This is a genomic window from Pseudomonas sp. KB-10 (assembly GCF_018221585.1).
In the GTDB taxonomy this organism is placed as follows: Bacteria; Pseudomonadota; Gammaproteobacteria; order Pseudomonadales; family Pseudomonadaceae; genus Aquipseudomonas; species Aquipseudomonas yangonensis.
Map to the genome: position 1 here is coordinate 54,028 of NZ_QYYB01000003.1, position 225,336 is coordinate 279,363.

217 protein-coding genes and 1 pseudogene (1 of these 218 only partly in view) are annotated in these 225,336 nt (G+C 62.9%); 133 read left to right on the top strand and 85 right to left on the bottom strand.

Annotation, left to right across the window (positions count from 1 at the left end):
* Positions 1-387: 387 nt before the first annotated feature.
* From DXK50_RS24910 to DXK50_RS08745, 3 genes and pseudogenes are all read left to right on the top strand, one after another.
* Positions 388-741 (top strand): annotated as a pseudogene (locus tag DXK50_RS24910) (OmpA family protein); the annotation flags it as partial.
* Between the two features lie 212 nt (positions 742-953).
* Positions 954-1,259, top strand: coding sequence for a DUF1145 domain-containing protein (locus DXK50_RS08740; RefSeq protein WP_212630041.1), 306 nt, complete (start codon positions 954-956; stop codon positions 1,257-1,259).
* Complete coding sequence (locus DXK50_RS08745) at positions 1,252-2,013, top strand: collagen-like protein (RefSeq protein ID WP_212630042.1); 762 nt, start codon at positions 1,252-1,254, stop codon at positions 2,011-2,013. Before DXK50_RS08740 ends, DXK50_RS08745 begins: the two co-directional genes overlap by 8 nt.
* A 48-nt stretch (positions 2,014-2,061) precedes the next feature.
* Here the strand turns inward: DXK50_RS08745 and DXK50_RS08750 are convergent, their stop codons facing one another.
* On the bottom strand, positions 2,062-2,526 hold the full coding sequence (locus tag DXK50_RS08750; protein WP_161864411.1) for a CopD family protein: 465 nt from the start codon (positions 2,524-2,526) through the stop codon (positions 2,062-2,064).
* Positions 2,527-2,666: 140 nt separating this feature from the next.
* On the opposite strand from DXK50_RS08750, the gene dinG reads away from it, so the two are divergent.
* Positions 2,667-4,811: an ATP-dependent DNA helicase DinG gene (dinG, locus tag DXK50_RS08755; RefSeq protein ID WP_161864410.1), complete on the top strand. Its 2,145-nt coding sequence runs from the start codon at positions 2,667-2,669 to the stop codon at positions 4,809-4,811.
* A gap of 5 nt (positions 4,812-4,816) precedes the next feature.
* Here the strand turns inward: dinG and mnhG are convergent, their stop codons facing one another.
* Genes mnhG through mbhE form a run of 6 tightly spaced genes read right to left on the bottom strand, consistent with a single transcriptional unit; the run spans position 4,817 to position 10,577 of the window.
* Complete coding sequence (gene mnhG / locus DXK50_RS08760) at positions 4,817-5,158, bottom strand: monovalent cation/H(+) antiporter subunit G (protein WP_024307398.1); 342 nt, start codon at positions 5,156-5,158, stop codon at positions 4,817-4,819.
* A complete protein-coding gene (locus tag DXK50_RS08765) occupies positions 5,155-5,466 on the bottom strand; it encodes a monovalent cation/H+ antiporter complex subunit F (protein ID WP_161864408.1) in 312 nt (103 codons plus the stop codon). Before DXK50_RS08765 ends, mnhG begins: the two co-directional genes overlap by 4 nt.
* Positions 5,463-5,960, bottom strand: a complete 498-nt coding sequence (locus DXK50_RS08770) for a Na+/H+ antiporter subunit E (protein WP_212630043.1) — start codon at positions 5,958-5,960, stop codon at positions 5,463-5,465. Before DXK50_RS08770 ends, DXK50_RS08765 begins: the two co-directional genes overlap by 4 nt.
* Entirely contained in the window at positions 5,960-7,456 is a 1,497-nt protein-coding gene (locus DXK50_RS08775; RefSeq protein ID WP_212630044.1) for a proton-conducting transporter transmembrane domain-containing protein, read from the bottom strand. The genes DXK50_RS08770 and DXK50_RS08775 overlap by 1 nt, the downstream gene beginning before the upstream one ends.
* Entirely contained in the window at positions 7,453-7,857 is a 405-nt protein-coding gene (locus DXK50_RS08780) for a sodium:proton antiporter (protein WP_212630045.1), read from the bottom strand. The genes DXK50_RS08775 and DXK50_RS08780 overlap by 4 nt, the downstream gene beginning before the upstream one ends.
* A complete protein-coding gene (gene mbhE, locus DXK50_RS08785) occupies positions 7,857-10,577 on the bottom strand; it encodes a hydrogen gas-evolving membrane-bound hydrogenase subunit E (RefSeq protein ID WP_212630046.1) in 2,721 nt (906 codons plus the stop codon). Before mbhE ends, DXK50_RS08780 begins: the two co-directional genes overlap by 1 nt.
* Before the next feature lie 236 nt (positions 10,578-10,813).
* On the opposite strand from mbhE, the gene DXK50_RS08790 reads away from it, so the two are divergent.
* From DXK50_RS08790 to DXK50_RS08805, 4 genes are all read left to right on the top strand, one after another.
* Complete coding sequence (locus tag DXK50_RS08790) at positions 10,814-11,959, top strand: serine hydrolase domain-containing protein (protein WP_212630047.1); 1,146 nt, start codon at positions 10,814-10,816, stop codon at positions 11,957-11,959.
* A gap of 81 nt (positions 11,960-12,040) precedes the next feature.
* Positions 12,041-12,694 carry an OmpA family protein gene (locus DXK50_RS08795; protein WP_161864402.1) on the top strand — a complete coding sequence of 218 codons (654 nt, stop codon included), beginning with the start codon at positions 12,041-12,043 and terminating at the stop codon, positions 12,692-12,694.
* An 80-nt stretch (positions 12,695-12,774) separates the two neighbouring features.
* Positions 12,775-13,422: a pyridoxamine 5'-phosphate oxidase gene (gene pdxH, locus DXK50_RS08800; protein WP_212630048.1), complete on the top strand. Its 648-nt coding sequence runs from the start codon at positions 12,775-12,777 to the stop codon at positions 13,420-13,422.
* Between the two features lie 429 nt (positions 13,423-13,851).
* Positions 13,852-14,544 carry a DUF421 domain-containing protein gene (locus DXK50_RS08805; RefSeq protein ID WP_212630049.1) on the top strand — a complete coding sequence of 231 codons (693 nt, stop codon included), beginning with the start codon at positions 13,852-13,854 and terminating at the stop codon, positions 14,542-14,544.
* Positions 14,545-14,647: 103 nt separating this feature from the next.
* On the opposite strand, the gene DXK50_RS08810 is transcribed toward DXK50_RS08805, so the two are convergent.
* A complete protein-coding gene (locus DXK50_RS08810) occupies positions 14,648-16,054 on the bottom strand; it encodes an MFS transporter (protein WP_212630050.1) in 1,407 nt (468 codons plus the stop codon).
* Positions 16,055-16,121: 67 nt separating this feature from the next.
* On the opposite strand from DXK50_RS08810, the gene DXK50_RS08815 reads away from it, so the two are divergent.
* Both DXK50_RS08815 and DXK50_RS08820 read left to right on the top strand, forming a co-directional pair.
* On the top strand, positions 16,122-16,562 hold the full coding sequence (locus DXK50_RS08815) for a helix-turn-helix domain-containing protein (protein ID WP_212630051.1): 441 nt from the start codon (positions 16,122-16,124) through the stop codon (positions 16,560-16,562).
* Positions 16,563-17,001: 439 nt separating this feature from the next.
* Positions 17,002-17,502 (top strand): hypothetical protein, encoded by a 501-nt coding sequence (locus DXK50_RS08820; RefSeq protein WP_212630052.1) that lies wholly within the window; start codon positions 17,002-17,004, stop codon positions 17,500-17,502.
* A gap of 666 nt (positions 17,503-18,168) precedes the next feature.
* Here the strand turns inward: DXK50_RS08820 and DXK50_RS08825 are convergent.
* Positions 18,169-18,723, bottom strand: coding sequence for a YkgJ family cysteine cluster protein (locus tag DXK50_RS08825; RefSeq protein ID WP_071537734.1), 555 nt, complete (start codon positions 18,721-18,723; stop codon positions 18,169-18,171).
* 269 nt (positions 18,724-18,992) lie between these two features.
* Positions 18,993-20,753 (bottom strand): hypothetical protein, encoded by a 1,761-nt coding sequence (locus DXK50_RS08830; protein WP_249186756.1) that lies wholly within the window; start codon positions 20,751-20,753, stop codon positions 18,993-18,995.
* 389 nt (positions 20,754-21,142) lie between these two features.
* On the opposite strand from DXK50_RS08830, the gene DXK50_RS08835 reads away from it, so the two are divergent.
* Positions 21,143-21,772: a hypothetical protein gene (locus DXK50_RS08835; RefSeq protein WP_212630054.1), complete on the top strand. Its 630-nt coding sequence runs from the start codon at positions 21,143-21,145 to the stop codon at positions 21,770-21,772.
* A gap of 192 nt (positions 21,773-21,964) precedes the next feature.
* Here the strand turns inward: DXK50_RS08835 and DXK50_RS08840 are convergent, their stop codons facing one another.
* From DXK50_RS08840 to DXK50_RS08850, 3 genes are all read right to left on the bottom strand, one after another.
* Positions 21,965-22,735: an alpha/beta fold hydrolase gene (locus DXK50_RS08840; protein WP_212630055.1), complete on the bottom strand. Its 771-nt coding sequence runs from the start codon at positions 22,733-22,735 to the stop codon at positions 21,965-21,967.
* Between the two features lie 67 nt (positions 22,736-22,802).
* Positions 22,803-23,861 carry an alpha/beta fold hydrolase gene (locus tag DXK50_RS08845; protein ID WP_249186757.1) on the bottom strand — a complete coding sequence of 353 codons (1,059 nt, stop codon included), beginning with the start codon at positions 23,859-23,861 and terminating at the stop codon, positions 22,803-22,805.
* 151 nt (positions 23,862-24,012) lie between these two features.
* Entirely contained in the window at positions 24,013-25,248 is a 1,236-nt protein-coding gene (locus DXK50_RS08850) for a cytochrome c biogenesis protein DipZ (protein ID WP_212630057.1), read from the bottom strand.
* A 204-nt stretch (positions 25,249-25,452) separates the two neighbouring features.
* Between DXK50_RS08850 and DXK50_RS08855 the strand changes: the two genes are divergently transcribed.
* The 14 genes from DXK50_RS08855 to DXK50_RS08920 all read left to right on the top strand — a co-directional run bounded on the left by DXK50_RS08855 (position 25,453) and on the right by DXK50_RS08920 (position 39,444).
* The gene (locus tag DXK50_RS08855) at positions 25,453-26,187 is read left to right on the top strand and encodes a response regulator (protein WP_212630058.1); all 735 of its coding nucleotides are present in this window, start codon (positions 25,453-25,455) and stop codon (positions 26,185-26,187) included.
* Positions 26,184-27,500: a sensor histidine kinase gene (locus DXK50_RS08860; protein WP_212630059.1), complete on the top strand. Its 1,317-nt coding sequence runs from the start codon at positions 26,184-26,186 to the stop codon at positions 27,498-27,500. The genes DXK50_RS08855 and DXK50_RS08860 overlap by 4 nt, the downstream gene beginning before the upstream one ends.
* Before the next feature lie 221 nt (positions 27,501-27,721).
* Complete coding sequence (locus tag DXK50_RS08865) at positions 27,722-28,258, top strand: ProQ/FinO family protein (RefSeq protein WP_212630060.1); 537 nt, start codon at positions 27,722-27,724, stop codon at positions 28,256-28,258.
* Between the two features lie 100 nt (positions 28,259-28,358).
* Complete coding sequence (locus DXK50_RS08870) at positions 28,359-29,498, top strand: sugar diacid recognition domain-containing protein (protein ID WP_212630061.1); 1,140 nt, start codon at positions 28,359-28,361, stop codon at positions 29,496-29,498.
* Between the two features lie 164 nt (positions 29,499-29,662).
* Entirely contained in the window at positions 29,663-31,030 is a 1,368-nt protein-coding gene (locus tag DXK50_RS08875) for a GntP family permease (protein WP_212630062.1), read from the top strand.
* A gap of 55 nt (positions 31,031-31,085) precedes the next feature.
* Positions 31,086-32,219 (top strand): glycerate kinase, encoded by a 1,134-nt coding sequence (locus tag DXK50_RS08880; protein WP_212630063.1) that lies wholly within the window; start codon positions 31,086-31,088, stop codon positions 32,217-32,219.
* Between the two features lie 114 nt (positions 32,220-32,333).
* The gene (locus DXK50_RS08885) at positions 32,334-32,795 is read left to right on the top strand and encodes an outer membrane lipoprotein (RefSeq protein WP_024307411.1); all 462 of its coding nucleotides are present in this window, start codon (positions 32,334-32,336) and stop codon (positions 32,793-32,795) included.
* Between the two features lie 294 nt (positions 32,796-33,089).
* Positions 33,090-35,882, top strand: coding sequence for a monovalent cation/H+ antiporter subunit A (locus DXK50_RS08890; protein ID WP_212630064.1), 2,793 nt, complete (start codon positions 33,090-33,092; stop codon positions 35,880-35,882).
* A gap of 1 nt (position 35,883) precedes the next feature.
* Positions 35,884-36,213 carry a Na+/H+ antiporter subunit C gene (locus DXK50_RS08895; RefSeq protein ID WP_024307413.1) on the top strand — a complete coding sequence of 110 codons (330 nt, stop codon included), beginning with the start codon at positions 35,884-35,886 and terminating at the stop codon, positions 36,211-36,213.
* Positions 36,210-37,721, top strand: a complete 1,512-nt coding sequence (locus DXK50_RS08900; RefSeq protein WP_161864385.1) for a monovalent cation/H+ antiporter subunit D — start codon at positions 36,210-36,212, stop codon at positions 37,719-37,721. The genes DXK50_RS08895 and DXK50_RS08900 overlap by 4 nt, the downstream gene beginning before the upstream one ends.
* Entirely contained in the window at positions 37,718-38,215 is a 498-nt protein-coding gene (locus tag DXK50_RS08905) for a Na+/H+ antiporter subunit E (protein ID WP_161864384.1), read from the top strand. Before DXK50_RS08900 ends, DXK50_RS08905 begins: the two co-directional genes overlap by 4 nt.
* Complete coding sequence (locus tag DXK50_RS08910; RefSeq protein WP_161864383.1) at positions 38,200-38,469, top strand: K+/H+ antiporter subunit F; 270 nt, start codon at positions 38,200-38,202, stop codon at positions 38,467-38,469. The genes DXK50_RS08905 and DXK50_RS08910 overlap by 16 nt, the downstream gene beginning before the upstream one ends.
* Before the next feature lie 12 nt (positions 38,470-38,481).
* Positions 38,482-38,820, top strand: coding sequence for a Na+/H+ antiporter subunit G (locus DXK50_RS08915; protein WP_161864382.1), 339 nt, complete (start codon positions 38,482-38,484; stop codon positions 38,818-38,820).
* Between the two features lie 108 nt (positions 38,821-38,928).
* On the top strand, positions 38,929-39,444 hold the full coding sequence (locus DXK50_RS08920; RefSeq protein ID WP_212630065.1) for a GNAT family N-acetyltransferase: 516 nt from the start codon (positions 38,929-38,931) through the stop codon (positions 39,442-39,444).
* Positions 39,445-39,612: 168 nt separating this feature from the next.
* On the opposite strand, the gene DXK50_RS08925 is transcribed toward DXK50_RS08920, so the two are convergent.
* The 3 genes from DXK50_RS08925 to DXK50_RS08935 all read right to left on the bottom strand — a co-directional run bounded on the left by DXK50_RS08925 (position 39,613) and on the right by DXK50_RS08935 (position 43,397).
* Positions 39,613-41,226, bottom strand: a complete 1,614-nt coding sequence (locus DXK50_RS08925) for an NAD(P)/FAD-dependent oxidoreductase (RefSeq protein ID WP_212630066.1) — start codon at positions 41,224-41,226, stop codon at positions 39,613-39,615.
* Between the two features lie 149 nt (positions 41,227-41,375).
* A complete protein-coding gene (locus tag DXK50_RS08930) occupies positions 41,376-42,503 on the bottom strand; it encodes an MFS transporter (protein ID WP_212630067.1) in 1,128 nt (375 codons plus the stop codon).
* Positions 42,504-42,725: 222 nt separating this feature from the next.
* Complete coding sequence (locus DXK50_RS08935) at positions 42,726-43,397, bottom strand: COG3650 family protein (protein ID WP_212630068.1); 672 nt, start codon at positions 43,395-43,397, stop codon at positions 42,726-42,728.
* 125 nt (positions 43,398-43,522) lie between these two features.
* Here DXK50_RS08935 and DXK50_RS08940 point away from each other — a divergent pair, with 125 nt between their 5' ends.
* Positions 43,523-44,404 (top strand): RluA family pseudouridine synthase, encoded by an 882-nt coding sequence (locus DXK50_RS08940; protein WP_212630069.1) that lies wholly within the window; start codon positions 43,523-43,525, stop codon positions 44,402-44,404.
* 858 nt (positions 44,405-45,262) lie between these two features.
* Here the strand turns inward: DXK50_RS08940 and DXK50_RS08945 are convergent.
* From DXK50_RS08945 to DXK50_RS08965, 5 genes are all read right to left on the bottom strand, one after another.
* Positions 45,263-46,285, bottom strand: coding sequence for an AbrB family transcriptional regulator (locus DXK50_RS08945; RefSeq protein ID WP_212630070.1), 1,023 nt, complete (start codon positions 46,283-46,285; stop codon positions 45,263-45,265).
* Positions 46,269-47,789 carry a tripartite tricarboxylate transporter permease gene (locus DXK50_RS08950; RefSeq protein ID WP_212630071.1) on the bottom strand — a complete coding sequence of 507 codons (1,521 nt, stop codon included), beginning with the start codon at positions 47,787-47,789 and terminating at the stop codon, positions 46,269-46,271. Before DXK50_RS08950 ends, DXK50_RS08945 begins: the two co-directional genes overlap by 17 nt.
* A gap of 1 nt (position 47,790) precedes the next feature.
* Positions 47,791-48,234 carry a tripartite tricarboxylate transporter TctB family protein gene (locus DXK50_RS08955; protein WP_212630072.1) on the bottom strand — a complete coding sequence of 148 codons (444 nt, stop codon included), beginning with the start codon at positions 48,232-48,234 and terminating at the stop codon, positions 47,791-47,793.
* A gap of 62 nt (positions 48,235-48,296) precedes the next feature.
* Positions 48,297-49,274, bottom strand: a complete 978-nt coding sequence (locus DXK50_RS08960) for a Bug family tripartite tricarboxylate transporter substrate binding protein (protein ID WP_212630073.1) — start codon at positions 49,272-49,274, stop codon at positions 48,297-48,299.
* A gap of 29 nt (positions 49,275-49,303) precedes the next feature.
* A complete protein-coding gene (locus DXK50_RS08965) occupies positions 49,304-50,569 on the bottom strand; it encodes an OprD family porin (protein ID WP_161866602.1) in 1,266 nt (421 codons plus the stop codon).
* 260 nt (positions 50,570-50,829) lie between these two features.
* Here DXK50_RS08965 and DXK50_RS08970 point away from each other — a divergent pair, with 260 nt between their 5' ends.
* The gene (locus DXK50_RS08970) at positions 50,830-51,501 is read left to right on the top strand and encodes a response regulator (protein WP_212630427.1); all 672 of its coding nucleotides are present in this window, start codon (positions 50,830-50,832) and stop codon (positions 51,499-51,501) included.
* On the top strand, positions 51,498-52,895 hold the full coding sequence (locus tag DXK50_RS08975; RefSeq protein WP_161866601.1) for a sensor histidine kinase: 1,398 nt from the start codon (positions 51,498-51,500) through the stop codon (positions 52,893-52,895). Before DXK50_RS08970 ends, DXK50_RS08975 begins: the two co-directional genes overlap by 4 nt.
* Here the strand turns inward: DXK50_RS08975 and DXK50_RS08980 are convergent.
* The 3 genes from DXK50_RS08980 to ygfZ all read right to left on the bottom strand — a co-directional run bounded on the left by DXK50_RS08980 (position 52,878) and on the right by ygfZ (position 55,524).
* Positions 52,878-53,633, bottom strand: coding sequence for a substrate-binding periplasmic protein (locus tag DXK50_RS08980; RefSeq protein ID WP_161866600.1), 756 nt, complete (start codon positions 53,631-53,633; stop codon positions 52,878-52,880). The genes DXK50_RS08975 and DXK50_RS08980 overlap by 18 nt on opposite strands.
* Before the next feature lie 65 nt (positions 53,634-53,698).
* On the bottom strand, positions 53,699-54,535 hold the full coding sequence (locus tag DXK50_RS08985; protein ID WP_161866599.1) for an HDOD domain-containing protein: 837 nt from the start codon (positions 54,533-54,535) through the stop codon (positions 53,699-53,701).
* Between the two features lie 47 nt (positions 54,536-54,582).
* On the bottom strand, positions 54,583-55,524 hold the full coding sequence (gene ygfZ / locus DXK50_RS08990) for a CAF17-like 4Fe-4S cluster assembly/insertion protein YgfZ (protein WP_212630074.1): 942 nt from the start codon (positions 55,522-55,524) through the stop codon (positions 54,583-54,585).
* Positions 55,525-55,669: 145 nt separating this feature from the next.
* Here ygfZ and DXK50_RS08995 point away from each other — a divergent pair, with 145 nt between their 5' ends.
* Together DXK50_RS08995 and DXK50_RS09000 are read left to right on the top strand one after the other, a co-directional pair.
* A complete protein-coding gene (locus DXK50_RS08995; protein WP_161866597.1) occupies positions 55,670-55,924 on the top strand; it encodes an FAD assembly factor SdhE in 255 nt (84 codons plus the stop codon).
* Positions 55,908-56,375, top strand: coding sequence for a protein YgfX (locus DXK50_RS09000; protein ID WP_212630075.1), 468 nt, complete (start codon positions 55,908-55,910; stop codon positions 56,373-56,375). Before DXK50_RS08995 ends, DXK50_RS09000 begins: the two co-directional genes overlap by 17 nt.
* Here the strand turns inward: DXK50_RS09000 and nadB are convergent.
* Positions 56,329-57,960, bottom strand: a complete 1,632-nt coding sequence (nadB, locus tag DXK50_RS09005) for an L-aspartate oxidase (protein ID WP_212630076.1) — start codon at positions 57,958-57,960, stop codon at positions 56,329-56,331. The two genes, DXK50_RS09000 and nadB, sit on opposite strands and share 47 nt — an antisense overlap.
* A gap of 549 nt (positions 57,961-58,509) precedes the next feature.
* Between nadB and rpoE the strand changes: the two genes are divergently transcribed.
* The 12 genes from rpoE (at position 58,510) to pdxJ (ending at position 68,915) form a co-directional block, all read left to right on the top strand.
* The gene (rpoE, locus tag DXK50_RS09010) at positions 58,510-59,091 is read left to right on the top strand and encodes an RNA polymerase sigma factor RpoE (RefSeq protein WP_003245473.1); all 582 of its coding nucleotides are present in this window, start codon (positions 58,510-58,512) and stop codon (positions 59,089-59,091) included.
* Positions 59,092-59,121: 30 nt separating this feature from the next.
* On the top strand, positions 59,122-59,694 hold the full coding sequence (locus tag DXK50_RS09015; protein WP_212630077.1) for a sigma-E factor negative regulatory protein: 573 nt from the start codon (positions 59,122-59,124) through the stop codon (positions 59,692-59,694).
* Between the two features lie 16 nt (positions 59,695-59,710).
* Positions 59,711-60,661, top strand: a complete 951-nt coding sequence (locus DXK50_RS09020) for a MucB/RseB C-terminal domain-containing protein (protein ID WP_161866593.1) — start codon at positions 59,711-59,713, stop codon at positions 60,659-60,661.
* A complete protein-coding gene (locus DXK50_RS09025) occupies positions 60,658-61,113 on the top strand; it encodes a SoxR reducing system RseC family protein (RefSeq protein WP_212630078.1) in 456 nt (151 codons plus the stop codon). Before DXK50_RS09020 ends, DXK50_RS09025 begins: the two co-directional genes overlap by 4 nt.
* Positions 61,114-61,149: 36 nt before the next feature.
* The gene (locus DXK50_RS09030) at positions 61,150-62,574 is read left to right on the top strand and encodes a DegQ family serine endoprotease (protein ID WP_161866591.1); all 1,425 of its coding nucleotides are present in this window, start codon (positions 61,150-61,152) and stop codon (positions 62,572-62,574) included.
* A 150-nt stretch (positions 62,575-62,724) separates the two neighbouring features.
* On the top strand, positions 62,725-64,524 hold the full coding sequence (gene lepA, locus DXK50_RS09035; protein ID WP_212630079.1) for a translation elongation factor 4: 1,800 nt from the start codon (positions 62,725-62,727) through the stop codon (positions 64,522-64,524).
* 6 nt (positions 64,525-64,530) lie between these two features.
* Positions 64,531-65,385: a signal peptidase I gene (lepB, locus tag DXK50_RS09040; RefSeq protein ID WP_161866589.1), complete on the top strand. Its 855-nt coding sequence runs from the start codon at positions 64,531-64,533 to the stop codon at positions 65,383-65,385.
* 88 nt (positions 65,386-65,473) lie between these two features.
* Positions 65,474-65,851 (top strand): DUF4845 domain-containing protein, encoded by a 378-nt coding sequence (locus DXK50_RS09045; RefSeq protein WP_024307441.1) that lies wholly within the window; start codon positions 65,474-65,476, stop codon positions 65,849-65,851.
* The gene (gene rnc / locus DXK50_RS09050) at positions 65,848-66,537 is read left to right on the top strand and encodes a ribonuclease III (RefSeq protein ID WP_161866588.1); all 690 of its coding nucleotides are present in this window, start codon (positions 65,848-65,850) and stop codon (positions 66,535-66,537) included. Before DXK50_RS09045 ends, rnc begins: the two co-directional genes overlap by 4 nt.
* Positions 66,524-67,429: a GTPase Era gene (gene era / locus DXK50_RS09055; protein ID WP_178101852.1), complete on the top strand. Its 906-nt coding sequence runs from the start codon at positions 66,524-66,526 to the stop codon at positions 67,427-67,429. Before rnc ends, era begins: the two co-directional genes overlap by 14 nt.
* Positions 67,430-67,486: 57 nt before the next feature.
* Complete coding sequence (gene recO, locus DXK50_RS09060; protein WP_212630080.1) at positions 67,487-68,176, top strand: DNA repair protein RecO; 690 nt, start codon at positions 67,487-67,489, stop codon at positions 68,174-68,176.
* Complete coding sequence (gene pdxJ, locus DXK50_RS09065) at positions 68,169-68,915, top strand: pyridoxine 5'-phosphate synthase (protein ID WP_161866586.1); 747 nt, start codon at positions 68,169-68,171, stop codon at positions 68,913-68,915. The genes recO and pdxJ overlap by 8 nt, the downstream gene beginning before the upstream one ends.
* A gap of 75 nt (positions 68,916-68,990) precedes the next feature.
* Here the strand turns inward: pdxJ and DXK50_RS09070 are convergent, their stop codons facing one another.
* Entirely contained in the window at positions 68,991-69,869 is an 879-nt protein-coding gene (locus DXK50_RS09070; protein WP_161866585.1) for a LysR substrate-binding domain-containing protein, read from the bottom strand.
* Positions 69,870-69,986: 117 nt separating this feature from the next.
* On the opposite strand from DXK50_RS09070, the gene DXK50_RS09075 reads away from it, so the two are divergent.
* Complete coding sequence (locus tag DXK50_RS09075; protein ID WP_212630081.1) at positions 69,987-70,247, top strand: hypothetical protein; 261 nt, start codon at positions 69,987-69,989, stop codon at positions 70,245-70,247.
* A gap of 60 nt (positions 70,248-70,307) precedes the next feature.
* On the opposite strand, the gene cmoB is transcribed toward DXK50_RS09075, so the two are convergent.
* The 3 genes from cmoB to DXK50_RS09090 are packed head-to-tail and all read right to left on the bottom strand — an operon-like array spanning position 70,308 to position 72,715.
* The gene (gene cmoB / locus DXK50_RS09080) at positions 70,308-71,276 is read right to left on the bottom strand and encodes a tRNA 5-methoxyuridine(34)/uridine 5-oxyacetic acid(34) synthase CmoB (protein WP_212630082.1); all 969 of its coding nucleotides are present in this window, start codon (positions 71,274-71,276) and stop codon (positions 70,308-70,310) included.
* A complete protein-coding gene (gene cmoA / locus DXK50_RS09085) occupies positions 71,273-72,016 on the bottom strand; it encodes a carboxy-S-adenosyl-L-methionine synthase CmoA (protein ID WP_212630083.1) in 744 nt (247 codons plus the stop codon). Before cmoA ends, cmoB begins: the two co-directional genes overlap by 4 nt.
* A 57-nt stretch (positions 72,017-72,073) precedes the next feature.
* Positions 72,074-72,715, bottom strand: coding sequence for a lysoplasmalogenase (locus DXK50_RS09090; protein ID WP_161866581.1), 642 nt, complete (start codon positions 72,713-72,715; stop codon positions 72,074-72,076).
* A 152-nt stretch (positions 72,716-72,867) separates the two neighbouring features.
* Here DXK50_RS09090 and DXK50_RS09095 point away from each other — a divergent pair, with 152 nt between their 5' ends.
* On the top strand, positions 72,868-74,100 hold the full coding sequence (locus DXK50_RS09095) for an RNA polymerase sigma factor (protein WP_212630084.1): 1,233 nt from the start codon (positions 72,868-72,870) through the stop codon (positions 74,098-74,100).
* A gap of 117 nt (positions 74,101-74,217) precedes the next feature.
* Here DXK50_RS09095 and rapA read toward each other — a convergent pair whose 3' ends face one another.
* A complete protein-coding gene (gene rapA / locus DXK50_RS09100) occupies positions 74,218-77,061 on the bottom strand; it encodes an RNA polymerase-associated protein RapA (protein WP_212630085.1) in 2,844 nt (947 codons plus the stop codon).
* Between the two features lie 162 nt (positions 77,062-77,223).
* Here rapA and DXK50_RS09105 point away from each other — a divergent pair, with 162 nt between their 5' ends.
* The 7 genes from DXK50_RS09105 (at position 77,224) to DXK50_RS09130 (ending at position 81,889) form a co-directional block, all read left to right on the top strand.
* Entirely contained in the window at positions 77,224-77,517 is a 294-nt protein-coding gene (locus tag DXK50_RS09105) for an aspartate-semialdehyde dehydrogenase (RefSeq protein WP_161866578.1), read from the top strand.
* 33 nt (positions 77,518-77,550) lie between these two features.
* Complete coding sequence (locus DXK50_RS09110; RefSeq protein WP_212630086.1) at positions 77,551-78,150, top strand: alpha-ketoglutarate-dependent dioxygenase AlkB family protein; 600 nt, start codon at positions 77,551-77,553, stop codon at positions 78,148-78,150.
* Positions 78,147-78,308, top strand: a complete 162-nt coding sequence (locus DXK50_RS09115) for a hypothetical protein (RefSeq protein WP_212630087.1) — start codon at positions 78,147-78,149, stop codon at positions 78,306-78,308. The genes DXK50_RS09110 and DXK50_RS09115 overlap by 4 nt, the downstream gene beginning before the upstream one ends.
* 200 nt (positions 78,309-78,508) lie before the next feature.
* The gene (gene ccoM, locus DXK50_RS25155) at positions 78,509-78,625 is read left to right on the top strand and encodes a cytochrome c oxidase subunit CcoM (protein ID WP_283088575.1); all 117 of its coding nucleotides are present in this window, start codon (positions 78,509-78,511) and stop codon (positions 78,623-78,625) included.
* Positions 78,626-78,847: 222 nt separating this feature from the next.
* Positions 78,848-80,836 carry an FUSC family protein gene (locus tag DXK50_RS09120; RefSeq protein WP_212630088.1) on the top strand — a complete coding sequence of 663 codons (1,989 nt, stop codon included), beginning with the start codon at positions 78,848-78,850 and terminating at the stop codon, positions 80,834-80,836.
* On the top strand, positions 80,823-81,026 hold the full coding sequence (locus tag DXK50_RS09125) for a DUF1656 domain-containing protein (RefSeq protein ID WP_106732923.1): 204 nt from the start codon (positions 80,823-80,825) through the stop codon (positions 81,024-81,026). Before DXK50_RS09120 ends, DXK50_RS09125 begins: the two co-directional genes overlap by 14 nt.
* An 11-nt stretch (positions 81,027-81,037) precedes the next feature.
* A complete protein-coding gene (locus tag DXK50_RS09130) occupies positions 81,038-81,889 on the top strand; it encodes an efflux RND transporter periplasmic adaptor subunit (protein WP_212630089.1) in 852 nt (283 codons plus the stop codon).
* Positions 81,890-82,323: 434 nt separating this feature from the next.
* On the opposite strand, the gene codA is transcribed toward DXK50_RS09130, so the two are convergent.
* From codA to DXK50_RS09155, 5 genes are all read right to left on the bottom strand, one after another.
* Positions 82,324-83,559, bottom strand: a complete 1,236-nt coding sequence (codA, locus tag DXK50_RS09135) for a cytosine deaminase (protein WP_212630090.1) — start codon at positions 83,557-83,559, stop codon at positions 82,324-82,326.
* 11 nt (positions 83,560-83,570) lie between these two features.
* The gene (locus DXK50_RS09140; protein WP_212630091.1) at positions 83,571-84,794 is read right to left on the bottom strand and encodes a PucR family transcriptional regulator; all 1,224 of its coding nucleotides are present in this window, start codon (positions 84,792-84,794) and stop codon (positions 83,571-83,573) included.
* Complete coding sequence (gene codB, locus DXK50_RS09145) at positions 84,791-86,062, bottom strand: cytosine permease (protein ID WP_212630092.1); 1,272 nt, start codon at positions 86,060-86,062, stop codon at positions 84,791-84,793. The genes DXK50_RS09140 and codB overlap by 4 nt, the downstream gene beginning before the upstream one ends.
* A 210-nt stretch (positions 86,063-86,272) precedes the next feature.
* Complete coding sequence (locus DXK50_RS09150) at positions 86,273-86,743, bottom strand: MaoC family dehydratase (protein ID WP_212630093.1); 471 nt, start codon at positions 86,741-86,743, stop codon at positions 86,273-86,275.
* Complete coding sequence (locus tag DXK50_RS09155; protein WP_212630094.1) at positions 86,740-87,690, bottom strand: alpha/beta hydrolase; 951 nt, start codon at positions 87,688-87,690, stop codon at positions 86,740-86,742. The genes DXK50_RS09150 and DXK50_RS09155 overlap by 4 nt, the downstream gene beginning before the upstream one ends.
* A gap of 217 nt (positions 87,691-87,907) precedes the next feature.
* Here DXK50_RS09155 and fadD2 point away from each other — a divergent pair, with 217 nt between their 5' ends.
* The 6 genes from fadD2 to DXK50_RS09185 all read left to right on the top strand — a co-directional run bounded on the left by fadD2 (position 87,908) and on the right by DXK50_RS09185 (position 96,939).
* A complete protein-coding gene (gene fadD2 / locus DXK50_RS09160) occupies positions 87,908-89,596 on the top strand; it encodes a long-chain-fatty-acid--CoA ligase FadD2 (protein ID WP_212630095.1) in 1,689 nt (562 codons plus the stop codon).
* 384 nt (positions 89,597-89,980) lie between these two features.
* Complete coding sequence (gene fadD1, locus DXK50_RS09165; RefSeq protein WP_143506703.1) at positions 89,981-91,669, top strand: long-chain-fatty-acid--CoA ligase FadD1; 1,689 nt, start codon at positions 89,981-89,983, stop codon at positions 91,667-91,669.
* Between the two features lie 169 nt (positions 91,670-91,838).
* Complete coding sequence (locus DXK50_RS09170; RefSeq protein ID WP_161866567.1) at positions 91,839-92,744, top strand: LysR family transcriptional regulator; 906 nt, start codon at positions 91,839-91,841, stop codon at positions 92,742-92,744.
* Between the two features lie 153 nt (positions 92,745-92,897).
* The gene (locus DXK50_RS09175) at positions 92,898-94,433 is read left to right on the top strand and encodes an MFS transporter (RefSeq protein ID WP_212630428.1); all 1,536 of its coding nucleotides are present in this window, start codon (positions 92,898-92,900) and stop codon (positions 94,431-94,433) included.
* A gap of 15 nt (positions 94,434-94,448) precedes the next feature.
* A complete protein-coding gene (locus DXK50_RS09180) occupies positions 94,449-95,504 on the top strand; it encodes an HlyD family secretion protein (protein WP_212630096.1) in 1,056 nt (351 codons plus the stop codon).
* 1 nt (position 95,505) lies between these two features.
* The gene (locus DXK50_RS09185; RefSeq protein WP_212630097.1) at positions 95,506-96,939 is read left to right on the top strand and encodes an efflux transporter outer membrane subunit; all 1,434 of its coding nucleotides are present in this window, start codon (positions 95,506-95,508) and stop codon (positions 96,937-96,939) included.
* A gap of 158 nt (positions 96,940-97,097) precedes the next feature.
* On the opposite strand, the gene DXK50_RS09190 is transcribed toward DXK50_RS09185, so the two are convergent.
* Together DXK50_RS09190 and DXK50_RS09195 are read right to left on the bottom strand one after the other, a co-directional pair.
* Positions 97,098-98,270 (bottom strand): cyanate transporter, encoded by a 1,173-nt coding sequence (locus DXK50_RS09190; RefSeq protein WP_212630098.1) that lies wholly within the window; start codon positions 98,268-98,270, stop codon positions 97,098-97,100.
* Positions 98,267-99,169: a DMT family transporter gene (locus DXK50_RS09195; RefSeq protein ID WP_212630099.1), complete on the bottom strand. Its 903-nt coding sequence runs from the start codon at positions 99,167-99,169 to the stop codon at positions 98,267-98,269. The genes DXK50_RS09190 and DXK50_RS09195 overlap by 4 nt, the downstream gene beginning before the upstream one ends.
* Positions 99,170-99,254: 85 nt before the next feature.
* Here DXK50_RS09195 and DXK50_RS09200 point away from each other — a divergent pair, with 85 nt between their 5' ends.
* Together DXK50_RS09200 and DXK50_RS09205 are read left to right on the top strand one after the other, a co-directional pair.
* Positions 99,255-99,761, top strand: a complete 507-nt coding sequence (locus tag DXK50_RS09200; RefSeq protein ID WP_212630100.1) for a MarR family winged helix-turn-helix transcriptional regulator — start codon at positions 99,255-99,257, stop codon at positions 99,759-99,761.
* Positions 99,762-100,073, top strand: coding sequence for a hypothetical protein (locus tag DXK50_RS09205; protein ID WP_212630101.1), 312 nt, complete (start codon positions 99,762-99,764; stop codon positions 100,071-100,073). It begins immediately after the preceding gene.
* 284 nt (positions 100,074-100,357) lie between these two features.
* Here the strand turns inward: DXK50_RS09205 and DXK50_RS09210 are convergent, their stop codons facing one another.
* From DXK50_RS09210 to DXK50_RS09220, 3 genes are all read right to left on the bottom strand, one after another.
* On the bottom strand, positions 100,358-100,756 hold the full coding sequence (locus DXK50_RS09210; RefSeq protein ID WP_212630102.1) for a type II toxin-antitoxin system death-on-curing family toxin: 399 nt from the start codon (positions 100,754-100,756) through the stop codon (positions 100,358-100,360).
* The gene (locus DXK50_RS09215; protein ID WP_169971081.1) at positions 100,756-100,926 is read right to left on the bottom strand and encodes an acetyltransferase; all 171 of its coding nucleotides are present in this window, start codon (positions 100,924-100,926) and stop codon (positions 100,756-100,758) included. The genes DXK50_RS09210 and DXK50_RS09215 overlap by 1 nt, the downstream gene beginning before the upstream one ends.
* Positions 100,927-101,063: 137 nt before the next feature.
* On the bottom strand, positions 101,064-101,957 hold the full coding sequence (locus DXK50_RS09220) for a LysR family transcriptional regulator (RefSeq protein ID WP_212630103.1): 894 nt from the start codon (positions 101,955-101,957) through the stop codon (positions 101,064-101,066).
* A gap of 95 nt (positions 101,958-102,052) precedes the next feature.
* Between DXK50_RS09220 and DXK50_RS09225 the strand changes: the two genes are divergently transcribed.
* Positions 102,053-103,219 (top strand): MFS transporter, encoded by a 1,167-nt coding sequence (locus DXK50_RS09225; protein ID WP_212630104.1) that lies wholly within the window; start codon positions 102,053-102,055, stop codon positions 103,217-103,219.
* Between the two features lie 43 nt (positions 103,220-103,262).
* Here the strand turns inward: DXK50_RS09225 and DXK50_RS09230 are convergent, their stop codons facing one another.
* The 3 genes from DXK50_RS09230 to DXK50_RS09240 all read right to left on the bottom strand — a co-directional run bounded on the left by DXK50_RS09230 (position 103,263) and on the right by DXK50_RS09240 (position 105,213).
* Entirely contained in the window at positions 103,263-103,712 is a 450-nt protein-coding gene (locus tag DXK50_RS09230) for a carboxymuconolactone decarboxylase family protein (RefSeq protein WP_212630105.1), read from the bottom strand.
* Positions 103,713-104,174: 462 nt separating this feature from the next.
* Positions 104,175-104,879 carry a toxin-antitoxin system YwqK family antitoxin gene (locus DXK50_RS09235; protein ID WP_212630106.1) on the bottom strand — a complete coding sequence of 235 codons (705 nt, stop codon included), beginning with the start codon at positions 104,877-104,879 and terminating at the stop codon, positions 104,175-104,177.
* Entirely contained in the window at positions 104,854-105,213 is a 360-nt protein-coding gene (locus tag DXK50_RS09240) for a hypothetical protein (RefSeq protein WP_212630107.1), read from the bottom strand. Before DXK50_RS09240 ends, DXK50_RS09235 begins: the two co-directional genes overlap by 26 nt.
* A 351-nt stretch (positions 105,214-105,564) precedes the next feature.
* On the opposite strand from DXK50_RS09240, the gene hrpA reads away from it, so the two are divergent.
* The 8 genes from hrpA (at position 105,565) to cyoE (ending at position 116,379) form a co-directional block, all read left to right on the top strand.
* A complete protein-coding gene (hrpA, locus tag DXK50_RS09245) occupies positions 105,565-109,581 on the top strand; it encodes an ATP-dependent RNA helicase HrpA (RefSeq protein WP_212630108.1) in 4,017 nt (1,338 codons plus the stop codon).
* Between the two features lie 63 nt (positions 109,582-109,644).
* Positions 109,645-109,908, top strand: a complete 264-nt coding sequence (locus DXK50_RS09250) for a hypothetical protein (protein WP_161866554.1) — start codon at positions 109,645-109,647, stop codon at positions 109,906-109,908.
* Entirely contained in the window at positions 109,905-110,480 is a 576-nt protein-coding gene (locus DXK50_RS09255) for a DUF6436 domain-containing protein (RefSeq protein ID WP_212630109.1), read from the top strand. Before DXK50_RS09250 ends, DXK50_RS09255 begins: the two co-directional genes overlap by 4 nt.
* Positions 110,481-111,549: 1,069 nt before the next feature.
* Complete coding sequence (cyoA, locus tag DXK50_RS09260; protein ID WP_212630110.1) at positions 111,550-112,467, top strand: ubiquinol oxidase subunit II; 918 nt, start codon at positions 111,550-111,552, stop codon at positions 112,465-112,467.
* A gap of 2 nt (positions 112,468-112,469) precedes the next feature.
* Positions 112,470-114,458, top strand: a complete 1,989-nt coding sequence (gene cyoB, locus DXK50_RS09265) for a cytochrome o ubiquinol oxidase subunit I (protein ID WP_212630111.1) — start codon at positions 112,470-112,472, stop codon at positions 114,456-114,458.
* A gap of 2 nt (positions 114,459-114,460) precedes the next feature.
* Complete coding sequence (gene cyoC, locus DXK50_RS09270; RefSeq protein WP_161866550.1) at positions 114,461-115,087, top strand: cytochrome o ubiquinol oxidase subunit III; 627 nt, start codon at positions 114,461-114,463, stop codon at positions 115,085-115,087.
* Positions 115,088-115,423 carry a cytochrome o ubiquinol oxidase subunit IV gene (gene cyoD, locus DXK50_RS09275; protein WP_074675324.1) on the top strand — a complete coding sequence of 112 codons (336 nt, stop codon included), beginning with the start codon at positions 115,088-115,090 and terminating at the stop codon, positions 115,421-115,423. It begins immediately after the preceding gene.
* Positions 115,423-116,379: a heme o synthase gene (gene cyoE / locus DXK50_RS09280; RefSeq protein WP_212630112.1), complete on the top strand. Its 957-nt coding sequence runs from the start codon at positions 115,423-115,425 to the stop codon at positions 116,377-116,379. Before cyoD ends, cyoE begins: the two co-directional genes overlap by 1 nt.
* A gap of 235 nt (positions 116,380-116,614) precedes the next feature.
* Here cyoE and DXK50_RS09285 read toward each other — a convergent pair whose 3' ends face one another.
* Positions 116,615-117,169, bottom strand: coding sequence for a nucleotidyltransferase family protein (locus DXK50_RS09285; RefSeq protein WP_212630113.1), 555 nt, complete (start codon positions 117,167-117,169; stop codon positions 116,615-116,617).
* 216 nt (positions 117,170-117,385) lie between these two features.
* Between DXK50_RS09285 and DXK50_RS09290 the strand changes: the two genes are divergently transcribed.
* The gene (locus DXK50_RS09290) at positions 117,386-117,853 is read left to right on the top strand and encodes a hypothetical protein (RefSeq protein ID WP_212630114.1); all 468 of its coding nucleotides are present in this window, start codon (positions 117,386-117,388) and stop codon (positions 117,851-117,853) included.
* The gene (locus DXK50_RS09295) at positions 117,846-118,208 is read left to right on the top strand and encodes a hypothetical protein (protein WP_161866546.1); all 363 of its coding nucleotides are present in this window, start codon (positions 117,846-117,848) and stop codon (positions 118,206-118,208) included. Before DXK50_RS09290 ends, DXK50_RS09295 begins: the two co-directional genes overlap by 8 nt.
* A gap of 70 nt (positions 118,209-118,278) precedes the next feature.
* On the opposite strand, the gene arsH is transcribed toward DXK50_RS09295, so the two are convergent.
* The 4 genes from arsH to DXK50_RS09315 are packed head-to-tail and all read right to left on the bottom strand — an operon-like array spanning position 118,279 to position 121,111.
* On the bottom strand, positions 118,279-118,965 hold the full coding sequence (arsH, locus tag DXK50_RS09300; RefSeq protein ID WP_212630115.1) for an arsenical resistance protein ArsH: 687 nt from the start codon (positions 118,963-118,965) through the stop codon (positions 118,279-118,281).
* 10 nt (positions 118,966-118,975) lie between these two features.
* The gene (locus DXK50_RS09305; RefSeq protein WP_212630116.1) at positions 118,976-119,446 is read right to left on the bottom strand and encodes an arsenate reductase ArsC; all 471 of its coding nucleotides are present in this window, start codon (positions 119,444-119,446) and stop codon (positions 118,976-118,978) included.
* 15 nt (positions 119,447-119,461) lie between these two features.
* Entirely contained in the window at positions 119,462-120,745 is a 1,284-nt protein-coding gene (locus tag DXK50_RS09310; RefSeq protein WP_212630117.1) for an arsenic transporter, read from the bottom strand.
* 9 nt (positions 120,746-120,754) lie between these two features.
* Complete coding sequence (locus tag DXK50_RS09315) at positions 120,755-121,111, bottom strand: metalloregulator ArsR/SmtB family transcription factor (RefSeq protein WP_161866542.1); 357 nt, start codon at positions 121,109-121,111, stop codon at positions 120,755-120,757.
* 151 nt (positions 121,112-121,262) lie between these two features.
* Here DXK50_RS09315 and DXK50_RS09320 point away from each other — a divergent pair, with 151 nt between their 5' ends.
* Positions 121,263-122,711, top strand: coding sequence for an alpha/beta hydrolase (locus tag DXK50_RS09320; protein ID WP_212630118.1), 1,449 nt, complete (start codon positions 121,263-121,265; stop codon positions 122,709-122,711).
* Between the two features lie 169 nt (positions 122,712-122,880).
* On the opposite strand, the gene grxC is transcribed toward DXK50_RS09320, so the two are convergent.
* Both grxC and DXK50_RS09330 read right to left on the bottom strand, forming a co-directional pair.
* A complete protein-coding gene (gene grxC / locus DXK50_RS09325) occupies positions 122,881-123,135 on the bottom strand; it encodes a glutaredoxin 3 (protein ID WP_161866540.1) in 255 nt (84 codons plus the stop codon).
* 18 nt (positions 123,136-123,153) lie between these two features.
* The gene (locus DXK50_RS09330; RefSeq protein WP_212630119.1) at positions 123,154-123,672 is read right to left on the bottom strand and encodes a carboxymuconolactone decarboxylase family protein; all 519 of its coding nucleotides are present in this window, start codon (positions 123,670-123,672) and stop codon (positions 123,154-123,156) included.
* Positions 123,673-123,793: 121 nt separating this feature from the next.
* On the opposite strand from DXK50_RS09330, the gene DXK50_RS09335 reads away from it, so the two are divergent.
* The 5 genes from DXK50_RS09335 (at position 123,794) to DXK50_RS09355 (ending at position 128,049) form a co-directional block, all read left to right on the top strand.
* Positions 123,794-124,621, top strand: a complete 828-nt coding sequence (locus tag DXK50_RS09335) for an AraC family transcriptional regulator (RefSeq protein WP_161866538.1) — start codon at positions 123,794-123,796, stop codon at positions 124,619-124,621.
* 111 nt (positions 124,622-124,732) lie between these two features.
* Positions 124,733-125,257, top strand: coding sequence for a DUF3087 domain-containing protein (locus DXK50_RS09340; protein ID WP_212630120.1), 525 nt, complete (start codon positions 124,733-124,735; stop codon positions 125,255-125,257).
* Between the two features lie 166 nt (positions 125,258-125,423).
* Positions 125,424-125,771 carry a hypothetical protein gene (locus DXK50_RS09345; RefSeq protein WP_212630121.1) on the top strand — a complete coding sequence of 116 codons (348 nt, stop codon included), beginning with the start codon at positions 125,424-125,426 and terminating at the stop codon, positions 125,769-125,771.
* A gap of 61 nt (positions 125,772-125,832) precedes the next feature.
* Positions 125,833-126,576: an SDR family NAD(P)-dependent oxidoreductase gene (locus tag DXK50_RS09350; RefSeq protein ID WP_212630122.1), complete on the top strand. Its 744-nt coding sequence runs from the start codon at positions 125,833-125,835 to the stop codon at positions 126,574-126,576.
* A 159-nt stretch (positions 126,577-126,735) separates the two neighbouring features.
* Positions 126,736-128,049: a CitMHS family transporter gene (locus DXK50_RS09355; RefSeq protein WP_212630123.1), complete on the top strand. Its 1,314-nt coding sequence runs from the start codon at positions 126,736-126,738 to the stop codon at positions 128,047-128,049.
* A gap of 150 nt (positions 128,050-128,199) precedes the next feature.
* On the opposite strand, the gene DXK50_RS09360 is transcribed toward DXK50_RS09355, so the two are convergent.
* Positions 128,200-128,937 carry a GntR family transcriptional regulator gene (locus DXK50_RS09360; RefSeq protein WP_212630124.1) on the bottom strand — a complete coding sequence of 246 codons (738 nt, stop codon included), beginning with the start codon at positions 128,935-128,937 and terminating at the stop codon, positions 128,200-128,202.
* A 173-nt stretch (positions 128,938-129,110) separates the two neighbouring features.
* Here DXK50_RS09360 and DXK50_RS09365 point away from each other — a divergent pair, with 173 nt between their 5' ends.
* Positions 129,111-129,932 (top strand): amidohydrolase family protein, encoded by an 822-nt coding sequence (locus DXK50_RS09365; RefSeq protein WP_212630125.1) that lies wholly within the window; start codon positions 129,111-129,113, stop codon positions 129,930-129,932.
* A gap of 40 nt (positions 129,933-129,972) precedes the next feature.
* Entirely contained in the window at positions 129,973-131,274 is a 1,302-nt protein-coding gene (locus tag DXK50_RS09370; protein ID WP_249186760.1) for an SLC13 family permease, read from the top strand.
* An 812-nt stretch (positions 131,275-132,086) separates the two neighbouring features.
* Here DXK50_RS09370 and DXK50_RS09375 read toward each other — a convergent pair.
* From DXK50_RS09375 to DXK50_RS09385, 3 genes are all read right to left on the bottom strand, one after another.
* Positions 132,087-132,644, bottom strand: a complete 558-nt coding sequence (locus DXK50_RS09375; protein WP_212630126.1) for a COG3904 family protein — start codon at positions 132,642-132,644, stop codon at positions 132,087-132,089.
* A 65-nt stretch (positions 132,645-132,709) separates the two neighbouring features.
* Positions 132,710-133,909 carry an MFS transporter gene (locus DXK50_RS09380; RefSeq protein WP_212630127.1) on the bottom strand — a complete coding sequence of 400 codons (1,200 nt, stop codon included), beginning with the start codon at positions 133,907-133,909 and terminating at the stop codon, positions 132,710-132,712.
* Between the two features lie 263 nt (positions 133,910-134,172).
* The gene (locus tag DXK50_RS09385; protein WP_212630128.1) at positions 134,173-135,096 is read right to left on the bottom strand and encodes a LysR family transcriptional regulator; all 924 of its coding nucleotides are present in this window, start codon (positions 135,094-135,096) and stop codon (positions 134,173-134,175) included.
* A 291-nt stretch (positions 135,097-135,387) separates the two neighbouring features.
* Here DXK50_RS09385 and DXK50_RS09390 point away from each other — a divergent pair, with 291 nt between their 5' ends.
* Both DXK50_RS09390 and DXK50_RS09395 read left to right on the top strand, forming a co-directional pair.
* Positions 135,388-136,437, top strand: a complete 1,050-nt coding sequence (locus tag DXK50_RS09390; RefSeq protein WP_212630129.1) for an SDR family oxidoreductase — start codon at positions 135,388-135,390, stop codon at positions 136,435-136,437.
* 42 nt (positions 136,438-136,479) lie between these two features.
* The gene (locus DXK50_RS09395) at positions 136,480-137,790 is read left to right on the top strand and encodes an NTP/NDP exchange transporter (protein ID WP_212630130.1); all 1,311 of its coding nucleotides are present in this window, start codon (positions 136,480-136,482) and stop codon (positions 137,788-137,790) included.
* A 44-nt stretch (positions 137,791-137,834) separates the two neighbouring features.
* On the opposite strand, the gene DXK50_RS09400 is transcribed toward DXK50_RS09395, so the two are convergent.
* Complete coding sequence (locus DXK50_RS09400) at positions 137,835-138,536, bottom strand: glutathione S-transferase N-terminal domain-containing protein (RefSeq protein WP_212630131.1); 702 nt, start codon at positions 138,534-138,536, stop codon at positions 137,835-137,837.
* Positions 138,537-138,712: 176 nt separating this feature from the next.
* On the opposite strand from DXK50_RS09400, the gene DXK50_RS09405 reads away from it, so the two are divergent.
* Positions 138,713-139,150, top strand: a complete 438-nt coding sequence (locus DXK50_RS09405; protein WP_212630132.1) for an HIT family protein — start codon at positions 138,713-138,715, stop codon at positions 139,148-139,150.
* 53 nt (positions 139,151-139,203) lie between these two features.
* Here the strand turns inward: DXK50_RS09405 and DXK50_RS09410 are convergent, their stop codons facing one another.
* Positions 139,204-139,470: a DUF2790 domain-containing protein gene (locus tag DXK50_RS09410; RefSeq protein ID WP_212630133.1), complete on the bottom strand. Its 267-nt coding sequence runs from the start codon at positions 139,468-139,470 to the stop codon at positions 139,204-139,206.
* Positions 139,471-139,656: 186 nt separating this feature from the next.
* Between DXK50_RS09410 and DXK50_RS09415 the strand changes: the two genes are divergently transcribed.
* The 4 genes from DXK50_RS09415 (at position 139,657) to DXK50_RS09430 (ending at position 143,201) form a co-directional block, all read left to right on the top strand.
* A complete protein-coding gene (locus tag DXK50_RS09415) occupies positions 139,657-140,082 on the top strand; it encodes a PQQ-binding-like beta-propeller repeat protein (RefSeq protein ID WP_161866522.1) in 426 nt (141 codons plus the stop codon).
* 86 nt (positions 140,083-140,168) lie between these two features.
* Positions 140,169-141,452 (top strand): FAD-dependent oxidoreductase, encoded by a 1,284-nt coding sequence (locus DXK50_RS09420; protein ID WP_212630134.1) that lies wholly within the window; start codon positions 140,169-140,171, stop codon positions 141,450-141,452.
* Positions 141,453-141,574: 122 nt separating this feature from the next.
* Positions 141,575-142,141 (top strand): nicotinamide riboside transporter PnuC, encoded by a 567-nt coding sequence (pnuC, locus tag DXK50_RS09425; protein ID WP_212630135.1) that lies wholly within the window; start codon positions 141,575-141,577, stop codon positions 142,139-142,141.
* 1 nt (position 142,142) lies between these two features.
* Positions 142,143-143,201: an AAA family ATPase gene (locus DXK50_RS09430; protein ID WP_212630136.1), complete on the top strand. Its 1,059-nt coding sequence runs from the start codon at positions 142,143-142,145 to the stop codon at positions 143,199-143,201.
* Here DXK50_RS09430 and DXK50_RS09435 read toward each other — a convergent pair.
* Together DXK50_RS09435 and DXK50_RS09440 are read right to left on the bottom strand one after the other, a co-directional pair.
* Positions 143,192-143,923, bottom strand: a complete 732-nt coding sequence (locus DXK50_RS09435; RefSeq protein WP_249186761.1) for a substrate-binding periplasmic protein — start codon at positions 143,921-143,923, stop codon at positions 143,192-143,194. The genes DXK50_RS09430 and DXK50_RS09435 overlap by 10 nt on opposite strands.
* A 5-nt stretch (positions 143,924-143,928) precedes the next feature.
* Entirely contained in the window at positions 143,929-145,539 is a 1,611-nt protein-coding gene (locus DXK50_RS09440) for an FMN-binding glutamate synthase family protein (RefSeq protein WP_212630138.1), read from the bottom strand.
* A 237-nt stretch (positions 145,540-145,776) separates the two neighbouring features.
* Between DXK50_RS09440 and DXK50_RS09445 the strand changes: the two genes are divergently transcribed.
* The 3 genes from DXK50_RS09445 to DXK50_RS09455 all read left to right on the top strand — a co-directional run bounded on the left by DXK50_RS09445 (position 145,777) and on the right by DXK50_RS09455 (position 147,799).
* Positions 145,777-146,898, top strand: a complete 1,122-nt coding sequence (locus DXK50_RS09445) for a beta-ketoacyl-ACP synthase III (protein WP_212630430.1) — start codon at positions 145,777-145,779, stop codon at positions 146,896-146,898.
* 71 nt (positions 146,899-146,969) lie between these two features.
* On the top strand, positions 146,970-147,572 hold the full coding sequence (locus DXK50_RS09450; protein ID WP_212630139.1) for an RNA polymerase sigma factor: 603 nt from the start codon (positions 146,970-146,972) through the stop codon (positions 147,570-147,572).
* Positions 147,566-147,799, top strand: a complete 234-nt coding sequence (locus DXK50_RS09455) for an anti-sigma factor family protein (RefSeq protein WP_212630140.1) — start codon at positions 147,566-147,568, stop codon at positions 147,797-147,799. Before DXK50_RS09450 ends, DXK50_RS09455 begins: the two co-directional genes overlap by 7 nt.
* A 251-nt stretch (positions 147,800-148,050) precedes the next feature.
* On the opposite strand, the gene DXK50_RS09460 is transcribed toward DXK50_RS09455, so the two are convergent.
* The 4 genes from DXK50_RS09460 to DXK50_RS09475 all read right to left on the bottom strand — a co-directional run bounded on the left by DXK50_RS09460 (position 148,051) and on the right by DXK50_RS09475 (position 151,599).
* Entirely contained in the window at positions 148,051-148,329 is a 279-nt protein-coding gene (locus DXK50_RS09460) for a hypothetical protein (protein ID WP_212630141.1), read from the bottom strand.
* 93 nt (positions 148,330-148,422) lie between these two features.
* On the bottom strand, positions 148,423-149,730 hold the full coding sequence (locus DXK50_RS09465) for a hypothetical protein (protein WP_212630142.1): 1,308 nt from the start codon (positions 149,728-149,730) through the stop codon (positions 148,423-148,425).
* 121 nt (positions 149,731-149,851) lie between these two features.
* Positions 149,852-150,604: a hypothetical protein gene (locus DXK50_RS09470; protein ID WP_212630143.1), complete on the bottom strand. Its 753-nt coding sequence runs from the start codon at positions 150,602-150,604 to the stop codon at positions 149,852-149,854.
* Positions 150,605-150,690: 86 nt separating this feature from the next.
* A complete protein-coding gene (locus DXK50_RS09475) occupies positions 150,691-151,599 on the bottom strand; it encodes a DUF5677 domain-containing protein (protein ID WP_212630144.1) in 909 nt (302 codons plus the stop codon).
* A gap of 516 nt (positions 151,600-152,115) precedes the next feature.
* On the opposite strand from DXK50_RS09475, the gene DXK50_RS09480 reads away from it, so the two are divergent.
* Genes DXK50_RS09480 through DXK50_RS09495 form a run of 4 tightly spaced genes read left to right on the top strand, consistent with a single transcriptional unit; the run spans position 152,116 to position 154,581 of the window.
* Positions 152,116-152,409 (top strand): HvfA family oxazolone/thioamide-modified RiPP metallophore, encoded by a 294-nt coding sequence (locus DXK50_RS09480; protein ID WP_003245323.1) that lies wholly within the window; start codon positions 152,116-152,118, stop codon positions 152,407-152,409.
* A 20-nt stretch (positions 152,410-152,429) separates the two neighbouring features.
* Complete coding sequence (locus DXK50_RS09485; protein WP_212630145.1) at positions 152,430-153,269, top strand: HvfB family MNIO-type RiPP peptide maturase; 840 nt, start codon at positions 152,430-152,432, stop codon at positions 153,267-153,269.
* Positions 153,266-153,976 carry an HvfC family RiPP maturation protein gene (locus DXK50_RS09490; protein WP_212630146.1) on the top strand — a complete coding sequence of 237 codons (711 nt, stop codon included), beginning with the start codon at positions 153,266-153,268 and terminating at the stop codon, positions 153,974-153,976. The genes DXK50_RS09485 and DXK50_RS09490 overlap by 4 nt, the downstream gene beginning before the upstream one ends.
* Positions 153,977-153,981: 5 nt before the next feature.
* Positions 153,982-154,581: an HvfX family Cu-binding RiPP maturation protein gene (locus DXK50_RS09495; RefSeq protein ID WP_212630147.1), complete on the top strand. Its 600-nt coding sequence runs from the start codon at positions 153,982-153,984 to the stop codon at positions 154,579-154,581.
* 141 nt (positions 154,582-154,722) lie between these two features.
* Here the strand turns inward: DXK50_RS09495 and gliR are convergent, their stop codons facing one another.
* Entirely contained in the window at positions 154,723-155,757 is a 1,035-nt protein-coding gene (gliR, locus tag DXK50_RS09500) for an AraC family transcriptional regulator GliR (RefSeq protein ID WP_003245315.1), read from the bottom strand.
* A gap of 125 nt (positions 155,758-155,882) precedes the next feature.
* Here gliR and DXK50_RS09505 point away from each other — a divergent pair, with 125 nt between their 5' ends.
* The 3 genes from DXK50_RS09505 (at position 155,883) to DXK50_RS09515 (ending at position 160,983) form a co-directional block, all read left to right on the top strand.
* Complete coding sequence (locus DXK50_RS09505; RefSeq protein ID WP_212630148.1) at positions 155,883-157,478, top strand: FAD-binding oxidoreductase; 1,596 nt, start codon at positions 155,883-155,885, stop codon at positions 157,476-157,478.
* 2 nt (positions 157,479-157,480) lie between these two features.
* Entirely contained in the window at positions 157,481-159,064 is a 1,584-nt protein-coding gene (locus tag DXK50_RS09510; protein WP_212630149.1) for a glycerol-3-phosphate dehydrogenase/oxidase, read from the top strand.
* Between the two features lie 359 nt (positions 159,065-159,423).
* Positions 159,424-160,983, top strand: a complete 1,560-nt coding sequence (locus tag DXK50_RS09515) for an FGGY-family carbohydrate kinase (protein ID WP_212630150.1) — start codon at positions 159,424-159,426, stop codon at positions 160,981-160,983.
* A gap of 135 nt (positions 160,984-161,118) precedes the next feature.
* Here the strand turns inward: DXK50_RS09515 and DXK50_RS09520 are convergent, their stop codons facing one another.
* Positions 161,119-161,817, bottom strand: a complete 699-nt coding sequence (locus tag DXK50_RS09520) for a pirin family protein (protein WP_161866502.1) — start codon at positions 161,815-161,817, stop codon at positions 161,119-161,121.
* A 177-nt stretch (positions 161,818-161,994) separates the two neighbouring features.
* On the opposite strand from DXK50_RS09520, the gene yegS reads away from it, so the two are divergent.
* Positions 161,995-162,921, top strand: a complete 927-nt coding sequence (yegS, locus tag DXK50_RS09525) for a lipid kinase YegS (protein ID WP_212630151.1) — start codon at positions 161,995-161,997, stop codon at positions 162,919-162,921.
* On the opposite strand, the gene DXK50_RS09530 is transcribed toward yegS, so the two are convergent.
* The 9 genes from DXK50_RS09530 to DXK50_RS25160 all read right to left on the bottom strand — a co-directional run bounded on the left by DXK50_RS09530 (position 162,905) and on the right by DXK50_RS25160 (position 171,831).
* Complete coding sequence (locus DXK50_RS09530; RefSeq protein ID WP_161866619.1) at positions 162,905-163,549, bottom strand: response regulator; 645 nt, start codon at positions 163,547-163,549, stop codon at positions 162,905-162,907. The two genes, yegS and DXK50_RS09530, sit on opposite strands and share 17 nt — an antisense overlap.
* A 193-nt stretch (positions 163,550-163,742) precedes the next feature.
* Complete coding sequence (locus tag DXK50_RS09535; protein ID WP_212630152.1) at positions 163,743-164,846, bottom strand: protein-glutamate methylesterase/protein-glutamine glutaminase; 1,104 nt, start codon at positions 164,844-164,846, stop codon at positions 163,743-163,745.
* Positions 164,847-164,868: 22 nt separating this feature from the next.
* Positions 164,869-165,678: a CheR family methyltransferase gene (locus DXK50_RS09540; RefSeq protein ID WP_161866499.1), complete on the bottom strand. Its 810-nt coding sequence runs from the start codon at positions 165,676-165,678 to the stop codon at positions 164,869-164,871.
* Complete coding sequence (locus DXK50_RS09545) at positions 165,678-166,187, bottom strand: chemotaxis protein CheW (protein WP_212630153.1); 510 nt, start codon at positions 166,185-166,187, stop codon at positions 165,678-165,680. The genes DXK50_RS09540 and DXK50_RS09545 overlap by 1 nt, the downstream gene beginning before the upstream one ends.
* A 10-nt stretch (positions 166,188-166,197) precedes the next feature.
* Positions 166,198-167,841, bottom strand: coding sequence for a methyl-accepting chemotaxis protein (locus tag DXK50_RS09550; RefSeq protein ID WP_212630154.1), 1,644 nt, complete (start codon positions 167,839-167,841; stop codon positions 166,198-166,200).
* A 13-nt stretch (positions 167,842-167,854) separates the two neighbouring features.
* Positions 167,855-170,074, bottom strand: coding sequence for a chemotaxis protein CheA (locus DXK50_RS09555; RefSeq protein ID WP_212630155.1), 2,220 nt, complete (start codon positions 170,072-170,074; stop codon positions 167,855-167,857).
* Positions 170,075-170,087: 13 nt separating this feature from the next.
* Complete coding sequence (locus DXK50_RS09560; RefSeq protein ID WP_161866495.1) at positions 170,088-170,414, bottom strand: STAS domain-containing protein; 327 nt, start codon at positions 170,412-170,414, stop codon at positions 170,088-170,090.
* 1 nt (position 170,415) lies between these two features.
* Positions 170,416-170,781: a response regulator gene (locus DXK50_RS09565; protein WP_003245288.1), complete on the bottom strand. Its 366-nt coding sequence runs from the start codon at positions 170,779-170,781 to the stop codon at positions 170,416-170,418.
* Between the two features lie 21 nt (positions 170,782-170,802).
* The gene (locus tag DXK50_RS25160) at positions 170,803-171,831 is read right to left on the bottom strand and encodes a methyl-accepting chemotaxis protein (RefSeq protein WP_283088677.1); all 1,029 of its coding nucleotides are present in this window, start codon (positions 171,829-171,831) and stop codon (positions 170,803-170,805) included.
* 318 nt (positions 171,832-172,149) lie between these two features.
* Between DXK50_RS25160 and DXK50_RS09575 the strand changes: the two genes are divergently transcribed.
* Complete coding sequence (locus DXK50_RS09575; RefSeq protein ID WP_212630157.1) at positions 172,150-173,082, top strand: chemotaxis protein CheV; 933 nt, start codon at positions 172,150-172,152, stop codon at positions 173,080-173,082.
* Positions 173,083-173,157: 75 nt separating this feature from the next.
* Positions 173,158-173,964, top strand: a complete 807-nt coding sequence (locus DXK50_RS09580; RefSeq protein WP_212630158.1) for an MOSC domain-containing protein — start codon at positions 173,158-173,160, stop codon at positions 173,962-173,964.
* A 66-nt stretch (positions 173,965-174,030) separates the two neighbouring features.
* Here DXK50_RS09580 and DXK50_RS09585 read toward each other — a convergent pair whose 3' ends face one another.
* Entirely contained in the window at positions 174,031-175,959 is a 1,929-nt protein-coding gene (locus DXK50_RS09585; RefSeq protein ID WP_212630159.1) for a transglycosylase SLT domain-containing protein, read from the bottom strand.
* Between the two features lie 235 nt (positions 175,960-176,194).
* On the opposite strand from DXK50_RS09585, the gene DXK50_RS09590 reads away from it, so the two are divergent.
* Positions 176,195-178,120 carry an ATP-binding cassette domain-containing protein gene (locus tag DXK50_RS09590; protein WP_161866490.1) on the top strand — a complete coding sequence of 642 codons (1,926 nt, stop codon included), beginning with the start codon at positions 176,195-176,197 and terminating at the stop codon, positions 178,118-178,120.
* Between the two features lie 18 nt (positions 178,121-178,138).
* On the top strand, positions 178,139-178,825 hold the full coding sequence (locus DXK50_RS09595) for a DUF6901 family protein (protein WP_161866489.1): 687 nt from the start codon (positions 178,139-178,141) through the stop codon (positions 178,823-178,825).
* Between the two features lie 90 nt (positions 178,826-178,915).
* On the opposite strand, the gene DXK50_RS09600 is transcribed toward DXK50_RS09595, so the two are convergent.
* Positions 178,916-179,365 carry a universal stress protein gene (locus DXK50_RS09600; RefSeq protein WP_161866488.1) on the bottom strand — a complete coding sequence of 150 codons (450 nt, stop codon included), beginning with the start codon at positions 179,363-179,365 and terminating at the stop codon, positions 178,916-178,918.
* Positions 179,366-179,516: 151 nt separating this feature from the next.
* Positions 179,517-180,338 (bottom strand): hypothetical protein, encoded by an 822-nt coding sequence (locus tag DXK50_RS09605; protein WP_212630160.1) that lies wholly within the window; start codon positions 180,336-180,338, stop codon positions 179,517-179,519.
* A 466-nt stretch (positions 180,339-180,804) separates the two neighbouring features.
* Between DXK50_RS09605 and fadB the strand changes: the two genes are divergently transcribed.
* The 6 genes from fadB (at position 180,805) to DXK50_RS09635 (ending at position 188,311) form a co-directional block, all read left to right on the top strand.
* Positions 180,805-182,952 (top strand): fatty acid oxidation complex subunit alpha FadB, encoded by a 2,148-nt coding sequence (gene fadB / locus DXK50_RS09610; RefSeq protein ID WP_212630161.1) that lies wholly within the window; start codon positions 180,805-180,807, stop codon positions 182,950-182,952.
* Between the two features lie 173 nt (positions 182,953-183,125).
* Positions 183,126-184,301, top strand: coding sequence for an acetyl-CoA C-acyltransferase FadA (gene fadA / locus DXK50_RS09615; protein ID WP_212630162.1), 1,176 nt, complete (start codon positions 183,126-183,128; stop codon positions 184,299-184,301).
* A gap of 73 nt (positions 184,302-184,374) precedes the next feature.
* Positions 184,375-184,617 carry a DUF1653 domain-containing protein gene (locus DXK50_RS09620; protein ID WP_212630163.1) on the top strand — a complete coding sequence of 81 codons (243 nt, stop codon included), beginning with the start codon at positions 184,375-184,377 and terminating at the stop codon, positions 184,615-184,617.
* A gap of 105 nt (positions 184,618-184,722) precedes the next feature.
* Entirely contained in the window at positions 184,723-187,329 is a 2,607-nt protein-coding gene (gene topA / locus DXK50_RS09625; protein ID WP_212630164.1) for a type I DNA topoisomerase, read from the top strand.
* Between the two features lie 142 nt (positions 187,330-187,471).
* Positions 187,472-187,990, top strand: coding sequence for a DUF6586 family protein (locus DXK50_RS09630; RefSeq protein ID WP_212630165.1), 519 nt, complete (start codon positions 187,472-187,474; stop codon positions 187,988-187,990).
* 81 nt (positions 187,991-188,071) lie between these two features.
* Complete coding sequence (locus DXK50_RS09635; RefSeq protein ID WP_090426226.1) at positions 188,072-188,311, top strand: hypothetical protein; 240 nt, start codon at positions 188,072-188,074, stop codon at positions 188,309-188,311.
* A gap of 63 nt (positions 188,312-188,374) precedes the next feature.
* Here DXK50_RS09635 and sulA read toward each other — a convergent pair whose 3' ends face one another.
* Positions 188,375-188,845, bottom strand: a complete 471-nt coding sequence (gene sulA, locus DXK50_RS09640) for an SOS-induced cell division inhibitor SulA (RefSeq protein ID WP_212630166.1) — start codon at positions 188,843-188,845, stop codon at positions 188,375-188,377.
* 9 nt (positions 188,846-188,854) lie between these two features.
* Positions 188,855-189,469, bottom strand: coding sequence for a transcriptional repressor LexA (lexA, locus tag DXK50_RS09645; RefSeq protein WP_212630167.1), 615 nt, complete (start codon positions 189,467-189,469; stop codon positions 188,855-188,857).
* Between the two features lie 216 nt (positions 189,470-189,685).
* On the opposite strand from lexA, the gene DXK50_RS09650 reads away from it, so the two are divergent.
* Genes DXK50_RS09650 through nagZ form a run of 3 tightly spaced genes read left to right on the top strand, consistent with a single transcriptional unit; the run spans position 189,686 to position 191,980 of the window.
* Entirely contained in the window at positions 189,686-190,393 is a 708-nt protein-coding gene (locus tag DXK50_RS09650; RefSeq protein WP_161866479.1) for a TetR/AcrR family transcriptional regulator, read from the top strand.
* 49 nt (positions 190,394-190,442) lie between these two features.
* A complete protein-coding gene (locus DXK50_RS09655) occupies positions 190,443-190,970 on the top strand; it encodes a L,D-transpeptidase (protein WP_161866478.1) in 528 nt (175 codons plus the stop codon).
* A gap of 11 nt (positions 190,971-190,981) precedes the next feature.
* Positions 190,982-191,980 (top strand): beta-N-acetylhexosaminidase, encoded by a 999-nt coding sequence (nagZ, locus tag DXK50_RS09660; protein WP_212630168.1) that lies wholly within the window; start codon positions 190,982-190,984, stop codon positions 191,978-191,980.
* 38 nt (positions 191,981-192,018) lie between these two features.
* On the opposite strand, the gene DXK50_RS09665 is transcribed toward nagZ, so the two are convergent.
* Both DXK50_RS09665 and mfd read right to left on the bottom strand, forming a co-directional pair.
* Positions 192,019-192,543, bottom strand: a complete 525-nt coding sequence (locus DXK50_RS09665; protein ID WP_161866476.1) for a CsiV family protein — start codon at positions 192,541-192,543, stop codon at positions 192,019-192,021.
* Positions 192,544-192,554: 11 nt separating this feature from the next.
* Positions 192,555-195,992: a transcription-repair coupling factor gene (mfd, locus tag DXK50_RS09670; RefSeq protein ID WP_212630169.1), complete on the bottom strand. Its 3,438-nt coding sequence runs from the start codon at positions 195,990-195,992 to the stop codon at positions 192,555-192,557.
* A gap of 131 nt (positions 195,993-196,123) precedes the next feature.
* Here mfd and DXK50_RS09675 point away from each other — a divergent pair, with 131 nt between their 5' ends.
* The 10 genes from DXK50_RS09675 (at position 196,124) to sthA (ending at position 206,498) form a co-directional block, all read left to right on the top strand.
* The gene (locus DXK50_RS09675) at positions 196,124-197,590 is read left to right on the top strand and encodes a glyceraldehyde-3-phosphate dehydrogenase (RefSeq protein WP_161866474.1); all 1,467 of its coding nucleotides are present in this window, start codon (positions 196,124-196,126) and stop codon (positions 197,588-197,590) included.
* A 309-nt stretch (positions 197,591-197,899) separates the two neighbouring features.
* Complete coding sequence (locus tag DXK50_RS09680; protein ID WP_212630170.1) at positions 197,900-199,237, top strand: Na(+)-translocating NADH-quinone reductase subunit A; 1,338 nt, start codon at positions 197,900-197,902, stop codon at positions 199,235-199,237.
* Between the two features lie 3 nt (positions 199,238-199,240).
* A complete protein-coding gene (locus DXK50_RS09685; protein ID WP_161866472.1) occupies positions 199,241-200,452 on the top strand; it encodes an NADH:ubiquinone reductase (Na(+)-transporting) subunit B in 1,212 nt (403 codons plus the stop codon).
* Positions 200,445-201,233 carry a Na(+)-translocating NADH-quinone reductase subunit C gene (locus tag DXK50_RS09690; protein WP_161866471.1) on the top strand — a complete coding sequence of 263 codons (789 nt, stop codon included), beginning with the start codon at positions 200,445-200,447 and terminating at the stop codon, positions 201,231-201,233. Before DXK50_RS09685 ends, DXK50_RS09690 begins: the two co-directional genes overlap by 8 nt.
* Entirely contained in the window at positions 201,230-201,904 is a 675-nt protein-coding gene (locus DXK50_RS09695) for an NADH:ubiquinone reductase (Na(+)-transporting) subunit D (protein ID WP_178101849.1), read from the top strand. Before DXK50_RS09690 ends, DXK50_RS09695 begins: the two co-directional genes overlap by 4 nt.
* The gene (gene nqrE / locus DXK50_RS09700; RefSeq protein ID WP_161866469.1) at positions 201,904-202,512 is read left to right on the top strand and encodes an NADH:ubiquinone reductase (Na(+)-transporting) subunit E; all 609 of its coding nucleotides are present in this window, start codon (positions 201,904-201,906) and stop codon (positions 202,510-202,512) included. Before DXK50_RS09695 ends, nqrE begins: the two co-directional genes overlap by 1 nt.
* A gap of 15 nt (positions 202,513-202,527) precedes the next feature.
* Positions 202,528-203,751, top strand: a complete 1,224-nt coding sequence (nqrF, locus tag DXK50_RS09705; protein ID WP_161866468.1) for an NADH:ubiquinone reductase (Na(+)-transporting) subunit F — start codon at positions 202,528-202,530, stop codon at positions 203,749-203,751.
* 105 nt (positions 203,752-203,856) lie between these two features.
* Positions 203,857-204,780, top strand: coding sequence for an FAD:protein FMN transferase (locus DXK50_RS09710; RefSeq protein WP_212630171.1), 924 nt, complete (start codon positions 203,857-203,859; stop codon positions 204,778-204,780).
* Entirely contained in the window at positions 204,777-205,007 is a 231-nt protein-coding gene (gene nqrM, locus DXK50_RS09715) for a (Na+)-NQR maturation NqrM (protein ID WP_161866466.1), read from the top strand. The genes DXK50_RS09710 and nqrM overlap by 4 nt, the downstream gene beginning before the upstream one ends.
* Before the next feature lie 96 nt (positions 205,008-205,103).
* A complete protein-coding gene (sthA, locus tag DXK50_RS09720; protein ID WP_212630172.1) occupies positions 205,104-206,498 on the top strand; it encodes a Si-specific NAD(P)(+) transhydrogenase in 1,395 nt (464 codons plus the stop codon).
* Between the two features lie 480 nt (positions 206,499-206,978).
* Here the strand turns inward: sthA and DXK50_RS09725 are convergent, their stop codons facing one another.
* The 3 genes from DXK50_RS09725 to DXK50_RS09735 are packed head-to-tail and all read right to left on the bottom strand — an operon-like array spanning position 206,979 to position 208,589.
* A complete protein-coding gene (locus DXK50_RS09725; RefSeq protein WP_161866464.1) occupies positions 206,979-207,698 on the bottom strand; it encodes a glycerophosphodiester phosphodiesterase in 720 nt (239 codons plus the stop codon).
* A complete protein-coding gene (locus tag DXK50_RS09730; RefSeq protein WP_161866463.1) occupies positions 207,695-208,003 on the bottom strand; it encodes a phosphodiesterase in 309 nt (102 codons plus the stop codon). Before DXK50_RS09730 ends, DXK50_RS09725 begins: the two co-directional genes overlap by 4 nt.
* Positions 208,004-208,022: 19 nt before the next feature.
* Positions 208,023-208,589 (bottom strand): PilZ domain-containing protein, encoded by a 567-nt coding sequence (locus tag DXK50_RS09735; protein WP_161866462.1) that lies wholly within the window; start codon positions 208,587-208,589, stop codon positions 208,023-208,025.
* 292 nt (positions 208,590-208,881) lie between these two features.
* Here DXK50_RS09735 and DXK50_RS09740 point away from each other — a divergent pair, with 292 nt between their 5' ends.
* From DXK50_RS09740 to DXK50_RS09750, 3 genes are read left to right on the top strand one after another with little or no spacing between them, the layout of a single operon-like run.
* A complete protein-coding gene (locus DXK50_RS09740; protein ID WP_212630173.1) occupies positions 208,882-210,129 on the top strand; it encodes a lipoprotein-releasing ABC transporter permease subunit in 1,248 nt (415 codons plus the stop codon).
* 19 nt (positions 210,130-210,148) lie between these two features.
* Positions 210,149-210,835 (top strand): lipoprotein-releasing ABC transporter ATP-binding protein LolD, encoded by a 687-nt coding sequence (gene lolD, locus DXK50_RS09745; protein ID WP_177323697.1) that lies wholly within the window; start codon positions 210,149-210,151, stop codon positions 210,833-210,835.
* Positions 210,835-212,079 carry a lipoprotein-releasing ABC transporter permease subunit gene (locus DXK50_RS09750; RefSeq protein ID WP_161866460.1) on the top strand — a complete coding sequence of 415 codons (1,245 nt, stop codon included), beginning with the start codon at positions 210,835-210,837 and terminating at the stop codon, positions 212,077-212,079. The genes lolD and DXK50_RS09750 overlap by 1 nt, the downstream gene beginning before the upstream one ends.
* 58 nt (positions 212,080-212,137) lie before the next feature.
* Here DXK50_RS09750 and DXK50_RS09755 read toward each other — a convergent pair whose 3' ends face one another.
* Positions 212,138-212,662 (bottom strand): DUF2062 domain-containing protein, encoded by a 525-nt coding sequence (locus tag DXK50_RS09755; protein WP_161866459.1) that lies wholly within the window; start codon positions 212,660-212,662, stop codon positions 212,138-212,140.
* Between the two features lie 126 nt (positions 212,663-212,788).
* Between DXK50_RS09755 and DXK50_RS09760 the strand changes: the two genes are divergently transcribed.
* The 8 genes from DXK50_RS09760 to murB are packed head-to-tail and all read left to right on the top strand — an operon-like array spanning position 212,789 to position 219,584.
* Positions 212,789-215,014 carry a DNA internalization-related competence protein ComEC/Rec2 gene (locus tag DXK50_RS09760; RefSeq protein ID WP_249186763.1) on the top strand — a complete coding sequence of 742 codons (2,226 nt, stop codon included), beginning with the start codon at positions 212,789-212,791 and terminating at the stop codon, positions 215,012-215,014.
* Between the two features lie 57 nt (positions 215,015-215,071).
* Positions 215,072-215,704 (top strand): MotA/TolQ/ExbB proton channel family protein, encoded by a 633-nt coding sequence (locus tag DXK50_RS09765; RefSeq protein WP_013714801.1) that lies wholly within the window; start codon positions 215,072-215,074, stop codon positions 215,702-215,704.
* Positions 215,701-216,129, top strand: coding sequence for an ExbD/TolR family protein (locus DXK50_RS09770; RefSeq protein WP_090426166.1), 429 nt, complete (start codon positions 215,701-215,703; stop codon positions 216,127-216,129). Before DXK50_RS09765 ends, DXK50_RS09770 begins: the two co-directional genes overlap by 4 nt.
* Positions 216,130-217,131: a tetraacyldisaccharide 4'-kinase gene (lpxK, locus tag DXK50_RS09775; RefSeq protein ID WP_212630174.1), complete on the top strand. Its 1,002-nt coding sequence runs from the start codon at positions 216,130-216,132 to the stop codon at positions 217,129-217,131.
* Between the two features lie 22 nt (positions 217,132-217,153).
* Positions 217,154-217,339 (top strand): Trm112 family protein, encoded by a 186-nt coding sequence (locus tag DXK50_RS09780; RefSeq protein WP_013714804.1) that lies wholly within the window; start codon positions 217,154-217,156, stop codon positions 217,337-217,339.
* The gene (kdsB, locus tag DXK50_RS09785; RefSeq protein ID WP_212630175.1) at positions 217,340-218,104 is read left to right on the top strand and encodes a 3-deoxy-manno-octulosonate cytidylyltransferase; all 765 of its coding nucleotides are present in this window, start codon (positions 217,340-217,342) and stop codon (positions 218,102-218,104) included.
* Complete coding sequence (locus tag DXK50_RS09790) at positions 218,104-218,568, top strand: low molecular weight protein-tyrosine-phosphatase (RefSeq protein ID WP_161866456.1); 465 nt, start codon at positions 218,104-218,106, stop codon at positions 218,566-218,568. The genes kdsB and DXK50_RS09790 overlap by 1 nt, the downstream gene beginning before the upstream one ends.
* Complete coding sequence (gene murB / locus DXK50_RS09795) at positions 218,565-219,584, top strand: UDP-N-acetylmuramate dehydrogenase (RefSeq protein ID WP_212630176.1); 1,020 nt, start codon at positions 218,565-218,567, stop codon at positions 219,582-219,584. Before DXK50_RS09790 ends, murB begins: the two co-directional genes overlap by 4 nt.
* A 115-nt stretch (positions 219,585-219,699) precedes the next feature.
* On the opposite strand, the gene rne is transcribed toward murB, so the two are convergent.
* On the bottom strand, positions 219,700-222,747 hold the full coding sequence (gene rne / locus DXK50_RS09800; RefSeq protein WP_212630177.1) for a ribonuclease E: 3,048 nt from the start codon (positions 222,745-222,747) through the stop codon (positions 219,700-219,702).
* A gap of 578 nt (positions 222,748-223,325) precedes the next feature.
* On the opposite strand from rne, the gene rluC reads away from it, so the two are divergent.
* The 3 genes in view from rluC to sppA are tightly spaced (each overlapping or abutting the next) and all read left to right on the top strand, a layout consistent with a single transcriptional unit that may run on beyond the window.
* Positions 223,326-224,279 (top strand): 23S rRNA pseudouridine(955/2504/2580) synthase RluC, encoded by a 954-nt coding sequence (gene rluC / locus DXK50_RS09805; protein ID WP_212630178.1) that lies wholly within the window; start codon positions 223,326-223,328, stop codon positions 224,277-224,279.
* The gene (locus DXK50_RS09810) at positions 224,272-224,967 is read left to right on the top strand and encodes an HAD-IA family hydrolase (RefSeq protein WP_161866452.1); all 696 of its coding nucleotides are present in this window, start codon (positions 224,272-224,274) and stop codon (positions 224,965-224,967) included. Before rluC ends, DXK50_RS09810 begins: the two co-directional genes overlap by 8 nt.
* Positions 224,957-225,336, top strand: the start of a protein-coding gene (gene sppA / locus DXK50_RS09815; protein ID WP_212630179.1) for a signal peptide peptidase SppA. Its footprint extends 598 nt past the window's final position; 380 of the gene's 978 nt are visible here — the first part of the coding sequence; its start codon is at positions 224,957-224,959; its stop codon lies beyond the right edge, outside the window. Before DXK50_RS09810 ends, sppA begins: the two co-directional genes overlap by 11 nt.

Sequence of the window (225,336 nt, forward strand, 5' to 3'; positions counted from 1 at the left end):
GTGAGAGAAAATTATCCGCAGAAGCGGCTATAGCTGGCGGATTGTACAACTCCTGTCTTTACTACTATTGAGTCGGTTATGGGCCGATGAACATTGGAGACCTAAAGTATGAGTATCACAAGGAACGCAGTACCCCTGATTCTGGCTAGTACCATGCTGACCGGCTGCGCCGGCTTGCAGAAAACCGACTGGCCCACCTGCGCGGCGGTAGGCGGTGTCGGTGGTGCAGCGTTAGGGGCAATCGAAAGCTCTACCTGGGCGGGCGGTGGTGCGCTGGTAGGCGCCGGCATGGCCGCAGCCTATTGCTGGGTGCATGGCGCCGAAGCTCAGCAGGTTGCCGTCGTCGAAGAAGAGGTCATGGTCGAGGAAGTCGCCGTGGCCGAGCCGGCCGAAGCCGTCCGTGTCGAGCTGGACGTCAAGTTCGACTTCGACAAGGCCCAGGTCAAGCAGGAAAGCTATGGCGATATCAAAGCGCTGGCTGACTTCATGAAGCAATACCCGCAGACCAGCACCGTGGTTGAAGGTCACACCGACTCCGTGGGCAGCGATGCCTACAACCAGGGGCTGTCCGAGCGCCGCGCCAATGCGGTTCGTGAGGTACTGGTCAACCAGTATGGTGTTGAGTCCGGTCGCGTCCAGGCGGTGGGTTATGGCGAGAGCCGCCCGGTTGCCGACAACGCCACTGCCGATGGCCGTGCGATCAACCGTCGCGTAGAGGCCGAGGTCGAAGCTCAGCCGTAACGCCTCGCTGCACGAAGGTGTCACCCGCCAAGGCCCGTCCGGTTCTCCATCGGTCGGGCCTTTTTTGTGCGAAGCCACAACCGCCTGAGTCAACGAAAGGCGATCGCGGCGGCGATACCTTAGGTCATGGAAAATAATCCTTCGCTCTGGTGGTCCACGCCGCGACCGGTTAACGTGCTGCGCTAGTAGAAAAACCGACTACGAGGGCGGGGATGAAAGCACTGTTGATCATGGGCAAGGCGCTGGCATTGGTCTTCTGGCTGGTGTTCGCGGCGGCATTGGCGAAACGTCTGGGGGCTCCGTTCGAGCAGCTCGTCTATCTGTTGGCTGCATTTCTGGCGACGCTGCATGGGGCGCAGTTGTGGTTGTTCTCCGGCCTGCTGTGCACTCGCGCCAATCCTTGGCTGGACCGTGTGCAGGTGTTGCTGTTCGGCATTTTCCATCTCTACCCGTTGAAAGCCGAGCAGCAGCCGGCAACGGTCGCAGCGCCAGTGATCGAGGAAGCCGCTCATGCGTAGCCTCGCCCTGTTGCTCTGCTTGTTCGCCGGTACGTCCCTCGCCGCGCCCCAGGTCAAGGTCCCGTCCAATACCCTGATGCGTCTGCCTGTTGCCAGCAGCAGCCTGCAGCTGGAGCGGCTGGAGGTCGCGGATCAGGCGACCCTGATGATCCCGGCGACGGTGACCGAGTTGCGCATCGGCCAACTGCTGATGGGGCGCGACGCTCGCATCGGGGTGGCGCCGAGTGAACAGCCGCTACGGCTCGTGGTCGAGGATGCGGATATCGGCCCCGGCGCCTGGATCAGCGCCAAGGGCGCCGCCGGTACCTATACCCGGCCAGCGACGCCGGGCCGTGAGATCAGTCTCAAGCTGCACAAACTGACATTCGAATCGCTGACGCTGGATGTACGCGGTGGTCAGGGCACGCCTGGTTATGCCGGGCTCGATGGTGCCCATGGCCAGCCGGGTGGTTGCACCTGGGGCCAGGCCAGTGCCGGCTACGATGGCCAGGACGGTACCGATGGCCACGATGGTGCGCCGGGCGGCAATGTGGTGCTGGAAGTGCCGCACTATGTCGAGGTCGAGCGCATGCAGGTCTTGCTCGATGGCGGCGCCGGTGGGGCCGCTGGCTCGGCGGGGCGTCCCGGCCGCGGTGGTGCGGCCAAGGGCTGCCTGCTCTACGGCGTAGATGGCGCTGCGGACGGCAAACCGGGGCAGCCAGGGCGCGAAGGTGCGGCAGGACGCAGTGGCGCCGTGCAGGTGTTCCGCTTCTAGATCGCAGCTGCCTGCGTTCGCTCCGGCAGACATAGGCAGCTTCGCCTATCAGAATGAAGGGCGCATGGCCACCAACGCCATCAGCGCCAAGCCGATCAGCAGGTTGCTGCCCACCACCCTGCGAATCCGTCCCAGAACCTCGCCACCCGCCTGCCAGTTTTCAGCCTCCACGGCGCGCCGCAGCTCCGGCAGCTGCAACGCCTGAACACGTAGAAACAGGGCGAGCATCACCAGATACAGCCCCATCATGATGTGCACATAGCGCGGTGCGGCGTCGAAGCCGCTATAGCTCATGTGCAGCATGCCCATGCCGGTCACCGGCAACAGCGCGACCGCCAGCCAGACCCAGACGAAGAAACGCTTGAACACGCCGAGCCACAGGCGCAGGCGCGCGGGCGCTTCCAGTGCGTCGACCGCAGCCGGACGCAGGATCATCCAGGCGAAGAACATCCCCCCGACCCAGACGACAGCAGCGAGCAGGTGTAGGGCATAGAGCGGTGCATAGGGCGTCATGTGGCGTCTCCATCGGGGCCGTTGGGCAGTTCGCGGCATTCGATTGGCACACGGGTCTGCGCCAGATCGATTGGCGCGTTATGATAGCGGCCGCTCCGCGAATACTGAAAATTTATCCAGCCTTTTTCGTTTCAGAATCCATGCTCAGTACCGAACTCAAGACCCAGATCCAGGGCGCCTATTCGCGCTTTCTCGAGGCCAAGTCGCTCAAGCCGCGCTACGGCCAGCGCCTGATGATCGCCGAGATCGCCAAGGTGCTCGGCACCATCCGCAGCGATGATGAGGGCAAGCGCCTGGGCGACCCCGCTGTGGTGGCGGTGGAAGCTGGCACCGGTACCGGCAAGACGGTTGCCTACAGCCTGGCCACCATTCCTACGGCCAAGGCTGCCGGCAAGCGTCTGGTGATCGCCACTGCGACGGTCGCCCTGCAGGAGCAGATCGTGCACAAGGATCTGCCCGATCTTTTACGCAACAGCGGGCTGAATTTCAGCTTCGCCCTGGCCAAGGGGCGTGGTCGTTATCTGTGCCTGTCCAAGCTCGACCACCTGCTGCAGGACGGCGCCGCGCAGAGCGCCACGGCCCAACTGTTCGAGGAAGAAGGCTTTCGCATCGACGTCGACGAGCAGGGGCAGAAGCTGTTCACCGCGATGATCGAGAAGCTTGCCGGCAACAAGTGGGACGGCGACCGCGACAGCTGGCCGGAGGAGCTGGAAGACAGCCGCTGGGCGCAGCTGACCACCGACCACAGCCAGTGCACCAACCGCCACTGCCCGAATTTCCAGCAATGCGCTTTCTATAAAGCACGCGAAGGCATGGGCAAGGTCGACGTGATCGTCACCAACCACGACATGGTGCTGGCCGACCTGGCCCTGGGCGGCGGCGCGGTGCTGCCCGACCCGCGCGAGACCATCTACGTATTCGACGAAGGCCACCACCTGCCGGACAAGGCCATCGGCCATTTCGCCCATTTCACCCGCCTGCGCTCGACCGCCGACTGGCTGACCCAGATCGACAAGAACCTGACCAAGCTGCTGGCGCAGAATCCGTTGCCTGGCGATCTCGGCCGCCTGATCGAACAGGTACCGGAGCTGGCCCGTGAGCTCAAGACCCAGCAGCAGTTCATGTTCACGGCCTGTGAAGAGATTGCCGACTTCAAGGCCGGCGAGGACATGGAAGGGCGCGAGCGCCCGCGCCACCGCTTCGTCGGCGGGGTGGTGCCGCAGCACCTGACCGAACTGGGGCTGGAGCTGAAGAAAGGCTTCTCCAAGCTCAACGACCTGTTCACTGGCGTTACCGAGCTGCTCAAGGAAGCCATGGATGGTGAGGGCGCGGTGGGTATCGCCAGCCACCAAGCCGAGGAGTGGTATCCGCTGTTCGGCAGCCTGATGGCCCGCGCCAAGGGGAACTGGGAGCTGTGGCTGGCCTTCACCGCCGAGGACCCCGAGGAAAGCCCGCCGATGGCACGCTGGCTGACTCTGGCCGAGAGCGGGGCGCTATACGACATCGAGGTAAACGCCAGCCCGATCCTCGCCGCCGAGACTCTGCGCCGCAATCTGTGGAATGTCGCCCACGGCTGCCTGGTGACCTCCGCGACCCTGACCGCGCTGGGCACCTTTGACCGCTACCGCATGCGTGCCGGGTTGCCCAAGGTGGCGGTCACCGCCATCGTGCCGAGCCCCTTCCACCATGCCGATGCCGGCCTGCTGCGCGTGCCGGATCTCAAGGCCGACCCGCGCGAGGCCGCCGCGCATACCGCGGCGATCATTCGTGATCTGCCGGGCCTGGTGGCCGGCAGCCGTGGCTCGCTGGTGCTGTTCTCCTCGCGCAAGCAGATGCAGGACGTGTTCGATGGCCTTGACCGCGACTGGCGCAAACGTGTGTTCATCCAGGGCAACCTGTCCAAGCAGGAGACCCTGAACAAGCACAAGGCGCGAGTCGATTCAGGCGAGGAGAGCGTGCTGTTCGGCCTGGCCAGTTTCGCCGAAGGCGTCGACCTGCCGGGCGCCTATTGCGAGCATGTGGTGATCGCCAAGATCCCCTTTGCCGTACCCGACGACCCGGTGGAAGCGGCGCTGGCCGAGTGGATCGAGGCACGTGGCGGCAACCCCTTCATGGAAATCGCCGTGCCGGATGCGTCGCTGCGCCTGGTACAGGCCTGCGGTCGCCTGCTGCGTACCGAGGCCGATCGCGGCACCATCACCCTGCTGGATCGCCGGGTGGTTACCCAGCGTTACGGCAAGGCCATTCTCAATGCCTTGCCGCCGTTTCGCCGGCAGATAGATTAAGCGGTTTATTCACCGCCTCTGTTGCGTTGTTCCAGCTCATCACCCAGGCGCCCCAGCGTCGGCCGAATGCCGGCGCGGTGAGCGGCGCGGGCGATGGCGTGCGCAGCCAGCGGGGCGCTGGCCAGCAGAATCAGCAGGCCGAGAAAGGCTTCCAGGGCCAGTTCGCCGCTAGTGGCCAGGGCTACTGCACCCAGCAAGAGCACCGCGCCGAGTACCCCGGCCTTGCTCGCCGCGTGCATGCGGCTGTAGCTGTCGGGCAGGCGCAGCACGCCAATCGCGCCGAGCAGGGAAATCAGCGCGCCGCTGAGCACCAGCAGCGAGGCCAGCCAGGCTTGGATCTCGTTCATGGACGTTCCTCGCGTTTTTCCGGCATATGGCAGTGAGCGTCGTCGAACAGGAAGGCAAAGGCTGCCGTGCCGAGAAACGACACCAGTGCCAGCAGTACGGCGACGTCGATGAACAGTGCCTCGCCGCGCATCAGACATAACAGCGCCATGGCGGCGACCGCCAGCAGGGTCAGGGCGTCGATGGCCACCGCGCGATCCGGTCGGCTCGGCCCGCGCAGCAAGCGGTACAGGCTGATCAAACCGCTCAGCGCGAGCAAGACTGCAGCCAGTGGCAATACCCAAGCTGCTCCGGCCAGGTGCAGGGTCATGGCGTTACTCCTTCGGCTTTACTCGCATCGAGCCAGGCCAGCAGACGGCGCTCCAGCTCGATGAGGATTTCGGTCATGTCCTCGCGGCGACGCGCATCGAGGGCGTGGATGTAGAGCAGGCCCTGCTCCGGGTCGTAATCCAGGGCCAGGGTGCCAGGGGTCAGGGTCAGCAGGGTGCCGAGCAGGGTGACCTTGTCCACTTCGCGGCGGGTGACGGGGTAGGCCAGTATCGCCGGCTCCACGTCGACCCGACGCGCCAGTACCAGGGTGGCAACGTGATAGGTGGCGAGAAACACCTGGGCGATGAACCACAGGCAGAAGCTGACGCCATGCTCCAGGCTGCGCGCGTAACGGCGCAGGCGCGCCACGGCCACGCCCGCCAGGCGCACCAGCAGGTAGAGCAGGGCGAAGGCCAGCAGGCCGCCGCCCAGGTGCCCGGCGCCGACGCTCCAGGCCAGCATGGCGCTGGCCAGCAGATGGATGAGAAACGACATCAGGTACCTCCTGCGCCAGCGAAGGGTTGCAGATAGGCCTGCGGATCGGCGAGCTGCGCGGCGGCCGCCACGGCGTAGTCGATCAGCGGGCCGGCGCCCAGGCCGATGAGTACGGTCATCACCGCCAGGGCGCTCATGCCTATCCATGCCGGGCGCATGCCGGTGACCACTTGCAGCGCCTCTTCACCCTGTGGGTGAGGTTTGAGGAAGGCCTCGTTCCAGATCTTGTTCATCGACAGCAGGGTGAACACGCCGGTCAGCAGCGCGATGCCGGCCGCCCACCAGGCCGCGGCATCCAGGCTGGCCTTGACCAGCAGGAACTTGGCCCAGAAACCGGACAGCGGCGGTATGCCGGCCAGCGACAGCGCCGGAATGGCGAACAGCAGCGCCAGCCAGGGCATGCGCTTGTACAGCCCGCCCATGTCGGCCAGCCGCTCGGAGCCGCAGATGCGCGCCGCCAGCCCGCCGATGAAGAACAGGTTGGCCTTCACCACGATATGGTGGATCAGATAGAACACCGCGCCGGCCAGCGCCAGCGGGGTGGCCAGGGCCAGGCCGAGGATCATGTAGCCGACCTGGCTTACGATATGGAACGACAGGATGCGTCGCACCTCGGTCTGCGCCGCCGCGCCGAGCACGCCCACCAGCATGGTGGCGCAGGCGACCCACAGCAGCAGTTGATGGGGCAGGCCGTATTCCGGCCAGAGCAGGGTCACCAGGCGGATCAGCGCGTACACGCCGACCTTGGTCAGAAGCCCGGCGAACATCGCCGACACCGCGGTGAGCGCCACGTGGTAGGTGGCCGGCAGCCAGCCGAATACCGGGAACAGCGCGGCCTTGATGGCGAACGACAGCAGCATCAGCAGCAGCGCCGGGGTGACGCCGGGCGGCGCTTCGCCGCTGCGCATGATCACCGCCAGTTCCCCCATGTTCAGCGTGCCGCTGGCGCCGTAGACCAGGCCGGCGGCGAGCAGGAAGATCAGCGTGGCGAACAGGTTCAGCGCCACGTAGGTCATGCTGCCGGCCAGCCGGCGGCTGCCACCGCCGAGTGCCATCAGGGCGAAGCAGGCGATCAGCAGCACCTCGAACCAGACGTACAGGTTGAAGATGTCGGCGGTGATGAAGGCGCCACAGATACCGGTCAGCAGGCCCTGGATGAACAGGTGGAAGTCGCGGCCGATCTTGCTGTCGTTGTCCTTGGCCACGCCATAGAGCAGGGTGACCAGGGCGACCACGGCGCTGATGGCGATCATCACCGCCGACAGCCGGTCGATCACCAGGCTGATGCCGAACGGCGCCTGCCAGCCACCGACCTGGCCGGTCAGCACTATCCCCTGCGCCGCCTGCCAGACCAAAACCAGGCCGACTGCCAGCAACAGGGCGGCGCCGCTCAGGCTGAGCACGCGCACGGCCAGCAAATTACGGCGCAGGATGATCGCCAGCAGCAGGCTGCATAGGGGTACCAGAATCGGTGCAACCAGTAACGCGTGGTTCATCGGCGAGCCTCCGCACCCTGGGCGTCGCTCTCATGTTCGCTGTCGTGCCAGTCCGGCGCCGGTTGCTCGGTGATCGAGCTGACCGAGTCGGTAGTCTTGTCGCCATGCAGTTCGCGGGTGCGCTTGAGCAGCGCCAGGGCGAAGATGAACAGACTGAACCCGATGACGATCGCCGTCAGCACCAGCGCCTGCGGCAGCGGGTTGGCCGCATCGAGGGTATTGCCAGCCTCGACGAAGGCCGGACGCTCGCCGAAGAAGCGCCCGGCGGTGAGAACCCCTAGGTTGATTGCGTTACCCAGTACCACCACACCCAGCACGACGCGCTTGAGATTGCGGTCCAGAAGCATCCACAGGCCCAGACCCGCCAGGCCTCCGGTCGTGATTGCTGCGAGCCATTCCATCAGTGGCGAACTCCCGTGAGCTTGTCGATCATGTGCAGGGCAGAGCCGAACACGGTGAGGAAAACGCCGATATCGAAGAGCAAGGGCGTGCCCAGCGGAAGCCCGCCGGGGAAAATCCAGAGGCCGGTGAGAAAGGCACTGCCGGTCATCAGGCCGAGGATGCCGGCGCCTGCCGCGCAGCCCAGGCCGAGGCCGATCAGTTGCGCTGGCGCCAGCGGCAGCACGCGGCGAATCTGTCCGTGGCCGTAGGTCAGTACCAGCAGGATCAGGCCACAGGCCGCAACCAGGCCGCCGATGAAACCGCCGCCCGGCAGGTTATGCCCGCGCCACAGCAGCAGCAGGGAGGCGGCCAGCATCAACCAGGCCAGCGGGCGCAGACCCTGGCGCAGCAGCGGCGAGGTGAAGGCGTCTTCACCGCTGTGCTCGCCGCCGAAGCGTCGGCCGGTGCCGAGCAAACTGGCTGCGGCAAGGGCCGAGAGCGCGACCACGAGTATTTCGCCGAGGGTATCGAAGGCGCGGAAGTCCACCAGAATCACGTTGACCACGTTATGTCCGTGACCGCCCGGCAGGCTGTTGGCCTGGTACCACTGGGCGATTTCGCCCGGCAGCGGCAGGCTTACCGCCAGCAGCAGGGCGCCGGTCACGCTGAGACCGAAGAGGATCGCCACGCAGGCATGCAGACGGCGCTTCCAGGGCGCGCGGGCGCCGCTGGGCGGCACAGTGGGCATCTTGCGAAACACCAGGGCGAGGAAGATCAGGCTGAGGGTTTCCACCATCAGCTGGGTCATCGCCACGTCCGGGGCGTTGACCGAGACGAACACCAGCGCCAGCCCCAGTCCGCAGGCGCCGAGCGCTGCCAGCAAGGTCAGGCGGCCGGGCAGGAACGCCGCCGCCACGCCGCCGGCCAGTGCCAACAGGCAGCCGGCCAGGCCCAGCGGCGAGATCGGGCTGTAACTGCCCTGCAGCAGCTGCGGCAGGGCCGGCAGCAGGCCGACCGCAAGCAGACCTCCGACCGCCAGTGCCAACAGCACCAGATGCTGGCGCAGCGAGCCATGCTGGAAGCGCGCGGCGAGCAGTCCGGCGAAGTGGAAAACGCGTTTGAGCAGGCGATCCCAGATCAGGTCACCGCTGACGTTCCAGGCCGCGTTGGCACTATCGAGCAACTGCCGGACCCGGTCGCGCATTACGTAGAACAGCACGCCCAGCGATACGGTCAGCAGGCTGGCCAGCAGCGCCGGAGTGATGCCACCCCATAGGTAAAGGTTCACATCCACCGGGCCGCGCGCCACGGCCTGTACCGCATTGTTCACCAGCCAGGTTTCCGGCCAGGCATTCCAGGCGCCGAGCAGGAAGCCGCCGATGGCCAGCAGCATCGGCCCCAGCCACATTGGTAGGCCGACTTCGTGCGGCTCGCGTGGATAATCGCCACGCTTGCCGAGGAAGGTCTGCAGGAACACCAGGCCGGCAGCGGCGAACAGCAGGGCATTGGTGAGGACCATCACCAGGGTCACTGCCCAGCCGATATGACCCATCTCGATCAGGCCGCTGTATTTGAACTCCTTGGCGATGAAGCCGAAGAACGGCGGCAGGCCGGCGTTGGAGAATGCCGCCAGGGCCACGGCTGCACCGGTCAGCGGCATGAAGCGGATCAGCCCCCCCAGGCGCGCCAGCTCTCGCGTGCCGGTGGCGTGATCGACGGCGCCGACTGCCATGAACAGCGCGCCTTTATAGAGGGAATGCGCCACCAGATAGAGCACGAAAGCCTGCAGCCCATAGCTGGTGTTGGTGCCGATCAGCATGGTCAACTGACCCAGCACGGTGACCGTGGTGTAGGCCAGCAGCCGTTTGAGATCGGTCTGGCGGAAGGCAAGAAAGGCGCCGAGCACTGCGGTGGCGGCGCCGAAGGTGATCAGCAGCGTGCCCCAGCCGACGGAGCCGCCCAGCACCGGGTTCAGGCGGGCCAGCAGGTAGATGCCGGCCTTGACCATGGTCGCCGAGTGCAGATAGGCCGATACCGGTGTCGGTGCGTTCATCGCATTGGGTAGCCACAGGTGGAAGGGCACCTGTGCCGACTTGGTGAAGCAGCCCAGCAGCACCAGGCCGATGATTGCCGGCAGCAGCACATGGCCTTCGATCTGCTCGGCGCTGAGGCTGGAGAACTGCCAGTTGCCGGTGGCACCGCCGAGCAGGATCAGGCCCGCCAGCAGCGCCAGTCCGCCGCCGCCGGTGATCAGCAGCGCCTGCAGCGCCGCCCGGCGCGAGACGGCCTTTTCATGTTGGAAGCTGATCAACAGGAAGGAGGCGATGCTGGTCAGCTCCCAGAACACGAACATCGCCACCAGATCGTCGGCCAGCACCAGGCCGAGCATCGCCAGCATGAACACCAGCAGGTAGGCGTGAAAGCGACCGAGGTGGACATGACTGGACAGGTAGCTGCCGGCGTAGAGCACGATCAGGCTGCCGATGCCGCTGATCAATAGGGCAAACAGCAGCGAGAGGCCGTCCAGGCGCAGACTCAGGTTGATGCCCAGGGCCGGAATCCAGCTCATGCTCTGCACGACGGCATCGCCGCCGGCGATCAGCGGAATCTGTTGAACGAACCAGATGAAGGCCACCAGCGGCGCCAACATCAGCAGCCAGCCCGTGCGAGCGCCCAACAGGCGCGTCAGGCCAGGCGCCATAACGGCGGCCAGGGCGATCAGGGACAATAGGTAGAGCACTCGTATCTCCTGTGCCGAGCGTCGAATCCAGGACGGCCTGACGACCACGCACGTACCGCTAGCCGGCGTTCCGGTCTGGCACGGATTCAGGGCGTATCGGTCATATCAGGCCGCGCTTTTTTCAGCATAGGAAAAACCAATCGAAGATCGCTATTTTATGAAGTTTCAGAACATTGCATGATAGGCGGCTGCCATCATCGGCAGTATTGGGCCAAGCAGCGAAACGGGAGAACAGCGTGCAGATTCAGGGCTATTTCGACTTGCGCTTCGAGGCGGTGAGAGATGCGTTCGCCGCACTGTTCGACGATGCGCAGGAGCGGGGCGCGGCCCTGTGCGTGAAGATCGGCGGTGAAACCGTGATCGACCTGTGGGCCGGGGTCATGGACAAGGACGGCCAGCAGCCCTGGCACAGCGATACCATCGCCAACCTGTTCTCCTGCACCAAGCCCTTCGCTGCCGTGGTGGCCTTGCAGTTGGTGGGCGAGGGCAAGCTCGACCTGGATGCTCCCGTGGCGCGTTACTGGCCCGAATTCGCCGCCGCCGGCAAGGAGCGCATCAGCGTGCGCCATCTGCTTTGCCATCAGGCAGGCTTGCCGGCGCTGCGTCAGCAACTGCCCGCCGAGGCGCTGTACGACTGGCAGACCATGACCGATGCGCTGGCGGCTGAAGAACCCTGGTGGCCGCTGGGCGATGGCCATGGCTACGCGCCCATTACCTACGGCTGGCTGATCGGCGAGCTGATTCGCCGGGTAGAAGGCCGCGGCCCCGGCGACAGCATTGCTGCGCGCATCGCCAAGCCTTTGGACCTGGACTTTCATGTCGGCCTGGCCGACAGCGAATTCGACCGCGTCGCCCATATCGCCCGCGGCAAGGGCAATCTCGGCGATGCCGCCGCGCAGCGCCTGCTCAAGGTGATGATGAGCGATGCCAGCGCCATGACCACGCGCTCGTTCACCAACCCGCCGTCGATCATGACCAGTACCAACAAGCCGGAATGGCGGCGCATGCAACAACCGGCCGCCAACGGTCATGGTAACGCGCGCAGCCTGGCGGGCTTCTATGCCGGTCTGCTCGACGGTAGCCTGCTCGATGCCGAGCTGCTGGGCGAAATGACCCGCGAGCACGGTGTCGGTGACGACAAAACCCTGCTGACCCGCACCCGTTTCGGCCTCGGCTGCATGCTCGATCAGACCGATGTGGCCAACGCCACCTACGGCATGGGGGCAAAAGCCTTCGGTCATCCCGGTGCCGGTGGTTCCAGCGGCTTTGCCGACCCGGAACGGGACCTGGCATTCGGCTTCGTGATCAACAATCTAGGACCGTTCGTCTTGATGGACCCCCGCGCGCAGAAACTTGCACGCCAGATTGCGGACTGTATCTGATTGAACGGCTAAACTCGCGCCAATCGTTCCGTAACAACCATAACGAATCGACCATTAGATCTGTTTGACCTCGGGGGCTACATGCGTGCCAACAAGATTTTTGCCTTTACCTGCTGCCTGCTGATCGCCGGCTGCGCCGGTTCGGAAAAGAAGGAAGTCGCCAAGCCGGCAGCGATGCCTGCACCTCAGGTGACCCGCGCCTGGCTCGACGAGTACGAGCCGAAACTGCGCGAAGCGGTCAAGGGCAGCCAGTTCGAGTTCGAGCGTCGGGAAAATCTGTTGGTGGTAACCGCACCGGTGCAGGGCTCCTTCAACCCGGATCGCCCGCACATGCTCCTGCCTGCCAGCCTGGGCCCGATCACTCGCGTAGCCAAACTGCTGGAAACCGATGAGGACATCGCCGTGGTGGTGCTCGGCCACGCCGACACCAGCGGTGATGCGGCGCTGAACCGCGACCTCAGCCAGCAGCGCGCGCGTGCCGTGACCTCCATCTTCCGTCTCAGCGGCCTCAAGCAGAACCGCCTGCAGGTCATGGGCCTTGGTTCGGACATGCCGCGCGCGGCCAACGACAGCGCCGCCGGGCGTGCACTGAACCGCCGTGTGGAAATCCTTCTGACCTCGCGTGACACCATGCAGGGCCTGATCGCCAAATACAGCCAGCCGGCCAAGGCAGAACTCAAGGATGCGCCCAAGGTAGCTGCCGCAGATCAAGGAAAAGTCAGCAAGTCGGAGTAAGCTTGCCGGCATTTCCACCCTGCGCGGGCAGGTACTGGAAACCAGGCGAATGGTTTCCGGCCTTGCCCTGAGGAGTTGCCATGACCCAAACCCTGGCCGATATGCGCCGCGACTACACCCGCGACGGCCTGAGCGAAGCCCAGGCCCCGCTGGAGCCCTTTGCCCTTTTCCGTCAGTGGTTCGATGACGCGGTCAAGACCGAGCAGCTGCCGGTCGAACCCAACGCCATGACCCTGGCCACTGTCGATGACCAGGGCCGCCCCCATTGCCGTGTACTGCTGCTCAAGGGGCTCGACGAGCGCGGCTTCACCTTCTTCAGCAACTACGACAGCGCCAAGGGCCGTCAGCTGGCGGCCCGTCCCTTCGCCGCCATGACCTTCTTCTGGCCCAGCCTGGAGCGCCAGGTGCGTATCGAAGGTCGCGTGGAGCGTGTCACCGCCGCCGAATCCGATGGTTACTACCAGGTACGCCCGCTGGGCAGTCGCATCGGCGCCTGGGCCTCGCCGCAAAGCAAGGTGATCCGCGACCGCGCCGAACTCGAAGGCCTGCTGGCCGAGACCGAAAAACGCTTCCAGGGCCAGACGCCGCACTGCCCGCCGCACTGGGGTGGCTATCGCTTGCTGCCTGAGCGCATCGAATTCTGGCAGGGCCGGCCCAGCCGCCTGCATGACCGCCTCAACTATCGCTACGAGGGCGAGGCCTGGATTCGCGAGCGGCTGGCGCCCTGATGCAAAGACCGGTGTGGTGAGCACGCCGGTCAGGTGCAGGTGCCAAAGAGCGAAGCGAACGACTTCGAAGCGCTAGCCATCCCCGGGTGCAGGATACCCGGCAGAGCCTTGGCGCAACGGATTCGTATCGTCCGGTCAGTCAGGGTTCACCGACGCCGACTCGGGCATCATCGGGTTCGTCTGCGCAAGAAGCTACCTGCCGGGTCAAACAGGCAGTCGGTGGGATCCTCCCCTCGATCTTCCCTATGCAGCCTCTGGCACACCTCATCGTCGTCGCCGAGGGTCGGCATCAGCTTTCCATGCCGCACATGGCAGGCGGCTACAAGAAATTGCTCCACTGAGGCTGTCTTTTCCCGCGCCCTGTTTAGCAGTCGACCCATTGTCTGATTTGCTTGTCCAAAAAAGCACAATCAGCTCAGGGACTAATCGATGACCGCGTTCGACTGGCAGCGCATGCTACTGGACGATTTCCCCCTGCTTTTTCTAGCAGAAGTCGCGCTTCGTGCACTCTTTGCATTCGTAGTCGTTTTCGTTTTTCTCAAGGTCAGCGGTCGCCGTGGCATTCGGCAATTGTCGCTGTTCGAGCTGGTCGTCATCCTGACCCTTGGCTCGGCTGCAGGCGATGTCTCCTTTTACGAAGATGTACCTCTTCTGCCGGTCGCGATGGTGTTCGCCTCGCTGCTGCTGTTCTATCGCCTGACCGTCCTGGCGATGAGTCACTTCAAGCGATTCTCGATCTGGATGGAAGGTGAGCCGGTCACGATCATCAGAGAGGGGCTCTACGATCTGGATAGCCTGAGGCGTTTGAAGATCTCGTCCGACGAGTTCTTCATGGAGCTTCGCCAGCAGGGTGTCGAGCACCTCGGTCAGGTACGGCTGGCCATTCTTGAAACCGACGGCGAGGTCAGTCTCTACTTTTACCCGGCAGAGGCCGTCAAGTTCGGGCTGTCCGTATTGCCTCTGGAGTACCGCCCCTCCTACGTACGGGTGCCATCGAGCACCGTTTACGCCTGCACCCGCTGTGGCAATACCGAGGTCATCGATGCCGAGCAGCAGGCGACTTGCCCCCGCTGTGAAAATAACCAATGGACGTTCGCGTCGAGTGAGCCACGCTTGCGCTGATTACATGCCGGGTTTGAACTTCTCGGTTCTGCTGCCCCATTCTGGAGTCTGCGGCAACTCGCCTCGCCGACAGTTGTCGCATACGGCCGGCTGTTTCCGGTGATTAGCGGACAACCTGTCCAGCGCCGCGCCAATTCCGCCTCCACGCTGCGAGCAGTAAAGTCGCAAGACTCAGGCCTGCTACGCCCAGGAAAGTAGTGGCGAAGGCGTTGCTGATCATTGGTGTGGAATTATCGGCCAAAGTCCGGCTCTCCAACTGCAAGGCGAACATCAGCGGCAGCAGAGACGCTCCTGTCATTAGGCCCAGGTTGCGTGACAGGCCGAGCAGCCCGGAGAGCACGCCTCGGTGCGCTTGCGCTGCCAGGTTCATCGCAGCTGTATTGTTGGCTGCCAGAAATAGCTGGAAGCCTGGCGTCATCAGCAGCATCGCCAAAATGTAGCCTGGAACTCCGATAATGATAGGCAGCACGGCGAAGCCACACAGCCCCAGGGTGGTTAGGGACAGGCCTGCGAGCAATGTCCGGTCGGTTCCGAATCGATCTGCAAGCCTGCCCGCCGGGAGGCTTGACAGCGCCGCGGCGCAAGGCCCTGCTGCCATCACCATGCCCGTGCCGGTTTCGCTTAGGCCCAGGCCAAACGATAGAAACAGAGGGCCGATCACCAGCGTCGACATCATGATGCTTGCAACCACGAGGTTCATGGACAGGGAGGCGACGACACCGCGCCCGCGAACTAGCGCCAACGGAATGAGCGGATGGGACGCGGCCCGCTCGGTGCGAATGAACATCAGCAGTGCAGCGCCAGCCAGGACCAACAGCGCCTGGGGATGATCAGTGACGCCGGCGTGACCACCCGTGGCTGCGAGCGCAAAGCAGAGCAGCGTCGCGGATAGCCAGGCGCTGCCTGCCCAGTCGATGCGGGGCGAGGTGCCAGCGGCTGCTGTTTTGTCGATGCTGGCAAGGGTCAATGCCAGCAAGCAGGCGCCGCAGAGCGTCAGCAGAACGAAAACGGAGCGCCAGCCGAACTCGCCGATCAATACGCCTCCGACCGAGGGCCCCAGTGCGGTTCCGATCGCTGACATCGTTCCGAGCAGTCCCATTGATGTGCCCAAGTGCTCCTTTGCAATCAGTGTCTTGGCGATCGACATCGGCAGCGCCATCAGTGCGGCCGCACCTAACCCCTGAACGGCGCGGCCGGCAATCAGCCAGTCCAGGGTCGGCGCCACTGCGCAGGCGAAAGAGGCGAGGGTGAACAACAGAATGCCACCGATCAGCACGCGCCGATTTCCGTAAAGATCGCCCATGCGGCCTGCCATCACGATGACGGCGGTTACGCCGAGCAGGTAGGCCAGCACGACCCATTGCACGTGCTGCACGCTAGCCGAGAACACCGTTGCCAGGTTAGGTAGCGCAACCGTGGCGATGCTGATACCCAATGAGGCGAGCAGTATGGCGCCAGACAGCGCTGCAAGCGTTCGTTTGCTGGCTGCGTGGGAGGGGTTCGGTTTCATGTGCAATGTCTGCCTATCGAAGTGGCGATGGCCTACTATGCAAGTTCAAGTCAACTTGAGGTCAAGCATGAAACTCGTCGATATTGGCGTGCTCTCGAAAACCAGCGGGGTGCCCACGTCCACGCTTCGTTACTACGAAGAGCTGGGGTTGATCCGGCCCGTTTGCCGAATCGGTTTGCGGCGACAGTACAGCGAGGAAACCATCGTCCAGCTTGCCTTGATCGGTTTGGGAAAGGCCGCCGGTTTTTCGCTGGAAGATATTGGCGGCATGTTCGACAGCGACAGAAACCCGGACCTGGCACGGCCGACTCTGCTGCAACGGGCCGATGAACTCGATCGGCAGGTGCTGCGCATGACCACCATGAGCAGCCTGCTCCGGCACGTCGCCGAATGCCCGGCACCGTCCCATATGGCGTGCCCGCGGTTTCGCAAGTTATTGCGCGCAGTGTGTCCTTCGGCGGCCCTGAGCGATGTGCTATCCCGTACTGCAGGGGATAGAGAGGCGTAGGCCGCTAGCCTGGTTGGGAGATGCGACGGGCGAAGCGTCGAACAATCGGGGTAGATCACGGTATTGATGCTTGCGGGGAACCCGGGCTGACTCTGATGGAAGCGAGTCGCTGTTTCTGGCCGATTGCAGCCGGTGACTCGGGCAGCTACCGGCCAAGAGCAGTCTTTGGCTGCCTACAGACGAAGGACGACTCACCGTCTACGCGAAGACACCGCCATGCGCCGAACACGAGATTACCGACAAGGCGAGAACGCTCTGCCCAACGATGGAGGCACTTGCAACCTAGTGGCACAAACACGGCAAGAGCACACCAGCGAATCCTCGGACCAATGAGCGTTTGGGGAAGTATAGGCTTACTGCTGGTTGAAGGGCTCGTTCCTGATGCATATAGTTGAGATGTGGTCTGAGCTGGTTCAGATCCCCAACGGTAGACGTAACGATGAACTGCCCTAAATCCAACCACCTAGTCATTGAGAGGCATGAAAGTGCCTCTCCGGCTACGTCCTGGGGCAAAAAGGAGGTCGCCCGTGAGATTGCGCTGCTTGAGGCGCATATCTATCAGGACAAAATCGCTCGTTTGACCCAAGAAGCCCTTGAATCGTCGGAAGGCGACCTAAGGGGCGGCACCGAAAGCATCGCAGTTCGCGGCATCAGCAAAGAGCTGTTACAGGCCTACGATAATTACGCGCGAGTTGTAATTAGCTCCCGCACTACCAGCTTTACGGAAGCAATAGGTGCGATTCTCGACTCTCTGCGAGCTGTCGCGGGTCATCTATCAGGAAGTAAATATTATCTGAGCTCAGCGGAAACGATTCGGTTGTTAAAAACTGAACTCTGCAAACTAATGAGCCTCGATAAAATAGCTGAAACCGCTTGCAATCGAACCCCTCTGTTTGCCTACGGGCCGGAGCTCAGCGAGTTCCGCCACAGACTCCGTTAATACCCTCCTTTTCAGAAAGATTTTTCTCAACTTCTTTTCAGGAGGGGTCAGTCATGACTACCCGCATTATTTCGGCGGACAACGAGTCCGCTGGCACCATACGCTGCGCGCATGTCTGGGATCACCACGCAACACATATCGAGCTGTCAAACACCCACGACCACGACCCGAGCAACCATATTGTGGTATGTGCTGAATGCGCATTTCTTGCCGGGCTGCTACCGTGCAAAGCATGCGCAGTCGATAAGATCCTGGTTCGTTCCGGAGCGGCCACTACTAAAATGACTCCTGTCTATGCTCCGAGTGAGCTAATGGAGGGATTTTGCGCCAAGCATGCTAGGCACCGCCTTCAACCGGCCATGATAAGAGGTGTCTCGTCGCGGCAAGCAGATGCCAGCTAATTAGAAGCGTACGGAGCAATGATAGCTGCCCTCTTGGGCGGCTATTACCTCCACGCTACCTTTACATTCGACCCGTTGGCAGTAGAGACACTGCTTCCACACTTTTGTATCGGCTAGCTCTGTAAATACACGGCTGTTAATGGCTGGAAGCGGCCTGTCTCAAATGACCGCTTCCGGTAGCCAAGACCAGAAACGATCTCAGGGAAGCGCCGCTGAGATGTTATTGGAAGTGATTATTTTGACTCTTCTATACGAACTACGAGGCTCATTGGGCCCTGAAAACTTGTCGGATATCCCAAACTGGACTGCCTACACGTAGGGCGTCAAAAGCTTTTTTCAGCTCGCTGGATTCAAGCCGAGCAAAATCACCTGCAGCTGACTTATCGGGAGCACACCATTCAGGAGTCGGTGCCAGTGAATGATGCCGGCGACAAACGAATGGCCTAGCTAAATAGATACTGCAAGAGTTTTCCTTAAGGAAAGGACACGCTTGCCCATGGAAGTTTTCATTAGGCAGCATCTGCTTCAATCGTTTGTGCTTTGTGCGTGCCTCTATGTACTGAACTTCAACCTCAGAAACATTGACCCCGTAGTGGCAGCAGGATGAGCAACCTTTCTTGCAGGGCGTTGAAGGCGCTATGTGTGCACCTATCTCACCAAGAAGCTCGTAGACGGCCTCCAGCTTCTTCAAGGGCGATAGTTTCACTTGGCTGAGGCGATCTGCGATTGCGGACTCTTTCTTGAGGAGCTTTGCTGGAAACCCCATGATTAAGCGCTCACAGGCCGCGCGGGAAAATTCCTGATCTTCTTTGAGCCCCATATTCTTTTCCCGACTAGCTGTTCTGCCTGATCGTACTGACCATTTGCCCAGGCTGGCTATAAGTACATATACACGTTTCTGGGCGATGGAGAGGCGTACTTTAGGTACGTCTCAATGTCTTCTTTGAGTATGCAACTGGAGGCGATCGGCTGCAAACCGCCAGAAATTGCTATATACGCACGTGCAAAACTCTTCAGGCGCCCCTCGGCGGGTCGTCACAGGCATAGCTCGACCCACAAAGGGTTTTCTCTTAACATTTATGACCGACTTTATGGCCGACAATAGATAATAGGTGAAGCTCCTGCTTCTTTTGTTGCATGCACAAAAGATGAAAGAATCCAAAACATCTGGGTTATATTGCCAGGCACTCGCACTCCTCTGTGCAATTTACCAAATTCACTCTCAATAAGTGCCTTTGATAGAAACGAGCAGCAGATTATGCAGCGCTTGTTGAATCGATAATCCTGTCTAAGTTCAGTAAGGTAGATTTTAAAGTCGCCTGGAATTTTCTTCCTTATCCGCGGCATTGTGCCGTCGCGGTAGTTTGTTAGAATCTTTTCGTCGTACTTTCGAATGAATGCGCGCAAGTCTAGGTCCATGTTTCCGATATTTTTTATCGCTTGACCTACAACATCATGCAGATTGCTAGCAGACTTACTGACATCTCCGTGCTTGGAGTGAATAAAGCTTACTGAGTGCTCTTTTTTGTTGAAGGCGATGTGATCTGCCCATTCATCACCTAGATCGTCACAGAAAACGTAGTCATTCTTGCTGAAATGCTTTTCGATAATTCCGAAAACGGAATTTGCGTCAAATTTTTTCCTGGCGGGTTTGTAATCACCCTTTTCAGAGATCGCTAGCGCTAGATCGTCAATCGCCACAAACGATTTGAGAAGGCTCGGTATTTCATTTAGGCCCGCCCCATCCTTAAAGCACTGCCCCATAAAGTACATATATTGCGGATTGGCAAAACTAATAGTAACCAGGTCATTCTTGTTTATAAATGCCTGTAGGGTGCGCTCTTTCCCATTTTCCTCAAATTTGATCTTCCGTAAAGCCGGGGAAGTCAAGGAAATTGAATTTTTATTTTTCTTAAGACTGGCCAACCTGCTCGTGCCATTTAGTTCAAAGCCCGGCGCTGGGTTAACTTCGTACACCTTTTCAAGTTGGTGAATTAATGCGCCAATTTGCTTTCCTGTCAGCTCGAAAGATCGACCTCTTTTTGTCGTATAGATTAACGGCACATCCTTCTCTAGCAAATTATCAACGATGAAAGATGACTCAATTAATGCGGCAGTAGGTTGCGTGGCATCCCATACGATATCTAGCTCAACCATCTGTGCGAATGCTTCTAAGAATTCTTTTTCACCAGAAGGATTTTTGATCTGCTCAATTTGCAGGCGAACCCACTTCACGACGTCGTTAAGTGATTTTCGCTCGGAGGACTCCACTACTCGGCCACTTTGTGCCGAGATAGTTTTAACTTGCCCATTGAGCTTAAGTTTGAAAAAGTAGGGAATTGACCTTCCCGCAGCGTGTAAGGAAAGCAGACCTTTCAGATCTGCTGCCTCGTAAGCCTTACTGCGCATTGCTCGTTCCGAAACAGTCATGTTCCGCATCGCGATTTTTTGAAACTCAGCTTCTTCATCGCTGAATGAAGCCGTTAACTCTGAACTCTTGATGGGGGTGAGGTATCTTTCTAGAACCTCGGTAACGCTTGCGCAGGACTTCTTCAGTACCGCCACATAGCCGTCAATCTGGATGATCAAAATGAGCGCATGGATTAAGTCTGATAGAGGCTCGCCCCAGAAGTGGACAGGTCTCGCGGTTGGGAATACTCTCAGACTGAACCGAAATTGACTGCCGTCCTCAAGCTCACGTACTGCGTCTATCTGGTCGATAAGAAACACAGAACCAAGCGTTTTGTTATCAGAAGCCGCATCCAAAATATTACGAATGGCTTCGTTTGTCAGCGCCACATCTTCACGATAAAACTGAGCATTCTGGGTCAGGGTTAACCGCTCGGGCATGTGAGACTCCGTCCATGGCATTTTTGCGAAAGTAGCATGGTGCCATAATCGATACTAGAGCGAGTCACAAACGCTGAGCGGGACAAAGTGAATAGGCCCAACTTCCCTAGAGCCCTCCTGCCCTCATACCTAGGTCCTCCATGAGAGGGCGTCGCGTAGCCAACCACTAACGGCTGCTTCTGGCCGCTAGCAGCTATTGGCCCAGCCAGTCTCCCAGAGTCTTTCCTATTTTCACTGACTAATCGCAGCCCTCCAGCAAACTAGGCGATGACTGATCCACTACGACTGGAATCAGGCTGCTTCTGATCGCGTTCACCTCGATGTGCTCTCAACTTCCCACGAGCCAGGCAGATATATGCGGCAGGATCGGCTCATCTCGGGAAGCAACGATGCAAATCCCTTCTTTGATTTCAAGCGCAGCGCTTGCTACGTCCAAGGTCGCCAAGTCAGCGGAAGCCGGTTCGGACAGAGGCGCTACTTCAGTTCTAAAGACGGCTGACGATCTGGTCACGCCTGCCTCCGTCATGGCGGTCAGTCTCAGCGCGCTCTCCAGGAATCAGAAGGCGCAGGTAGCGCCGGGCATGAGCATGAGCCAGCTCGATTCGATGGTGCAGACGTCCCTCAAGATGCAGGCGATTCGCAACGATGCATCCATTCCTGAAGAGGTGAAGAAGAGGCTGCTGGCCCCGTTGGAGAAGGCGAACAAGGATGTCCTGGACATCGCCAATACCAAGGCTGAGCAGGAGGAGAAAGAGAAGATCATCGAGGCCTCGAGCGAGGATGCGGCGGCAATTCGGGAGGCGGGAAAAGAGATCGATGCATCCCTGGATGCGAAGGAAACGATGCCTGCCTCGCCTGCCGAGCCTGCTGCAGTCGGCGGCGAAGAGCCAGGTACGGCCATGCCGGCCACGGCGATTCAGGCGCCGACTTCCACTCCCAAAGCTGAAGCACCATCTACCGGGCATTCAGCCTCCTCGGCGGATTCTTCGGTCGGCAGGAACCTCGACACGCAGGCATAGGCAGCAGCGTGGCCATGCATCGATCCCGAGGCGGCTGGCACGCAAGCGCTGTCCCGCTCTGACCGACAGCGGCGGTCTGGGCTCGACCGCCGCCATACAGGTGCAGCCCTCGGTCTGTTCCGCTCCCTCTCAAGTGCCATCGATCGCCTCCCCGTATCGGGCAGGGCGCTCAAGCTTCCTGCGGCCGGCCGATCATTGCACGGCAGCCTTCTCGATCATCCGGGCGACTGACTCCGGATGGGACACCATCACCACATGCGAGGCGCCCTGGATCACTTCCACGGCCCGGGCGTGCGCCCGTTCGGCCATGAACGCCATGGCCTGCGGCGGGATGTTCTTGTCCGCGTCGCCGTAGATGTGCCACGACGGAATGCTCTTCCACGCCGGCGTGGTGGCCTTTTCGTTCAGCGCGGCTTCGGTCACCGGTCGCTGAGTTGCGGCCATGAGCGTGGCTTGCTCGTCGGACAGGTCGGCGGCGAACTGGTCGTGGAATTTGTCCTGCTGGATGTACAGATCCTTGCCGCCATCGGCGAGCACGACGGGGTCGGCCAGTGTCGGGCCGAGCGTGCTGCCCGGGAACTTGCCGGCCAGTTGTGCGACGGTTTCACCGGTCCCGGGAGCGAAGGCGCTGACGTAGACCAGCGCCTTCACATTGGCCTGGCCGTAGGCTGCATTGCTGATGACGTTGCCGCCGTAGGAGTGTCCGACCAGCACGACGGGCGTCTTCACGCTGGCCAGCAACGCAGCCACGGCCGCGCCGTCGCTCTTCACCCCACGCAAGGGGTTGGCTGCGGCGATGACCTTGTAGCCATCCTGCTCCAGCACGTTCACCACGCCGTTCCAGCTGGAGGCGTCTGCGAATGCGCCGTGTACCAGAACGACTGTGGGTTTGTCCGCGGCCAGGGCGTTATGGCCCATGGCGAGGCTGGTCGCGATGGCCAGTGCGGTCACGATGTTCTTCATGGGGTTTTCCTCGGGGTTGATTGTGACTGCGGTGCAGGCCAGGTTGGGCCTGCACCGGGCAGAAGGGTCAGAGGTGGTCGGCGTCGATCACGGCCTGGGCGAAGGCTTGCGGCGCCTCCTGTGGCAGGTTGTGGCCGATGCCGCCGCTGATCAGGCGGAACTCGTACTTGCCGGTGTAGCGCTTGGCATAGGCCTCGGCGGGCGGGTGCGGCGCGCCGTTGGCATCGCCTTCCAGGGTGATGGTCGGCACGCTGATGGAAGGGAAGGTCGCCAGCTTCTTCTCGATGGCGTCGTACTGCGGCTCGCCTTCGATCAGATTCAGGCGCCAGCGGTAGTTGAAGATGGTCACCGCGGCGTGGTCCGGGTTGCGCAGCGATGCCGCGCTGCGTGCAAAGGTGGCATCGTCGAACTTCCATTCGGGCGAGGCGAGTTTCCAGATCAGCTTGGCGAAGGCTTCGGTGTTCTTTTCGTAGCCCAGGCGGCCGCGCTCGGTGGCGAAGTAGAACTGATACCACCACTGCAGCTCGGCTTCCGGCGGCAGAGGCGCCTTGCCGGCATCCTGGCTGCCGATCAGGTAGCCGCTCACCGCAACCAGCGCCTTGACCCGCTCTGGCCACAGCGCTGCGACGATGTCGGCGGTGCGAGCGCCCCAGTCGTAGCCGGCGAGTACGGCGCGGTCGATCTTCAGCGCATCCATGAAGTCGATCAGGTCGCTGGCCAGGGCAGCCGGTTGACCGTTGCGCAGGGTCTTGTCGGAGATGAAACGCGTCTGACCATAGCCGCGAGCCGAGGGGATCAGCACCCGATAGCCCTTGCTGGCCAGTGCCGGGGCCACATCGAGATAGCTGTGAATGTCGTACGGCCAGCCGTGCAGCAGAATGACAGCCGGGCCATCGGCCGGCCCAAGCTCGGCGTAGGACACGTCCAGCAGCCCGGCTCGTACATGCTTCAGTTCACCGAACGAGGTGTGGCTGCCGACACGGATGGCTTCGATCTTGCCGGCCGGCACCTCGGCGGCCTGGGCGCCGAGGCCAAACAGTACGCCACCTTGCAGCAGGGCGGCGGCAATTATCGAGCGGGCAAGCAGGCGACCCGGCAGAGCGGCGTTCAAAGCGGTGCTTTTCATCATTGATTCTCCTGTTCACTAGCGAGCGGCCCGGTGCCGTCTCGATGGAGCTATTGCAGCTCGCCGAGGTATCTGCCGTGTGTCACGAACGGCGGCCAGCGCAACCGTTCGTATCAGCAAGCGGCGTAGATACAGAGCGATACAGATGCGCTCAGCGGCGCTCAGCCGTGGTCGCCTGGCGCTGGTCAGCGGCTTCGGCCAGCAGCTGTTGGATGACCTGTTCCTGGGTGGCATAGGCGCCCTCGCCGAAGTGGCTGTAGCGCACCTGGCCCTTGGCATCGATCAGGTAATGGGCAGGCCAGTACTGGTTGTTGAAGGCGCGCCAGATCCGATAGTCGTTATCCACCGCCACCGGGTAGGTGATGTCCAGGCGCCTGACCTGCTCGCGCACGTTGGCGATTACCCGCTCGAAGCCGTATTCCGGCGTGTGCACGCCGATGACCACCAGGCCGTCCTTTTCATACTTCTGCGCCCATTGCTTGACGTAGGGCAGGGTGCGCTGACAGTTGATGCAGTCGAACGTCCAGAAGTCGATCAGCACCACCTTGCCGCGCAGGTCTTCACGGCTGAGCTCGGGCGAATTGAGCCACTGGACCGCGCCGGCCAGCGAGGGCATGCGCCCTTGCGGGCTGGTGTCCGGCACGCTCTGGGCCTGGACCTTGGCCACCCAGTAATCCAGTGCGCTGGATACCTGACTCAGCACGCGTTGTTCGACCTGATAGGCGAGCTGCGAGGAGGTGCCCGCCAGCAACGCCTGGCTGCCGCCGGCGGCGATCGCCACGGTGGTCGCCAGCACGCCGGCACCGACCACGCGGCGCAATCCGCTCAGCGCCGGCAGCGACATGCGTAAGCGGTTCAGCAGGCCCTTGCCGGCAAGCATCAGCAAGCCCAGCGACAACGCACTGCCCGCGCCGTAAGCGAGAAGCAGCAGGCTGGTATGGGCGTTGGGGCCTTCGAGCATCGCGCCGGTAAGGATGACGCCAAGGATAGGGCCGGCGCAGGGCGCCCACAGCAAACCGGTGGCCACGCCGATACCGAGCGCGGCAAACGGGCCGGACAGCCGCCGCGCGCCGGGATCGATGCGATTACCCAGGGCCACGAAGGGCCGAGCCAGCCAGGTGGCGACCCGGGTCGACAGCAGTGACAGGGCGAACAGCGCCATCACCAGTAGCGCCAGATAGCGGCTGACCTGGCTGGCTTGTGCGACCCAGCTACTGCTGACCACGGCCAGGCTGGAAACCGCGGCGAAGGTGATGGCCATACCGCATAGCGTCAGCACGATGGAGCTGCGGGATTGGCCCGCTCGGGCGAACAGGAAGGGGACGACGGGCAGAATGCAGGGGCTGAGGACAGTCAGCAGACCACCGAGAAAAGCGATGAGCAACATGGCGTTCTCCTTGAGAGCTGCCGGCGCAGGGCCGGCGGTGGACGCATTGCACGTCCTGGAGGTATCTGCCGTGTGTCGTTCAGGGCCGCCACTGTAGCGCTGGGTATCTGCTGCGCCGCCAGATACACAAGCCTACAAACCCGGCTGGCAAGGCATTGCAGTCTGGTTAGACTGCAGCGCACCTCTTATCGAAGGACAGGCGTCATGGAGTCTCAGGTTGATCATGTGCTGATCGTCGATGACGATCGCGAGATTCGCGAGCTGGTGGGCAATTACCTGAAGAAGAACGGGCTGCGCACCACCCTGGCAGCGGACGGCCGGCAGATGCGCGCGTTTCTCGAATCGTCGCAGGTCGACCTGATCGTGCTCGACATCATGCTGCCCAGTGACGACGGCCTGGTACTGTGCCGCGAGCTGCGCGCCGGCAAGCATCGCGCCACGCCAGTGTTGATGCTCACCGCGCGGGACGATGAGACCGACCGCATCGTCGGCCTGGAAATGGGCGCCGACGATTATCTGGTCAAGCCTTTTTCCGCCCGCGAGCTGCTGGCGCGGGTCAATGCGGTGCTGCGTCGTACGCGCATGCTGCCGCCCAACATGTTGCTGAGCGAACCTGCGCGTCTGCTGAAGTTCGGCGCCTGGCGGCTGGATACCACGGCGCGCCACCTGCTCGATGCACAGGACACCGTGGTCGCCCTGAGCGGCGCCGAGTATCGTCTGCTGCGCGTTTTTCTCGACCATCCGCAGCGGGTGCTCAGCCGCGATCAGCTGTTGACCCTGACCCAGGGCCGCGAGGCGGACCTGTTCGACCGCTCCATCGATCTGCTGGTCAGCCGCGTGCGCCAGCGCCTGCTCGACGACGCACGTGCCCCGGCCTACATCAAGACGGTGCGCAGCGAAGGTTACGTGTTCAGCTTCGCCGTCGAGATGCTGCCGTGAAGCGCTGGCTGCCCTGGCCGCACACGCTGGCCGCCAGGCTGTCGCTGATCTTCCTGGCCAGCCTGGTGCTGGCTCACGGGCTGTCGTTCGCGGTGCAAAGCTACGAGCGTTACAGCAGCGCGAAAACGCTGATGCTGAGCAATTTCGAACGCGACGTGGCCACGGCGGTGGCGGTGCTCGAGCGCTTGCCTGCCGTCGAACGTGCAGCCTGGCTGCCGCGCCTGCAGCGGCCCAACTATGGCTATCAACTGGATGAGGGCCAGCCGGGCACCGCCCTCGACCGTGCTGATGTTCCGGTGTCGGTGCACTCGATCCTGGCCACGCTTGGCCCGGAGTACCGCATCGATTTTCAGATCATCGACGATCAGCGTCCGCATTATCAGGCCCATCTACAGCTCAAGGATGGCCAGCCACTGACCATCGACGTACGCCCTTCGGTCATGCCCTTGTCCCCCTGGTTGCCGGCATTGCTGCTGGCCCAGCTGTCGTTGCTCATCCTCTGCACCTGGCTGGCCGTACGCACGGCCATCCGCCCGCTGACGCAATTGTCACGCGCGGTGGACGAGCTGGATCTGAAAAGCCAGGCCGTGACGCTGGACGAAAGCGGGCCGACCGAGGTGGCTTACGCGGCGGCGGCGTTCAACAACATGCAGGCGCGCATCGCCGCTTACGTGAAGGAGCGTGTGCAACTGCTCGCGGCCATTTCCCACGATCTGCAGACCCCCATCACGCGCATGAAGCTGCGCGTGGAGCTGATGGACGAAGGCGCCACCGACAAGCACAAGCTGTGGAACGACCTGTGCGAGATGCAGCACCTGGTCAAGGAGGGCGTGGCCTACGCGCGCAGCACCGAGCCTTCCAGTGAGCCGGCGCGGCGCCTGCAGCTGGTGCCGTTTCTGCAGAGTCTGGTGTTCGACTACACCGACATGGGCAAGGACGTGCGCCTGCTGGCGCCGAACGATGCGGTCCTGGCCACCCGACCGGACGCCCTGCGCCGTCTGCTCACCAACCTGATCGACAATGCCCTGAAGTTCGCCGGTGCCGCCGAGCTTCGCCTGATCGCCCAGCCAGGCAGCGCTGGCTGGCTGCTGCAGGTGCTGGATCGCGGGCCGGGAATACCCGATGAACTCTTGTCGCAGGTGATCAAACCCTTCTACCGCCTGGAGCGTTCGCGCAACCGCGATACCGGTGGCACTGGCCTGGGCCTGGCCATTGCCGCGCAACTGGCTACCAGCCTGGGGCAGGGGCTGCGTCTGACTAACCGAGAGGGCGGAGGATTGTGTGCCGAAATCGAGCTGTCGGCGGCGCCGTAGCCGCCTGTCGGTATGCCTCGGCCCAGGTTTGCCAGGGGGCTCCAAGCCTCAGGATCGCGCGCTCCTGGCATCCGCTCGTGGCCGGCAGCGGTCCTCTGCACGTGCTCGGCAGCCAGCCCGCCACCTACCGCCGGGCACGACGGCCGCCAATAGGGCTGTGCGAATCGAGCACATAAGATACCCTTGCGCCACGAACCAACCAGGACGCTGTGAACCGAACGATGGGTTTTGAACAACTAGCCGAGCTACGTGACCGCCTGCGGGCCGAGAAAAAGCAGGCAGAGCCAGTACAGCAGGCAAAGAGCGAAAGTGCGAAACCGCAAAAGCGCAAGCAACCGCCCAAGGCCAAGGCCCGCGAGCAGGACCCTGCCGTCGAGGCGATCTGGCGCCTGCAGAAGCACTTCCCGCTGGCCTTCCCGGTCAACCCGGCGCCCAAGGTGCCGCTCAAGGAGGGCATTCTCAAGGATGCCGAGCAGCATCTGTCGTTGCTTGGCATCAGCCTCGAGCAACTCAAGCTGGGCATCGCCGCCTGGTGCCGGGGCGGGCGTTACTGGTCGGCCATGACCGAAAATGCACCGCGTCTGGACCTGCAAGGCCAGCCCGTGGGTGTGGTGACGGCAGGGCAGGCGCTGCATGCCCGCCAGCAGGCCAGACGCCAGCGCATGGAGATGCGCCGCAATCAGGCCAAGGCGAAAGCGCCGGCGGCACAGGCGGACGACAAGGCCGAAGCCAGCGTCGCGCAGCCTAGCGCCGAGTAAAGCGTCCGCTGCAGCCTGAGCGTTGCTCAGGCTCTGCTGCGCATCGTGAAGTGCGCTGCATCGGCCTACAATGGCGGCCTCATTCGCGAGGCCGCTTCCGATGCTCGAACTCGATTCCACCCTGGCGCAGCTGATCGTCGACCGCGCTATGGCCATCTTGCCGCACAACATCAACGTGATGGATGCGCAGGGCATGATCATCGGCAGCGGCGACCCCAGCCGCCTGCACACCCGTCATGAAGGCGCCCAGCTGGTGCTGGCCAATCGGCGTGTGGTGGAGATCGATGCCCAGGCAGCCGCCTGCCTGCGTGGCGTCAAACCTGGTGTGAACCTGCCCCTGCTGCATGCCGAGCGGCTGATCGGCGTGCTCGGCATCACCGGTGAACCCGAAACCGTACGGCCCTATGCCGAGCTGGTGCGCATGGCCGCGGAAATGCTGGTCGAGCATCGCGTGCTGCAGGCCGAGCGGCATTGGCAGCGGCATCAGCAGGAAGCCTGGTTGCGGCAATTGCTCGACCCGCAACTGCGCCTGACCAGCCTTGAGGTGGACGCCGAGCGCCTGGGCCTGCAGCTCAGCTGGCCGCGACAGATGTGTCTGTTGCAGCTCGATGATCAGGGCGATCCGCTGCCGCGTCAGGCGCGCCTGCTGGCCGCACTCGGCGGCAAGGGCGAGCATCTGGTGGCGCCGCTCGGTCGTCACGAGCTGCTCTGGTGCAGACCTTACAGCGCCGCGCGCGATGACCGTGCCTGGCTGCAGCAGGCCGATGAGCGTGAGTGGGGCGTGCGCTCGCTGGCGCTGAGCGATCCTCTGCATGACCTGACCGAATTGCGCCAGGCCAGTCTGGTGCTGCGTGACCTGCAGGCCTACGGCCAGGCGCGCTTCCCGGAGCGTCGCCTGCTGCGTCTGGACGAGTTGCGCCTACCGACGCTGCTCTACGCCCAGCGTCACAGCTGGTTGCTGCAGGGCTGGCTGGCGCCCTTGCGTCAGGTGCTGGCGCAGGACCCGCAAGGCACGCTGCGAGCGACGCTGGAAGCCTGGTGCGCGCACGATGGTCAGGTGCAGACCTGCGCGCTGGAGCTGGGCATCCACCGCAATACTCTGCGCTATCGCCTGGAGCGCATCGCCGAACTCAGTGGCCTGGATCTCAACCGGCTGGATCAGCGCCTGCAGCTATCCTTGGGGCTGGGGTTGCTGGAGCCCGAGGGGCCGCTGAAGCGCACAGAGCCAGCTGACGGATAACGCCCTATGGCTTTGTGCGATTGCACAGCCTGCTGCGCGCTGACTTGGTCGATTTGGTGCTGATGCACAAGGCGAGGGCGGGGCCGCCTGAGCCACAATGTTGCGCTGTCTGCATTTTCCTTCCGGGCCATGCGCCCGCCATAACAACAACGAGGAGACTGGTCATGGGCCTGGTCCTGATTCTGGTGGCATTGATTGCATTCATCGTGCTGTCCACTACCCGTTTGAAACTGCACCCATTCCTGGCACTGCTGGCTGCGGCACTGATCGCCGGCTTCGCCTATCAGCTGCCCAGCGGCGAAATCATCAAGACCATGACCGCCGGCTTCGGCGGCATTCTCGGTTACATCGGCATCGTTATCGTGCTCGGCACCATCATTGGCGTCATCCTCGAGCGCAGCGGCGCCGCCATCACCATGGCCGAGACGGCGATCCGCCTGCTGGGCCAGCGCTTCCCCACGCTGACCATGTCGATCATCGGTTACCTGGTGTCGATTCCGGTGTTCTGCGACTCCGGCTACGTCATCCTCAACTCGCTGAAGAACGCTCTGGCGGCGCGCATGAAGGTGTCCGTGGTAGCCATGAGCGTGGCCCTGGCCACCGGTTTGTACGCCACCCATACCTTCGTGCCGCCCACCCCGGGGCCGATCGCCGCTGCCGGCAACCTGGGCCTGGAAACCTCGCTGGGCCTGGTGATCCTGGTCGGGCTGCTGGTCGCTGCGGTCACCGCCGTGGCTGGCATGCTCTGGGCCAACCGCTTCCTCAAGCAGAACGATCAGGCGCTGCTCGAAGAAGCGCCGAGCGAACTGCTCGCCGATGATGTCGATTTCGATGCGCTGCGCGCCCGCTACGGCAAACTGCCGAGTGCCTGGCAGGCGTTTTCGCCGATCTTCGTACCCATCGCGCTGATCTGCCTGGGTTCCATCGCCGCGTTCCCGAGCAAGCCGTTCGGCGAAGGCTCGGCGTTCGATGTGCTGAGCTTCCTCGGTCAGCCGGTCGCCGCGCTGCTGGTCGGTCTGGTGCTGGCCTGCTCGCTGCTCAAGGGTGACGGCAAACGTCAGCAGTTCCACGATCATGTCGCCCACGGCCTGAAAGAGGCTGCGCCAATCCTGTTGATCACCGGCGCTGGTGGCGCCTTCGGTGCCATTCTCAAGGCCACCGCTTTGACCGGCTACCTGGGTGACACTCTGTCGGCGCTGGGCATCGGTCTGTTCATGCCGTTCCTGGTGGCCGCTGCGCTGAAGAGTGCGCAGGGTTCTTCCACCGTGGCTCTGGTCACTACCTCGGCGATGGTGGCGCCGCTGCTGGGCAACCTCGGGCTGGACAGCGAGATGGGCCGGGTGCTGACGGTGATGGCCATCGGTGCCGGTGCCATGACCGTATCTCATGCCAACGACAGCTTCTTCTGGGTCGTGACCCAGTTCAGCCGCATGAAAGTGGCGACCGCTTATCGTGCCCAGACCATGGCGACCCTGATCCAGGGTATCGCGGGTATGGCTGCCGTCTGGCTGCTCAGCCTGGTTCTGCTGTAATCCGCTTGACCGGCAGGCGTCCGCCGGGCGCCTGCCTCCTTTCGAGGTTCCTATCATGAAAATCGTCATCGCTCCCGACTCCTTCAAGGAGAGTCTCAGCGCGCCCGATGTGGCCGCTGCCATCGCCCGCGGCTGGCAGCAGGTGTTTCCTGAGGCCGAATGCCTGCTGCGGCCTATGGCCGACGGCGGCGAGGGTACAGTCGATGCGCTGTTGGCAGCCGTTGGCGGCGAGCGCCGTGAACGCGAAGTGCGTGGCCCCATGGGCGCGCTGGTCAAGGCACATTGGGGCTGGCTGGGGCAGGGCACCGCGGTCATCGAAATGGCGGCGGCCAGCGGTCTGCATTGGGTGCCGCGCGAGCAGCGCGACGCTCGCCTGGCCTGCAGCTTCGGCACTGGCGAACTGATCCGCGAGGCGCTGGATGCCGGCGCCACGCGCATCATTCTCGGCCTGGGCGGCAGCGCCACCAACGATGCCGGTCTCGGCCTGCTGCAGGCGTTGGGCATGCGTTTTCTCGATGCTCGGGGGGATGAGCTGGCGCCCGGCGGTGCGGCTTTGGCGACCCTCGATCAGCTCGATCTGAGCGGCCTTGATGCACGCCTGCTCAAGGTGCAGATCGAGGTTGCCGCCGATGTCGACAATCCCCTGTGTGGGCCGCGCGGCGCTTCTGCCGTGTTTGGTCCGCAGAAGGGCGCGACGCCTGAACAGGTCGCCGAGCTCGACAAGGCGCTTGGCCGCTTCGCCCGCATCGCTGCTGCCACGTTGGGCGAGGATCATGCCGAGTTTCCAGGTGTCGGCGCCGCTGGCGGGCTCGGCTTCGCCGCGCGTGCCTTTCTCAAGGCGAGCTTCCGTCCCGGTATCGAGCTGGTAGCCGAACTGTCGGGCCTCGCCGCGGCGGTGGAGAATGCAGATCTGGTGATCACCGGGGAAGGGCGCATGGATGCCCAGACCCTGCACGGCAAGACCCCCGTCGGTGTGGCACGCGTGGCTCGTGCGGCCGGGGTGCCGGTTATCGCCTTGTCCGGTAGCCTGGGCGACAACTATCAGGCGTTGTACGAGGCCGGTATCGAGGCCGCGTTCAGCCTGGCCCCGGGGCCGCTGTCGCTGGAGCAGGCGATGGCCGGCGCGGCAGGTGAGCTGCAGGCCCGTGCCACGGACATCGCGCGGCTCTGGCGTCTCGCCCGATCCTGACAGGACGAACCTAGCTGAACTCGGTCTGTCTGACATAAGAATTGTTCAGACTCAGTCGTGACAGTTGCGCGCGCCCGGCGTCTAATGGATCAAGATACCTCTGGAGGAATTGCTATGCGTAAACCTACTCTGCTCATTACCTCTCTGGCCGCGCTGCTGGCCCTTGGCGGCTGTCAGTCCAGCCTGACCGGCGACACCTACAGCCGCGACGAGGCCCGGGCGGTGCAAACGGTACGCATGGGCACCATCGAGTCGCTGCGTCCCGTGAAGATCGAAGGCACCAAGACGCCGATCGGCGCTGGCGCTGGCGCCGTGGTCGGCGGTATCGGTGGCAGCGGCATCGGTGGCGGCCGTGGCAGCGCGGTGATGGCCGTGGTCGGTGCGGTTGCCGGTGGCTTGCTTGGCGCTGCCGCCGAAGAAGGGCTGACCCGCACCCAGGGCGTGGAAATCACCGTGCGCGAAGACGACGGCACCATGCGCGCATACGTGCAGGAAGTCGAGCCGAATCAGGTCTTCCGGGTTGGCGAGCGTGTGCGCATCATGACCGTTAACGGTACCAGTCGCGTCACTCACTGAGTGCTCTAGACGAGCCGGAGCAGTCACGGCTGCTCCGGCTTTTTTGTGTCCGGCTACAGTGGTGAGCGATCATTGGCATGGTCGCAGCCGATCTGCATGTAACCAAGTGTGTTTAATGATCGTTCAATGCATGACGTTGTGTTGATAGTTATGGATAATCGGCGGTTATGCTTGTGCCGACAACGACTTAGCTGATCCGTTGTGGTGCATGGAATATCACCGTCAGGGAGTTGCGACTCCAGTTCTCGTCGCTGGGCCGCCTGACCCGGCGTGCCTGCATAAGGGGTTTATCCGATGGCGCTTGCGCTGATTGTCGCCTTGCCATTTCTTGGGTTGTTTCTGCCGGTGCTTGCCGACCGGCTTGGACGCTCGGCCTGTGCCGCGGCCACGGCCCTGGCGCCCGTCTTGGCACTGGTCCTTCTGTTCAATCATCGATCGGCGGTGTTCGCCGGTGAGGTGCTGCGGGTCAAGCTGGAGTGGCTGCCGAGCCTGGGCCTGAATCTCAGCCTGCGCCTCGATGGCCTGGGCTTCCTGTTCGCCCTGTTGATTCTCGGCATCGGCCTGCTGGTGATCCTCTACGCGCGCTATTACCTGGCCAAGACCGAGCCGATGGGGCGTTTCTTCGCCTTCCTGCTGCTGTTCATGGGCGCCATGCTGGGTGTGGTGCTGTCGGAAAACCTGCTGCTGATGCTGATGTTCTGGGAGCTGACCAGCCTGTCGTCGTTCCTGCTGATCGGCTTCTGGGGTTCGCGCTCCGATGCCCGCAAGGGCGCACGCATGGCGCTGGCGATCACCGGCGGCGGTGGTCTGGCGCTGCTCGCCGGCATCCTGCTGATCGGTCACATCGCCGGCAGCTTCGAGCTTTCCCAGGTGCTGGCCGCCGGTTATGCGATCCGGGCGCACGAGCTGTATCCGGTGGCGCTGGTGCTGGTGTTGCTGGGTGTGTTCACCAAGTCGGCGCAATTCCCCTTCCATTTCTGGCTGCCGCACGCCATGGCGGCACCGACGCCGGTATCGGCCTATCTGCACTCGGCAACCATGGTCAAGGCCGGGGTGTTCCTGTTGGCGCGCCTGTACCCGGCGCTGGCCGGTTCCGAGTGGTGGTTCTACATGGTCAGCCTGACCGGACTGGCCACGCTGCTGGTAGGCGCGGGCATGGCGCTGTTCCAGCATGACCTCAAGGGCCTGCTGGCTTATTCGACCATCAGCCACCTGGGCCTGATCACCCTGCTGTTTGGCCTGGATACGCGCCTGGCCGCTGTGGCCGCGGTGTTCCACATCATCAACCACGCCACCTTCAAGGCCTCGCTGTTCATGGCAGCGGGCATCATCGACCACGAAACCGGCAGCCGGGACATGCGGCGTATCAACGGGTTGTGGAAGTACATGCCGCATACGGCGGTGCTGGCGATGGTGGCGGCTTCGGCCATGGCCGGTGTACCGCTGCTCAACGGCTTTCTGAGCAAGGAAATGTTCTTCACCGAAACCCTGCACCAGCACCTGCTGGGCGGGTTCAACTGGGTGATTCCGGCTGCCGCGACCCTGGCTGGCGTGTTCTCGGTAGCTTATTCGCTGCGTTTCATCCACGACGTGTTCTTCAACGGCGAGCCGATCGATCTGCCCAAGTACCCGCCGCACGAACCGCCGCGCTACATGAAGGTGCCGGTGGAGGTGCTGGTTTTCCTCTGTCTGCTGGTGGGCGTGGTGCCGGCCTATACGGTGGCACCGCTGCTGGCCGCCGCCGCTGCCTCGACGCTGGGCGGCGAGTTGCCCGAATACAGCCTGGCGATCTGGCATGGCTTCAACTTGCCGCTGATCATGAGCCTCGTCGCCCTGTTTGGCGGGATCATCGTATACGCCTGCCGCAAACCGCTGTTCCGTTGGTATGAAGGTTTGCCGAATCTGGACGCCAAGGATGCCTTCGATCAGGTGGTGCGTTACATGACCCGCCTGTCTGTGCGTATCACCAAGCTGCTGGAAAGTGGCTCGCTGCAGCGCTACCTGGCGTGGATGCTCGGCAGTGCCCTGACTCTGGTGGTAATCGCCCTGTCGCCGCTGGAACAACTGACCGGCAGTGTGGCCATGACACCGATCGATCCGCTGACCGTCACCGGCATGCTGATTCTGATGGTGACCGCAGTGCTCACCGTGGTCTTCCATCGTCGTCGCCTGGTGGCCCTGATGATCCTCAGCGCCGCCGGCCTGATGGTGGCACTGGCCTTCGCTCGTTTCTCCGCCCCGGACCTGGCGCTGACCCAGCTGTCGGTGGAGGTGGTGACCATCATCTTGCTGATACTTATCCTGTACTTCATGAACGACCGCACCCCGGCCGAGTCCAGCAGCCTGCGCGGTTTGCGCGACCTGGTCCTGGCGCTGGGCAGCGGTACCATGGTGGCGATGCTGACCTACGCCGTGCTCACCCGTCCTTATCAGAGCATCTCGTCGTTCTTCCTTGAAAACAGCGTCTCCGGTGGTGGTGGCACCAATGTGGTCAACGTGATCCTGGTGGACTTCCGCGGCTTCGATACCCTGGGCGAAATCACCGTGCTGGCCATCGCTGCCATCGGCATCTATGCGCTGCTGCATGGCCTGCGCCTGCCGCATACGACCCACGACAAGAACGGGCGGCCGTGGTCGACCGATGCCCATCCGCTGATCCTCGACAACCTGGCGCGTGCGATGCTGCCAATGGCGCTGCTGATCTCGGCGTTCATCTTCCTGCGTGGTCACAACCTGCCCGGAGGCGGTTTCATCGCAGGTCTGATCACCTCGGTGGCGCTGATCCTGCAGTACATCTCTCATGGCGTGGCCTGGACCCAGCAGCGCCTGAAGTTCAGCTATCACGCCACCGCCGGCTGGGGCGTACTGATCGCCGGGCTGACCGGTCTCGGCAGTTGGGCGTTCGGCTCGCCGTTCCTGACTTCGGCGTTCGGCCATTTCCATATTCCGCTGATTGGCGAAATCGAACTGGCCACCGCCATCCTCTTCGATCTTGGGGTGTACCTGGCCGTCGTCGGTGCCACCCTGCTGATTCTTTCCAACATCGGCCATGTCAGTCAGGACGAGTCGTACAAGGAGGTCATCTGATATGGAGGCAGTATTCGCGATCACCCTCGGAGTGCTGACTGCCAGCGGCGTCTACCTGCTGCTTCGCGCCCGTATCTTCCCGGTGGTGATGGGGCTGACCCTGATCTCCTATGCGGTCAACCTGTTCATCTTCGCCATGGGCCGTCTCGGTACCGGCGTGCCAGCGGTGATCGGCAAAAGCGCCGAGTACGGTGATCCGCTGCCGCAGGCGCTGGTGCTGACCGCGATCGTCATCGGCTTCGCCATGACCGCTTTCGTCGTAGTGCTGGCGCTGCGTGGCCTGGGTGAGTTGAAAACCGATCACGTCGATGGCGAGGAGCCGCGCGCATGAGTCACGCCATCATCCTCCCCATTCTTCTGCCGCTGTTCTTTGGCGCGCTGCTGCTGGTCGGCCACGGTTGGTCGCGCGAGATCAGACGAGGCATTTCCCTGGTGGGCTGCCTGGCGCTGCTGCCAGTGGGGATATATCTGGTGACGCTGGCCGGGGCAGGGCAGCTGCAGGTTTACGCCCTTGGCAATTGGGCGGCGCCGTTCGGCATCATGCTATTGCTCGACCGGCTCAACGCTGCACTGCTGCTGGTCACCGCGCTACTTGCAAGCCTGGCGCTGATCTACGCCTGCCGTGGCGAAGACGAGCGCGGGCCGAACTTCCATGCGTTGTTCCAGTTCCAGCTGCTGGGCATCAACGGCGCCTTCCTGACCGCGGACCTGTTCAACCTGTTCGTGTTCTTCGAGGTTCTGCTGATTTCCTCCTATGCGCTGTTGCTGCACGGCAACCGCGCCAATCAGGTCAGGGCCGGCGTGCATTACGTCGTGCTCAACCTGCTGGGCTCTTCGTTCTTCCTGATCGGCGTCAGCCTGCTATACGGTCTGACCGGGACTCTGAACATGCCGGACCTGGCCGCGCGCGTTGCCAGCGTTGATGTTGCCGATGCGCCGCTGATCAAGGCCGCCGCCTACCTGTTGCTGATCGTCTTCGGCCTCAAGGCCGCCGTGTTGCCGCTGTGCTTCTGGCTACCGCGCGCCTACGCCGCGGCGCCCGCTTCGGTGGCCGCCTTGTTCGCCATCATGACCAAGGTCGGTTTCTACGCCATCGTCCGCGTATTCACTCTGGTGTTCGGTGAACAGGCCGGGCCGCTGGCCAATCTCGGCCATGAGTTGCTCTGGTGGCTGGCGCTGCCGACCATCGCCTTTGGCGTCATTGGTGCCCTGGGTGCACGACAGCTGCAGGCGCTGCTGGCTTATCTGGTGGTGGTTTCGGTGGGCACCCTGTTGGCCGGCTTCGCCATTGGCAACGCCGCTGCACTGAGTGCTGCGCTCTACTACATGCTGCACAGCACGCTGATCAGCGGTGCGTTGTTCCTGCTCGCCGGCCTGGTGGTCGCCCAGCGTGACAGCGCAGGCGGTGATCTGCAGCAGGAGCGTGTGCTGCGTCAGCCGCTGTTGCTGGGCTGCATGTTCTTCTTCGCATCCATCTCCGTCGCCGGGTTGCCTCCATTCTCCGGTTTCTTCGGCAAGCTGTTGCTGCTGCGTGCGGCCGAGCCTGGCTGGCAGGCCTGGAGTCTGTGGCCGGTGGTGCTGATCGGCGGCTTGCTGACCCTGGTTGCGCTGAGCCGTGCCGGTACCAGTCTGTTCTGGCTGGGGCACGGCGCGGACGCAGCGCCTTCCAGAGCCGAGCCTACTGATCGCATCAGCCTGTTTGCCACGCTTGGTCTGTTGCTGGCCAGCCCGCTGCTGCTGATCGCTGCCAAACCGATCCTGGCTTATCTGGAGGCCGCTGCGGCGCAATTGCTCGATCTGCAACCTTACCTGTCGATCATCGCCGGAGGTGCAGCATGAGACGTTTCTTCCCTCACCCACGGATGATGCTGGTTCTGATGGTGCTCTGGCTGCTGCTGGTCAACACCCTCAACCTGGGGCATATCCTGCTCGGGGCGTTTCTTGCCTGGTCCATCGTGCATCTGTGCAGCGACTTCCTGCTGCACGTGCCCAGGGTGCGCAAGCCGCTGGGGCTGCTGCTGTTCATTGGCAAGGTGTTCTACGACATCGTGGTGGCCAACCTGCAGGTGGTGAAGCTGGTATTGGGCCCGAAATCGCGCCTGAAGCCGGCATTCGTCGAGGTACCGGTAGAGATCGAGGATGAGTTCGTCCTGTCGACTCTGGCCTGCATCATCTCGCTGACGCCCGGTACGGTCTCTGCCAGCCTCAGCTCCGATCACAAGACGCTGCTGGTGCACGGGCTCGACGTGCCGGATCGCGACGAGCTGGTCGCGGCCGTCAAGAGCCGTTATGAAACGCCGCTGCTGGAGATTTTCGAATGCTCGAAAACGTAGTCTTCCTGTGCATGGGCATCCTCACGCTGGCGATGCTGCTCAATGTCGCGCGCCTGGTCGAAGGGCCGAGCGTGGTCGACCGGGTGCTGGCCCTGGATACCCTGTACATCAACGCGCTCGCGCTGATCATGCTGTTCGGCATCTGGTTGGCATCGGATCTGTTCTTCGAGGCCGCACTGCTGATCGCGGTAATGGGCTTCGTCGGCACGGTCGCGGTGGGTAAACACCTGCTGCACGGCGACATCATCGATTAAGGGGAAATGACCATGCCGTTCTGGCTGGAACTGTTGATTTGCGTCTGTCTGATCCTGGGCAGCCTGTTCGCCCTGGTCGGCGCCATTGGCCTGTATCGCCTGCCGGACTTCTTCACCCGCCTGCATGGCCCGACCAAGGCCACCACGCTGGGTGTCGGCGGTACGCTGATCGCCTCGATGCTGTTCTTCGCCCACCACACCGGCAGCCTCAGCCTGCACGAGCTACTGATCACGCTGTTTTTGTTCCTCACCGCTCCGGTCAGCGCACACATCCTGTCCAAGGCGGCAATGCAGAAGAAGCTCGAACTGTTCGAGCAGACCCGTGGCCAGCCGTGGGACGATGATCACTGATCCACTGTCAGTCGTTTCTCGTCCCTGGCTGTAACTGTCGCCAGGCGATCGCCCGCCCTAGACTGCATCCTTTGAGCGAAGGACGCGCTGCGTCAGGGAGTCAGGAGCATGAGCGAGCTGGTCATTCGTCAGGCCGTTGTCGAGGACATCGAGGCGCTCTGCGCTTTGATTCTCGAGCATGGCCCCAACCCCTGGAATCATCTGCCCGAAGTCGAGGTTCGCCAGCACCTGCTGGGGATCGCGGCGAGCACAACGCTGGCCGTTTTGGCCGAGGAGCAGGGGCAATTGCTGGGGTTCGTCAGCTATCGTCTGACCGAGGATTTCGCTGCTCACCAACCCGCTGCGCGTGCCGGGCAGCTGCACGGCTATATCTGTGAGGCTGTGGTGCATCGCGACTGCTCGGGTCGCGGACTTGGCGCTCAGCTGCTCACGGCAGCAGTGCAGGATCTCTGGCGACTGGGTGTGCGCGATGTCTATATCGATCGCCACGAAGAGAACGCCGCCTCGGCAGGCATGATGCGCAAGGCCGGTTTCACCGAGCTGCTGACTTATCCCGACCCAGCCCGGCGCCCCCATGGTTCGGGACGTTCAACGCTTTGCTGTATACGCCGTGATGAAGATTGACGAGGCGGCGCCGGCTTCAGGATCGCGAATGAATTCGCGTCTACAGAAGGCGCCCGGTGTTGCGGCGCGCGCCTGACCGGTAGGAGCGGATTTATCCGCGATAAGGCCGGACACGCTCGTCAGAAAGTTGAATCAGGGGCCGGAAGTCGGCCCCTGTGCGTGCAGGGGTTAGCGATCCAGAGCGAGCATGTCCTTGGCCACTGCCTCCGCCACGCGGATGCCGTCGACCCCGGCTGAAAGAATGCCGCCAGCGTAGCCCGCGCCTTCGCCGGCGGGGTACAGGCCCTTGAGGTTCAGGCTCTGCAGATCGTCGCCACGGGTGATGCGCACCGGAGAGGAGGTGCGCGTTTCGATGCCGGTGAGCACCGCATCGGCCAGGTCGAAACCCTTGATCTGCTTGCCGAAGGCCGGCAGCGCCTCGCGGATGGCTTCGATGGCGAAGTCCGGCAGCGATGGCGCCAGATCGCCCAGTTTCACCCCCGGCTTGTAGGAGGGCTGCACCTCGCCCAGAGCGGTGGACGGTTTGCCTGCGATGAAATCGCCCACCAGTTGCCCGGGCGCCTCGTAGTTGCGTCCGCCGAGCACGTAGGCGTGGGATTCCAGGCGCTCCTGCAGCTCCACGCCGGCCAGCGGGCCGCCCGGGTAGTCCTGCTCGGGGGTGATACCAACGACGATACCGGCGTTGGCGTTGCGTTCGTTGCGCGAATACTGGCTCATGCCGTTGGTCACCACGCGTTCCGGTTCGGAGGTGGCGGCGACCACGGTGCCACCCGGACACATGCAGAAGCTGTATACCGAACGGCCATTGCTGGCGTGGTGCACCAGCTTGTAGTCGGCGGCGCCGAGCTTCGGATGGCCGGCGTACTTGCCCAGGCGCGCTCGGTCGATCAGCGACTGCGGGTGCTCGATGCGGAAACCCACCGAGAAGGGCTTGGCTTCCAGGTAAACGCCACGGGCATGAAGCATGCGGAAGGTGTCGCGCGAGCTGTGGCCGAGGGCAAGGATCACGTGGCGGCTGTTGAGCTGCTCGCCGCTTTCCAGCACCACGCCGGTAAGCTGGCCGTCTTCCATCAGCAGGTCGCTGACGCGCTGCTGGAAACGCACCTCGCCGCCGAGGGCCTTGATCTCCTCGCGCATGGTGGCAACCACGCCGGTGAGGCGGAAGGTACCGATATGCGGCTTGCTGACGTACAGAATCTCGTCCGGCGCGCCGGCCTTGACGAACTCTTCCAGCACCTTGCGCCCGTAGTGGTTGGGGTCCTTGATCTGGCTGTACAGCTTGCCGTCGGAGAAGGTACCGGCGCCGCCTTCGCCGAACTGCACGTTGGAGGTCGGGTCGAGCACGTTCTTGCGCCACAGCCCCCAGGTGTCCTTGGTGCGCTGGCGCACTTCCTTGCCGCGCTCCAGCACGATGGGGCGCAGGCCGGCCTGGGCCAGGATCAGCGCGGCGAAGATGCCGCAGGGGCCGAAGCCGACCACGATGGGGCGCTCGTCCAGCGGCGCCTCGGCCTTGCCCACCGGCTTGTAGGTGATGTCCGGCGCCGGGCCGACATGCTTGTCACCGCTCAGGCGCGCCAGCAGCGCCGCTTCGTCTTTCGCCTCGCAATCGATGGTGTAGATGAACGGCATATCGCCGTACTTCTTGCGCGCATCGTAGCTGCGCTTGAACACGCTGAAGGCCAGCAGGTCGGCATCGGCGATACCCAGGCGCTGGACGATGGCCGGGCGCAGGGCCTCGTCGGCATGGTCGAGGGGCAGTTTCAGTTCGGTCAGGCGAAGCATGGCAGTGTCCTGGTTGGCCGGTAGTGATCCGGCAAGGTGAAGAAGGGCGGCGATTGTACGAGATTCAGGGGCGAAAGGGGCCGCCGCGTCAGCGGCCGTAGCCGTGCAGATCAGGCCTTGCGGACGATTGCTGCGCCACTCCGCTGTGTTCAGCGTCTTTCCAGCGGGCGGCCTCGCACGAACATCAGGGCAGCGCCGGCCAGCGTTGCAGTGCAGGCATAGAGAATCACCGCCTTTGCGCCAAACCCGTCGATAATCAGCCCGCCGAGCACCGCACCTGTGGCAATGGCCACCTGAAAGGTCGAGGACAGCAGCGCGCCCGCGCTTTCGGCGTGATCGGCAGCTGCCCGCGCATTCCAAACGGAGATCGACACCGGGAAGGCCCCGAAGGCGAAGCCCCAGAGCGCGGTCGCCACGAACGCGACATTCACTTCGGCACCGAATAGCACCAATGCAAGCGCCACGAGGGTGATCAGGAACGAGCAGCTGGCCACCGCCCACGCCGGGCTGCGCGCGGCGACGACGCCCCCGATCAGGTTGCCGAAAAAACCGCAGACACCGAATGCCAGCAGGGTCAGCGACACGGTGCCGACGTCCAGACGCGGCACCTCCTCCAGAAAGGGGCGGATGAAGGTCAGCGCTGCGAAGTGCCCGGAAATGACCAGCAGACCGGTCACCAGGCCGATGACCACCGCGCGGCGCGACAATGCGGCCTTGAACGAAGCCAGACCAGGCGCAGCAGCGGACGGCAGTCGGGGCAGCGTCAGCATCTGGATTGCCAGCGCCGCCACGCCAATCCCCGAAGCGGCGAGGAAGGTCATGCGCCAGCCCCACAGATCACCCAGGAAGGCTCCCAGCGGTGCGGCGAATACCGTGGCGAAGGAAATGCCCATGAGGATGATCGAGATGGCTTTCGGCACCTTTTCGGGCGGCACCAGGCGCAGGGCCAATGCGGTCATCATGGCCCAGAAGCTGCCAAGGGCGAAGCCCAGCAGGCCGCGTGCGATCAGCAGGACGCTGACGCTCGAGGCGTAGGCCGAGAGAATGCTGGAAAGCACCAGCACGACCATCAAGCCCCAGACGATCTTCTGGCGATCCAGCCGGCCGGCGCATAGCACCATGAGCGGGCCGGCAAATGCCGCGACCACTGCTGTCGCGGTTATGGCCTGCCCTACGATGCCGTTGGAGGCACCCAGCTCGGTCGCCATGGGCGTGAGCAGGCTGATCGGCAAAAACTCCGCGGTCACCAGCCCGAAGGCTCCCAGGGCCAGCGACACGACGGCCCACCATGCGGCGGGCGGGGAGCTGGGTTGGTCGGCGGCCGTTGAGGCGGGCTGAGGCATGTAGAAATCCTTGCTGTTCATCTCGCGCCGGGGCTCGGAGGAGCTGTCCCGACGCGAGCGACTCTGTGAAGAGGGTGTCAGACGACACGGTAGACACGCCCGCAGTTCGCTGGCGATGCGCGCAACTTGCCGGGGCGGTAAAGGGGCGGGTGAGGTTCAGTTGCGCATGGCACCGAAGTGCGCGCAGCCGCGCAGCACCTGGCCATCGAGACGCAGTTCGGCACTGAGGTGATTGACCGCGCCGCTCATGCCGTCGACGCAACGCTGCGGGGCGACCCACAGATCGAGGCGCTGGCCGTTGGCTTCGCTGCTGTAGTTGAGGCGGCCATCCGGCATTTGCTCTTCCAGGTAGGGCAGGGCCAGCGGCTCGTGATCGGGGCGGTTGAGGACCAGGCCCTTACTGCCGACTTCCAGTTGCCAGAACGGTTCGTTGCCACTGGCGCGCAGGGCCAGGCGCTTGAAGTTGAGATCGTCACAGCCGTGTCCTTCACCTTGCAGGCGATAGATCTGGCTGACCTCGAAGCGACCGTCGTTGCCTTTGCCCTGGCTGCCACCCAAATGACCGCCGAGGTCGACGAACAGGCTGGAATGGCCATCGCTGCCGAGTCGCGTGACTTCCCGCTCGATACCGGTACTCTCGCCATCGACCAGCACGAAGCGGCGCTGTTCCTGACAGGGCATGAACACCAACTGGCCATTCTCGACCTGTACCTGACCCTGCAGGCGGGTGGCCGGAGGCGGCCCTTCCGGTTTGCCGGTGTAGACCTGGCAGGCGGCCAGAAGCGGGAGTAGGGCGACGCTGGTGAGCAGGGGGCGGGTGATGGACATGGGTCTCTCCAAATACGAGCGGCCACCATAGCCACAGCGCGCCCCTGGCTCAAGCCGTTTGCTTTGACTGAGCCTGGCGAGTGCGGCCTAATTCGCCCGTCCGGTCCGATCGAGCAGCCTCTGCAATGCCCAACCCCCTCATGCGCCCCAGTACCCTTCATCTGCCACAGGGCGACTGGGCCACGGTACTCGATTGCCTGTGCGATCACTTTCCCGCCATCGACCGCGCTACCTGGCAGGAGCGTATGGCGCGCGGCCGGGTGCTGGATGCGGCCGGCACGCCCATTGATGCCACGCATCCCTACCGGGTCGGGCTCAAGGTGCGCTATTTCCGTGAGGTGCCGAACGAGACGCCGATTCCCTTCCTCGAACAGGTGCTATGGCAGGACGAGCACCTGCTGGTCGCCGACAAGCCGCATTTTCTGCCGGTAATGCCGGCAGGCGAATATGTCGAGCAGACCCTGCTGGCGCGCCTGATCAAGTGCACCGGCAATCCGGACCTGGTCCCGATCCATCGCATCGACAGGCTCACCGCCGGCCTGGTGCTGTTCTCGGTCAACCCGGCCAGTCGCGGCCAGTACCAGGCGCTGTTTCGCCAGCGTGCGGTGGAAAAGCGCTACGAAGCTATCGCTCCGGCGTTGCCGCAGTTGCAGTTTCCCTACCTGCACCGTTCGCGCATGGTCGATGGCGAGCCCTTCTTTCGCATGCAGGAAGTCGCGGGCGAGGCCAATAGCGAAACCCGAATCGAGGTGCTGGAACGGCGCGGTGGCCTATGGCGTTACGGCCTGTCGCCGGTGACGGGGCGCAAGCATCAGCTGCGCGTGCATCTGGCCGGTCTCGGCGCGCCCATCGTCGGCGACGATTTCTATCCGCAGTTGCTGGAGTCGCGCAACCTGCCGGATGACTACAGCAAGCCACTCAAGCTGCTGGCGCGCGGCCTGCGCTTCGTCGATCCGCTTAGCGGGCAGAGGCGCGAGTTCGAAAGCGAACTGCTGTTGCAGTGGTAGCCCTGGTGCGTATGGCGCACCCTATGGCTGTGGGAGGGGCTCAGCCGCGCGCTTTTTCCTTGCCACACAGCCAGGCGTGCAAAAAAGGTTCTTCGCGTCATCGCGGGGTAGATCCGCTTGACATCGGACTGGCAATTAAGTGTTAGCTGCCGATGACTTGGCACTATCCATTAGCACGCCGCCTGGCCTGATGGGTTTCGCCCCTTACAGGCGACTCACTTTCTTTGCTTGTGCAAAGAAAGTAAGCAAAGAAACACACCCCTGCATACGGCCCCGGCTGCGCCGGGGTTCCCTCGCTCCATCACCGCTCTAGGGGCACGCTGCGAAGGGCCATCCATGGCCCATCGCAGCTCTCGCGACATCCGTGTCGCTCAACCCCTTCCGCGGCGATTCCACTCGGCCTCCTGAAGGGGAATTGGGCGTCGTCTGTGAGATCGCGCTTCAAGAGCAAAAACCAAACGCTACCGACTTTGATCTTCCGGTGATTTCGCAAGCTCGCGCCCCGGTCCCGTCAGGAGGCCGAGTGGAGGTGTTGCGTAGGGGGATGAGCCGCATGGATGCGGCGAAAGGCTTAAAGGGCCATGGACGGCCCTTGTAAGCCGGCCCCCGGAGCAGCGCCGGAGCGAGGGAAGTTTCGCGTAGCGAAACCCGGATGTCGGGGTGCCCTTCTTTGGCACACCTTTCTTGGGCAAGCAAGAAAGGTGTGGCGCCCGTAAGGGGCGCAACCCGAACGCTGAGTACACACGGTAATGGATAGTGTTAAGTCAGTAAGCGGTACGCACAAACTTGCCAGTCCGGTGTCAATCCGCACTTTCCCCAAAATATGCGAAGAACCAAAAAAAGCCCGCACAAAGCGGGCTAAGCGTGGCGCTTGCACCAGAGCTTGAATAAGGGTTCGGCGAGGAACATCACCAAGAACAGCCGTAGCACCTGCAGGGCGGTGACCAGCGCCACCGACAGTTGCAACGCTTCGGCGGTCAGGCAGAGCTCGGTGATACCGCCGGGCATCATGCCCAGCATCAGCGACAGGCGATCTTCGCCGGCCAGCCAGCCGAGCACCTCGCCGAGACCGGCAGCGGCCAGCATCGCCAGCAGGGTGAACAGCAGGACGCGGGCGAGGAAGCCCGGTGCGCTGCGGAAGAAGGCGCGGTCGAAGTGGCAGCCCAGGGCGCAGCCAATCAACCACTGGCCGAGCTGGCCCATGCCTTGCGGCAGACCCAGATGCAGGTCTAAGCCGGCGCTGGCTGCGGCGCAGACCACCAGTGGGCCGAGCATCCAGGGATTCGGCTGTTTCAGGCGCCCCCAGAGCACCGCCAGTAGGGCGCCGGCGGCGAGCAGGCCGATCAGCCAGGTCCAGTCCACCGGTGCGCGAGGTGGCGCGCTGACATCGGGCAGGCCCCAGGTGAACAGCGCCGGAATCAGCAGCACGACCAGCAACAGACGCAGGCTGTGCGCCGCCGCCACGCGGGCTGGCTGGGCATCGTGACGCAGGGCCAGGTTGACCATCTCACTGGCGCCGCCAGGCATGCTGGCGAAGAAGGCGGTGGCGCGGTCGACGCCGGCACGGCGCAGGATGGCGATACCGATCAGGCTGAGCAGCAGCGTGCCGAAGGCGCCCATGACGATGACCGGCAGATGGCTGAGCACCTGTTCCAGCACATCACTGGTGAGGTGCAGGCCGATGCCGCTGGCTACCAGCCATTGACCGGCCTTGCGCCCGCCCGGCAGCTCAGTGAAGGCGCGGTTGGCCAGGCAGCGTACAGCGATCACTGCCAGCAACGAGCCCACCATCCACGGCAAAGGCCAGCCGGCGAGGCTGGCCATGTAACCGCCGGCCACTCCGGCCAGCGGCGTTACCCACAGATCACGCGGCAGCGGCATCAGTCTGAGCCTTGATCTGCTTGCGTCGACGCATCCAGCGGATGCCCGGCAGGGCCAGCATCAACGCCACCAGCGCCCACAGGACCAACGTGATCGGGCTGCCCCAGAGGATGCCCAGGTCACCGGCGGAAATCGACAACGCGCGGCGCAGGTTGTCTTCCATCAGCTCGCCGAGGACGAAGCCAAGGATCAGCGCCGACAGGGGGAAGTCCAGCTTGCGCAGGATGTAGCCGAACACGCCGAGGACGATCATCAGCACCAGGTCGAAGGTGGTGCTGTGCACCGCATAGACGCCGACCATGCTGACCACGGTGATCGCCGGCACCAGCACCCAGTTCGGCACGCTGAGCATGCGCGAGAACAGGCCGACCATGGGGATGTTCATCACCAGCAGGATGACGTTGCCGATGAACAGCGAGGCGATCAGGCCCCAGACTACGTCCGGCTGCTGTTCGAACAGCAGCGGGCCGGGAGTGATGTTGTACAGCGTCAGCGCGCCGATCATCACCGCAGTGGTGCCCGAACCCGGCACGCCGAGGGTCAGCATGGGGATCAGCGAGCCGCAGGCCGAGGCGTTGTTGGCGGCTTCCGGAGCGGCCAGGCCGCGCAGGTCGCCGTCACCGAAGCGGCCCTTGTTGCCGGCCAGACGCTTCTCGGTCATGTAGGTCATGGCGCTGGCGATGGTTGCGCCGGCACCGGGCAGGGTGCCGATGACGAAGCCCGCCAGGGCGCTGCGGATCATGGTCCAGAAGCTCAGGCAGAACTCCTTGAAGTTGAACAGCAGGCGCCCGCTGGCCTTCACCGCTTTCTGACCGCCATGGGTCTTTTCCAGCATCAGCAGGATCTCGCTGACGCTGAAGAAGCCGATCACCACGATGACGAACTGGATGCCATCGGACAGGCTGACGCTGTCGAAGGTGAAGCGATACACCCCGGTGGTCGAGTCGACGCCGACCGTGGCCAGGGCCAGGCCGATCAGCGCAGCCATCAGGGTCTTGACCGGCTTATCGCCGACCATGCCGCCGAGGCAGGCGATGGCGAATACCATCAGCACGAAATATTCGGCAGGGCCGAAGGCCACCGCCCATTTCGCCAGCAGCGGGGCGAACAGCACCACGCCACAGGTGGCGATGATGCTGCCGACGAAGGAGCTGACTGCAGACAGCGACAGGGCGATGCCGGCCTTGCCCTGACGGGCCAGCGGGTAGCCGTCGAGGGTGGTCATGATGGCGGCGGCGTCGCCTGGTACGTTGAGCAGGATGGCCGAGATACGACCGCCATACTCGCAGCCCAGGTACACGGCAGCGAGCAGAATCAGTGCGGTTTCCGGCGGCAGGCCGAGGGCAAAGGCCAGAGGCAGCAGCAGCGCTACGCCGTTGATCGGGCCAAGACCGGGCAGCAGACCGACCACGGTGCCGACGAAGGCGCCGAACAGCGCTACTAGCAGGTTGGTCGGCCTGGTGGCGACGTCGAAGCCCTGCATGAGGAAGTTAAGGGTATCCATTTCAGCTCTCCACGAAGGCTTCAAGCAGGCCGAGCGGCAGCGGCACGTCCAGAAGAAGATCGAACAAAACATAAAGCAGCACACCCATCAGCACGGCACTGATGGCGCAGGGCAGCGCACGCCCCGTGAACAGCAGGCCGAGGGCGAAGGTGGCCAGGGCCGTGCTGATGACGAAGCCGAGCAGCTCGAAGGTCAGCGCATAAGCCAGCAGCACCACGACGCACAGTGCGCTGCGTAGCGCAGTCGGGATGTCCAGGCGTTGCGCCAGCATGCCGGGCTTGTAGATCAGCCACAGGCTGCCGGCGCCCATCAGGGCCAGGAGCAGCAGCGGATAGGCGCGCGGACCGACCGGGTCATAGGCGAAGGGCGCCTGGAAACCCCAGGCAACGACAGCGAGCCAGGCACACAGCAGCAGCCAGATCGCGGAGAACAGGCGAACGTACATGGAGATTTACCTCGGGAACGTCGGCCGCCGAATGGCGGCCGAGCGCGGATTACGCGGGAGTGTTACTGCACCAGACCGAACTCGCCGGCCAGCGCCTTGTATTCCTCCACCTGCTTGTGGACGAAGGCATCGAGTTCCTCGCCGGTGAGCGACAATGGGAACAGATCACGCTGTTCGCGCAGGGCGGCGAAATCATCACGGGCGAGCATCTGATCGAACTGCTCTTTCCACCAGTTGAACTGCTCGTCGCTGACCTGCGGGCCCATGTAGAAACCACGGATCACCGGCCAGCTGATATCGAAGCCCTGCTCCTTGGCAGTCGGGATATCGGCCAGCTTGCCCGGCAGACGCTCGTCGGACAGCACGGCGAGGATGCGCACCTTGCCGGCGGCCAGTTGCGGGGTGACTTCGCCGAGGCCGCTGGAGGTGACCTGCACATGGCCGCCGAGCATGGCGGTAAGGGTTTCACCGCCGCCTTCGAAGGCTACGTAGCGCAGCGATTGCGGGTCGATACCGGCTGCGCGGGCGATCAGCGCGGTCTGCATCCAGTCCTGGCCCCCGATGGTGGCACCGGCACCGAATACCACGCTGGCCGGGTCTTTCTTCAGAGCCTCGACCAGTTCGTTGAGGTTCTTCCACGGGGCGTCTTCACGTACGGTGATGGCGCCGTAGTCGGTGCCGATGGCGGCCAGCCAGCGTACGGCGTTTTCGTCGTAGCGGCCGAACTTGCCCTGAGCCAGGTTGAGCAGGGAGCCCGAGGAGAAGGCGGTGATGGTGCCCGGATCCTTGGCGCGCTGGGCGACCACGGCATTGTAGGCCACGGCTCCGACGCCGCCCGGCATGTAGGTGACGCGCATCGGCACCTTGAGCAGGCCGGTATCCTTCAGGCCGCTCTGGGCCAGCTTGCAGGTCAGGTCGAAGCCGCCGCCGGGTTTGGCCGGGGCGATGCATTCAGGGCGCTTGGGTTCGGCAGCCAGCAACTGGCCGGCAAAGGCCAGGCAGGCAGTCGCCAGTGCGGCACGGGTCAGGACAGATTTCATGATGGTTTCCTCGTGAGTCTTGTTGTTGTTTACCAGATGGGCAGCGTGTAGCCGACGATGACACGGTTCTCGTCCGCATCGCGGGCGAAGTCGGAGCGGAAGCTGGCGTTGCGTAGCCGTACGTAGAGGTCCTTGAGTGGGCCGCTCTGGACCACGTACTTGAGCTCGATATCGCGCTCCCATTCGCCGCCACGGTCGTCGGAACCGGCGATACGCGCATCGTCACCACGGATGTAGCGGGTCATGAAGGTCAGGCCGGGAACGCCAATGCCGGCGAAGTTGTAATCGTAGCGAGCCTGCCAGGAACGCTCGTCGGCGTTGGCGAAATCGTTGATCTGCACGAAGTTGATCAGGAAAGGATCGCTGCCGTCGATGTAGGCGAAACCGGTGTCGCCGCTCATGTCCTGGAAGCCCAGGCCAACCTTGTGGTTGCCCAGGCCGTAACTGACCATGGCGTTGAAAGCCTGGTTGTCGACCTTGCCGGCGTTGGCCGCGCCGCTGTCGCGGCTGACGATGTAGCGCAGGTCGCTGCTCAGGGTACCGGCGCCAAGCTTGTGGCTGGTGAGCAGGCCGAAGAAGTGCTGGCGGTAGATGTCATCGAGATCGGCGAAGTAGTAACGGCCGGTCAGGCCGGGCGCGAACTTGTAATCGAAGCCGGCGAGGTCGAGGTGGTCGGCTTCGACGCCGGAGGCAAAGCGGCGATTCTTGGCGTTGAGCACCATCTCTTCGGAATTGGTCGAGGCGCGGTCGATGACCTTGTCCAGGCGGCCGCCGGTGAAGGTCAGGCCTTCGAGTTCGGAGGAGGTCAGCAGGCCGCCCTCGAACACCTGCGGCAGCAGACGGCTGTCGCTGGCCTTGACCACCGGCAGTTCCGGCACATGCGAGCCGTAGCGCAGCTCGGTGGCGGAGATTTTCACCTTGGCGGTGGCACTCAGGCGGCTGAATTCGTCGGGGGTGCCGCCATCATCTTGCACAGGCAGCAGGTCGGTGCCGGTGCGGCCCTTGCCCGAATCGAGCTTGATACCGAGCAGGCCCATTGCATCGACACCGAAGCCAACTGTGCCTTCGGTGTAGCCGGACTTCACGTCGAGCCAAAGACCCTGGCCCCATTCTTCGCGCTTGTTCTGGCCATCGAACTGGCGGAAGTCACGGTTGAGATAGATGTTGGTAGCAGTGAGGCTGGCGCTGCTGTCCTCGATGAAGGCCGCGTTGGCGAAGGGGGCAGCGCCGGTGGCGGCGATTGCCAGGCAGAGCAGGCGTACAGGCGGCAGGGCCTGACGTGAGGCTGCGAGCATCTTGTGGTCTCCGTTTTTGTTCTTGTCGCCACCTGGCACCACTGCCAGGCGGCTTGAGCAGGTGGTTCGAGCCACCTTCGATCGATGCTATGTGGGCAAGCTTTCACTAGGCTTTCATGAACGAAAGTTTCCTGCCAGATCAGGGGCTGGCTAGGTGGTCCGTATGCCGCTTCGTCTGTCTTTTGGCATTTGAGCAATTCACAGAAGCCGCAGCGGCGCTAAACTGCGCGCCTTTGACGATGCTGCAGCTGGAGGTGGCGGTGCGGATTCTGCTGGTCGAAGACCATCCGCAATTGGCGGAAAGCGTGGCCCAGGCGCTGAAGGGGGCCGGCTGGACGGTGGACGTGCTGCACGACGGCATTGCGGCTGACCTTGCGCTTTGCAGCGAAGAGTACGCTTTGGCAATTCTCGATATCGGCCTGCCGCGCCTGGACGGTTTTGCGGTTCTGGCGCGCCTGCGTGATCGCGGCCAGACCCTGCCCGTACTCATGTTGACCGCGCGTGGCGAGGTCAAGGACCGTGTGCATGGCCTCAATCTCGGCGCCGATGACTATCTGGCCAAGCCCTTCGAGTTGAGCGAACTGGAGGCACGGGTCAAAGCTCTGCTGCGGCGTAGTGTGCTCGGCGGCGAGCAATTGCAGCGCTGTGGTGATCTGGTCTATGACCTGGGTACGCGCCGTTTCAGCCTCGATGGCGAGGCTCTGGGCCTTACCGCCCGCGAGCAGGCGGTACTGGAGGCGATGATCGCCAGGCCGGGCCGGGTGATGAGCAAGGAGCAACTGGCGGCGCAGGTGTTTGGCCTGGACGAGGATGCCAGCCCGGATGCCATCGAAATCTACATTCACCGCCTGCGCAAGAAGCTCGAAGGCCGTGCCGTGCGTATCGTCACTTTCCGCGGTCTCGGTTACCTGCTGGAGGCGGTCGAGGCATGAGTCGTGGCGCCAGCCTGCGCGGGCGTCTGTTGCGGCGTTTGGCGCTGCTGCTGTCGCTGATTCTGTTGCTGAGCAGCTTCAGTGCCTATTGGAGTGCTCGCCGTGCAGCGGATACTGCCTATGACCGTACGCTGTTGGCGTCGGCGCGGGCGGTGGCCGATGGTCTGTATGCCGATGATGGCCGGCTGCGCGCGAATATTCCTTACGTAGCGCTGGATACCTTCGCCTACGACAGTGCCGGGCGCATCTATTACCAGGTGCTCGATCTGCAGGGCAATCAGGTTTCCGGTTACGAGGACCTGCCGCCAGCGCCGCCGGGCACTCCGCGCACCGACGATTACCCGGCTCTGGCGCACTTCTACGATGCCCAGTATCGCAACCAGGGTGTGCGCGTGGTCAGCCTGCTGCAGCCGGTCAGCGAACCGCAGCTCAACGGCATTGCTGAAATCCGCGTAGCGGAAACCCAGGGCGCGCGTGAGCGCATGGCCCGTGAGCTGTTGATTGGAACCCTGTGGCGCATGGGACTGCTTTCGGTCAGCGCATTGTTGCTGGTGTGGCTGGCCGTGAACCTGGCCTTGCGCCCGCTGGAAGCGCTGCGCCGGGAGGTGGCCGAGAGAGCCAGCGATGACCTGCAGCCCCTGCCGGGCAGCGGCCTGCCACGCGAGGTACTGCCGCTGGTGGAAACGCTCAACCAGTTCAACGAGCGCTTGCAAGGCCTGTTTGAACGCCAGTCGCAATTCATCGCCGATGCAGCCCATGAGTTACGTACGCCGCTGGCGGCGCTCAAGGCGCGAATAACCCTGGGCTTGCGCGCCGAGCAACCCGAGGAGTGGCGCAACACGCTGGAGCAGGCGGCCCAGCAAGGTGATCGCCTGACGTCGCTGGCCAATCAGCTGCTGTCCCTGGCGCGTATTGAGAGCGGCGCCCGGGCCATTACCGAAGGGGGCGCTCAGCGTATAGACCTGAGCCAGCTGGCCCGCGAACTGGGTCTGGCCATGGCGCCTCTGGCTCACGCCCGTGGCGTTGCGCTGGCCCTGGAGGCTGAGCAGCCGGTGTGGATCGATGGCGAGCCAACGCTGCTCAATGAGCTGTTGAACAATTTGTTGGATAACGCGCTGGCGCATACGCCAGCTGGCGGAAATCTCATCATCCGCGCCTTGGCCCCCGCCGTGCTGGAGGTCGAGGACGACGGGCCGGGCATTCCCGAAGCGGAGCACGAGAAAGTCTTCGAACGTTTCTACCGGCGTAGCCGTCTGGGCAATGGAGCGGGCCTTGGCTTGGCCATCGTCGGTGAGATTTGCCGCGCCCATCAGGCCAGAATCAGCCTGCATCAGGCGCAGCCACACGGCCTGCGGGTACGTGTCGAGTTTCCCCCGTCAGTGACTGAGACTTAGCGGCTGCTGGATCTCCAGCAGGTACTGGGAAACCTTGCCGCTGTCGCGCAGTTGCTTGAGACCGAGGTTGAAGCGCTGCATCAGCTCGACATTGCCATGCACGTTGCGTGATAGCAGCAGATACATGCTGGCGCTGTGCAGCGGCCTGGGGTGAAAGCTCAGGCGCTGGCGCTCGGCGGCAGTGAACTTTCGGTGCAGCAGGTCGAAGCCTACCACCTTGTCGACCGGAAACAGATCGATGCGCCCGGCGAGCAATTGACGTAGACCCTGTTCATCGCTGGTCAGGCGCACCACCTGGAGTTCGCCGGCCGCTTCGGCGCGGCGAAAGGCGTCGCCGTGATCATAGCCGCGTGTCACGGCGATGCGCAGGCCGCGCAGATCTTTGATGTCGTGCCAGTCGAAGGCGAGATCCTTGCGGTAAAACAGGTGATAACCGCTTTCGACTACCGCATCGCTGATGAGAAAGTGCTTTGCGCGTTCAGGGCTGTAAAACCAGACAGCGCTGCCTCGGCGCAGGCCTTGCTCGGCAATTTTCAGAGAGCGTGCCCAGGGGTGAAACTCCCATTGCACGTCGATGCCCTGCAGCGCGAACGCCTCGGCGACAATGCGTGACGCGACACCATGGTGGGGCAGGCTTTCGCCCTGATAGGGTGGCCATTCGCCGTTGGTAAGGCGCACTCGCTCGGCAGCCTGGACGCTGCCGAACAACAGGACGAGCAGGACGAATGCAAAACGCATGGCTCTACTTCCTCAGGCGATCGACTGGAGTGTAGAGGCAGTTCGCCATCCGTGGCGAGATGCATTTATTGCAGCATGCTCATGGCCGCTTCCATTGCCGCAGACAGGTCTTCGTCGGCCTGCATATCGACCTGCGGGTCCAGGCCGAGCTTGGCGAAGGCGGGTACCTTGCTCCAGTCCAGCTGGGTGTAAGGGTGCGTACTACCCAGATAGCTCTGCAGAGTGGCCACCTGAACGATGTCCACGTAATCGGCCTTGGCCGAATCGCGGCTGAAGTTCAGATACTGGCTGGGCACGATGGCGATGGGCTCGGGAAATTCCCAGGTGCGCAGGATCTTGTCGCCGATGATCGGATGAATCTGTTCGATCACGTGGTTGAGGCTGATTGAATCGGCCAGCAGCTCGTTGTGCTCCTCGGCATAGGTGAGAATCGGCAATACGCCGATCTGGTGCACCAGGCCGGCGAGGGTGGCCTGATCGGGCATCAGGCGCGTGTAGTGGCGGCACAATACGTGGCAGATGCCGGCGATCTCGGTGCTCTTGTTCCACACTTCGCGCATCTTGCGGTCGACCACGTCGCTGGTGGCCTGGAACATCTGCTCCATGGCCAGGCCGGTGGCCAGGTTGCAGGTGTAGTTGATGCCCAGGCGACTGACCGCCATCTGCAGGTCGGTGATCTCCTTGCTGCTGCGCAGCAGCGGGCTGTTGACCACCTTGATGATGCGTGCGGTCAGGGCTGCGTCGTTGCCGATCACCTTGCTGATCTGAGGAATGCCCACGTTGGGGTCTTCCGCAGCTTCGCGAACCTGCAGTGCCACTTCAGGCAGGGTGGGCAGCACCAGCTCATCGTTTTCGATGGCGTGGATCAGTTCCTGTTGGACTTTTTCAGCAAGCTTGCTCATTAAAGGCTCTCTATAGGCGGCCCGATGCGGCGGCGCCAGGACGTTAATCAGCGCTGGATTTCCTTGTCGGCATCCAGCTGGTAAGGCAGATCGAGCAGGGTCATCGTCGGGCCGTCAGTGCGGCCAAGGTGAATGCGGCCGTCGCCCACGGCGTCCTCCTGCAGTACGGCGAGCAGTTCGATGGCATCGCCGGCCTGAGCGGCCAGCACCACTTCGCCGACGCTGGAGCCATGCACCGGGGAGAACAATTCAACGCCGACGGCCGGTAGCTCCTGGGCGACCAGGCGCAGGCGCTGCAGGCGGCGCTTGAGCTTACCCAGGTACTGCATGCGCGCGACGATCTCCTGGCCGGTATAGCAGCCCTTCTTGAAGCTCACGCCGCCCAGGGCCTGCAGGTTGATCATTTGTGGGATGAACAACTCGCGGGTCGCACCGAACACCTGGCCGACGCCGGCACGCACCTGAGCCAGCAACCAGTCGTTCAGCGGAGCCTGCGGCAGCAGGGCCGCCAGGCGGCCTTGCAACTGTTCGGCTTCAGTGGTCGGAGCCCAGAGTTCCGCACGGCCGTCGCTCAGGCGCACGGCCAATAGCTGCCCAGCGCTGGTGACGGAGTCGCTGGCAGCACCCAGTTGCAGGCCAAGCTCGTTGAGCAAGGCGTCGCCGCCGGCCAGGCCAAAACGGACCCAGGCGGCGCTTTCATCGCTGAGCTTGGATTTGGAGAACACCGCGTATTTCTGCAGGTCGGCCTGCTGCGATTCGATCAGCTCGCGCGCCATGGCCAATAGATAGCCATCGTCCACCTGAACGACGCGAAAGCTCGACAGCATGCGACCCTTGGGCGTACAGCGGGCGCCCAGGCTGGATTGGCCGGCATTCAGGTAATTGAGGTTGCAGGTCACTTGGCCCTGCAGGAACTTGGCCGCATCCGCGCCGCGTACGGCTAGCAGGCCTTCGTGATCGAGGAGGGTGAAGTAAGCGCTATCGGCCATGGTGCAAATCGAATCACAGGATAAAGGTCAGGGGCGTCATCATAGTAGGCGTGGTAGGGCGTTGTCAGCGCAATTGCACAGCGTCTCGGTGAACAGCGAGGCAATTCGCCGTTATACTGCCGTCCTCGTTCGAGGAGTCCGTTGCATGGTTGAGCAAAGTGAACTGAATCGCCTGTTCTGGCATAGCCGTCGTGGCATGCTGGAGCTGGATGTACTGCTGGTGCCTTTCGTCCAGGATGTCTACCCGAGCCTGGATGCAGAGAACCAGGCGCGCTACCGCAAACTGCTGGAGTGCGAGGATCAGGACATGTTCGGCTGGTTCATGCAGCGCGGCGAGCCTGAGGATGCCGACCTGCGCCACATCGTGCGCATGATCCTGGATCGTGTCCAACCCAAGTGACGTCTTCGAGAGCCGCTGGCAGCCATCACGCTGGTTGTTGAGGCTCTATCTGGCGGTCCTGGTGCTGGCTCTGCTGGCGCCCTGGCTAGCCGACATCCCCCTCTGGTCGAAACTGCTTTCACCTTTTCCGTGTCTGGCGCATGCCGCCTGGGTGCTGCCGCGGCACGTTCTGCTGACGGCACCGCAGGCCATTACCGGTTTGCGTCGTGATGCGTTCGGCTGGCATCTATACAGTGCTGCCAACGGCTGGCAGGCGGTTCAACTGCGCCCCGATAGTCTGGCGTTGCCGCTGGCAGTGGTGTTGCGTTATCGCGTGCCGGGTCAGCGGATCAGTCGTGGGCTGTGCATCGCACGTGATGCGCTGGCGCCCGAACAGCATCGGCGCCTGCGCCTGCGTTTGAAGTTCAGTCGGCGACGCTGGGCTGAGCCTGGGGTGTCGGCACCAGAATAGTGTCGCGGGCTTCGGCCAACTGCTCGGGGTAATCGAGGGTATAGTGCAGGCCGCGGCTTTCATGGCGCTGCATGGCCGAACGGATCATCAGCTCGGCGACCAGTGCCAGATTGCGCAATTCGATCAGATCGCGACTGACCTTGTAGTTCGAGTAGAACTCATCGATCTCGTCCAGCAGCAGGCGTACGCGATGCTGCGCGCGCTGCAGGCGCTTGTTGGTCCGCACGATGCCGACATAGTCCCACATGAAGCGGCGCAACTCGTCCCAGTTGTGCGCGATGATCACGTCCTCATCCGAGTCGGTCACCTGGCTGGCATCCCAGCAGGGCAGGTTGTCGGGCATGCCGATGGTATCCAGGTGTTGCACGATATCGGCGCAGGCCGAGCGGGCGTAGACGAAGCATTCGAGCAGCGAGTTGCTGGCCATGCGGTTGGCACCATGCAGGCCGGTGAAGCTGGTCTCGCCGATGGCATACAGCCCCGGCACGTCGGTGCGGCCATGCCGATCGACCACGACGCCGCCACAGGTGTAATGCGCGGCCGGCACCACCGGGATGGCCTGTTTGGTGATGTCGATGCCAAAGCCAAGGCAGCGTTCGTAGACGGTGGGAAAGTGACTCTTGATGAACTCCGCCGGCTTGTGACTGATATCCAGATAGACGCAGTCGATCCCCAGGCGCTTCATTTCATGGTCGATGGCGCGGGCGACGATGTCGCGCGGTGCCAGTTCGGCACGCTCATCGAAGCGCTGCATGAAGCGTTCGCCATTGGGCAGCTTGAGCAGGCCGCCCTCACCACGAACTGCCTCGGTGACGAGGAAGCTCTTGGCCTGCGGGTGATACAGGCAGGTGGGGTGGAACTGGTTGAATTCCAGGTTGCCGACGCGGCAGCCGGCACGCCAGGCCATGGCAATACCATCGCCACAGGCGCCGTCCGGGTTGCTGGTATAGAGATAGACCTTGGCGGCACCGCCGGTGGCGAGAATCACGAAGCGTGCGCTGAAGGTGTCGACTTCGCCGCAGGCGCGATCCAGTACGTAAGCGCCCAGGCAGCGCTCGCCATCCAGGCCGAGTTTGCGCTCGGTGATGAGGTCGACGGCAACGCGCTGTTCCAGCAATTCGATATTCGAGCGCTGGCGGGCCTGCTCCAGTAGCGTATTGAAGATCGCCGCGCCGGTGGCATCGGCTGCGTGAATGATGCGCCGATGGCTGTGGCCGCCTTCGCGGGTCAAATGGAATTCGAAACCACCGTCCTCGCGTGCCGTTTCATCGTCACGGGTAAAGGGTACGCCTTGATCGATCAGCCACTGGATGGCTTCGCGGCTGTGTTCTACCGTGAAGCGCACGGCGTCTTCGCGGCACAACCCCGCGCCGGCATCGAGGGTGTCGGCGACGTGGGATTCGACCGTGTCGGTGTCGTCCAGTACGGCTGCCACGCCGCCTTGCGCCCAGTAGGTTGAACCATTGGCCAGATTGCCTTTGCTCAAAACCGCAATGCGCAGATGGGTCGGCAGGGTGAGGGCGAGGGTCAGGCCGGCAGCGCCGCTGCCGATGACCAGAACATCGTGCTGGAAGTGGTGGCTCATGTCCGAGTTCCGCGTGAAAGCGAGCCCTAGTATATAGAGAGGGGCAGCGGCACAATAGCCGGCCAGAGCCACATCATTATCCGCTACGTGTCGGTCCTGCTGCGTCGAAGCCAATCTCGGACATTGACTTGTCAATGTATGTCGGGGATGGCCGGAGGGCGAGTGAAACGAGCGCTGCTCATTTCCTAGTCCTCGCTTGCCCTCGCCGTGCAGAGCCCTAGCTCGCGTATTTTGAAGCAACTCTTATGACCGACCGACGTGTTCTGGGAACTTTTTTAGTCTTTAAGGTTCCATAGTGGGTCGCCCATATAAGGGAGAGCGCTTGCGCGTGCCTGCATCTGAAGTCAGCGGAGGGTGTACGGAAATGAGCAGCGATAAGATTATTTGCACTAGCGGAGACGTTTCGCTGGCGCCATTCCAGGCAGAGAGAAGAAAACTCTGCGGGAAGCTTGCTTGGAGGGGAGAACTTTTGCGTAAGGCCCGAGTCTATCTTGGCAAGTTGATTCGCTTACGGGCGCAAACCTCCTCCAAGCGTAACGAGGAGAGTGCATGCTAACCCAGGAAGATGATCAGCAGCTGGTCGAGCGAGTGCAGCGTGGTGACAAGCGTGCCTTCGATCTGTTGGTGCTGAAGTATCAGCACAAAATCCTCGGTTTGATCGTGCGATTCGTGCACGACACCCACGAGGCTCAGGATGTCGCTCAGGAGGCGTTCGTAAAAGCCTACCGGGCGTTGGGAAACTTTCGCGGTGACAGCGCGTTCTATACATGGCTGTACCGCATCGCCATCAACACGGCGAAGAATTATCTGGTGTCCCGCGGTCGGCGGCCGCCAGATAGTGATGTCAGTAGCGATGACGCGGAGTTCTATGACGGCGACCATGCCCTCAAGGATATCGAGTCACCGGAGCGGGCATTGCTGCGCGACGAGATCGAAGCCACCGTGCATCGAACCATCGCACAGCTGCCGGATGACCTGCGCACGGCTTTGACCCTGCGTGAGTTCGAAGGCTTGAGTTACGAGGACATTGCCAGCGTCATGCAATGTCCCGTGGGTACGGTACGTTCGCGGATTTTCCGTGCACGTGAGGCAATTGATAAGTCCCTGCAACCTTTGTTGCAGGAAGCCTAAGGCAGCGGCGACAGCCAAGAGAGGTACGCCATGAGTCGTGAAACCCTGCAGGAATCGCTGTCCGCGGTGATGGATAACGAAGCGGACGAACTGGAACTGCGGCGAGTGCTCGCAGCCAGCGAGGATGGTGAACTGCGTGGTACCTGGTCGCGTTACCAGGTAGCCCGTGCAGCCATGCACCGTGAGTTGCTGGTACCGCAACTGGACATCGCATCTGCGGTTTCCGCGGCATTGGCCGACGAAGCCACTCCGGCGCGCAAGGCGCCCATCTGGCGCAGTGTCGGGCGTGTGGCTGTGGCCGCATCGGTGACCCTGGCGGTGCTGGCGGGTGTGCGTTTTTACAATCAGGACGAACTGACGGGTGCCGAACTGGCCCAGCAGGACGCTGCTCCGGTACTTTCGGTGCCTCAGGTGCAAGGTCCTGCCGTGCTGGCTGGCTACAACAGCAGCGAAGAAGTCGGCGAACCTGCCCAGGCTGGTACTGCCAGCTGGCATGAGCAGCGCCTGCCGAACTATCTGCGTCAACATGCACAGGAAGCCGTGATGGGTAGCGGTGAAACCGCTCTCCCTTACGCTCGTGCTGCGAGTCTGGAAAACCGCTAAGCGCCTAAGGAGTCACATGCGCGCGATTCCCCTCTGCCTGCTCGGCGGTCTGCTGGCACTGCCGGTGCAGGCCTCCGAGGTTCAGGAGTTGCTGGGACGCCTTGCTGCGGCAGAGCGTCAGCAAAGTTTTCAGGGTACGTTCATCTATGAGCGTAATGGTAGTTTCTCCACCCACGCCGTGTGGCATCGGGTGGAGCAGGGGGGGCAGGTTCGTGAGCGCCTTCTGCAGCTCGATGGCCCTGCACAGGAAGTGTTGAAGGTTGACGGCAAGGCTCAGTGCGTCACTGGCGCACTGGCTGATCAGGTTAGTGAAGGTCAGGCCGCCTGGCCTGCTCGTCAGCTTGATGCCGAGCAGCTGAGCAATTGGTACGACATTCGTGTCGCCGGCCAGTCGCGCATCGCCAATCGGGCCGCGGACGTGTTGATGCTCGCACCCAGGGACCAGCATCGTTACGGTTTCGAATTGCATCTTGATCGGGAAACCGGTCTGCCACTCAAGTCCCTGCTCTTGAATGAGCGTGGCCAGCTTCTCGAACGTTTCCAGTTCGCCCAGCTGGACACTTCCACGCCGGTGGATGATGCCATGCAGCCGAGTTCAGGTTGCCGTGCGGTGCAATTTCGTACAGCTGACAGCATGGCCGAAGGGCGCTGGCGGTCGGACTGGTTGCCGCCTGGCTTCACTCTGACCACTGCGCAGTCGCGCCGTGGCGCGTCTGCCGACGACCCGGTCGCTTACCTGATGTACGGCGATGGCCTGGCGCGGTTCTCGGTTTTCATCGAGCCGCTCAATGGCAGTGTCGTTGAAGACGCGCGCAGCCAGCTGGGGCCGACGGTGGCCGTTTCTCGGCGTATGACGACCGGTTCGGGCGACGCCATGGTGACCGTGGTGGGTGAGATCCCGTTGGGCACTGCCGAACGCGTTGCCTTGTCCATGCGTGCCGGAGTGCCTGAACAGGCGAGCCAATGATCGAAGAGCAGGGGCGTGTAGTGGCGCTCGAGCCCGGCGCTGTCTGGGTCGAGACCCTGCGTAAGAGTACCTGCTCGAGTTGTTCGGCCAATGCGGCCTGTGGCCAGGGGCTGATGGATCGTCTGGGTGTGGGGCGGCAGCGTGGTTATGTGCGTGCTCTCAGTCAAATGCAGCTGGCGATTGGCGACACCGTGATCATTGGTGTGCGCGAGGATCTGCTGGTGCGCAGTTCTCTTCTTGTTTATCTCCTTCCGCTTCTGGGTTTGTTCGCCGCTGCGCTGCTGGCGGACGGCCTGGGGCTGTCCGAGCCTCTGGTGATCCTCGCCGGTCTGATCGGCCTGGCCGCCAGTTGGCTGATGGTTCGCTGGCGCGCAGCTCGCGTTGCCGAGAACCCCTTATTGCAGCCTGTTGTCCTACGTACGCTGCTGGTATCTGTACCAGCGGCGGGTTGAGAGTGTCCGAGTTTTTACATGGGGAGTCGTAGTTCGATGAGAAAACTCAAGTCCATTGCGCCGCTGCTGGCGGTTGCCTTGCTCTGGGGGCAGAGCTTGCTGGCCCAGGCCAGTCTGCCTGACTTTACCGATCTGGTAGAGGAGGCCTCGCCTGCGGTAGTCAATATCAGCACCCGGCAGAAGATGCCCGAGCGCGCCGTTGCCGGTCAGCCAGGCCTGCCTGATCTGGAAGGGCTGCCGCCGATGTTCCGCGAGTTCTTCGAACGCAGCATTCCGCAGATGCCGCGTAACCCTGGCGGTCGCCAGCGCGAGGCGCAGTCGCTGGGCTCCGGTTTCATCATCTCGCCGGACGGCTACATCATGACCAACAATCATGTGGTCGCCGATGCCGACGAGATCATTGTGCGTCTGTCTGATCGAAGCGAACTTGAGGCCAAGCTGATCGGCGCCGATCCGCGCAGCGACGTCGCGCTGCTCAAGGTCGAAGGCAAGGATCTGCCCGTGGTGCGCCTGGGCAAGGCCGATGACCTGAAAGTTGGCGAGTGGGTGCTGGCTATCGGTTCGCCGTTCGGTTTCGATCACTCGGTGACCGCCGGCATTGTAAGCGCCAAGGGGCGTAACCTGCCGAGCGACAGCTACGTGCCGTTCATCCAGACCGATGTGGCGATCAATCCGGGTAACTCCGGCGGCCCGTTGTTCAACCTGCAGGGCGAAGTCGTGGGTATCAACTCGCAGATCTTCACCCGCTCAGGTGGTTTCATGGGGCTGTCCTTCGCTATTCCGATGGAAGTGGCCATGCAGGTTGCCGATCAGCTCAAGGCTGACGGCAAGGTGACCCGCGGTTGGCTCGGCGTGGTGATTCAGGAAGTGAACAAGGACCTGGCTGAATCCTTCGGTCTGGACAAGCCAGCCGGTGCACTGGTCGCGCAGGTGCTGGAAGACGGTCCGGCCGACAAGGGCGGTCTGCAGGTGGGCGATGTGATCCTCAGCCTCAATGGCAAGTCGATCATCATGTCGGCCGACCTCCCGCATCTGGTCGGCGGCTTGAAGCCGGGCGAAAAGGCTGAAATGGATATCGTGCGTGATGGTTCGCGCAAGAAGCTCAGCGTCACGGTCGGCACCCTGCCGGAAGATGGCCAGGAACTGGCCTCGTCGGGGTCATCTCAGGGAAGTGAGCGCAGCAACAATCGCCTGGGCGTGACCGTCGTCGAACTGACTGCCGAGCAGAAGAAGGGCCTCGACCTCAAGGGTGGCGTCGTGGTCAGAGAAGTGCTCAACGGCCCGGCGGCCATGATCGGCCTGCGCCCGGGCGATGTGATCACACACCTGAACAACCAGGCCATCGACTCCACCAGCACCTTCACCAAGGTCGCGCAGGAGCTGCCGAAGAATCGTTCGGTATCCATGCGCGTGCTGCGTCAGGGGCGCGCCAGCTTCATCACCTTCAAGCTGGCCGAGTAATCCGGCAATACTGAAGAAGGGCGCTTTCGAGCGCCCTTCTTCGTATCCGCGCCAGCGTTGTGCAGGCGTGACGCGGTCATGAGGGATCGGGTACAATCCGCGGCTATTTTCGGCAAGCGTCTTGCCTGCGCCTTCTTTGAGTGTTGATCCGTGAGTGACCTGAGTCATATCCGCAATTTTTCCATCATTGCCCACATCGACCACGGCAAGTCGACCCTGGCTGACCGTTTTATCCAGCTGTGTGGCGGTCTCACCGCGCGTGAAATGGAGGCTCAGGTTCTGGACTCCATGGATCTGGAACGTGAGCGTGGCATCACTATCAAGGCCCATAGCGTCACGCTTCATTACAAGGCGCAGGACGGCAAGATCTACCAGTTGAACTTCATCGATACGCCCGGCCACGTTGACTTCACCTATGAAGTCTCGCGTTCGCTGGCAGCGTGCGAGGGTGCGCTGCTGGTGGTGGACGCAGGGCAGGGCGTCGAGGCGCAATCGGTTGCCAACTGCTACACCGCCATCGAGCAGGGCCTGGAAGTGATGCCCGTGCTGAACAAGATGGACCTGCCGCAGGCCGACCCCGACCGCGTCAAGGACGAGATCGAGAAGATCATCGGCATCGACGCCACCGACGCCGTAGCCTGCAGCGCCAAGAGCGGCATGGGCGTAGACGAGGTGCTCGAGCGTCTGGTGCAGACCATCCCTGCGCCCGAGGGCGAGATCGATGCTCCGTTGCAGGCGCTGATCATCGACTCCTGGTTCGACAACTATCTGGGCGTGGTCTCGCTGGTGCGCGTGCGCCAGGGCCGCGTGAAGAAGGGCGACAAGATTCTGGTCAAATCCACCGGCAAGGTGCATCTGGTCGACAGCGTCGGTGTCTTCACCCCGAAACATACCGCCACCGCTGACCTCAAGGCCGGTGAAGTGGGCTTCATCATCGCCAGCATCAAGGACATTCACGGTGCGCCGGTCGGTGACACCCTGACCCTGTCCTCGACTCCCGAAGTCGAAGTGCTGCCGGGCTTCAAGAAGATCCAGCCGCAGGTTTACGCCGGTCTGTTCCCGGTCAGCTCCGACGATTTCGAGGACTTCCGCGACGCCCTGCAGAAGCTGACCCTCAATGACTCGTCGCTGCAGTATGCGCCGGAAAGCTCCGACGCTCTGGGCTTCGGCTTCCGTTGCGGCTTCCTCGGCATGCTGCACATGGAGATCATCCAGGAGCGCCTGGAGCGCGAGTACGATCTGGACCTGATCACCACCGCGCCGAGCGTGATCTACGAGCTCGAGCTCAAGACCGGTGAAACCATCACCGTCGACAACCCGTCCAAGCTGCCGGACGTTTCGTCCGTTGCCGACTTCCGCGAGCCGATCGTCACCGCGACCATTCTGGTGCCGCAGGAGCACCTGGGTAACGTCATCACCCTGTGCATCGAGAAGCGCGGCGTACAACGTGACATGCAATTCCTCGGTTCCCAGGTTCAGGTTCGCTACGACCTGCCGATGAACGAGGTGGTGCTGGACTTCTTCGATCGTCTGAAGTCGACCAGCCGTGGTTATGCCTCGCTGGACTATCATTTCGACCGCTACCAGTCTGCCAACCTGGTCAAGCTGGACGTACTGATCAACGGCGACAAGGTCGATGCCCTGGCATTGATCGTTCACCGCGACAACGCGGCCTACAAGGGCCGTGCGTTGACCGAGAAGATGAAGGAACTGATTCCTCGGCAGATGTTCGATGTGGCGATCCAGGCAGCCATTGGCGGCCAGATCATCGCGCGGACCACTGTCAAGGCCCTCAGAAAGAACGTACTGGCCAAGTGTTACGGTGGCGACGTGAGCCGTAAGAAGAAGCTGCTCGAGAAGCAGAAGGCCGGTAAGAAACGCATGAAGCAGGTCGGCAACGTGGAAATCCCACAGGAAGCCTTCCTCGCTGTGCTCAGGTTGGATAGCTAAGGCTCTATGTCGATCAATTTCCCGCTCCTGTTGGTTATCGCGGTCGCCGTTTGCGGCTTCCTGGCCCTGATCGATCTGATTCTGCTGGCTCCGCGCCGCCGTGCGGCGATTGCGGCGTACCAGGGGCGGGTCGACGATCCGGACGACAGGGTGCTGGAGCGCCTGAGCAAGGAGCCCTTGCTGGTCGAGTACGGCAAATCCTTCTTCCCGGTGCTGGCCATCGTGCTGGTGCTGCGCTCGTTTCTGGTCGAGCCGTTCCAGATTCCTTCGGGCTCGATGAAGCCGACCCTGGAAGTAGGCGATTTCATCCTGGTCAACAAATTCGCCTATGGCATCCGCCTGCCGGTGATCGACGAGAAGATCATCGAGGTGGGCGACCCGCAGCGCGGTGATGTGATGGTGTTCCGCTACCCCAGCGACCCGACCATCAACTACATCAAGCGCGTGGTGGGGCTGCCGGGTGATCGCATCGAGTACACCCAGGGCAAGCGCCTGCTGATCAATGGCGAGCCAGTGGCCGAGAAACTGATCGGCGAAGAGCCGGGCAGTCTGGGTGGTGCGGTGCTCTATCAGGAGCGTCTCGGCCAGATCGAGCACACCATCCGCAAGGAAATGACGCGCATGCGCCGCGAGCCCGGCGGCCAATGGGTGGTGCCGGAAGGGCACTACTTCATGATGGGCGACAACCGTGACAACTCCAATGACAGCCGTTACTGGCGCGATCGTCATATCCCTCAGGAGCTGTGGGGCATGGTCCCTGACGACCATATCGTCGGTAAGGCATTCGCCATCTGGATGAGCTGGCCTGAGCCCAAGACTGGCAATCTGCCCAACTTCTCGCGGGTCGGCCTGATTCATTGAGCACTGGCGCGCTGTTCAATACAGCGCCGCAGGCTATAAAGAGTTTAGCCATCAGGCTTTCCAACAAGACCGTCTATTGGGGATATACATGACTTTCGCGCGCTCGCAGCAGGGGCTTTCCATTCTGGGTTGGCTGGTGGTTCTGGCCGTAGTGGCATTCTTCGCCAGCACAGCGTTCAAGGTGCTGCCGCATTACCTGGACTATATGTCCATGGAGAAAATCATTACCTCGGTAGAAACCGACAAGGCTTCGGATGTTCGCACCGTCGGTGAGTTTTACAACCACGTGAGCAAGGGTATGCAGGTCAACAACATTCGTGACCTGAACATGCGCGACGCCATGCAGGTGAAGGTGGAAAACAACGAGTTTCTGGTCCACCTCAAATATGAAAAACGCGAGCCGCTGATCGAGAACCTCGATCTGGTGGTGAATTTCGACAAAGAATTTCGTGTACGGATGCCGTGAGTCCCAATCTGTCCCGCCTCGAGCGCAAGCTCGGCTATAGCTTCAAGGACCAGGATCTGATGATCCTGGCTCTGACCCATCGCAGTTTCGCCGGCCGCAACAACGAGCGGCTGGAATTTCTCGGTGATGCCATTCTCAACTTCGTAGCCGGTGAGGCGCTGTTCGAGCGCTTTCCGCAGGCCCGCGAAGGTCAGTTGTCGCGCCTGCGCGCGCGCCTGGTCAAGGGCGAGACCCTGGCCGTGCTGGCGCGCGGTTTCGAGCTGGGCGAATACCTGCGCCTGGGCTCCGGTGAGCTGAAGAGCGGCGGTTTCCGCCGTGAGTCGATCCTCGCCGATGCGCTGGAGGCGCTGATCGGCGCCATCTATCTGGATGCCGGCATGGAGGCGGCGCGCGAGCGCGTGCTGGACTGGCTGACCGGCGAGCTGGACGGCCTGACGCTGGTCGATACCAACAAGGATCCGAAAACGCGCCTGCAGGAGTTTCTGCAATCGCGCGCCTGCGAACTGCCTCGTTACGAGGTGGTGGACGTTCAGGGCGAGCCGCACTGCCGTACCTTCATGGTCGAGTGCCAGGTGGCCCTGCTCAATGAAAAGACCCTGGGCCAGGGCGGCAGCCGGCGTATCGCCGAGCAGGTCGCTGCGGCTGCGGCGCTGATCGCCCTTGGGGTGGAGAATGGCAATGACTGATGCACCTGTTACCCGCTGCGGCTACGTCGCCATCGTCGGCCGGCCCAACGTGGGCAAGTCGACGCTGCTCAACCACATCCTCGGACAAAAGCTGGCGATCACCTCGCGCAAGCCGCAGACCACCCGTCACAACATGCTTGGGATCAAGACCGAGGGCGACATCCAGGCCGTCTACGTCGATACGCCCGGCCTGCACAAGCACAACGACAAGGCGCTCAACCGCTACATGAACCGAAGTGCGTCCACTGCGCTGAAGGACGTCGACGTGGTGGTGTTCGTGGTCGACCGCATGCGCTGGACCGACGAGGATCAACTGGTGCTGGAAAAGGTCCAGCACGTCAAATGCCCGATCCTGCTGGCGGTGAACAAGGCCGATCGTCTGGAAGACAAGAGCGAGCTGCTGCCGCACCTGAACTGGCTGGCCGAGCAACTGCCGCAGGCCGAGATCGTGCCGATCTCCGCGCTGCAGGGACAGAACCTCGACACCCTGGAGAAACTGGTGGGCGAGCGTCTGCCGGAATCCGAACATTTCTACCCGGAAGACCAGATCACCGACCGCTCCAGCCGCTTCCTGGCTGCCGAGCTGATCCGTGAGAAGATCATGCGTCAGCTCGGCGCCGAGCTGCCGTACCAGATCACTGTGGAGATCGAAGAGTTCAAGCAGGAGGGCCGCATTCTGCATATCCACGGCCTGATCCTGGTGGAGCGCGACGGGCAGAAGAAAATCATCATCGGCGACAAGGGTGAGCGCATCAAACGCATCGGCGCGGATGCCCGCAAGGACATGGAAACCATGTTCGACTCCAAGGTGATGCTCAACCTCTGGGTCAAGGTCAAAGGTGGCTGGTCCGACGACGAACGCGCCCTGCGTTCGCTGGGCTACCTGGATTGATCGCGGCGTCGTGCGCATCCTCGGTGTTGCGCGTGGCGCATTCTGGCGGTTATCTGCATGACTCCTGCCGCCTACGTTCTGCATAGCCGACCGTACAAGGAAAGCAGTGCCCTGGTGGATTTCTTCACCGCTCAGGGCCGCGTTCGTGCGGTACTGCGCGCCGCACGCGGCAAGGTTGGCAGCATTGCGCGGCCTTTTGCACCGCTTGAACTGGAGCTGCGCGGGCGCGGCGAGTTGAAGACGGTGGGGCGCCTGGAAAGCGCCGGCATCCCGCTGCTGCTGACCGGCGAGGCGCTGTTCTCCGGGCTCTACCTCAACGAATTGCTGATTCGCCTGCTGCCGGCCGAAGATCCGCACCCCGTGATGCTCGAACACTACGGTCTGACCCTACAGGCGCTGGCCGCGGGCCGGAAATTGGAGCCGCTGCTGCGTGCATTCGAATGGCGCCTGCTGGACGAGCTGGGCTATGGTTTCGCCCTGGATCGCGACCAGTACGACCAACCCATCGATCCCGCGGCACTTTACCGCTGGCAGCAGGACATCGGCCTGGTGCCGGTGATACAACTGCAGCCCGGTGTATTTCAGGGCCGCGAGCTGCTGGCCATGGCCGAGGCCGACTGGCAGACGCCGGGCGCACTGGCTGCTGCCAAGCGCCTGATGCGCCAGGCGCTGGCACCTCATCTTGGCGGCAGACCCTTGGTCAGCCGCGAACTTTTCATGACGCTCAAGGAGTCCAAGCGTGACTGAGGCCAATCGTATTCTGCTCGGCGTGAACATCGACCACGTCGCCACCCTGCGCCAGGCTCGTGGCACACGCTACCCGGACCCGGTCAAGGCCGCGCTGGACGCGGAGGAAGCCGGTGCCGACGGTATCACCGTGCACCTGCGCGAAGATCGTCGGCACATTCAGGACCGCGACGTGCGCGTGTTGGCCGACGTGCTGCAGACGCGAATGAACTTCGAGATGGGCGTCACCGACTTCATGCTCGGCTTCGCCGAGCAGATCCGCCCGGCGCATGTCTGCCTGGTGCCGGAAACCCGCCAGGAACTGACCACCGAAGGTGGTCTGGATGTCGCCGGGCAGGAAGCGCGCATTGCCGCGGCGGTCGAGCGCCTGACCCTGGCCGGTTGCGAGGTGTCGCTGTTCATCGACGCCGAAGAAAGGCAGATCGAGGCGGCCATGCGCGTCGGCGCACCGGCCATCGAACTGCATACCGGTCGTTACGCCGATGCCCACACGGCAGAGGAGGCGGCTCATGAACTGTCGCGTATTCGCGAGGGTGTGATCTGCGGCCTTAACCACGGGCTGATCGTCAACGCCGGTCACGGCCTGCATTACCACAATGCCGAAGCCGTCGCCGCGATTCCCGGCATCAACGAGCTGAACATCGGCCACGCCATCGTCGCCCATGCGCTGTTCGTCGGCTTCAAGCAGGCGGTGGCAGAGATGAAGGCACTTATTGTCGCTGCGGCCAATCGCGGCTAGCGGACTTTGTGGGAGGGGCTTCAGCCGCGACTTTCGATGGTCTGTCGCCGTTGAAGCGCCTTCCACTTCGTTCGTTCAGCCCTGGCTGAATGCCTGGATCATCTGCATGGCAAGCGCCTCGATGGCGTCATTACGCTGATGACCACGGATCAGCTTGATGTGGTACTCACCCAGCGCGGGCAGGCCTTGTTCCGCGCCGAGCCGACGTAACGGTGGCTTGACCAGGCTGCGTGGGAAGGGGGCGATGGCCAGGTCGGCGGTCATTGCCGCTTCCTGCCCCGCACACTGCTCGCAGGAGTAGGCGATGCGGTAGGCCACCCCCTGGCGATCCAGTGCATCGATCGCCGTCCTTCGCCAGGCGCAGCCGGGGTTGGCCAGCGCCAATGGGAGCGGCGAGCGTTGCATGGCCAGGCCGCCATCGCGGCCCGCCCAAACCAGTTCTTCGGAATAGATCACTTCGCCGCGCGCGTCGTCCAGGCCGTCGTTGCCGGCATTGATCAGGGTCAGATCCAGTTCGCCGGCATCGAGCTTGGCCACCAGCTCCACACTGCGCCCCACGTTCACTTCCACCTCCACGGCCGGATGGCTGCGGGCGAACAGGGTCAATACGCCCGGTAGCACGCGGTCGCCGATATCGTTCGGCGTGCCGAAACGTACGCGGCCGGTCAGCGTCGGGGTGAGAAAACGTGCCACTGCCTCTTCATTGAGCTTGAGCAGGCGTCTGGCGTAGCCCAGCAATACCTCGCCCTCGGCGGTCAATTGCACGCGCCTGGCTTCGCGGATAAACAGGCGCTGGCCGAGGGTCTCCTCAAGTCGCTTGATCTGCAGGCTGACGGCAGCCGTGCTACGAAACACCTGGGCGGCGGTGCGGGTAAAGCTGCCGCTGTCGGCGATGGCGACGAAGGTGCGTAGCACATCGCTTTCCAGAAGTGGCAGGGAGACGGTGGCGTTCATAATCGTTAAATATTACTTAACTCTGAATTTGATATTTGTCGTTTGTTTGAACGATAGGCGCGTTTCATCCTGATCGCAAGCCCGGCACAGGCCTGGCAGCGAAATGGAGGAAAGGTCATGAACAGTTCGAGCAAGCACGATAAGCCGCGCCCGCCGATGCCCGAGTTCTACATGCCGGCCATGTGGCCGCTGGACCTGCAGAACGCCATCGTCGACTGGGTCGGAGCCTGGTTCTGGCGCCGGCGTATGCGCCGTCTGCTGGCACAGGACATAGAGGGCCGGATTCGCCTGGGCAGTGCCCGTGGCGTGGTGGAGCAGGGGGCGCGTGAACCGCTGCGCTCGATCGCACAGCGGCGGACGTGCTGGTTGCGTGGGTAGCGCGGGAGCAAGCCACCAATCGCAGCCTGGCGTCTTGCTCCCGCCTTACGTGTGAAGCCGTTAAGGCTTGCGTGCAATCAGCACCGCGCGGGTCGGTGCCGGCAGGCCTTCGACGGTGCGGCTGTGGTCGGTCGGGTCGAGAAATTCCGGCAGCGACTGGAAGCGCATCCACTCGGTGGCGCGTTGTTCGTCCACCGAGGTGGTGCTGACATCCACGCAACGCACGTCCTCGAAACCGGCGCGGCGCAGCCAGCGTTCCAGCGCCGGCACCGAGGGCAGGAACCAGACGTTGCGCATCTGCGCGTAGCGGTCTTCAGGCACCAGCACCTGTTCGGCATCGCCTTCGACCACCAGGGTTTCGAGTATCAGTTCACCGCCCTTGACCAGGGCATCCTTCAGATCGAGCAGGTGGTCGATGGGCGAGCGACGGTGATAGAGCACACCCATGGAAAACACAGTGTCGAAGCCCTGCAGCTTGGCCGGCAGTTCCTCGAAGGCCAGCGGCAGGTGCCACACCGGTTGCTCCGGCAGGTAGCGCTTCATCGCCAGGAACTGGCAGAGGAACAGCCAGTTGGGGTCGATGCCGACCACACTGTCCGCCCCCGCGCCGAGCATGCGCCACATGTAATAGCCGTTGCCGCAACCGACGTCGAGGATGCGCTTGCCGGCCAGGTCAAGATGGGGCGCGACGCGCTGCCACTTCCAGTCCGAACGCCATTCGGTGTTGATATGCACGCCGAACAATTCGAATGGGCCCTTGCGCCAGGGAATCAGCCCCTGCAGGGCCGTTTTCAAGCGCGCGCGCGTGGCTTCGTCGCAGGCGCCGCCGAAGGCGAAGCGCTGAGCCAGCTCCACCTCGCTCACCGGCAGGTCCGGAAGCGCCTGTACCGCGCCATACCAGCGCGCCAGGTCACCATGCCCAACGGCCAGCTTGGCGTCGAGCTGGCCGGGCAGATCGGCCGCCCAATCCTGCAAAGGGGTGCCGGCCAGTTGCGCTTGCAGGGCATCAAGGTGCAGATCGCGCATCATGGCAGGGCCACCAGCGAGGCGAAGTTCAGGCACTGGAACCAGGGCAGCACCTTGCTGAAGCCGGCAGCCAGCAGGCGTTCGCGATGCTGCTCGAGGCTGTCTGGCAACATCACCTTCTCGATGGCGCTGCGCTTCTGGGCGATTTCCAGTTCGCTGTAGCCGTTGGCGCGCTTGAAGGCGACGTGCAGCTCGGTGAGCAGTTCATGCTCGGCGGCGTCCTCGAAGCGCAGCTTCTCCGAAAGGATCAGCGCACCACCGGGCAGCAGTGCCTGGCGGATGCGCGTAAGCAATTCCAGGCGCTGCTCCGGCGGGATGAACTGTAGGGTGAAGTTCAGCGTGACCAGGGAGGCAGGTTGCAGGTCGAGGGCGAGGATGTCGGCCTCTATCACCTCCACCGGCAGCAATTCCTGGAACATGGCGTCCTGCGCATGCAGGTATTCGCTGCAGCGCGCGACCATGGCCGGGGAGTTGTCCACCGCGATCACCTGGCAGCCGTCCACCTTCACATGTCGGCGCAGCGCCTGGGTCACCGCGCCGAGTGAGGCGCCCAGGTCGTACAGGATGGTGTGCGGCTGGGCGAACTGGCCGGCGAGCACGCCGATGTTCTCGACGATGGTCGGGTAGCCGGGCACCGAACGCTTGATCATGTCGGGAAACACCCGCACCACGTCCTCGTTGAAGACGAAGTCGGGCACCTCGGCCAGTGGCTGGGCAAATAGGCGATCGGGTTCTTGGCTCACGGCAGTCGCAACGGGTAGCGGAAAAGGCCGGCATTTTAGCCAAGTGCGGCGCAACAGTCAGGCGCTGTTGCTGCGCTGGAAGGCCGAAGCGGTAATGCCCCACTGGCCGAGCCAGTAGGTGAGGATGATGGCGTAAGGCGCTGCGTCGAAGCTGGCGACGAAGCGGTCGATGCCGATCAGGCTGTCGGACAATACGAAGAGCGCCGCACCGCCGGCGGCGAGCCAGGTGGAGCGCGGCTGCAGGTCCGGGTGGCCGATGCGGGCCAGGGCGCGCCAGAGCATCAGGCTGATCGCCGTGGCATAGCAGGCCACCGGAATCAGCAGCTCGCCCAGTCCGCTGCTGGCCAGTACGGCGAACATCGCACCGCCGGCAATCAGTGCCAGTAGCAGGGCGGCGAGGGCAGGCTGCCGGCTGTCGGAGCAATAGGCGCGCAGGTAGGCCAGGTGCCCGAGCAGAAAGGCGCCAAGGCCGAACACGAACAGATCGCCGGGCCAGTCCAGCAGGAGGTCGCCGGCCAGGGAAAACAGCAGGCCGATGGCGATCCAGCGGCGATAGGTGCCGGCCGGCCCCTGGCGCAACCACAAAAGCAGGGCGAGCACCGGTATGCCTTTGCTCAACAGGCTGAGCTGCGTATCGCCGGTGATTCGGCCGTAGAGAAATAGCGCAGCACCCAAGAGACCGAGCAGCAACCATTGCATCACATGACTCCCTTCATTACTGGAATGCGCGACTATGCCCAGTGGTCGAATGGCTGCCAACGCAGGAGATGCCAAATCGGGGGGCGGATCGTGCCGCCACTCGACGCCGCCAGCGGTATTGGGCACCGTAGGCGTTCGTTCAGGAGAAGCGCATGTCGATATCGCCACCGGTCAGCGAACTGATCGAACGCCTTTACCGCGAAGAGTCGCGCCGAGTGCTGGCGACCCTGATTCGTCTGCTCGGCGATTTCGACCTGGCCGAGGAGGCGCTGCACGAGGCGTTTCGCGGTGCGGTCGAGCAATGGCCGCACTGCGGTGTGCCGGACAATCCACGCGCCTGGCTGGTGTCTGCCGGGCGCTTCAAGGCCATCGACAACCTGCGCCGGCAGCGTCGCTTCCAGCCGCTGGATGAGCAGGCCGAATTGCCCGACGAGGGTGACGTCGAGGGAGGCGAACTGCTCGAAGACGATCGCCTGCGCCTGATCTTCACCTGCTGCCACCCGGCGCTGGCCAGTGATGCCCAGGTGGCTCTGACCCTGCGCGAGGTGTGCGACCTGACCACCGAAGAGATCGCCCGCGCCTTTCTATCCAGTCCTGCGACCCTGGCCCAGCGCATCGTGCGGGCCAAGGCGAAGATTCGCGATGCGCGTATCCCTTACGAGGTGCCGGGGCGCAGCGAGCTGCCCGAGCGCCTGGAGGCGGTGCTGCGCGTTGTCTATCTGGTGTTCAATGAAGGCTACTTCGCCAGCTCCGGTGATTCGCTGACCCGCAGCCAGTTGTCCGACGAGGCGATTCGCCTGGGACGCTTGCTGCTGGAGCTGCTGCCCGAGCCGGAAGTGCAGGGGCTGCTGGCGCTGATGTTGCTGCACGAGTCGCGGCGCGCTGCACGTAGCGGCGTCGATGGTGAGGTGATTCTGCTGGACGCTCAGGATCGCAGCCTGTGGAACCGCGAGCTGATCGCCGAAGGCGAGGCGCTGGTGCTGCAGGCCTTGCATTCGCGGCGTTTCGGCCCCTACAGCCTGCAGGCGGCGATTGCCGCAGTGCACGCAGAGGCGGCCAGCCTGGAAGAAACCGATTGGCTACAGATCGTCGGCCTGTATGACGAGCTGTTGCGCCTGGCTCCGTCGCCGGTGATCGAACTCAACCGCGCCGTGGCACTGGCCATGCGCGATGGCGAACAGGCGGGGCTGGTGGAGATCGACCGATTGCTGGCTGCGGGCGAACTGCAGGGTTACCACCTGGTCCATGCGGCGCGTGCCGATCTGCTGCGCCGGCTGGGCCGTCACGAGCAGGCAATAGCTGCCTACCGCCAGGCCCTGGCGCTGGCGCAGCAAGGGCCGGATCGGCAGTTTCTGCAGAAAAGGCTGGATGAGCTGGGCGGGTAACGCTTTTGGGTCGTAGCCCGGATGCAATCCGCGAGCAAAGTGCCTGCCTTTCCCGGATTGCATCCGGGCTACCTCGAGGGACCGTAAGTAAGGGGCGCTGCCCAGCGCCCCCAAGAGTTAGCCCGCAACCAGTACGCGAATCGCTTCCAGGCGCAGGGCAGCCTTGTCGAACATCGCCAGGCTTTGCTCGCGCTGCTCGCGCAGAGCCTCGATCTCGCTGTCGCGTACGCTCGGGTTGACCGCGCGCAGGGCGACCAGGCGGGCCAGTTCCTCGTCCAGTTCGGCGATCAGGCGACGCTTGGCCTCGGCCACGCGCTCGACATGGCGCGGCATGATCTTGGCTTCGGCGTCATTGATCTGCTTGGCCAGCACATCGCGCTGGGCCTGGACGAACTTGTTGGCGCTGGCCCGTGGCACGCTTTCGAGTTGGTCGTTGAGCGTCTCGAAACCGACCTTCGGCGCCAGGTCGTTGCCATTGGCGTCGAGCAGACAACGCAGCGCAGCCGGTGGCAGGAAGCGGCCCAGCTGCAGCTTGCGCGGGCCGACCACTTCGCTGACGTAAAGCAGCTCCAGCAGCACGGTACCGGGTTTGAGCGCCTTGTTCTTGATCAGCGCCACCGCGGTGTTGCCCATCGAGCCGGACAGCACCAGGTCCATGCCGCCCTGGACCATGGGGTGTTCCCAAGTGAGGAACTGCATGTCCTCGCGGGCCAGGGCCTGCTCGCGGTCGTAGGTGACGGTCACTGCCTCGTCATCGCCCAGGGGGAAGCTGGCATCGAGCATCTTCTCGCTGGGGCGCAGGATCAGGGCGTTGTCGGAGTGGTCTTCGCTGTCGATGCCGAAGGCGTTGAACAGCTCTTCCATGTAGATCGGCAGGGTGAACTGGTCGTCCTGCTCGAGGATCGCCTCGACCAGCGCCTCGCCTTCGCCGGCGCCGCCGGAGTTCAGCTCCAGCAGGCGGTCGCGACCGCTGTGCAGTTCGCCTTCCAGGCGAATGCGTTCGGCGGTGGCTTCGTCCACCAGTTGCTGCCACTGACCGTCGTCGGCGTTCTCCAGCATCGGCAGCAGGCGTGGGCCGAACTGATGTTGCAGGGCGTTGCCGGTGGGGCAGGTGGCGAGGAAGGCGTTCAACGCCTGGTGGTACCACTGGAACAGGCGCTCCTGCGGACTGTTCTCCAGATAGGGCACGTGCAGCTGGATGCGGTGTTTCTGGCCGATACGGTCGAGACGGCCGACGCGCTGTTCGAGCAGGTCCGGGTGGGCCGGCAGGTCGAACAGTACCAGGTGATGGGCGAACTGGAAGTTGCGGCCCTCGGAGCCGATTTCCGAGCAGATCAGCACCTGGGCACCGAATTCTTCGTCGGCGAAGTAGGCGGCTGCGCGGTCGCGCTCGAGGATGCTCATGCCTTCATGGAACACCGTGGCAGGGATGCCGGAGCGCACACGCAGGGCGTCTTCCAGATCCAGCGCGGTTTCGGCGTGGGCGCAGATCACCAGCACCTTGAATTTCTTCAGCATCTTCAGGGTGTCGATCAGCCACTCGACGCGCGGGTCGATGCGCCACCAGCGTTGCTCGTCGTCGATCTCTTCCTGCGCCTGGTAACTGACTTCCGGGTACAGCTCGGCGTGCTCGCCGACCGGCAGCTCCAGGTATTCGTCCGGGCTCGGCAGCGGGTAGGGGTGCAGCTCGCGTTCGGGGAAGCCCTGCACCGCGGCGCGGGTATTGCGGAACAGCAGGCGGCCGGTGCCGTGGCGGTCGAGCAGTTCGCGTACCAGGCGCGATCGGGCCTCGCTATTGCCGCCGTCGATGGCATCGAGCAGTTCACGGCCTTCGTCGCCAAGGAAGCCGCCGATGGCATCGCGCGCCTGGGCGCTGAGCTTGCCCTGGTCGAGCAGCTCCTGCACCGCTTCGGCCACCGGGCGGTACTGGCTGCTCTCGGCGCGGAAGGCTTGCAGATCATGGAAGCGAGCCGGATCGAGCAGGCGCAGGCGCGCGAAGTGGCTGTCCTGGCCGAGCTGTTCCGGGGTGGCGGTGAGCAGCAGCACGCCGGGGATGACCTCGGCCAGTTGCTCGACCAGTGAATATTCGGCGCTGGCTTGTTCCGGGTGCCAGACCAAGTGGTGGGCTTCGTCGACCACCAGCAGGTCCCAGCCGGCAGCGAACAGCGCGTCCTGAGCCTTTTCGTCGTCCTTCAGCCACTCCAGGGCGACCAGTGCCAGCTGGCAATCCTCGAAGGGGTTGCTGGCGTCGCTTTCCATGAAGCGCTCGGCGTCGAACAGCGCAACGTCAAGGTTGAAACGCCGGCGCATTTCCACCAGCCACTGGTGCTGCAGGTTTTCCGGGACCAGGATGAGCACGCGGCTGGCACGGCCGGAGAGCAGCTGGCGATGGATCACCAGGCCGGCTTCGATGGTCTTGCCCAGGCCCACTTCGTCGGCCAGCAATACGCGCGGGGCGATGCGGTCGGCCACTTCGCGGGCGATATGCAACTGGTGGGCGATCGGCTGGGCGCGTGCGCCGCCCAGGCCCCACAACGACGACTGCAGCAGGCGGCTGTTGTGTTCCAGGCTGTGGTAGCGCAGGGCGAACCAGGCCAGCGGGTCGATCTGGCCGGCGAACAGGCGGTCGCTGGCCAGGCGGAACTGGATGAAGTTCGATAGCTGGGTTTCCGGCAGGGTGACCGGCTGATGCTGAGCGTTGAGGCCGTGGTAGACCAGCAGACCGTCGATGTCCTCGACTTCCTGTACGGTGAGCTTCCAGCCCTCGAAATGGGTGATCTCGTCACCCGGGGCGAAGCGCACGCGGGTCAGCGGGGCATTGCGCGTGGCGTATTGGCGGGTTTCGCCGGTGGCCGGGTAGAGCACGGTGAGCAGGCGGCCTTCCTCGGCGAGGATGGTTCCCAGACCCAATTCCGCTTCGCTGTCACTGATCCAGCGTTGCCCCGGTTGATACTGCGCCATGCCTGTCTCCCGCGTGAAAAAGCCGGCTATGGTAACGGATGCCGAACCATGGCTAAAGCGGTCGTGGCACTAACGTCGCTTCCGTTAGTCGAAAGTGTAGTGAGCGCGCCCTCAAGTAGCGTTTCGCGGGGCCGACAGCCTGACCAAAGGAGGTGCTGTTGCATGCTGCCACCGATTCCCCAAGGCGTGGTGCCGGTCACGGCCTCGCAGGACGTGATCAAGCCCAAGCCCGAGATTCCTCCGGTGACCCCGGCCGAGGAGAGCGCCAAGGAAAGTGCGCTGAGCCTGGACAAGCGCCATCCGCAGGAAACCGAAGAGTTGCTGCGCGAAGAGCAGCGCCGTCGACAACGGCGTGGCTACACTCCGGAACAGCTGGCTGAGGCCGAGCCGGAAGAAGTGGAGCAGGCGCTGGGAGATTTGCCCCGACAAGGGCTGTGGGTGGATGTTGAAGTCTGAGACACTCTTTTATTCTCGTTGATATAGACCGCCATGCTGTTCGCCGACCCCTTGCCTGCAATTGCCGATGCCGAGCTGGACTACCTGCCTGGTTGGGTGGATGCCAAGCTGGCCGACCACTGGCTGCACGTGCTGGTTGAGCAGACGCCCTGGCAACAGCCGGAACTGTTCATTCACGGGCGTTATCACCGCACGCCAAGACTGACCGCCTGGTACGGCGATGTTGAGGCGCGCTATCGCTACTCCGGCAAGCTGCATGAGCCGTTGCCCTGGACGCCGCTGCTGGACGAGATTCGTCAGCGGGTCGCGGACGAGGTCGGGCAGCCGCTCAATGCCGTATTGCTCAACTACTATCGCGACGGCCAGGACTCCATGGGCTGGCATAGTGATGCCGAGCCAGAGCTGGGGCGCAACCCGCTGATCGCCTCGCTCAACCTGGGTGGCAGCCGACGTTTCGACCTGCGCCGTGTTGGCTGCACGCGCATCGAACATTCACTGACGTTGGAACACGCTTCGCTACTGGTCATGCGCGGGCCGACCCAGCATCATTGGCAACATCAAGTGGCGAAGACGCGCCAAGCCTGCGCGCCGCGCCTGAATCTGACCTTTCGCCTGATCCGGTTTCCGCTATGAGCAATGACGACAAGCTGATCGACTTCGCCGCCGAGCGCGACAAGCGTATCCACGATCTCAACGACAAGCGCCTCAACGAGATGCGCCAGGTCTTCGAGCAGGTATTGCCGCTGGGCAAGGCCAGGAAGAAGGGCAAGAGCAAGCCCAAGAAACGCTGAAAGCGTCCCCGATTTTCCCGCTGCGCACTCCGTTGTGCAGCGTCTCCCGCCGCGAACCCCCTCGATTTCTTGACCTGGGTCAGTATTCCCTCAAGCCCGGTCACGCCTGCTCTTGAGCCATTGACCCAGGTCAATTTTCCCATCGCCAGCGCTGATAACGTTAAGCCATCCCAGACAGACAGGCACAACAGGAGGCAGCCATGTTCGTCGATACAGTGGTTCTCGCCGGAGTCGGCACCGTTCTTCTGATGGTCGCGTTCTTCGGGGGTGTTGGTTACTTCATCTGGAAGGATGCGCACAAGCGCAAGCCGAGCTGATCCTTCCAGTTCACTGGGCACGCAAGGCAATTCGGGCGACTTCGGTCGCCCTTTTTTTTGCCGAACTTTGACGATCGCCTTGCAAACCGACGCGCACTGCTGACCTGAGCGATTGATCCTCTGGACAGATATAGTTAGCTAGCTAATAATTGAGTTTCGCATGGAGGCGGAACCCAATCGCTACAGCTATGTTCAGAGCTGAGACTTCTTCAGGTAGCCATCGTGCGTGATTCCTTGCTGGTGTTCCTTGCACCAAGCTCGCAAGCCGTTCAATTCGCCATCAAGACCTTGCTCGGCGGTGGTCTGGCGTTGTGGTGCGCACTGCGTTTTGGCCTGGAACAACCGCAGTGGGCCTTGATGACTGCATTCATCGTTGCCCAGCCGCTGTCCGGCATGGTGGTGCAGAAGGGCCTGGCGCGGCTGCTCGGCACGCTGGTCGGCACCTTCATGGCCGTGGTGATGATGGGGCTTTTCGCCCAGGCGCCACTGCTGTTCGTGGTGGCCTTCGCCCTGTGGCTGGCGTTGTGTACGGCATCCTCGACCATGTTGCGCAGCGCCTGGTCGTACTCCTTCGTACTGGCTGGCTACACCGTGGCGATCATCGCCTTGCCGGCCATCGGCAAGCCGCATGTGGTGTTCGACGAGGCCATCGCCCGTTGCACGGAAATCTGCCTGGGCATCATCTGCGCCACGCTGAGCAGCGCCCTGCTCTGGCCGCAGCGGGTCGAGCGGCAACTGGCGCAACAGGCACGTAACGCCTGGCAGGCCGGGGTGACAGCTTCGCGTCAGGCGCTGGCCGGTGAGGCCGACTCGCGGCAGGGGTTGCTGGAAGTGCTGGCGCGTATCGTCGCCGTGGATGCCCAGCGTGAACATGCCTGGTTCGAGGGTGCGCGCGGTCGCCAGCGTGCCGTGGCGTTGCGGGTGCTGAGCCGCGATCTGCTCGGCATGTTGCGCCTGGCCCGCGGAGTCGCACGGCAGTGGCGACAGCTGGGCAGCGCCGAGGCACAGGCCGTTGCGCCCTGGTTGCAGGTGGTGGACGAGCGCCTGCAGCAGGCGCAGCCGACAGGTTTGCCGGAGTTGGTCGAGCAGCTGCGCCAGGCCGTGCAGGACGAAGAACTGAGCAGTGGCCAGCAACTGTGTCTGGAGCGGCTGATGGTGCTGCTGCTGCGCGTCGAGGACGCGAGCCGTGCCTTGCTCGCAGTCGAGCAGGGCAGGGCGCCGGCCGATGCGCCGCGCGCGCTGTCCTGGCATTACGACTGGCAGAGCGCGCTGGTGTATGGCTCGCGTAGCGCGCTGACCTTCCTGACCCTGGCGGCCTTCTGGCTGGCCACTGGCTGGACCCACGCCATCGGCGCGTTGCTCCTGGCCTGCGTGGTGTGCAGTTTGTTCGCCCGGCTCGAAGCCGCGCCGCAGATCGGCATGATGTTTCTGCGCGGCATCTTCTACGCGTTGCCGGTGGCGTTTTTCGTCGGGCAGATTCTCATGCCGCAGATCGACGGCTTCGTGATGCTCTGCATGGTGCTGGGCGTGCCGCTGTTCTTTGGTGTGCTGGGCATGGCCAAGCCGGCGACGGCTGCGACCTCGACCTCGTTCTGCCTGCACTTCATCGTTCTGTGCCTGCCGGCGCCGGGTGTCGGCTATGACGTCGCCTATTTCCTCAATGAGGCGCCCGGGATGCTGATGGGTGTCGGTTGTGCGGTGATGGCCTTCAAGCTGGTGGTGCTGCGTAACCCGGTCTGGCATGGGCGGCGCCTGATGCAGGCGATCCTGACCGATCTCGGGCGTCTCACTCGTCGCGACCTGGGCCGCGCCGAGAACTGGTTCGGCGGGCGCATGGCCGACCGTCTTATCCAGTTGGCGCGGCACTACCCGGCGCGGCCGGACCAGACGCGCAGCCGTTGGGACGATGGCGTGGCCGGTCTCGATCTGGGCGATGAGTTGCTGCACCTGCGCAAGTGCCTGACCCATGCCGATGCCGGGTTGGCACGTTCTCAGCAGCGCTTTCTTGAACGCCTGGAAAACGCCCTGGAGCGTGGTCCCGCACCGGGCCGTGAAGACGTTCTGGACGCAGCGGTGGCCGAGCTGCAGGAGGCCTTGCGCGCCTGCACGCCGAGTATCGACAAGCGCCTGGCCGAGGCGGCGCTGTTGCAACTGCAGAGTGGCTGGCGCCACTGGTGCCAACTCAGAGGAGGGGCTAATGGGTTTGCATGAATGGTCCCTGGGCGGCGTGTTGCTAAGCCCGATGGCGGCCTACGCGGTATTGGCGTTGCTGCTGACCGGCGTGTTGCGCCTGGGCTTGCAGCGCATCGGGTTGTCGCGCTGGATCTGGCACGAAGCCCTGTTCGACTGTGCCCTGTATGTCTGCGTGTTGGCGGCGGTAATTGCCGTCCTGGCGCATTGAGGAGAGAAAGCATGCGTTCGACCATTCGAGTCGGCATAACCCTGGCCATGGTGGTGGTGGCGATCTTCGCCGGTTCCTGGATCTGGCAGCACTACATGTACTCGCCCTGGACACGCGACGCCCGCGTGCGCGCCGAGGTGGTGACCATAGCCCCGGACGTGTCCGGCTGGGTAGTCGAGCTCAAGGTGCGTGACAACCAGCAGGTGAAGGCGGGCGATCTGCTGATGAGCATCGACCGCGACCGCTATCAGGCGGCGGTGGAGAAGGCCAGGGCGGTGGTGGATATTCGCCGCCAGCAATTGAGCCTGCGTGAGCATGAGGCTTCGCGCCGCTCGCGCCTGGGCGCCCAGGCGATCAGCGCCGAGCTGCTGGAAAATGCGCAGATCAACGCCGAGATGGCGCGCGGCGAATACCGCGAAGCGCAGGCCGATCTGCGGGTGGCCGAACTTAACCTGGCGCGCAGTGAAGTACGTGCGCCGCGTGATGGGCAGATCACCAATCTGGTGCTGGCGCAGGGTAACTACGTGAATGCCGGGCAGGCAGTGATGGCGCTGGTCGACACCCAGTCGTTCTACGTGCAGGCGTATTTCGAGGAAACCAAGCTGCCGCGCATACAGGTCGGCGCGCCGGTGCAGGTCTGGCTGATGGGCGGGGACCGGCAGATTCGCGGCGAGGTGGACAGCATCAGCCGCGGCATCACCGACCGCAACGCCAGCCCGGACGGGCAGCTGCTGGCTGATGTCGAGCCGACCTTCAACTGGGTGCGTCTGGCGCAGCGCATTCCGGTGCGCATCAAGCTCGATGAAGTGCCCGATGGCGTGGTGCTGAGCGCCGGCATGACTGCCAGCGTGCGGGTGGAGTAAGGCTGTTTCGCAGTTGTAGGAGCGGCTTCAGCCGCGAGCTCTTCAAGCGTAATCGCGGCTGAAGCCGCTCCTACGGTCACTGTTCGAATGAGTTCGTAGGGTGGACAACGCGAAGCTTGTCCACCGCTAAGCGCCGGCATGACCGCCAGCGTAAGGGTGAAATAGCGCGGTTTCGCAGTCGTAGGAGCGGCTTCAGCCGCGAGCTCTTCAAGCGTAATCGCGGCTGGAGCCGCTCCCACGGTCGCTGTTCGTATGAGGACTATTGTGTTTGCTGTTCTGCCGTTTATGGGGGATCAAACTGGACGATGTGCCCGAGGGATGGCTTGAGCGACGACATGACCCCAGCATGCGGAAGAAGTAGGGCGTGTAGGAGGGGCTTTAGCCGCGATCCCTTTGGAGGCTGTCGCGGCTGAAGCCCCTCCCACATCTGAGCATCAGGCGCGCTCGATGCTGGCCGGTGTGCGGCGCATCAGCACCTTGCCATGGCGCACCGACACCAGCGCATGGCCCTGGCTGCGCACCATCTCGTAATCGTCCGGCGCCGAGAGGATCAGCAGGTTGGCCGGGCGACCCACCTCCAGTCCATACCGATCACCCAGTGCCAGCGCGCGAGCCGAGTTGTCGGTGATCAGGTCCAGACTGCGCTTGAGATCTTCATAACCGAGCATGTGGCAGATGTGCAGGCCGGCTTCGAGGATGCGCAGGATGTTGCCGTTGCCCAGCGGGTACCAGGGGTCGACGATGGAGTCCTGGCCGAAGCAGACGTTCATCCCGGCGCGGTCGATTTCCGCCACGCGGGTCAGGCCGCGGCGTTTCGGGTAGGTGTCGAAGCGCCCTTGCAGGTGGATGCTCTCGGTGGGGCAGGAGATGAAGCTGATGCCGCTCATCTTCAGCAGGCGGAACAGCTTGGAGCAGTAGGCGTTGTCGTAGGAGCCCATGGCCGTGGTGTGGCTGGCGGTAACCCGCGCGCCCATGCCGCGTACGCGGGCTTCCTCGGCCAGCACTTCGAGAAAACGCGACTGCGGGTCGTCGGTCTCGTCGCAGTGCACGTCCACCAGGCAGCCTGTGCGCTCGGCCAGGTCCATGAGGAACTTGATCGACGACACGCCCTGGTCGCGGGTGTTCTCGAAATGCGGGATGCCGCCGACCACGTCGGCGCCCAGCTCGATGGCCTGTTCCATCAGTGCGCGGCCATTCGCGTAGGACTCGATGCCCTCCTGCGGGAAGGCGACGATCTGCATGTCGATCAGGTGGCGGGTTTCCTCGCGCACTTCGAGCATGGCCTTGAGCGCGGCCAGGGTCGGGTCGGTGACGTCGACGTGGGTGCGTACGTGCTGGATGCCGTGGTCGACCAGCATGTCGATGGTCTTCTTGGCGCGGGTCTTGGTGTCTTCATGGGTGACCAGCGCCTTGCGCTCGGCCCAGCGCTCGATGCCTTCGAACAGCGTGCCGCTCATGTTCCAGGCCGGCTCGCCGGCGGAGAGGGTGGCGTCGAGGTGGATGTGCGGCTCGACGAAGGGCGGCACGACCAGGTTGCCGGCCGCGTCCAGGTCGCCCTCGGCGATGGGATGCAGGGCGTGCTGGGCGTCGATGGCGGCGATGCGCTCGCCGTCCAGGGTGATGCGGTGCAGGCCGTCGCGGCCGCGCAGGCGGGCATTGTGGATGATCATCAGGGTTCCTCTCAGGCAGGCGACGACAGGCGCCGGATCAACAGCGCAACGCTGATGTTCAGGCGGTCGTGCGGATCTTCGAACGAGCAGCCGGTCAGCGCTTCGATGCGCTGTAGACGGTAGCTCAGGGTATTGCGGTGAACGTTGAGGCGTTGCGCGGCCAGTGCCAGGTTGCCGTTCTCGGCGAACCAGGCCTCCAGCGTCGGCATCAGCACTGGCTGGTGGCGCGAATCGTCGCCGATCAGCGGGCCGACCACGCGCTCGACGAAGCGATCGAGCAGACTGCGGTCGCGAATCGCGCCGAGCAGCTCCAGCACGCCCAGTTCATTGAAACTGCACAGGCCCAGGCGTTCGGGAAAGCGCTGCGCCACGGCCAGGGCCTGACGCGCCTCACCCAGGCCCTGGGCGAAACGCGGCGCCGCGCAACCGGCGCTGCCCAGACCGAGGAACAGGCGTAGCGGGCCGAGCTGCGGGCGCAGCTCGTCGAGCAGCGCGGTCATGGCCTGGCGGTTGCGTGCTTCGGCCTGGTTATCGGGGCAGGGCAGCAGGGCGATCCAGTGGCGGCCCTGGCTGACCAATGGCAGTGCGTCGCCCAGTTCGCCCAGGCTCTGCTCCAGGCGCCGTTGCAGCAGTTGCTGGCGGCTCTGCAGCTGGCGCTCGGCGTCTTCGTCGGGGATATCGCCGAACAGCTGCTCGCTGCCGTCGAGGCGCAGCAGCGCCACCTGACGAGGCACATGTAATGCCAGGCCGAGGCTGTCGCCCCGTTGCAGCAGGATGTCGAGCGATTGGTAGTCACCGTCGAGCACCTGTTCCAGCACGTGCTGGCGCGAGCGGCCGAGCTGCTGCGCATGGACCAGCGCGGTGCCGATGGCCTGGGTAACCACCACCATCTTCAGCGCGTAGGGCTGCTCGATCAGTGGCAGGTTCAGGCGCTCGGCTTCTGCGATGACGTTGGGCGGGATGGCCTGGATGAACTCGGCGCCGGTGAGGATGACCAGGCCGGCGACCACGCGTTCATGGCCTTCGCGTACCAGGCGCAGCAGGTTGGCTTCGCCACGCGGGTGGTTGATGCCGGTAACGAAGATCAGCTCGCCGCCCATCACCCAGTCGGCGATGCCTTCGTTCTCCGCCACGTAGGGCCAGCGCACGGCATTGCCGCGTCCGGTCTGGCCGGCACGCAGGCGCATGCTGGCCAGACCGGGCAGGGCGAGTACGTCGGCGACGGTCAGGCTCACGCGTCGGCGACCTGCTGGCGGCCAGCCAGAACCTTGTTCAGCTCGAACAGCACCACGTACGCCGCGGCTGCCACGGCGATGCCTACCAGCGGTGCGACCCAGGGCGAGAAATAGGCGCTCAGCGCACCGATCAGGTAGGCGCCCAGACCGATCCAGTTGAACGCCGGCAGGCGAGCATCGGCCAGTTTCGGATAGCGCGTGCGGTGGCCATAGAAGAAGTCGGCCATGATCACGCCGCCAATCGGCGGGATGACCGAGCCGAGCAGGATCAGGAAGGGAATCAGCATCTCGTACATGCCGCCGATGGCCAATAACGTGCCGATGCCGGCACCGACCAGCGTCACGGTCTTGCGCTTGCCGGTGCGCAGCAGGTTGCAGCCGGCTGCCGCGAAGTTGTAGATGGTGTTGTCCTGGGTCGTCCACAGGTTGAGGAACAGCATGACCACGGCGGCCATGGACAGCCCCTGCAGCACCAGCACTTCGACCACATCGGGCTGCTGGTAGACGATGGCGCCATAGGCCCCGGCAATGATCATCAGACCGTTGCCGATGAAGAAGCCGAGCAGGCTGGCCAGCACCGCGACGCGGCCGCTCCTGGCGAAGCGCGTCCAGTTGGTGGCCTGGGTGGCGCCGCTGACGAAGGTGCCGAACACCAGGGTGATGGCCACGCTCAGGCTCATGCTCTCCTTGGGTTCGACCGCCAGCAGGCCGGCGAGGCCGCCGATATCGCGGGTGGCGATCCACAGCGAGGCAACCAGCAGTACCAGCATGGCCGGCACGGCGACGCGTGAAAGCATATCCAGACCCTTGTAGCCGACGAAGGCGGTGAGGCAGAAGCCGAAGCCGAACAGCACCATCAGCGGCATGGTCAGCCCGTCGGGCAGGCCGAGAATCTTCACCAGGACGATGGCGATGGTCGCCGTGCCCCAGGCATACCAGCCGATCTGGGTGAAACCGAGCAGCATGTCGGATAGCTTGCTGCCTACCTCGCCGAAGCAGAAACGGCCCATCAGCACCGAGTTCAGGCCGCTGCGGCAGGCGATCAGGCCCAGCACGGCGGCATACAGGCCGAGCAGCAGGTTGCCGATCACCGCGGCCCAGAGCAGGGTGGTGAAATCGAAGGCCATGCCGATCTTGCCGCCGGCGAACATGGTGGCGGTGAAGAAGGTGAAACCGAACAGCAGGATGGCGGTGGAGAACAGCCCCTTGCGCGCGCCGTTGGGCACTTCGCTCAGAGGGTAGTCGCTATCGGGGGTGGCGTTGCTCATTGGCCTGGCTCCGGTGTAGGTGGTGAGGCCTTGGCGATAGCAGGGGACGTGCCAGATTCCAAAGGCATTCTCTGTTGGGCGAGGTGATCAAGCGTTCTTGTGCGAAATGCACAATAAAAAGCGCTCGAAGAGCGCCAGGGTAGTTCAGGGTTGTGAGTTTAGAATAAAAGTGGTGCGCGCCGCAGCGGTCGCGCACCAGCTTGCAGCGCATCAGTTGACGGTCACCTGCGGCATCGGCGGCATGGTGACGCTCTGCTCGCTGGCCGGTGCAAGCACCTCGGCTTCGCCGTCCACCACCTGCTTGCCGTCCTGGTTGAACACGCGGGTGGCGATGCGCACGCGGTTTTTCGGCAGCTTTTCCAGCACTTCCAGCTTCACGGTCAGGGTGTCGCCGAGTTTCACCGGGCGGGTGAACTTGAGCTGCTGGCCGAGGTAGATGGTGCCCGGGCCGGGCAGGTTGCAGGCGATGGCGGCGCTGATCAGGGCGCCGGTGAACATGCCGTGGGCGATGCGCTCCTTGAACATGGTCTCGGCGGCGAAGGCGGCGTCCAGATGCACCGGGTTGTTGTCGCCGGATACCGCGGCGAAGAGTTGCACGTCGCGCTCTTCGACCTGCTTCTCGAAACTGGCCTGCTGGCCGACTTCGAGCGCTTCGTAGGGGATGTTGGTTACCTGGGTCATGGACACTCCTTGATTGGGCTTCGACCATGGCTCAGCGCCTGCTGCAGCCAATCGATCAGGTGGGCGGTGACCTCGTCGCGATTGCTCTCGTTGAGCAGCTCGTGACGGGCCTCGGGATAAATCTTCAGTTGTACGTTGCGCACGCCGGCGCCGCGCAAGGCTCCGGCAAGGTCGCCCAGGCGCTTGCCGTCGCTGACCGGGTCGCGCGAGCCGCCGATCACCAGCAGCGGCAGGTCGGCATCGATCTGCGCCAGGTTCTCGACCGGGGTGATGTATTGCAGGCCATCGAGCAGGTCGCACCATAGCTGCGTGGTGCAGACGAAACCGCACAGCGGATCGGTCACGTATTTGTCCACTTCCGCTGCATCGCGGCTGAGCCAGTCGAAGGCCGTGCGGTTGGGCTTGAAAGCCTTGTTGAACGAGCCGAAGGAGAGGTAATCGATGACCTTGCTACGCCCCTTGGGCCCAAGGCGCCAACGCTCGAAACCGGCGATCAGCCTTGCGGCCTTGTACAGCGCCAGGGGCTGGTAATTGGAACCCGAGAGCACGGCGCCCTGCAGGCTGCAGCTGTGGCCCATCAGATAGGCCAAGCCGATGTAGCTGCCCATGCTGTGGCCAAACAGGAAGATTGGCGCCTGCGGGTAGCGCTGGCGGATATGGTGATTGAGCGAGGCCAGGTCGCCGACCACCTTGTCCCAGCCGCCTTCATCGGCGTAATGGCCGAGCACGCCCTGAGCGGCGCTCTGGGCGTGGCCACGCTGGTCCAGCGCATAGAGGTCGAAGCCGGCGGCGACCAGGCTTTCGGCCAGGCGGGCATAGCGCAGGCTGTGTTCGGCCATACCGTGCGACAGCATGACCACCGCGCGCGGCGGTTGATCGCCGTGCCAGTGATTGACGTGCAGATGCAGACCGTCCTGAGTGGCCAGGGAAAAGACGTTATGGCGCATGGCGAATCCTTGTGCCGGAGATTGGCGGCATTGTGCACCTTGGCCAGCATCAGGCAAAGCGTCGCGGGCTTTCTCGAAGCCGCAGAGATCGGTTACGAATCGCTACATTTAATGCGAAATTCAGCCCATCAATGACGCCTTCGAGCTATTTGCGGCTTGGCTCTAAACTGCTACTTTCCGGGCAGTCAGATCACTTCAGGGGAAGAGGACAAGAACAATGCAACCTGATTTCTGGAACGACAAACGCGCCCCTGGCGTGCCCAACGACATCGACCTGTCCAGCTACAAGTCGGTGATCGAAGTATTCGAGCGCTCATGCAAGCGCTTCGCCGACCGTCCGGCCTTCAGCAATCTCGGTGTCACGCTGACCTATGCCGAGCTGGATCGCCTCTCCGCGGCCTTCGCCGCCTACCTGCAGAAACAAACCGACCTCAAGCCGGGCGACCGCATCGCCGTGCAGATGCCCAACGTGCTGCAGTATCCGGTCGCGGTGTTCGGCGCCATGCGCGCCGGGCTGATCGTGGTCAACACCAACCCGCTGTATACCGCCCGCGAGATGCGCCACCAGTTCAAGGATGCCGGTGTGCGCGCGCTGGTGTACCTGAACATGTTCGGCAAGCTGGTGCAGGAAGTGCTGCCCGATACCGAGATCGAGTACCTGATCGAGGCGAAGATGGGCGACCTGCTGCCGAGCCTCAAGGGCTGGCTGGTCAATACCGTGGTGAAGAAGGTCAAGAAGATGGTGCCTGACTACCATCTGCCCCAGGCCATCCCCTTCAAACAGGTGCTCAAGCAGGGGCAGAGCCAGGCGCTGGCGCCGGTCACGGCCGGCCACGACGATATTGCCGTGCTGCAGTACACCGGTGGCACCACCGGTGTGGCCAAGGGCGCCATGCTCACCCACGGCAACCTGGTGGCCAACATGTTGCAGGTCGACGCCTGCCTGTCGCAGCTCGGCCCGGACGGCACGCCGCTGATGAAGCAGGGCCAGGAGATCATGATCGCGCCGCTGCCGCTGTACCACATCTATGCATTCACCGCGAACTGCATGTGCATGATGGTCAACGGCAACCACAACGTGCTGATCACCAACCCGCGCGACATTCCCGGCTTCGTCAAGGAGTTGGGTAAGTGGAAGTTCTCCGCGCTGCTGGGCCTCAATACCCTGTTCGTCGCGCTGATGGATCACCCGGATTTCAAGAATCTCGACTTCTCCAGCCTCAAGGTCACCAACTCTGGCGGTACCGCGCTGGTGAAGGCGACTGCCGAACGCTGGCAGCAGATGACTGGCTGCACCGTGGTCGAAGGCTACGGCCTGACCGAGACCTCACCGGTGGCCAGCACCAATCCCTATGGCGACAAGGCGCGCCTGGGTACGGTCGGCATTCCGGTGCCGGGCACGGCTTTCAAGGTGATCGATGATGACGGCAACGAGCTGCCGACCGGCGAGCGTGGCGAGCTGTGCATCAAGGGCCCGCAGGTGATGAAGGGCTATTGGCAGCGCGAGGAAGCCACCGCCGAGGTGCTCGATGCCGAAGGCTGGTTCAAGACCGGCGATATCGCGGTGATCGACTCGGATGGTTTCGTGCGTATCGTCGACCGCAAGAAGGACATGATCATCGTTTCGGGTTTCAACGTGTACCCCAACGAGATCGAAGACGTGGTCATGGCTCACCCGAAAGTCGCCAGCTGTGCGGCCATCGGCGTGCCGGACGAGAAATCCGGCGAAGTGGTCAAGCTGTTCGTGGTGCCGCGCGATGGCGGTGTGACTGTCGAAGAGCTCAAGGCCTACTGCAAGGAAAACTTCACCGGCTACAAGGTGCCGAAGCACATCGTGTTCAAGGACTCGCTGCCGATGACCCCGGTCGGCAAGATCCTGCGCCGCGAACTGCGCGATATCGCCTGATCCCCTCGGCCTCTCCCGCGCAGGGGGAGGCCGCCCATCTGCCGCAATGGCCAATCAATTGTTGTGATTTGGTAACCGCTAGCGCTCGTTTCGTCGACCCCCGCACTGTCGGTGCAGCTTGGCCGGGCTAGTCTCTATGCGCGGCAATAAGCGAGCTAGAGGCTTCTCCGCGTTTTCAACGGTCGATAATCGATTGTGACTCTTGTGCGTCTTTTGGTCACTTCCATTACTCTGTGGCCCGTGCTTGGTGCTGGTGGGCCTCTGGCAAAGCTGCTACTCTCGGCGCGCTTCCGGGCCCCTGGCCAGCGGTAAAGCGAGCTAAACACACAACAAACAACCGCCTTCGCGCGGTGAAGATCAGCTGTTGCTTAGGAGTGGGCTTCCATGACCGAAAACTTCTGGAAGGACAAGTATCCCGTTGGGGTCGCTGCCGAAATCAATCCCGACCAGTACCCGAATATCCTCGCGGTATTGAAAGAGTCCTGCCAACGCTTCGCCGACAAGCCTGCTTTCAGCAACCTGGGCAAGACCCTCACCTATGGCGAGATCTACAAACTCTCCGGTGACTTCGCCGCCTACCTGCAGAAACACACCGATCTCAAGCCCGGCGACCGCATCGCCGTGCAGTTGCCCAACGTCCTGCAGTACCCCATCGTGGTGTTCGGTGCCATGCGCGCCGGTCTGGTGGTGGTCAACACCAACCCGCTGTACACCGCGCGGGAAATGGAGCACCAGTTCAACGACTCCGGCGCCAAGGCGCTGATCTGCCTGGCCAATATGGCCCACCTGGCCGAGCAGGTCGTGCCCAAGACCGGTGTCAAAACCGTGATCGTCACCGAAGTCGGCGACATGCTGCCGACCTTCAAGCGTCTGCTGGTCAATGCCGTGATCAAGCACGTGAAGAAGATGGTGCCGGCCTACAACCTGCCGCAGGCGGTCAGGCTCAACGATGCCCTGGCCAAGGGCCGTGGTCAGAGCTTCAGTGAAGCCAACCCGCGCAACGACGATATCGCCGTGCTGCAATACACCGGTGGCACTACGGGTGTGGCCAAGGGCGCCATGCTTACCCATCGCAACCTGGTGGCCAACATGCTGCAGGTCAAGGAGCTGATGGGCGCCAACCTCGATGAAGGTTGCGAGGTGCTGATCGCGCCGCTGCCGCTGTACCACATCTACGCCTTCACCTTCCATTGCATGGCGATGATGCTGATCGGCGGCCACAACATCCTGCTGACCAACCCGCGCGACCTGCCGGCGGTGGTCAAGGATCTGGCCAAGTACCGCTTCACCGGCTTCGTTGGCCTCAACACCCTGTTCGTTGCGCTGTGCAACAACGAGGACTTCCGCAGGCTGGATTTCTCTGCGCTCAAGCTCACCGTTTCCGGCGGCATGGCCCTGCAACTGGCGACCGCCGAGCGCTGGAAGGAAGTCACCGGCTGCGCCATCTGCGAAGGCTTCGGCATGACCGAGACCAGCCCGGTGGCCACGGTCAACCCGTTCAGCGCCATCCAGCTCGGTACCATCGGCATTCCGGTGCCTTCGACGCTGTGCAAGATCATCAATGACGACGGCCAGGAGCTGGCCATCGGCGAAATCGGCGAGCTGTGCGTGAAAGGCCCGCAGGTGATGAAGGGCTACTGGCAGCGTCAGGAAGCCACCGACGAAATCCTCGACGCCGACGGCTGGTTGAAAACCGGTGATATCGGCCTGATCCAGGAAGATGGCTACCTGCGTATCGTCGACCGCAAGAAAGACATGATTCTGGTGTCCGGCTTCAACGTTTATCCGAACGAGCTGGAAGACGTGCTGGCGACCCTGCCGGGTGTGCTGCAGTGCGCCGCCATCGGTGTGCCGGACGAAAAATCCGGCGAGGCGATCAAGGTGTTCGTGGTGGTCAAACCGGGCGAAAGCGTGACCAAGGAGCAGGTGATGGAGCACATGCGCGCCAACCTCACCGGCTACAAGGTGCCCAAGGCTGTGGAATTCCGCGATGTGCTGCCGACCACCAACGTTGGCAAGATCCTGCGCCGCGAACTGCGTGACGAAGAGCTGAAGAAGCTGGGCAAGAAGTGATTCATACCCGCTGAAACGAAGAACCCGCTACGGCGGGTTTTTTATTGTCCGGACAATAGCGGTGAGGCGGAAAGCCGCAGGCAGCGCGCAACTTCGAAGCCTGTTGCACGGGACAATAGGCGCATAGACTGTGCACCACATGCATGAATTGAAATGAGGCGTGTGGCTGATGCAATTACCGGATCTCAACCTGCTGGTTGCGCTCGATATTCTGCTCGACGAAGGCAGCGTCGCCGGTGCTGCGCGGCGCATGCACCTCAGCGCTCCGGCCATGAGCCGCACTCTGACGCGCATTCGCGAGGCCATCGGAGACCCGATTCTGGTGCGTGCCGGTCGGGGTCTGGTCCCAACGCCTCGGGCGCTGGAATTGCGCGAGCAGGTACGCGATCTGGTGGAGCAGGCGGGTAGCGTCTTTCGCTCCAGCGAGATCGAACTGGGCAGTCTGCTGCGTGAGTTCAACATCCGCACCAATGACGTCTTTATGGTCTGTTACGGCGGGCGTCTGGTTGATCTGGTGCGTGCGCAGGCGCCCAACGTGACCCTGCGCTTCGTCCCTGAGGTGGACGATGACGACGATGCCCTGCGCGCCGGGCGTATCGATCTGGCTATCGGTGCGTCGGCGCGAATGCTGCCGGAAATCAAGCAGCAGGGATTGTTCATGAGTCGCTTCGTCGGCCTGGCGCGCGCGGATCATCCCATCTTCAGCGAGGTGATCAACGCCGAACGCTTCGCTTCGTTCGATCAGGTCAGTGTGTCGCGCCGCGGGCTCGCGCGCGGCCCCATCGACACCGCACTGGAGCTACAGGGATTGGCCCGACGGGTGGTGGCGGTGTCGCCGAGTTTCTTCTCGGCGGTACTGGCGCTGCGCAATTCGGATCTGATCCTGCCGATGCCCAATCCGGTGGTTGCGACCTGCAGCCAGCTCGGCCTGGCGCTGCGCAGTTTCGAGATTCCTCTAGCGTTGTCTCCGGTGCGCGTACATCAGTCCTGGCATCCGCGTTTCGACAACGATCTCGGCCATCGTTGGTTGCGAGGCTTGATCAAGCGCTGTTGCGAAGAAAATCCGCTAGGCTGATATGGATGCGTTTGACGCAATGATTTATTAGAAATATTGCAATTTTCTGCAATTATTCGCTTGCTTACACTTTGCCGGTAATCGATACGTTACCGGATGTTTCCCGATGTTTTCCCTTTTCATCGATAACGGTGCGACACCGTGAGCGCGCCTATGGCGGCTCACGCCCTCGCGCCGGTCGCAAGCCCTGTGCAGAGCGGTCCGGCGGTCTCACCTTTTGATCTGCGCATCGTCGTCGGCCTGCTCGGCGTTCTGCTCGCCGTGCTGGTGTCCGGCTTCAACGAGAACGTCACGCGCATTGCGCTGATGGACATCCGCGGCGCCATGGGCATCGGTCACGACGAGGGGGCATGGCTGCTGGCCTTGTACGCGGCGCCGACGGTCTGCGCCATGGCCTTTGCGCCATGGTTCGCGGTGACCTTCTCGCTGCGCCGTTTCACCCTGTGCGCCATCGCCGCATTGATGCTGTTTGGCCTGCTTTCGCCGCTGGCGCCCAACGAACGCGTACTGATGTTCCTGCGTGTGTTGCAGGGGCTGGCCGGCGGCGCGCTGCCGCCGATGCTGATGACCGTGGCGCTGCGTTTTCTGCCGGCCCATATCAAGGTCTACGGCTTGGGCGCATACGCCCTGACCGCCACTTTCGGGCCGAACCTGGCGACGCCGCTGGCGGCGTTCTGGGTGGAGTTCGTTGGCTGGCGCTGGGCCTTCTGGCAGATCATTCCCGGCTGTCTGCTGTCGATGGCCGCGGTGGCTTGGGGCATCCCGCAAGACCCGCTGCGTCTGGAGCGCTTCGCGCACTTCAACTGGCGCGGCCTGCTGCTGGGTTTACCGGCAATCTCCATGCTGGTGATCGGGCTGCTGCAGGGCGAGCTGCTGGGCTGGTTCAATTCTCCGCTGATCGTGACTCTGCTCGGCGGTGGCAGCATGCTGCTGGTGTTATTTCTGCTCAACGAATGGCGTCATCCGGTGCCGTTCTTCAAGCTGCAGATGCTCAAGTTGCGCAACCTGAGTTTTTCCCTGTTCACCCTGGCCGGCGTGCTGCTGGTCAGCCAGTCGCTGAGCCAGATTCCTGCCGCTTATCTGGCCCAGTTGCAGGGCTACCGTCCGTTGCAGACTGCACCCATGCTGCTCTGGGTGGCGCTGCCGCAGCTGCTCGCGCTGCCGCTGACGGCGGCGCTATGCAATATCCGTCAGGTGGATTGCCGCTGGGTGCTGGCAGTCGGACTGGCACTGCTTGGTACCGCGGCACTGCTTGGTACTCAGTTGACCTCGGCGTGGATTCGTGACGATTTCCTGCTGATGCAGTTGCTGCTGGTGTTCGGCCAACCCATGGCGGTGCTGCCGCTGCTGATTCTCGCCACTGGTGTGGTGCAGCCCGTCGAAGGGCCGTTCGCCTCAGCCTGGTTCAATACCGTGCGCGGTTTCTCCGGGGCGCTGGCCACCGGTGTTCTCGGCCTGCTAACCACCCATCGTCTGCATCTGCATTCCACGCAGCTGGTCGACCGCCTTGGCAACCAGCCGCTGCTGCCTGATAGCAGCCTCGGCGGCATCGCACACCGTCTGCACGGGCAGGCCATGGTGCTGACCTATGCCGATCTCTACCTGTGCGCCGCTGTGCTGGCGTTCGCCTTAATCCTGATCATTCCTTTCGTGCCCACGCGGATATTCCCGCCGCGTTCGGCCAGCTGACCGATGGACAAGAGCATGACTACTTTTCGCAAACCCGCCCTGCTGATTGGCTTGCCGATTGCCGGCCTGATTGTCTGGGGAGCCTGGCAGTTGCTGTTGGCTGAGCGCACCGAGCAAAGCACCAACGATGCCTTCGTCAGTGCCGACTACACCCTGATAGCCCCCAAGGTTTCCGGCTTCATCAGCGAGGTGCTGGTGGAGGATAACCAGCGAGTGAAGGCCGGGCAGTTGCTGGCGCGTATCGATGACCGCGACTACCGGACAGCGCTGGAGGGCGCACGGGCGGCGGTGGCCAGCGCCGAGGCGCAGCGCGCCAATGCCCAGGCCACGCTCGATCGTCAGCAATCACTGATCGCCCAGGCTGCAGCGCTGGTCGAGGCGGATCAGGCCGAGATGGTCTTTGCCCGTCACGAGCTGGAGCGTTATCGGCATCTGGCCGGGCAGGGCGCCGGTACGTTGCAGAACTCACAGCTGGCGCAGAGTCGCTACGACATCCAGCGCGCCCGGCAGGGCGAGCACTCGGCAGCCCTGGTCGCTGCCCGCCAGCAGGTGGACATTCTCACTGCGCAGCGCGATGCCGCGCTGGCAGCGCTGGAGGGCGCCCAGGCGGCGCAGGCGCGCGCCGAACTGGATCTGTCGCATACCGAGTTACGTGCGCCGATCGACGGCATGGTCGGTCACCGCGCGCTGCGCGTTGGGGCCTTTGTCAGCCCCGGCGAGCGATTGCTGGCGGTGGTGCCGCTGGCGGACGCCTATGTGGTCGCCAACTTTCTGGAAACCCAGCTGACCAACGTGCGCCCCGGTCAGGCGGTAAGCGTTGCGGTGGACACCTTCCCGGGTGAAACCCTGCGCGGTCAGGTGCAGAGCGTGGCCCCGGCCACCGGGGTGACCTTCGCTGCGGTAGCGCCAGACAATGCCACCGGCAACTTCACCAAAGTGGTACAGCGTATTCCGGTGAAGATAGTGCTCGATGCCGGGCAGCCGCTGCTCGGGCATCTGCGTGTCGGCATGTCGGTGGAAGCCAGCATCGATACGCGCCAGCGCCCCGAAGCCCTGGCCGGGGTGAACTGAAATGCGCCTGCATGTCTGGATCGTGCTGGCTAGCCTGAGCCTGGGTGCCTGCAATGTCGGGCCGGATTTCATCAGGCCGCAGTCAGGCCTGAGCGAGAGCTGGCAACTGCCGGAAAACAGCGACGTGCGCAGCGAGGCCATCCCTGCCGCCGTCGATCCACGCTGGTGGGACAGCTTTGGCGACCCCCGCTTGAGTTCACTGATCGAGCGTGCGGCCAATGAAAACCTGGATGTGCGCAGTGCTTTCAGCCGTCTCGAGCAAAGCCGTGCTGCGCGTGGCGTGATCGCTGCCGGGCAGTCGCCGGACCTTTCGGCAGGCGCCGGCTACAGCCGCGCACGTAACAGCCAGCAAGGTCTGAACGACCCGTCCGGCAATGCCGGGCGCGCAGCCTACAACCTGTGGCAGGGTGGCTTGAGCGCGGCCTGGGAATTCGATTTGTGGGGGCGCGTGCGTCGTGAGGTCGAGGCCGCCGATGCCGGCGTGCAGGTCGCGCAGCAGGCGCAGCGCGATGTGCTGCTGGCGGTGCTGGCCGATACTGCACGCAATTACATTCAGCTGCGGGCCACGCAGAATGCGCTGGATATTACCCGGCAGAGCCTGGCAATTGCCCGGCGCAGCCACCTGCTCAACCAGATGCGGCTCGACGAGGGTGTGGCGACCCAGCTGGAAGTTGCCGAGTCGGCTGCGCAGGTCGCCGCCATCGAGGCGCGTCTGCCGCCGTTGCAGCAACGTGAGGCGCAGCTGATCAACGCCTTGAGTCTGCTGCTGGCCCAGCCACCGCAGAGCCTGAAACAGGACCTGGCCAGCGCGGCGGCACCCGCCATGCCGATGGGGCCGGCGCGTGTGCCGGTCGGTTTGCCCAGCGAGCTGGCCGAGCGGCGCCCGGATGTGCGGCGGGCTGAAGCGGCACTGCATGCCGCCACCGCCGAAATAGGTGTCGCCGAAGGTGACTTCTACCCGCGTATCACCCTGTCCGGCGACGCCGGCTTTCAGGCACTGCAACTCGGTGGACTGGGCTGGGACGCCCGGCGCTTTGCTTTGGGGCCATCACTGAGCCTGCCGCTGTTCGACGGCGGACGCCTGCGTGGCAACCTGCAATTGCAGGAGGCGCGTCAGCAGGAAGCGGCCATCGCCTATCGCAAGACGGTACTGCTGGCCTGGCATGAGGTCGACGATGCATTTGTGGCGTACCAGGCTCAGCAGCGCCGCCAGGCCAGCCTGGAGGTAGCGGTGGAGCAAAGCCGGGCAGCGCTGGAAAGCGCCGAGCAGCAGTATGCTCAGGGCGCGGTGGACTTTCTCAACGTGCTGAGTGTGCAGAATGTCCTGCTGACCAACCAGGCCGAGCGTATCGACAGCGCTGCCGCTGCGTCGCTGGCGCTGGTCGACCTTTATCGTGCGCTGGGCGGAGGCTGGCAGATGGCGGAGGCGCACTGAGTCCATCCGTCGCGAGGAAGCACAGCGATCAACTGCAGCGCGCCGGATCGCCGTCACAGCGAAGCGGCGCAGGGTGCGCAGGGCGTTCACGACTTCAATGCTCCGGCGCTTGCCGGCCGGCTCTGGTCGACCAGCTCCACCGCTGAGCCGCGCGCGCGTCAGTCCGTCGCGACGCGCAAAGGGCGGCGTTGGTGATTGGGGCTGAAGCGCACCGCCATGGCCATCAGCAGCACGGTTGCCAGTGCCATCAGCTGCCAGCTCAGGCTCAGGTCCGTGCTGTAGCGGCGCAGCACGCCCGCCAGCAACGGCGCGCACGCTGCAATCAGATAACCGCCACCCTGGACGAAGGCCAGCAGCTCGCCCGTCTGCTGGGGATCCTCCAGGTGATCCTGCGCCACCACCAGCGACAGCGGGAACAGACCGCCGATACCGACCCCCAGCAGCAGGGCGACGAGTACCACCAGTGTCTGCGGTGCCAGCTGCAGGACTATCAGGCCGGCGAGAAGCGACAGCAGCACCAGCGCCAGCAAGGGGCGTCTATCCGGGAAGCGAGACAGCAGGCTGGAGAGCAACAGGCCGGCGACCACCTCGCACAGCGTCAGCGCCGCCAGCAACAGGCCACTGGCCTGAGCGCTCCAGCCCAGGGCCGTGTAGTAGGGCGGCAGCCAGGCCAGCACCAGTGTGTAGCCGGCCGTGCCGATGCCGAAGAAGCTCATCAGCAGCCAGGCTCTGGGCCAGCGCCAGGGCGCAAGCGGCGGCGTGGTCATTGGGGCGGTTGCCGGCCTGGCCGGCGCCGCACGACGCCATATCGCCGCACCGAGCAGGGCCGGCAGTGCCCAGCCCGCCAGCGCCCAGGACCAGCCTATCGACTGCGCCAGCCAAGGGGTGAACGCCGCACCGAAAGCGGCACCGGCCATGATCGCGCAGCTGTAGAAACCGATCAGGCGGCCGCTGTCCGCGGCGAAGCGCGATTTGATCAGGCCCGGCAGCAGCGCCTGAACGAAGGCGATGCCGGCTCCGGCGAGCAGGGCGCTGATGATCAGCGTATTGCCGTCGGGCAGCAGGCCGCGCAGCAGGCAGGCGAAGGCAATCAGCAGCGTGCCGAGGAAAATGCCGGCGCTGTCGCCGAGACGTCGACGCAAGGGGCCGGAGGCCAACGCGCCCAAGCCCATGATGACCACGGGCAGGCTGGTCAGCAGGCTGGCGCCGACATGATCCAGGCCGGTATCGAGCTGGATGCGGTCGAGCAGCGGGCCGATGGCCGCCAGCACCGGGCGCAGGTTCAGACCGAGCAGGATGATGGCGATCAGCAACAGATTCTCGCGCTTCATGCCTGTGCCCCCTTCGCGCCGCGCCAGGCGACCAGCAGCACGCCGGCGACGATGCACAATGCGGCCAGCAGCATGCTCAGGCTGCCCTGTTCACCAAGCAGGCCGATGGCGATGGCTGCGCCGGTGATCGCTGCTACCGAGCCGATCTGGCTGAGGAATACGGTGCCGGCCAGGTTCTGCAGAATGAAGAACAGCGCATAGACCGCGGCGAACAACAGCATCTGTGCGCCCAGCAGGCCAACTGCCGTGGCACTTTCCAGATGCGGCGTAAAGTCCACGCCGAGCGGGGCTGTGCAGGCCAGCAGCACGGCCCCGCCCAGGAGCATGCCGGGGGCCAGTGACAGCGGGCTCGCGCCACTCGGCCAGTAGCGGGCGCGGTAGATATTGCCCAGCGCCAGGAACACCGGCACGCTCAGCGCGCCCAGCACCCAAAGCGTCGGGCTGTCGCCGCTGTTGAGCTTGCCCAGGGCAAGCAGCAGGCTGCCGGCCAGACCGATGCAGATGCCCAGCAGGCGGACGCGGCTGAGTCCTTCCATGCGCAGGGCCAGAGCCAGCAGGTAGGTGATCAGTGGCGGGAAGGCCAGGCACATCGAGGCGAAGCCGGCTCCGACATGACCGATCGAGCTGAACAGCAGGGCGTTGGGCACCGCGATACTGAGCAAGCCGGAGGCCAGGTAGTAGCGCTGTTGAGGCAGACTCATGCCGGGCCGTTCCCCCCGCAGCCAGGCGAACAGCAACAGCAGCAGGCCGCCACCGAGCAGGCTCCAGAGCAAAAAGGCCATCGGCTGCCATCCGCTGCCGCTGGCCAGCTTGACCAGATTGCTGGTCAAGCCCATCAGCGTACCGATGGTGAACAGCAGCGCGACGGCGAGAACTGGCCGATATTGGGTGCCCGACATGCAGGTGCCTCCTTGGTATGGATACGCTACGATGGCAACATTCTTTTTGAAAAGTATCTTGATAGCAAGATAAATCGAGGGCGACATGCAAGACCGTGCACAACTGGCCGCTGAGCAGTGGCAACGACAGCGGCCCGATCTGGATGCTCATTGCATGGCAGTGATCGGCCGCCTGGGGGAGCTGAGCCAGGTGATCAGCCGCGACCACCTGCTGCCGTTCTTCGCCGCACACGGGCTGCAGGCCGGTGAGTTCGACCTGCTCGCCACCCTGCGTCGCGCAGGCGAGCCTTATGCGTTGATGCCCACGGCGTTGTACGAGAGCGCGATGATCTCTTCGGGCGGCATGACCAGCCGCATCGACCGCCTGGAAAAAGCCGGGCTGATCGAACGGCGCAAACATCCCAGCGACCGCCGCGGCGTGCTGGTGGCCCTGACCCCGGCCGGTTTCGAACTGATCGACGGTATGCTCGCCGCTCATGTGGCCAACCTGCAGCGTGTGCTTTCAGGATTGACCGTGGACGAGCAGCAGGCGTTGCATGAATTGACCGGCAAGTTGCTGGCGGGCTTGGCTGAGTGCGAGGGAGGGCGCTGAATGAGCTATCAGATACGGATCTATATGCACCCCGACGTTGAGTCGGTTCGAGGAGCAAACACCCTGGCCCTCTGGGAGGCCGGGTGGCCGCGGTGGGTCGATGAACTGGCCGAAGCCGGAAAGCTCACGCAGACCCGCTCTGACAACTTCCCAAGCCTGTACAGGGGGGCGGCCAGCGACATACTGCCGATGCTGCCAGCGAACCGGAGAACGTCCCCGGCGCTTTACTTCACGCCCGAAGTGCTCCAGGAGCGGATCAGCGCATGTCCGTCTGATGCTGAGCTAGGCATCGAAATTTGGGATCAGTGTTGACCCAGTACACGACCTGAAGACGAAAGACACTCTGGACGCAGTTCGCAAGGGCGTCCGATTGTTGGCCTGTAGCCTGGGTTGAGCACGGCGAAATCCGGGGTAGTTCATCGGCTCGGGGCCGCTGTTGCTTCAAGCTTCATCGGTTCGGAGTCGCATATTTCGAGCATCGATGGCGCTTGAAGAAGCGGTGGACAAGCTGCGCGTTGTCCACCTTACGCCTCGGTTTCACCGTAAGGTGGATGGGGCTCTTCATCCGCCGTTGCAGTGGATGTCCGCGCTAGTTGCTAAGGCTGATTTTGAGAGGCGATGAAGCTGGAGTACAGAATGTCGGCGAAATCATACTCATCGATACCGCCGGTAACTAAGTCCCGGACCGCATCCGCCAAAAGATCATTATCTAGCGTAATCTCATAATCATTGAGTGAAAGGTACTCTAGTCCGACTGCCAGCCCGGTGCGTTTATTCGCGTCAGGCAGTGCATGGCCTCGCGCGATACTGGCAGTGTATTTGGCGGCTATTTCAAACACATCGTCGAGGCCATCATAAGCGATGGCGTTGTCGATTCGAGCAAGCGCGCCCTGCAGAGTTGGAATGTTTACTACTCCTTTCATTCCGGGCTCGGTAGTCAAGATTTGCGTATTTATCTCGATGACACGTTCAAATGGAAAAAAGATCAATTCCATTACATGTCAGCCAGTTTCTGAAAGGTTTTCTTGTGAGTTCTGAGCGCAAGTTTGGTTTCTGAGTAAACGATCTGCTTACCTTGCTCGCCGCCCAAGTCCAGTTTCTTAGTGGCCTTGATTTTGGGCCTTTCTACTATGGATACGCCATAGGTGTTCAGCTTGTGGTTCATGGCTTGGCTACCCCAACGACTTGATCAATTTCTGCTCGCAAGTTAGCACACTGGTAGGAGCGGCGCACGGGGCCACCTGCTTCAGGTTTTGGCACTTTTCTCTGTTGGCGGATCACAATCTTATTGGCAGTTGCCCCTCACATCCGGTGATGTTCCACCAGAAAATCCACGAACACCCGCACCCGCGCCGGCATTGCCGTGCCGCCGACGAACACCGCATGAATCGGTTCCCGGTCGCCGGGGTTGAAGGCCTGCAACAGCGGCACCAGATCGCCGCGCTGGATGTCCTCGGCCACGGTGAACTCGCCGATGCGCGCGATGCCGGCGCCAACGCGGGCGAACTGCGCCAGCGCCTCGCCGCTGCTGCATTCGATATTTCCGCAGACCTTGAGTGAGAACGCCTGGCCGTCGCGGATAAAGGGCCAGTTGGGTTCGGCGCGGCGGAAGTTGAAGCGCAAGCAGTTGTGCTGCAGCAGGTCTTCCGGCTGTTGCGGTGTGCCATGGCGCTGCAAATAGTCTGGGGAGGCCACCACCACCTGGCCGGTTTCGCCGACTTTTCGTGCGGTCAACGGGCTGTCCGGTAGCAGGCCGAAGCGCACCGCCACGTCCGCCTGGCCGCCGAGAATGTCGACCACTTCGTCGCCCAGGCTGAGGTCGACGGTGATGCTCGGGTAACGCGCGCTGAACGCCGCCACCAGCGGCACGATGGTCATCCGGCCATGGCCGAGGGCAGCGCTGACACGCAAGCGGCCCCGTGGCACGCCCTGATCGGTGATGGCTTCTTCGACCTCCGCCATATCGGCAAGGATGCGCCGCGCGCCGCGCAGGTACGCCTCGCCCTCGGCGGTAAAGGTGATCGCGCGGGTGGTGCGCAGCAGCAGGCGCGTGCCAAGGCGCTGCTCGGTGCGCGCGATGATCCGGCTGACCGCCGAGGGCGTCAGCCCCAGTGCGCGAGCTGCGGCCGACAGGCTGCCTTGTTCCGCCACGGTGGCGAACACCACCATGTCACCTGATCGGCCGCCTATGTCCATTTGTGCTCCGTAAGCAAAGGTGTTTGTCAGAAAGGCCATCTACCGCCGGCAAGGTTTGGATCCTAGCATTCGCGGCATAGATGAGGAGCCTTTCCATGCGTATCAATCCACCACTCGTTGCACTCGCCATCGGTGCCTTCGGCATCGGTGTCACCGAGTTCGCCCCCATGGGCATGTTGCCGGGCATCGCCAGCGATCTCGGCGTTTCCATTCCCGCTGCCGGCTTGCTGGTCAGCGCCTACGCCCTCGGTGTGCTGCTCGGCGCGCCATTGATGACCCTGACCACAGGCAAGATTCCCCGGCGCTATCTGCTGATCGGGCTGATGGCCATCTTTACCCTGGGCAACCTGATGTCGGCGTTGGCGACTGACTACTACAGCCTGCTGATCGCTCGGGTGGTGACTTCGCTGAACCACGGCGCCTTCTTCGGCGTCGGTTCCATCGTCGCCGCCAGCGTAGTCGCGCCGGACAAGCGTGCAGGGGCGGTGGCGGCGATGTTCATGGGGCTGACATTGGCGACGATCGGCGGTGTGCCGCTGGCGACTTGGTTCGGTGAGGTGTTTGGCTGGCGTACGGCTTTTGCGGGCATTACCGGCCTGGGCGTATTGGCGATGCTCGCGCTGTGGTTCGCGCTGCCCAACGTGCCGCTGCCAAAGAGCGACGGCGTGCTGGCGGAAATCCGCGTGCTGGGCCGTGGCCCGGTGCTGGCGGCACTGGCCCTGACCGTGATCGGCTCCAGCGCGATGTTCGCCGTGTTCACCTATATCGCGCCGATCCTCAGCAGCGAGACCCAGGCGTCCACCGCCTTTATCACCGCCATGCTGGTGCTGTACGGCATCGGCCTGACGCTCGGCAACATCTGGGGCGGCAAGGCGGCGGATCGCTCCGTCGACCGCACCCTGATCGTCTCGCTGAGCGCGCTGATCCTGGTCTTGCTGGCCTTCACCGTGCTGATGCGCTGGCCGCTGCCGGCCGCCGTGGCCATCCTGATCTGGGGCATCGCCAGCTTCGCCATCGTGCCGCCGCTGCAGATGCGCGTGATGGAGGCGGCCAAGGCCGCACCCAACCTGGCCTCGGCGGTGAATATCGGCGCCTTCAACCTCGGTAACGCGATTGGCGCAGCGCTGGGCGGAGCGGTGATCAAGGCGGGGTTGGGCTATCCGGCGATTTCCTTGGCCGGCGCAGCGATGGCCGGGTTGGGGCTGCTGATGGTGCTGGGGTTTGCCTGGCGTTCCAGAGGTGCAGCGGCGCTAGCGGTTTAAGAAGAGACGCCTGAGAAGGGGGGATTAAATCCCCCCTTCCGGTTTACGCCTTCGCAGCAGGGCTCAAGCGAAAGCTGACACCCATGCGATTGAACGCGTTCATGGCTGCGATAGCCGCCGTAAGGTCGACCAGGTCTTTAGGGGGGAATGCAGACGATGCCGCGGCATAAGCCTCGTCGGAAACATGCGTTTCGCCGACCAGGGTCACTTCTTCCGTCCAGGCCAGGGCGGAACGTTCCTGGTCGGAAAACAGATGTGCGGCTTCATGCCAGACCGGCACCAGAACGAGCTTTTCTACTGACATACCTCCCTTGATCAAGTCTCGCGAATGGATATCGATGCAGTGCGCGCATCCATTGATTTGCGATGCCCGCAAGAACACGAGATGTATGAGCTGGGGCGGCAGGTTCGTTCCGGTGGTGACGTAATGGTGCAGCCCTCCCAGTGCTTTGGCTGCACCGGGTGAAGCCTCAAACCAATTCAGACGAGTCATAGAGCAGTACCCTTTGTGGATGGGGATCAGTAAGGTCTGCTCAATTAAGACAACTAAGAGGATCAAGGTATTGATCCATTTAAAGGCTTAATGAGTGGTCCACTTTGCGGAGGGGCCGTTGTGACTTTTGATGTGGTGCGGTGTGGGGCGGCTGATCGACTGTTCGGCGTCCATCGTTCAGGCTTTAGCCTGGGGAGCGTTGTGATGCTCGGGCTTCTGGCTATATGAAAGCCTTGCGCACTGGCTTGTGGCAGCTCAGCTCTGTGAACGGTGTCCGCAGAAAATACGACGGCTCCCACGCTCCGGCGTGGTAACGATCATGAAACTGCTGCTTTTGGCCGTTCTGCGCTTCACGACCGGCTGCAATCGGCCAGAAGCGGTCATACGATGGCGCGTACAGCATTAGGTTACAGGATCAAGTATCTGGGACTGATATGATAAGAGCGTACAGGTGGGCCGGTATCAGGGCGCGGAGGGTGGATTGTTTGATTGCTCGAGAGCGAGCCTAGAGATCAACTCGTAGAATTGGTGGGGGTCAATAAACATCATGAAACTTTCGTTAGGAGCCAACTTGTCCTCAAGCGCTTCCAGCCTAGCCATAGTGTACTCATCGATATTTTCGGGGGACTTGCCAGACTTAAATACCGCATGGCATGTTTTATCGTCCATAAAACCACATCTCCATGTTGCTGGCCCATTTAGTAGTCCGTTTTTGTAATTTGCTTGAAGGTGAGGACTTTGCTCTTTGCTTAAGTGAATATATTGGGCTCCGTGCAGTAAACCATCCTTATAATTTGACCTTGTTTGTACGTGCCCATTGTTTTCCCATGTGAGGAATTGGTCGCCCAGCATACCTTCATTAAAAGTGCCTTCTAACATGTTACTGCCATCTGGATAGTATGCCTTGAACTTTCCATGGGGAATGCCTGACTTGAAGTTTATGATGAACAGCACGTCGCCATGTTTATTGAATATAGTCTGCGCCCCTACCAAGTGACCAAGCGCTATGTTTAGCTCGCCGAGCAAACTGCCGTCTCTCGATACTAATTTGTAGTGACCGCTGGCGCCATTGATCAGTAGGGTTTCAGGTTTTCTCAAGAATATTGTGGATATACTTTCCGGGCTGCCCAGTAATTTCCAGTCAATTTTCTCCGACCCCCCCATCATAGATGAGTTCTATTTTTATCCGTTTGGCTTTGATTTCTTTTAGAAGTGAATTTAACTCATTGCAGAAATCAATTGCACCGTCGCCAACTACAAACATGGCCATGAAGGTTTTTTCTTCTTTTATTGACAAGTCTTCTATGGCAGAAAGGTATTCGTGCCATACAAAGTGGCGCGGCCTGAACTCGCACTTCTGTGACGCTAAAAATATCTTAAGTTCTTTTTCTGTGTCACAGCTTTCGCTTTCTGAGTAGAGTGTTTCTAAAAAGCACTTGCAACCCTCATAGTTTTCAATTTTTGATAGGTCTGCTGAAACTGTTACTCTGTATTCGGCCATCCCTGTAAACCTTTTTTTGTGCTAAAGAAAAGTGCTTTGATTTTTGTATTATTTTAGTGCTTGGCTAATTAGTATGCAAATTTTGGTGAGCATAAACTCATCAACCCTTAGATTTCTTGTCTTGAACGTAGGTGTCTTAAAGCATCTATATACTTTCTAAGTCGCCCTCAATTGCATAGCTATCCAGGTGTCGGCTTAGGTCGGAAGTAGCCTTTCGTGGATGACTGCTTTTGGCCGAAAGCCGCCGCTCCCTTACGCCTTAATTCCGCGCTCTTCCGCTACGGCATAGCCTGCCCGCCTTAGAGCGTAATCTGCGACAATCCCGCCTTTGCCCTGATTGCCCCGATCCAGATGACTGACCTCGCCACGCTGCAGAACAACCTCGACCACGTCATGATCGCCGAGCGCCATCGCTTGCGCAGGCAGTTGCATGAGCTGCAGAAACACCCCGATGAGGCCAAGCTGGCGCAGTGGCTGGCGCGTTTTCAGGCGTCCAGCGACAAGGTGGCGGCGCGGCGCAGCAGCATCCCGGTGATGCGCTATGACGATGCGCTGCCGATTGCCGCCAAGCGCGACGAGATCAAGGCCGCGCTGGAGAAGAGCCAGGTGGTGGTGATCGCCGGTGAAACCGGTTCGGGCAAGACCACGCAGTTACCGAAGATCTGCCTGGAGATCGGCCGGGGTGTGCATGGGCTGATCGGTCACACCCAGCCGCGCCGTCTGGCGGCGCGCAGTGTGGCGACACGGGTGGCTGAGGAAATCGGTACGCCGCTGGGCGAGCTGGTCGGCTATCAGGTGCGTTTCGAGGATCAGAGCAAGGACGGCACGCTGATCAAGCTGATGACCGACGGCATCCTGCTCGCCGAAACCCAGCACGACCGCTTTCTGGAAAAGTACGACACCATCATCGTCGACGAGGCGCACGAACGTAGCCTCAATATCGACTTCCTGCTCGGCTACCTGAAGACCCTGCTGCCGCGTCGCCCGGATCTGAAGCTGATCATCACGTCGGCGACCATCGATCTGGAGCGGTTCAGCAAACACTTCAACGATGCGCCGATCATCGAGGTGTCCGGTCGCACCTACCCGGTGGAAACCTGGTACCGCCCGCTGGCGGCCGAGGTGGACGAGGAGGGCGAGCGCCTGCTCGATGACCTGTCCATCGATCAAGGCATCCTCGCCGCGCTGGACGAGATCGCCGAGCACGAGCGTAGCGTGGGCAAGCGCCCCGGCGACGTGCTGGTATTCCTGCCCGGCGAGCGCGAGATTCGTGAGGCCGCCGAGGTGCTGCGCAAGGCCAACCTGCGTTTTACCGAGGTGCTGCCGCTGTATGCGCGGCTGACGCCGGCTGAGCAGCAGAAGATTTTCGCGCCCATGGCCGGACGCAAGATCGTGCTGGCCACCAACGTGGCGGAAACCTCGCTGACCGTGCCGGGCATCCGCTACGTGATCGACAGCGGCACCGCGCGCATCAGCCGCTATAGCTACCGCGCCAAGGTGCAGCGCCTGCCCATCGAGCCGGTGTCGCAGGCCAGCGCCAACCAGCGCAAGGGCCGTTGCGGGCGGGTCGAGCCGGGCATCTGCATCCGCCTGTACAGCGAGGAGGATTTTCTCGGTCGCCCTGAATTCACCGACCCGGAGATTCTGCGCACCAACTTGGCGGCGGTGATTCTGCAGATGCTGCACCTGCGCCTGGGCAGCATCGAGGACTTCCCCTTTATCGAGCCGCCAGACGGCAAGGCCATCAGCGACGGCTTCAACCTGTTGCAGGAGCTGTCGGCGGTCAACCGCGAAAGCCAGCTCACGCCCATCGGCCGGCAACTGGCGCGCCTGCCTATCGACCCGCGCCTGGGGCGCATGGTGCTGGAGGGGGCCAAGCAGGGCAGTCTGGAGGAAGTCCTGATCGTCGCTGCTGCGCTGTCGGTGCAGGACCCACGCGAGCGACCGATAGATCGCCAGCAGGCTGCCGACCAGGCGCATGCGCAGTGGAAGGATGTGGACTCGGACTTCGCCGCGCTGATCAACCTGTGGCGCGGCTTCGAGGAAAAACGTCAGGAGCTGGGCAGCAACCCGCTGCGGACCTGGTGCAAGAAGAACTTCCTCAACTACATGCGCCTGCGCGAGTGGCGTGATGCGCACCGCCAACTGGTGCTGATCGCCCGCGATCTGCAGTTGACAGGCAAGGGCGGGCAGAACCGCTCGGAGGCGAAGGGCGAGCAGCCGGCGAACGCGCCGCAGCCGACCAAGGACACCCGCGTCAACGCCATCGCCCGCCAGCAGGCCGAGGCCAGCGAGGCGGCGGTGCGGGCGAAGAACTATGCCGCCGTGCACAAGGCGATTCTCGCCGGCCTGCTCAGCCAGATCGGCCAGAAGACCGAGGAGGGCGACTACCTCGGCGCGCGTCAGCGGCGCTTCTGGATTCATCCATCCAGCGTGATCGGGCGCAAGAAGCCCAACTGGGTGATGGCCGCCGAGCTGGTGGAAACCACCAAGCTGTTCGCCCGTATGGTGGCCAAGATCGAGCCGGACTGGATCGAACCGCTGGCGGCGCATCTGGTGAAGAAGAACCATCTGGAACCGCACTGGGAGAAGAAGCGCGGCCAGGTGGTGGCGTACGAGCAGGTCACCCTGTACGGCATGATCATCGTCGGTCGCCGCCCGGTGCATTACGGCCCCATCGACCCGCCGGTGGCGCGCGAGATGTTCATTCGCGAGGGGCTGGTGCGAGGCGAGATCAACAGCCGCGTGCGCTGCCTGACTGCCAACCGCCAGTTGCTCGAACGCCTCGACGAGCTGGAGGCCAAGTCGCGCCGCCGCGACATCCTCGCCGACGAGGAAACCCTGTTCGGCTACTACGAGGCGCGCATCCCGCAGGACATCTACCAGGCCGCGAGTTTCGAGAGCTGGTACAAGAAAGGCAGCGCGGCCGATCCGCAGCTGTTGATCATGCGCGAGGAAGACGCCCTGGCCCGCGATGCCAGGGAGGTCACCGCCGCGCAGTACCCGGACACCTTGCGCATCGGCGAGCTGCAACTGCCGCTGTCCTACCATTTCGAGCCCAACCACCCGCGTGACGGCGTGACCCTGCGCGTGCCGGCGCCGCTGTTGCCGCAACTGCAACCCGAGCGCCTGGAATGGCTGGTGCCGGGGCTGCTGGAGGCCAAGTGCGTGGCGCTGGTGCGCGGCCTGCCCAAGGCGCTGCGCAAGAACTTCGTGCCGGTGCCGGACTTCGTCGGCGCCGCGCTGGACAAGCTGGTGTTTGGCCAGGGTTCGTTGCCGCAGGCACTCGGTCAGGAGTTGCTGCGCATGACTGGTGCGCGGGTATCCGACGAGGCCTGGGCGGAAGCGGCTGAAAGCATCGAGAACCATCTGAAGATGAACATCGAGGTGGTTGATGCGCGCGGCAAGTTCCTCGGCGAAGGTCGCGATCTGGCCGAACTGACCGCACGTTTCGCCGAGGCCAGCCAGGCTGCCTTGGCCATCCCGCAGCAGAGCGACAAGCCGAAAGCGGTGGAGGCCAAGGCCTTTGCCGAGGTGGCGGAAAAGGCGCAGCAGAAGATCGCCGGGCTTTCCATGACCGTTTACCCGGCTCTGGTGGAAGAAGGTGGGGTGGTCAAGGAAGGGCGCTTCCCGACCCAGGCCGAGGCCGACTTCCAGCATCGCCGTGCGCTGCAGCGTTTGCTGTTGCAACAACTGGCCGAACAGGCCAAGTTCCTGCGCGGCAAGCTGCCGGGGCTGACTGAGCTGGGCCTGCTGTATCGCGATATTGGCCGTGTCGAGGCGCTGGTCGAGGACATTCTGCTGGCCAGCCTGGATGCCTGCATCCTCGAAGGCGAAGCGACGCTGCCGCGTGATGGCGCGGCCCTGGCGCAACTGGCCGAGCGCAAGCGCGGTGACTGGACGGCGCATGCCGAACGTATCGCCCGCCAGGTGCTGGAAATCCTCAAGCTGCACCATGACCTGCAGAAGCGCTTCAAGGGCAAGATCGACCTGGCCCAGGCCATGGCGCTCAACGACATCAAGCTGCAACTGGCCAATCTGGTGTACGCCGGCTTCGTGCGCGAGACGCCGGGCGAGTGGCTCAAGGAGATTCCGCGTTATCTGAAGGCCATCGAGCAGCGTCTGGACAAGGTCGGCGCGCAGGTGCAGCGCGACCGCGTATGGACCGGCGAACTCACAGGCTACTGGGAACAGTACAAGGCGCGTGCTGCCAAACATGCCCAGGAAGGCAAGCGTGACCCGCAGCTCACGTTGTATCGCTGGATGCTGGAGGAATACCGCGTGTCGCTATTCGCCCAGCAACTGGGCACCAGGATGGCGGTATCGGACAAGCGCCTGAGCAAGCAGTGGACGCTGGTTGAAGGTTGATGATCGGCGCTCGCCCCGGTGCAGGGGCGAGCCAACCACTGATGAATGCGGAAACCGAGAAAGATGAGCGCAAGTGAAGATAAATCCGGGCTGGGGCGCCGTGGCTGCCTGGGCCTGTTCCTGGCCGGCCTGGCCTTTGTGGTGCTGATTTTCGCCGGGCTGATCTACATCATGACCCGCCCGCAGGACGCCGAGATCGAAGCTGGCGAGCGCGCGGCCATCGAGGCCTGCTGGAAGAGCGCGCAGGCCACCGAGCGCAGCTTCACCGAGGAGAGTTGCCAGGAGATGGAGAAGCAGTTCCTGCGCAAGTTCGGCCATCAGCCATGAACCTGCTGCAACGCCTGAGCTTCAAGCATCTGGTGGTGGGCTTCTGTGTATTGGCGCTGGGGATCGTGGTGCTGATCTGGTGGCTTAGCGGCGCGGCCTACCTGCGGCCCTATGCCGAGCAGACGGTGATCTTCGGTCAGGGCGAGTTGAAGCTGCCGCCCGAGCTGGCCGGGCCCGGGCCGATCCGGGTCGTGCACTTCTGGGACCCGGATTGCCCCTGCAACGCGGAAACCGACGCGCACCTGCGCTACCTGATCGGCCTGCACCGCAATGCCGATGTGGCGTTCTACAGCGTGCAGAAGCCGGGCAGCACGGGCGAGATCGCGCCGTTTCTGCGTGGGCGGATGAAGCCCCTGCCGGGCGTCGAGGGCATGGAGGCGCTGCCGGCCAGCCCGGCGCTGGCGATCTGGGATCGCGACGGCAACCTGGCCTATGCCGGCCCTTACAGCGAAGGGCTGGTGTGCAACTCCAGCAACAGCTTCGTCGAGCCGGTGCTTGAGGCACTGACCCAGGGGCGCCATGTGTCCCTCGCCAGCGGCCTGGCAGTGGGCTGTTATTGCGCCTGGAAGTAGTGGCGTAGCCTGTTGCCGGCCTCCGTTCGTAGCCCGGATACAATCCGGGGCATGTATCGAGTCGTTTTGGGTCGCACGTAGGTTAGGTGAAGCTATCGCGGCTGAAGCCGCTCCTACGGATAGGTGAATGTCTGGAGCGGCGGAGGGGCTTGCGCTTCAGCCGCGATACTCGTCGTGGCTAAAGCCCCTCCCACGCAAGCCGCTGCTGACCGCCGTTCGTAGCCCGGATGCAATCCGCGGGCATATATCGAGTCGTTCAGGGTTGCGTGTGGGTTAGGTGAAGCTATCGCGGCTGAAGCCGCTCCTACGGGATAGGTGGATGTCTGTAGGAGCGGCTTTCGCTTTAGCCGCGATACTCGTCGCGGCTAAAGCCCCTCCCACACAAGCCGTTGCTGACCGCCGTTCGTAGCCCGGATGCAATCCGGGGCATATATCGAGTCGTTCAGGGTTGCGTGTGGGTTAGGTGAAGCTATCGCGGCTGAAACGAAATGCCGCTCACTTTGCAGGCGCTCACAGGTCCCGTGGGAGCGGCTTCAGCCGCGATGCTTTTGGGCTGACCTCGATTGCCCCGGATTACATCCGGGCTACAACACCAGCTGTCCTCTGTCTCTACTTGCCCCCGCTATGCGCTCAGCCCGTCGCAAGGCGGACGCTCCTCATCGGTGCAAGACTCCCGAAATTTCCTAAATGTCAAGGCCTGGCACGCTGCCGGCGGATAGCATCTTTCGTGTCATTGATTCCTGTCAATTTGCTGACAAAAAGCTCTAAACCGGGGCTGTGATCTTTTGTCGCACCCCTCCGATTCTTTGCCGGCTTCTGCTGGCAAAGTGTTTCAAATCATTGCGTATATGTTGCGAAATATGTCGAGGCGAGGCGGTCAACCGGCGCCTAAGTAGGCTGCTAACTAATTGTGCGGGGCTGTCAGAGCCTGCAACATCCGCGCTTCCCACGGTTTACCGCTTCGCTTGCACGGATGCTCAAGCTCTGAGTTCTTGCTGCCGGCCTCTTACTCGATGGGCCGCACGGCAACTGAAGCCGACTGTGGGCTCACTCAGTTGAAGGTCGTGACATGAAAGAAGAGAAATACCATCGTTGTGCGCGCTGGCTGGTGATGGCGATTGCCTTCTCGGCGCTCGGTGGATGTGACTGGGCACTGTTCAACTCGAAAGGGCAGATCGGTGTCGAGCAGGGCAATCTGATCCTGATCTCCATCGGACTCATGCTGATCGTGGTGGTACCCGTGATCATCATGACCTTCCTGTTTGGCTGGCGTTATCGCGAGTCGAACGAGAAGGCCACCTACATGCCCGACTGGGCACATTCGCACAAGATCGAGCTGGTCGTCTGGGGCGTTCCCCTGATCATCGTCGCCGTTCTGGCGGTCATCATCTGGCAAACCTCGCATTCGCTCGACCCCTATCGTCCGATCGAATCGGACAAGCCGGCGCTGAACATCGAAGTCGTCTCGCTCGACTGGAAATGGCTGTTCATCTACCCGGACCAGGGGGTGGCCGTGGTCAATGAGCTGGTGATTCCAGAGAAGACCCCGGTGACCTTCCACATCACCTCCGACACGGTGATGAACGCGCTGTCGATCCCGCAGCTCGGCGGGATGATCTACGCCATGGGCGGCCAGCGTACCCAGCTCAACCTGATCGCCAACGAACAGGGCGAGTTCTTCGGCCAGTCCGGCAACTTCAGCGGCGAAGGCTTTTCGGCCATGCGCTTCACCACCCACTCGGTCAGCGACGACGCGTTCGCGCAGTGGGTCGACAAGGTCAAGCAATCGCCCGAGGTCATGGACTTCGCCGCCTTCAAGCAGGTGGGCGAGCCCGGCGAAATGGTCAACCACCGCTACCCGGTCTACCCGGTACGTTACTTCGGCCAGGTCGAACCGAACCTGTTCAACAAGGTGATCGGGCAGTACCTGACCCTGAAAGATTCCCACAGCACGGCCATGCACGAAGCAGCGGAGGTGCAGGAGTGAATATGTTTGGAAAACTGACTCTGGATGCGATTCCGTACCACGAGCCAATCATCATGATCACCCTGGCCGTCGTGGCGCTCGGTGGTCTGGCGTTGTTCGCGGCGGTGACCTACTTCAGGAAGTGGGGCTACCTGTGGAGCGAGTGGCTCACCTCGGTGGACCACAAGAAAATCGGCGTGATGTACATCCTCGTCGCGCTGGTCATGCTGGTGCGTGGCTTCGCCGACGCGATCATGATGCGGACCCACCTGGCGATGGCCCACGGTGACGGGCAGGGCTACCTGCCGCCGGAGCACTACGACCAGATCTTCACCGCGCACGGCATCATCATGCTGATCTTCGTGGCCATGCCCTTGGTCACCGGCCTGATGAACATCGTCGTGCCGCTGCAGATCGGCGCGCGTGACGTGGCCTTCCCCTACCTGAACTCGCTGAGCTTCTGGCTGTTCGTCGGTGGCGCGCTGCTGATCAACCTGTCGCTGGGCCTGGGCGAGTTCGCCAAGACCGGCTGGGTGGCGTATCCGCCGTTATCGGGGATCAAGTTCAGTCCGGGTGTGGGGATGGATTACTACATCTGGAGCATGCAGCTATCGGGCTTGGGGACGACGCTGACGGGGGTCAACTTCATCGCCACCATTCTCAAGATGCGTGCACCGGGCATGAGCCTGATGAAGATGCCGATCTTCACCTGGACCATCCTGGTGACCTGCGTGCTGATCTGCGGTGCCTTCCCGCCGCTGACCGCGACCCTGGCGATGCTGTCGCTGGACCGCTACCTGGATTTCCACTTCTTCACCAATGAACTGGGCGGCAACCCGATGATGTACGCCAACCTGTTCTGGATCTGGGGTCACCCGGAGGTGTACATCCTCATCCTGCCGGCGTTCGGCGTGTTCTCCGAGGTGGTGGCGACCTTCTCGCGCAAGACCCTGTTCGGTTATGCCTCGATGGTCTGGGCGACCGCGGCCATCGGCGTGCTGTCGTTCGTGGTGTGGCTGCACCACTTCTTCACCATGGGCTCGGGTGCCAGCGTCAACGCCTTCTTCGGCATCATGACCTCGATCATCGCCATCCCCACCGGGGTGAAGATCTTCACCTGGCTGTTCACCATCTTCCGTGGCCGTCTGCAACTGAACGCCATGACCTGGATGACCCTGGGCTTCCTCGTGACCTTCTCCATCGGCGGCATGACCGGCGTGCTGATGGCGGTGCCGGCGGCGGACTTCGTGCTGCACAACAGCCTGTTCTTGATCGCCCACTTCCACAACGTGATCATCGGTGGTGCGGTGTTCGGCTACCTGGCCGGCATCATCTACTGGTTCCCGAAAGCCTTCGGCTTCAAGCTGCTCGACCGCTTCGGCCGTTACTCCTTCTGGTGCTGGCTGATCGGCTTCTACTTCGCCTTCATGCCGTTGTACGTGCTGGGCTTCATGGGCATGACCCGTCGCCTCAACCACTTCGACAACCCGGCCTGGGTGCCGTGGGTGCAGGTGGCCGTGGTCGGCGCCGTGCTGATCGGTATCGGCATCGTCTTCACCGTGGTGCAGTTCGTCACCAGCTACATCAAGCGCAAGGAAAACGTCGACGTGAGCGGCGACCCCTGGGACGGCCGCACCCTGGAGTGGGCGACGTCCTCGCCGCCACCGTTCTACAACTTCGCGGTCATCCCGACGGCGGACAAGATCGACGCCTTCTATGAGGCGAAGAAGAATGGTGTCGAGCTGATGCCTGCACCGGAGCACTACGAGCCGATCCACATGCCGAAGAACACCGGCAACGGCCTGGTGGTGTCGGCGTTCGTCATCGCCTTCGGCTTCGCCATGATCTGGCACATCTGGTGGCTCGCCATCGTTGGTCTGGCCGGCGCCGTGGTCAGCTTCATCGTGCGCTCCTACGACGAAGACATCGACTACTACGTGCAGCCCGAAGAGATCGCGCGGATCGAGCAGGCGCACCACCAAACCAAAGCCAACGCAGTCGTACAGGCCTAACCATGACCGCTTACGAACCCCATTTTCCACATGACGCTCATGGCCACGGCCATGAGCACCACCACGACACCAGTGGAATCAAGCTGTTCGGCTTCTGGGTCTACCTGATGACCGACCTGCTGATCTTCGCCACGGTGTTCGCCACCTTCGCGGTACTGAGCAATTCCTTCGCCGGCGGTCCCACCGCCAAGGAAATGCTCAGCCCGGGCCTGCACCTGGTGCTGGTGGAAACCTTCGCGCTGCTGTTCTCCAGTATCACCTACGGCATGGCCATGCTCGCCACCTACCGTGGCGACAAGGGCGCGGTGCTGCGCTGGCTTGGCATCACCTTCCTGTTCGGTGCGGCCTTTATCAGCATCGAGCTGTACGAGTTCCGTCACCTGATCCATGAAGGTGCCGGGCCGCAGGTCAGCGCCTACTGGTCGGCCTTCTTCACCCTGGTTGGCACCCACGGCCTGCACGTCAGTGCCGGCCTGTTGTGGATGCTGGTGCTGATGTTCCAGGTCGGCAGCCGTGGCCTGACCGACACCAACAAGACCCGCGTGGGCCTGCTCAGCCTGTTCTGGCACTTCCTCGACGTGGTGTGGATCTGCGTGTTTACCGTCGTCTACCTGATGGGGGTGCTGTAAATGGCTCACCAAGACAATCACGCCGCCCACGCCGTGGGCTTCAAGGATTACCTGACCGGTTTCATCCTGTCGGTGATCCTCACCGTGATCCCTTTCATGCTGGTCATGCATCCTGAAGTGCTGGGCCTGAGCCGTGGCGCGACCCTGATCACCGTGGTGCTCTTCGGCCTGGTGCAGGTGCTCGTCCATCTCGTGTACTTCCTGCACATGAAGACCGACGCGGAAGGCCGTTGGAACGTCGTTTCGATGATCTTCACCGTGCTGATCATCGCGTTCGTGGTCGGCCTGTCGGTCTGGATCATGTGGAGCATGCACTATCACATGATGATCAACTGATGCTGGCGCTCCTGAAGCAGTACCTCAACCTCGCCAAGCCGGGCATCGTCTTCGGCAATCTGATTTCCGTGACGGGCGGTTTCTTCCTGGCTTCGCGCGGCGATGCGAACCTGGCGCTGTACTTCGCGACAGCGCTGGGGGTTTCTCTGGTGATCGCCTCAGGCTGCGTGTTCAACAACTACATCGATCGTGACATCGACCAGAAGATGGAGCGCACCCGTAACCGGGTGCTGGCGCAGGGGCTGGTTTCACCAGTGCACGCCATCGTCTATGCCTGCGTGCTGGGTGTGGCGGGGGTGGCCGTGCTGTATGCCGCCACCAATACCCTGGCGGTGATGCTGGTGCTCATGGGCTTCGTGGTCTATGTCGGCCTCTACAGCCTGTGGCTCAAGCGTGGCTCGGTGTACGGCACCCTGGTCGGCAGCCTGTCCGGGGCGGCCCCGCCCGTGGTTGGCTACTGCGCGGTGAGCAACGAGTTCGATGCTGGCGCCGCCATCCTGTTGTTGATCTTCAGCCTGTGGCAGATGCCGCATTCCTATGCCATCGCCATCTTCCGTTTCCATGACTACCAGGCCGCGAACATCCCGGTGCTGCCCGTCATCAAGGGGATCTCGGCTGCCAAGCGGCAGATCGTGCTGTACATCGCTGCCTTCGTGGTCGCGACCCTGATGCTGACGCTCAGCGGCTACGCCGGCTACAGCTACTTCGTGGTCGCCGCGCTGAGCGGTGCCTACTGGCTGTGGATGGGCGTATCGGGCTACAAGGCCGTCGATGATCGAGTGTGGGCGCGCAAGCTGTTCACCTTCTCCATCATCAGCATCACCATGCTCAGCGTGATGATGTCGGTGGATTTCATCTCCTCGCCCGAGCAGGTATTGGTGACCTCCATCAATCACCTGTGCAGCCAGTTCGCCGAAAGCGCGCAGGGTATCTGCGCAGTGGTCGCCGGTATCTGACCTTGGCTCTGTGGGAGGGGCTTTAGCCGCGCTTGTCGCCGCTGAGGCGCCTCCCACGGGTTCTGTCGTAGGTTGGATGCGCTCGTCACATCCTCTTTTCGATGGATTTTTAGCCTTGTAGGAGCGGCTTCAGCCGCGATTGTCGCCGCTGAAGCGCCTCCCACGGGGTTTCTGTCGTAGGGTGGATCACGCTTCATCGATCCACCATTGGTGGATGTAAAAAGCGACATCCACCCTACGTCAGCACCTTCAACTTCGGCCAAGTCGCCAGCCAATTCTTGCCGCGCAGTCGTTGCTGGTAGATCGGCTGCTTGTCGGCCTTGAATCTCCCGGCCGGTCGCACGATCAGCTCGAAGAGATCTTCCAGGCCGAGCGGTGCGGCAACTTCAACCTCATCTTGCTCATCCAGTCGCACGGCCACCGCCGTCGCAGTCTCCGGCCAGTACCGCATCGCTTCGGTAGCCGAGGCATAAGGTGCATCGTCATTTCGCAGATGCATGCGCGCCTGATTCTTCACCGACCACTGCAGCGATTCGTCCCTGTGACGCAGCATCGTCTCCAGTTCAGCGTCGCGAGCAGGGGAGATTTGGCTGCGGTCGAACCAGATCACGTCGATATCTTCCGGCAACGGGGATGGCGTGCGTTGGTGCAGGTGATCCCAGACCGCGCTGCGCACGAAACCGGCGGCTACCCAGCAATCGGGCAGGTCGAGCCCGCGCACCTGTTGCAGGATGCGCAAGCGCTGTGGGTCGTTGGCAATGAGTGTCTGGAGTTGAGCGGCGAGATTCATGTGCGCAGCCTATCAGCGGTGTCCGTTGCTTGCCTGTTCAGTTGATCTGGTCTTTTGAGCTAGCGCGGCGCGTTGATCGCCCGGCACCAATACTGTTTCGGAAGGTCTGAAGCGCTGAGCCGCTCAGGAGTGCCCGTTTGTGTGATCGTTCATGGCAAGGCGGACCGCATTGCTCCAATCTCCGCGGTTGATTCAACTCTACATAGGGAACATGTAATGGAAATGAAGATCCTGGCCAGCGGCGTCGGCGCGGCCATCCCCAAGACCAGCATTGGCTTCAATCTGTTCAGTGGCGTCTACATACAGATCAGGCGTTCAAGCGCCGATAAGCCGCAGGTGTTCGGTATCGCTATCGGGCCTGAGGTCGGTGGTAACAGCGGCACGCTGATCGCCGGCCATATCGAGACCAGCTGGATGAAGATCGACGCGGGCAAGCACGCCTGGCTGTGCAGTCGCTCATCGCTGGTCGGCAAGCTGGGGGAAGTCGAGCTCAAGGGTACGTTGCTGTTCAGTGGCAGCGTGGACGTCAACTTCACCATCTATGACGCCAATAACGAGGCCAGCTTTTCGCTGAGCCGCGTGAAGGTCGAGTCGAGTGGCGGGCAGTTGGCCGACACCAAGGTGCGTGGGGTGATCAAGGACATGATGGGGCAGACCCAGAATGGGGGCCTGCTCTGTGGCTAACCGTGACCGAGGTCGTTTCCCGCGCTTGAAGACGCTGTGCAATCTGGCATTGCTCCTGCTGCAGTTGATCACCTTGGCAGCCTACTGGGGCATGGTCAGCGCCAGGCCCAGCTATATGGCGATCAGTCAGGAGCTCTACCCGAGCAGCGAGCGACTGATGAACAGCTGGCTGGCCGACACGCTGGTCTCCATGCCGGCAATGGTGGCGGTAGGCGCCATCTTCGTGTTGAGCGTCGCCAAGGAGTTTGCCGGTCTGAGCAAGGTCCGGCGCATTCAACTCAATGCACTGATCCTGAGCGTGCTGCTGGTCGTGCTGTATTTGGCCGCCTCGCCACTCTACGTCGCGGCCGCCTGATCAGCCTGCACTCGATTCCGTAGGAGCGGCTTTAGCCGCGATTGTCGCCGCTAAAGCGCCTCCCACCGTCTCAGATACTGTTCTGATTGACCCGCTGCATCAGCTCCTCGGCCGACTCCTTGCGTTCTGAGTAGCGATCCACCAGTTCCGGGTGGTCGCGCAGCAGCCAGGTGAAGCGCATCAGCTCTTCCATCACATCCACCAGGCGGTCGTAGTAGGGCGAGGGTTTCATACGGTTGTCGTCGCCGAATTCGAGGAAGGCCTTCGGTACCGAGGACTGGTTGGGGATGGTGAACATGCGCATCCAGCGGCCGAGCACGCGCAGCTGGTTGACCACGTTGAACGACTGCGAGCCGCCGCACACCTGCAGCACGGCGAGGGTCTTGCCCTGGGTCGGACGCACCGCGCCCATGGCCAGCGGCACCCAGTCGATCTGCGCCTTGAACACCGCCGACATGGCGCCGTGGCGTTCCGGTGAGCACCACACCTGGCCTTCCGACCACTGCATCAGCTCGCGCAGTTCATGCACCTTGGGGTGCTCCACCGGGGCATCGTCCGGCAGGGGCAGGCCGGACGGGTCGAAGATGCGTGTCTCGGCGCCCAGGTGCCGGAGCAGGCGCGCGGCTTCTTCGATCAGCAGGCGGCTGAACGAGCGCTCGCGGTTGGAGCCGTACAGCAGCAGGATGCGCGGCGCCGGGCCGTCGCTTGGGGTGGCCGCTGGCAGCAGGTCGCTGTCGAGGTTGGGCAGATCGCTCATGCGATTCTCCTTACAATTCGCCGATCTGGTCCAGTGCCTGCTGCAGCTCGGCGCGGCTCAGGTTGCGCAACGGCAGGGCGAGGAAGGCGCGGCAGCGCCGCTCGATATGCGCCAGGGTGGCGTGGAAGGCTGCGTCGATGGTGATCTCATCGCCTTCCACGTGGGAAGGATCTTCCAGGCCCCAGTGCGCCTTCAACGCCGGGCCGAAGTACACCGGGCAGGCCTCGCCGGCTGCCTTGTCGCAGACGGTGATGACAATGTCCGGCGGGCTATCTTCGAAGGCCTCGTTGCCCTTGCTCGACAGGCCGGCGGTGGAGATGCCGGCCGCCTCCAGGGTGCTCAGGCTGCGCGGCAGTACCTGGCCGCGGGGGAAGCTGCCGGAACTGACGGCCTGATAGCCGGGCGGGGCAATATGGTTGAACAGCGCCTCGGAGAGAATGCTGCGGCAGCTGTTGGCCGTGCACATGAACAAGACTTTCATCAGGAAGGCTCCGGGTCAGAGGCTCAGGCGCAGGGCCAGAGCGGCAAGAGTCAGCAGGAGGATCGGCAGGGTGAGGATGATGCCGACCCTGAAGTAATAGCCCCAGGTAATACGGATGCCCTTGCGGGCCAACACGTGCAGCCAGAGCAGGGTGGCCAGGCTGCCAATGGGGGTGATCTTGGGGCCGAGGTCGCAGCCAATCACATTGGCGTAGACCATTGCCTCACGTACCAGGCCGCTGGCCTGGCTGGCGTCGATGGCCAGAGCGCCGATCAGTACGCTGGGCATGTTGTTCATGATCGAGGAGAGCAGGGCGCTGAGCAGGCCGGTGCCGATGGCGGCGGCCCAGATGCCTTGCGCAGCCAGCGCGTCGAGCAGGGTGGTGAGGTCCGCCGTGAGGCCGGCGTTGCTCAGGCCGTAGACCACCAGATACATGCCCAGCGAGAACACCACCACCTGCCATGGCGCACCGCGCAGCACCTTGGCCGTGGCGATGTGATGGCCGCGCACGGCCACCCCGAACAGCACCGCCGCGCACACTGCAGCAATCGCGCTGATCGGGATGCCCAGCGGCTCCAGCGCGAACAGACCGAGCAGCAGCACCAGCAGGACGATCCAGCCGGCGATGAAGGTGTGTGGATCGCGGATCGCCTCACGCGGCGCCGGTAGGCTGCCTACGGCATAGCGCGCAGGAATGTCACGGCGGAAGAACAGCCAGAGCATGCCCAGGGTGGCGGTCACGCTGACCAGATTCACTGGCACCATCACCGCGGCGTAGGCGCCGAAGCCGATGCCGAAGTAGTCGGCTGAGACGATGTTGACCAGGTTCGACACCACCAGTGGCAGGCTGGCGGTATCGGCAATGAAGCCGGCGGCCATGACGAAGGCCAGGGTCGAGGCCGGCGAGAAGCGCAGCGCCAGCAGCATGGAAATGACGATGGGCGTGAGGATCAGCGCGGCGCCGTCGTTGGCGAACAGCGCCGATACCGCTGCGCCGAGCAGAATGCACAGGGCGAACAGGCGTGCGCCATGGCCGCCGGCCCAGCGCGCCATGTGCAGCGCAGCCCACTCGAAGAAGCCGGCCTCATCCAGCAGCAGGCTGATGATGATCAGGGCGATGAAGGTGAAGGTCGCGTTCCACACGATGTCCCACACAGTGGGAATGTCGCCGGGGCTGACCACTCCGGTGAGCAGGGCCAGCACCGCGCCGAGCGAGGCACTCCAGCCGACGCCAAGGCCGCGCGGTTGCCAGATGACCAGAATCAGAGTGAAGACGAAGATGGCGGCGGCGATAAGCATGCGGGCTTCTCAACAGCAAGTGGCGAGGCGGGCAGGGCGGTCGCCCATGTTGGCGAGACGGCTGGCATCCTGCTGCAGCCAGGTGCGGTTGGCAGCCAGGGTGGCGGCCAGCACGTCACGCACCCATTGCGGCAGATCCGGCGCCAGGCGGTAGTACACCCATTGGCCCTGGCGGCGGTCCTGCAGCAGGCCGCTCGTGCGCAGTTGCGCCAGGTGACGTGAGATCTTCGGCTGGCTGTCGGCCAATGCGCAGACCAGCTCGCATACGCATAGCTCACCTTGCTCGACGATCAGCAGTACGGCACGTGCGCGGGTTTCGTCGGCCAGGGATTTGAACAGTGCGGGTGGGGACAGTTGATCGGACATTGGCGGAGCCTAAATATGTGGTTTTCCGAATATACGAAAATCCATATGTGTAAGGCAAACCCGGTGGAGCTCGTCGGGGCTTTGCACTACAGTCCCCGAGCCGGTCGCCGGGACGGATTTTCCCGGCCAGAGATTTCAAGGGAGGCGCTTGATGCGTTTACCGCGCATGCGCAACGTGATGGCCTGGACGCTGGTGGTGCTGTTGTTGATCCTGGTGGCCTTGCTCGGCATTCGTATCGCCGGGCTGTCGGCATTGCCCGAGTTGGAGGCCTGGCACCGCCTGGTGCCGCAGGAACTGGAGGTCAGCGAGCTGGATGAGGGCGACTGGCAGGCCTACCTGGCTGCCGAGGCGGCCCTTTTCGAGCGCCTGCAACGTGATCTGATCGAGCCGGTCACGGTCTCCGGCACGGCGCCATACAGCCGTTATGCCAGCGACAGCCCGGTCTACCCCGGCAATCTGCCGCATGACTGGAACCGTTCCTTCATCCTGCCGCCTTCGGGCCCGGCGCGAGGCGTGGTGGTGTTGCTGCACGGCCTGACCGACTCACCCTACAGCCTGCGCCATATCGCGCGGCATCTGAGCGAGCGGGGGCTGCTCGCCGTGGTGCCGCGCATGCCCGGCCATGGCACGGTACCGGCGGCGCTCACTGCTGCGCACTGGGAGCAATGGCTGGCCACCACGCGCCTGGCTGTGCGCGAGGCGCGGCGTCAGGTACCGGACGGGCCGCTGTATCTGGTCGGCTACTCCAATGGCGGGGCGCTGGCACTGCGCTACAGTCTGGCGGCGCTGGAGGATGAGCGTCTGGCCATGCCGCAACGTCTGGTGCTGATCTCGCCGATGATCGGTGTCACCAGTTACGCGCGTTACGCCGGCTTGGCGGCTCTGCTGGCGGTGCTACCGGCCTTCGCCAAGTCGGCGTGGATGAACGTGCTGCCGGAGTTCAATCCGTTCAAGTACAACTCCTTCCCGGTGCAGGCAGCGCGGCAGACCTACGAGTTGACCCGCGAGGTGCAGAGCGCCTTCGATGCTGCCGAGGCCGATGGCCGTCTGTCGCGGCTGCCACCGGTGCTGGCCCTGCAATCACTGGCCGACAGCACCGTGAGCACGCCCGCGGTGGTGCGCCAGCTGTTCGCGCGCCTGCCGGCCAACGACAGCGAGCTGGTGGTGTTCGATATCAATCGCTCGCAGGCAGCCAGCTCCCTGTTGCGAGCCGATATGAGCGGATTGCTGGAGCAACTGTTGCCAACGGCTCGGCGTGACTACGACCTGACCGTGGTCGGCGTGGTCACCGAGCGGGGCCGTGCAGTCGAGGCCCGACGTATCGCCGCAGACAGCCAGCAGGTGCAGCGCCAGCCGCTGGGCGTGGATTACCCGAGTCAGCTGTTCTCGCTGTCGCATGTGGCCTTGCCGTTCCCGCCGAGCGATCCGTTGTACGGAAGCGACCCGGCAGCGGACGAATCCTATGGCGTATCGCTCGGCACCCTGGCGCCGCGTGGTGAACACGGCGTGCTGGTGGTGGGGTTGGACAGTCTGCAACGGGCAACTTCCAATCCCTTCTACGACTACCTGCTGCAGCGCATCGACGAGCACTTGGAGTGAGCGCCGAGGTGGGCGGCCAGCATGCGTTTCTGCCCCTTTTATGGGCGCGAACACCGGCCGCGGGGCGTGCCTGCAGATCGCTGCTGGCCATCGCGGCGACAGAATTAGGCGCGCGTTGATAGCGGCGACCAGCGGGGCGGTGGCCGACCACTAGGCCGGCCGTCGCCGCTCAGTCTTGCAGCAACGCGTCCAGCTTGCCTGCACGCTCTAGCGCGGCCAGATCATCGAAGCCACCGACATGCTGCTCGCCGATGAAGATCTGCGGCACGCTGCGGCGCTTGCTGCGCTGCAGCATTTGCGCCATCAGCTCGGGCGAGCGGCTCACATCGATCTCCTCGTAGGTCACGCCCTTGCGCGTCAGCAGCGCCTTGGCATTGATGCAGTAGGGGCAGTACGCAGTGGTGTAGAGGGTGACGGCTTGCATGGTGGACCTCCGGCGTCATCAGACGGCTACTGGTGGAAAGTCGACAACGGTTTCGGCCAGGTTGTTGAGGTAATTGGTCAGCGTCATCAGGGCGACGTTGGCTACCACCTCGACGATAGCGGCCTCGCTCAGCCCGGCATCGCGCGCGGCTTGCAGCTGCGCATCGCTGATGCGGCCACGGCTGTCGATGACCTGCCGGGCCAAGCGCGCCACGGCATCGAACTCGCCATTGCGGGCGCTGCGAATGTCTGCCTCGCTCAAACCGGCCTTGCCGGCGAACAGGGTGTGTGCGGCCAGGCAGTAGTCGCAGCCGTTGACCTGCGAGCTGGCCAGCGCCACCACTTCGCGCGCCCTGGCGTTCAATGTGCCTTTGCCGAGGGCCTGGGACAGCGCCAGGTAGCCGCTCAGCGCGGCCGGGGCATTGGCCAGGGTGGCGAAGGTGTTGGGGATGAAACCGAGGCCCTTGCGGATGCCTTCCAGTTGTGCCTGGGCGCTGGCAGCGGTTTGTTCGAAGGGCAGTGCGGCGATGCGAGTCATGGTGATTCTCCAGTCTTGGTGGGGAGCTTGTCGTTCAAGCCTGGAGCCAGATTATTGAAGCGAGCTGGCCTTTCGGATTCAGATCGTCGATGTTATGCGACAGATCGTCCAAGAGTGCGAAATGACCATGGATCGCCTGTCCAGCCTGCTGCATCACTTCAATCTGCACGCCAGCACCTTCCACCGTGGTGGCTTCTGCGGCACCAGCAGCCATGGCGAGCATGAGCCGCACGGTTACATCCACCTGCTGCGTGCCGGGCGCATGAGCTTTCGCGAGGGCGATGGCCGCGAACTGCATCTGGCCGAGCCGAGCCTGATGCTGGTGGCCAGGCCGCGCCTGCACCAGATGAGCGCCAGCGAGGCCGACGGCGCCGAACTGGTCTGCGCCACCCTGGCCTTCGATGGTGGCATCGACAATCCGCTGTCGCGGTCGCTGCCCGGGGCCATCGTCAAACCCTTGCGCGAACTGCCGAGTCTGAGCGGTTGCCTGGACTGGCTGTTCGCCGAGGCGGCGGGGGAGGATTGCGGGCGTGAACTGGTGCTGAACCGCCTTTTCGAGCTGATGGTAATCCAGCTGCTGCGCCATCTGATGAACAATCGCGAACTGGCCTCGGGGATGATCGCGGGCCTTGCCGAACCGCGCCTGGCGCGCGCGCTCAATCGGATGCATGAGAAGCCGCAACATGGCTGGTCGGTGGCCGAGTTGGCTGCGCTGGCCGGCATGTCGCGGGCCAGTTTCGCTGCGTATTTTCACCAGGTGGTAGGCGCTACGCCGGCCGATTATCTGGTGGGCTGGCGTGTCAGCCTGGCGCAGAAGCGCCTGCGTGAAGGCAGGCCCATGGCACTGATCGCCGATGAGGTCGGCTACGAAAGCCCCTCGGCCCTGGCCCGCGCGTTTCGCCGCAAGGTGGGAACGAGCCCCAGTGAGTGGCTGAAGCAGGGCGGTTGAGTATCACGCGGCAGCTTTGATCTGCGGCAATCGGGCTGCTGATCGGGCTCGACCACAGTGCCCCGATAGTGCATGGTGGCGCCCCACGCTGCCTGCTTCGAGAGTCGCGCCATGTTCGAAATCCAAGCCATCGACCCTGCCTATTACCGCCAGCAGACACGCCGCAGCACGATGGTGATCGCGGTCATCTTCGTGGCGCTGGCCATGCTCTGCGCCACGCTGAGTACGCAGGTGTTCGGCACGCCCGGTGGCGACAACTTCAAGTGGAACCTGCTCGGTGTGGCAGCGGGTCTGATGCTCACCGTCGCCCTGGTGCGCCAGCAGCTATGGTCGCGGCCGTTCATGGCACCGGCCGTTTATGGCTGGCGGCTCAAACGCAGCCTGATGCGCATCACCAACGTCATGCATCACGTCAAGGCGGGTGTGGCGCAGGGGGATGAAAGCGCGATGAAACTGCTGCGTTTCTATCACCTGGGGGTCACCCAGATGCACCAGCTCGACGGCAATTCCAGTGAGCTGAGCCAGATGGTGCGCGAGATCGACGACCACCGCGAGGCGATGCAGCAGCGTGGGCTGGATATCCAGCAGACGCGGCTCGATCCTGCCTCGTTGGAGTGGGTGAAGTCCTTCAACTGAACACTTCGTTATCGAGTCACAATGACTTATTTGCTGTTATTTTGACTTTTCTTTTCTGCTGTCATTAGTACCTGTGTTTTTCTATTTATTTGTTTTTAAAGATAAAAATATGTGGCACGAAATCTGACTATCTCCGGGTGCAATGCCCATTACAGGAGAAAATCAGATGAAACCCCTTGCCTTGCTCGCTTTTTCCCTTGGCCTTGCGGCCACCAGTGTCTTGCAGGCGGCCGAAGTGGTCGCCGAGCGTGAGGAAAACTCCGTCGGCGCCGGCTTCGGTGGCCTGTCCGGCCTGATGCTCGGCGCTGCCGCTGGCGGCCCCGTCGGTGCGCTGGTTGGCGCTGCCGCCGGGCTTTGGTCTGGAGCTCAGGTTCAGTCCGCCAGTGGCAACAGCGGTACTGCCTATGTCGTGCGTCATGAAGACGGTCGCGAACAGTGGGTGCGCTCGCCTAATGAGCGCTTCGAGTTGGGCCAGCAAGTGGAAATGAACGGTATCCGTCTGCTGGCTCAGTAAATCGATTTGGCTGGGAGGTTACTCAGCCACCGCATTCACTTTTTCGCTTCGAGGACTTTTCATGAATACGAATTTTCAGGGTCGTCTGGCGGTCGTGACCGGGGCCAGCTCGGGTATTGGGCTGGCTGTGTGCGATCTGTTGCTGCAGCGCGGTGCGCGAGTGCTTGCCTTCTCGCGGCGCCTCGGTGCACTGGCCGCGTTGCAGGCGTCCTACCCCGAGCAGCTGCACTGGTGCGCCGGCGATGTCACCGATATCGACTCCCTGCACGCACTGGCCGAGCGGGCCGGGCGACTCGGTGCCGTGGATTATCTGGTGCCCAATGCCGGTATCGCGCGGCTCGCGCCGGGCGGCGACATGCAGGCATTCGAGCAGCAGTGGCGGGTCAACGGCGCTGGCGCGGTGAATACCTTCGAGGTGATCAAGCCGCATCTGGCGCGGCCGGCGTCCGTGGTGTTCATCAGTACGTTCCTGCGCCAGCTTGGTTTCGCCGGGCTCGGTGGATACATCGCCAGCAAGGCAGCGTTGTCGGCGCTGGTGCGCAGCCTGGCACTGGAACATGCCGGCGAAGGGCTGCGGCTCAATCTGGTTTCGCCGGGACCGACGGCGACGCCGATTTGGAGCAGTCTGGGCTTGGCCGAGGATGCCCTGGCGGGTGTCGCCAGTGAAGTGAACAAGCGCCTGGTCAATGGTGAGTTCCTCGAACCGCAGGCGATCGCCGAAGTGGTGCTGTTCCAGCTGAGCAACGGAGCACGCGGCGTCTATGGTCAGGATTGGGTGGTGGACAAGGGCTATACCCTGCAGTGAGCGGTTTAGGGGCGGGCATGGCTGCCGCCCCGACTGCGCGACATATCCCCTGACATTTGCTCAACCTCGTGGCCAACGCTTAAAGGTTATTGAAAGGTTCGCCTCTTAGCCTCCCCACGCGCCTTTCGCGTGCTTACAAGAAAAAGAGGAGAAAGCGGTTTGTTGACCCTGATTGGCCTGTTGACCATTTGCAGCCTGGTTGTGCTGTTGCTCATCGGGCGCATGTCGCCTGTTCTGCCGTTGATCGTGGTGCCGCTGCTCGGCGCCTTGGCCGCGGGTTTCGGCCCGGAGGCAATTTCCGGTTTCTTCACCGATGGCATCGGCCGCGTGACGGCGATCGCCACCATGTTCGTGTTTGCCATCACCTTTTTCGGCGTGCTGCAGGACACCGGGCTGTTCCGCCCATTGATCGGCGGCATGGTGCGACTGACCCGCGGCAACGTCATCGCCGTCACCGTGGCCACGGCCATCATCGGCATGCTGGCGCACCTCGATGGCGCTGGCGCCACCACCTTCCTGCTCACCGTTCCCGCGCTGTTGCCGCTATACAAGCAGCTACGCATGAGCCCCTATCTGATGCTGCTGTTGCTGGCCCTGGGCGCCGGTATCTTCAACATGGTGCCCTGGGCCGGGCCGTTGGGGCGCGCTGCGGCGGTTACGGGTATCGACGTCACCGAATTGTGGCGTCCGCTGATCGTCATTCAAGGCATTGGCGTGGTGCTGTTGATCGCCCTGGCTGCCTTGCTGGGCGTACGTGAACAACGCCGCATCGCCGCAGGCAACAGCAGTGACGAGGGCGTGCTGGTGGATACCAGTGGCGACCTGCATACCACGCCCAGCGACGAGGAGCGTGAACTGGAGCGCCCGCAGCTGCTGTGGGTCAACGCGGCGCTGTTCCTGCTGGTACTGGTGGCGCTGTTCACCGGAATCCTGCCGGCCGGCTATGTATTCATGATCGGGCTGTCGCTGGCCCTGTTGCTCAACTACCGTGGCGGCAAGGCGCAGATGCAGCGCATCGCCGCGCATGCGCCGGCCGCCCTGAGCATGGGCATGATCATTCTGGCGGCGGGGTCGATGCTCGGCATTTTCACCGGCACCGGCATGCTCACTTCCATCGCCCAGGATCTGGCCGGCGTGCTGCCAGCGTCCCTGGTGGGCCAGATGCATATCGTGCTCGGTCTGTTCGGCTTGCCGATGGAGCTACTGCTGAGCACCGACGCCTATTACTTCGGCCTGCTGCCGGTGACCCTGGAAGTGGTTGCGGGACATGGTGTGGAGCCGGCCAGCGTGGTCTATGCGCTGATCATCGGCAATATCATTGGCACCTTCATCAGCCCGTTCTCGCCGGCGTTGTGGCTGGCACTGGGTCTGGCCGGGCTGGATCTGGGCCGGCACATCCGTTACTCGCTGTGGTGGATGTGGGGCTTCTCACTGGTGCTGTTCGGCGCCGCCTGGGCGCTGGGCATGTTCTAGACCAAACTCAGCGTGTACTGCACACGCCCGGGTTTGCTCGTAATGCTGTTCACTTAAGGTTGCACAGGTTTGGCTCCCCTCTCCCATTTATGGGAGAGGGGTTGGGGGAGAGGGCCGCTCGGGCGTGTTGCATCTGGCGGACGGGAGGCGTTAGCTGATTTCCACCTGATAGCGGAAGTTTTCCGCTGCCGCGCGTGACAGGCGATATTCCAGCGGGGTGCGGTCATAGCCCAGTGCGGTTCGTTCGATCACCACGCTCGGGCTGGCTTCGGCGACATCGAGAATGGCCGCGAGCTCGGCGTCGGCGGCAGAAACCGTGAGGGTCTCCTTCGCCGAAGCGATGCGCTGGCCGCAGTGCTGCTCGTAAAAGGGATAGAGCAACTGCGGGAATTCATTCGGCGTGAGCTCCAGCAGCGCACCGAAACGCGAAGCGGGTAGCCAGATGCGCTCGTGGAACAGCGGACGGCCGTCGATCAGGCGCAGGCGTTGCAGGAAGACGCAGCGTTCGCCTTCAGCCAGTTGCAATGCCTGGCGTGCTGCCGCGTCCGCAGGCTCGAGGCGGCATTCGAGAATGCGGCTCTGCGGCACCTGCGACTGGCCGCTGGCGCTGACCTGACGGAAGAAGCGAAACAGCGATCCATCGAAGTTCGGCCGCCGCACGAAGGTGCCGCGGCCCTGGGCGCGCAGCAGCAGCCCCTCCGCAACCAGGGTTTCCACCGCCTTGCGCACCGTGCCCACGGCCACGCCGTACTGGCGGGTCAACTCCGCTTCGGTGGGGATGGCTTCACCGGGTAGCCATTCGCCTGCGGCAATCTTGCCCAGCATCTCGTCACGTAGCCGCTGATACAGCGGCAGGCGTTCATCCTGTCCCAATGCCGTGGTGCTCATAAACCTCAAATCCGCAATTCGACCGGCCGTCACTTTACCACCGGCGGGTGCGTTGACAGCACTGGAACTCTATCTATACAGTCATCTATTCATATATATGACTATATGTGCAGAAATGGCTGCCTCACGAGCGGCCCGAACAAGAACGACAGAGGTATTGCTTCGTGACGCCCATGCCTTATGTTGGTATCACCGGCATCGACACCCATGCCCACATATTCCGTCAGGACCTGCCCATGGTCCCGGGGCGCCGCTACAGCCCCAGCTACGACGCCACCGTGGAGCAGTACCTGGCTCACCTGGATGCCTGCGGCCTGTCTCATGGCGTGCTGATCCAGCCGAGCTTTCTCGGCACCGACAACCGCTACATGGTCGAGGCATTGCGGCGCTTTCCCGAGCGTTTGCGCGGCGTAGCGGTAGTCGAGGCGCAGATCAGCGATAGCGAACTGGACGAGTTGGCTGCCACCGGTGTGGTGGGCGTGCGTCTGAACCTGATCGGCAAGGTGCTGGAGGACTACACCGGGCCGGCCTGGAATGGCCTGTTCCGGCGCCTGGCGCAACGTGGCTGGCAGGTGGAGATCCAGCGCGGCTTCGGCGATCTGGCGCTGATCCTGCCGGCGATTCTCGAGTCCGGCGTCACCATGGTGATCGATCACTTTGGCCTGCCGGCGCCGAGCGTGCAGCTGGACGATGGCCAGTATGACGCCTTCTTCGATCTGCTCGGCCAGGCGCCGGTGTGGATCAAGCTGTCGGCAGCCTACCGCAGCCAGTCCGACCTGGCCCGAGCCCAGGCCATCGAGGCGCGCCTGCGCGAGGCCTGTGGCGGCATCGGCCGCTTCCTCTGGGGCAGCGACTGGCCCAACACCCAGTTCGAGTCGCAGACCCGCTACGATCAGCAGTTCGCGCTGCTCGAGGCCCTGCTGCCCAACCCCGAGGAGCGCCGTCGCGTTCTGGTGGACAACCCCGCAACCCTGTTCGGTATCGCCTCGGCGTAAGCGCCGCTCACATCAGAACAACAAAAGGAGTCAAATCATCATGATGAGCTTGCTCGTCGTCGTCGCGATCGTCCTCGCCGTCGCGCTGGGGTACACCACCAAGATCAACATCGGGCTGTTCGCCATTGCCTTCGCCTACCTGCTCGGCTGTTTCGGCATGGGCATGAGCCCGGGTGAGATCATCAACATGTGGCCGCTGAAGATCTTCTTCGTGATCTTCTCGGTCTGCCTGTTCTACAGCTTCGCCACCGTCAACGGCACCCTGGAAAAACTCGCCGGGCATCTGCTGTATCGCTGCCGTGGCGTGCCGCACCTGCTGCCCTATGCCATTTTGCTGACCTCGGGGGTGATCGCTGCCATGGGCGCCGGTTACTACACCGTACTGGCCTTCATGGCACCGCTGACCCTGCTGCTGTGCCAGCGTACCGGCATGAGCCTGATTCTCGGCGGCATGGCGGTGAACTACGGTGCGCTGGCCGGGGCCAACTTCGTCTCCAGCCAGAGCGGCATCATCTTCCGCGGCCTGATGACCGGCGCCGGCATGCCCGAGAGCGAAGCCTTTGTGAATGCCCTGGCGATCTTCGCCAGCACCGCGATCATCCCGGTGCTGGTGATTTCCGCCTTCGTTTTTCTCGGTGGCCATGGCCGCAACCTGAAGAACGCGGTACTCACCGCCGATCTGCCGGAAGCCTTCAATCGCGAGCAGAAACTGACCCTGCTGCTGACGCTGCTGATGATGGTGCTGGTACTCGCCGCGCCATTGGCGCTGCTGGCCTTCCCGGACAACGCCACGGTCAGGTTCGTCAACAGCAAGGTGGATATCGGCCTGATCGCCAGCGTGTTCTCGGTGATCGCACTGCTGCTCAAGCTCGGTGACGAGCGCAAGGCCATCGCCTCCGTGCCCTGGGCCACGCTGATCATGATCTGCGGCGTCGGCATGCTGATCTCGATCGCGATCAAGGCTGGCACCATCGATGCACTGGCGTCCTGGATCGGCGGCAACATCCCGCCGCTGATGGTTCCAGTGGCATTCGGTGTGGTGGCGGCCCTGATGTCGATCTTCGCCAGCACGCTGGGCGTGGTGACGCCGGCACTGTTCCCGATGGTCCTGCCACTGGCGGCTTCGATGTCGATCGATCCGATGATCATCTTCGTCGCCATCGTCGTCGGTGCGCAGGCCACCTCGATTTCGCCGTTCTCCTCGGGTGGCAGCCTGCTGCTGGGCTCGTGCACCGATGACAAGGCGCGCTCGACGCTGTTCTCGCAACTGCTGCTACGCGCCGCGCCCATCGGCTTCGTCGCCGCCATGCTGTTCAACCTGGCGCTGACCTTCCTGTTCTGATGGAAAAGGTTTTTCGCATAGTTTGGGGAGAGTGTGAGGTGACACTGGACTGGCAATAACGTGCTAGCTGTCGAGGACTTGGCACTCTCCATTAACACGGCGTCTGATCTGCTGGGTTTCGCCCCTTACGGGCGAGTCACTTTCTCTTGCTTGCCCAAGAGAAAGTAACCAAAGAGAAGGGCACCCCGTTCATCCGGCTCCGGCTGCGCCGGGGTTCCCTTGCTCCATCACCACTCCAGGGGCACGCCGTGAAGGGCCATCCCTGGCCCATCACGGCTCTCGCGACATCCATGTCGCTCAACCCCCTCCATGGCGATTCCGCTCGGCCTCCTGAAGGGGATTTGGGCGTCGTCTGTGAGATCGCGCTTCAAGAGCAAAAGCCAAACGCTACTGACTTGGATCTTCCGGAGATGTCGCAAGCTCGCGACCTGGTCCCCTTCAGGATGCCGAGTGGAGGTGTTGCGTAGGGGCGCGAGCCGCATGGATGCGGCGAGATACCGATGGCGGCCCCGCTTAAAGGGCCAAGGATGGCCCTTTAAGCGGGGCCCCGGAGCGGCGCCGGAGCGAGGAAACGCAGCGAAGCGGAGTAACAGCCGCAGGCTGGCCCGAAGGGTGAGCGCAGCGAATCAAGGTGTGGCGCCCGTAAGGGGCGCAACCCAAACGCTCAGCGCACGCGGTAACGGATAGTGCTGAGTCAGCAAGCTATATGCACGCAACTTGCCAGTCTGGTGTCATGCATATCCCGAGAATGCGAAGAACCTGAAAAACCGGCATCGCGTGATGCCGGGGCTCTATCCAGCAAGTCCGTATCGCTATTTCAGCCGATAACGCGCCAGTTCATCCGGGCCCAGCAGACGCAAGCGCCCTGGCTCTAGCTGATAGATGTCTTCCGCCAGACGCACCTCGACGCCCATGTCGCGCAAGTAATTGGCCGGGCTGAACGACTGGCGGCCGTGGGCAGTCTGCGCCAGTGCGGAGTCACCGGCGGCGAAGGGCGGCCGACGCAGAGCGACGTGGCCGTTGATGGTGCGCTTGGTGCCGGCGGCGAGCAGGTAGATGCAACTGCCCTGGCATATGCCACCTGAAGGCACCAGCGCCTCGAAGCCGGTTTCGCGCAGCAGGCGCCCCATGCGTATGGCTTCCGGAGCGCTGCCGCCGATGCTGTCGAGCAGCACGACCTTGCGCTTGTGCTTACCCGGATTGGCGCGCAAGCCAGCCAGCAGTTTCTCGTAGTCGCCTGGAACGATTTCTTCGGAAATCTTTGCCGCCAGCATGCCGGCATTGGCCTCGACCTCCACCTGTGCCTGGGCGGTCATAGCGGTGAACAGAGTGGTGGCGATCAGGGCGAAGCGTAAACGCTGGGCAATCATCGGCTGGGTTCGTCGGTGGCTCGGGAGGTAGAAGATACCTTGCCCGAGTCACCTCACGCACCTGTTCAGATTGCAGTGTTCCTTCGCTGTACCTGCCACGCCCAGCCGAACAGCAGCAGGCCGCCGATTGCGGTAGCGGCGCCAATATAGCCGGTCACCGTCCAGCTCATGCCGGCGCTGATGGCCAGGCCGCCGAGCCAGGGGCCGAGGGCGTTGGCGAGGTTGAACGCGGCGTGGTTGGAAGCGGCCGCCAGCGTCTGCGCGCCGGTGGCGACATCCATCAGGTGGGTCTGCAGTGCCGGGCCGAGGGCGATCATGGTGCCGATGGCGAAGATCGCCGGCAGGATGGTCCACAGGCTGTGCGCGGCAAAGGGGAAGACCAGCAGCACCAAGGTGCTCCAGGCCAGGATCCAGGCCACGGCCCGCAGGCGCAGGCGGTCGAACAGCCAGCCGCCGGCGCTGTTGCCGACGATGCAGCCGGCGCCGAACACGGCCATGGCCAGGGGAATCCAGCCGGGGCCGACCTGGGTGACGTGCAGCAGTGTGGGCGCCATGTAGCTGAACACGCAGAACATCCCGGCGAAACCGATCGAACCGATGCCCAGGGCCAGCCAGATCGGCGCACGGTTGAAGGCGCGCAGCTCGCCCTTGGGGCTGCTGCGCTGCTCGTTGGGGTCTGCAGGCAGGAAGATCGCCACCATGACGATGGTGGTGATGGCGATGATGCCGACCAGGGCGAAGGCGTAGCGCCAGCTCATGAACTGGCCTAGCCAGGTGGCCAGCGGGTTACCGATCAGGATGGCCACGGTCAGGCCGGCCAGCACCCGGCTCACCGCCTTGGCGCGTTTATGCGGAGGCGCCATGGACGCGGCCACCAGCATGGCGATACCGAAGTAGGCGCCATGTGGCAGGCCGGCGATGAAGCGGAACATCAGCAGCGGCTCGTAGCCCGGCGCCAGGGCGCTGGCGAAGTTGCCGAGGGCGAAGCAGCCCATCAGCAGCAGGAGCAGGATGCGCCGCGGCAGGCGTGCTCCGAGCAGGGCCAGCAGTGGTGCGCCGACCACCACGCCGAGGGCGTAGGCGCTGATCACGTGACCGACCTGCGGTTCGCTGACGCCAAGGTCGGCGGCGACGTTGGGCATCAGGCCCATGATGGCGAACTCGCCGGTGCCGATGGCGAAGCCGCCGAGGGCCAGGGCGAGTTGAATGAGAAGGATCGCGCCCGGCGACAGATGCGTCGCAGCGCTGGGGGAAGGCGTGCTCATGAGTGACCTGGAAGGGAGAAGGCAAGCGCGCAATTATAATCTCCGAGTGCCGTGCTTGGGTATTGGCCGCCGCTCTATATCGTAATACTGCTCACTTAAGGTGTTCGCGCTTGGCTCCCCTCTCCCATTTATGGGAGAGGGGCTGGGGGAGAGGGCTGAAAACACCGCAAAACTGCCAGTTTTCCCCTCTCCCTAACCCTCTCCCCGGAGGGGCGAGGGGACTGATCGCGTTTGACCGTTTCTTATGTGAACAGCATTACGCTCTATATCGGGCTTTGAGACGAATGGTCGGCGTCGTTCAAGGCTTTCACATAGTCGACGAAGGCGCGCAGCGGCGCCGGCACGTTGCGCCTGCTGTGGTAGTACAGGTAAGGCCCCTCGAAGTGCTGCCACCAGTCATGCAGGATGGGTTGCAGCTGGCCGCTGGCGAGATGCGCCGCGATGTACTCCTCGAAGGTGTAGAGAATGCCGTGGCCGGCGCAGGCCGCGGCGATCAGCAGGTCCTGCGATGAGCTGACCAACCTGCCCTCCGGGGCGATGCGCAAGGTACGTCCATCTCGCTCGAACTCCCAGACACCCAGCTTGCCGCTGGCGAAGCGGTAACCGAGCAGGCGGTGCTCGTTCAGTTCGCCGGGATGTTGTGGTGTGCCGTGGCGCTGCAGATAGCTGGGCGCGGCGACTGCCATGAAGCACTGCCGGCGCGGCCCGATGGGGACGGCGATCATGTCCTTGGCCAGACTTTCCTCGTAACGGATGCCGGCGTCGTAACCGGCGCCGATCACGTCGATGAAGGTGTTGTCCATGTTCACCTCCAGCGCGATGCCGGGGTAACGCGCGAGAAAACCATCCAGCAGCTGCGGCAGGATGTGCCGGGCGATTACGCCAGGCACATGCAGGCGCAGCGAGCCGACCGGATGCTGCGGGTCTTCCTGCAGGTCGTTGAGTGCTGTGTTGATCTCGTCCAGCGCCGGGCGCAGGCGCTCCAGCAGTCGCGCACCGATTTCCGTCGGCGTCAGGCCGCGGGTGGTGCGGTTGAGCAGGCGCACGCCCAGCTCCTTTTCCAGGCGGCGTATGCAATCGCTGAGTGACGAGGCTGAGGTGCCGCGGCGCTGCGCTGCGGCACGAAAACCACCGGCCTCGACCACGGCAGCGAACAGGGCGATATCGGACAGGTTCGGTTGGCGCATGAGCGTCGGCTGGGAAATGGCGAAGGTCCGATAATGCGGCGCAGCGCCCGCTTTGCCAATCCTGACACGGTGCTGGGTGGCAAGCGTGGGAGCAGCTTCAGCCGCGATTCAGCGTAGCCGGATTGCATCCGGGCTGCGGTTCGCGCCCTTGAAACCCCCGGTAACTGTACGCCTGGCCGTATACCCTGTTCGGTCGTGACCGGCTTATCGAACAGTCTTTCTGCTCGCACCCTATGTCCTGCGCCGTTGCCTGATTTGGCGCATCGAGCTAACGCATAGGAGGAAGCTGCAATGAGCAGAAGAAACGAAGCGCGGCAGGGCCATACGCGCCGTGATGCACTGAAGCTGTTCGGCATGCTGGGCGGCAGTCTTGCCCTGCAAGGGGGGCTGGGCGGCATACCGAGGTTCGCCTGGGCCGACACCGCAACGGGCTGGCAGGCGACGGACATGCCGCCTTTGACCGGCAAGCGCATGCTGGTCACCGGTGGCACCAGCGGTATGGGCTTCGAGGATGCTCTGGCCCTGAGCGGGGCCGGTGCGCAGGTGATCATCGCCGCGCGTAATGCGCAGCGTGGCGCCGAAAGCATCGAACGTATTCGTGCCCAGGTGCCGGATGCGCGGGTGCGTTTCGAACAATTGGACCTGGCCGACCAGGCCTCGGTGCGCCGCCTGGCTCAGCGCCTGAATGCCGAGGGCGAGGTGCTGGACGTGCTGATCAACAATGCCGCGATCATGGCGCCGCCACAACGCGGCGTGTCTCGCGACGGTTTCGAGATGCAGCTGGCGACCAACTTTCTCGGCCATTTCGCCCTGACCGGTTTGCTCATGCCGTCGCTGCGCAAGTCATCCGATCCGCGCGTGGTGACGCTGGCGAGCATCGCGGTCAATCGTGGTCGGATCAATTTCGATGACCTGCAGTCCGAGCGCAGCTACGACCCCTATGCGGCTTACGCCCAGTCGAAGCTGGCCTGTCTGATGATGGCCTTCGAGCTGCAGCGGCGCAGCCTGGCCAACGACTGGGGCGTGCGCAGCGTCGCCGCGCATCCTGGCGTGGCCGTCACCGAACTGGTCGAGCGCGGTCCTGGACTGGAAAGCGAGTTCGCCCGCCAGTGGGCGAAGGATCGCGAGGTCTACCACTCGGCGGCGCAGGGGGCGCTGTCGTCACTGTTCGCGGCGACGGCGGCTGAAGCCGAGGGTGGGCGCTACTACGGGCCGATCGGCGAAGAGGAAAAACGCGGCCCTCTGGGGCTGGCCAAGGTACCGCCTGCCGCGGCGGATGCCGCTGATGCGGCGCGCCTGTGGTCGGTGGCCGAGCGCCTGACGGGCGTGAAATACGGCTGAATCTTGGCGCGCCTCGAGGCGCGCTCCTTCGAGGAATTTGCCATGTCATCTTCAACGATGGCGCAGCGCGTGGCCGTGGCCATCAACGCGCAGCGCAACGAGCTGTGGCCGGCGCTGGCCGGTTTCACCCTGTTCTTCTGCCTGTTCTCGGGCTACTTCATGCTGCGGCCGATCCGCGAAGCCATGGGCATCGTCTCCGGCGTGGAGAACCTGCAGTGGCTGTTCACCGCCACCTTCGTGGTGATGCTGATCGCAGTGCCGTTGTTTGCCTGGCTGAGTTCGCGGGTGCCGCGGCTCCATTTCATCGACTGGGTGTATGGCTTCTTCACCCTGAACCTGGCGTTGTTCGCCCTGTTGTTCTTCAGTGCGGATGAAAGCGTGTGGCTGGCGCGCAGCTTCTATGTGTGGATTTCGGTCTATAACCTGTTCGTCGTCTCGGTGGCATGGAGCCTGATGGCCGACGTGTTCGACAGCGAACAGGCCAAGCGGCTGTTCGCCTTCATCGCCGCCGGTGCCAGTGTCGGCGGCCTGGTCGGCCCGGCGCTGAGTGCGTTGCTGGTGAGCACGCTGGGGCAGAGTGGTCTGATTTTGCTGGCCGCGGTGTTGCTGGCCGTAGCGCTGTCACTGAAGCAGGTGCTGATGCGCTGGCGCGAGGAGGGTGGCGCGGGACGGGCCGGCGCCGTGCAGGCGGAAAGTCCGCGGCGTCCGGTACCGGGCAATCCGTTCAGCGGTCTGATGCGCGTGCTGTCTTCGCCCTACCTGTTTGGTATTGCCGGTTTCGTCATCCTGTTGGCCACGGCCAGCACCTTTCTTTACTTCGAGCAGGCCCGCCTGGTGGCCGAGCTGTTTCCGGATCGCGCCGCGCAGGTGCGGGTGTTCGGGGTGATCGATTTCGTGGTGCAGGCCGGCGCGCTGATTTCCCAGTTGTTCATCACCGGGCGCATCGCGCGACGCCTGGGGGTGCGCGTGCTGTTGGCCTGTGTGCCGCTATTGGTATGCGTCGGCTTCATCGGTTTGGCCTTGATGCCGACCTTCGCCATGCTGGCAGCGCTGATGATCGTACGGCGCATCGGCGAATACGCCTTCGTGCGACCGGGGCGGGAGATGCTCTTCGCGCCGCTGGATGCCGAGAGCAAATACAAGGCGAAGAACTTCATCGACACCGTGGTCTACCGCGCCGGCGATGCGATGAGTGGCTGGCTCAAGAGCCTGCTGGACATGCTCGCACAAGGCGCCTGGCTGGTGGCGCTGGTGGGCGCGGCCAGCGCGGCGCTGTGGGGGTTGCTCGGCTGGTATCTGGGGACCCAGGCGGACCGCAAGGCCGCCGAGCGGCAGGAACTGGTGGTTACATAGAGCGGAATTTTGCAGGAGCCGCAGGCACGGCTCCTGCAAACGCGTCAGCTGCGCGCGGGGATGTTCAGGCCGCGCTGCACGGCCGGGCGCGCGAGGAAGGCGTCGAGCACGCGGCGCACGTTGCCGAAGCGTTCGAACTGCACCAGATCGCCGGCCTTGTAGAAGTCCACCAGGCAGCGCACCCAGGGGAACACGGCGATATCGGCAATGCTGTACTCGCCGGCGATCCAGCTACGGCCCTCCAGGTGTTGGTCGAGCACACCGAGCAGGCGAGCGGATTCGGCGACGTAGCGATCACGCGGGCGCTTGTCCTCGTACTCGGCACCGGCGAACTTATGGAAGAAGCCGAGCTGACCGAACATCGGGCCTAGACCGCCCATCTGCCACATCAGCCATTGAATCGTCTCGTAGCGGGCTGCGGCGTCCTGCGGCAGCAACTTGCCGGTCTTCTCTGCCAGGTAAATCAGGATCGCCCCGGACTCGAACAGCGGCAGCGGGTGGCCATTCGGCCCGTCGGGATCGAGGATCGCGGGAATCTTGTTGTTCGGCGCCAGTGAAAGGAACTCGGGGCTGAACTGGTCGTTGCTGTCGAAGCTGACCAGGTGCGCCTCATAGGGCAGGCCGATTTCTTCCAGCATGATCGAGACCTTGACACCGTTGGGCGTGGGCAGCGAGTAGAGCTGCAGGCGCTCGGGATGCTGCGCGGGCCATTTGCGGGTGATGTGAAAGGGGCTGAGGTCGGTCATGTGGTTTCCATATCCAGTGGGCCTTGGGAACGGCGATCAAAACACGAGTGGCGGCAGTGACGGAAATCGATGCGCCTGCTAATAGTCATCGACTCGGGCGATCCTGCCTGGTTCCCTGTGTGCGAACGAGGCGGTATGGTGCGGGTTTTCATCCACCCGGCACGGAGCCCATCGGCATGAGCCTGCACGGTACCTACGACTCCCAGAACATCTTCGCCCAGATCATTCGTGGCGACCTGCCTTGCTACAAACTCTACGAGGACGACGATGTACTGGCGTTCCTCGATCTGTTCCCGCAATCCAGGGGCCACAGTCTGGTCATTCCCAAACGCGCTGCCGCGCGCAATATCCTGGAAATCGACGACGCCAGCCTGGCCAAGGTCATGGCCGTGGTGAAGAAGGTCACCCAGGCGGTGGTCGACGAACTGCAGCCGGCTGGCGTGCAGGTGGCGCAGTTCAACGGCGCGCCTGCCGGGCAGACGGTGTTCCATATTCACATGCACGTGATCCCGCGCTTCGAGGGTGAAGGCCTGGGCATTCATGCGGCCAACAAGGCCGATCCGGCCGAGCTGGAGGCGCTGCAGGCGCGTCTGGTCAAACGTCTGCAAGGCTGAAGCAGCATCGCCCCGGACGAGTGTCTCGTCCGGGGCAGCAGGCCGGCGGTGGCTTAGCCGTTCTGGCTGCTCAGCCCGCCCCATTCCATGAAGCGCACGGCGTGCACTTCACCCAGGCTGTCGCGGTAGACCAGAACGCTCGGTACCACACCGCTCTTGCGGCTGTTGTCGGTGCGTTGCAGGACCTGGTCGATATCCAGCTGCATGCCGTACTGGTATTCATGTACTTCGACCTTGGGAGTGGCAGGTGCTTTCTCGCTGGCGATGGCCAAGGGGGCCAGAACGGCGAGGAGGGTGGTGTTGAAGGCTGCGAATTTCATCTTGTGTCTCTCCGATATGTGGGCGCCTGGAAGGTTTGGCGCTGAGTTCGAGAGAAATGAAAACACCGCGCTCTTCATTGCAGAAATCGATGCTTTTGCTAGCGAAGATCGCTGTCATCGATACCTTGCCCACAGACGTGCCAAGCTCAATACTCAAGCGGCACTCATCTGCCCATGGAGGGCTTCATGCGTTCGATCCTCATCGCTCTACCCCTGATGCTGCTGGCCGGCTGCTCGTCGTTTCGAGGTGATCCTGAAGACATCAAACCCGTGCCGGAGGACCGTCTGCTGGCCTTCCAGGAGGCGCAGGAGAATGGTGCGCAGATCGTGGTCAATCGCGATTTCGGCATGATGGGGGGCGGCTGCTACGTAGCCATCGAGGTGGATCGCAAGGTCGCCGCGCGCATCGGCGTCGGTGAGGTCGCAACCTTCCAGGTGCGTCCCGGCACACGCGTGGTCGGCATCACGCCGGATCGCATGGACGACACCCTGTGCGGCATGGGCCGCCTGCTGCGCGAAGTGGCGGTGCCGGTGAAAAGCGGGGAAATCCAGCACCTGCGCATCGTCAGCCAGAACAAGGGCGGCTTCGATATACGCCCCGACAAGCCTTGATGACCGCGCTGGCGCTGTGCGGGCGGTCATACCGCCAGTGATGCCAGACGGTTAGTATTCCCTGCAGCCAATCAGGGAGCACGAACGTGAATGGATTGCCGATCGCCATAGTCGGGGCGGGCACAGCTGGTCTCGCCACCGCCATATTCCTTGCCCGTCAGGGCTATGCGGTGCAGCTGCTGGAGCGGGTCGAACGACTGCAGCCGGTGGGCGCCGGCATCCTGCTGCAGCCTTCCGGCCTGGCGGTACTGCAGCGCCTTGGTCTGCTCGCCGAATGCACCGCGTTGGGTGCGCCGGTCAGCCGACTGTATGGCACCAGTTGCCTGGGGCGGGTGATCCTCGATACCCGCTATCACGACTGGCAGCCCGGCAGCTTTGGCCTGGGTATTCACCGCGGCGTGCTGATGACGGCGCTGCTCAATGCGGCGCAGCGCATTGGCGTGCAGGTGCAAACCGCGGTGACTGTAAGCCGTTTCGAACAGGGCAGCGGCCATGTCCGTTTGCTGCGTCAGGACGAAGAAGGTGTTGAGCGACCCCTGGGGGATTTCGCCGCGCTGATCCTGGCCGATGGCACCCGTTCGACGCTGCGCGCGCAGATGCAGGTGCGCCAGTGGTCGCGGCCCTATCCCTGGGGCGCCTTATGGAGCATGTTGCCGACTGCGACGTCGGCCGAAACCGGCGAGCTGCGTCAGTGGTATCGCGGCTGTCGGGAAATGTTCGGGCTGATGCCCACCGGTTGCACCCATCAGGCACGCGAACGCTCGCTCACCAGCCTGTTCTGGAGCCTGCCGCTCAGTGAACACGAGACGTGGCGAACGAGTGGCCTGGAGGCCTGGAAAACCCGTGTGCGCGCCCTGGCTGGCGAAGCGGCGCAGGCCTATCTGCAACAGATCATCGATCCCGCACAGCTGACGCTGGCGGCTTATGCCGATGTGCGCATGCAGCGCTGGCACGATGGCCGCGTCCTGGCCATCGGCGATTGCGCCCACGCCATGAGTCCGCAATTGGGACAGGGCGCCAACATGGCGCTGGTCGATGCCGCCGCGCTCGCTGATACGCTCGGCAACGCGGGCGACGAGGCCCAGCATGCAATCGACTGGAACGCCATCTTCGCTCGTTACGGTGATGCTCGCCGTGACCACCTGCGTTACTACCGCCAGGCGAGTCGGCTGCTGACGCCCTTGTTCCAGTCCAACAGCCATACCCTGGCCGTGCTGCGCGATATCGCCCTGACGCTCGCCCGGCACAACCGCTTCGGCCGCCAGCATGCGGTCAGCACCCTGGTCGGTGCGCGCAGCGGCTGGTTGTGGTCCGGCGCGCAGAAGCGCGAACTGCATGCCTGGACGGGGGAGCGGGAGGCGTGGGAATAACAGGCCCCGTCCAACTGCACTGCAGGCCGCGCAGCGCCCCGTGACTCAGAGCCAGCCACTCCTTGTTCCGCGCGTCGCGTGATAGGCTGCGCGGCTGATTTCATGTCCATAGGGATGCGTGCATGCCGTCGTCGCTGGAGATTTTCGCCAACCTTTTTTACCTGGTTTCGGTGCTGCTGGCGGCGCGCAATTCTGCGCATACCTGGGCTGTCGGGCTGGTCGGTTGCGCGCTGTTCGGCTGGCTGTTCTTCAGCGTGCAGCTATATGCGGATGTGACCTTGCAGGGCTTCTTCATCCTGACCAGCCTGATCGGCTGGTGGGGCTGGTTGCGTGGGCGCGGCGGCGAACCCATGTCCATCACCCGTACGGCCTGGCCGGGATTGACCCTGGCGCTTGGTTTGGCGGTGCTGGTGGCGCTGGCCTACGGGGCCTTGCTGCATCATTTCAGCGACGCCTACGCGCCCTTTATCGATTCCCTGGTGCTGACCTTCAGCGTGCTGGCGCAATTGCTGCTGATGCGCCGCAAGCTGGAGACCTGGTACGGCTGGCTGCTGGTCAACACCCTGGCAGTGCCGCTGTTCGCCTCGCGCGAGCTGTACCTGACCGCCTTCATCTACCTGCTGTTCTGGTGCAATGCCTGGTACGGCCTGTATTGCTGGCGGCGTGAACTGAAAGCGCAGGCGGCCTGAGATGAGCAAGCGATTCGCCCATGGTCTGGTGGTGGGCAAGTTCGCGCCGCTGCATCTGGGGCACGAATGGCTGATCCGCCAGGCGCAAGAGCAGTGCGAGCAACTGGTGCTGCTCAGCTGGGCCTACCCGGAGCTTGCCGGTTGCGAGCCTGAGCGGCGGACGAACTGGTTGCAGGTGCGGTTTCCCGAGTTGCGCAGTTGGGTGGTCACGCCCGAGTGGGTCGCCCAGCAGCGTGCAGGCGGCCTGGCGCTGCCGGACCTTCCTTACGGATCCGACCCCGATGTCGTACAGCGCCAGTTCGTTGCCGAGTTCTGTCTGGCGGTGCTTGGCCATCCGGTGGACGCGGTCTTTACCAGCGAGACCTATGGCGATGGGTTCGCCGCGCATTTGAGCAGGTGTTTCGGGCGGCCGGTGGAGCATGTCGAGATCGACCGCGCACGCAATCAGGTTCCGGTGTCCGGTACGCGACTGCGCGCCGATATTCACGGCCTGCGCCAGTACCTGGCACCGCAGGTCTACGGTGATTTCGTCGAGCGCATCGCCCTGCTCGGCGGCGAGTCCACCGGCAAGAGCAGCCTGGCCCTGGCGCTGGCCGAGACGCTGGGCACGCGGCATGCCGCCGAATATGGCCGCGAACTGTGGGAAGAGCAGGGCGGTGTGCTGGCCTATGAAGATCTGCTGCGTATTGGCCGCACCCAGGTCAACCGGGAGCAGAGCCTGGCCGGGCAGTGCCAGCGTTATCTGGTGTGCGACACCACGCCGTTGACCACGCTGTTCTACTGTCGCGAGATGTTCGGCCGTGCCGAGCCCGAGCTGGAGCGCCTGGCCGAGCGGCATTACCAGCATCTGTTTTTGTGCGCCGACGACTTCCCCTTCGTGCAGGACGGCACACGTCAGGACGAGACCTTTCGCCGCCGACAGAACCAGTGGTACGAGCAGGAGTTGCAACGGCGCGGATGGGCCTTCACGCGCCTGACGGGGTCGCCGAAACAGCGTATCGAACAGGTGCTGTGGCACCTGGAAGGCGCCCGGCGAGCTAGTCCCGTATTTCAGCGATAGCGGGAAAGAATGGCCTCGAACTCGCCATCCTCTTTCATCTGGATCAGGGCCCTTAGCAGCGCCTGGGTGGGCACGTCCGGCGCATCGCGCACGAGGCAGGAAAGCGCATCGGCGCTGAACTCTCCCAGTGCGCGCAGGCGTTTGTTCGCCGGCAGGTCGCGGTTGAACCAGGCCAGGGCCAGCTCGTTGCTGACTGCGTAGCGATAGCGTCCGGCTTCCAGCTTCTCCAGTACCAGCTCTTGCGTGCGGGCGTCTTCGCGCTGCAGCTGGCCGCTGGCGAACAGCGGGTCCAGGCGCGGGTAGCTGTAGCCCAGCACGGTACCCAGGCGCTGGCCCGGCAGTTGCGCGAGGCTGATGTCGGCTTCGTCGTGACGGCCGACGATCAAGTCGCGCTGCACCATGAATGGTACGCTCCAGATGTATTGATGGTGCGTTTCGCTTAGCCAGCCCGGGTTGACGTAGCAGCGCACGTCGATCTCACCCCTGGCCATCAGGCGCTGTACGCGCAGACGCGGCAACACCAGCAGTTCGGCGCGGCGCCCGACCTTCTGCGCCAGACGTGTCTGCAGGTCGTAGAGCACGCCGGACGTGGCACGACCATCCTCGATGAGGATCATCGGCATGGGCCAGCCCTCGGTTACCGAGAAGCGCAGCGGGCGTTGTTCCTGCGCGCTGGCAATGGCGCTCAGCGAAACCAGCAAAGCGAAAAGCAGCAGACGCATGCGCATCAGGCCGCTGCGGGATCGAAACTGTCAGCACGGGCCATGCGCCACATGCGCTCGTAGAACTCCCCCTCGATCTGGCCGCCGAGCAGTTCGCCCGGTGCGAGGAACACATGCTGCTGGGCGAACAGCTTGATCTCGGTAGCCGACATGCGCTGCACCAGGTGCTTGGCATCGATCTGCGAGGGGTGGTCCAAGCCGGCGGCGGCGAGCATCTCGGCCAGCGCCTTGAGCGTGTTGCGGTGGAAGTTGTAGACGCGCTGAGCCTTGTCCTCGACCACCAGGGCGCGCTGGCGCAGCGGGTCCTGCGTCGCCACGCCGGTGGGGCATTTGTTGGTATGGCAGCTTTGGCTCTGGATGCAGCCGATGGCGAACATGAAGCCGCGGGCCGAGTTGGCCCAATCGGCGCCGATGGCCAGCACACGGGCGATGTCGAAGGCGCTGACGATCTTGCCGCTGGCGCCGAGCCTGATCTTGTCGCGCAGGTTGCTGCCGACCAGGGTGTTGTGTACGAACAGCAGGCCCTCGCGCAGCGGTACGCCGAGGTGGTCGGTGAATTCCAGCGGCGCCGCGCCGGTGCCGCCTTCCTTGCCGTCGACGACGATGAAGTCGGGCAGGATGCCGGTCTCCAGCATGGCCTTGACGATGCCCATGAATTCCCAGGGATGGCCCAGGCAGAACTTGAAGCCCACCGGCTTGCCGCCGGACAGCTCGCGCAGCTGGGCGATGAACTGCAGCAGCTCGATGGGCGTAGAGAAGGCGCTATGGCGCGAGGGCGAGATGCAATCCTCACCCATGGGCACGCCGCGGGTGTTGGCAATTTCCTCGGTGACCTTGTGCTTGGGCAGGATGCCGCCATGGCCCGGCTTGGCGCCCTGGCTGAGCTTGATCTCGATCATCTTCACCTGTGGGCTGGCCGCCTGGACGGCGAAACGCTCGGGGTCGAAGCGGCCGTCCGAGGCGTGGCAGCCGAAATAGCCGCTGCCCAGCTCCCAGACCAGATCGCCGCCGTGCTCGCGGTGGTAGGGGCTGATGCTGCCTTCACCGGTGTCGTGATAGAACTCGCCGAGCTTGGCGCCCTGGTTCAGCGCGCGGATGGCGTTGGCGCTGAGCGAGCCGAAGCTCATCGCCGAGATGTTGAACAGCGACGCCGAGTACGGCTGGCTGCATTGTGGCCCGCCGATCTCCACACGAAAGCTGCAGGGGTCGGTCAGCGGTGCCGGGCGCATGGAATGGCTGATGAACTCGAAGCCGTTCTGGTACACGTCGCTCAGGGTGCCGAAGGGCTTGTCCGAGCCTTCGTTCTTGGCGCGGGCGTAGACCAGCGAACGCTGCGCGCGGGAGAACGGCAGCTGCTCGGCATCGCCTTCGAGCAGATACTGGCGAATCTCCGGGCGGATGCCTTCGACCAGGTAACGGATATTGCCTAGGATCGGGTAGTTGCGCCTGACTGCATGGCGCGTCTGCAGCAGATCGCCGATGCCGATCAGGCTGAGCACGCCAGCTAGCAGGGTGAGCGGCCACAGCCATTGATGAGCGAGGAAGGGCAGGCTGGCCAGGGTGAACAGCACGCAGAAGGCAAAGAATGCATAGCGGCTGAGCAGGGAAAGATTCATTCAAGCTCCAGATGGGCAATTCGAGATGAGACTTTAGACCAAACGGCTATATCGGGTCATGTTCTGTCCGTCTAGACACTCTCAAGGGCTGAGGACGAACCCCATCGCCCTGTGGCACACTCAGTGGCCCGGAGCCAACCATCGCAAGAGCTTGGCCCATGTCCCCCGATTTTTGGCCAGCGCGATTGTCGCCGGCCTACTGCCTGAGGCCGCCAGCGGCCAAGAAGAGGAATGAGCGTGCATAACGTCGTGATCAGTGGTACCGGCCTCTACACCCCGGCCAACAGCATTTCCAACGACGAGCTGGTGGCATCCTTCAATGCCTATGTACAGCAGTTCAACGCCGACAACGCCGAGGCCATCGCCCGTGGCGAGATCGAGGCGCTGAGCGAATCCAGCACGGCCTTCATCGAAAAGGCGTCGGGCATCAAGAGCCGCTTCGTCATCGACAAGGACGGCATTCTCGACCCGCAGCGCATGGTGCCGCGTATCCCTGAGCGCTCCAACGACGAGTGGGGCATCCTCTGCCAGATGGCTGTCGCAGCCGCCCACCAGGCGCTGGAGCGCGCCGGCAAGACCGTCGCCGATATCGACGGGGTGATCGTCGCCTGCTCGAACCTGCAGCGCGCCTATCCGGCGGTAGCCATCGAAGTGCAGGCCGCGCTGGGCATCGACGGCTGGGGCTACGACATGAACGTGGCCTGCTCCTCGGCCACCTTCGGCATCCAGGCCGCGACTACCGCGATCCAGACCGGCCAGGCCCGCGCCATTCTGATGGTCAACCCGGAAATCTGCACCGGCCACCTCAACTTCCGTGACCGCGACAGCCACTTCATCTTCGGCGACGCCGCCACCGCGGTGATCATCGAGCGCGCCGACCAGGCCACCTCCAAGCACCAGTTCGATGTGGTCGGCACCAAGCTGCTGACCCAGTTCTCCAACAACATCCGCAACAACTTCGGCTTCCTCAACCGCGCCGCGGAAGAGGGCATTGGCGCGCGCGACAAGCTGTTCGTGCAGGAAGGCCGCAAGGTATTCAAGGACGTCTGCCCGATGGTCGCCGAGCTGATCGCCGCACACCTGGCGGAAAACCAGCTCAACGTCGCAGATGTGAAGCGCTTCTGGCTGCACCAGGCCAACCTCAACATGAACCTGCTGATCGCCCGCAAACTGCTGGGCCGCGACGCCGAGCCGCACGAGGCACCGGTGATTCTCGATACCTACGCCAACACCAGTTCGGCCGGTTCGGTGATCGCCCTGCACAAGCATCAGGACGACCTGCCCGCCGGTAGCCTGGGTGTTCTAAGCTCCTTTGGTGCCGGTTATTCCATCGGCAGTGTAATTTTGCGCAAGCGTTGAACTCTCTGTAGGAATGCCTGACGTGCACGGGGCGTTCGGCTTCGTGCGCAGGCCTGACCTACGGGAGTTCCATGTTCGATTCCGATCTCTTGGGGCGCCTGCTCGCCGGCGAGCAGAAGGCCTACCGCGAGCTGGTGGCTCGCTATCAGGGTGCGATGCGGGCGGTGGCCTACGCCATCGTCGGCAGCCGCCATGCCGATGAGGTGGTGCAGGATGCCTGGTTCGCCGTGGTGCGCAACCTGGCAGGCTTTCAAGGCCGCGCCAGCCTCAAGACCTGGCTGCTGACCATCACCGCCAACACCGCCAAGACCCGACTCAAGCACAACCGCCGCGAGGTGCTGCTCGACGACCTGCCCGCACCCCATGGCACGGTCGGCGACCAGCGTTTCGCCGATGACGGCCACTGGCTGCTGGCGCCGCATGCCTGGCATCAGGACAGCCCCGAAGCCCTGCTCACCGAAGACGAACTGCGCCAGTGCCTGGAGCACACCCTGGCCAGCCTGTCCGAGTTGCAGGCCAGCGTGCTGGTGCTGCGCGAACGCCAGGGCCTGGAGCTGGAGGCGATCTGTAATCTTCTCGACATCTCCCTCTCCAATGCCCGTGTGCTGCTGCACCGGGCACGCCTGAAAGTCTTCGCCACCCTGGAACATTTCGAGGAGACAGGCCAATGCTGACCTGCAAGGAATTGGTCGCTCACTCCAGCGATTATCTCGACGGCCAACTGACGCTACGCCAGCGCCTGGCCGTACGCGCGCACCTGGCCATGTGCGGCAACTGCCGGCGTTTTATCCGCCAGATGAAACTGACCCAGGCGGTGATCCGGCAGATGCCGGAGGGTGAGTTGCCCGAACTCGACGCCCTGGCCGAGCGCCTGGCGCAGACGCGGCGTAACCAGGGTTGAACCGTGATCCGAGGGTGTTGTTGGTTTTTCGGATGTCTATCTTTGGAGGAGGCGAGTCCAGCAGCGGAACAGGGCCGATAACAATGCAGATTCCCGTGATCGGTTTAACGCTTGGCCTCCGCTGCGCGAATTACAGAATGGCCATGGCGGTAGCTTCCGCAACAGGCTGGATATACGAATGCAACCGCGCTGACGACAAGTGCAAAAGCGAGGCCTTGCTCACTACTTGTAGGGAGATTCCATATACGATGTTAGCCTTTGGCCGAATCATATAACTTGCGAGCCCTGATTTTTTCACCGCACCAAGGGCAGTTATGGATTGGCAGGCCGTCAGAACGGAATAACTCACCGTTAGCCATCAAGGGCATGATATAGAATTGATTGAATTTCTCGTCAGTAAAGTTGCTAACAAAAACAAACTGTTCGTCTACGGCATCTTTGAGCATGCTGCAGCACTTTGGCTCAATTTCCCATTTGAAGTGCCCTCCAACGTGGTCATGGTTCATTCCGAGCTTATTATTGGAACTCATGTCTTGCTCCTTAGGGCTAACGTCTAAGCTCAGTCGCGCCGGTTTTTGGCGTCGGCTGGAGTGCCTTGTTAGCTTCTTTGTCATTATGCATGATCAGATTGACGTGCTCGCTGCAATTAACACTTGTTGTGAAATGTACTGCATGAGTTCTATATCATTATGGAGTTGTTCGGCTTCTTTAGAAAATGGTAGTAATAATTCGATTTCTCCACTGCGGCTGTCTGCCTTTGTATGAACAATCTTGCACCTGATGTCGTATATTCTGTCAGCTACGTCATTTCTAAGGTCAATTGTGGGGTTTGCTATGGGCAATTTATGATCAGTGAGTCCTTTGGTTTTTGATGAGAAAAAATCTTTTCTCAATTCTGTCTCTGTTACAAATTCACGCAAAGAATCAGGATCTACACATTCAGTAATTGTCGCTCGCAGTTGTGAGCGCTCATCACCAAGACTTCCTGCACGGCCAAGTTGAATGGCACTTAATATTTTCCCTACGTCAGCATCACGATCGCTACGAAATGTTGGGTTCTTCAAAATAGACCGAATTTTTCTTCTCGCCTCTGCTTGGTAATATGTCGGAAAGTAGAATTCTACCACTTGATAAAATGCCAAGAATTGCAATAAGGGCATCCCAATGGCACTCCTCGCATACCAATAAAGTGATATTGGAGCATCATCATATTCATTTTTCGGATACTGAAAATCTTCTATGGTCAGGTTTTGCTTCTTTTTACCCACGGGTCTAATGTAACGCCTTTGTCTTAGAAGCGCTAAAGGAACTCCAGACACGAGCTCTATTTGAAAGAATAATGAGTTCGCCATTTTCTCAAGTAATGACTGTGCTTGATCATGTTGAGTTACTCCCGTATTGCTTAGCTTAATGCTAAGGCGGCGCATTTGAGATGGGCCACTCATTGCTCGCAAAGCGTCAGAGGCAGGCCCAAGCACAATGCTTGGGCCCCTATTACCAGCATCTGGCTGTAATTCTATACTGAAGTTATCTTCTCTTAGCTCTTCATCATCGAACATGTCACCGAATAAACGACGATATACGCTGCGCGAGCTAAATTGACCAAGAGGACGTACTGATGCCTCTATTTCATTTTCAGAATAAGAACAAATTGCGCTGTATCCTGCTAAAAAATTATACTTCTCAAAAGGGATGTTTAATATTTTCTTAACATCATCATAGTCCCATAAGGTAATAGTTCGTTTGTCTCGCGCACAAGGGAAAGAAAGTTCTAATGCGGCTTCATTGTCTTCAAGACCATCAGTCTCTCGAATTTCAATGCCTGCCTTATCGCATCGCTTACGCAGTTCAGTTTTAGTTGCTTCATATTTTTCAGGGTCGATATGCTCTTCCCAATCTTTATCGTCATATGTAATTTCTTCGTCTGACATGTTCTCTTTGATTTCCTATATATTGAAGCTAACGCCCGCAGTACGGGCAAATTTGGAACGCATCGTAAAGTTTGTCCCAGTGCCTGTAATTGTTAGAACTGGATTCCGAGATTACGCTCCTTCACAACCCTTTCCAAAATTTCCTTTCTCTCGGCTTTATAGTCAAGAGTTGAATCGATTTCTGCAATATACCGCGATCCGATATAGTGCCATTTAGTGAGTTTCCCAGACTGGTCAACGTGCCAGTCACCAATGACATACTGAGGTGAGGCACAGAATGTGACAAGAATACGAGAGAAGCGGCATACATACTCTGCAAGAGATCATTAAGCTTGGCCAGGTCATCCTTCGATACTTTTCCCACTATACGCCCATCATCTACTCTATTCTGGCGGTATTCTATGGACTTGGGTGTGACGTGAACAAAACTAGAAGCGGCTCCATAAAGACGACCCACTTCCTCTAGGAAATCAGGTTTCGTATCGTCTTTTAGATAAGATAAATTAATGCGTCTCATCGGAGATATGCTTGGCGCCTTTATTTCTCGATCAAACTCCGTCAGCTTTTCTTCGATAGTGCTGAAATAGCTCTCGCTTTGTATAAAGGAAACTTTGATAGACAATTCCAGCAGGTATCTGCTTTCTCGTATAGAGGGAGTGTGAATTCCAACTAGCACATGGGAGAGGACACCAAGCAACGTCTCTAGAATATCCTGATGGAGAAATGACAAGAGATGATTTTTCGTGAAATTCGAATCTCTTGCTGTGTCCAGCATGCAGAACTGTAGCCATTGCACAAACCCCAGAACTATTTTTTGAGTTCGCTCGTACTCCGTCTTGAGGTCATCTGGTACTTCTGAAGATTTATTGATCATAGGGAATTTCTAACGATTAAGCTAAAGGGCGGGCTTCAGTCCGTCCCAGCGAACGAAGTGAGCGATTTGAGCGCATAGTTAGAACCTTACCTGACGGTGATTTTTTCTCTTACAAGTCTTGGTCCGTTCTCAGTGACAAGGGTAATGGCGTCCATCACTTTTTTGTAATGCTCTATAAGTGGCTCTGCGCTTATTTCAAGTTTTGCAATGTACATTGCTGATGCGAATATGTGATATTTGATTGCCATCAAAGCCATGTATAGAGAAAAATTGTACTGTTCAATGAAATGTGCCTCATCTAAACCGTCGACGCTTGCGCAAACTCGTGCGTAAATTTTGTTTAGTGCGTCCTCTGCATCATTGTGGGCCTGGGAGCAGAGAGCTGCATAGATGGTTCTATATCCAATCTCGTCGTTTATTGCGCGGAATCTGTCAAATATGCTTGGCCACTTTTCATTGATGTCATCAAAGCCAACTTGAACCAGCGAAAGAGACTCTCGGAGCATGTCTTCGTAATTGTTAAGAGCAATGTTTTTTTGATCTATTTTTTCAAAGTGATACTGTTTCAGCTCCTCGGAGTGGCTGCTGCTTGCTACGCTATTTTTCCAGTTGATGTTTTGTTTTCTTTCTGTCTCAAGGTGATTCTTAAAGTATGCAATTTGTTTGCTTAAAGAGTCGCCAAGACTTGTGTAGTGTAAATTTACTGCGCCTTCAATAGCTGTTCTGCACAGGGCTTCGCTTGACTGAAATTGGGCGATTAAAAAGCATCCAAGTACGCCACAGCAATACTCATAACTTCTTTCGTACATGTCGTGTAGTGAAGGCCAATAAACAAGATCCTCAAGGAGTGCCTTGTTTGATTCAAGCAGTTCTCTGGCTAATTTGTCCGTTGCTTCTAGGCGATATATTGCTTCATGGAGCGGGGCATTTAGCTCCATGTCGGACAAAAGTGTTCTTTTGGTTATAAATCCTCTAACTAATTCGTTCATTTTCATGGCGTGGTTCTAACAGTGTTTAGATGGATGGCGGTACTAATCCGATAGTAGAGTCTTCCATCTAGCTCCGCACCATCCCGTTTCGCTTCACACAAAAAATCTTTTCCAATCATTGCTTTACCGCTGTGCTCCGGCAGTCCGCTGTATTCGCTTGATCTCCTCTTTTTGCTCCAGTATGACGCCTGGCACACCACGCGGTGGATAACGCTTTTTTCATCCACCGTTTGCGATGGCTGTTCGGGTTACTGGCTATCGAAAGCCTCGCCGCTGAAGCGCCTCCCTCGGTGCGGTGGATGTTCCTTGACCTGTGGGAGGGGCTTTCGGCTCTGGCATCCTGCTTCGCTCTACCTCCTGCATCCATGCCGTCGTAGCCGCAACTGGTAGCGGGCAAAGCTCCCCGGATTTCATCCGGGCTACGAAAAATTCCAGCCTCGCTGTAACGCCCGCATTCCTGCCTCGTCCATTGCTGCGAGAGGGCCAATCCGGCCCCGTATTCGAAACAGATGGAGAGATGCCATGAAACAACTCAATACCCTGACTGCCACCCTGGGCGCTGCGCTGCTGACTTCCGTGGCCTTCACCGCCCACGCCGCCAGCAATCCTTTCGCTGCGCAGGAACTGGCCAGCGGCTACAGCCTGGCCGCTGCCGAGAAGGCGCAGGAAGGTTCCTGTGGCGAAGGCAAATGCGGTGGCGAGATGAAAGCCGACAAGGAAGGCAAGTGCGGCGAGGGCAAGTGTGGCGGCGAGAAGAAGGCCGACGCCGAGGGTAAATGCGGCGAAGGCAAGTGCGGCGGCGAGAAGAGCGAGTAAGGGCAAGGGGAGGACGGATCATGCACCTCGCAAACCTCACCGGCGCCGGTCTCGGCCTGCGTCGCGGGCTGCTCGCCGAGCTGATCGGCGATCATGCCAGCGGCGCCGACTTTCTCGAAGTGGCGCCGGAGAACTGGATCGGTGTCGGTGGCCGCCTGGGCAAGCAGTTGCGCGCCCTGAGCGAACGCCGGCCGCTGCTGTGCCATGGTCTGTCCCTCAACCTCGGCGGCTTCGCGCCGCTGAACCTGGAGTTACTGCACGCCATCAAGGGCTTTCTCGACTCGCATGGCGTGCTGGCCTACAGCGAACATCTGTCGGCCTGCGCCGACGATGGCCAGCTGTATGACCTGATGCCGCTACCGTTTTCCGAAGAGTCGGTGGTGCGCATCGCCGAGCGCGTGCGCATCGTGCAGGACGTGCTGGAAAGGCCGCTGATCATCGAGAACGTCTCGGCCTACGCGCGCCTGCCCGGTGAGCTGGATGAGGCGGATTTCGTTCGCGCCGTGCTGGAGCGTGCCGACTGCCAGCTGCTGCTGGACGTCAACAATGTCTACGTCAACAGCCTGAACTTCGGCTTCGATGCCGAAGCCTACATTGCCGCGATGCCCAGTGAGCGCATCGCCTATTTGCACGTCGCCGGTCACTACGATCAGGCGACAGACCTGAAGATCGACACCCATGGTGCGCCGGTGATCGACCCGGTGTGGGCAGTGCTGAGCAGCGCTTACGCGCAGCATGGCGTGCGACCGACGCTGCTGGAGCGCGACTTCAACTTCCCGCCGCTGGCCGAGCTGTATGCCGAGCTGGCGCATATCCGCAGCCTACAGACCGTGCAACCGCTGAGCAGGTACGGCACATGAGCGGCGTTCAGCAGCAGCGCGACTTCGCCGCACGTATTCGCCAGCCTGAGGCGCAGTTTTTGCTGCCGGGCATCACGGCCGAGCGCATGGCGGTCTACGAGGAACTGTTCTTCAACAATGTCGCCAGCCTGGTGGGCGGCGCCTTTCCGGTGCTGCGCGGGGTTCTCGGGGCCGAGCGCTGGCGGCGGCTGCTACGGGCGTTCTTCGCCGAGCATCGGGCGAGCACACCGTACTTTCTCGAGATCAGTCAGGAGTTCATTGCCTGGCTGCAGCAGGGCTATCGCGCCGAGCCTGACGACCCTGCGTTCATGATGGAGCTGGCCCATTACGAGTGGGTCGAGCTGGCGCTGGATGTCAGCGATGCGCAGTTGCCCGAGCGCGGTTGGTCGCCATTGGCCTGGCCGCTGGCCTATCGCTGGCCGGTGCAGAGGATCGGTGCCGACCACCAACCCACGCAGCCACCGGCCGAGCCGATCTGCCTGCTGGTCTGGCGTGACCGCCAGGATCAGGTGCGCTTCATGCAACTGGCGCCGTTCGCCTATCAGCTGGCGTTGCACCTGCAGGCCGGCGAGCCGCCTGGGCAGGCGCTACAGGCGCTGGCCACCGAGCACGGCCTGGCTGCCGACCACCATTACTTCACCAACGCCCGCGCGCTGCTGGATGACTGGCAGGCGCGAGATATCTGGTTTCCCTATTCCGAGGACTGACCGCCATGATCGCTCTGCTCAATCGCTTCCAGGACGCGCTGGAGGCTATCCGGCGCCTGGATTTTCTCGGCCCGCTGCTGCTGCGCCTGTATCTGGTGCCGGTGTTCTGGATGGCCGGCACGCAGAAGCTCAAGGACATCGAGGCCACTGCCGCCTGGTTCGGCAATCCGGATTGGGGCCTGGGCCTGCCGTTTCCCGAGCTGCTGGCCTGGGCAGCGGCGCTGACCGAGGCCGGTGGCGCCATTCTGCTGTTGTTCGGATTTGCCGTGCGCTGGATCAGCATCCCGCTGATCGTCACCATGCTGGTGGCGATCTTCGCCGTGCATTGGCCCTATGGTTGGCAGGCGATTGCCGACCCGTCCACGCCCTTCGCCAACGAGCGCGTGCTGGCGGCGGCGGAGAAACTCGAGCGGGCGCGCAGCATTCTGCGTGAGCACGGCAATTACGACTGGCTGACCGCCAGTGGCAAGTTCGTGGTGCTGAACAATGGCATCGAGTTCGCCGCCACCTACCTGGTGATGCTGGTGGCGTTGTTCTTCAGCGGGGCAGGGCGCTGGTTGAGCATCGATTACTGGCTCGCGCGACGTTTCCGAACTCCGCGCTAAGCAGGCCACTGAAAAACTACCTGCGTTGGCAATACTGCGTTAAAAACGACCTCAAAATGCTCATTTACAGCACGTAAACTGCGCTTTTTCGGTCGTTTTCGCCTTGTCTTGCCTGCCTCGCCTACGTTTTTCAGCGGCCTGCTAACCCAGCGGATTGTCGCGGCGCCGGCTCTCGCGAAACTCCCCCGGCGTCTGCCCGGTCCAGCCCTTGAAGCTGCGGTGGAAGGAGCGTGCCTCGGTGAAGCCGAGGTAGCAGGCGATGTCCTGGATCGCCAGGTCGCTGCGCAGCAGGTAGTGCTCGGCCAGTTCCTGGCGCAGCTCGTCGAGAATCTGCTGGTAGCTGGTGCCGGCCTGCTGCAGGTGGCGCTGCAGGGTGCGCACGGTCATGTCGAACTTCTCCGCCACCCGTTCCTTGCGCGGCAGGCCGTCCTTGAGCAGCAGGCGCAGGGCGTTCTTCACCCGTCGCGGCAGCGGCTCGTCCTCGTCCAGCCCGGCCATCAGCGCCAGGGCGTGTTCCTCCAGGGTGCGCAGCAGGTTGGCGTCGGCCTGGCGCAGCGGCACGCCGAGGTAGTCCAGCGGCACCAGCAGGGCGTTGCAGGGTTGCTCGAACAGTACCGGGCAGCCGAACAGCGCCTGGTATTCGGCCAGCTCGGTGCCGGCCGGTTGCGCGTGCTCGAACCAGACTTCGCGCGGCGAATGCTCGGAGTCGGCGATCCAGCGCGCGTACAGCAGCCAGGAGGCGAGCACGTTCTCCACCATGTGCCGGCGCACCTGCGGCGCCTGATGACGACAACTCCAGATCAGCCGCACGTGATCCTCGGCGGCTTCGAGACGGCTGGTGCCCATGTCGCCCACCAGTTTCTCGTACGGCACGATGCGGCCCATGGCTTCACCCAGGGTGGCGCAGTTCATGGCGATATAGCCGAGCACGCTCCACGAGCCGGGCTGCACGAAACGCGCGGCGTGCAGGCCGAACAGCGGGTCGCCGGACACCTCCAGCAGATGCGCGAGCAGGCGTTCGTGCACCTCGCTGGGAATCCGCTTGCCGTTGTCGGCCAGATCCTGCGCCTGGACACCGGCGGCCGCCAGCGCACGGTCGATATCCAGACCGAGTTGTTCGGCCTGGCGCAGGTACTTGAGCAGAGCGGGAACCGAGGTGTAGCCGAGGTTTTCCATGGATTCTTCTTGTTCTGCGAGGCCTGTCTTGATTGGCGATATGGCCTGTCCCGATTCGACAGTGACGGAAATCGGCGGCTGGCTAGTATAGGCAGCCATAAGTGCTGATCGGAATGGGGAATGCGATGCGACGCTGGAACGGATGGGGAGACGAAGCGACCGAAGTGGAACTGCCGGCCCATGGCGAGGCCTTTCTCGCCGAGCTGATCGGGCCGGGGCAGCGCCTGGCCGACGCCAGCCTGCAGGACGTGCTGGCGCGCGTGCCGGCCTCGCGTCTGGCCCCGCATCCGCTGATCAGCGTTGATGCCGAAGTGCGCGTGCGCCATGCCCGTGGCCAGAGCCTGCCGGACTGGCTGGCGATGCGCTCCGGCGAGTTCGGCCTGTTTCCCGATGGCGTCGCCTGCCCGGAAAGCGCCGAGCAGATCCGCGAGCTGCTGGCCTGGGCACAGAAGCATGACGTCACCCTGATCCCCTACGGCGGCGGCACCTCGGTGGCCGGCCACATCAACCCGCAGGCCGGGCAGCGCCCGGTGCTGACCCTGTCGCTGGAGCGCATGACGCGCCTGCTGGATATCGACGAGGACAGCCTGATCGCCACCTTCGGCCCTGGCGCCAACGGCCCGCAGGTGGAAAGCCAGTTGCGCGCGCGCGGCTATACGCTGGGCCACTTCCCGCAGTCCTGGGAGCTGTCGACCCTCGGCGGCTGGGTCGCCAGCCGCTCCAGCGGTCAGCAGTCGCTGCGCTACGGGCGCATCGAGCAACTGTTCGCCGGCGGCAAGCTGGAAACCTTCGCCGGCACTTTGGAGATTCCCACCTTCCCGGCGTCGGCCGCCGGCCCCGATCTGCGCGAGCTGGTGCTGGGGTCGGAAGGGCGCTTCGGGGTGATCTCCGAGGTGCGCGTGCGCATCAGTCGCCTGGCCGAGCAGGAGCGTTTCTATGCGGTATTCCTGCCCAGCTGGCAGCAGGCGCTGAGCGCCATTCGTACGCTGGCCCAGGCGCGCGTGCCGCTGTCCATGCTGCGCCTGTCCAACGCCATCGAAACCCGTACCCAGCTGGCCCTGGCCGGCCATCCCCAGCAGATCGCCCTGCTGGAGAAGTACCTGGCGCTGCGCGGCGCCCGTGACGAGAAATGCATGCTGACCTTCGGTGTCACCGGCAGCCGGGTACAGAACGCCGCCTCGCTGAAACAGACGCGGCGCCTGCTGAAAGGCTTTGGCGGGGTGTTCACCGGCACCCTGCTGGGCAAGAAGTGGGAGCACAACCGCTTTCGCTTCCCCTATCTGCGTCACGGTCTGTGGGAGCGCGGCTACCTGGTGGACACCCTGGAAACCGCCACCGACTGGTCCAACGTCGACAACCTGTTGAACAAGGTCGAGGCCAGCCTGCGTGACGAGCTGACCGGGGAGGGCGAGCGGGTGCACGTGTTCACCCACCTGTCGCACGTCTACGGCGAGGGTTCGAGCATCTACACCACCTACGTGTTCCGCCCCGGCGCCGACTACGCCGAGGCGATGGCGCGCTGGCAGCGGCTCAAGGCGGCGGCCAGCCGCACCATCGCCGAGAATCGCGGCACCATCAGCCATCAGCACGGCGTCGGTCGTGACCACGCACCTTATCTGGCGGCGGAGAAGGGCGAGCTGGGCATGGCTACGCTGCGCAGCCTGGCCACGCATTTCGACCCGGAGCAGCGCCTGGCTCCCGGCGTGCTGTTGCAGGATTGAGCATGGAACTTTGGAACGCCCGCTGGCGCGAGCGTGCGCTGCCCGAGCTGGCCGCGTATGACTGGGATCTGCTGGTGATCGGCGGCGGCATCTGCGGCGCCGGCATCCTGCGGGAGGCGGCGCGGCGTGGCTGGCGTTGCCTGCTGCTGGAGCAGCGCGACTTCGCCTGGGGCACTTCCAGTCGCTCGTCGAAGATGGTCCATGGCGGCCTGCGCTACGTCGCCAAGGGCCAGCTGGGGCTGACCCGCGACTCGGTGCGCGAGCGCCAGCGCCTGCTCGGCGAGGCGCCGGGGCTGGTGGAGCCGCTGAGTTTCGTCATGCCGCATTACCGCGGCGGCTTCCCTGGGCCGAAGGTATTCGGCGGCCTGCTGAGCCTGTACGACGCCCTGGCCGGCAAGCGCAACCATCTGTTTTACCCGCTGCAGCAGCTGCGTTACCTGGCGCCGGGCATTAGTGAAGATGGTCTGCTCGGTGGCACGCGCTTCTTCGACGCGGTGACCGACGATGCCCGCCTGGTGCAGCGCGTGCTGGGCGAAGCGCGAGCCGAAGGTGCAGAGGCGCTCAATGGCATGCGTGTGGTCGAGCTGCTGCGCGAGGCGGGGCGTGTGGTTGGCGTACTGGCCGAGGATATCGAGACGGGCAACCGCTACCGCCTGTGCAGCCGCGCCGTGGCCCAGGCTACCGGCGCCTGGGCCGATCGCCTGCGTCAGCCTGGCAATGGCCGCATCCGTCCGCTGCGCGGCAGCCACCTGCTGCTGCCGGTCTGGCGCCTGCCGGTGGCGCATGCCTTCAGCTTTATGCACGCAGCCGATGGCCGGCCGGTGTTCGTCTTCCCCTGGGAGGGCGCGACGGTGATCGGCACCACCGATCTGGATCATGCGGACGATCTGGACACCGAGGCGGCGATCAGCAAGGAGGAGGTCGATTACCTGCTAGCCGCCTGTGCCCAGCAATTTCCGTGCGCCGAAGTGACGCGCGGCGACGTGCTGTCGACCTGGGCCGGCGTGCGCCCGGTGGTGAGCGATGGCAGCGCCGGGCTGAAACCCTCGGACGAGAAGCGCGAACACGCGTTATGGATCGAACCAGGCAGCGTGACCCTGGCTGGCGGCAAGCTGACCACCTTTCGCCTGCTGGCGCTGGAGGTACTGCGCGCCTGCGCGGGCTTTGTCGGCAAAGCGGTGGACGATCAGGGCGGCGCGGTCTTCGCTTCGAGTACACCGACACCGATGCCGGCATTGACTCCGGCGCAGCAACGCCGGCTGGCCGGCCGCCATGGCCGCCAGCTGGGCGAGGTGCTGCGTCTTATCGACGAGGTGGGCGGCGATTGCGTCGCGGGTACGAACACCCTGTGGGCCGAGCTGGCCTGGGCCGCCGAGGGCGAGCTGGTGCTGCACCTGGACGACCTGCTGCTGCGCCGCACGCGCCTGGGCCTGCTCTTGGCCGAAGGCGGCCGCGCCGAACTGCCGCGCATCCGCGCGCTGTGCCAGCCGCGCCTGGGTTGGAACGATGCACGCTGGCAGCAGGAAGAGACGGATTACCTGGCGTTGTGGCGGCGTTGCTATAGCCTGCCGGATGACAGCGAATGACGTGCGTAGGGTGCACCGTGGGCACTGGCAATCCACTGCTACCCGGGCCTGTCGCTTGTAGCCCGGATGCAATCCGGGGATGAACGACGATGCAGCTCCCGGATTTCATCCGGGCTACGTAGCTAGATTGCGGCAACTCCGATCAGCTCCCTCTCCCGCTTGCGGGAGAGGGTTGGGGAGAGGGAAGGCGTTTATTCGCAGGCCACCTGGCTCAGACGGAACACCCTCTCCCCCGGCCCCCGCTCTGCGCCCCAGCCCTTCGCAGAGCTCAGGGCGCTTCAGCGGGCGAAGCAGTGCTTCGCTATTTCCGCTTACGCCCCATAAATGGGAGAGGGGAGACATAACAAAAGGACCACACCTTGAGCGAACCAAGCTACCTGCTGAGCATCGACAACGGCACCCAGAGCGTGCGAGCGCTGCTGTTCGATACCCAAGGCAACCTGCTAGCCAAGGGCAAGGTCGAGCTTGACCCCTATTTCTCCAGCCAGCCGGGCTGGGCCGAGCAGGACCCGGAATACTACTGGGCCAGCCTCGGCGAGGCCTGCCGGCTGCTGTGGCAGCAGGTGAATATCGACCGCCGCCTGATCCGCGGCGTCGCCGTCACCACTCAGCGTGGCAGCATCATCCATGTCGACGAGCAGGGTGCGCCGCTGCGCGCGGCGATTCTCTGGCTCGACCAGCGCCGCGCCGAGGTGCAGGGACGGATCAAGGGCCCCTGGGGCTGGCTGTTCAAGCTGGCGCGGGCCGAGGAGGCGGTGGATCACTTCCGCGCCCAGGCCGAGGTCAACTGGGTGGCTCAGCATCAGCCGGACATCGCGAATCGCGCGCATAAGGTGCTGTTGCTCTCGGGTTTTCTCACCCAGCGCCTGTGCGGCCGCTTCGTCGATTCCACCAGCAGCTGCGTGGCCTACCTGCCGTTCGACTACAAGCGCCTGCGCTGGGCCGCGCCTGGCGACTGGAAATGGCAGGCGCTGAAGGTGCGCCCCGAGCAACTGCCCGAGCTGTACAGGCCGGGCGAGCGACTGGGCAGCATCACGGCCTTCGCCAGCCGTCATACCGGTATTCCGAAAGGCCTGCCGTTGATTGCCGCCGGCGCCGACAAGGCGTGCGAAGTGCTCGGCTCCGGCGCGCTGGAGGCCAGCACGGCCTGCCTGTCCTACGGAACCACCGCGACCATCAACACCACACGCAGTCGCTATCTGGAAACCATCCGGCTGATCCCGCCTTACCCGGCGGCATTGCCGGATCATTTCAACACCGAGGTGATGATCTATCGCGGCTTCTGGATGGTCAGCTGGTTCAAGCGCGAGTTCGGCCTGCGCGAAATGCAGCGCGCCGAGGCACTGGGCGTGCCGCCCGAGGCGCTGTTCGACGAGCTGGTCAACGCAGTGCCGCCCGGCTCCATGGGGCTGATGCTGCAGCCTTACTGGACGCCGGGCATCCGCGAGCCGGGCCTGGAGGCCAAGGGTTCGATCATCGGTTTTGGCGACGTGCACACCCGCGCGCATCTGTATCGGGCGATTCTGGAGGGATTGGCCTACGCCCTGCGTCAGGGCAAGGAGCGCATCGAGAAGCGCGCCGGCACCCGTATCGAGCGCCTGCGCGTATCAGGTGGCGGCTCACAGAGCGATGCGGCGATGCAGCTGACCGCCGATATCTTCGGCCTGCCGGCCGAGCGTCCGCATCTGTACGAGACCAGTGGGCTGGGCGCGGCGATCAACTGCGCGGTGGGCCTGGGGCTGCACGCCGATTACCCGAGCGCCATCGCCGCCATGACCCGCGTCGGCCAGGTGTTCCAGCCGAACCCGGAGGCACAGCGCGTTTACCAGCAGCTCTACGGGCAGGTCTATCAGCGCATGTACCGTCAGCTCAAACCGCTGTACCAGCGCATTCGCAAGATCACCGGTTATCCGGCGTGAGTTGAGTGAAGGGATTTGTGGGAGGGGCCGGGCGGCGCTCCGCTTTAGCCGCGACCGAGGCTATCTGGATCGCGGCTAAAGCCCCTCCTACAGAAAACAAGTCGCCCACCAGAGCGGAGGGCGATTGGTTTGGCATCAGGCGACATCCACCAGCACGATCTCGCTGTCTTCCTGGGCCTCGACGCGGATCAGCGCTTCATCGGCGATGGCCACGCCATCACGTGCCTTGGCCGCTACGCCGTTGACTGTGAAGGCGCCGGTGGCGCCCACCAGATAGGCCTTGCGACCCGGCTGCAGTACGTACTCGGCGCTTTGCCCGGCCTTGATCGTGGCCGCTACCAGGCGTGCGTCAGTGCGGATGCGCAGGGCATCGACGTCTTCCTCGTAACCGCTGGCCAGGGTGACGAAGGCTCCGGAGCGATCGCCTTTGGGGAACGGCTTGGCCCCCCAGGACGGCGGCAACCCGGCCTGGTTCGGCTGGATCCAGATCTGGAAGATCCTGGTGGTCTCGTCCTCCAGGTTGTACTCGCTGTGGGCGATGCCGGTGCCGGCGCTCATCACCTGCACGTCGCCGGCTTCGGTACGGCCCTTGTTGCCCAGGTTGTCCTCGTGGCTGATCGCCCCTTCGCGAACGTAGGTGATGATTTCCATGTCGCGGTGCGGATGCGGCGGGAAGCCCGAATGCGGGGCGATCTCGTCGTCGTTCCAGACGCGCAGGCGGCCCCAGTTCATCCGCTCGGCGTCATAGTATTCAGCGAACGAGAAATGGTGGCGGGCATTCAGCCAGCCGTGATGAGCGCCACCGAGTTGTTCGAACGGACGTACATCGATCATGGTCAATCCTCCAGTCATGCACGAGGTCAGTCCCGTGCAATGTCGATGGATAAATATTCCTTTTTGATTGATCGATTTAAAAGCGCAATATTTGCAGTTTAACTATCTATTTATTTGATTAATTTTGGCGGGAGGCACGCACTAGTCTTTCGTCTATCCGTTTCAAGGAGGACTGCGATGCGCGAGCGCAAGGCCTGGCTGATTCTGCATGGCAAGCAGGCGTTGAACGAGGAGGTGAGGGCGGCGGTGAACGGTCTGCGCGAGCGTGGCTGGGATCTGGCGGTGCGTCTGACCTGGGAAGGTGGTGATGCCGAACGTCTGGTGCACGAAGGGCTGGCGGCCGGTTACCCGACCCTGATCGCTGGTGGTGGTGATGGCACGCTGCGTGATGTGGTCGAGGCATTGGTCAAGGCCCGCAGTGAGGCCAGCCTGGCCCTGTTGCCGCTGGGTACGGCCAACGACTTCGCCCACGCAGCGGGCGTCCCGCTGACGCCCGCTGCGGCATTGGCGCTGCTGGAAGTGGAGCCCGTAGCGGTGGATGTCGGCATGGCCGGCGATCGCGCCTTTCTCAATATGGCCACCGGTGGCTTCGGCTCCAATGTCACGGCCAATACCTCGGAAGACCTCAAGAAAGTCTTGGGTGGTGCCGCCTACCTGCTGACAGGGCTTAGCCGCTTCTCTGAAGTGCGTGCCGCTGCGGGCCGTTTTCATGGGCCTGACTTCGAATGGCAAGGCGAATTTCTCGCCCTCGGTATCGGCAATGGCCGTCAGGCCGGCGGCGGGCATCTGCTTTGCCCGGATGCGACCATCGATGATGGCCTGCTGGATGTCAGCATCGTGCCCGCAGCGCAGGACGTGGTGAGCACGCTCGGCACGCTGCTGACTGGCGGCATGCATGGCTTGCAGAGCGTTGCGATCAGTGCGCGGCTGCCCTGGCTGGAGGTGGAGGCACTGGAAGGCCTGGATCTGAATCTTGACGGGGAGCCCACGCAAAGCACGCAGCAGCGTTTCGAGGCATGTCCGGCGGCACTGCGTCTGCACCTGCCACCGGCTTGTCCGCTGCTGGGGAAGCGGTCTGAACGCGCGCTCAGTCGTCCGGACTGATGATGCCCTCGCGTACCGCATAGAGCACCAGGCTGGGCACGTCGTGGATCTGTAGACGCTTCATGATCTGCGCCCGATGCGCCTCGACGGTCTTCACGCTCAGCCCAAGGCCGTTGGCGATGGAACGGGTCGATTCGCCACGGGTGATCAGACGCAGAATTTCCAGCTGGCGTTGGGTCAGGCCGTGCTCGGAATGGGCATTGACCTTGGAGACCGCCTGCTCGATCACCGGTTGCACGATGGCCGAACTGAGGTAACGATCGCCGCGGCGCACCGCCTCCAGCGCCATGCGCAGTTCGAACGCTGCGGCGTCTTTCAGCAGATAACCGTGAGCGCCTTTCTGCAGGGCCTCGAGCACCACCTCGGGGCCGGTGTGCATGGAGAGGATCAGCACCTTGCAATCCGGCGAACGGCGATTGAGTACCTGCAGGGCCTCCAGGCCACTGACGCGCTTCATGGAAATGTCCAGCAGGATGATGTCGGGCTCCAGTTCACAAGCCAGTTCCACCGTCTCTTTGCCGTCTTCGGCCTCGCCGACGATGGTGTAGTCGGCGATGTCCTGGATCATCGCGCGTACACCGGCGCGGATGAGGGCATGGTCGTCCGCCAGCAGCACGCGACAGGTCATGGCAGCACCGTCATGGCCGCGATAGGGAAAAGGGGAAAGCAACACACATGTGAGCGCTCCTTTTTCGGTCGGACAGATGTCCGAGGTTCCAGAGTGAGCGGCCAACCGATGGTGATAGGGACTTGGGTCCAGATTCAGGCTGTGAGAGTCGAGTGGCTGCCCCTGCTTCAGGGTAGACCATTCTCGGCCGATGTCAGTTCGGGGCCTGACGTCCGTCGCTTCTGGTCGTGTCGCTGCGCCCGAATTGCTCGATGAGCCTGGGGATGCCTTGCAGCGACTCGCTGCTCTGCGCTGCTCCCATACGCAGGGCCTCCTTGGGCATGCCGAACACCACGCAACTGGCTTCGTCCTGAGCGACGGTACGCGAGCCCGCCTCACGCATGCACAGCAGACCGCGTGCGCCGTCATCACCCATACCGGTCATGATCACGCCCAGGGCGTTGTGCCCGGCATGTCTGGCCACCGAGCGGAACAGTACGTCCACCGATGGGCGATGACGGTTGACCGGCGGTCCGTCGATCACCTCGACGAAGTACTGTGCACCGCTGCGTTTGAGTTGCATGTGGCGGCCACCTGGCGCCACCAGCGCCAGGCCGGGACGTACGCGGTCCATATGTCGCGCCTCGCGTACCTCGATGGCGCAGACGCTGTCCAGGCGCTGGGCGAAGGCGGCGGTGAACTTCTCCGGCATGTGCTGCACGATGACGATGCCGGGGCAGTCGACCGGTAGTTGGCGCAGCACCACTTCCAGGGCCTGGGTACCGCCCGTGGACGTGCCCAGCGCCACCACCCGGTCGGTGGTGGTCAGGTGGACAGCCGCGGCGCGCTCGCTCTTCAGCGGCGTGACCGGGGCAGCTTCGACGGCCTTGCGTGGCATGGCGCGGGGTTGGCTGCGCGCGGCGATCTCGATTTGTCGAATCAGATCGCCGGACATCTGCTGCAGGCTTTCCCGCAGGCCCAGCCTGGCCTTGGTGAACACACCGACCGCACCAGCCGAGAGTGCATCCAGGGTCACAGCCGCGCCGGCCTCGGTCAGGGTGGAGCAGATGATCGCCGGCGTGGGGCGCTCGGCCATGATCTTGCGCAGGAAGGTGATGCCGTCCATGCGCGGCATCTCCACGTCCAGCACCAGCACGTCGGGCCACTGCTTGTGCATCTTCTCCAGGGCGAACAGCGGGTCGGCGGCCTGGCCGATCACCTGAATGCCGGGATGGCTGTCCAGGCAGGCCGTCAGTACCTGGCGCACCAGCGCCGAGTCGTCGACGATAAATACCTTGATCAGGGCAGCGCTGGCCATCTTGGCACTCCAGGCAATGACATCATTGGCGCTCGAAGACCGACGGGCGCAGGGTTCGCAGTGGCAGGCCGAAACCGTGCAGGCTTTCGGCGTGGCCGATGAACAACAGGCCGCCCGGACGCAGGCGTTCGAGCAGGCGGGTGACGATCTCGCGCTTTTGCTCGGCGCCGAAGTAGATCAGTACGTTGCGCAGGAAGATCACGTCGAATGGACCGATACCATGGGCGAGAGGACGCATCAGATTGACTTCGGCGAAGGTAACCCGGTGGCGCAACGGCTGGCTGATGCGCAGCAACCCCTCGCTTTCCTCCACGCCGCGTAGGCAATGACGCTTGAGCCAGCCAGGGGGGAACTGCCCGGCCTGGTCCATGGAATAGGTGGCGGTGCGTGCCCGCTCCAGCACCCGGCGACTGATATCGCTGGCAAATACCGACCAGTCCTGAGTGCGGGCGTGCTCGGCCACGGTCATCGCCATGCTGAAAGCCTCTTCGCCGGAGGAGCTGGCCGCGCTCCACAGGTGCAGAGGGCGGCGCTGATTGGCTACCCACTCGCCCAGTACCCTGAAGTGCTGCGGCTCACGGAAGAAATAGGTCTCGTTGGTGGTCAGCAGGTCGATTACGGTACGCCGCTCATCCGCTGATTCGGGGCGATTGAGCAGTTGCAGATACTGGCTGTAGTCCTGCAGCTCCAGTGAGCGCAGTCGGCCCATCAGCCGCCCGGCGACCAGGGTGCGCTTCTGCTCGGCCATGCGGATGCCCGATGCCTCCAGCATCATGCGCTGGAGGAAGCGGAAATCCTGATCGTTGAGCTTGGGCAGATTACCGGTGGGCATCAATTGGCCTGCTGGGCGAGGCTCAACTGGCGGATATCGTCGAGCGACAGTACCCGACGCACGTCGATGATGATGGTAAACCCCCCATTGTCGCGGGCCATGCCGGCGATGAAATCGGTACGGATGCCGGCGCCGAAAGGCGGCGCCTGCTCGACCTCGCCCGGCTCGATGTCGAGCACCGCGTCGACCGCATCGACCACCAGACCGATGCGTTGCTGCTGTTCATCCAGATTGAGCTCGATGATCACGATGCAGGTGCGCTTGCCGGGGCGGGTCAGCTCGAAGCCGAAGCGCGCGGCCAGGTCCAGCACCGGCACCACGTTGCCGCGCAGGTTGATCACGCCGTGGATGAAGCTCGGCATCATCGGCACCGTGGTCACCTGGCCGTACTCGATGATCTCCCGCACCAGTTCGATGGGCAGGGCGTAGCGGGCATCGCGCACACGAAACGACAGATGTTGCACGCTATCCGGCGGCGCCGCCTGCTGGCCGGCTTGAAGACTGTTCATGCCAGGGGCCTCAGTTGAAGTTGACGAACTGGCCTTCATCGGCCGGGGCCGCGGGCGTCTTGCGTTCGCTGTTGCGGCGCAGCTCGCGCACGTTGCTCGGGCCGCGCTCGTCGCGCCGCGGTGCCTTGGCCGTGCTGCTGGAGCCCAGACGGAAGTAGCTGATCAGCTCCTGCAGCTGGCTGGCCTGGGCATTCATTTCCTCGGCGGTGGCGGCCAACTCCTCGGAGGCCGACGCGTTCTGCTGGGTGATCTGGTTCATCTGGCCCATGGCGATATTGATCTGCCCAGCGCCGCTGCTCTGTTCCTGCGAGGCGGCAGTGATCTCCTGCACAAGATCGGAGGTTTTCTGAATGTTCGGCACGATCTGGTCGAGCAGGGCGCCGGCCTGTTCGGCCAGGTGCACGCTGTTGCTGGCCACGCCGCCGATTTCCTGGGCGGCGACCTGGCTGCGTTCGGCGAGCTTGCGCACCTCGGCCGCCACCACCGCGAAGCCCTTGCCGTGGTCGCCGGCACGCGCCGCTTCGATGGCTGCGTTGAGGGCCAGCAGATTGGTCTGGTAGGCGATGTCGTCGATGATGCCGATCTTGTCGGCGATCTGTTTCATCGCCTGGACCATGTCGCGCACGGCCTGGCCGCCCTGTACGGCGTCGTTGGCCGCCTTGCCGGCGATGCCGTCGGTGATCTGCGCGCTTTCGGTGTTCTGCGCGATGGAGGCAGACATCTGCTCCACCGACGCGGTGGTTTCCTCGACGCTGGCAGCCTGCTCGGTGGCCGCCTGGCTCAGCGACTGCGAAGTGGCGCTGACTTCCTCGGAGGCCGAGGACAGCGAGTCGGCGGCGCTGCGTACGTCGGCCATCACGGTGCGCAGACGTTCGGTCATGTGTTGCATCGAAGCGAGCAGGCGGCCGGTTTCGTCACGGCTGTCGACTTCGACATTGACCGTCAGGTCGCCCTCGGCAAGGCTGTTGGCCACGCCAACCGCGCGGTTCAGAGGCCTTGAGATGGAGCGGGTGATGAAGATGCCGATGGCAAAGCCAAGCGCTGCGGCAATCAGAATCAGAACGATCATCTGGGTGCGCGAACTGATGTAGATCTGGTTGATCTGCTGATTGGCATCGCGGGCCCGCTCGCGCTTGTGGCCGACCACCTCGCTGAGCAGGTTGTCGATGATCTCGCCGCGGCGCGCCAGCTCGGGCATCTGTGCGCTGATGCCGGTTTCCGTGGCCAGGGCGCCGGAAGCCAGGTAGGACCGAAGCAGTTGCTCCAGCAGCACGGCGTAGTCATTCAGCGGATCGTCCAGACGATCCACGTAGGCCTTGCCTTCTGCGGTGAGGAAGGAGTTCTTGGATTGCTCCACCAGCGCCTTGGTGTCGCCCAGGGCCTTGAATGCGCGGTTGGCGGCAGCGTCGCGTGCTGCCTCGTCACTGGCCAGCAGCGCGGCGCGCAGCGAGCGACCGGCGACGATCAGCTGGGTGTTGGCTTCCTGCAGCGCGTTCAGGCCGAGCATGTCGTTCTCGTACATGCGGTCGGACAGATGGCTGACTTCGGCCAGGTTGCGAATGCCCATCATGCCGATGGCGACCGTGAGGATCACCACCAGGGTAAAGCCGGCGATCAGCCTGACGCCGATCTTGAGATTGCGGATGAATTGCATGGTGGGTTACTCCTCAGGAGCCACTGATGTCGATACGGGATTGGCGAAAGTTGCCGGTACTGGCTTCAACCTGGTTCTGCAGGTGGCGGAACAGGCTGGGGATATCCAGGATGAGGGCGACCTGCCCGCTGCCCAGGATGGTCGAACCGCCTATGCCCTGCAGATGCTGGAACAGCAGGCCCAGCGGTTTGATCACGGTTTGCAGTTCGCCGTGCAGGTTGTCGACCACCAGCCCGGCCTGTTGCCGGCCAAAATTGACTACCACGATGTTGCGGCGCTTGCTGTGACTGATCGGCAGCTCGAAGTGCGCCGCCAGGGAAATGCACGGCAGTGGTTTGCCGCGCAGGGTCAGGTAACCGTAGGTGCTGTCGCCGAGTTGTTCGGCGTCCATTTCCAGGCACTCGGTGACCATGTCCAGGGGAACTACGAAGTATTCGTTGCCGAGGCTGATCAGGAAACCGTCGATGATCGCCAGGGTCAGCGGCAGGCGGATGCGGAACGTACAGCCGGCACCCAGCACCGAGTCGATCTCGATGGTGCCGCGCAGGCCGTCGATGACGCTGCGCACCACATCCATGCCAACGCCGCGGCCTGAGAGATCGGAGACGCTGTCGGCGGTGGAGAAACCGGCGGCGAACACCAGCGCGTGGATGTCCTGTTCGGCGAGGTTGGCCTGCGCATCGATCAGGCCACGGTCGATCGCCTTCTGGCGGATACGCTCGGTATTCAGACCGCGACCGTCGTCGGCCACTTCGATGACGATCATCCCGGACTCGTGATAGGCATTGAGCTGCAGCTGGCCCTCGGCCGGCTTGCCTGCAGCCAGGCGCTGCTCGGCCGACTCGATGCCGTGATCGATGGCATTGCGCACCAGGTGGGTGAGCGGGTCGGCAAGCTTGTCGATCACCGACTTGTCCAGCTCGGTATCGGCGCCGCGGATCTGCAGGCGAATGTTCTTGCCCAGTTGCTGGCTGACGTCGCGCACCACCCGATGGAAGCGGTTGAAGGTGTCGCCGATCTCGATCATGCGCAGTTTCAGCGCCGCCTCGCGGATCTGCTCGACGTGCTGGTTGACGCTCTGGGTGCTCTCCACGCAGGCGGCATCGCCATGGGCCTGCGCGCGTAGCTGGGCGCCGGCGGCACTGATCACCAGCTCGCCGACCAGGTTGATCAGCTCGTCGAGCTTGTGCGCTGCGACGCGTATCTGAGTGCTTTCCTGGCTGCGTTTCTCGCGAACCGACTGCTGTTTGGCCAGGGCGGCATTGACCACTTGTGGCGGGACCATGCCTTCCTCCACCAGCAGACTGCCCAATGGCGGCTTTTCCGCTTCGGTCTTTGCCTGCAGGGCCAGGCCCTGATTCAGCTCGTGTTCGGTGAGCAGGCCGCTGGCGATCAGGATGCTGCCGATACGCTGATCGGTTTCCGGCAGTTCCTGAATCAGGCGCAGATAATCCTCCTGCGCGCTGTTGGGCGGCAGGATGCGCAGGGTGCAGAAGTCATGGATGAACTCGAACACCTCTTCGATTTCGAGCTTGCTGGCCTCGCTGCACAGATCGATTTCCAGACCGATGTAGCAGCTTTCCGGATCCATTTCGGCCAGCGAGGGCAGGGCCTCGTCGATGACTTCGAGGCGAAGTATGTCGCCCAGACGAGACAGGTACCGAACGAAGGAGGCGGGATCGAAACCGTTGCGTAGCAGATCGGCTTCGAATCGCAGGGAAATATGCCAGGCACCATCTGTGTCGCAGCTTGCGCAACGGGCGAAACGGCCTCGTTGCGCGCACTTGGCAGGAGACGAGTCAACAGCAATGACCTCAGGCTCGATGCGTGCGGGAGCACCATAGGCCGCCAGCGCGGCGATCAGCTCGTTCTGGTGGGTCTCGTCCACCGGCAGCTCACCGGTATCGGCATCGATCAGCCCCACCATGCTGGCGATCTCGTCCAGGCAGCGCAGCATCAGCGAGATCAGCGCTGGCTCGAGCTTGCGCTGGCCGTCGCGGACCGACATCAGCAGGCTTTCCAGGTGATGGGTGAAGCTGACCAGCGGTGTCAGCGAGAACAGCCCGGCGGAGCCCTTGAGGGTGTGCATGGCGCGAAACAGGCCATTGACGGCATCCTCGTCCTCGGGCGTCTGGTCCAGCTGCAGCAGGTACTCCTCGGCCTGTTTGATCAGGTCGCCGGCTTCGTCGATGAAACCTCGGAGCAACTGGCTCCATTGTTCTCCATTGAGCATCTGTGCCTCCGGCTCAGGCTTGCGCCGCGGGGTTGGCAGGAAGGAGCGAATGCAGGTGCAGTACCTCCAGCAGCTCGCGCGGACCTTCGGCGGCACTGAGCACTTCCAGGCGTGTCTGGCGCTCGCTCAACTGCCGCTGCAGGGCCAGCAACAGCTGGGCGCCGGCGCTGTCCATCTCCTCCAGCCGATCCATGACGAGTTGCCAGTGACCGCCTTCGCTGCTGCCCGTCAACGCAGCCAGAAGCGCCTCGTGGGCCTGGCGCACCTCGTAGATGGTCAGGCTGCCGATCAGTGTCAGGCGTTCGGGCTGCTGCTGCGGCTCGTGAATGAGTTCGAACATGTCAGCTGGCCAGCTTGTCCACGGCCGCCAGCAGTTGCTGTGGCTGGAATGGCTTGACGATCCAGGCCTTGGCACCGGCGGCCTGGCCTTCGGCTTTCTTGCCCTGTTCGCTTTCGGTGGTGAGCATGACGATGGGGGTGAAGCGATATTCGTTGCGCGCCTTCACTTCCTTGACCAGGCCGATGCCGTCGAGGTTGGGCATGTTCACGTCGCTGATGATCAGATTGATCTTCTGCCCGTTGAGCTTGCTCAGGGCATCGCGCCCGTCCACCGCTTCGATCACGGTATGGCCGGCGCCGGAAAGGGTCATCTTCACCAGTTGGCGCATTGAGAGTGAGTCGTCGACGATCAGAATGGTCTTGGCCATGCCGGGTTGCTCCTTGGCAAATCAGAAAAAGGTCACGTCGTCTTGCTGCTTGGTGCTGCGCCGGCCACCGTGGCGTTCTTCGTCGGTGGTGAAGCGGTCGCGCAGTTCGCGCAGCCAGCGCGTCGGGTTGGCGAGAATGCCGTCCTGCTCGCGTACCGCCTTCTGCAGGCGGTCGAGATCGATCTGCAGGTGGTCGAGCATCTGGTCGGTGCGGTCCTGGAATTGCAGGCTGACGATGATTTCCTGAATGTCTGCCTGGGTGGTGCGGGCGTCCTGCTGCAGCTGCAGCGAGCTGCTGGACAGTTCATCGAGGTTGGCGCTGAGGCGCTGCATCACTTCGCCGGCGACCTGGTCCAGATAGTCGAGATTGCTCTTCTCGCTGCCCGACAGTTCCTCGGCGGCTGTTACCGTGGCGCGAATTGCCTGGTTGATTTCACCAACCTTCTCGCCCATGCGCTGGCCGGTCTCGGCCGACAGGCTGGAGAGCTTGCGCACTTCGTCGGCGACCACCGAGAAGCCTCGGCCATGTTCGCCGGCGCGCGCCGCCTCGATGGCGGCATTGAGCGCGAGCAGGTTGGTTTGACTGGCGATGTCCTGCACCAGCTTGGACATCTTCTGCAGCTCGCTGGCATAACTGTCCAGGTGGGCGATGGTGCCGAGCAGCTCGGTCTTGCGCGCGCTCGCTCCATGGAACGAGGCGATGACTTCGTCCAGGCGCCGATGTGCCTCGCGCAGGTTGGCAGTCACGCCGCCGCCGCCGATGGCCTGCTCGGAGCTGTTCAGCGTCTGCTCCAGACGGCCGCTGAGCCCGGCGAAGCGCTCGAACAGACGCTGGATATTTTCCTGCACCAGCTGGCGCACGTGACCGAGGTTCTGGCTCCAAGCCGGCAGCACCTCCAGCAACAGTGGTTCGACGCTGGCAGGTTGCGTCGCGTCGACAGGAGCTTCATCTATGCTTGCAGCATTGCGCGCGGCAACCGGGCGCGCCGGGCGGTTAAAGCACGCGGCCAGTGCGCTCAGCGCACAGCCTGCGCCAGCCAGCCAGGGCATGCCGCTAAGAAGTCCGGCAAGGCTGACGGCGATTCCTGTCCATAGGGCGGTGTAGGCGATCACGTGGCGGATCTCTATCGGAAGTGAGGATGTAGCAACGATAGAGACGGGGGAGTTTTTGCGGTATCGGGGGCTCCCCTAGATGCCCCTAGGGGCGCCCCGATGTCGATTGTTTGCAGCGGGGCAGACTGGTATCTGTAGAGGGCAGCGGGTATGGTGGCAGAAAGCCAAGCTACGGCTTTTTCCGGGCCTGCCGATAACCTCGTGCCACGGCTCGCGCCTGGTCAGCATTCGTTCATATTTCAGCAGGAGCAGGCGATGGCCGGCATTCTCGATTCAGTAGATCAACGCACGCAACTGGTCGGCGAGAACCGCCTGGAAATCCTCATGTTCCGCCTGGCCGGCCGGCAGTTGTTCGCCATCAACGTGTTCAAGGTGCAGGAAGTCCTGCAGATGCCCAAGCTGACGCTGATGCCGCAACGCCACCGTTTCGTCTGCGGCGTGGTCAATCTGCGTGGCCAGACCCTCCCGGTAATCGACCTGTCGCAGGCCATCGGCATGCGCCCTCTGGTACCGGATGAGCGCAGCACCATCATCGTCACCGAGTACAATCGTTCGGTGCAGGCGTTTCTGGTCGGCAGCGTCGATCGCATCCTCAACCTCAACTGGGAGTCGATCCAGCCGCCGCCCGGCGGGGCTGGTAGTCAGCATTACCTGACCGCCATCACCAAGGTCGACGAGCAGATCGTCGAGGTCATCGACGTCGAGAAGGTGCTGGCCGAGATCGTGCCGATGAGCACCAAGGTCTCCGAGGAAAAACTTGCCGATCCGCTGCTGGAAAAGGCGCGCGGTCGCGAGGTGCTGCTGGTGGACGACTCCAGCGTCGCCCTCAGCCAGTTGCGCGATACCTTGTCGCAACTGGGCATCCGCCTGCATATGGCCAGCGATGGCCTGAAGGCGCTCAACTTGCTGAAGAAGTGGGCCGACACCGGCGAGGTGATGACCGACAAGCTGCTGATGATCTTCACCGATGCCGAGATGCCGGAAATGGACGGCTATCGCCTTACCAGTGAAATTCGTAATGACCCGCGCCTCAAGGACCTCTACGTGGTACTGCACACATCGCTGTCCGGCAGCTTCAACGAGGCGATGGTGAAGAAGGTCGGTTGCGACAACTTCCTCTCCAAGTTTCAGCCGGACAAACTGGTGGATGTGATCCGCCAGCGCCTCGCGCTGGACGAGCCAAGCTAGGCCGGCAGGTCCGCAGTGCTTGTGAGCGAGGGCGTCAGCTCGTATAACGGCGTTTTGCCAACAGGAAGCTGACCCATGCTGAGTCTCTCGGGGCTTTACCGTTATCCGCTCAAGTCCGGCCGCGGCGAGGCCTTGCAGCGCAGTGCGGTCGATGGTCTTGGGCTGCATGGTGATCGGCGCTGGATGCTGGTCGACGCCGATAACGGCCGCTTCATCACTCAACGCCTGCTGCCGCAGATGAGCCAGCTGAGCGCGCTGTACGATGCGCGCGGCGGCCTCACGCTGAGCGCGCCTGGTCGTGACGATCTTTCCGTTGCGCTGCCAGGCCCAGAGCAGGATCTGCGTGGCGTCATCGTATGGCGTGACAGCCTGCGAGTGCCGGATGCCGGCGATAAAGCCGCCGAGTGGCTAAGTGCCTTGCTGGGCAAGGCCTGCCGTCTGGTCCAGGTACCCGAAGGGCGCACCCGCCAGGTCGATACCGCCTATGCCCAGCCGGGTGATCGCGTGGCCTTCGCCGATGGTTTCCCGCTGCTGCTGATCGGTCAGGCCTCGCTGGACGATCTGTCCCGGCGTGTCGGCCAGCCGCTCTCGATGCTGCGCTTCCGTCCCAACCTGGTCGTTACCGGCAGCGAGCCCTACGCCGAAGACAGCTGGAAGCGCATCCGCATCGGTGAGGTGGAGTTCGAGGTGGCCAAGGGCTGCTCACGCTGCATTCTCACCACCATCGATCCGCAGACCGGCGAGCGAGACGCCCGGCGTGAGCCGCTGGCTACGCTCAAGACCTATCGTGAACGCGAGGGTGATGTGTTCTTCGGGCAGAACCTGTTGCCGCGAGGTATCGGCGAGCTGCAGCTGGGCATGCCGGTAGAAGTGCTGGAATAGAGCGGCTTGAGGCTACAGGCCGCAGGCTCCAGGAAAAAGCGGATCGCCTGCAGCCTGCAGCTGCCCTTATTGATCGTCGAAGAAACGCTCGTTCCACGCCACCAGTGGGTGCGGCGCGCCCAGCTTCTGACCGTAGATCACCGAGTAGGACAGCACGTTCTGCACGTACTGGCGGGTCTCGTCGAACGGAATGTTCTCCACCCAGACGTCGTAGCTCAGATGATTGGCGCCGCGCAGCCACTGACGTACACGGCCCGGCCCGGCGTTGTAGGCGGCCGAGGCGAGCACGCGGTTGCCGTTGAACTGGCCGTACACCTGGCTGAGATAGGCCGCACCCAGCTGGATGTTGGTGTCCGGGTTGAGCGCTTGTTGCGGCGACGCCAGGGGGATGCCGAACTTGCGCGCGGTTTCCTTGGCAGTAGCCGGCATCAGCTGCATCAGGCCCATGGCGCCGGCGTGGGAGCGGGCGTCGGCCATGAAGGCGCTTTCCTGACGGGTGATGGCGAATACCCAGCTCGAGTGCAGATCGCGGCGTCTGGCTTCGCGGACCAGTTCGTCGCGATGGGCCATGGGGAAGCGCACTTCCAGGTCGTCCCAGTACTGGGCCTGGCTGATGGTGCGGATGGCCGGGAAGTACCATTCCATTTCGTAGGCCAGGCGCGCCTGGGCCACCAGTTCGTCACGGCTGAACAGGCGGCTGACGTGATACCACTCGCGGCGACCGTCGACGATCTGGCCGCGCGCATGAAATTCCATGGCGCGCTTGATGCCGGCGGTGCTGCGCACTTTCTGCACGATCTTGGGGTCGAGCGCCAGTGGCTGGTTGTTCAGCGCGTAGGGCGCCTTGACCTGATCGGCTGCCATGAATCCGTAGAAATCACGCTCCTTGGCCAGGGCCTGGAACAGCACCGCTGGTTGTTGGCTGTTGGGCTGCGCCAGTTGCAGGCTGCGCGCGTTCCAGTAGCGCCAGCGGTTGCTGCTGGCCAGGTCGGACGGCATGCGCTGGGTCAGCTGGTAGGCCTCTTCCCAACGGCCATGGCGCAGCAGCAGGCGTGCACGCCACTCGCTGACGGTGTTGTCACGCAGCTGCGGATCGTACTTGTCCATCACCTGCAGGCCGCGCAAATCGAAGCGTTGCGCCAGGCGCAGGCCGATCTGCCGGGCGATGGCGACCTGTTCGTCGGCGGAGAACTTCATGCGCTGGGCATAGCCGTCGAGCAGGGTGAGGGCGTCTTCGGGATTCTGCCGGGCCAGGCGGCGCAGGCCGAGACCGACCACATCGCTCATGGCGTCATCGGCGGGGGTGAAGCGTGCGGTGTTCTTCAGCAGTTGCGGCTTCTGCGCCACTTCGACCATCAGTTTGCCGCGCTCGCCGAGCGTGGGCATGCCTTTGATCAGGAAGTTGGCCAGCCCGTAGTTGCCGCTTTCCACCGCCAGCTTGGTGCGTTGCCAGCGGCGTTGTTCGGTGAGCTGGCCATTGGCGGCCCAGCGTTCGAACAGCGGGTCGCAGGCGTTGGGCTGGGACTTGCCCACCAGCCAGAGCTTCTCGGCGGTGGCATTACCTTCGGCCGTCAGACCGTGGCTCATCTGGTATTGACCGTACAGGCAATCCAGTTCGGTGAAGTTGAGGTCCGGGTCGTAGTGATCGAGGAAGGGTTTCCAGTCGCCACGTTCGGCCAGCCAGCGCAACCAGCGCAGCTTCATCCAGTTCGCCTGGGGCAGGTCCCCGTGCTCGGCAAGAAACTTCTCGATCTCGGCGTTGCTCGCCGATTTGAGGCGATTGGTCAGCTCGTCATAGGCCAGATACGGCGTCAGCGGGTAATCGCGCAGTGCACCGGCGTACTGGCGATAAGGGCCGCTGTCGCCCTTGGCCAGGGCGCGCTTGGCTTCATCGTAGTACTGGCGCTGCTGGGAGAGGCTGGCGGCTTCGACACTGGCGATGCCAGTGGCGGTAAGAATCAGACAGGAAACTACAGAGAGAAAGCGACTGCGCATGGCATTTCCAGGGGCAAGCAAAGGTATGGGGCAACACGATCCGTGTCGTTGCATGCTTCTAGCTTAGCCTTTCACAAGGGCGCGGTGAATGCCGCCGGGCCGGATGGACACATACAGCAAAAATGCGCGTGCCTGCGTCAGCTTGTGTATGGGCGTCACGTCTGTCTCCCCGTGGAAACGGCAACAGTCGGCTGGCAACTCGGGTAGAATGCGCCGCCTGTTTCTGGAGATGCCCATGACCCTGCTCAAGTTTGCCGACGTATCCCTCGCCTATGGCGCCATGCCCCTGCTCGATGGAGTGTCCTGGCAGATCGCGCGGGGTGAGCGGGTGTGCATCATCGGCCGCAACGGCACGGGCAAGTCGAGCATGCTGCGCCTGGTCAAGGGCGACCAGATGCCGGACGACGGCGAGATTTGGCGTGCTCCTGGGTTGAAAATCGGCGAGTTGCCGCAGGAGCTGCCGCGCGCCGATGAGCGCACGGTCTTCGACGTGGTTGCCGAAGGCCTGGCCGGCGTCGGCGAGCTGCTGGCGCGTTATCACCACCTGGCGCAGAACATCCACGGCGATGACGATCTCGAGCAACTGATGCACGTGCAGCAGGAGCTGGAAGCCAAAGACGGCTGGCGTCTGCAGCAGCTGGTCGACAGCACCTTGAGCCGCCTGCAGTTGCCGGCGGACAAGACCCTGGCCGAACTCTCCGGTGGCTGGCGCCGTCGTGTGCTGCTGGCCCAGGCACTGGTGTCCGAGCCGGATCTGCTGCTGCTCGACGAGCCCACCAACCACCTGGATATCGGCGCCATCGCCTGGCTGGAAGAGGCGCTGAAGGACTTCGGTGGTGCCGTGCTGTTCATCACCCACGACCGCTCCTTCCTGCAGAACCTGGCCACACGCATTCTCGAACTGGACCGTGGCGGCCTGATCGACTGGAACGGCGACTACGCCAGCTTCCTGGTGCACAAGGAGCAGCAACTGGCTGCCGAGGAAACTGCCAACGCGCTTTTCGACAAGCGCCTTGCCCAGGAAGAGGTGTGGATTCGCCAGGGCATCAAGGCCCGCCGCACCCGCAACGAGGGCCGCGTGCGTGCGCTCAAGGCGATGCGTGCCGAGCGTGCCGAGCGCCGCGAGCGTCAGGGCAAGGCGAATATCCAGCTGGAGACCGCGGACAAGTCCGGCAAGCAGGTGATGGTGGCGGAGAACGTCAGCTTTGCCCATGCCGGTGGCCCGTTTCTGGTCAAGGATTTCTCCATGGTCCTGCAGCGCGGCGACCGCATCGGTCTGCTGGGTGCCAACGGTACCGGCAAGACCACGCTGCTGAAGCTGTTGCTGGGTGATCTGCAGCCAAGCAGCGGCAGCATCGAGGTCGGCACCAAACTGGAAGTGGCGTATTTCGACCAATTGCGTCACCAGCTCGATCCGGAAAAGACGGTGATCGACAACGTTGCCGAAGGCCGCGACTTTATCACTATCGATGGCCAGAACCGCCATGTGCTGAGCTACCTGGGCGACTTCCTGTTCAGTCCGCAGCGGGCCCGTACCCCCGTCAAGGCGCTATCGGGTGGCGAACGGGCACGACTGTTGCTCGCCAAGTTGTTCAGCAAGCCGGCCAACCTCCTGGTGCTGGACGAACCGACCAACGATCTGGACGTAGAAACCCTGGAACTGCTCGAAGAAGTGCTGCTCAATTTCCCCGGCACCGTGTTGATGGTCAGCCACGACCGTGCCTTCCTCGATAATGTCGTGACCAGCACCCTGGTGTTCGAGGGCGAAGGCAAGGTGCGCGAGTACGTCGGTGGCTATCAGGACTGGCTGCGTCAGGGCGGCTCGCCACGCCTGCTCGGGGTGGGTGAAAGCAAATCCGGCAAGGCCGAGCTGGCCACGGCCATCGTCGAAGCACCGACCCCGGTCGCAACGACTCCCGCGCAGGAGAGCTCGGAGCCTGCGAAAAAGAAACTAAGCTACAAGCTGCAGCGCGAGCTGGAAGCGATTCCCGGGCAGATCGACGCCCTGGAGCAGGAAATGGCCGCGGTACAGGAGCAGGTATCCGATCCTGCCTTCTATCAGCAGCCGGTGCAGATCACCACGGAAGTACTGGCGCGTCTCGACAGCTTGCAGAAGGAAATGGACGTCTTGCTCGAGCGCTGGGCAGAGCTGGAAGGCTGACGAAGGAACGAACGGGCAATGGCCATCGAGTACCGCATTACTCTCGACGACAATCATCAGTTCAGCTATCGGATCGAGTTGAATCGCGAATATGACCCCGCGCAGGCGCAGCAGGCACCCGCCTGGACGCGCCTCGGACATCAGCAGTGCAGCAATTGCCCGCTCAGTCGCGAGCAGTTCAGCCATTGCCCGGCTGCAGTCGATCTGCACCGGGTGATCGAGGACTTCCGTGGCCTGCCGGCATTCAAGAAGGCCAGTGTCTGGGTACGCACGCCGGAGCGTGAGTACACCAAGCATGTCGGCCTGGAGGAGGGGCTGCGCGCACTGCTCGGGGTGATCATGGCTACCAGCGCCTGCCCGGTGCTGGCTCGCCTGAAACCCATGGCGCAGCACCACCTGCCCTTTGCCAACAACCAGGAGTTCATCCTGCGCGCGGTATCGCTGTATCTGACGCGGCAGTACTTCAACATGCGCGAAGGGCGTCTGGCCGACTGGGAACTGAAAGGCCTGGTGCGCCTGTTCCAGCAACTCAAGCTGGTCAACCAGGCTTTCTGGCAGCGTATTCACGACACCTGTGAAGACGACTCCAATCTCAAGGCCTTTCTCACCTTCTTCTCGATGTCGTCGAGCATGACGGTGTCGCTGGAAACCCAACTGCAGAAGATCCGCCCGCTGGTCATGAGCGCGGGCGAGTCGTTCGAGTAGGGGCGAAGCCAAAAAACTCGCCGCTGAAGCGCCTCCCACGGGCAGAGCCAACGCGGCTACTGTGGGAGGGGCTTCAGCCGCGACGCGATCTCAAGCGCCTTTTTCCGCTTTCTTCAAACGCACGGCGAGCACATCGCAGGGCGCGCCGTGCAGCACGTCATTGGCCGTGGAACCCAGCAGCAGGGCCAGGCCGTGGCGGCCATGGCTGCCGACCACGATCAGATCGCAGCCTTGTTCTTCGGCCAGACGGTGGATTTCCTGACGCGGTTGGCCATACGCCAGATGGCGCTGGTCGGCGGTGAGTTCCGGGTACTTGCCTGTGAAGCTGTCCAGGCGCTCGCGGGCCTGCTCGAACTGCTGTTGCTGCAGCATCGACAGATCCATCGGCACGTCACCGCCAAAGGCCATGGCCATCGGCTCGACGATATGCACCAGGGACATCTTGGCACCGCTGGCCTGGGCCAGCTTCTGCGCACGGACCACTACGGGGTCGCATTCTTCGGTCAGGTCGACGGCGACCAGAATGTGCTGGTAGGGCATGGTTGGATCCTCCTCGAAGGGGCAAATGGCTATGTGGCAAGTATGGCCCCGTTGTGCACCATAAGGGGCGGATTGTCATCATTCGGGCAAAGAAAAGCCCGGTGCGAGCACCGGGCGGGGGCAGGGCCAGGCAGGCCGGAAATCATTGGCATCATTGTTGGCCGGCGGCGTACTGCGCTGCAACGCCTTCCAGGCCCTCGATGATGCTGTCGGAATACTTGCTGATCAAAAAAGGTACGGTGTTCTCATTGTAGTTGCGCAGAGATTTCTCGATGTAACGCCATTTGGTTTCGATGGAGCCCAGCGCAGCGCTGATCTGCGGGGTGTTCTGCTGGGCGGCGCTGAGGTTGTCGAGTTGACTGGCGAACTCGCCGACCAACTCATCGATGGCGCGCTCTTCGCCGCCGCCAAAGAAACTGGTGCCGACCGAGGCGCTGCGTGATGCATAGTCCAGCGCGATGTTCTGCATCAGCAGGCTCTGCTCGCGGCTCTTCTGAGTCAGTGGCGGTACGCTGAAGCCGCTTTCTTGCTGAATCTTCTGGTACAGCTCCTGACTAATGGCCATGAGGCGCTGGTTGTTGGCAGCCAGGTCGGCAATCGGCTGCAGGTCGGTGTAGCCCTGGCGCCGCATCGCTTCCATCACGGCCTGCAGCCCGCTGCGGTAGCTCTGCCAGCCGTTTTGAAGTTGAGTATGCAGCGCTCTGCTGGCGTCACCCGGCATCTCGCCCAGGCCGTCAAGGTGCGCCTGGCCCTCCTGCAGGGATTCGCCAATCATCCGGGCGTAGCGCTGGTCGCCTTCCATGCCGTTGTACATGTAGAAGTCGCCCAGGCTCTTCTGCGTCGCCAGGCGCAGTTGGTGCAGGCGCAGCAGATCATCGGCCGGTGCGGCGTTGAGTAGGGGGGAGGTGAGCGATGCCAGGAGGAACAGGAGCAGAGTGCTCAGCGGAAATGCAAGCGAACGGCGGCTCGACATTGGTGACTCCGTGTGGCCCATCTTGGGGCTCGATTTGTTTTTGTATTGCTCGCGGATGGCCCTGTGCCAGCCGAAAGTGAGACGAATGTACCCGTAGCTTGGGCGTTTGGCTAGGCGTTCGGATACGCCAGCAACACCCAGGAAAACTCGCGCAATGGCGCGATATTGACGCGGTTTATCGAAAGCCGCTGGAGCCCGCGAATGACCAGGCCTGCAGAAAACGTCGGGAAAACGACGAAAACTGGCCAATTGACAAGCGCAGGCTTTTCCCCGATGGTGTGCACACCCAAATCAAACGGGCGTATGAATTGAGCGTTTGCCTGGTCAGGCGCGCCGTTACAGCCCGAATATCGCGTCGGTGGGTGTGTCGTACCGATTGGAGCTATGCTCGCGGCTATGCCGAGAGTTGGCCTGCCGGTTGGCTCCGATGTGTACTGTTCAGCTTCCATACCGTGGAGATCAGTTGATGATTTACGAAGGTAAAGCCATCACGGTTAAGGCTCTTGAGAGCGGCATCGTCGAATTGAATTTCGATCTCAAGGGTGAGTCCGTCAACAAATTCAACCGTCTTACCCTCAACGAGCTGCGCGCCTCCGTCGACGCGATCAAGGCCGACGGTTCGATCAAGGGCGTGATTGTCACCAGTGGCAAGGACGTGTTCATCGTCGGTGCCGATATCACCGAGTTCGTCGACAATTTCAAACTCCCCGACGAAGAGCTGGTGGCTGGCAACCTCGAAGCCAACAAGATCTTCAGTGATTTCGAAGACCTCGCCGTGCCCACCGTAGTCGCCATCAACGGCATCGCCCTGGGTGGCGGTTTCGAGATGTGCCTGGCCGGTGACTACCGCGTAATGAGTGAAACCGCCAAGATTGGTCTGCCGGAAGTCAAACTGGGCATCTACCCGGGCTTCGGCGGTACCGTGCGTCTGCCGCGCGTGATCGGTACCGACAACGCCGTCGAATGGATCGCCTCCGGCAAGGAAAACCGCGCGGAAGAGGCGCTGAAAGTCGGCGCCGTCGATGCTGTCGTCGCCCCCGCCAAGCTCAAGGACGCCGCGCTGGATCTGATCAAGCGCGCCATCTCCGGCGAGCTGGACTACAAGGCCAAGCGTCAGCCCAAGCTGGAAAAACTCAAGCTCAATGCCATCGAGCAGATGATGTGCTTCGAGACCGCCAAGGGCTTCGTCGCTGGCCAGGCCGGCCCGAACTACCCGGCTCCGGTCGAGGCGATCAAGACCATTCAGAAGGCTGCCAACTTCGGCCGCGACAAGGCCCTGGAAGTCGAGGCCGCCGGCTTCGTCAAGCTGGCCAAGACCTCGGTCGCCGAGAGCCTGATCGGCCTGTTCCTGAACGATCAGGAACTGAAGAAGAAGGCCAAGCACCACGACGAAATCGCCCGCGACGTGAAACTGGCTGCCGTACTCGGCGCCGGCATCATGGGCGGCGGCATCGCCTACCAGTCGGCGTCCAAGGGCACCCCGATCCTGATGAAGGATATCCGTGAAGAGGGTATCCAGATGGGCCTTTCCGAGGCTTCCAAGCTGCTCGGCAAGCGCGTCGAGAAGGGCCGCATGACCCCGGCGAAGATGGCCGAAGCCCTCAACGCCATCCGTCCGACCATGTCCTACGGTGATTTCGGCAATGTCGACATCGTCGTCGAAGCCGTGGTCGAGAACCCCAAGGTCAAGCAGATCGTGCTGGCCGAAGTGGAAGACGTGGTGCGTGAGGACGCCATCCTGGCCTCCAACACCTCGACCATCTCCATCTCCCTGCTGGCCCAGGCGCTCAAACGTCCGGAAAATTTCGTCGGCATGCACTTCTTCAACCCGGTGCACATGATGCCGCTGGTGGAAGTCATCCGTGGCGAGAAGTCCAGCGAAGTGGCCGTGGCCACCACCGTGGCCTATGCCAAGAAGATGGGCAAGAACCCGATCGTGGTCAACGACTGCCCGGGCTTCCTGGTCAACCGCGTGCTGTTCCCGTACTTCGGCGGCTTCTCCAAGCTGCTGGGCTTCGGTGTCGACTTCGTGCGCATCGACAAGGTCATGGAGAAGTTCGGCTGGCCCATGGGTCCGGCCTACCTCTCCGACGTGGTCGGCATCGACACCGGCCACCACGGCCGTGACGTGATGGCAGAAGGCTTCCCGGACCGCATGGCGGTGGAAGGCAAGACCGCTGTCGACGTGATGTACGAAGCCAATCGCCTGGGCCAGAAGAACGGCAAGGGGTTCTACGCCTACGAGACCGACAAGCGCGGCAAGCCGAAGAAGGTCTCCGACCCTGAAGCTTACGAGCTGCTCAAGTCCATCGTGGTCGAAGAGCGCGAAGTCACCGACGAGGACATCATCAACTTCATGATGATCCCGCTGTGCCTGGAAACCGTTCGTTGCCTGGAAGACGGCATCGTCGATACCGCAGCCGAGGCCGATATGGGCCTGATCTACGGCATCGGCTTCCCTCCCTTCCGTGGCGGTGCGCTGCGCTACATCGATTCCATCGGTGTCGCCGAGTTCGTCGCCCTGGCCGACAAGTACGCCGACCTGGGCGCGCTGTACCACCCGACCGCCAAGCTTCGCGAAATGGCCGCCAAGGGCCAGAAGTTCTTCGGTTAACAGGCTGTTTGAAAAACGTGGACGAGGCGGCCAGTGCAAGGCAGAAACAGGCGAAAAAGCGGAGTTTACGTGTTGTAAATGAGCATTTTGAGCCTGTTTCTAACGCAGCAATGGCAACGCAGTCAGTTTTTCACCAGCCTGTAGCGCGCAACGACTAGAGTGAGAGTGAATATATGAGCCTGAATCCTAGAGATGCAGTGATCGTCGACTTCGGCCGCACCCCGATGGGTCGTTCCAAGGGCGGCATGCACCGCAACACCCGTGCCGAGACCATGTCCGCGCACCTGATCAGCAAAGTGCTGGAGCGCAACTCCAAGATCGACCCGGCTGAAGTCGAGGACGTGATCTGGGGCTGCGTCAACCAGACCCTGGAGCAGGGCTGGAACATCGCGCGCATGGCGTCGCTGATGACCCAGATCCCGCACACCAGCGCCGGTCAGACCGTCAGCCGCCTGTGCGGTTCGTCCATGAGCGCTCTGCACACCGCCGTGCAGGCGATCCAGACCGGTAACGGTGACGTGTTCGTCGTCGGCGGCGTGGAGCACATGGGCCACGTTGGCATGATGCACGGCGTCGATCCGAACCCGCACCTGTCGCTGTACGCCGCCAAGGCGTCCGGCATGATGGGCCTGACCGCCGAGATGCTGGGCAAGATGCACGGCATCAGCCGCGAGGCGCAGGACGCCTTCGGTGAGCGTTCTCACCGCCTGGCACACAAGGCCACCGTCGAAGGCAAGTTCAAGGATGAGATCATCCCGATGCAGGGCTACGACGAGAATGGTTTCCTCAAGATGTTCGACTATGACGAAACCATTCGTCCGGAAACCACCCTTGAAAGCCTGGCTACCCTGAAGCCTGCCTTCAACCCGAAAGGCGGCACCGTAACTGCGGGCACCTCCTCGCAGATCACCGACGGCGCTTCCTGCATGATCGTCATGAGCGCCCAGCGTGCTCAGGACCTGGGTATCGCACCGATGGCCGTGGTTCGCGCCATGGCCGTTGCCGGCGTCGATCCGGCGATCATGGGCTACGGCCCGGTGCCGTCCACTCAGAAGGCGCTCAAGCGCGCCGGTCTGACCATGGCCGACATCGATTTCGTCGAGCTCAACGAAGCCTTCGCCGCCCAGGCCCTGCCGGTGCTGAAGGATCTGAAACTGCTCGACAAGATGGAAGAGAAGGTCAACCTGCACGGCGGCGCCATCGCCCTGGGTCACCCCTTCGGTTGTTCCGGGGCCCGTATCTCCGGTACCCTGCTCAACGTCATGAAGCAGAACGGTGGCACCCTCGGTGTTTCCACCATGTGCGTGGGCCTTGGCCAAGGCATCACCACCGTCTTCGAACGCGTTTAAGCGTAAGCGGACAGAAACCGGGGCCCAGTGCCCCGGTTTTGCTTTTTAAGGCTTTTTTATCGGGAACCTCTCAATGCAGTTGCAGCCAGGACTCTATCGCCACTACAAAGGCCCGCAATACCGTGTATTCGGTGTGGCACGTCATTCCGAAACCGAGGAAGAGGTGGTGGTTTATCAGGCGCTGTACGGCGAATTCGGCCTTTGGGTGCGGCCGCTGAGCATGTTCTGCGAAGAGGTCGAAGTGGACGGCAGGCGCGTTCCACGCTTTGCTTTGATTCAGGCCGAAGTCAGTCCTATCGGCAGTTCGGAAGTCTGACTGAGCAGCCCCTGCGCTTGACCTTCGCTCGGTCGCCACTATATATAGCGGGGCCTCAAGGCTCCCTGCCTTCTATATTTCGCAATTTTAGGAATTCTCTGATCCATGGGCAAATCGCTGGTCATCGTGGAATCCCCGGCCAAGGCCAAGACCATCAACAAGTATCTGGGCAGCCAGTACGTGGTGAAGTCGAGCATCGGCCACATCCGTGACCTGCCTACCAGCGGCTCGGCAAGCGCCGCCAAGGAGCCGGCCAAGCGCGGCAAAGCCGCTGCCGAGGCGCCTGCGCTGTCGCCCAAGGAAAAGGCCAAGCGTCAGCTGTTCGCGCGCATGGGTGTCGACCCCGAGCATGGCTGGAAGGCCAAGTACGAGATCCTGCCCGGCAAGGAAAAGGTGATCGAGGAACTGCGTCGCCTGGCCAAGGATGCCGACACCATCTATCTCGCAACCGACTTGGACCGCGAGGGGGAAGCCATCGCCTGGCACCTGCGCGAGTCCATCGGCGGCGACGACAGCCGCTACAAGCGTGTGGTGTTCAACGAGATCACCAAGAAGGCGATTCAGGAAGCCTTCTCCAAGCCCGGCGAACTGGATATCAACCGTGTCAACGCGCAGCAGGCGCGGCGCTTCCTCGACCGCGTGGTGGGCTACATGGTCTCGCCGCTGTTGTGGGCCAAGATCGCCCGTGGTCTGTCCGCCGGCCGCGTGCAATCGGTGGCGGTGAAACTGGTGGTGGCGCGCGAGAAGGAAATTCGCGCCTTCGTCCCGGAAGAATACTGGGAAGTACACGCCGATCTGGGCACGGCGAAGAATGCCAAGGTGCGTTTCGAGGTGGTCCGTGAAGGCGGTGCGGCCTTCAAACCGGTCAATGAAGCGCAGGCCATGGCTGCGCTGGAGAAGCTCAAGGCCTCCAGCTACAGCGTGGTCAAGCGTGAAGACCGTCCGACCAGCAGCAAGCCGTCGGCGCCTTTCATCACCTCGACCCTGCAGCAGGCAGCGAGCAACCGCCTGGGCTTCGGCGTGAAGAAGACCATGATGATGGCTCAGCGTCTCTACGAGGCCGGCTACATCACCTATATGCGTACCGACTCGACCAACCTGTCGGCCGACGCGGTGGAGATGGTACGCGGCTTTATCGGCAGCGAGTACGGCGACAAATACCTGCCGGGCAAGCCCAATCTGTATTCGAGCAAGGAAGGCGCTCAGGAGGCGCACGAAGCGATTCGTCCGTCAGACGTCAACCTGCGTCCGACTCAACTGTCCGGTATGGAGCGCGATGCCGAGCGTCTGTACGACCTGATCTGGCGTCAGTTCGTGGCCTGCCAGATGCCGCCAGCCGAATATCTCTCTACCAGCGTGACCGTAGCCGCTGGCGACTTCGAGCTGCGCGCCAAGGGCCGCATCCTCAAGTTCGATGGTTACACCCGTGTGCTGCCGCAGCAGAGCAAGCCGGGCGAGGACGATGTCCTGCCGGAAATGAAGGAAGGCGAGGGGCTCAAGCTGATCCAGCTCGACCCCAGCCAGCACTTCACCAAGCCACCGGCACGCTACTCCGAAGCCAGCCTGGTCAAGGAACTGGAAAAGCGCGGTATCGGTCGTCCATCCACCTACGCGGCGATCATCTCCACCATTCAGGATCGTGGCTACGTGACGGTGCACAACCGCCGTTTCTACGCCGAGAAAATGGGCGATATCGTCACCGAGCGTCTCGACGAGAGCTTCGCCAACCTGATGGATTATGGCTTTACCGCCACCATGGAAGAGCATCTGGACGATGTGGCCCAGGGGGAGCGCGAGTGGAAGAACCTGCTCGACGAATTCTACGGCGACTTCAAGAAGAAGCTCGAAGCCGCTGAGGCAGGCGAGGGCGGCATGCGTGCCAACCAGCCGACCCTGACCGACATTCCGTGCCGCGAGTGCGGCCGGCCGATGATGATTCGTACCGCCTCCACTGGGGTTTTCCTCGGTTGCTCCGGCTATGCGCTGCCGCCGAAGGAGCGCTGCAAGGCCACCATCAATCTGGTGCCGGGCGACGAAATCGCAGCCGACGACGAGGGCGAGTCCGAATCCCGCGTGCTGCTGGGCAAGCATCGCTGCCCGATCTGCTCCACGGCCATGGATGCCTATCTGCTGGATGAAACCCGCAAGCTGCACATCTGCGGTAACAACCCGGACTGCACCGGTTACGAGATCGAGCAGGGGCAGTACCGCATCAAGGGCTACGAAGGCCCGAGTCTGGAATGCGACAAGTGCGGCAGCGAAATGCAGCTCAAGACCGGCCGTTTCGGCAAGTTCTTCGGTTGCACCAACCCGAGCTGCAAGAACACCCGCAAGCTGCTCAAGAACGGTGAAGCGGCGCCACCGAAGATGGACAAGGTGGAAATGCCCGAGCTCAAGTGCGAGAAGGTGGACGATACCTACGTGCTGCGCGACGGCGCATCGGGCCTGTTCCTTGCTGCCAGTCAGTTCCCCAAGAACCGCGAGACGCGCGCGCCATTGGTGCTGGAGATCGTCCCGCACAAGCACGAGATCGATCCCAAGTACCACTTCCTCTGTGACGCTCCGCAGAAGGATCCGGATGGTCGCCCGGCGGTGATCCGCTACAGCCGCAAGACCAAGGAGCAGTACGTGCAGACCGAGGTGGATGGCAAGCCGACTGGCTGGCGTGCGTTCTTTGATGGTGGCAAGTGGAAGGTCGAGGACAAGCGCTAGGGCTTTGCCCATGAGCTGGCAGGCGTCTGCCTGGTGATGGTCGCTCGCAAGATGGAAAAGGGCCTGAAAGGCTGACGAGATGCGCGTCTGGTTGGTAGTCGACGCGCGTATCATGACCCGATCTGTTGTGGAGGTCGCCGTAATGGCCAAAGAAATCTACACCCGCACCAATCAGAAGATCTTCTTCGCCGGCATTGCCCTGGATAACTGGCGCAAGGCCGAGGCCTCCTCCGCATTCAATGTTCAGGCGCTGGTGCAGGCCGAGCGCGAGGCCGCGCTGTTTCACCTTTACGGCGGCCTGCTCGGGTTGTGCCATGAGATTGCCGGCTACTACCGCATGAACGACGCCGCGCCTTCGCGTGTCGAGGCTTTCGTTCAGCAGGCGGTGCTTGAGGGATCGCCCAGCCCGGAACTGGCTGAGCTGGTCGAACTGGCGCAGCAGCGTGAAACCTGGCTGGCGCAGTTGCTGACTGCCTATGCCGAGCTGTTCCAGCCGCCGCGCGAGGCGCGCAAGGCCAAGGTCGATCCGTCGATGCCGTTGATCACGGCTGTCAGCGTCGGCGAAGAACCTGTCGAGCTGAACCTCGATGATATCGATGCCTGGCGTCAGCAGCTCAAGGCCTTGGTGTTGCGTTTTCGTGAAGGCCTCAGCGAATGCTGATTGCGTTTAACTGGACCAGTGGGCTGGGGATGACTCCGGCTGGCTGTTATAATGTCGCGTTTTTGCACAGAGACTGAGCCAATGCCTACATCCTTTCTGGAAATCGTCGAACTGCCCGATGGGCGTATTGCCCTGCGTCGCGCAGAGGATGAAGAGGCATTGGTGACTCTGGACTTCTCCGCGGATGCCAAGGCTTTCCTGCAGGGCCAGCATATCGAGGTGGCCAAGGCCATGCTCAATGTCGGCGTGCAGATGGCCGGTCGAATGGCCGAGGGGGATTTCAGTAGCGAAGAAGATGAAGGGCCGCGCGTTCTGCACTGAAGCTGCTGCGACATAATGTAAACGGGGCTCCAATGGAGCCCCGTTTTCATTTGCTTGAATGCTTCAGCCCAGGCTGATATTCAGACTCTGCGCGCCACCGCTAGTGGCAGCCAGCGCCAGGCGCTGGCGAGTGCTGCGCTCTACCGGGTGCAGCCAGCTGATCACCGTATGGCTTCGGCCCAGCTTGAGCGCTTCCTCGGCCAACTCCAGAGCGCTTTGCCCTTGTCGCGGATGTAGCAGCAGGATGCGCTCTCGGTTCAGGCCTGCGTCGCGTAGCCAGGCCTGAGTCAGGCTTGCAGGCGGCGCCACCAGGCTCAGCCAGCGTGCATCCTGATTCTGACTCAGCTCGCGCAGAATCGGCGCCAGCAAATGCAGGCAGTGGCCGGTCGCGCCGCGTAGAGCCAGCTCGCTGAAAGCCTGATCATCCTCGCTATGGGCGATGTCCTCGGTAACCACTGGCTCGCCCGACACACCGGCAAGAAAGGCGTCGAAAAGGGGAAGTTGTGGGCGCACGAACGACGGCTGCATTTGCATGGCGTTTCCTCAGCGGCGAATTACACCGACACTCAAACCTTCGATGATCAGGTCCTGGTGCTCCAGGTCCACTTCGATCGGGGCGAATTCAGGGTTTTCGGCAATCAGCCAGACCTTGTTGCCCTCGCGCTTGAAGCGCTTGACCGTCACTTCGTCGTCGATGCGGGCGACGACGATCTGGCCGTTACGTGCTTCGCGTGTGGTATGTACGGCGAGCAGATCACCATCGAAAATACCGATATCCTTCATGCTCATGCCGCGGACACGCAGCAGATAGTCGGCCTTGGGCTGAAAGAATGCCGGGTTGATCTGGCAGGATTCCTCGACATGTTGCTGTGCGAGGATCGGTGCGCCGGCGGCGACACGGCCGATCACCGGCAGGCCTTCATCCTCGTTCGCGGCACCTGCCTCGAAACCTGGGATGCGGATGCCACGCGATGCGCCCGGGGTCATCTCGATGGCGCCTTTGCGGGCAAGGGCCTTGAGATGCTCTTCTGCTGCATTGGGTGATTTGAACCCCAGTTCCTGAGCGATTTCCGCGCGGGTAGGGGGGTACCCGTTGTCTTCCAGGCAGCGTTTGATGAAGGCGAGAATTTCGGCTTGGCGGGGCGTCAGTTTCAGCATGGCTGGGCTCTGTCTTTTTATACAGTGACTGGAATTATATACAGTAAGCGGAGCTTGGCAACGATCTATTTGCTGGCGCCTGTTACCCGGGCCGAGCAATCTTCGTCTCTGCTTGTTGTAAGCTGTGACCCGCCGGCCAAAAGACGGCTCATGCGGCTTGACAATGCAGTGAGCTGAAACGTATGTTTCAAACAAGTGTTTGTCAGGTGATATCTCATGGCTCAGTCGGAAACCGTTGAACGCATTCTCGATGCTGCAGAACAGCTGTTCGCGGAAAAAGGCTTCGCCGAGACCTCGCTGCGTCTGATCACCAGCAAGGCAGGGGTCAACCTGGCCGCCGTCAACTATCACTTCGGTTCCAAGAAGGCGCTGATCCAGGCGGTCTTCTCGCGTTTCCTCGGGCCATTCTGTGCCAGTTTGGAAAAGGAACTCGATCGTCGTCAGGCCAAGTCCGATACCCAGGTTTCCCTGGAGGAGTTGCTCGAACTGCTGGTCGAGCAGGCGCTGGCGGTGAAGCCGCGCAGTGGCAATGACCTGTCCATCTTCATGCGCCTGCTGGGCCTGGCCTTCAGTCAGAGCCAGGGACACCTGCGCAAATACCTCGAAGAGGTGTACGGCAAGGTTTTCCGCCGCTACATGCTGCTGGTACACGAAGCCGCACCGCGTATACCCCCGCTTGAGCTGTTCTGGCGCGTGCACTTCATGCTCGGCGCAGCCGCGTTCAGCATGTCCGGCATCAAGGCCCTGCGCGCCATGTCCGAAACCGATTTCGGCGTCAACACCTCGATCGAGCAGGTGATGCGCATGATGGTGCCGTTCCTGGCTGCGGGTATGCGTTCGGAAACCGGGGTCAACGATCCGGCACTGGCCGGCGCGCAACTCAAACCGCGTAGCAAGACGCCGAGCGCCGCCCCCAAGGTCTGATCGGTCAGCAGGTGGGCTTGGCTTCGCCCTTCGGCTAAGCTAGCGGCCCATGTCCGATCTCGATTTACTCCACATCTCCATTGCCGACCAGATGCTCTATGGCTTCAGTGCCGGGCAGTTATCGGTGCGTTTGCCTATATCTACCGCCCGTAACGGCGCGGGCGAGCGCAATGGCTCCGGTTGCACGCCGCGAGGACTTCATCAGGTGCGTGCAAAGGTTGGCGCCGGGTTGCCGCTGGCTGCGGTACTGCGCGGCCGTCGCTGGACGGGGGAGGTGTGGTCGCCGCAGCTGCACGAGCAGTTCCCCGGGCGTGACTGGATTCTTACTCGCATCCTCTGGTTAAGCGGTCTTGAACCAGGGCGCAACCGTATGGGCGAGGTCGATACCTTCCGTCGCTACATCTACCTACATGGCACGCCGGACACGGAACCCATGGGTGAGCCGTTGTCCCATGGCTGCATTCGTTTGCGTAACACCGACATGCTGGAACTCTTCGAACGCGTGCCGCTGAACTGCCAGGTGCGCATCGACGAGGCGCCGTGCCCGCGGTGGACTGCGAACCAGGATTTCAAATAAGGAATAGGTTCATGCAAGGTTCTTTGATGATGGACATTGCCGGCACCTGGCTGACTGCCGAGGATCGCCAGATGCTGCGCCAGCCCGAGGTGGGGGGGCTGATCATTTTTGCCCGCAACATCGAATCGCCGCGCCAGGTACGCGAGTTGTGCCAGAGCATCCGCGCCGTGCGCCCGGATCTGCTGCTGGCGGTGGATCAGGAAGGTGGTCGCGTGCAGCGGCTGCGTCAGGGTTTCCTGCGCTTGCCGGCGATGCGTGCGATTGCCGATAACCACAACGCCGAAGAGCTGGCTGAACATTGCGGCTGGCTGATGGCGACCGAGGTGCTGGCGGTCGGGCTGGATCTGAGTTTCGCCCCGGTACTGGACCTCGACCACCAGCGTAGCGCAGTGGTCGGCAGTCGCGCCTTCGAGGGCGACCCGCAGCGCGCGACGACGCTCGCTGCCGCGTTCATTCGCGGCATGCATCAGGCGGGTATGGCTGCGACCGGCAAGCACTTCCCCGGACACGGTTGGGCCGAAGCAGACTCTCACGTGGCCATTCCGGTCGACGAGCGCAGCCTCGATGAGATCCGGGCCTGCGACATGCAGCCGTTCAGGCGCCTGGCGAGCGAGCTCGATGCGGTGATGCCGGCGCATGTCATCTATCCGCAGGTCGATGAGCAGCCTGCGGGCTTCTCCCGTCGCTGGCTGCAGGACATCCTGCGCGGCGAGCTGGGCTTCGATGGGGTGATTTTCAGCGATGACCTGTCCATGGCTGGTGCGCACGTGGCCGGCGATGCCGGCAAGCGTATCGAGGCGGCGCTCGCAGCCGGCTGTGACATGGGGCTGGTGTGCAACGACCGTGGCTCGGCCGAATTGGCCCTGAGCGCACTGCAGCGCCTGCAGGTCAGGCCAGCCGAGCGCCTGCAGCGCATGCGTGGGCGTGGTCATGCCTGCACTGATTACCGCCAGGTACCGCGCTGGTCGGCGGCTGTGGCGGCGCTCAGAACTGCGCAGCTGATCGACTGAGGGGCAGGGCAGCCAGGCAAGGCTGCCCTGCGGCTCGCTCAAAGCGGGCTGATGCGCACCAGTGCGCCCAGGCTGCCATGATCCAGATAGGTCAGGCTGTTGTCCTTCAGTCGCTGGGCGATTTTCATGTGCTCGCTGCTTTCCAGCAGGCCGTCGGCGCTGAAACGGTTGATCCACAGTTCCAGATCCAGATCGGCGAAGCGATCCTGGGTGAAGGCGAGGGTGCCTTCGACCGGGTAGTGGCCGAGGTGCGCTTCGCCACTGCTGACCGCGACGCGGCTTGGCGTGCCGCTCAGCGTCTGGCTCCAGGCCTTGTGCAGCAGAACCTGATAGCCGTTGCCCGGATTTAGTTTGGTGGCTTCATTGTCGAGGCTGGTGGGGCGCTCGTTGCCGGCGATCGGCACTGCTGTGCCTGCCCAGTCGTCCGGAGCGGTCTTCGGCGCGATGACCGGGTCACCCGCCTGGCGGAATACCAGCAGTTCGACCTGGTACAGGCGTTCGGCGAAGGCGCTAGGTGCCAGCAGGCACAGTAACAGGGCGATCAGGTGCAGTGGGCGCATCATGTGAGAGTCCTTCAGGTGGTGGGCGCGAGGCGCTCGAACAGGGCTTCCAGGGTATTGAAACGCTCTTCCGCGCGTTCCATCGGCACCTGGATCTTGAAGACGGTGGCGCCTTCGAACTTGTAGCGTTTCGGTTGAGCCTGGATCAGCTTGATCAGGGTCAGCGGGTCGACGCTGGTTTCTGCGGCGAACTCGATACGGCCGCCCTGCGGGCCTGCGTCGACCTTGGTGATGCCCAGCTTATCGGCCTGCAGCTTGAGCAGGGTCAGGCGCATCAGGTGCTTGGTCGGTTCCGGCAACAGGCCGAAGCGGTCGATCATCTCAACCTGCAGTTCCTTCAGGCCGTCCTCGTCGGTGGCCGAGGCGATACGTTTGTAGAGGATCAGGCGCGCATGCACGTCGGGCAGGTAGTCCTCAGGGATCAGCGCCGGCACGCGCAGGTTGATTTCCGGGCCGCCACCCAGCGGCTGATCGAGATTGGGCTGTTCGCCTTTCTGGATGGCCTTGACCGCGCGCTCGAGCATTTCCATGTAGAGGGTGAAGCCGACGGCCTGGATCTGCCCGCTCTGGCCGTCGCCGAGCAGTTCGCCGGCACCGCGGATTTCCAGATCGTGCGTCGCCAGGATAAAGCCGGCGCCCAGGTCCTGAGCGCCGGCAATGGCCTCCAGGCGCTTCTGTGCATCGTCGGTCATGCTCTTGCGCGGCGGCGTGAGCAGGTAGGCGTAGGCCTGGTGGTGGCTGCGGCCGACACGGCCGCGCAGCTGGTGCAGCTGAGCCAGGCCGAACTTGTCGGCGCGTTCGATGATGATGGTGTTGGCGCTGGGTACATCGATACCGGTTTCGATGATGGTCGAGGCCACCAGCACGTTGAAGCGCTTGTGGTAGAAGTCGCTCATCACCTGTTCCAGCTCGCGCTCGCGCATCTGCCCGTGGCCGATGCCGATACGTGCCTCGGGCACCAGTTCGGCCAGGTCGGCCGCGCATTTCTCGATGGTCTTCACATCGTTGTGCAGGTAGTACACCTGGCCGCCGCGCAGCAATTCGCGCAGCAGCGCTTCCTTGATGGTCGGCTTGTTTTCTTCCATGACGAAGGTGCGTACCGACAGGCGCCGAGCCGGTGGCGTGGCGATGATCGACAGGTCGCGCATGCCGGCCACGGCCATGTTCAGGGTGCGCGGGATCGGTGTGGCAGTCAGGGTGAGGATATCCACCTCGCTGCGCAGCGCCTTGAGCTGCTCCTTCTGACGCACGCCGAAGCGGTGTTCCTCGTCGATGATCACCAGGCCCAGGTTGTGGAATTTCACATCGTCCTGCAGCAGCTTGTGGGTACCGATGACGATATCCACCTTGCCTTCGGCCAGCTGTTGCACGGCGCCTTCGACTTCCTTGGCGCTCTTGAAGCGGCTCATCACCTCGACCTTCACCGGCCAGTCGGCGAAACGGTCGCGGAAGCTGTTGTAGTGCTGCTGGGCAAGCAGGGTGGTGGGCACCAGCACGGCCACCTGCTTGCCGCTGTGCACGGCGATGAACGCGGCGCGCATGGCCACCTCGGTCTTGCCGAAGCCGACGTCGCCGCAGACCAGGCGATCCATCGGCTTGCCGGCCAGCATGTCGGCGCGCACGGCGTCGATGGCGGTCTGCTGATCCGGGGTTTCCTCGAAGGGGAAGCCGGCGCTGAAGGTGGCGTAGTCCAGGGCCGGGTCCTGGAAGGCGAAGCCTTCGCGAGCGGCGCGGCGGGCATAGATGTCGAGCAGCTCGGCGGCGACGTCGCGTACCTGTTCGGCGGCCTTGCGTTTGGCTTTCTGCCAGACCTCCGAGCCGAGGCGGTGCAGCGGCGCCAGAGCGTCATCGCTGCCGCTGTAGCGGGCGATCAGGTGCAGGCTGGCCACTGGCACATAAAGCTTGGCGTCGTCGGCGTACTGCAGGGCGAGAAATTCGGCGGCCTGGCCGTCGAATTCCATGGTCACCAGGCCCAGGTAGCGGCCGACACCATGATCGATATGCACCACCGGCGCGCCTTCGCGCAGTTCGGTGAGGTTCTTGATCACGTTGTCGCCGCCGTCGCGGCCTTTCTCGCGACGACGGCGCTGCATCACGCGCTGGCCGAACAGCGGGTTTTCCGGGACCAGCGCCAGATCGTCGAGCAGCAGGCCTTCGTCCAGGGGCGCGATGCAGATGTTCAGTCGTTCGCCGCTTTCGGCGAATGCCGGCCAGCCGTCGACTTCCCTGGGCTTGAGCTTGAGGCGAGCGAGCAGTTCCAGCAGCACTTCGCGGCGCCCGGCCGACTCGGCGCAGAACAGCACGCGGCCCTGATATTCCTCGATGAAGCGGCGCAGTGCGGCCAGCGGCTCGCCGGCCTTGGACTGAATCGCCAGATCGGGCAGGGCGCGGGCGTCGAAGCGGGTCTGGCCGACACCGGGCTCGATATCCTCGTGGTTGACCACGACTCGCGGCCAGTTCTTCAGGCGGGCAAAGCATTCGTCTACCGGCAGGAAAATGTCGGCGGGCGGCAGTAGCGGGCGCTCGGGATCGACGCGGCGGTCCTCGTAGCGGTTGCGCGCATCCAGCCAGAACTGCTCGGCGGCCTTTTCGATACCCGGCAGTGAGAACACCTGGGTGTCGCCCGGCAGGTAGTCGAACAGGGTGCCGGTTTCCTCGAAGAACAGCGGCAGGTAGTACTCGATACCGGCTGGTGTAATGCCCGAGGACAGGTCCTGATAAATGGGGCAGCGGCGAAAATCCACGTCGAAGCGTTCGCGAAAGCGCCCGCGAAAATCGCTGACCGCCTTCTTTTCCAGCGGGAATTCACGTGCCGGCAGCAGGCGGATCGACTCGACCTTGTCTACCGAGCGCTGATTTTCCGGATCGAAGGTGCGCAGGGTTTCGATTTCGTCGTCGAACAGATCGATGCGGTAGGGCACCTCACTGCCCATCGGGAACAGGTCGATCAGCGCGCCGCGTACGGCGAACTCGCCATGTTCGTACACCGTATCGACGCAGCGGTAGCCGGCGGCCTCCAGGCGCGTGCGCATCTGTTCCACATCCAGCTTCTGGCCGACATCCAGCACCAGGCTGCTACCCAGCAGGAAGCGCTTGGGCGCCAAGCGGTGTAGGGCGGTGGCAATCGGCACTACGAGGATGCCGCGGCTCAGCTGAGGTAGCCGATACAGCGCAGCGATACGCTGGGAAATGATGTCCTGGTGTGGCGAGAAGACGTCATAGGGGAGGGTTTCCCAGTCGGGAAAGTGCAGCACCGGAAGGTCCGGAGCGAAGAAGGCCAGTTCTTCCTGCAGGCGCTCGGCGCTCTGGCTGCCCTCGGTCAGCACCAGGGTGAAACGCCCGGCGTTACTGGCCGCTTCGGCTATCGCCAGGGAAAGGGCGGCGCCAGGCAGGTTGCCCCATTGCTGTTTGCCGGCATTGGCTGGCAGAGACGGAAGACGCAGTACGGACACGGGCGGCTCACGATCATTACGAAGGGCCGGGAATTGTAGCGGGGCTTGGTGGTCAATGTCAGTCACGACAGGCGCGCATTGCTCCCGCTCGCGAGCGCCGTCATAATGTAGCCCCTTTTTTCAGCCCCTACATGTGGAAGGTACTGCCCGTGACTCAGAAGCCCGACCAGTGTCTCGGTGAATGGATCGATCGTGAAGCCCTCGCGGAAGCGATGATTCCGCTGATTGGTCAGCTCTATCGCAACAACAATGTGGTGACCTCGATCTACGGCCGTGGCCTGATCAACCGTTCGGTCATCGACATCCTCAAGGCTCACCGTTTCGCCCGTCACCGCCTGGCTGACGAAGCCGAGCTGTCGGTACACGACACCTTCCCCATGCTCAAGGCCATGAGCGAGCTCAAGCTGGGCGCCGCCTCCGTTGACCTGGGCAAGCTGGTTGCCAAGTTCAAGGCCGAAGGTGCTGGCCGTGGCGTCGAGCAGTTCGTCAAGGACGAGCTGGCCGATGTGGTCGGCAAGCAGAACGGTTCGGCTCGTGAAGGCACTGACGTTGTCCTCTACGGCTTCGGTCGTATCGGTCGCCTGCTGGCGCGCATCCTCATCGAGAAGACCGGTGGCGGTGACGGCCTGCGCCTGCGCGCCATCGTCGTGCGCAAGGGTGCCAGCAACGATCTGGTCAAGCGTGCCAGCCTGCTGCGTCGTGACTCGGTACACGGCAAGTTCAACGGCACCATCACCATCGATGAAGAGAACAACACCCTGACGGCCAACGGCAACCTGATCCAGGTGATCTACGCCAAAGACCCGAAGGAAGTCGACTACACCCAGTACGGCATCAAGAATGCGCTGCTGGTGGACAATACCGGTGTATGGCGTGACGCCGAGGGCCTGGGTCAGCACCTGACTTGCCCGGGCGTCGATCGTGTGGTCCTCACTGCACCTGGCAAGGGCGCGCTGAAGAACATCGTGCACGGTATCAATCACGGCGAGATCACCGCCGAGGACAAGATCATCTCCGCCGCTTCCTGTACCACCAATGCCATCGTGCCGGTGCTCAAGGCGGTCAATGATCAGTACGGCATCGTCAATGGTCACGTCGAGACCGTTCACTCCTACACCAACGACCAGAACCTGATCGACAACTTCCACAAAGGCAGTCGTCGTGGTCGCAGTGCCGCGCTGAACATGGTCATCACCGAAACCGGCGCGGCTACCGCTGCTGCCAAGGCGCTGCCTGTGCTCAAGGGCAAGCTGACCGGTAACGCCATTCGTGTGCCGACGCCGAACGTGTCCATGGCCATCCTCAATCTGAATCTGGAGAAGGCCACCACCCGCGAAGAGATCAACGAGTACCTGCGCCAGATGGCCATGCACTCGGATCTGCAGAAGCAGATCGATTTCGTCAGTTCGCAGGAAGTGGTCTCGACCGACTTCGTCGGTTCGCGCCACGCCGGTGTGGTCGATGCCGAAGCCACCATCGCCAACGATAACCGCGTTGTGCTGTATGTCTGGTACGACAACGAGTTCGGTTACAGCTGCCAGGTTGTGCGCGTGATGGAAGACATGGCCGGGGTCAACCCGCCGGCTTTCCCGCGTTGATAGCTGAATAGCGTGAAGAAAACGGGAGCCTCGGCTCCCGTTTTTTATGCGCAAGATTTGCTTTGGCCGGGGCGGTCGGTTGACCTGAATCAGCATCGAGATTGTTGCGCCCTGTTACCGAAAAGCCAAAAAAAGCAAGCGCTTGGGTGGTCAGTGCGGGGGGGCGTCTTTATAATTGAGCAGATTTTTTACCCAGGTTTGGCGCCTTCCTCCACGCCCATATCGTATCGGTGTGGTTGGGTCTATTAGACTTTTGGTTGCGCCGCCTGTCCTATAAAAAGCTTTCTAAATCAGTGGTTAGGCAAACCTATGATCAAACTAAAGCATGGGCTCGATTTGCCCATAACGGGTGCGCCGACACAGCGTATCGAGGCCGCCAGGCCCGTGCGCAGTGTCGCCGTCATCGGCTTCGACTATCACGGGATGAAGCCGACGATGGAAGTGCAGGTCGGTGATCGGGTCAAGCTCGGTCAATTGCTGTTTACCGACAAGAAGACACCCGGCGTGCGCTACACCGCCCCCGCTGCCGGCGTGATCAGCGCCATTCACCGTGGCGAGAAGCGTGTTCTGCAATCCGTGGTCATCGATATCGATGGCGACGAGCAGGAGACCTTCGCTCAATACGCTGCCGATCAGCTCGAAGCGCTGAGTGACGAGCAGGTTCGCGAAAACCTGCAGCAGTCCGGTCTTTGGACCGCACTGCGTACGCGTCCGTTCAGCAAAGTGCCGGCGCTCGACGCCGTGCCCAGCTCGATCTTCGTCACTGCCATCGATACGCACCCGCTTGCCGCTGATCCTGCTGTGATCATCGGTGAATATGCCGCTGATTTCGAAAATGGCCTGAAGGTTCTCGGTAACCTGGGCAAGGTGTTCCTGTGCAAGTCCGACGGCGCCAGCCTGCCTGGCGAGAAGCTGGCCAAGGTGCAGAGCGAAGCTTTCGCCGGCCCGCATCCGGCCGGTCTGCCGGGCACTCACATTCACTTCCTCGACCCGGTCAGCACCAGCAAAAGTGTGTGGCAGATCGGTTATCAGGACGTGATCGCGGTGGGCAAGCTGTTCACCACGGGGCAGTTGTTCGTCGAGCGCGTGGTTGCCCTCGGCGGCCCGGTTGTCGAGCAACCCCGTCTGCTGCGCACCCGTCTGGGCGCCAACCTGGAAGAGTTCACCGCCGGTGAACTCAAGCCCGGCTTCAATCGGGTGGTTTCCGGCTCGGTGTTCGGCGGTCGTACCGCGCAGGGCGCTTTCGCCTTCCTGGGTCGTTACCACAATCAGGTGTCCTGCCTGAGCGAGGGCAACGAGCGCGAAATGATGCATTACCTGCGTGCCGGGGTTAACAAGCACTCGGTACTGAACATCTTCGTTTCCAAGCTGGCCGGCTCCAAGCTGTTCAACTTCACCACCACTACCAATGGCAGCCCGCGTGCGATGGTGCCGGTGGGCAACTACGAAGCGGTGATGCCGCTGGACATCCTGCCGACTCAACTGCTGCGCTACCTGATCGTCGGTGACACCGAGATGGCTCAGAAACTGGGTTGCCTGGAACTCGACGAAGAAGACCTGGCGCTGTGCACCTACGTGTGCGCCGGCAAGTATGAATATGGCCCGATCCTGCGGGACAACCTCACCCGCATCGAGAAGGAGGGTTAATCCGTGGGCATTCGTGCATTCCTCGACAAGATCGAGCACAACTTCGAAAAGGGCGGCAAGTACGAGAAGTGGTACGCCCTCTACGAAGCCATCGACACCTTCTTCTATCGTCCTGGCAGTGTGACCAAGACCACCGCTCACGTACGCGACGGCATCGACCTCAAGCGCATGATGATCACCGTGTGGTTGTGCACCTTCCCGGCCATGTTCTTCGGTATGTGGAACACCGGCTACCAGGCCAACCTGATTTTCGCCCAGAGCCCTGATCTGCTGGCGGTCCAGGATGGCTGGCGCTTCGCGCTGATCGGCTCGCTGGCCGGTTTCGATCCGAACAGCCTGTGGGACAACTTCATCCAGGGCGCGGCCTACTTCCTGCCTGTCTACGCGGTGACCTTCATCGTCGGCGGCTTCTGGGAAGTGCTGTTCGCTTCGATCCGCAAGCATGAAGTAAACGAAGGCTTTTTCGTCACCTCCGTGCTGTTCGCCCTGATTCTGCCGCCGAGCATTCCGCTGTGGCAGGTCGCACTGGGTATCAGCTTCGGCGTGGTGATCGGCAAGGAAGTGTTCGGTGGTACCGGCAAGAACTTCCTCAATCCGGCCCTGACCGGCCGTGCCTTCCTGTTCTTCGCCTATCCGGCGCAGATGTCGGGCGATGCGGTCTGGACTGCGGTCGATGGCTTCGCTGGCGCTACCTCGCTGAGCCTGGCGGCTTCCGGCGGCATCGAGAACGTGATCAACAACGGCATCACCTGGATGGACGCTTTCATCGGCACCATTCATGGCTCGCTCGGCGAAACCAGCACCCTGGCCATCGCTATTGGCGGCCTGGTCCTGCTGATCACCAGGATCGCTTCCTGGCGCATCGTCGCCGGCGTGATGCTGGGCATGATCGGTCTCTCCCTGCTGCTCAACGCCATCGGTTCGAGCTCCAACCCGATGTTCGCCATGCCCTGGTACTGGCATCTGGTGGTGGGCGGCTTTGCCTTCGGCATGTTCTTCATGGCCACCGACCCGGTGTCGGCCTCCATGACCAACACCGGCAAGTGGATCTTCGGCGCCCTTATCGGGGTGATGGTGGTGCTGATCCGTGTGGTCAACCCGGCCTTCCCCGAGGGCATGATGCTGGCGATCCTGTTCGCCAACCTGTTTGCACCGCTGATCGACCACTTCGTCGTTCAGGCCAATATCAAGCGGAGGCTGGCACGCAATGTCTAGTCAAAAAGAATCCACCGTCCGCACGCTGACGGTGGCTGTGCTGGTGTGCCTGGTGTGCTCGGTGTTCGTCGCCGGCGCTGCCATCGCACTGAAGCCGACCCAGGTTGAAAACCGTCTGCTGGACAAGCAGCGCAGCATCCTGGCCATTGCCGGCCTGGGCGAGCCGGGTATGTCATCGGCCCAGGTCAAGCAGGTGTTCGACGGCACCATCACCGCCAAACTGGTTGATCTGGAAACCGGGAAGTTCTCCGACGAGTTCGACCCGATTACCTTCGATCCGCTCAAGGCTTCCAAGGACCCTCAATTGTCTACGGCGCTGAGCAGCAGCGAGGACATCGCGGGCATCAAGCGCCAGGAGCGTTACACCACCGTTTATATGGTGGAAAAGGATGGCCAGGTGCAGACCCTGATCCTGCCGGTGCGTGGTTACGGCCTGTGGTCGACGCTGCACGGTTTCATTGCCGTGGAGGGCGACCTCAATACGGTGGTCGGCATGGGTTTCTACCAGCACGGCGAAACACCGGGTCTTGGTGGCGAAGTGGACAATCCGAAGTGGAAAGGCCAGTGGCCGGGCAAGACCCTATATGACGAAGATGGCAACCTTGCCGTTCAGGTCGTCAAGGGGGGCGTCGACCCGCAGAGCCCGCGAGCGAACCATCAGGTCGATGCACTCGCTGGTGCCACGCTTACCAGCAACGGGGTGGATCATCTGTTGAAGTTCTGGCTCGGCCAGAACGGCTTCGGTCCGTTTATCGCTAACCTGCGCGCAGGGGAGGCTTGATCATGTCGCAGCCGACTATTAAAGAAGTCCTGCTCAACCCGATCTTCAACAACAACCCCATCGGCCTGCAGATCCTGGGGATCTGCTCGGCCCTGGCGGTTACGTCCAATCTGCAGACTGCGCTGGTGATGTCTGCCGCGCTGACGTTGGTGACCGGTTTCTCCAACCTGTTCATCTCCATGATCCGCAGCCAGATCCCGGGTTCGATCCGTATGATCGTGCAGATGGTGATCATCGCCTCGTTGGTGATCGTGGTCGATCAGGTGCTCAAGGCTTATGCCTTCAGTCTGTCCAAGCAGCTGTCGGTATTCGTTGGTCTGATCATCACCAACTGCATCGTGATGGGACGCGCCGAAGCCTTCGCCATGCAGAACCCGCCGGTGTTGTCGTTCTTCGACGGTATCGGTAACGGTCTGGGCTACAGCGCCATGCTGATCGCACTGGGTGTGATCCGTGAGCTGTTCGGCGCCGGCAAGCTGATGGGCTACGAGATCTTCTCGGTGGTTAACGATGGTGGCTGGTACCAGCCCAACGGCATGCTGCTGTTGCCGCCTTCGGCCTTCTTCCTGATCGGTCTGTTCATCTGGGGTATCCGTAGCTGGAAGAAAGACCAGATCGAGAAGAACGCATACAAGATGGCGCCTCAGGTATCCAGCAAGGAGGCCTATTAATGGAACATTACATCAGCCTGTTCGTCCGTGCGGTGTTCGTCGAGAACATGGCGCTGGCGTTCTTCCTCGGCATGTGCACCTTCATCGCCATCTCCAAGAAGGTGGAAACCGCCATCGGTCTTGGCGTCGCGGTGATCGTGGTGTTGGGTATCACCATGCCGGTGAACAACCTGATCTACGCCAACATCCTCAAGGATGGCGCCCTGGCCTGGGCCGGTCTGCCTGAAGTGGACCTGTCGTTCCTTGGCCTGCTGACCTTCATCGGCGTGATCGCGGCGCTGGTACAGATCCTCGAGATGACCCTGGATAAGTACGTACCTTCGCTGTACAACGCCCTCGGTGTGTTCCTGCCGCTGATCACCGTGAACTGCGCCATCATGGGTGGCTCGCTGTTCATGGTCGAGCGTGACTACAACCTGGCCGAAAGCACCGTCTACGGTGTCGGTGCGGGTGTGTCCTGGGCGCTGGCCATCGCCGCGCTGGCGGGTATTCGCGAGAAGCTCAAGTACAGCGACGTACCGGCTGGCCTGCAGGGTCTGGGCATCACCTTCATCACCATCGGTCTGATGTCGCTGGGCTTCATGTCCTTCTCCGGCGTGCAGCTGTAAGGAAAGGATGAACAGATGAATTACGAAATCTTCCTCGCCATCGGCATGTTCACCGCCATCGTTCTCGCGCTGGTGCTGATCATCCTCGCTGCGCGCGCCAAGCTGGTGTCCAGCGGTGACGTGAGCATCGAGATCAACGGCGAAAAAACCATCGTGGTACCGGCTGGCGGCAAGCTGCTGCAGACCCTGGCCGACAACAACATCTTCCTGTCCTCTGCCTGCGGTGGCGGCGGTACCTGCGCCCAGTGCAAGTGCATCGTCGAAAGCGGCGGCGGCGAGATGCTGTCCACCGAAGAATCGCACTTCACCAAGCGCGAGGCTCGCGAGGGCTGGCGCCTGTCCTGCCAGACTCCGGTCAAGCAGGACATGAAGATCGAAGTCCCGGAAGAGGTCTTCGGCGTCAAGAAGTGGGAATGCACCGTGCAGTCCAACCCCAACGTCGCCACCTTCATCAAGGAACTGACGCTGAAGCTGCCGGAAGGCGAGAACGTCGACTTCCGTGCCGGTGGTTACGTGCAGCTGGAGTGCCCGCCGCACACAGTGCACTACAAGGACTTCGACATTCAGGAGGAGTATCGCGGCGACTGGGACAAGTTCAACCAGTGGAAGTACGTGTCCAAGGTCGACGAAACCGTGATTCGTGCCTATTCCATGGCCAACTACCCGGAAGAGCGCGGTCTGGTGAAGTTCAACATCCGTATCGCCTCGCCGCCCCCCGGCAAGGACGATCTGCCGCCGGGCAAGATGTCGTCCTACGTGTTCAGCCTCAAGCCGGGCGACAAGATCACCGTGTACGGACCCTTCGGTGAGTTCTTCGCCAAGGACACCGACGCCGAGATGGTCTTCATCGGTGGTGGTGCCGGCATGGCGCCGATGCGTTCGCATATCTTCGACCAGCTCAAGCGTCTGAAATCCAAGCGCAAGATCAGCTTCTGGTACGGTGCGCGCTCGATGCGTGAGTCGTTCTACAACGAAGAGTACGATCAGCTGGCTGCGGAAAACCCGAACTTCGAATGGCACCTGGCGCTGTCCGATCCGCAACCGGAAGACAACTGGACCGGCCTCAAGGGCTTCATTCACAACGTGCTGTACGAGAACTACCTGAAGGACCACCCGGCTCCGGAAGATTGCGAGTTCTACATGTGCGGCCCACCCATGATGAACGCCGCCGTGATCAAGATGCTGACCGATCTGGGTGTCGAGCCGGAGAACATCCTCCTCGACGACTTCGGCGGTTAACGCATGAGGTCTGCTGTACTCCAGCCCGTTATCGCTGTCGCCCTGGCGGCAGCCCTAACGGGCTGCTTGCATTCTGAACGGATCGAAGAGTTCGGTGGCCCGACCATGGGCAGCACCTATTCGATCAAATACGTCCGCAGTGAAGGTGTCGCGCCGCAAGCCGAACTCAAGGCCGCGACCGAGGCGATCCTTGCCGAGATCGATCTGCAGATGTCCACCTATCGCGATGATTCGCTGATCGAGCAATTCAATCGTGCGCCGGCCGGTACCTGTCAGGCTATGCCTGAGGGCGTGCTGGACCTAGTGCGAGCCGGTGATCGCCTGCATGAGGAAAGCCAGGGCTATTTCGACCTGACGCTGGAGCCTCTGCTCGACCTCTGGGGCTTCGGGCCCAAAGCGCAGGGCGAGGCGGTGCCAAGTGACGAAACGCTTGCCGAAGTGCGCCAGCGTGTCGGTCAGCAGCACCTGAGGATCGATGGCGAGCAGCTGTGCAAGGATGTCGACGTCGAAGTCGATTTCAACAGCATCGCGGCCGGTTACGCTGTCGACAAGATCGTTGCGCGTCTGGGCGAGCTGGGTGTCACCAGTTACCTGGTGGAGGCCACCGGCGAGCTCAAGGCGGCCGGCTTCAAGCCCGATGGCAGCCACTGGCGTATCGGCCTGGAAGCGCCGCGTGATGATCAGCGCATCGCACAGCGTATTCTGCAGCTCGATGGTTACGGTATCTCCACCTCGGGTGACTACCGCAACTACTTCGAGGAGAACGGCCAGCGCTACTCGCACACGCTCGATCCGCTGACGGGGAAGCCGGTCAACCACAAGCTGGCAGCTGTCACGGTGGCAGATCCATCGACCTTGCGCGCTGATGGCTTGTCTACCCTTTTGATGGTGCTTGGGCCGGAAGCCGGCATGGCCTTCGCCGAGCGCAACGATATCGCGGCGTTTTTCGTGACGCGTGAAGGCGAGGGCTTCGTCACACAGGGCACGGCCGCATTCGAGCAGCTATTCCCTGCAGGAGATGAGCAATGACTTTTTTGGTTGTATTTCTGGCCATGGTTCTGGTCGTCGGCATGATGGCCGTCGGCGTGATCATGGGGCGCAAACCCATCGCTGGTTCCTGCGGCGGTATCGCCAACCTGGGCATCGAGAAGGAATGCTCGATCTGTGGCGGTAGCCGTGAGAAGTGCGAAGAGGTCAATCGCGACAAGAGCGAGGCGCCCAACACCGACCTGGCCTACGACGCGAGCAAGCGCTAAGCCAGGCGGCATGCTATGAAAGCCGGCAGCGCTATCCGCTGCCGGCCCTGCCGAGGGTGCGCCACAAGCGCTCCGGCCTGATCTGAAGGAGTAAACATGGCGGTCTACAACTACGATGTGGTGGTGCTGGGTTCCGGCCCGGCGGGCGAGGGCGCGGCGATGAACGCGGCCAAGGCCGGGCGCAAGGTGGCCGTGGTGGACAACCGTCCGCTGGTCGGTGGCAACTGCACCCACCTGGGCACCATTCCCTCCAAGGCGCTGCGCCACTCGGTGCGGCAGATCATGCAGTTCAACACCAACCCGATGTTCCGCCAGATCGGCGAGCCGCGCTGGTTCTCGTTCCCCGACGTGCTGAAAAGCGCAGAGAAGGTGATCGCCAAGCAGGTCACCTCGCGTACCGGCTATTACGCGCGCAACCGCATCGACACCTATTTCGGTACCGCCAGCTTCGCCGACGAGCAGACGGTGGAAGTGGTCTGCCTCAATGGCATGGTGGAAAAACTGGTGGCCAAGCAGGTCGTCGTCGCCACGGGGTCGCGCCCCTACCGCCCGGCCGATGTGGATTTCACTCATCCGCGCATCTATGACAGCGACACCATTCTCAGTCTGGGTCATACGCCGCGCCGTCTGATCATCTACGGAGCCGGGGTCATCGGCTGTGAGTACGCTTCGATCTTCAGTGGCCTGGGTGTGCTGGTGGATCTGATCGACAACCGCGATCAGCTGCTCAGCTTCCTCGACGCGGAAATCTCCGATGCGCTTTCCTACCACCTGCGCAACAACAACGTGCTGATTCGTCACAACGAAGAGTACGAGCGCATCGAAGGCGTGGAAAACGGTGTGGTTCTGCACCTGAAATCGGGCAAGAAGATCAAGGCCGACGCCCTGCTGTGGTGTAACGGCCGTACCGGCAACACCGATCAGCTGGGCCTGGAGAACATCGGCATCGCGGTCAACAGTCGTGGTCAGATTCAGGTCGATGAGTACTACCGGACCGAGGTGAGCAACATCTACGCCGCCGGCGATGTGATCGGTTGGCCGAGCCTGGCCAGTGCTGCCTCCGACCAGGGGCGATCCGCTGCCGGCAGCATTGTCGACAACGGCAGCTGGCGGTTCGTCGATGATGTGCCGACCGGCATCTATACCATTCCGGAGATCAGCTCGATCGGCAAGACCGAGCGTGAGCTGACTCAGGCCAAGGTGCCTTACGAAGTCGGCAAGGCCTTCTTCAAGGGCATGGCCCGTGCGCAGATCTCGGTCGAACCGGTGGGCATGCTGAAGATCCTGTTCCACCGCGAAACCCTGGAAGTACTGGGTGTGCACTGCTTCGGCTATCAGGCCTCGGAGATCGTCCACATCGGCCAGGCGATCATGAATCAGAAGGGCGAAGCCAACAGCATCAAGTACTTCATCAATACCACCTTCAACTACCCGACCATGGCCGAGGCCTATCGGGTTGCCGCGTTCGACGGCCTCAACCGGCTTTTTTGAGCGGCTCCGGCCGGCGGCCTGAGCCGGTCGGGGAGGCGGGCTGGGAGCAGGCTTGCGAGTGGCGCTGGCCGAATCGGGAAAGCTTCTAGCGTCTCAGGCGGCAGTAAGCGATAAAACCGGCCTAGTGCCGGTTTTGTCGTTGTTGGGCGTTGTGTTCGTAGCCTGGATGCAATCCGGGTGCAGGACCGAAGACAAACCCGGATTGCATCCGGGCTACACGGCTTCGAGTAGGAGCGAATTTATTCGCGATGCTGGTGCGCTCGGTGTTGGCTGCGTATCGCGGATAAATCCGCTCCTACAAAGGCTAATCGTCTCAGCCTCGTAGGGTGTGCCGTGCGAACCGCCAGTTCGTAGCCCGGATGCAATCTGGGGAGGCTCTCTCTGCATCCCTCGAATTGCATCCGGACGACCCGCGAGCTGCTCTGGCTTGCTCCCCTCTCCCGCTTGCGGGATAGGGGCCGGGGGAGAGGGCGCTAAGGCTCAACCGCGCAGTGTCTGTACAGCCAGGCCGGGAAAGTCGGTGATGATGCTGTCGGCGCCAAAGTCGGCCAGGCGGCGCATCAGCGCGGCCTCGTTCACTGTCCACACCGACACGTGCAGCCCCTGTTTCTGCGCCTTGAGCAGGCGCTCCGGGGTGCACAGCGTCCAGTTCAGCGCCAGCAGGTGGCACTGGTGATGCGCGGCTACCTTCAGCGGGTCGAGCCAGGCGTACTCGGCGACCAGGCCCAGTTGCAGCTGTGGAGTCAGCTCGCGGGCGGCCTTGAGCACCTCGCGTGAGCTGGAAGTGATGGTGATCTGTTCGCGCAGGCCGAAGCGCTCGGCGAGTTCAGCGATGGCCAGTACGGTACGCGCGGCGCGCACCTTCGAGGCACTTTTCACTTCCAGCTGCCAATGCTCGAACCGGCATTGCTCGAACAGGTCCTGCAGGCGCGGAATGGGGCAGGGGTGCACCCAGCCCGGGCCGCCCTTGCGCGCGTCGTACCTGATCAGCTCGGCGGCGTCGTGCTCGACCACCTTGCCGCGCATGCCGGTGGTGCGTTTCAGGGTCGGATCGTGAATCACCATCAGTTCGCCGTCGCGTGACAGGTGAAGATCCAGTTCGCAACGATTGACACCATGCTCCAGGCAGCGCTGGAAGCTGGCGAGGGTGTTTTCCGGGGCTTCGCCCTTGGCGCCACGATGGCCGTAGATGAGGGTCACTGTTGCTCCTTGACGGTGTCGGAATGGCGCGGCCGGTGATGACGCACGCTGTTGATCACGTGATCGTATTCGAAGTAGACGCTGAACTCGCGGTAGTCCCAGCGGGTGATCGGTGGCTGGCCGACGGGCTTGTGCTCCTCATCGGCCAGACCGAAACGCTCAAGCACCGAGCGTTTGGACTCGCCTTTGTGCGGCAGGTTGCGCGCGTCGATATCGGCGCCCTGGCTGCCTAGCGGGATGGTCAGGGTGTCGGCGAACGAGAAAAGCGGGGCGAGCAGGGCGAGTAGCAGAGCGAAGCGGTACATGGCGGTTCCTTGGCGGCGTTCATTCGCGGGCCTGGCGACGTTCCAGGGCCTGTCTCTGCAGGATATGCCGAGCCAGCAACTGGCGCTGTGCGTCGGTCAACGCTTCGAACTCTGTGCCGATCTCGTACTGGCCGTCGCTGCGTGCGCTGCAGTGCACCACTTGAGCGCGCAGCATCAGACCGAGTGCCTGTGGCATCAGTACCATCTTGATCGCCAGGTGGCTGCCCGGTGCCACGGCCTGAGCATGGCTGAAGCTGATACCGCCTTCCGATAGCGATACCTGGCGTGGGGCGCCGATTTCGCGCAGCAGGCTCTGCGCCACTGCCTGGCCGAGCAGGTCGATGCGTTTGTTGATCACTTTCAGGTAGTTGGCCAGGGTGCGGTCGCGTTCGCTGATGTGGCGCAGCAGATGCTGCGACTCGAAGTCCATCAGATGCAGATCGCTGAGCAGATTGAACAGCGGCGACGGGTCGTGAAGCACGTCGCTGGCCTGGGCTTCGGCCCCCGACAGCAGGCTGAATTCCAGTGCGATCGTATCCTCGATACGGTAGTATTCGCGGCGATCATCTACATCGTTAGTCGACATGGCGAACCCATGAAAGCAGTGGTGGTCGAAGAGCCTGTTGAAGGCCTCGCGAACGGGATGCGTGCCAGGCAGGCATCGCCGGGCAAGCGCCGGTTACGAATGGTAAACGAGCATTTCTCGCTTCGCTCGCCCCTTCGGGGTCACACTGAAGTGTGGTGGCCATGAGTGGCTTTCCAAGTGTTTTTAACGCAGCAGGTCCGTTACGCAGCCCACCTCGAGTCGCTTCTGAGTGTAAGGCCGCTGACCGGGCCCCGCCACATGGACGTTTTTCTTTCCCCCGAATCTCTCCGACATGTTCAGACCTCTGTTCGTATTCATCGGCACGCGCTACACGCGGGCCAAGCGCCGCAACCACTTCGTCTCCTTCATTTCCCTGACGTCCATGCTCGGCCTCACCCTGGGGGTGATGGTGATGATCCTGGTGCTGTCGGTCATGAACGGTTTCGACCACGAGATGCGCACCCGTGTGCTGGGGATGATTCCCCACGCCACGGTCGAGTCGCCGACCCCGGTAAGTGACTGGCCTGCGCTGGCGCGTCAGGTCGAGCGCCACCCGCGTGTCGAGGCGCTGGCCCCCTTCACCCAGATGCAGGGCTTGCTGACGCATGACGGCAAGGTGCAGAAGGTACTGATCAACGCCATCGATCCCGATCAGGAGCGCAAGGTCTCGATCATCGATGATTTCTTCCAGCAGGGCAGTCTCGACAGTTTGCAGCCAGGCGATTTCGCCATGGTCATCGGCGACAAGGCCGCCGCCAAGCTGGGCCTGAAACTCGGTGACAAGGTCACCTTCGTCGCCCCCGAAGTCACCGTGACCCCGGCCGGCATGTTCCCGCGCCTGAAGCGTTTTACCGTCACCGGTATCTTTCACGTTGGTGCCGGCGAGATCGATGGTGCCCTGGCGCTGGCCAACATCAGTGACCTGGCGCGCCTGCAGCGCTGGCAGCCGGATCAGGTCCAGGGCCTGCGTCTGAAGTTCGATGACCTGTTCCAGGCGCCACGTAGCGCCTGGGAGATCGCCCAGACCCTCGACGGTGATTTCTACGCCCGCGACTGGACCCGCACTCACGGCAACCTGTACCAGGCCATCCGCATGGAGAAGACCATGATCGGCCTGCTGCTGCTGCTGATCGTCGCGGTGGCCGCCTTCAATATCATCTCCACCCTGGTGATGGTGGTGACCGACAAGAAAGGCGACATCGCTATCCTGCGCACCCTTGGTGCCACGCCGCGGCAGATCATGGCCATCTTCATGGTGCAGGGCACGGTGATCGGTGTGGTCGGTACCTTCATCGGTGCCGTGCTGGGGATTCTCGCGGCGCTCAACGTCAGCAGCCTGATCGCCGGCATCGAGCGTCTGCTGGGCATCAAGTTTCTCAATGCCGATGTCTACTTCATCGATTACCTGCCTTCGCAACTGCAGAGCGCCGACGTGGTGATGGTCTGTACCGCGGCGCTGCTGCTGAGCTTCTTCGCTACCCTGTATCCGGCCTGGCGCGCCGCGCGCACCCAGCCCGCCGAGGCCCTGCGCTATGAGTGAATCCATGAACCAGAACGCCATGAAACAGCACAATGCCGTGCTCAGCTGCCGCAACCTGAGCAAGCGTTACGACGAAGGCCCCGAGTCGGTGGTCGTGCTCGACGGGCTCGAACTGGAACTCTTCCCTGGCGAGCGCGTGGCCATCGTCGGCAGCTCCGGCTCCGGCAAGAGCACCTTGCTGAACATGCTCGGTGGCCTGGATACGCCCAGCGAGGGCAGTGTCTGGCTGGCCGGTGAGCAACTGTCGGCACTGAGCGAGACCGCCCGTGGGTTGCTGCGCAATCGGGCGCTGGGTTTCGTCTATCAGTTCCATCATCTGCTGGCCGAGTTCACCGCGCTGGAGAACGCCTGCATGCCGCTGCTGATCGGCAAGACCTCGATCGCCGAAGCGCGCCAGCGCGCGACGGCATTGCTGGAGCGCGTGGGGCTTGGTCATCGCCTCAACCACAAACCGGCCGAGCTGTCCGGTGGCGAGCGCCAGCGTGTGGCCATCGCCCGTGCCCTGGTCAATCGTCCGGGGCTGGTGCTGCTCGACGAGCCGACCGGCAACCTCGATCAGCACACCGCCGAAGGCATTCAGGAGCTGATGCGCGAGCTCAGCCGCGACTCCAATACCGCGTTCCTGGTGGTGACCCACGACATGCAGCTGGCGCGGCAGATGGATCGCGTGCTGAGCCTGCAGGACGGCAAGCTGGTGGCCCTCTGATGTTTCGTCCGCTGAGTATCTTCATCGGCGCTCGCTATACGCGGGCCAAGCGCCGCAATCATTTCATCTCCTTCATTTCGCTGACCTCGATGATCGGCCTGGCGCTAGGCGTACTGGCGATGATCGTGGTGTTGTCGGTAATGAACGGCTTCCAGAAGGAAATGAGCTCGCGGATTCTCGGTATGGTGCCGCATGCCATGGTCTATGGTGCCGATCCGGTTGCCGACTGGCGCGCCCTGGCCGGCAAGGCCATGGCCAATCCGCAGGTGCAGGCTGCCGCGCCTTATGCCGAGCTGGAGGGCATGCTTTCGCATCGCGGACTGATGCAGCCGATCCAGATCCACGGCATCGATCCGGCGGAGGAGGGCAAGGTGTCGATCCTGCCCGAACACATTCGTCAGGGCAGCCTGAACAATCTGCTACCCGGTGAGTTCGGTGTGGTGATCGGTGATATCACTGCACGGCGCTTCGGCCTGCAGGTCGGCGACAAGCTGACGCTGATCATTCCGGAGCTGAGTAACGCTCCCGGTGGTGTCACGCCGCGCATGCAGCGTCTGAACGTGGCGGCGGTGTTCAAGGTCGGCGCCGAGCTGGACAGCTCGCTGGCGCTGATCAACGTCGCCGACGCCGCAGCCATGCAGCGCCTGCCGGAGGGCACGGTGCCGGGCATCCGCCTGGCGCTGAAGGATCTCTACCAGGCGCCGCAGGTGTCCAAGGCGCTGCTCGCCGAGCTGGGTGCTGATTACCGCGCCGATGACTGGACCCACACCCAGGGCAGCCTGTTCAGCGCGATGAAGATGGAGAAGACCATGATCGGCCTGCTGCTGCTGCTGATCGTTGCGGTCGCTGCCTTCAATATCATCGCCACCCTGATCATGGTGGTCGCCGACAAGGGCGGTGATATCGCCATCCTGCGCACCCTGGGCGCCACACCGCGGCAGATCATGGCGATCTTCATGGTGCAGGGCTCGGTGATCGGTCTGGTCGGCACTCTGATCGGCACGGTGCTTGGCGTGCTGGCGGCGCTGAATGTCAGTGCCCTGGTGGCCTGGCTGGAATCTTTCGCCGGGCAGCAGGTGCTGAGCTCCGACGTCTACTTCATCAGCAGCCTGCCATCGGACCTGCAATGGCTGGACGTGGCGCTGATCTGCTCGGCGGCGTTGATCCTGAGTTTCCTCGCCACGCTCTACCCGTCCTGGCGAGCGGCACAGGTGCAGCCGGCCGAAGCGCTACGCTACGAATAAAAGCGGCGGCAGGCCTCAGGCTGCAGGTGAAAGCGGCCTGTAGCCTGCAGCTTGTGGCCTATTGCCGCTTTTGTCTGCTCTCTTGGCGCTTGCGCCAACTGCGCTGGACCCACCAGCGCCAGTAGAGCATGGTCAGCACATAAGCCAGCGCGGCCAGGATCAGGCCGCAGACGAAGGAGCCGAGGTAAAGCGGCTTCCACAGGATGGCGACCTCGGCCGTTATCCATTCCAGGCTCAGGGTCTGCGGCATGCGCACTGGCGGTGTCTGCATGATCCATGCACCGAGTTTGTAGGTGCAGTAGAAGATTGGCGGCATGGTGATGGGATTGGTCAGCCAGACCAGGCCGATGGAAATCGGCAGATTGGCGCGCAGCGGAATGGCCACGGCGGCGGCGGCGAGCATCTGCATCGGCATGGGAATCATGGCCCAGAACAGACCAATGGCCATGCCGCGTGCTACGGAGTGACGGTTCAGGTGCCAGAGATTGGGGTCATGAATCAGCTTGCCGAGAAAGCGCAGGGACTTGTTACCCTTGATGCTGTCGGGTGTGGGCATGTAGCGCTTGAATAAACGACGCGGCATGAAGAGTCTCTGGGCAGGCAAAAGCGCCGATATTATGCACGGATTCAGCAGGGCCAGCGTTTTCATATTGTGACCGAAGGTGAGCGCCGGACGCGTTCGCTGCAGCTCGATGAGCAGGGAGGATGGATGCGAACAGGGATGTTGGCGCTGGCCTTGGGGCTGCTCAGCTTGCGCTTTCTACCAAGCCTGCCGTCCGGCTGGCTGCTGCTGGTTGTGGCCTGTGCCGGCCTGGCTTTATTGCTCTCGCGTCTCTACCCGCTGGGGTTCTTTCTGTTGGGGTTGGCGTGGGCCTGCAATTCAGCGCAGTGGGCGCTGGACGATCGCCTCTCCCCGGAGCTCGACGGCCGCACGCTATGGCTGGAGGGGCGGGTGGTGGGATTGCCCGAGGTCTCCGATGGCGTGGTGCGCTTCCTGCTGGAGGGCGCGCACTCGCGTCGCGCCGAGCTGCCAAAAAGGTTGCGGGTGGCCTGGTATGGCGGGCCGAGGGTGCAGGGCGGCGAGCGCTGGCGTCTGGCAGTCAACCTGAAGCAGCCGCATGGGTTGGTCAACCCGCAGAGTTTCGACTACGAAGCCTGGCTGCTGGCGCAGCGTATCGGCGCCACGGGCACCGTCAAGTCCGGTCAACGTCTTGCGCCAGCCACGGGGCTGGGGAGCTGGCGCGACGGCTTGCGTCAGCAGTTGCTGGCCGCACCGGCTTTTCAGCGAGAAGGCGCTATCGCCGCTTTGGTACTGGGCGACGGATCGGGCTTGAGCACCGGTGATTGGCGCTTGTTGCAGCACACCGGCACGGTGCATCTGATGGTCATTTCCGGACAGCACATCGCGCTGTTGGCCGGCTTTCTTTATGGACTGGTGGCGTTACTGGCGAAGCTCGGCGCATGGCCGGCGCGCTGGCCCTGGCTGCCCTGCGCCTGTGCCCTGGCCCTGAGCGGGGCCTTGACCTACGGCTTGTTGGCTGGCTTCGAGGTGCCGGTGCGCAGGGCCTGCGTGATGGTCGCACTGGTGCTGCTGTGGCGTATGCGCTTTCGCCATCTGGGTGCGTGGTGGCCATTATTGCTGGCCTTGATCGTGGTTCTGCTGCTGGAGCCGCTCGCGTCGTTGCAGCCGGGCTTCTGGCTGTCGTTTTCGGCGGTGGCGATTCTGGCTCTGGTGTTTGGCGGTCGGCTCGGCGTCTGGGCTTGGTGGCGTGGGCTGACGCGTGCGCAATGGACCATGGCCATTGGGCTGTTGCCGATGATGTTGATCCTCGGCTTGCCGGTCAGCAGCAGCGGGCCGCTGGCCAACCTGATCGCCGTGCCCTGGGTCGGGTTGGTGGTTGTGCCTCTGGCCTTGCTGGGCACTTTGCTGCTGCCCGTTCCGATGCTGGGCGAAGGGGTGTTGTGGCTGGCCGGTGGCGCGCTGCATCTGCTGTTCGAGTTGCTCGGTATCATCGCCGGCTGGCTGCCCGCCTGGTTGCCCAGTGTTCTGCCGTTGTGGGCGTGGTTGCTGGCAGCAGTCGGCGCGGTACTGCTCCTGTTGCCAGCGGGAGTGCCGCTGCGTCTGCCCGGCCTTGCGCTTCTGCTGCCCGCGCTGCTGTTGCCCACGCCGCGTCTGGAGGATGGCCGTGCTGATGTCTGGGTGCTGGATGTGGGACAGGGGTTGGCGGTGCTGGTGCGCACCCGAGAGCACGCGCTGTTGTACGACGCTGGACCGCGCTTCGGTGATTTCGACACCGGCGAGCGTATCGTCCTGCCCTCCTTGCGTGCGCTTAACGTCCGGCAGCTCGACCTCATGCTGCTTAGCCATGCCGACAACGATCATGCCGGCGGCGCTGCAGCGATCAAGGCCGGGATGCCGGTATCAAGGGTGATCAGCGGTGAACCGCAAAGGCTGGCAGCCGCGCTCGGCGCCGAAGCTTGCGAGTCCGGGCAAAGCTGGCAATGGAACGAGGTGACCTTCAGGTTGTGGCAGTGGGAACGGGCCCGCTCCGGCAACCAGCTGTCATGTGTCCTGCAGATCGAGGCGGCGGGCGAGCGTCTGCTTCTGACCGGCGATATCGACGTGCAGGCCGAACGGGCGCTGATGCAGGCCGGCTTTCCCCTGGCCTCGCAGTGGCTGCTGGCGCCTCATCACGGCAGTCGCACTTCGTCCAGCCAGGCCTTTATCGATGCGGTCGAGGCGCGCCATGTGCTGATCACCCGCAGTCGCCATAACGCCTTTGGCCATCCGCACCCGCAGGTGCTGGAGCGTTACCAGGCGGCGGGCATCGACGTGCATGACACGTCGAATACGGGTGCACTGCATCTGCGCCTGGGTGAATGGCGAGCGCCTCGCGGGTTGCGAAGCGAGGCACGCTTCTGGAGGGAAAAATGAGAAGGAGCTGCGCCCTATGCTAGAGTGGCGCCACTTTTTCGAGGGGGATTCTCTACCGTGTGGGAACTGGTCAAAGCTGGCGGCTGGATGATGCTGCCGATCATTCTCTGTTCCATCGCTGCTGCCGGTATCGTTGCCGAGCGCCTGTGGACCCTGCGGCCCGCCCGCGTCACTCCGGCCAATCTGCTGGCCCAGGTATGGCGCTGGATCAAGGACAAGAAACTCAATAATCAGAAGCTCAAGGAGCTGCGTGAGGATTCGCCGCTGGGGCAGATTCTCGCCGCCGGCCTGGCCAACTCCAAGCATGGTCGCGAGATCATGAAGGAATGCATCGAAGAGGCCGCCGCGCGCGTCATCCATGATCTGGAGCGCTACCTCAACGCCCTCGGCACCATCGCGGGCATCGCACCGCTGCTCGGCCTGCTCGGCACCGTGCTGGGCATGATTGAAATCTTCAGCTCCTTCATGGGCTCGGGCATGGCCAACGCGCCAATGCTCGCCGGAGGCATCTCCAAGGCCCTGATCACCACCGCAGCCGGCCTGATGGTGGCGATTCCGGCACTGTTCTTCCATCGCTACCTGCAGCGCCGCGTCGACGAGCTGGTGGTGGGCATGGAGCAGGAAGCGATCAAGCTGGTGGAAATGGTCCAGGGTGATCGCGACGTCGACCTGGGCGAGGGCAAGGCGTGAAGTTCCGGCGTAAACCGCGGGAGAACGTCGAGATCAACCTGGCCTCGTTGATCGACGTGGTATTCATCCTGCTGCTGTTCTTCGTGGTCACCACCACCTTCACCCGCGAGACCCAGCTCAAGGTCGACCTGCCCGAGGCGGCCAGCGGCACGCCGCCGGAGCAGACCGAGCTCAAGCAGGTCGAGGTACTGATCGGTGCCGACGGCGCGTTTTCGGTCAACGGCAAGGCGCTGCTGGAAAGCAACCTGAGCAATCTCATGGCTGCCCTGCAGAAGGAATCCGATGGCGACAACAGCCTGCCGCTGATCATCAGTGCCGACGGCAAGACGCCGCATCAGGCGGTGATCACCGCCATGGACGCCGCTGGCAAGCTGGGCTTCTCGCACCTGCGCATCACCACGGTGGAAGCACAGGAAACTCCCTAAGTGAGCGCCGCCGATCGCCTGCTCGAGGCCTGGTACCGCGGCCACCCGGCGCTGGCGCTGCTGCGCCCGCTGGAGTGGCTTTACCGCCGCGTGGTGCAGGGCAAGCGCGCGCGGTTTCTCGCCGGCGAGGGCGACATCTACAGGGCGCCGGTACCGGTACTGGTGGTGGGCAACATCACCGTCGGCGGCACCGGCAAGACGCCGCTGATTCTCTTTCTGATCGAGCACTGCCGCGCCCGTGGCCTCAAGGTCGGCGTGGTCAGCCGCGGCTATGGCGCCACGCCGTCGAGCCTGCCGTGGCGTGTGCGTGCCGATCAACCGGCCGCACAGGCCGGTGACGAGCCGCTGCTGATCGTCCAGCGCAGCGGCGTGCCCCTGATGATCGACCCGGACCGCAGCCGCGCCGTGCGTGCGCTGCTGGCCGAAGAACCGCTGGATCTGATCCTCTGCGACGATGGTCTGCAGCACTACCGTTTGGCGCGCGATCTGGAGCTGGTGCTGATCGACGCCGCCCGCGGTCTGGGCAATCGCCGCTGCCTGCCGGCCGGGCCGCTGCGCGAGCCGGCCGAGCGTCTGGCTGAGGTGGATGCCGTGCTGTTCAATGGTGCCGACACCGATAGTGCCGAGGGTTACGCCTTTCGCCTGCAACCGTCCGCGTTGGTCAACCTGGCCAGTGGCGAACGTCTCGGCCTTGAGCACTTCCCACCCGGTCAGGCCGTACATGCGGTGGCCGGTATCGGCAACCCGCAGCGTTTCTTCAATACCCTCGAAGCGCTAAACTGGCGCCCGGTTCCGCACCCCTTTGCCGATCATGCGCAGTACGATGCCGCCCAGCTCAGCTTCGAGCCGCCGCTGCCGCTGCTGATGACGGAAAAGGATGCGGTGAAATGCCGGGCCTTCGCCGCCGCCGACTGGTGGTACCTGGCCGTCGACGCCGTGCCCACGCCGGCTTTCGTCGACTGGCTGGACAAGGAGCTGGCTCGCCTCATACCGGGGTCTTGATGACCTCACCAAGGACTGCGCCATGGACCTTAAACTGCTCGACATTCTCGCCTGCCCGATTTGCAAGGGCCCGCTGCAGCTCTCCGAAGACAAGACCGAACTGATCAGCAAGGGTGCCGGCGTGGCCTACCCGATTCGCGACGGCATCCCGGTGATGCTGGAAAGCGAAGCGCGCACCCTCAATACCGACGAGCGTCTGGACAAGTAAATGAGCGCAGCCTTCACCGTCGTCATTCCCGCCCGTTACGCCTCCACCCGTCTGCCCGGCAAGCCGCTGCAGGACATCGCCGGCAAGCCGATGGTGCAGCACGTCTGGGAGCAGGCGAGCAAGAGTTCGGCCAGCCGCGTGGTGATCGCCACCGACGATGCGCGCATCGTCGAGGCCTGTACGGCCTTCGGCGCCGAGGTGCTGCTGACCCGCGAGGATCACAACTCCGGCACCGACCGTCTGGCCGAAGTGGCGACCCAGCTCGGCCTGCCAGCCGATGCCATCGTGGTCAACGTGCAGGGTGACGAGCCGCTGATTCCCCCATCGATCATCGATCAGGTGGCGGCCAACCTGGCGGCCAACCCGCAGGCAGGCATCGCCACCCTGGCCGAGCCCATCGAAGACGTCACCGCGCTGTTCAACCCCAATGTGGTCAAGGTGGTCGCCGACAAGCATGGCCTGGCCCTGACCTTCAGCCGCGCGCCGCTGGCCTGGGCGCGCGATGCCTTTGCCAAGAGCCGCGACGTGCTGCCGCAAGGCGTGCCGTACCGCCGTCATATCGGCATCTATGCCTACCGCGCGGGCTTCCTGCATGACTTCGTCGCCTGGGGCCCGTGCTGGCTGGAAGACACCGAGTGCCTGGAGCAGCTGCGCGCGTTGTACAACGGTGTGCGCATCCATGTCGCCGATGCCCTCGAAGCACCGGCTGCCGGTGTCGATACCGCCGAAGACCTGGAGCGGGTGCGCCACCTGCTGGGGGCCTGATGAAGGTCCTGTTCGTTTGTCTCGGCAACATCTGCCGTTCGCCCACGGCTGAAGGCGTTTTCCGTCACAAGCTGCGTGCGGCAGGGCTGGACGACCGGGTGCAGGTGGATTCCGCCGGCACCGGCGACTGGCACGTCGGCAAGGCGCCGGACAGTCGTACGCGCCAGGCGGCGCTGCGCCGCGGCTATGATCTGTCCGCACAACGTGCGCGTCAGGTCGAGGCCGCCGACTTCCAACGCTTCGACCTGATCCTGGCCATGGATCAGAGCAATCTGCGCAATCTCAAGGCGCTGCGCCCGGCCGAAGCCCGCGCCGATCTGGATCTGTACCTGCGTCGCTATGAACTGGCGCTGGATGAGGTGCCCGACCCGTACTACGGCGGCGAAGAGGGCTTCGAGCAGGTGCTGGACCTGATCGAGCAGGCCAGTGACGCCCTGCTCAATGAGATCAAGGGGCGCCTGTGAGCCTGAATCTGCAAAGTGATGTGTCGCTCAAAGCCTTCAACAGCTTTGGTGTCGAGGTGCGTGCCCGGCTGTTTGCCGAGGCCCGTGACGATGCCGAGGTGCGTGAGGCGCTGAGCCTGGCCGAGCAACAGGGCTTGCCGTTGCTGGTGATCGGCGGCGGCAGCAACCTGTTGCTGACTCGCGATGTCGAGGCGCTGGTGCTGCGCATGGCCAGCCGTGGCATTCGCATCCTCGAGGACGATGGCGAGCAGGTGCTGGTGGAGGCCGAGGCCGGCGAGCCCTGGCATCCCTTCGTGCAGTGGAGTCTGGCTCAGGGGCTGAACGGCCTGGAAAACCTCAGCCTGATTCCCGGTACCGTGGGCGCCGCGCCGATGCAAAACATCGGCGCCTATGGTGTGGAGATCAAGGATCTGTTCGCCGGCCTGACCGCGCTGGATCGGCATACCGGCGAGCTGCGCGATTTTGCACTGGAGGAGTGCGCCTTCGCCTATCGCGACAGCCTGTTCAAGCGCGAAGCCGGGCGCTGGCTGATCCTGCGCGTGCGCTTTCGCTTGAGTCGCCTGGCTTCTTTGCGCCTGGACTACGGGCCGGTGCGCCAGCGCCTTGCCGAAATGGGCGTGGAAGTGCCGACTGCCAGCGACGTCAGCCAGGCCATCTGCGCCATTCGCAGCGAAAAGCTGCCCAATCCCGCTGAACTGGGCAATGCCGGCAGTTTCTTCAAGAATCCGGTGGTGTCGTTCGAGCTGGCCGAGCGCATCCGTGGCGAGCATGCCGATCTGGTCAGCTATCCGGCGGGCGATGGTCTGGTGAAGCTGGCCGCCGGCTGGCTGATCGAGCGGGCAGGGTGGAAGGGGGTGCGCGAGGGTGATGCCGGCGTGCATCGTCTGCAGGCGCTGGTGCTGGTCAACTACGGCAGCGCCACAGGTGCGCAAGTGCTGCAGCTGGCGCAGCGCATCCAGAGCGATATCTTGCAGCGTTTTGGCGTAGCGCTGGAAATCGAACCGAACGTGCTTTGAGCGTTGCCCCAGGCGTGATCCGGCAGCCGCCGCCCCCGGATTGCATCCGGGCTACCAGTGACGGAAATGAAAAAGGGGATGCCTAGGCATCCCCTTTTTAGTGACCGCAGGAGGATCAAGCCTGAGGCTTGACCTCCTCCTTGTCGGCTGGCGTTTCTTCTTCCGGCTGCGCTTGCTCTACCGCTTCGCTCACGCTTTGCTCGCTGACGACAGAGCTGGTTTCGGCCACAGCGACCGGCTCCACCGCAGGAGCGGTTTCGCCTGCAGCGGCTTCGGCTTCTGCCGGGGCGCTCGCTTCAGCGACCGGAGCGGCGTCGACTACTGGGGCAGCTTCTACAGCCGGGGCTGCAGCAGCGGCTTGAGCAGCTTCGCGGGCCAGACGCTCGGCTTCACGCTGACGGCGACGCACTTCGCGCGGATCGTTCGGTGCACGGCCGGTGGCATTGGCGGCTACTGGTGCCGGAGCGGCTGCCGGCTCGACCGGAGCCGGGGCAGGCTGAACGGCTTCGGCAACCGGCTCGGCCTGAACTGCAGGCTCAGCGGTCGGCGCTTCGGCGACAACAGGTGCTTCGGCTGCAGCAGCCGGTTCGGCTTCCTGCGCTTTCTCCGCGACCGGAGCGCTTTCGGCCACTTCCACCGCGACCGCATCGACTTTCACCTCGACCGCTTCAGCGGCTGGTGCTTCAGCTTGAGCCGGCGCTTCAGCAGTCGGAGCTTCGCTGGCGACGTTCTCGCTGCTGTCGACGCTTTCGGCAACCACTGCAGCGGCTGTCGCCACGGCAGCAGCTGGAACAGCTGCCTGAGCGGCAGTCTGAGCTTCGTTACCGGCGGCTTCGCTGTTCTCGGCGCTTTCGATCAGGTTGCCGTCGGCATCACGCTGACGCTCGCGACGGTTGCTGCGGCGACGCTGACCACGGGAGCGGCGGCGCGGGCGCTCACCGTCATTGTTGTCCTGCTCGTCATCCTGCAGCTGCTCTTCATTCGGCAGTGCTTCATCCTGCAGAGCCTCGGCCTGCTCGGCACGCGGCTGACGTTCTTCGCGCGGCGGACGCTGACGTTCCTGGCGCTCAGCACGCGGCTGGCGCTCGGCACGCTCTTCGCGTTGCTCGTTACCGGCGTCCAACGGCTCGCGCAGTTCACGTACGCGCTCTTCACGCGGGGCACGCTCTTCGCGCGGCTTGCGCTCGCGACGGTTTTCCTGGCCTTCGCGCGGCTCGCGTGGGGCACGCTCTTCACGCGGAGCACGCTCTTCGCGAGGTTGGCGCTCTTCACGCGGTTCACGGGCCTGACGCTCTTCACGCGGTGCGCGCTCTTCGCGCGGCTTGCGTTCGTCATCGCGGCGACCGCCACGGTTACGGCTCTGCTGGCGACCGTTGCGACGCTCTTCGCGCGGCGGACGCTCATTGCTCTTCTTCTCGGTAACCGCAGGCTGGGTCTCTTCTTCCTTGCCGGCGAAGAGACTGACCAGGGACTTCACCAGGCCCTTGAACAGGCTCGGCTCAGGCGATTTGGTCGGAGCCAGTGGTGCCGGTTGCGGTTCGGCGGCAACCGGAGCGCTGCTGCGCGGTGCGGCCTTGATCGCGGCTTCCTGGCGAACCAGGGTGCGGGTCGCTGCGGTCGGGTGAGCGGCAGCTTCCTCGTTTTCCGCGGTGGCGGCGATTTCGTAGCTGGTCTGGCCGCTCAGCGCCTCCGGGCTGTCGTCACGCAGACGCTGTACTTCGAAATGCGGAGTTTCCAGGTGATCGTTGGGCAGGATCACGATGCGCGCACGGGTGCGCAGTTCGATCTTGGTGATCGAGTTGCGCTTCTCGTTGAGCAGGAAGGCAGCGACCGGGATCGGTACCTGAGCGCGGACTTCGGCGGTGCGATCCTTCAGCGCTTCTTCTTCGATCAGGCGCAGGATGGCCAGCGACAGGGATTCCACGTCGCGGATGATGCCTTGGCCGTTGCAGCGCGGGCAGACGATGCCGCTGGTCTCGCCCAAGGACGGACGCAGACGCTGACGGGACATTTCCAGCAGGCCGAAGCGCGAGATGCGACCGACCTGAACGCGGGCACGGTCGGCGGCCAGGGCTTCACGTACCTTGTCTTCGACGGCGCGCTGGTTCTTGGTCGGCGTCATGTCGATGAAGTCGATGACGATCAGGCCGCCGATGTCACGCAGGCGCAGCTGACGGGCGATTTCTTCGGCCGCTTCCAGGTTGGTCTGCAGCGCGGTTTCCTCGATGTCGCTGCCCTTGGTGGCGCGCGCCGAGTTGATGTCGATGGAAACCAGGGCTTCGGTCGGGTCGATGACGATGGAGCCACCGGACGGCAGCTTCACTTCGCGCTGGAAGGCGGTCTCGATCTGGCTTTCGATCTGGAAGCGGTTGAACAGCGGCACGCTGTCTTCGTACAGCTTGATCTTGCTGGCGTATTGCGGCATCACCTGCTGGATGAAGGCAAGCGCTTCTTCCTGGGCTTCGACGCTGTCGACCAGCACTTCGCCGATGTCCTGGCGCAGGTAGTCGCGGATGGCGCGGATGATGACATTGGATTCCTGGTAGATCAGGAACGGGGCAGGGCGGCTGGTGGACGCCTCCTTGATGGCGCTCCACAGTTGCAGCAGGTAGTCGAGGTCCCACTGCATTTCTTCGCTGGAGCGGCCCAGACCGGCGGTGCGAACGATCAGACCCATGTCGGCCGGAGCGTTGAGGCCGTTCAGTGCTTCGCGCAGTTCGTTGCGCTCTTCGCCTTCGATGCGGCGAGAGATGCCGCCGGCACGCGGGTTGTTCGGCATCAGCACCAGGTAACGGCCGGCCAGGCTGATGAAGGTGGTCAGGGCTGCGCCCTTGTTGCCGCGCTCTTCTTTCTCGACCTGGACGATGACTTCCTGGCCTTCCTTGAGCACGTCCTTGATGTTGATGCGGCCGCCTTCAGGGGCCTTGGAGAAGTATTCGCGGGAGATTTCTTTGAGGGGGAGGAAGCCGTGGCGTTCTGAGCCGAAGTCGACGAAGGCGGCTTCGAGGCTGGGTTCTACGCGGGTGATGCGGCCTTTGTAGATATTGGCCTTCTTCTGTTCGCGGGCGCCGGACTCGATGTCCAGATCGTAGAGTTTTTGGCCATCTACCAGGGCAACACGCAACTCTTCAGGCTGAGTCGCGTTAATTAGCATTCTTTTCATGTGGTACCAATGGGTTCCGGGGCTAGCGGAAGCCACGTTAGGCACACACGACTCTCAGGGTCGGTGTCAGGCGCGTCAGAAACGGTCGTAAATCGTTCCACTGTCTAGCGACGGCCTGCCATCAGAGGCTGCGGTCGCGACGGACGTCTCCTGCTTGCTGTGGTGACAGAAGCACTCAGTCAGGAAGAGGAATCAACTGGCGGTAGCGGACGAGATGAGGCGTCTTTGATCAAGCGATATGCTACGCAGTCCGACAGTTGTACATCTCCACCCTACACGTATCGCTGAAAATCGGGTGCCGCGCGCGGATTCCGCAGCGGTTGTCATTTACCGCGACCGCCCTGCGGGCGAATCGCGCATCATACTCAAGGCTTTATTTCCGAAATCTTCATGGCCTTTTGCGGCCTTTCTAACCTGAAGAATCCGTGGGACGGCCTCACGTCCAAGTAAGGTTTGCGCGGGCAGGGGATGGCAAGTTTGGCAATCATCCACAAGCCAGGCCACTTTTGGCGGCGTTCGCGACTATAGCAGCAATGATTAAGTGCTTCAATTCCATAAAAAATTGTTATGATTGTGCGATGACTACTCCTGCCTCTCCAACCTCCGGCGTCCAGCTGATCGAGGTTGCACCGGAACTCGCCGGCCAACGCATCGACAATTTCCTTCGGGCTCAGCTCAAGGGCGTGCCCAAGACCCTGATCTACCGCATTCTGCGTAAGGGCGAAGTGCGTGTGAACAAGGGGCGGATCAAGCCCGAATACAAACTCCAGGCCGGCGATGTGGTGCGCGTGCCACCGCTGCGCCTTGCCGAGCGCGACGAGCCCGAGCCGCTGGCGCAGGGGCTGCTCGAGCGTCTCGAGGCAGCGATCGTCTACGAGGACAAGGCGCTGATCGTGCTGAACAAGCCGGCCGGCATCGCCGTGCATGGTGGCAGTGGCTTGAATTACGGGGTGATCGAGGCCTTCCGTCAGCTGCGCCCTGATGCCAAGGATCTGGAACTGGTTCATCGCCTGGATCGCGATACGTCCGGTCTTCTGATGATCGCCAAGAAGCGCAGCATGTTGCGTCATCTGCATGAGCAGCTGCGAGGCGATGGCGTCGACAAGCGCTACATGGCGCTGGTGCGCGGCCACTGGGCGACAGCCAGGAAGCAGGTCAATGCGCCGCTGCAGAAGAGCAACCTGCGCTCCGGCGAGCGCATGGTCGAGGTCGATGGCGAGGGCAAGGAGGCGCTGACGTTGTTCCGCGTGCTGCGCCGCTTCGGTGATTTCGCCACGCTGGTCGAGGCCAAGCCGGTGACCGGCCGCACTCATCAGATTCGCGTGCACGCCAAGCATGCCGGGCACTCCATCGCTGGTGACTCCAAGTACGGTGATGACGAGTTCACCCGCGAGATTCGCGAATTGGGTGGCAAGCGCCTGTTCCTGCATGCCTACGAACTGCATGTGCCGCTGCCTGAGGGTGGAGTGCTGAAGCTCGAGGCGCCAGTGGATGAGATGTGGGCCAGGACCCTGGAGCGGCTCAGTGCCTGACTATCAACTGCTGATCTTCGACTGGGACGGCACGCTGGTGGACTCCATCGGTCGTATCGTCGAAGCCATGCATCGAGCCGCTGATGTGACGGGCGTGCCGCGCTGCACGGATGTCGCAGTGCGCGGCATCATTGGGCTGGAACTGGGTGTGGCGATACGCACGCTCTATCCGGAACTCGATGAGCCGTTGCGTATCGAAGCCATCCGTAGCGCCTACAGTGAGCAGTATCTGGCGCTGGAAACCGAGCCTTCACCGTTATTCGACGGTGTGAGCGAGTCGCTCGAAGCCTTTCGCGAGCAGGGTTATCAATTGGCTGTCGCGACCGGCAAGGGGCGCAAGGGGCTGCATCGGGTACTGGCCGACAAGGGTTGGTTGGATTACTTCGATATCACCCGTTGCGCTGACGAGACGGCGAGCAAGCCCGATCCGCTGATGCTGCACGAGATTCTTGCACATTGCCGGGTGCAGCCTGAGCGCGCGCTGATGGTCGGAGACTCGACCTTCGATCTCTTGATGGCGCGCAATGCGGGGATGGATGCGGTTGCGGTGGGTTTTGGTGCGCAGCCGCTGTCGCTGTTGCGCGAATGCTCGCCGCGACTGGCGATCAACGAATTCAATGAGCTGCGTGCATGGCTGGAAGGCTATCGCGCGCAGCGTTCTGCAGAGGTGAGTGAGCATGTCGGATGAGTGGAAGTCATCGTCTTCGTCGGGCGAGGATGCCAAGAGCTGGAAGCTGCTGGAGAAAGCCCTGCTGTCCAGCGTTCAGGAGCAGCGCCGTTCGCGTCGCTGGGGCATCTTTTTCAAGCTGCTGACCTTTATCTATCTGTTCGGCGCATTGGCATTGGTGTTGCCGGCGCTCGATCTGAAATCGGCCTCGACCACCACCGCTCATACCGCGCTGATCGAAATTCGCGGCATGATCGCCGATCGCGAGGAGGCCAGTGCCGACAAGGTCGTGGGTAGCCTGCGTGCTGCTTTCGAAGATACCAATACCAAGGGCGTGATCCTGCGCATCAACAGCCCTGGCGGAAGTCCGGTGCAGTCCGGCTATATCTA

Coding starts and splice junctions, on each gene's coding strand:
- DXK50_RS08875 (WP_212630062.1), top strand. CDS start 29,663: ATGGGCCTGGTCCTGATTCTGGTGGCATTGATTGCATTCATCGTGCTG.
- DXK50_RS09655 (WP_161866478.1), top strand. CDS start 190,443: ATGTCCGATCTCGATTTACTCCACATCTCCATTGCCGACCAGATGCTC.
- DXK50_RS09550 (WP_212630154.1), bottom strand. CDS start 167,841: ATGCAATTCATCCGCAATCTCAAGATCGGCGTCAGGCTGATCGCCGGC.
- codB (WP_212630092.1), bottom strand. CDS start 86,062: ATGAGCAACGCCACCCCCGATAGCGACTACCCTCTGAGCGAAGTGCCC.
- DXK50_RS09580 (WP_212630158.1), top strand. CDS start 173,158: ATGCTGAGTCTCTCGGGGCTTTACCGTTATCCGCTCAAGTCCGGCCGC.
- DXK50_RS09130 (WP_212630089.1), top strand. CDS start 81,038: ATGCGTTCGACCATTCGAGTCGGCATAACCCTGGCCATGGTGGTGGTG.
- DXK50_RS09335 (WP_161866538.1), top strand. CDS start 123,794: ATGACCATGGATCGCCTGTCCAGCCTGCTGCATCACTTCAATCTGCAC.
- DXK50_RS09635 (WP_090426226.1), top strand. CDS start 188,072: ATGCCTACATCCTTTCTGGAAATCGTCGAACTGCCCGATGGGCGTATT.
- rpoE (WP_003245473.1), top strand. CDS start 58,510: ATGCTAACCCAGGAAGATGATCAGCAGCTGGTCGAGCGAGTGCAGCGT.
- DXK50_RS08945 (WP_212630070.1), bottom strand. CDS start 46,285: ATGCCGCTGCCGCGTGATCTGTGGGTAACGCCGCTGGCCGGAGTGGCC.
- DXK50_RS08995 (WP_161866597.1), top strand. CDS start 55,670: ATGGTTGAGCAAAGTGAACTGAATCGCCTGTTCTGGCATAGCCGTCGT.
- DXK50_RS09095 (WP_212630084.1), top strand. CDS start 72,868: ATGTCGATATCGCCACCGGTCAGCGAACTGATCGAACGCCTTTACCGC.
- DXK50_RS08960 (WP_212630073.1), bottom strand. CDS start 49,274: ATGAAATCTGTCCTGACCCGTGCCGCACTGGCGACTGCCTGCCTGGCC.
- DXK50_RS08855 (WP_212630058.1), top strand. CDS start 25,453: ATGGAGTCTCAGGTTGATCATGTGCTGATCGTCGATGACGATCGCGAG.
- DXK50_RS09675 (WP_161866474.1), top strand. CDS start 196,124: ATGTGGAAGGTACTGCCCGTGACTCAGAAGCCCGACCAGTGTCTCGGT.
- cmoB (WP_212630082.1), bottom strand. CDS start 71,276: ATGATGCGCGATCTGCACCTTGATGCCCTGCAAGCGCAACTGGCCGGC.
- DXK50_RS09435 (WP_249186761.1), bottom strand. CDS start 143,923: ATGCGTCTGCTGCTTTTCGCTTTGCTGGTTTCGCTGAGCGCCATTGCC.
- DXK50_RS09170 (WP_161866567.1), top strand. CDS start 91,839: ATGCAATTACCGGATCTCAACCTGCTGGTTGCGCTCGATATTCTGCTC.
- DXK50_RS09360 (WP_212630124.1), bottom strand. CDS start 128,937: ATGAGCACCACGGCATTGGGACAGGATGAACGCCTGCCGCTGTATCAG.
- DXK50_RS09605 (WP_212630160.1), bottom strand. CDS start 180,338: ATGTCGAGCCGCCGTTCGCTTGCATTTCCGCTGAGCACTCTGCTCCTG.
- DXK50_RS09495 (WP_212630147.1), top strand. CDS start 153,982: ATGATCGCTCTGCTCAATCGCTTCCAGGACGCGCTGGAGGCTATCCGG.
- nagZ (WP_212630168.1), top strand. CDS start 190,982: ATGCAAGGTTCTTTGATGATGGACATTGCCGGCACCTGGCTGACTGCC.
- ygfZ (WP_212630074.1), bottom strand. CDS start 55,524: ATGGCCGATAGCGCTTACTTCACCCTCCTCGATCACGAAGGCCTGCTA.
- DXK50_RS09070 (WP_161866585.1), bottom strand. CDS start 69,869: ATGAACGCCACCGTCTCCCTGCCACTTCTGGAAAGCGATGTGCTACGC.
- DXK50_RS08825 (WP_071537734.1), bottom strand. CDS start 18,723: ATGGGGCTCAAAGAAGATCAGGAATTTTCCCGCGCGGCCTGTGAGCGC.
- DXK50_RS08975 (WP_161866601.1), top strand. CDS start 51,498: ATGAGTCGTGGCGCCAGCCTGCGCGGGCGTCTGTTGCGGCGTTTGGCG.
- DXK50_RS08870 (WP_212630061.1), top strand. CDS start 28,359: ATGCTCGAACTCGATTCCACCCTGGCGCAGCTGATCGTCGACCGCGCT.
- cyoA (WP_212630110.1), top strand. CDS start 111,550: ATGAAAGAAGAGAAATACCATCGTTGTGCGCGCTGGCTGGTGATGGCG.
- DXK50_RS09205 (WP_212630101.1), top strand. CDS start 99,762: ATGAGCTATCAGATACGGATCTATATGCACCCCGACGTTGAGTCGGTT.
- DXK50_RS08915 (WP_161864382.1), top strand. CDS start 38,482: ATGCCGTTCTGGCTGGAACTGTTGATTTGCGTCTGTCTGATCCTGGGC.
- DXK50_RS09740 (WP_212630173.1), top strand. CDS start 208,882: ATGTTCAGACCTCTGTTCGTATTCATCGGCACGCGCTACACGCGGGCC.
- DXK50_RS08985 (WP_161866599.1), bottom strand. CDS start 54,535: ATGAGCAAGCTTGCTGAAAAAGTCCAACAGGAACTGATCCACGCCATC.
- DXK50_RS08740 (WP_212630041.1), top strand. CDS start 954: ATGAAAGCACTGTTGATCATGGGCAAGGCGCTGGCATTGGTCTTCTGG.
- yegS (WP_212630151.1), top strand. CDS start 161,995: ATGCGCGAGCGCAAGGCCTGGCTGATTCTGCATGGCAAGCAGGCGTTG.
- DXK50_RS09250 (WP_161866554.1), top strand. CDS start 109,645: ATGAGCGCAAGTGAAGATAAATCCGGGCTGGGGCGCCGTGGCTGCCTG.
- DXK50_RS09330 (WP_212630119.1), bottom strand. CDS start 123,672: ATGACTCGCATCGCCGCACTGCCCTTCGAACAAACCGCTGCCAGCGCC.
- DXK50_RS09105 (WP_161866578.1), top strand. CDS start 77,224: ATGCTGCCACCGATTCCCCAAGGCGTGGTGCCGGTCACGGCCTCGCAG.
- DXK50_RS08770 (WP_212630043.1), bottom strand. CDS start 5,960: ATGTCGTTTCTCATCCATCTGCTGGCCAGCGCCATGCTGGCCTGGAGC.
- DXK50_RS08815 (WP_212630051.1), top strand. CDS start 16,122: ATGAAACTCGTCGATATTGGCGTGCTCTCGAAAACCAGCGGGGTGCCC.
- DXK50_RS09090 (WP_161866581.1), bottom strand. CDS start 72,715: ATGCAATGGTTGCTGCTCGGTCTCTTGGGTGCTGCGCTATTTCTCTAC.
- DXK50_RS09340 (WP_212630120.1), top strand. CDS start 124,733: ATGTTCGAAATCCAAGCCATCGACCCTGCCTATTACCGCCAGCAGACA.
- mnhG (WP_024307398.1), bottom strand. CDS start 5,158: ATGAACGAGATCCAAGCCTGGCTGGCCTCGCTGCTGGTGCTCAGCGGC.
- DXK50_RS09410 (WP_212630133.1), bottom strand. CDS start 139,470: ATGAAATTCGCAGCCTTCAACACCACCCTCCTCGCCGTTCTGGCCCCC.
- DXK50_RS09155 (WP_212630094.1), bottom strand. CDS start 87,690: ATGCGCCATAACGTCTTTTCCCTGGCCACTCAGGACGGTCTGCATCTG.
- DXK50_RS09030 (WP_161866591.1), top strand. CDS start 61,150: ATGAGAAAACTCAAGTCCATTGCGCCGCTGCTGGCGGTTGCCTTGCTC.
- DXK50_RS09405 (WP_212630132.1), top strand. CDS start 138,713: ATGAGCCTGCACGGTACCTACGACTCCCAGAACATCTTCGCCCAGATC.
- nqrM (WP_161866466.1), top strand. CDS start 204,777: ATGACTTTTTTGGTTGTATTTCTGGCCATGGTTCTGGTCGTCGGCATG.
- sthA (WP_212630172.1), top strand. CDS start 205,104: ATGGCGGTCTACAACTACGATGTGGTGGTGCTGGGTTCCGGCCCGGCG.
- DXK50_RS09485 (WP_212630145.1), top strand. CDS start 152,430: ATGCACCTCGCAAACCTCACCGGCGCCGGTCTCGGCCTGCGTCGCGGG.
- DXK50_RS08830 (WP_249186756.1), bottom strand. CDS start 20,753: ATGCCCGAGCGGTTAACCCTGACCCAGAATGCTCAGTTTTATCGTGAA.
- DXK50_RS09025 (WP_212630078.1), top strand. CDS start 60,658: ATGATCGAAGAGCAGGGGCGTGTAGTGGCGCTCGAGCCCGGCGCTGTC.
- DXK50_RS09180 (WP_212630096.1), top strand. CDS start 94,449: ATGACTACTTTTCGCAAACCCGCCCTGCTGATTGGCTTGCCGATTGCC.
- DXK50_RS09185 (WP_212630097.1), top strand. CDS start 95,506: ATGCGCCTGCATGTCTGGATCGTGCTGGCTAGCCTGAGCCTGGGTGCC.
- hrpA (WP_212630108.1), top strand. CDS start 105,565: ATGACTGACCTCGCCACGCTGCAGAACAACCTCGACCACGTCATGATC.
- DXK50_RS09015 (WP_212630077.1), top strand. CDS start 59,122: ATGAGTCGTGAAACCCTGCAGGAATCGCTGTCCGCGGTGATGGATAAC.
- DXK50_RS09125 (WP_106732923.1), top strand. CDS start 80,823: ATGGGTTTGCATGAATGGTCCCTGGGCGGCGTGTTGCTAAGCCCGATG.
- DXK50_RS09395 (WP_212630130.1), top strand. CDS start 136,480: ATGTCATCTTCAACGATGGCGCAGCGCGTGGCCGTGGCCATCAACGCG.
- DXK50_RS08795 (WP_161864402.1), top strand. CDS start 12,041: ATGCGTGCCAACAAGATTTTTGCCTTTACCTGCTGCCTGCTGATCGCC.
- DXK50_RS09505 (WP_212630148.1), top strand. CDS start 155,883: ATGCGACGCTGGAACGGATGGGGAGACGAAGCGACCGAAGTGGAACTG.
- DXK50_RS09560 (WP_161866495.1), bottom strand. CDS start 170,414: ATGTTCGAACTCATTCACGAGCCGCAGCAGCAGCCCGAACGCCTGACA.
- DXK50_RS09400 (WP_212630131.1), bottom strand. CDS start 138,536: ATGACCGACCTCAGCCCCTTTCACATCACCCGCAAATGGCCCGCGCAG.
- recO (WP_212630080.1), top strand. CDS start 67,487: ATGACTCCTGCCGCCTACGTTCTGCATAGCCGACCGTACAAGGAAAGC.
- DXK50_RS08895 (WP_024307413.1), top strand. CDS start 35,884: ATGGAGGCAGTATTCGCGATCACCCTCGGAGTGCTGACTGCCAGCGGC.
- DXK50_RS09460 (WP_212630141.1), bottom strand. CDS start 148,329: ATGAGTTCCAATAATAAGCTCGGAATGAACCATGACCACGTTGGAGGG.
- rluC (WP_212630178.1), top strand. CDS start 223,326: ATGACTACTCCTGCCTCTCCAACCTCCGGCGTCCAGCTGATCGAGGTT.
- DXK50_RS08865 (WP_212630060.1), top strand. CDS start 27,722: ATGGGTTTTGAACAACTAGCCGAGCTACGTGACCGCCTGCGGGCCGAG.
- DXK50_RS09115 (WP_212630087.1), top strand. CDS start 78,147: ATGAGCAATGACGACAAGCTGATCGACTTCGCCGCCGAGCGCGACAAG.
- lexA (WP_212630167.1), bottom strand. CDS start 189,469: ATGCTGAAACTGACGCCCCGCCAAGCCGAAATTCTCGCCTTCATCAAA.
- DXK50_RS08750 (WP_161864411.1), bottom strand. CDS start 2,526: ATGACGCCCTATGCACCGCTCTATGCCCTACACCTGCTCGCTGCTGTC.
- fadB (WP_212630161.1), top strand. CDS start 180,805: ATGATTTACGAAGGTAAAGCCATCACGGTTAAGGCTCTTGAGAGCGGC.
- DXK50_RS08920 (WP_212630065.1), top strand. CDS start 38,929: ATGAGCGAGCTGGTCATTCGTCAGGCCGTTGTCGAGGACATCGAGGCG.
- DXK50_RS09650 (WP_161866479.1), top strand. CDS start 189,686: ATGGCTCAGTCGGAAACCGTTGAACGCATTCTCGATGCTGCAGAACAG.
- nadB (WP_212630076.1), bottom strand. CDS start 57,960: ATGAGCCACCACTTCCAGCACGATGTTCTGGTCATCGGCAGCGGCGCT.
- DXK50_RS25160 (WP_283088677.1), bottom strand. CDS start 171,831: ATGCCCTGGCTGGCTGGCGCAGGCTGTGCGCTGAGCGCACTGGCCGCG.
- DXK50_RS09545 (WP_212630153.1), bottom strand. CDS start 166,187: ATGAACAGTCTTCAAGCCGGCCAGCAGGCGGCGCCGCCGGATAGCGTG.
- DXK50_RS09585 (WP_212630159.1), bottom strand. CDS start 175,959: ATGCGCAGTCGCTTTCTCTCTGTAGTTTCCTGTCTGATTCTTACCGCC.
- DXK50_RS08980 (WP_161866600.1), bottom strand. CDS start 53,633: ATGCGTTTTGCATTCGTCCTGCTCGTCCTGTTGTTCGGCAGCGTCCAG.
- DXK50_RS08745 (WP_212630042.1), top strand. CDS start 1,252: ATGCGTAGCCTCGCCCTGTTGCTCTGCTTGTTCGCCGGTACGTCCCTC.
- DXK50_RS09370 (WP_249186760.1), top strand. CDS start 129,973: ATGATGAGCTTGCTCGTCGTCGTCGCGATCGTCCTCGCCGTCGCGCTG.
- rne (WP_212630177.1), bottom strand. CDS start 222,747: ATGAAAAGAATGCTAATTAACGCGACTCAGCCTGAAGAGTTGCGTGTT.
- DXK50_RS08850 (WP_212630057.1), bottom strand. CDS start 25,248: ATGTTGCTCATCGCTTTTCTCGGTGGTCTGCTGACTGTCCTCAGCCCC.
- DXK50_RS09380 (WP_212630127.1), bottom strand. CDS start 133,909: ATGAGCACGCCTTCCCCCAGCGCTGCGACGCATCTGTCGCCGGGCGCG.
- DXK50_RS09790 (WP_161866456.1), top strand. CDS start 218,104: ATGAAGGTCCTGTTCGTTTGTCTCGGCAACATCTGCCGTTCGCCCACG.
- gliR (WP_003245315.1), bottom strand. CDS start 155,757: ATGGAAAACCTCGGCTACACCTCGGTTCCCGCTCTGCTCAAGTACCTG.
- DXK50_RS09680 (WP_212630170.1), top strand. CDS start 197,900: ATGATCAAACTAAAGCATGGGCTCGATTTGCCCATAACGGGTGCGCCG.
- DXK50_RS09365 (WP_212630125.1), top strand. CDS start 129,111: ATGCCTTATGTTGGTATCACCGGCATCGACACCCATGCCCACATATTC.
- DXK50_RS09285 (WP_212630113.1), bottom strand. CDS start 117,169: ATGAATCTCGCCGCTCAACTCCAGACACTCATTGCCAACGACCCACAG.
- DXK50_RS09235 (WP_212630106.1), bottom strand. CDS start 104,879: ATGATGGGGGGGTCGGAGAAAATTGACTGGAAATTACTGGGCAGCCCG.
- DXK50_RS08965 (WP_161866602.1), bottom strand. CDS start 50,569: ATGCTCGCAGCCTCACGTCAGGCCCTGCCGCCTGTACGCCTGCTCTGC.
- codA (WP_212630090.1), bottom strand. CDS start 83,559: ATGATCATCCACAATGCCCGCCTGCGCGGCCGCGACGGCCTGCACCGC.
- DXK50_RS09735 (WP_161866462.1), bottom strand. CDS start 208,589: ATGTCGACTAACGATGTAGATGATCGCCGCGAATACTACCGTATCGAG.
- grxC (WP_161866540.1), bottom strand. CDS start 123,135: ATGCAAGCCGTCACCCTCTACACCACTGCGTACTGCCCCTACTGCATC.
- DXK50_RS08820 (WP_212630052.1), top strand. CDS start 17,002: ATGAACTGCCCTAAATCCAACCACCTAGTCATTGAGAGGCATGAAAGT.
- DXK50_RS09175 (WP_212630428.1), top strand. CDS start 92,898: ATGGCGGCTCACGCCCTCGCGCCGGTCGCAAGCCCTGTGCAGAGCGGT.
- nqrF (WP_161866468.1), top strand. CDS start 202,528: ATGAATTACGAAATCTTCCTCGCCATCGGCATGTTCACCGCCATCGTT.
- DXK50_RS08780 (WP_212630045.1), bottom strand. CDS start 7,857: ATGGAATGGCTCGCAGCAATCACGACCGGAGGCCTGGCGGGTCTGGGC.
- fadD1 (WP_143506703.1), top strand. CDS start 89,981: ATGACCGAAAACTTCTGGAAGGACAAGTATCCCGTTGGGGTCGCTGCC.
- DXK50_RS09480 (WP_003245323.1), top strand. CDS start 152,116: ATGAAACAACTCAATACCCTGACTGCCACCCTGGGCGCTGCGCTGCTG.
- DXK50_RS09590 (WP_161866490.1), top strand. CDS start 176,195: ATGACCCTGCTCAAGTTTGCCGACGTATCCCTCGCCTATGGCGCCATG.
- DXK50_RS08900 (WP_161864385.1), top strand. CDS start 36,210: ATGAGTCACGCCATCATCCTCCCCATTCTTCTGCCGCTGTTCTTTGGC.
- DXK50_RS08940 (WP_212630069.1), top strand. CDS start 43,523: ATGCCCAACCCCCTCATGCGCCCCAGTACCCTTCATCTGCCACAGGGC.
- DXK50_RS09535 (WP_212630152.1), bottom strand. CDS start 164,846: ATGGCCAGCGCTGCCCTGATCAAGGTATTTATCGTCGACGACTCGGCG.
- DXK50_RS08885 (WP_024307411.1), top strand. CDS start 32,334: ATGCGTAAACCTACTCTGCTCATTACCTCTCTGGCCGCGCTGCTGGCC.
- DXK50_RS09350 (WP_212630122.1), top strand. CDS start 125,833: ATGAATACGAATTTTCAGGGTCGTCTGGCGGTCGTGACCGGGGCCAGC.
- kdsB (WP_212630175.1), top strand. CDS start 217,340: ATGAGCGCAGCCTTCACCGTCGTCATTCCCGCCCGTTACGCCTCCACC.
- cyoC (WP_161866550.1), top strand. CDS start 114,461: ATGACCGCTTACGAACCCCATTTTCCACATGACGCTCATGGCCACGGC.
- DXK50_RS09750 (WP_161866460.1), top strand. CDS start 210,835: ATGTTTCGTCCGCTGAGTATCTTCATCGGCGCTCGCTATACGCGGGCC.
- DXK50_RS08840 (WP_212630055.1), bottom strand. CDS start 22,735: ATGAAGAACATCGTGACCGCACTGGCCATCGCGACCAGCCTCGCCATG.
- DXK50_RS09045 (WP_024307441.1), top strand. CDS start 65,474: ATGACTTTCGCGCGCTCGCAGCAGGGGCTTTCCATTCTGGGTTGGCTG.
- ccoM (WP_283088575.1), top strand. CDS start 78,509: ATGTTCGTCGATACAGTGGTTCTCGCCGGAGTCGGCACCGTTCTTCTG.
- DXK50_RS09760 (WP_249186763.1), top strand. CDS start 212,789: ATGCGAACAGGGATGTTGGCGCTGGCCTTGGGGCTGCTCAGCTTGCGC.
- DXK50_RS09345 (WP_212630121.1), top strand. CDS start 125,424: ATGAAACCCCTTGCCTTGCTCGCTTTTTCCCTTGGCCTTGCGGCCACC.
- fadD2 (WP_212630095.1), top strand. CDS start 87,908: ATGCAACCTGATTTCTGGAACGACAAACGCGCCCCTGGCGTGCCCAAC.
- DXK50_RS09310 (WP_212630117.1), bottom strand. CDS start 120,745: ATGCTTATCGCCGCCGCCATCTTCGTCTTCACTCTGATTCTGGTCATC.
- DXK50_RS09565 (WP_003245288.1), bottom strand. CDS start 170,781: ATGGCCAAGACCATTCTGATCGTCGACGACTCACTCTCAATGCGCCAA.
- DXK50_RS09220 (WP_212630103.1), bottom strand. CDS start 101,957: ATGGACATAGGCGGCCGATCAGGTGACATGGTGGTGTTCGCCACCGTG.
- DXK50_RS09630 (WP_212630165.1), top strand. CDS start 187,472: ATGGCCAAAGAAATCTACACCCGCACCAATCAGAAGATCTTCTTCGCC.
- DXK50_RS09455 (WP_212630140.1), top strand. CDS start 147,566: ATGCTGACCTGCAAGGAATTGGTCGCTCACTCCAGCGATTATCTCGAC.
- DXK50_RS09385 (WP_212630128.1), bottom strand. CDS start 135,096: ATGCGCCAACCGAACCTGTCCGATATCGCCCTGTTCGCTGCCGTGGTC.
- DXK50_RS09575 (WP_212630157.1), top strand. CDS start 172,150: ATGGCCGGCATTCTCGATTCAGTAGATCAACGCACGCAACTGGTCGGC.
- DXK50_RS08880 (WP_212630063.1), top strand. CDS start 31,086: ATGAAAATCGTCATCGCTCCCGACTCCTTCAAGGAGAGTCTCAGCGCG.
- DXK50_RS09230 (WP_212630105.1), bottom strand. CDS start 103,712: ATGACTCGTCTGAATTGGTTTGAGGCTTCACCCGGTGCAGCCAAAGCA.
- DXK50_RS08805 (WP_212630049.1), top strand. CDS start 13,852: ATGACCGCGTTCGACTGGCAGCGCATGCTACTGGACGATTTCCCCCTG.
- pnuC (WP_212630135.1), top strand. CDS start 141,575: ATGCCGTCGTCGCTGGAGATTTTCGCCAACCTTTTTTACCTGGTTTCG.
- DXK50_RS09240 (WP_212630107.1), bottom strand. CDS start 105,213: ATGGCCGAATACAGAGTAACAGTTTCAGCAGACCTATCAAAAATTGAA.
- DXK50_RS08845 (WP_249186757.1), bottom strand. CDS start 23,861: ATGAAAAGCACCGCTTTGAACGCCGCTCTGCCGGGTCGCCTGCTTGCC.
- DXK50_RS09315 (WP_161866542.1), bottom strand. CDS start 121,111: ATGTCCGATCAACTGTCCCCACCCGCACTGTTCAAATCCCTGGCCGAC.
- DXK50_RS09150 (WP_212630093.1), bottom strand. CDS start 86,743: ATGACCCAGGTAACCAACATCCCCTACGAAGCGCTCGAAGTCGGCCAG.
- cyoE (WP_212630112.1), top strand. CDS start 115,423: ATGCTGGCGCTCCTGAAGCAGTACCTCAACCTCGCCAAGCCGGGCATC.
- DXK50_RS08765 (WP_161864408.1), bottom strand. CDS start 5,466: ATGACCCTGCACCTGGCCGGAGCAGCTTGGGTATTGCCACTGGCTGCA.
- topA (WP_212630164.1), top strand. CDS start 184,723: ATGGGCAAATCGCTGGTCATCGTGGAATCCCCGGCCAAGGCCAAGACC.
- DXK50_RS08905 (WP_161864384.1), top strand. CDS start 37,718: ATGAGACGTTTCTTCCCTCACCCACGGATGATGCTGGTTCTGATGGTG.
- DXK50_RS09440 (WP_212630138.1), bottom strand. CDS start 145,539: ATGAATCTTTCCCTGCTCAGCCGCTATGCATTCTTTGCCTTCTGCGTG.
- DXK50_RS09555 (WP_212630155.1), bottom strand. CDS start 170,074: ATGCTCAATGGAGAACAATGGAGCCAGTTGCTCCGAGGTTTCATCGAC.
- DXK50_RS08950 (WP_212630071.1), bottom strand. CDS start 47,789: ATGGATACCCTTAACTTCCTCATGCAGGGCTTCGACGTCGCCACCAGG.
- DXK50_RS09780 (WP_013714804.1), top strand. CDS start 217,154: ATGGACCTTAAACTGCTCGACATTCTCGCCTGCCCGATTTGCAAGGGC.
- DXK50_RS08810 (WP_212630050.1), bottom strand. CDS start 16,054: ATGAAACCGAACCCCTCCCACGCAGCCAGCAAACGAACGCTTGCAGCG.
- DXK50_RS09530 (WP_161866619.1), bottom strand. CDS start 163,549: ATGACCTGTCGCGTGCTGCTGGCGGACGACCATGCCCTCATCCGCGCC.
- DXK50_RS09430 (WP_212630136.1), top strand. CDS start 142,143: ATGAGCAAGCGATTCGCCCATGGTCTGGTGGTGGGCAAGTTCGCGCCG.
- DXK50_RS09595 (WP_161866489.1), top strand. CDS start 178,139: ATGGCCATCGAGTACCGCATTACTCTCGACGACAATCATCAGTTCAGC.
- pdxH (WP_212630048.1), top strand. CDS start 12,775: ATGACCCAAACCCTGGCCGATATGCGCCGCGACTACACCCGCGACGGC.
- fadA (WP_212630162.1), top strand. CDS start 183,126: ATGAGCCTGAATCCTAGAGATGCAGTGATCGTCGACTTCGGCCGCACC.
- DXK50_RS09390 (WP_212630129.1), top strand. CDS start 135,388: ATGAGCAGAAGAAACGAAGCGCGGCAGGGCCATACGCGCCGTGATGCA.
- DXK50_RS09075 (WP_212630081.1), top strand. CDS start 69,987: ATGAACAGTTCGAGCAAGCACGATAAGCCGCGCCCGCCGATGCCCGAG.
- lepB (WP_161866589.1), top strand. CDS start 64,531: ATGTCGATCAATTTCCCGCTCCTGTTGGTTATCGCGGTCGCCGTTTGC.
- DXK50_RS09200 (WP_212630100.1), top strand. CDS start 99,255: ATGCAAGACCGTGCACAACTGGCCGCTGAGCAGTGGCAACGACAGCGG.
- DXK50_RS09210 (WP_212630102.1), bottom strand. CDS start 100,756: ATGGAATTGATCTTTTTTCCATTTGAACGTGTCATCGAGATAAATACG.
- DXK50_RS09195 (WP_212630099.1), bottom strand. CDS start 99,169: ATGTCGGGCACCCAATATCGGCCAGTTCTCGCCGTCGCGCTGCTGTTC.
- DXK50_RS08835 (WP_212630054.1), top strand. CDS start 21,143: ATGCAAATCCCTTCTTTGATTTCAAGCGCAGCGCTTGCTACGTCCAAG.
- rapA (WP_212630085.1), bottom strand. CDS start 77,061: ATGGCGCAGTATCAACCGGGGCAACGCTGGATCAGTGACAGCGAAGCG.
- DXK50_RS09620 (WP_212630163.1), top strand. CDS start 184,375: ATGCAGTTGCAGCCAGGACTCTATCGCCACTACAAAGGCCCGCAATAC.
- DXK50_RS09465 (WP_212630142.1), bottom strand. CDS start 149,730: ATGTCAGACGAAGAAATTACATATGACGATAAAGATTGGGAAGAGCAT.
- nqrE (WP_161866469.1), top strand. CDS start 201,904: ATGGAACATTACATCAGCCTGTTCGTCCGTGCGGTGTTCGTCGAGAAC.
- DXK50_RS09520 (WP_161866502.1), bottom strand. CDS start 161,817: ATGATCGATGTACGTCCGTTCGAACAACTCGGTGGCGCTCATCACGGC.
- DXK50_RS09510 (WP_212630149.1), top strand. CDS start 157,481: ATGGAACTTTGGAACGCCCGCTGGCGCGAGCGTGCGCTGCCCGAGCTG.
- DXK50_RS08910 (WP_161864383.1), top strand. CDS start 38,200: ATGCTCGAAAACGTAGTCTTCCTGTGCATGGGCATCCTCACGCTGGCG.
- DXK50_RS09470 (WP_212630143.1), bottom strand. CDS start 150,604: ATGATCAATAAATCTTCAGAAGTACCAGATGACCTCAAGACGGAGTAC.
- DXK50_RS09755 (WP_161866459.1), bottom strand. CDS start 212,662: ATGCCGCGTCGTTTATTCAAGCGCTACATGCCCACACCCGACAGCATC.
- DXK50_RS09665 (WP_161866476.1), bottom strand. CDS start 192,543: ATGATGCGCCCACTGCACCTGATCGCCCTGTTACTGTGCCTGCTGGCA.
- DXK50_RS09415 (WP_161866522.1), top strand. CDS start 139,657: ATGCGTTCGATCCTCATCGCTCTACCCCTGATGCTGCTGGCCGGCTGC.
- cyoD (WP_074675324.1), top strand. CDS start 115,088: ATGGCTCACCAAGACAATCACGCCGCCCACGCCGTGGGCTTCAAGGAT.
- DXK50_RS09490 (WP_212630146.1), top strand. CDS start 153,266: ATGAGCGGCGTTCAGCAGCAGCGCGACTTCGCCGCACGTATTCGCCAG.
- DXK50_RS09540 (WP_161866499.1), bottom strand. CDS start 165,678: ATGCCCACCGGTAATCTGCCCAAGCTCAACGATCAGGATTTCCGCTTC.
- DXK50_RS09690 (WP_161866471.1), top strand. CDS start 200,445: ATGTCTAGTCAAAAAGAATCCACCGTCCGCACGCTGACGGTGGCTGTG.
- era (WP_178101852.1), top strand. CDS start 66,524: ATGGCAATGACTGATGCACCTGTTACCCGCTGCGGCTACGTCGCCATC.
- DXK50_RS08935 (WP_212630068.1), bottom strand. CDS start 43,397: ATGTCCATCACCCGCCCCCTGCTCACCAGCGTCGCCCTACTCCCGCTT.
- dinG (WP_161864410.1), top strand. CDS start 2,667: ATGCTCAGTACCGAACTCAAGACCCAGATCCAGGGCGCCTATTCGCGC.
- DXK50_RS09190 (WP_212630098.1), bottom strand. CDS start 98,270: ATGAAGCGCGAGAATCTGTTGCTGATCGCCATCATCCTGCTCGGTCTG.
- DXK50_RS09600 (WP_161866488.1), bottom strand. CDS start 179,365: ATGCCCTACCAGCACATTCTGGTCGCCGTCGACCTGACCGAAGAATGC.
- DXK50_RS08925 (WP_212630066.1), bottom strand. CDS start 41,226: ATGCTTCGCCTGACCGAACTGAAACTGCCCCTCGACCATGCCGACGAG.
- DXK50_RS09730 (WP_161866463.1), bottom strand. CDS start 208,003: ATGTACCGCTTCGCTCTGCTACTCGCCCTGCTCGCCCCGCTTTTCTCG.
- DXK50_RS09305 (WP_212630116.1), bottom strand. CDS start 119,446: ATGAAAGTCTTGTTCATGTGCACGGCCAACAGCTGCCGCAGCATTCTC.
- DXK50_RS08890 (WP_212630064.1), top strand. CDS start 33,090: ATGGCGCTTGCGCTGATTGTCGCCTTGCCATTTCTTGGGTTGTTTCTG.
- cyoB (WP_212630111.1), top strand. CDS start 112,470: ATGTTTGGAAAACTGACTCTGGATGCGATTCCGTACCACGAGCCAATC.
- DXK50_RS09710 (WP_212630171.1), top strand. CDS start 203,857: ATGGGCAGCACCTATTCGATCAAATACGTCCGCAGTGAAGGTGTCGCG.
- DXK50_RS08775 (WP_212630044.1), bottom strand. CDS start 7,456: ATGAACCACGCGTTACTGGTTGCACCGATTCTGGTACCCCTATGCAGC.
- DXK50_RS09225 (WP_212630104.1), top strand. CDS start 102,053: ATGCGTATCAATCCACCACTCGTTGCACTCGCCATCGGTGCCTTCGGC.
- arsH (WP_212630115.1), bottom strand. CDS start 118,965: ATGAGCGATCTGCCCAACCTCGACAGCGACCTGCTGCCAGCGGCCACC.
- DXK50_RS09375 (WP_212630126.1), bottom strand. CDS start 132,644: ATGATTGCCCAGCGTTTACGCTTCGCCCTGATCGCCACCACTCTGTTC.
- sulA (WP_212630166.1), bottom strand. CDS start 188,845: ATGCAAATGCAGCCGTCGTTCGTGCGCCCACAACTTCCCCTTTTCGAC.
- DXK50_RS09290 (WP_212630114.1), top strand. CDS start 117,386: ATGGAAATGAAGATCCTGGCCAGCGGCGTCGGCGCGGCCATCCCCAAG.
- DXK50_RS08955 (WP_212630072.1), bottom strand. CDS start 48,234: ATGTACGTTCGCCTGTTCTCCGCGATCTGGCTGCTGCTGTGTGCCTGG.
- DXK50_RS09020 (WP_161866593.1), top strand. CDS start 59,711: ATGCGCGCGATTCCCCTCTGCCTGCTCGGCGGTCTGCTGGCACTGCCG.
- DXK50_RS09320 (WP_212630118.1), top strand. CDS start 121,263: ATGCGTTTACCGCGCATGCGCAACGTGATGGCCTGGACGCTGGTGGTG.
- DXK50_RS09215 (WP_169971081.1), bottom strand. CDS start 100,926: ATGAACCACAAGCTGAACACCTATGGCGTATCCATAGTAGAAAGGCCC.
- DXK50_RS09450 (WP_212630139.1), top strand. CDS start 146,970: ATGTTCGATTCCGATCTCTTGGGGCGCCTGCTCGCCGGCGAGCAGAAG.
- lolD (WP_177323697.1), top strand. CDS start 210,149: ATGAAACAGCACAATGCCGTGCTCAGCTGCCGCAACCTGAGCAAGCGT.
- DXK50_RS09110 (WP_212630086.1), top strand. CDS start 77,551: ATGCTGTTCGCCGACCCCTTGCCTGCAATTGCCGATGCCGAGCTGGAC.
- DXK50_RS09255 (WP_212630109.1), top strand. CDS start 109,905: ATGAACCTGCTGCAACGCCTGAGCTTCAAGCATCTGGTGGTGGGCTTC.
- DXK50_RS09475 (WP_212630144.1), bottom strand. CDS start 151,599: ATGAAAATGAACGAATTAGTTAGAGGATTTATAACCAAAAGAACACTT.